The sequence below is a fragment of the Corallococcus sp. AS-1-6 genome (assembly GCF_020037015.1).
In the GTDB taxonomy this organism is placed as follows: domain Bacteria; phylum Myxococcota; class Myxococcia; order Myxococcales; family Myxococcaceae; genus Corallococcus.
This window is the reverse complement of the sequence record NZ_JAIQDE010000009.1, coordinates 114,935-304,174: the sequence shown is the minus strand read 5'-3', so window position 1 is coordinate 304,174 and position 189,240 is coordinate 114,935. Positions and strand designations below refer to the sequence as shown.

The window sequence follows — 189,240 nt, the reverse complement described above, 5'->3', positions numbered from 1 at the left end:
CTTCTCCGGCGCAGCGCTGGCCAGGCTCGTAGCATTGAACTGCTCGTGCGGCCGGAGGCCCTACCCATCTTGCGATAGGCAGGGCCTATATCAACCGGTCAAAACCTCTGTGCCGGGGTACTAGGGCCTCACGGCTCCGGCGCTCCGTTCGCGGGCGCCGGGGCCTTCCCTTCGATGAAGTCCTTCAGGTCATCGGGAAGCGGCGACGCGAAGGTGACGGTCTCCCCGGTGCCCGGGTGCGGGAACGTGATGCGCTCCGCGTGGAGCGCGTGCCGGGGCAGCCTCAGCCGGGCCCACGCCTCCGGCTCCAGCGAGTGCTTGCTGAAGCGGTCGAAGTAGCCCGGATCCGGCCCGTACATCTTGTCGCCCACGAGCGGGAACCCCGCCTCGCGCAGGTGGACGCGAATCTGGTGCTGCCGCCCCGTCTCCGGAAAGCAGCGCAGCAGCGCGAACGGCGCGCCGCCATGCGTGAAGCGCTGGAGCACCTGGAAGCGCGTGCGGCTGGGCTTGCCCACCACCGGGTCGATTCTCACAGCGATGCGGATCAGGTCCGTGCCCTCCGCGATGGGCGCGTCCACGGCGAAGGTGTCCCCGGTGGGCTGGCCCTCGCACAGCGCCAGGTACTCCTTGTGCACGTCGCGCGACAGGAACAGCCCGCCCAGCACGCGGCAGGACTCGGTGGTGCGGCCACACACCACCAGCCCGCTCGTCTCGCGGTCCAGCCGGTGCGCGGGCTCCGCGAAGCGCTCACCGAAGCGCTCGCGCAACAGCGTCACCAGCGTGCCCTTGTGGTAGCGCGCGGTGGGGTGGATGGGCAGCCCCGCCGGCTTGTCCAACACCAGCAGCCAGTCATCGGAGAAGACGACGGGCAGCGCCGTGGGCGTCACGGGCTCCTGGCTCGCGGGGCGGCGGATGCGGAAGGTCAGCCCCGGGTACACGGGCGTGGAGGGCTTGAGCCGGTACTCGTCACACAGGACGCCGCGCAGGATGATGCCCCGCACGCGCTCCAGGTCCATGCGGCGGATCTTCTCGCAGAGGTAGCGGTCCAGCCGCCACCCCGCGTAGTTCGGCTCCACGACGAACGGGATGTCCACGTAGCCGTCGGGCACGGCCGGAGCGCTCTCGGGGTCTTCACGCATGGCGGGACCCGACGCTCTACCACGCTTCGGAACACGAAGGCCGCCCGGCCCCCGCGTGACGAAGACGCGAGCACCCGGCGGCCTGATTGCTTCACGGAAGCGCGTCCGCTCACCCGAAGGCGCGCTTCGTCTCCACGCCCAGGAAGCGCGCGTAGAGGTCCGCGATGCGCTCGCCCGTGCGGCCGTCCCACAGCTCCGGCACGCGGCCCTTCTTGAAGTCGCCGGCCAGCACGCGGTTCGCGGCCTCGCGGATGCGCGCCGGGTCGGTGCCCACCACCTCGTTGGAGCCGACCTCCACGGTGATGGGGCGCTCGGTCTGCTCGCGCATGGTGAGGCACGGCACGTTCAGCGCCGTGGTCTCCTCCTGCAGGCCGCCCGAGTCCGTCATCACCAGCTTCGCCTGCGACGTGACGGACAGGAACTCCAGGTAGCCCATGGGGTCCACCAGCTTGAGCCCCGGCGTCTGCTCCAGCCTGGACCCCAGCCCCTGCTCCGAAATCATCTTCCGCGTGCGCGGGTGCACCGGGAACACGACGGGCAGCTCCTTCGCCACGTCCATCAGCACGCCCAGCAGGCCCGACAGCAGCTTCGGGTTGTCCACGTTGGACGGGCGGTGCAGCGTCGCCACCACGTAGCCCCTGGGCGTCAGGCCCAGGGTCTTCAGCGTGGGGAGCTGATCGGCCTTCTCCTTGGACGACAGGAGCGAGTCGATCATCACGTTGCCCACCAGGTGGATGTGCTTCGGGTCGATGCCCTCCTTCAAGAGGTTCGCGTCCGCGTCGCGCGACGGCGTGAGCAGCAGGTCGGAGAGCCGGTCGGTGACGACGCGGTTGATCTCCTCCGGCTGGTGCCGCTCGAAGCTGCGCAGGCCCGCCTCCACGTGGGACAGCGGGATCGCCAGCTTGGACGTGACGAGCGCCGCGGCGATGGTGCTGTTCACGTCGCCCACCACGGAGACCAGGTCCGGCTTCTCCTGGAGGAACACCTTCTCCATCTCCACCATCATCTTCGCCGTCTGCTCGGCATGGCTGCCGGAGCCGATGCCCAGGTGGATTTCGGGCGGAGGCAGCCCCAGGTCCGCGAAGAAGACGTCGCTCATCTTCGCGTCGTAGTGCTGGCCGGTGTGGATGACGAGCTGCCGCAGGGACGTACGCGCGGAGATGGCCCGGTGGATGGGTGCCACCTTCATGAAATTCGGACGCGCGCCAACGATGTGGATGACCTTCTTCATGTCGCCCCGGAAGCTAGGCATGGCGCCAGTTCTGGCCAGTGGTGGGCGCCAGACAGCCCCTCCCCAGGCGCGGCGAGACGTCCTGAATCTGATAGATGCCGCCCCATGCCCGCCCCCCGCACCGTGGCCGTCATCCCCGCCCGCCATGCCAGCACCCGCTTCCCTGGCAAGCCGCTCGCCCTCATCGCCGGCCGCCCGATGGTGGAACACGTCTGGCGCCGCTGCCAGGAGGCCCGCGCCTTCGACGAGGTGTGGGTGGCCACGGACGACACGCGGATCCGCGACGTCGTGGAGGGCTTCGGCGGCCAGGCGGTGATGACCAGCCCCGCCTGCCCCACCGGCACGGACCGCATCGCGGAGGTGGCCCGCGCCCGCCCGGACGTGGAGGTGTGGGTGAACGTGCAGGGGGATGAGCCGCTCGTGGACCCCGGCGCCCTCAAGGTGCTCGCGGACCTCTTCCAGGACGCGTCCGTCCACATGGGCACCCTGGTGCGGCCCCTGGAGCCGGAGGAGGTGGACAACCCCAACGTGGTGAAGGCCGTGCTCGCCCTCAACGGCGACGCGCTCTACTTCAGCCGCGCCCCGGTGCCCCACGCCCGCGAGCCCGGCACCCCCGTGCGCCGCCACGCCCACCTGGGCCTCTACGGCTACCGGCGGGACACCCTGCTCCAGCTCGCGTCCTTCAGCCCCACCCCGCTGGAGGAGACAGAGAAGCTGGAGCAGCTCCGCGCCCTGGAGAACGGCCTGCGCATCCGCTGCGCCAGCGTGTCCTGGCGCACCGTGGCGGTGGACGTGCCGGAGGACGTGGCCCGCGTGGAGGCCGTGCTGCGCGAGCGCGCCGGCGTCAGATGACCGGCAGCTCGTCCGGCTCGTCGCCCTTCGGGAAGGCCGCGTCGATGCGCTGGAGCTCCTCCTGCGTGAGCTTCAGCGAGGCCGCGCTCGCGTTGTCGCGCACGTGCGCCGCGTTGCTCGCCTTGGGGATGGCGAACACCGACGGCCGGCGCACCAGGAACTGGAGCGCCACCTGGAAGGGCGTCACGCCGTGCGCCTTCGCGATGGACGCCAGCACCTTGCCGCCCGCGCTGGTGGGGGACGGGAACCGCCCGTTGCCGAAGGGGCTGTAGGCCACCACCGCCACGCCCTGCGCCTCGCACCACGGGAGGACCGCGTGCTCGATGGCGCGCTCCTCCAGGTGGTACAGCACTTGGTTGCACGCGATGCGCCCCTTGCCCGCCAGGGCCAGCACCTCCTCCAGGTCCTCCACCCCGAAGTTGCTCACCCCCCAGGCGCGGATCTTCCCGGCCGCCACCAGCTCCTCGAAGGCCTCCACCGTGCCCTCCAGCGGGTGGGAACCGGGCCAGTGCAAGAGGTAGCAGTCCAGGTGGTCCGTGCCGAGGCGCTTCAGGCTGCGCTCGCAGGCGGCCACCGTGCCCCTGCGCGTCGCGTTGGACGGCATCACCTTGGAGACGAGGTACACCTCCTCGCGCCGGCCCTCGATGGCCTTCGCCACCAGCGCCTCCTCCACCCGCCCCTGCCCGTAGAGCTCCGCGGTGTCCAGGTGCGTGAGCCCCAGGTCCAGCCCGGCGCGCAGGGCCCGGACGGCGGCCTCCGCGTCGTCGCCCTCCATCTGCCAGGTGCCCTGTCCGATGACGGGCACCGCCACCCCGGTGTTGCCAAAGACGCGCTTCTCCATGGCCCCTCCTCGCGTGGAACGGCCCCTGGAATACCACCCAGGCCACCCGCCTGCATCCCGGCCCTGCGGACGCTGTCCGGGCTGCACGTCCCCCGACAGTCCGGTAGGCTCCGCCGGTGCCTCCCTCCGTCTCCGCTCCGACATCCCGCCAGTCCTCCGGGGTCACCGTGCGCCGCCTGCTCGCCCTGGCCCGTCCTGAACTGGGCACGCTGCTGGTCGCCACCGTCTTCCTGCTCATCAGCAGCGGCGCCAGCCTGGTCTACCCCCAGGGCGTCCGCGTCCTCATCGACGAGGCCCTCAACGCCAAGAACCGCGACCTCATCGACAAGTCCGCGCTCGTCATGCTGGCCGTCTTCCTGGTCCAGGGCGTCGCCACCGCCCTGCGCTTCTACCTGTTCTCCACCGCCGGCGAGCGCGTCGTCATGCGCCTGCGCCAGGACTTCTTCCGGCGCCTCATGGACCAGGAGGTGGCCTTCTTCGACACGCACCGCACCGGAGAGCTCACCAGCCGGCTCGCGTCCGACACCACCGTGCTCCAGAACACGGTGAGCGTGAACATCTCCCAGGGGCTGCGCAACGCCGTGCAGGCCCTGGGCGGCATCGTGCTGCTCTTCTACACCTCGCCCTCGCTCACGTTCCTGATGCTCGCCATCGTGCCCCTCGTCGCCGTGGGCGGCATGGTCTACGGCCGCCGCGTGCGCGGGCTGTCGCGCAACGTGCAGGACGCGCTCGCCAAGGCCAGCGAGGTCGCCGAGGAGAGCCTGTCCGGCATGCGCACCGTGCGCTCCTTCGCGGCGGAGCCCTCCGAGGTCGCGCGCTACGGCAACACCGTGCGCCACGCCTACGAGGTCGCCCGCGACCGCGCGCGCCAGTCCGCCGCCTTCATGGGCGGCGCCTCCAGCGCGGGCTACATCGCCGCGGTGGTGGTGTTCTGGTACGGCGGCCGGCTGGTGGTGGACGGCGAGCTGTCCGTGGGCGCCCTCACCTCGTTCCTCATCTACACGATGCTCGTGGCCGTCTCCCTGGGCTCCCTGGCGGACCTCTGGGCGGACTTCATGCGCGCCTCGGGCGCCGCCGAGCGCGTCTTCGAACTGATGGACCGCGAGCCCGCCATCCCCGCCCACGAGGGCGAGCGCCCCGCCACCGTCGAGGGGCTCGTGGAGCTGCGCGGCGTGCACTTCGCCTACCCCACGCGCCCGGACGTGCCGGTGCTCCAGGGCATCGACCTCACCGTCAACGCGGGCGAGGTCGTCGCCGTGGTGGGCTCCTCCGGCGCCGGCAAGTCCACGCTCGCCGCCCTCCTGTCCCGCTTCTATGATCCGCTCCAGGGCCAGTTGCTGCTGGACGGCCGCCCCCTGAAGTCCCTGGACCCCGGTTGGCTCAGGCGCAACGTGGGCATGGTCGCCCAGGAGCCCCTGCTCTTCTCCTGCTCCATCGCGGACAACATCCGCTACGGCCGCCCGGACGCCACCGACGCGGAGGTGGAGGCCGCCGCCCGCGCCGCCAACGCGCACGACTTCATCCAGCGCTTCCCGGACGGCTACCGCACGGAGGTGGGCGAGCGCGGCGTGCAGTTGTCCGGCGGCCAGAAGCAGCGCGTGGCCATCGCGCGGGCCGTGCTCAAGGACCCGCGCATCCTCATCCTGGACGAGGCCACCTCCGCCCTGGACTCGGAGAGCGAGCACCTGGTGAAGGACGCCCTGGACCGGCTGATGCAGGGCCGCACCACGCTCATCATCGCCCACCGCCTGTCCACCGTGGCCAACGCCCAGCGCGTGCTGGTGATGGAGCACGGCCGCGTGGTGCAGAGCGGCACCCACTCCACCCTCATGACGCAGGAAGGCCTGTACCGCCGCCTCGTGGAGCGCCAGGTCGTCGCCGCCTGAACGCTCGTTCCCCGGACGGGCCCCGCCCCCACCGCCGTCTCCATGGCGGGAAATGGGGGCACGCATTATCTCTGCTGCCGCAAGAAAGGAGGTGATGCCTTGAACGACAGCAAGATCAAGGCGTCCACCTCCGTCGCGGTGGCCTGCTAGCGCAGGTTGTCCCCGGCGGAAGTGACGCCCGCGGTACAGAGTCGCCCCCGCCTTTGCCGGCGGGGGCGACTTTTTTCGTCCCCCCTCCCTACCGGGAATGTCCTGTCCACCCACCGGTTCGTGGCCGCCGGGGGGAAGCACCATCCACGACCGTCGGGGTCGCTCGCAGGAGAACTGCCGTGTCCATCACGCCGTGCCCCATCCCTCTGCCCTCCGCCCTCCGTGACGAAGAGACGGTGGACGACCAGCGCAACCTTTTTTGCCCCAACTACGACGCCTGCCTGCACCAGGTCGTGAAGAAAGGCTGGGAAGGCTGGAGTTGCCGGGGGTGCGACCTGCGCCACTTCCGCGTCGGCCAGCCCACCGCCCAGCAGTTCGCCGTGGCCCGCCCGGGCGGTTGGGACGGGCAGTGAAGGGCTGACCTCGCGGGTCGGGGCCAGCCAGCCGTCCGTGCGTCAGAGAATATTTGACGCCCCCTGGCCCTCTTGGCAGGAAGGGACATGCGCTCCAAGAAAACCAAGTTCATCTTCGTGACGGGCGGCGTGGTCAGCTCGCTGGGGAAGGGACTGGCCTCCGCATCCATTGGCGCCCTCCTCGAGAATCGCGGGCTGGACATCACCCTCATCAAGCTGGATCCCTACATCAACGTGGATCCGGGCACGATGAGCCCCTTCCAGCACGGCGAGGTGTTCGTCACCGAGGACGGTGGCGAGACCGACATGGACCTGGGCCACTACGAGCGGTTCACCCACGCCCGGATGAGCCGCCTCAACAACTTCACCTCCGGCCGCATCTACAACGCGGTCATCACCAAGGAACGCCGGGGGGAGTACCTGGGCAAGACCGTCCAGGTGATTCCGCACATCACGGATGAGATCAAGGCCAGCATCCGCCAGGCCGCCCAGGACGTGGACGTCGTCATCGTGGAGGTCGGCGGCACGGTGGGTGACATCGAGTCCCTGCCCTTCCTCGAGGCCATCCGCCAGATGCGCTACGACGTGGGCAGCCAGAACGCCGTCTACATCCACCTGACGCTGCTGCCGTACATCGGCGCCGCCGGCGAGGTGAAGACCAAGCCCACGCAGCACTCGGTGATGAAGCTGCGCGAGATCGGCATCCAGCCGGACTTCCTCCTGTGCCGCACGGACCGGGAGATCTCGCGCGAGCTGAAGGACAAGATCGCCATGTTCTGCAACGTGGACAACGGCAACGTGTTCACGTCCCCGGACGTGCGCAGCATCTACGAGCTGCCCCTGGAGCTGCACCGCCAGGGCCTGGATGAGCGGCTGGCGGAGGTGCTCAACATCTGGAGCCGCGCCCCCCACCTGGAGAAGTGGGAGACCATCGTCCGGAAGATCTACGAGCCCGCGCGCGGTGAGGTCACCGTCGCCATCGTGGGCAAGTACGTGAACCTCACGGAGAGCTACAAGAGCCTCAACGAGTCCCTGCTCCACGGCGGCATCGCCAACGACGTGCGCGTGAAGCTGCGCTTCGTGGACAGCCAGGACGTGGAGGCGCAGGGCCCGGAGAAGACGCTCGCGGGCGTGGACGCGGTGCTCGTGCCCGGCGGCTTCGGCGTGCGCGGCACGGAAGGGAAGATCGCCGCGGTCCGCTACGCGCGTGAGAACAAGCTCCCCTTCTTCGGCATCTGCCTGGGCCTCCAGATGGCCGTGGTGGAGTTCAGCCGCACCGTGCTGGGCCTCAAGGGCGCCAACAGCCTGGAGTTCGACGAGCACACCGCGCACCCCGTGGTGACGCTCATGGAGAGCCAGGTGAAGGTGCAGGACAAGGGCGGCACCATGCGCCTGGGCAGCTACGCGTGCGCGCTCAAGCCCGGCAGCGTCGCGCACAAGCTCTACGGCCAGGAGTCCATCCAGGAGCGCCACCGCCACCGCTACGAGGTCAACAACGCCTACCGCGGCCGGCTCCAGGAGGCCGGGCTCGTCATCTCCGGCCACAACCCGGAGCTGAACCTGGTGGAGATGATTGAACTCGCGGACCACCCGTACTTCGTGGGCTGCCAGTTCCACCCCGAGTTCAAGAGCAAGCCCTTCGCCCCCCACCCCCTGTTCTCCGGCTTCATCGGCGCGGCGCTCGCCCAGCGGGACGCCACCCGGACGCAGGCCCCCGCCGCCGCCCCGGTGCGCTCATGAGCAACACCCCCTCCATCGAGCTGTGCGGCCACAAGGTCGGCCCCGGCCAGCGCCTCTTCGTCATCGCCGGCCCGGACAGCATCGAGTCCGAGGAGATGGCCCTGCGCCACGCCCACCTGCTCAAGGGCATCACCCAGCGGCTGGGCGTCCCGTATGCCTTCAAATGTTCCTATGACAAGGCCAACCGGACCAGCGGCAAGTCCTTCCGCGGGCCGGGTTTGAAGGAAGGTCTGAGAATCCTGGACCGCATCCGGCGGGAGGTGGGGGTGCCCGTTCTCACGGACGTCCATGAAACCAGCCACGTCGCGCCTGCCGCTGAAGTCGTGGATATCATCCAGATACCGGCGTTCCTCTGCCGGCAGACGGACCTCGTGGAGGCGGTGGCCCGCTCGGGCAAGGGGGTGAACTTGAAGAAGGGACAGTTCGTGGCCCCCAAGGACATCGTCCACTCCGCGCGCAAGGCCGTGGAGGCGGGCAACCCCAACGTGCTCGTCACCGAGCGCGGCTCCTCCTTCGGCTACAACAACCTCGTCGTGGACATGCGCGGCTTCGCCCAGATGCGCGAGGCCGGCCTCGTGGTCTGCATGGACGCGACCCACGCGGTCCAGCTCCCCAGCTCCAGCGACGGAAAGACAGGCGGCGACCGCAAGTTCGTCTCACTGCTCGCCCGCAGCGCCGCCGCCGCCGGGATTGACGCTTTATTCACAGAAGTCCACGAAGACCCCGACCGTGCCCTGTGTGACGGTCCGTGCTCGCTCAATCCACAGATGTTCGAGGACGTGGTACGAGATGTGCTCAGCATCCGCCGCGCGCTGGGTCACGAAGCCAGTTGATGGACGCGAAAGGTGAGGAGGCCATGCCGACGGAAGCGCCTTCCAAACCGGGCAAGGAAGAGCTGACGTCCCGCGCGTCGCGCGTGCGGTTGCTCGTGTTCGACGTGGATGGCGTCCTCACCGACGGCGCGCTGTACTACGGCGACGACGGCGAGGTGATGAAGCGCTTCAACGTGAAGGACGGCCATGCGCTCGTCATGGCCCGGCTGGTGGGCCTGCCCGCCGCCATCCTCACCGCGCGCTCGTCCCGCATCGTCGAGGCGCGAGGCCGGGAACTCGGCCTCGCCGCCATCTTCCAGGGCCGCAAGCAGAAGGGTCCCGCCCTTCTTGAATTGCTCGCCCAACTCCAAATCCCCGCGAATCAGTGCGCGTACATGGGAGACGACCTCAACGACCTGGACCCCATGTCGCTTGCGGGGCTTTCCGCCTGTCCGGCGGATGCCGTTCCAGAGGTGCGCCAGGAAGCGGACTTCGTTACGACGAACGTGGGCGGTCACGGAGCCGCCCGCGAGCTTGTGGAGCTGTGCCTCCGTGCCAGTGGCCGTTGGGAAGACGCCGTGGGTCTGATGAGAAGCACAGATAAACGCAGCACGTCGTAGGGTGGGTTGATCAAACCCCGCATTCAAGGTAGGTGTTTATTTCCATGGCTAGTGGAACGATGCAGTCCGAGGGGAGTACGGCGATGACGGACCAGCTCTACACGACGCACGACATCAGTCGGTTGCTTCAGGTGGACCCGTCGACGGTGAGCAAGTGGATTGACCGCGGCATCCTGATGGCCTTCCGGACCCCGGGCGGCCACCGCCGGGTGCGTTCGACGGACCTGCGCACCTTCCTGGTCACCCACCAGATGCCCGTGCCCGAGGAGCTGGGCAGCAGCACGGTGCGCCTGCTGGTCGTGGACGACGAGCGCCCGGTGCTGGACGCCATCAAGCGCGCGTTCAAGCCGCACGCGAACCAGGTGGAGCTCCAGACCACCACGAGCGGCGTGGAGGCCCTGCTGCTGGTGTCCGAGCAGAAGCCGCACGGGATGATCATCGACCTCAACATGCCGGACATCGACGGCATCGAGGTCTGCAAGCGCATCCGCGCGCGCAAGCAGATGGAGGGCGTGCGCCTCATCACCATGACGAGCAATCACACGCCTGACGTGGTGGAGCAGTCCAAGCAGGCCGGCGCGGTGGCGTGCCTGGCCAAGCCGCTGGACGTCACGCAGGTGATGGAGCTGTTCCGGGTGCCGCTGGCGCTCAACACCAGCGCTGCTCGCAAGTGATGGGACGGGGGCTTCCGCCGGCCACCGCGGAAGCCCTCGGGTCGCAAGGATGCTTGCGGGAGTCGCCGCGCCTCGTCTCAGCGAGGGCAGCGGCCTCCCTGATGGGGTGTTGATGCACGGGCATCAACCCTGGACCTTCACCTCGACGACGCGGGGCTTGGTCTCCTCGCGGCGCGGCAGGGTGAGGGTGAGCACGCCATTGTCGTAGCGGGCCTCCACGCGGGTCGCGTCCACCGTCTCCGGCAGGCGGAACTGGCGCGCGTACACGCCCGAGGCGCGCTCCTGGCGCCGCAGGGTGCTGCCCTCCGGCACGGTCTCGGCCTTGCGCTCGGAGCGCACGGTCAGCACGCCGTCCTCCACCTTCACCTGGATGGCCTTGGCGTCATGGCCCGGCAGGTCCACGCGCAGCGTGATGCCGGACTCGGCCTCCAGGATGTCCGCCGCGGGCGTGACGGTGCGCTCGGCGTCGTTGCGGGCGCCCGGCGAGGCCAGCTCGCGGAAGAGGAAGTCGAAGTCGCGCAGCAGCGGGTGGGTGACGGCGGCGTTGTTGAAGGGATAGCGGACGTTCAGCATGGTCGTCTCCTGTTCGTGACGTCCCTGCGGACGCACGATGTGCGGGTTCACGGTCGTTGTTGAATCGGCGTCCGGGGCCCCGTTCTTCGGGGGTGCCCGGCAGCGCCTCACAAGACTCAAGAGAACCATGCTTCGGGACGTGTCAAGCAACGGCCCCCGCCGTCCCGGCGCCCCCGCGAAGGGCCTGCCCGCCTGCCCGCCTGCCCTCCTGCCGGGAGTCCGCGCTCAGTCGTCGTCGCGGCCGAGCGTGACGAAGGCGCTGTCCTCGTCGCGGGTGACGCGCACCTGCCAGGGGCGGCAGCAGACGGGGCAGTCCTCCACGTAGGACTCGGAGGACGCGCCCAGCGAGTCCACGTCGACTTCGACCTCTTCACCGCAGTACGGGCACATCTGGGTGGCGGCGTCCGCGAATGGCTGCATGGTCCAGCCTCCTTGCATGTTCGGTGACGTGGACTGAGCGTCCGCGCCATCAGACGCTAGAATCCCCATCCCATGGCTCCCCCTTCCCGGAATCGCATCGCGGACATCCTCGTCAAGGCGCGCGTCATCGACGAGTTGCAGCTACGCAGCGCGCTCGCCTCGCTGGACCAGTGGGGCGGACGCGTGTCGCGCGTCGTCGCGGACCTGGGCCTGGCCTCCGAGGAGACCATCACCCAGGCCATCTGCCAGGGCCTGGGAATGCCGCGCGTGCAGTTGGGCAACCTGACGAAGGACGCCGCGGCGCTCGCGCGCGTGGACGTGGGGCTCGCCGAGCAGAAGGGCATCTTCCCCGTGCAGCTCAAGGACAACGGGAAGACGCTGGTGCTGGCGATGTCCGACCCCACGGACCTGGCCACGCTGGACCAGGTCGCGGCGCGCAGCCGCGCCCGCGTGGTCCCCATGGTGGCGGGCGACCGTGAAATCGAGCACGCCATCCTGCGCCACTACCGCGGCCAGGAGCCGGTGGAGAAGAAGCGCTTCAAGCCCGACACGAACAAGCCTCGGGACCCGGGGGAGCTCCCGGAGGAGGAGGAGTTCAAGGTCGTGGACATGAGCGGCAAGACGGTCGTGAAGCGCATCAGCGACATCGTCGACCCGAACGCCGCGCCGCCGCCCCCCGCCGCCCCGGCCCCCGCCGCGCGAGCGGCCCCCGCGGCCGCCCCGGCGGGCTCCAGCGCCTCGGACATCCTGGATGAAATCCTCGCGGGCGGCGCGCCCACCTCCGAGTGGACGGAGGAGGACCTGGCCCGCCTGCAGACGGTGCAGCAGAACCAGGAGAAGAGCTCCAAGATTCTGCGCGCCCTGCTGGAGCTCGTCTTCGAGAAGGGCCAGGTGCAGCAGCGCGAGCTGGCCGCGCGCATGCGCCTCTGAAGCCCTACGGGCCCACCTGCGAGCCCACCTCCGAGCCGACCTCGCGCAGCTCGCGCGCGGTGAGGCCCAGCAGCGTGAGGATGGTGTCCAGCCCGCCGGCGGAGATGGACGTGTCGGCGGCCTCGCGCAGCTTCGGCTTGGCGCGGAAGGCGATGCCCAGCCCCGCCTTCTCCAGCATCAGCAGGTCGTTGGCCCCGTCCCCCACGGCGATGACCTGCTCCAGCAGGATGCCCTCCTGCTTCGCCAGCGTCTCCAGGAGCTCCGCCTTGCGGCGCGCGTTGACGATGGTGCCCACGGTGCGGCCGGTGAGCTTCCCGTCCTGGACCTCCAGCGCGTTGGAGTACGCGAAGTCGATGCCCAGCCGCTTCTGCAGCGCCTCCGCCGCCACGGAGAAGCCGCCGCTGATGACGGCGGTGCGGTAGCCCAGGCGCCGCAGCACGCGGATGAGCGTCTCCGCGCCCTCCGTGAGCGGCAGGTTCGCGGCCAGCTCGTGCAGCACGCGCGCGTCCAGCCCGGCGAGCAGCGCCACGCGCTGGCGCAGGGACTCGTCGTAGTCCATCTCCCCGTGCATCGCGCGCTCGGTGATGGCGGCCACCTTCGCGTGGACGCCGTAGGCGCGCGCCAGCTCGTCGATGACCTCGATGCGGATGAGCGTGGAGTCCATGTCCATCACCACCATCCGCTTGCCGCGCCGGTAGAGGCTCTCGCGCTGGAGGGCGACATCGAACGTGGGGCTCGCCATGGACAGCGCCAGCAGCGCGCCCTTGAGCGCCGCCGTGTCGGCGTCCGGAGGCAGCGTGACGTGCAGCTCCACCGCCGCGAGCGGCGTCTCGCTCAGCCGGGTGATGCGCTCCACGCGCGCGTTCCCCGCGGCCAGTTGCCGCGTCAGCGCGTGCACGTCCCGCACGCCCAGCGCCTTGCCCACGGCGGTGACGACGTAGCGCAGCGGCTCCGGCCCCGGCGCGGGAGACGTGACGGCCGGAGGCACCGCGCGCACGTCCACCGTGACGCCCAGCTCCCGGGCCAGCGCGGGGAGCGCCTGGAGGGACTCGCCGCCGGGCAGCCGCACCCAGAGGGCCAGGGTGAGCAGGCCCTGCACCACCACCTGCTCCACGTCGAGCAGCTCCGCGCCCGCTTGCGCGAGCAGGCCGGTGAGGCGGGCGGTGGTGTCGGGGCCGTCCCTGCCGGTGACGGTGAGGAGGACGCTGTCAGAGGGGCGCGTGAGCATGGGCGCGCCGCAGTCTGACAGGTCTCCACGAGGACGGGCGAGCCTCGCTTGGGAGGCCCGCCTGCCCGCCAGGCAGCGGCTACTCCTGCGGATCCGACGACAGGATGAGCGCGCCGCGGTCCAGGTACTCGCGCTCCGGGAACGCCTTGTAGAAGTCCGCCAGCATCGCGTCCACGTCCGGGTAGCGCTGCTCGCGCCGGTCCTGCGTGGCCTTGTCGAAGAGCTGATCCAACCCGCTGGGCGCCTCCGGGTTCACCTCCGACGGCAGCGGCGAGCGGCGGCCCGGAATCTGACCGGTGAACATCTCGTAGAGCAGGATGCCCAGGGCGTACACGTCCGCGGCGGGGCCCGCCTCCTGGACGCCCTTGTTCATCAGCTCCGGCGCCATGTAGACCATGCCGCCCGTGCCCACGAACACCTGGGGCATGCCCTTCGTCGCGTCCACCTCCACCACGCGGCTCATGCCGAAGTCCGACAGCTTCGCGTTGCCGTACGCGTCGAAGAGGATGTTCTCCGGCTTGATGTTGTGGTGGGTGAGCCCCGCGGCGTGCGCGGCCCTCAGGCCGTACGCAAGCTGCAGGAAGGTGCGCAGCGCGTGCGGCACGTCAATGCCCTTGCCGCCGGACGCCTCCAGCCGCTCCTTCAGGCTGCCGCGCATCAGCTCCACCACGAAGTAGGGCCGCGCCGAGTCCACGTTCTGGTCGAGGATCTGCACCACGCCCGGGTGGCGCACCTGCGCCTGCGCGCACAGCTCCTTCTTCAGGCGCTTGAGGACCTCACCGCGCTGCAGGAAGGAGAAGTAGCCGAAGATGTCCTTCAGCTCCTTGATGCAGATGTCCAGCCCCAGGGCGTTGTAGCGGCCCTTGAAGACGGTCCCCAGCGGCCCCGTGCCAATGGGGTCGAACTTCTGGTAGCGCAGGTCCAGGTCGCTGGCGCCCTTCGCGGCGGCGGCAGCGGCGGCGGCCTGGGGAACCGGGGCTGCGGGAGCGGGGGTCGAGGCGGGAGGGGGCATCGGAGCGGGCGCGGCGGCGAGCGGAGGGGTGATGATGAGCGGCTGGGACGCGCTGGGGACAGGCGCGGTCACCACGACGGGCTGGGGCGCGGGCGCCGGCGGCAGCCCGATGAAGGTCTCCCGGCGTCCTTCCGCCGGGCCGTCCTGACGGAACGCCGGCTGCGGCTGCGGCGTCGCGATGGGCGGCGGCGCGGCGGGCTGCATCTGGGTCGCGACCTGCCCCAGATCCAGCGCCGGCATGGCCACGCGGTGCGTGCGCGACGGCGGCACCGGCGGCGGCCCGCCCTGGGACTGGGCGGCGGCCCCGGCCGCGGAGGAGGCATCCACCTCCGCCTCGTCCAGGAGCAGCTCCGGCGGCGGCGGCGGGACGCTCATCGGTTCGTCCTCGTCCAGCGGGCGGCCGATGTGCGTGGCGTCCTCCGCCGGCAGGAGCTGATCCGCGAAGAAGTCGTCGACCTCCGACGCGAACCGCTCCTGCAGGTCCCCCTCCACCACCCGCTCACCCGTTTCGGTGAGCTTCAACTGGGCCTCGCGGTCCATGGCGATGTAGTGGAACTTGCGCAGGAAGAAGAAGTAGCTGTCGAACTCCAGCGAGACGGACGGCTCGAGGGCGGCCTTCACGTCGGCCAGCTTGTTCGAGCGTCCCAGGCGGCCGTTCTCCCGCAGATTCTGCAGGATGAGCAGCGCCTCGCCACTGACGGTGTCACGATGGATGGCGGGCTTCGTCATGGGTGCGCGGACTCTACGCGGCACCCGCCCGGCGCTTCAACGTCTGGCGCTTCTTAAGAAGCGGCCGGCCCTACCGGATGCGCAGGAGCTGCTTCACCGTCTCCAGCACTTCCACGAACCGCACGGGCTTGCGCAGGTAGATGTCCACCCCGAGCTGCATCGCCCGCTCCTGGGCCTCCTTGCCACCCGCGGAGATCGCGATGACCGGGATGCCCTTGAGCTCCTCCTCTTCCCGGATGCGCTCCACCAGGGCGAAGCCGTCCATCACCGGCATGTAGAGGTCCAGCATCACCAGGCTGAAGCGGTCCTCGCGCAGCCGCAGCAGGGCGTGGTGCCCGTCCGGGGCGAAGTGGACCTCCAGCGGGACCTTCCCGTGCAGGTCATTGCTCGCGAGCTTCTTCAGCACGTAGCTGTACATCTCGATGATGTGCGGGTTGTCCTCGACGATGAGCACACGGTACCCGTCCTGCTCGGAGGGGGTCGTCGCGCTGTCGTTGGGTCCCGCCGCACTCAAGATGTCACCCAGTCGCCGCCGGTCCTGCTCGCTCTCCACACGGATGCCCACGCCGCCCGGCTGATCGGGCGCGGCGATGCGCACCCACGCCACCGTCCCCCCGACTTCTACCGGATCCAGCAGTCCCGGGAAAGAAAGAGCAAGCCGCAGCTCGTCCCCCACCGCGAAGAGCTGCTCGGTCTGCACGAAGAACCCTCCGGCGGAAAGGTTCTCCGTCACGTCCCGGAGCGGCCGGCCATGGGCGTAGTCCACCCGGAGGATGGTGGGGACACGAGGGTGCTGCCGCTGGTCCGCAGGGTCCAGGCTCATAACAAGGGGTTGAAATCGCTCGGTAATTTGCTGAGGGCGGCCCAGTCTACCGCCGAGGGTTTATGTTGACAACGAAGCCATTGCGGCAATACGTACGGCCCGCCATGGCGGAGCCCCTGTTCACTCCTGAAGAGCAGAAGAAGTTCGACGCGGGGATCGCGGAAATCCTCTCGCACTACCCCTCTGATCGCAAAAGCGCCGGCATGCTTCCCGCGCTGCGCCTGCTGCAGGACCTCAAGGGGTGGTTGCCTCCTGAAGGTCTGCGGCTGGTGGCGAAGAACCTGGAGGTCACGCCGGAGCGCGCCTACGAGGTCGCCAGCTTCTACGTGATGTACCACCTCAAGAAGCCGGGCAAGTACGTCATCGACGTCTGCACGAACCTCTCCTGCTCCCTCTGGGGCGCGGAGAAGATGCTCGCGTACCTGGAGCAGAAGCTGGGCCTGACCGCCGGGGAGACGAACGACAAGTTCACCCTGCGCGAGACGGAGTGCCTGGCCTCCTGCGGGACGGCGCCCTGCCTGCAGATCAACGAGGATCACCACGAGCGGCTGACCCAGGCGAAGCTGGACGCCATCCTGGCCAAGCTGTCGTGAGTCGCCCCTCCTCTCCTTCGCTTTCCTAGGACGTTCATCCATGGCCTCTACGGCAAAGGCGGTCGAACCCGTCATCTCGGCGGCCTGGGGCAAGCCCCAGTCCTGGACCCTCGACAGCTACCGCTCGCGCGGTGGCTATGACGGCCTCAAGCGCGCGCTCTCCATGGAGCCCGCCGCCATCATCGACGAGGTGAAGAAGTCCAACCTGCGCGGCCGTGGCGGCGCGGGCTTCCCCACGGGCATGAAGTGGAGCTTCGTCCCCAAGGACAGCCCCAAGCCCAAGTACCTGGCCGTCAACGGCGACGAGTCCGAGCCGGGCACCTTCAAGGACCGCTACATCCTGGAGAACGACCCGCACATGATGCTGGAGGGCATCGCCATCGCGTCGTACGCGCTGGGCGTGCACACCTGCTACGTGTACCTGCGCGGCGAGTTCAAGTTCCAGGCGGAGCGCACCCAGGCGGCCATCGACGAGGCCTACAAGGCCGGCATCTTCGGCAAGTCGCTGATGGGCAAGGAGGGCTTCGCGCTCGACTGCTTCCTGGTCCGCGGCGCGGGCGCGTACATCTGCGGTGAAGAGACGGCGCTGCTGGAGTCGCTGGAGGGCAAGAAGGGCTGGCCCCGCCTCAAGCCCCCGTTCCCCGCGGTGGTGGGCCTCTTTGGCTGCCCCACGGTGGTGAACAACGTGGAGACGCTCGCCAGCGTGCCGCCCATCCTCGCCAAGGGCGCGGACTGGTACGCGAAGCTGGGCACGGACAAGTCCGGCGGCACGCACCTGGTGTGCCTGTCCGGCTCCGTGAACCGCCCCGGCGTCTACGAGGTGGGGATGCACACCACCATCCTGGAGCTGATCCACGACGACAAGTACGGCCAGGGCATGCCCAAGGGCCGCAAGGTCAAGGCGGTCATCCCGGGCGGCTCCTCGGCGCCGGTGCTGGGCGCGGACGAGCTGGACGTGGCGCTGGAGTTCGAGGCGCTGAAGATGAAGCAGACCATGGCCGGCTCCGGCGGCGTCATCGTGATGGACGACGCCACCTGCATGGTGCGCAGCCTCTGGCGCGTGGCCCGCTTCTACGCGGAGGAGTCCTGCGGCCAGTGCACCCCGTGCCGCGAGGGCACGCCGTGGCAGACGCGCCTGCTGCGCAAGATCGAGGAAGGCCGCGCGGAGCTGAGCGACATCGACATGCTGTCGAACGTCGCCTCCTCCATCGCGCCCTACCCCCCCATCGGCCTGGGCAACACCATCTGCGCGCTGGGTGACGCGGCGGCGCTGCCCACGCACTCCTTCCTCATGCGGTTCCGGGACGAGTTCGAGGCTCACGTACGGGAGCACCGCTGCCCGTTCGGTGACCACCCCTGGGGTTCCTTCGGAGACTGGTCTTGAACATCGAATTGGTCCTCTTCGGCGTCTTCGCCGTCATGACGCTGCTGTCAGCGGGGCTGGTCATCACCGCGCGGAGCCCCATCAACTCCGCCATGGCCCTGGTGTCGACGTTCTTCTTCCTGGCCGGCATCTACGTGCTGCTCTGGGCGCACACGGTCGCCGCCGTGCAGGTGCTCGTGTACGCGGGCGCCATCATGGTGCTCTTCCTGTTCGTCATCATGCTGCTCAACCTGGGTGACGCGCCCCACCGCGGCAAGCCCTCGGCGACGCGGCTGCTGGGCGGCGCCTCCGCGCTGGGCCTGCTGGCCGTGCTGGGCGTGACGCTGGGCCGGGTGAACGCGCAGCCCGCGCAGTTGGACGCGAAGGCCCAGGCGGCGTTCGGCACCATGGCGTCCATCGGCGAGACCATCTTCACCACCTGGCTCTTGCCGTTCGAAGCGGTCAGCCTGCTCCTGCTGGTGGCCATGGTGGGCGCGGTGGTGGTGGCCAAGTCCCGCATCTGACCCTCGCGACCTTCCGGACAACCCAATGGTCCCCATCACCTACTACCTCCTGCTGGCCGCGGCCCTCTTCTGCATGGGCATGTTCGGCGTGCTGGTGCGCACCAACGCGCTGGTCGTCTTCATGTGCGTGGAGCTGATGCTCAACGCGGTCAACCTCACGTTCCTGGCCTTCGCGCGCATGCACGGTGAAGGCACCGGGCACGTGTCCGCCTTCTTCGTCATCGCCGTGGCGGCCGCGGAAGCGGCCATCGGTCTGGCCATCGTCATCGCGGTCTTCCGCAGTCGCGGGTCCGTGAACGTCGACGACATCCGGACGATGAAGCACTAACGCCCCGTCACCCCTGAGCACATCCATGGACGGATCCCTCGTCGAGTTCTTCAGAACCGCACCCATCCCCCCCGACGTGCTCAGCCCGTCGCTGGGGTTGATCATCCTGCTGCCGCTGCTGGGCGCGTTCGTGTGCGGCGTGTTCGGCAAGTGGCTGGGCCGCGCCAACGTGCACCTGGTGGCGTGCTCCGCCATCGCCGGCGCCTTCGTGCTGAGCCTGCTGGCCTTCTGGGCCACCAGCGACGCGGCCGGCGGGCGCGTGGTGAGCATGGCCAACCCGTTCGGCCTGGAGCGGGACACCATCCGCTACGCCATCGCGCACGACTACGGGACGTGGTTCGCCGCCGGTGACTTCCGGGTGAACTTCGGCCTGCTGGTGGACCACCTGTCGGGCATCCTGCTGCTCATCATCACGGGCGTGGGCTTCCTCATCCACCTGTACTCCACCAGCTACATGGAGCACGACGATGGGTACTGGCGCTTCTTCGCGTACCTGAACCTCTTCGTCGCCGCGATGCTCACGCTGGTGATGGCCGACAACCTGGTCCTGCTCTTCGTGGGCTGGGAGGGCGTCGGCATGGCCAGCTACCTGCTCATCGGCTTCTGGTACACGGACAGCGCGAAGGCGTGGGCGGGCCGCAAGGCGTTCGTCACCAACCGCATCGGTGACTTCGCGTTCCTCATCGCCACGTTCCTGCTCATCCTCACGGTGGGCGCCTTCAACCGCCAGGCGGACCCGCGGGACTACAACGCGGCGTCCACGTCGCGCGCCCGCTACGAGCAGGGCATCTCCCAGAAGGGCCCCGTCACCTTCAAGGGCCTGGAGAAGATGGCCCTGGCCCTGCCGGAGGGCACGGGCGGCGCGGTGTCCCTGGCCACGCCCATCGAGTCCGGGCCGCTGGCGGGCTACACCTTCGGCGGCGTGATGACCGCCGCGCTGCTGCTCTTCCTCCTGGGCGCCGCGGGCAAGAGCGCCCAGTTGCCGCTCTACGTCTGGCTGCCGGACGCGATGGCCGGCCCGACGCCGGTCTCCGCGCTCATCCACGCCGCCACGATGGTGACCGCGGGCGTGTACCTGTTCTGCCGCATGAGCGCGCTGCTCGTGCTGTCCCCCACCGCCATGGCGACCATCGCCATCGTGGGCGCGCTCACGTCGCTGCTGGCGGCGCTCATCGCCTTCGCGCAGGACGACATCAAGAAGGTGCTCGCCTACTCCACGGTGTCCCAGTTGGGCATCATGTTCATGGGCGTGGGCATGGGCGTCTTCTGGGCCGCCGCCATGCACCTGATGACGCACGCGTTCTTCAAGGCCTGCCTCTTCCTGGGCGCCGGCAGCGTGATGCACGGCAACGGGGACGAGACGGACATCAAGAAGCTGGGCGGCCTGTGGAAGGAGATGAAGTGGACGCACGCCACGTTCCTCATCTCCACGCTGGCCATCACGGGCATCTTCCCCATCATGTCCGGCTTCTTCTCCAAGGACGCCATCTTCCACGGCGTGCACCACAACCACCTGCACGGCCTGGAGTGGGTGTCCGGCTTCGTCTACGTGCTGGGCCTGCTCATCACCGCGTCCACGGCGTTCTACATGTCGCGCGTCTACCTGCTCACCTTCACGGGCAAGCGGTCCCCGGAGGCGAAGCTGGCGCACGCCCATGAGAGCGCGTGGCACATGACGCTGCCGCTGGTCATCCTGGCCTTCCTGGCCTTCATCACGTTCGTCTACGCCCTGCCCCTGATGCCCCGCACGGGCGGCGGGACGCAGCCGGTGTTCGAGAACTTCCTGTCCCCCGTGCTGCGCCCGGCGGAGACGGTGGCCCGCGTGGCCAAGACGGTGCAGTTGGACACCAGCTCGCCCACCGTCGGGGACTACGCCTTCGCGTGGATGTGGGCGCTCGCGGGCGGCGCGGCCGCGGCGTTCGCCTACCTGAAGTTCTTCCCCTCGCGGGCGGGCCAGCCCGTGCCGGCCTTCGCGCGCGCGGTGCGCCGCACGGCGCAGAACAAGTTCTACGTGGATGAGCTCTACGAGTTCATCATCATCCGGCCGGTGAAGTTCGTGGCCTTCATCCTCTTCCGCGTGGTGGACGCGCTCGTCATCGACACGGTGCTGGTGCGCGGCACCGCGTACGTCACGGAGAAGGTGGGCCTCGGGCTGCGCCGGCTCCAGACGGGTGACGCGCAGGCCTACGCCGCCATCATGGCGCTCGCCATCCTGGGCGGCGCGGTCTACGCCCTCGTGCAGGTGCTTTCATGAGCTTCTTCGACACCCACCTGTTGAACGTCGTCATCTACCTGCCGCTCGTGTTCGCGGCGCTGGTGCTCGCGCTGCCCGCCAGTGAGCACGGGCAGGTCCGCACCATCACCTTCGTGGGCATGCTGCTGGACCTGGTGTTCGGCGTCTGGGCGTACTTCCGCTTCGACCCGTCCGGCGCCGAGTTCCAGATGGAGTACCGCGTCCCGTGGTTCCAGCAGTTCGGGATGAGCTACCACCTGGGCGTGGACGGCCTGGCCGTGAGCCTGCTGCTCCTGACGGTGTTCCTGGGCCCGCTGGTGGTGCTCGCCTCCACCACGTACATCCAGCACCGCATCAAGGAGTTCCACCTGGCGCTGCTGGTGCTCCAGACGACGATGCTGGGCGCGCTGGCGTCCATGGACGTCCTGCTCTTCTACATCTTCTTCGAGGCCATGCTCATCCCCATGTACCTGATGGTGGGTGTGTGGGGCGCCGAGGACCGCCGCATGGCGGCGGTGAAGTTCTTCCTCTACACGCTGGTCGGCTCGCTGCTGATGCTGGTGGCCATCGTGGCCGTGTACTTCATCAGCGGAGGCCCGGGCGTGCGCTCGTTCGACTACGGCACGCTCTACAACAACCTGCTCGCCGCCAATCAGCAGCTCGCCGCGTGCAGCAACGGGCCGGAGGGCGCGTGCGCGGGCCTGACGGGCCTGGCCGCCACGCTGCACACCTACGGGCCGTGGATGTTCGCCGCGTTCGCGCTGGCGTTCGCCATCAAGGTCCCCATGTGGCCGGTGCACACCTGGTTGCCGGACGCGCACGTGCAGGCGCCGGTGGCGGGCTCCATGATTCTTGCCGGCGTGATGCTGAAGATGGGCACCTACGGCTTCTGGCGCTTCGCCATTCCGCTCTTCCCGGTGGCGGCGCACGCGGCCCGTCCGTTCCTCGCGGTGCTGGCGGTGATTGGCATCGTGTACGGCGCGCTGATGTGCCTGGCGCAGCGGGACATCAAGAAGCTCATCGCGTACTCGTCCGTCAGCCACCTGGGCTACTGCATGCTGGGCCTGCTCGCCGTCACCGGTGAGGGCGCCACGGGCAGCGCGTACCAGATGCTCAACCACGGCATCTCCACGGGCGCGCTGTTCCTCCTGTTCGGCTTCCTCTACGAGCGCCGCCACACGCGCCTGATGTCGGACTACGGCGGCATCGCCAAGGTGATGCCGGTGTTCACCGCGGCGTTCGTCATCATCACCTTCTCGTCGGTGGCGGTGCCGGGCACCAACGGCTTCATCGGCGAGTTCCTGGTGCTGATGGGCACGTTCAAGAGCACCCTGCCCCTGGGCTTCGGCGCGTTCGCCACGCTGGGCGTCATCCTGGGCGCGGCGTACATGCTGTGGATGGTGCAGAAGGTGTTCTTCGGCAGCATCACGCACCGGGAGAACCAGCACCTGCGCGACATGAACGTGCGCGAGATGCTCACCACGGCCCCCTTCATCGTGCTGGTGGCGGTGATGGGTTTGATGCCGCAGCCCTTCCTGGACCGCATCGCTCCGTCCACGGACCGCTACGTGGCGCGCGCCAGCGTGGGCGCTCCGGGCGCCACCCAGGCGAAGGACGACCAGTTGCGCGTGGAGGTGATGTCGCTGCCCTCCACCGCCGCCGCGGCCCGCCCCTCCGTTCCCGCCGCGCCGCTCGCCGTCCGCGAGTAGGCCCCGAAAGACTCCATGAACCTGCCAAATCTCACCCTGGCGGATTTCCTCCCCATGCTGCCCGCCATCATCATGGTGGTGGCGGCCTCCGTCCTGCTGTTGTCGGAGGTGTTCCTCTCCGCGACGGCGTCCCGCGGCTACCAGGCGGTGCTCACCGTCGTGGCGGCGGTGGCCAGCGGCGCCGTGGCCGTGGGCCTGATGTTCGAGCCGCCGCAGGAGGTGTTCCTCGGCTTCGGCGTGCTGGACCCCTTCTCCAGCTTCCTCACCCTGGTGGTGAGCGTGGGCCTGGGGCTGGCGGCGCTGAGCGCGGTGGGCTTCCTGCGCAAGCGCGGAGCGGAGCGCGGTGAGTTCTACGCGCTGATGCTCTTCGCCTCCGCGGGCATGAGCCTGCTGGCGATGTCCTCCGAGTTCATCACCATCTTCGTCAACATCGAGGTCCTCTCCATCGCGACGTACGCGCTGACGGCGTACCTGCGCCGCGGCACGCGCCCCAGCGAGGCGGGCTTCAAGTACTTCATCCTGGGCGCCTTCTCCTCCGCCGTCCTGCTGTACGGCACGGCGCTGCTGTACGGCGCCACGGGCACCACGAAGCTCAACGACATCGCGGGGCCGCTGCAGCAGGCGCTGACCACGTCCCCGGCGCTCGTCTACGTGGGCGCGGTGCTCATCGCCGCGGGCTTCGCGTTCAAGGTGGCGGCCGTGCCGTTCCACATGTGGACGCCGGACGTGTACGAGGGCGCCCCCACCCCGGTGACGGCGCTGATGAGCGCGGGCGTGAAGGCGGCGGCGTTCGCGTCGCTGGTGCGCGTGTTCGTCACGGTGGGCAAGGGCATGGACCCCAAGCTGCCGCTGATGCTCTTCGCCACGCTGGCGCTGCTCACAATGGTCGCCGGCAACCTGATGGCCATTCCGCAGCGCAACGTGAAGCGCATGCTGGCGTACTCCTCCATCGCGCACGCGGGCTACCTGCTCCTGGGCGTGGCGGCGCTGTTCGTCGCGGCCCCGGGCGAGCACTTCCGCCTGCTGTCCGCGTCGTCGCTGTCCGGTGGCACGCCGCTGGACGTGGCGCGCTCGGACGCGCTGCGCGGCATCCTCTACTACCTGCTGGCGTACACCTTCAGCGCGGCGGGCGCCTTCGCCATGGTCTCCGCGCTGGAGCGCCGCGAGGATGAAGAGAAGGGGACCGCGTGGGACCTGGAGCGCTTCGCGGGCCTCGCGCAGCGCCGTCCGGGCTGGGCGTTCGCCATGGCGGCCTTCATGCTGTCCCTGGGCGGCATCCCCCCCACCGTGGGCTTCATGAGCAAGCTGCTCATCTTCCAGGCCGCCATCGACGTGGGCCTGGTGGGCCTCACCGTGGTGGCGGTGCTCAGCAGCGCGGCGGGCGCGTATTACTACCTGCGCGTCGTGGTCTACATGTTCATGCACCCCGTCCCCGAGGGCGCGCAGCCGCTGGAGCGCAACTGGGGCACGGAGGCCGCGCTCGTCATCGCCACCGTCGCCGTGGTGCTGCTGGGCATCCTCCCCGGCCACGTCACCGACTGGCTGGCCCAGGCCGGCACGCTGTTCGGCCAGTAGCCGCTTCGGCTCGCGGCACCCGACGCCCGCCTCGGCCCCGGCCCTGGCGGGCGTTGTCGTTGCGGGCATGGCTCACGGCGTCATGGCCGCCGTGCATTGCAGAAGTGAAATGGATCCGCGCCGCGTCATGAGGGCGGCGGCGACGCTGCGGACGGTGCGGGGAGCGCAAAAAGAAGGCGGCCCGGCACCCGTGAGGGTGTCGGGCCGCGGGTCTTCTCAAGGTAACGCACCGGAAGTGCTGAAAGGGTGGGGGGGAACCACTTTCAGCCTCGCTTCGATGCGTCCCGAGCTAGCCTTTAGCAGGCGCCATGCCAGTGCCCGTTTGGAACGAAACTCTAGAGTTCTCAGGCACTTGGACGACGGGGCAACATTTCCCGCCCATTGCAGCCCTGAAATCGCGTTTCAGGGATGAAAACAGTCAACGAATTCAGGAGGTTGGTTTTTTCATCCCTGAACGGGGGTGATTTCGGATCTGAACTCGCACCGGGAGGCGGGTGCGAGTTCGCTGGCAGGCTACTCGCGGGCGCCCGCGGGGGGCCTCAGGTTGAGCCGCTTCATCTTCCGCCACAGCGTGGTGGAGGAGACGCCCAGCTCGTCCGCGACGCGGGCCAGGTCCACGCCGTGGCGCTCCAGGGCCTGGACGATGGCGCGGCGCTCCGCGTCCTCCACCACCTCCGCCAGCGTGGGGCCCGCGGCCTCCGCGCCGCCGGGCCGCGCGAGGTCGGTGGGGGGCAGGCCCGTGGCCTCGGGCGGAGGCGCGGCGGCGGCGAGCACGCGGCCCTGGAGGCGCAGCGGGAAGTCCTCGGGGAGCAGCTCGTCCCCTTCCGCGAGCGCGGCGGCCTGCTCCACCAGGTTCTCCAGCTCGCGCACGTTGCCGGGGAAGCCGTACGTCATCAGGTGCTCCACGGCGGCGGCGGACAGGCGCCGGGGCCGGGGGCTGCGGGCGTTGGCGCGGTCCAGGAAGTGCTGAGCGAGCGCGGGCACGTCCTCCAGGCGCTCGCGCAGCGGGGGCACGCGCAGGAGCACCACGTTGAGGCGGTAGTAGAGGTCCTGGCGGAAGCGCTTCTCCTTCACCTCCAGCTCGATGTCGCGGTTGGTGGCCGCGGCGATCCGCACGTCCACGCGCAGCGCGGTGGACTCGCCCACGCGGCGCACCTCGCCGTCCTGGAGCGTGCGCAGGAGCTTGGACTGGAAGGTGGGGCTCGTCTCCGTCACCTCGTCGATGAAGAGGGTGCCGTTGTCCGCCTCCTCGAAGAGGCCGCGGCGCGTCTTCACCGCGCCGGTGAAGGCGCCCTTGGCGTGGCCGAAGAGCTCGCTCTCCAGCAGCGTCTCGCTGATGGCCGCGCAGTTGACGGGCACGAAGGGCTGCTTGCTGCGGCGGCTGTGCGCGTGGAGGGCGCGGGCCACCAGCTCCTTGCCCGTGCCGCTCTCGCCCTGGATGAGGACGGTGGCGTCGCTCTGGGCCACGCGCAGCAGGCGCGTGGTGAGCTCGCGCATGGCCTGGCTGCGGCCCACCAGCGCGGACAGGCCGTGGCGCTCGTTGAACTCCGTGGCCAGGTTGTCCACCGCCGCCTGGAGCCGGGAGCGCTCCAGGGCGCGCTCCACGCGGTAGCGCAGCTCGCCTTCCTTGAAGGGCTTGGTGACGTAGTCGTACGCCCCCAGGCGCATGGCCTCCACCGCGCTGTCGATGGAGCCGAAGGCCGTCATCATGATGACCTGGAGGCGCGGGGCCACCTCCAGCGCGCGCCGGAGCAGCGTGAGCCCGTCCATGGGCTCCATCTTCAGGTCCGTGAGGAGCAGGTCCACGCGCTCCTGCGCGAGCTTGGCCAGGGCCTCCTCGCCGGTGGCGGCTTCGTTGACGGTGTAGCCCTCCGCGCGCAGGAGCAGGGCGGTGGTGGCGCGCATGTTGCGCTGGTCGTCCACCACGAGGATGCGGCCTCGGGGAACCGGAGTGGTCGCGTCGGTCATGAGAGGGACTGGGGCTGCGTGAGCGGCAGCCAGAAGGTGAAGGTGGTTCCGCGTCCGGCGGCGCTCTCCACGGCGATCTCCCCGCGGTGCTCCTCCAGGATGCGCTTCACCACCGCCAGCCCCAGACCGGTGCCCTGGGCCTTGGTGGTGAAGAAGGGTTCGAAGACGCGGTGGAGCAGCTCCGCCGGGATGCCCGGGCCCTGGTCCATCACGTCGATGCGGAGCTGCTCCCGGCCCGCGTGCGTGTCCCGGCGCGCGCGCACCCGGACCTCGCCGCCCTGGGGCATGGACTGGATGGCGTTGACGGCCACGTTGAACAGGGCCTGGCGGATCTGCCGCCGGTCCATGGGCACCGCGGAGAGGCCGGGCTCCACCTCCACGGAGGTGGACACCGGGCGCTCCGTGGGGGCCTGCGCCCGCGCGGCTTCGAAGGCGTCCTGGAGCACGCGCAGCAGGTCCTCCGGCTGGAGCACCGGGTTGCGCGGCCGGGTGAAGTCCAAGAGGTCCGCCACCATGCGGTTGAGGCGGTCGCTCTCCTCCGCGACGATGTCCAGCAGCATGGCCGTGTCCCCCCCGGGGTTCATGATGCGCCGGAGCGTGGCCACCGCGTTGAAGATGACGCCCAGGGGGTTTCTCACCTCGTGGGCGACGATGGCGGACAGCTCGCCCAGCGCGGCGAAGCGCTCGCGCTTCACCATCTCCGCGCGGGTGGCGGCCAGCTCCGCGTAGCTGGCCCACAGCGATTCGTAGAGGCGCGCGTTGGCGATGGACAGCGCGAGCTGGCCGCAGGTGGCCTCCGCCAGCTCAATCAATTCCGGGCCGAAGGGGCGCGGGCCGCGCACGTCGTCCACCAGCACCACGCCGATGAGCTCCTCGCGCGAGGTCAGCGGCAGGCCCAGCAGGGCCTTCTCCCCCACCCGGTCGATGAGCACCGCGCTGACGGAGGCGCTCGCGGACGTCAGGTCCTCCACCGCGATGGGCTTGCGCTCCAGCGCCACGCGCGCGGCCAGGTCGCCGCTGTCGAGCGGCACCACCACCGTGCGGAACAGGTCGCGGTGGGTCGCGGACGCCGCCGCGCCGCGCAGCACCTTGGCCTGCTCGTCGTAGAGCAGGATGAAGCAGTTGGACACGTCCAGGAGGTGCACCAGGAAGTCGGACGCGACGTCCAGGATGCTCGCGGTCTCCAGCACGCCGGACGTGGTGCGCGCCAGGTCCAGCAGCAGGCGCGTCTCCGTGAGCTGGCGGGCGGACTCGGCGCGCAGGCGGCGCTGCTCCAGGAGCATCACCAGCAGCTCCGCGAGCGTGGCCAGCAGCCGCGCGTCGCGCTCGTCGAAGGGCCGCTCCCTCGCGCGCAGCGCCTGCACCACGCCCACGCTCTCACCGCCGCGGGTGAGCCGCGCCGCCGCCCCGCTGCCGAGGCGGCCCTGGGACAGCGCCTCCAGCGCGCGCCCCTGCGCCTCCGAGGACAGCACGCCTCTGTCCTCCCGCAGCGCCGCGGCCAGCAGCACGCCGGTGGCGCGCACGGCGTCCGCGTCACTCCCCTCCTCCAGCCCCACCTGGGCGGAGAGCCGGGGGGCCTGCCCCGGCCCGGGGACGACGTGCAGCGCCACCGCGCGGGCCTGGAGCAGCTCCGCCACGCGCGCGAGGAACGTCTCCGGCGGCGGGGGCACGGGCTGCGCCACGAAGCGCGCCATCTCCGCCACCGACTCCACCTCCCAGCGGCTGCGCGCGCCGTCCGCCTGGAGGTGCGCGTCCGCGAGCGCCGCGCCCACCACCTTCGCGAACAGCGTCAGCACCGAGCCGTGCCGGGGCGCCACCCACGGGCCCGCCACCCAGAGCACCTCCGACTGGGGCCCGCCCACCGGCAGGTACGCGTGCGTGGGCTGCGCCTGGTCCGCGCCGCCGAACACCGGCCGCCCGTCCGACAGCGCCTCCAGCGCCAGGTGCGCGTCCGCCGGCAGGGACACGCCGTCACGCACCACCCACCGCGTGCCGTCCCAGCGCAAGAGCCGCGCCCGGAAGCCGGCGGCCTCCAGGCCCGTCAGCGCCACGCGCCGCACGCCCTCCTCCGAGCGCGCGGACACCAGCCCCGCGGTCGTGTCCACCAGCCGCTCCGCCACCGCCAGCTCCCGGGGGCGCTCCGCCGTCACCATGCAACTGAGCAGCAGCGCGAAGCCCCCACCCTCCAGCCGCAGGGGGCTGGCCTGCGCGAAGACCTCGCCCGACACGCCGTGGACGCTGAGCACCTTGTAGAGTTGCGGACGTCCGTCCAGCGGCGCGCCGCTGGCCAGCCGCTGGAAGCGGTCCCCCATCCGGCTGCGGTCCTCCGGCTGGATGAAGTCCAGGATGGAGCGGCCCTCCACCTGCTCCACGGGCAGGCCCAGGAGCCGCGCGTAGGCGGCGTTGGCCACCCAGACGCGCCCCTCCCCCGCCAGCACCAGCATGGGCTGGGCGAAGGGCTCCACCAGGGCGCGCACCTCCTGCTCGTTGTAGGCCTTGGAACTCATCCGCGACGCAGCACCCGTTTGTCCCCCACCCGCAGCGTCACCTTCTCCCGGTCGAAGTACTCCGACAGCGGGATGGTGAACTTGCGGCTCTGGCCCACCAGCTCCTTGAAGGCCTGCGTGGAAATCTCCTTCTGCTCCTTCAGGTACGCCACCAGCCGGGCGCGCAGGTCCTCCAGAGCGCCCGCGTCGAAGCACAGCTCCTCGCTCACCCGCACGCCGGTGCCCGACGACACCAGCACCTTCAACAGCTCCTGCAGCTTCGCGGGCGCGAGCCCCAGCTTCTGGGACAGCTCCGTGACGGTGGGCGGCGCGAGCCCCGCCGCGGACAGCTCCGCGGACAGGCGCGTGCGCGCGGCCTCGTCGCCCAGCGTGAGCGTACGGCCCCGGCCCTTGAGGCGCACCAGGTCCTTCTCCGCCTCCACGCCGCCGGAGTCCACCAGCGCCTGCACCACGCGCTGGAACAGGCGGGCGTCCAGTTGGGCGGAGAGCCGCTGACGGAGCTCCTCGCGCGACAGGCCGTCCCGCATGGGCTCGCGCTCGTGGAACGCGGCCAGCAGCGCGAGCGAGCGCTGGCGCAGGCCCTCGAAGACGTCCTGCGCCACGTAGAGCCGCCGGTCGCGGTCCACCAGCAGCACCTGCCCCTTCGCGCCCAGCAGCTCCAGCGTGCGCGTGAGCACCTTGGGCGAAAGCCCCGAGCGGCCGAACAGCTCCGTCTGCGTGAGCCCCGCGTAGCCCGCCTGCCGGAGGAGCCACCCCACCTGCCCGGCCGCGTCCGCCTCCAAAAGCGGCCGCACCACGGACGACGCGCCCTTGCGCCGGCGCGGCGGCGTGATGGAGAGCACCCGCCCCCCGGCCACCGTGGCGCCCCGTCCCGGCAGCGCGCGCGAGCCGCGCAGGATGAAGCGCTGGCCCACGAGCGCGCCCACCGGCGACTCCAGCCGGAGCTGCGCGAGCCCCGTCTCCCCCGGCGCGAGCGAGTCCAGGTCCAGCAGCGCCACCGTGGCCTCCACCTGCGCGGTGCCCAGGTGCAGCAGCAGCTTGCGGCGCTTGGGCAGGGGCGCTTCCGCGGCGGGCAGCAGCGTCAGCTCCACGTCCAGCATGGACGTCTCCGGCAGCTCGCCCGCGCGCGTGAGCACCATGCCCCGGTGCACGTCCTCCGGCTGCACGTCCGCCACGTTCACCGCCGCGCGCTGCCCCGCCTCCACGCGCGCCACCGGCTGGCCGTGCACCTGCACGCCCCGGACGCGGAAGGGGCCCGGGCGCGCGCCGGCCACCGGGGGGAGCAGCGACACCGCGTCGTCCACCGCCAGCGCGCCGGACAACAGCGTGCCCGTCACCACCGTGCCGAAGCCCTTGATGGTGAAGGCCCGGTCCACCGGGAGGAACACGGGCCCCTCCGCGGGGCGCCGTGGCAGCGACGCGCCGGCGTGGGCGAGCGCCGCCTTCAGCTCCGGCAGGCCCTGCCCCGTGCGCGAGGACACCGGCACCACGGGCGCGGTCTCCAGGAAGGTGCCGGCGGTGAGCGCGGCGAGGTCCGCCTCCACCAGCGCGCGCCAGTCGTCGCCCAGGCCCTCCAGCAGGTCCGCCTTGGTGAGCGCGACGACGCCCGCCTTCACGCCGAGCAGCCGGCAGATGTCCAGGTGCTCGCGCGTCTGGGGCATGACGCCCTCGTCCGCCGCGACCACCAGCACGGCCAGGTCCACGCCGCCCGCGCCCGCGGCCATGGCCTTCACGAAGCGCTCGTGGCCGGGCACGTCCACCACGCCCGCCACCTGTCCGTCCGGCAGCGGCAGGTGCGCGAAGCCCAGCTCCAGGGTGATGCCCCGCCGCTTCTCCTCCGGGAGCCGGTCGGTGTCGGTGCCCGTCAGCGCCTTCACGAGGGACGTCTTGCCGTGGTCGATGTGCCCCGCCGTCCCGATGATCATCGCCGCGTCAGCGCCCCGCCGCGGGACTCAGGCTCCGGCCTTGTCCGGGTCGTCGTCCGGGTGGGCGTCGCCCGTCACCGGCTGGTAGTCCCACGGGAAGACGAAGAGCGCGTCCGTGGACAGCCCCACGTGGTCCGGCGTGAAGCCCTCCGGCCGCGCGATGAGGCACGCGGTGCGGATCTCCTTCGCGCCCATCTTCTTCGCGAGCGCCGTGGCCAGCCCCAGCGTGTCCCCGCTGGAGGCGATGTCGTCCACGATGAGCACGCGGCAGCCCTTGAGCTCCGGGGACATCTCCTCGCTCACCTGCGGCTGGCCCCGCTCCGGGGTGCGCTCGGCCTTGTCGCGGCTGCGGCGGCTGATGCGCACGGGGTAGAACTTGCAGCCGAGCGCGCCCGCGAGCGCCCCGCCCACGTACACGCCGCCGTGGGCCACGCCCACCACCGCCTGTGGCTCCCAGGCCTGACGGATGGTGCGCGCCAACTGCTGCACCTTCCGGTCGAACTCCGCCCACGACAGCTCCACCACGCCGGTGGACTTGTGCCGGGACTGGTCGCGGCCGGTGGGTTGGCGCGGGGCCTCCACCTGGGGCGCCAGCACCATGTCATTGGGAATGGAGACGAGCTTCTCCGCCCCGTCCTTCTGGGCGGCGGAGGGCGCGGAAGACTTCGGGGAAGGGTTGCGCTGGTCCTGGGACTTCGGCGGCGCTGCCCGCTTGATGGCCACGGCGAAAGCTCCGGGTGAGGTGCCGCCCTGTCATATCCCGAGCACCGGGCCCCCGCCACAACCGCCGCGCCTGCCTCCCCGGATGGTGTGAAGCGCTGAATCATCCGCTGTAGAAGCGGATGTCTGTCTTCACGTCAGGCGCTGCCCTCGGTGAGCATCTGCTGGATCTCCGCGCCGGGGATGACATAGCGCGTCGTGCAGAACTGGCAGGTGGCCTCCGCCTGGCCTTCCTTCTCCAGCAGGTCCTTCAGCTCCTCGCGGCCCATGGCGAGCAGCGCGAGCTTCACGCGGTCGCGGCTGCACGAGCAGGTGAAGCGCAGGGGATAGCGGGACATGATCTCCAGGTCCGCCTCCGGCACGAGCGAGCGCAGGAGCACCGCCGCCCCGTCCCGGGCGTGGGCCCGCACGGCCGTCTGGAACTGCGCCTTGAGCCGGGTGCCCAGCGCCTTGAAGGCGTCCCGGTCCCCGTCCGGCAGGGGCTGCACGAGCAGGCCCACCACCGTGGCCAGCGGATCCTCCTGGCCGTCCACCAGGCCGGGCACCTGGGCCACCATCAGGTGCGAGGGCACCTGATCCGACTGGTGGAAGTAGCGCTCCAGGTCCGCCACCAGGTCGAAGTGCTCCAGCTCCACGGATGAGCGGTAGTACTCGCCGCCGCCCTGGTCGCGCAGCACGGACAGGAAGCCCTGGTTCCCCAGCACCGGGCGCCAGTGATAGCTCCCCTCCGTCCCCACGTACTCCACCAGGGTGTTCTTCACGTAGCCGCGCACGACGCCGTTCGCGTCGCCGTCCACGAAGAGGCCGCGCAGGGGGCCGTCACACTCCAGTTGCAGGTTGATGCGGGAGTCCGTGCCCTTGCGCAGCGACCCCATGAGGGCGGCGGCGGTGAGGCCCTGGGACAGGAGCGCGGCGGAGGCCGGCATGCTCTGGTGGGTGGCGCGGGCCTGGCGGGACAGGGCCCCGGTGGTGGCCAGCACCAGGCGCAGGTCCGTCGCCTTCAACAATCCACTGACAAGCTCATCAGTCATAGGGCTGGTTAGCGTGCCCCACCCGTTCGCGCCCGCCAACGGAAGAGGGGCTGGGACGGGACGCCCGCCTGGCGGCCAGCAGTCAGGGCGGGGGGCTGGCATCGCCAGGGCTTATGAGTCGGTGTTCCCCGGCTGGCACGGACCGGTGCGGAAGAAATCCAGCCCGCGTGACGGAACGGCTATAAACCGCCGGAAGGCCGTATCACCCAGGCCCTGACTTGGGCTCGCGGGGGTCCTCACCCCACCCGACCGCGCGCCCCGCTGGAGACTCGATGAGCACCCAAGCCACCGCCGAAGCCATCACCGACCGGACGCCCCTCTTGAAGTCGCGGCTGGGGTCGTTCCTCGCCGTGGTGCCCCTGAGCATCTGGGTCATCAACCATCTGTGGGACAACCTGTCCGCCTTCTACGGCGCGACGGCCTGGGAAAAGTCGGTGACGGAGTACGCGAACCCGTTCGCCCAGGCGTTCACGTTCATCATCGTCATGCTGCCGCTGCTCATCCACACGGCGTGGGGGCTGTTGCGCATCTTCACGATGAAGCCCAACAACCTCGCCTACAACAACTACGGCAACCTCAAGTACATCGTGCAGCGCGTGGCCGGCCTGGGCGTGCTCGCGTTCCTGGGCGCGCACATCTGGCTGGCGTTCCTGCACCCGCGCCTGGTGGAGGGCCACGCGGAGCCCTTCATGGATATCGCGCGGGAGATGCACTACCACGGCCCCACGCTGATGGTTTACCTGCTGGGCACGCTGGGCACCTCGTACCACCTGGCCAACGGCCTTCAGACCTTCGGCATGGGCTGGGGCATCCTCGCGAGCGACCGCTCCATGCGCCGCTTCGAGCCCATCTCCATCCTCATCTTCCTCATCCTGCTGGCCATGTCCTGGGGCGCCATCTACGCCCTCTACACGGCGGGCGCGGCGTACGGCCCGGCGGGCATGGACGTCGGCTGAAGCAGGCCTGAAGCAGCGCCGGGGCCTTGAAGCCCCGGTGCGTTGGAGTCTGGAAACACGACCGGCCGCCCCTGACATCCAGGAGCGGCCGGTTCGCTTTTCAAGGGGGAAGGCCCCAGGCGTTAGAACGGGATGTCGTCGTCCGTTCCGCCGGGATTGCCGCCCATGCCCCCACCGTCGTCCATGCCCATGGGAGGCGGCGGCTGGCCGTAGTCGTCACGACCCTGCCCGTAGCCGCCGTTGCCCTGCTGCTGCCGGCGCCCACCGCCATTGCCGCCGCTGTAGCCCTCACCGGCGTCACGGCCGCCGAGGAAGGTGACGGAGGTGGCGACGACCTCGGTGGTGTAGTTCTTCTTGTTCTCCTTATCCATCCACTCGCGCGTCTGCAGACGGCCTTCGACGAAGCACTGCCGTCCCTTCTTGAGGTACTCGCCGCACAGCTCCGCGAGCTTTCCCCAGACGACGATGCGGTGCCACTCGGTGCGCTCCTGCTTCTGGCCGTTCTTGTCGTTCCAGCTCTCGCTCGTCGCGATGCGGAAGTTCGCCACGGCCTGACCGCCCGGGGTGAAGCGCACTTCGGGGTCCGCCCCGAGGTTGCCGATGAGAATGACCTTGTTCACGCCTCCAGCCATGTTTCCTCCCGATACCTGACCCCTCTAGGGCCAGGAACAAACCTGCGAGGCCACACGCCCCGACAGGTCCTTCAGCCCATAGCATCCACCACTGACATTCCCCGGGCCACTAAACGGCCAGGGGCGCCCGGGACGCACGTCCGCCTGCTCCCCGGGCAGGAAGTCTCAAGGATTCCGGGGCGTTGACGGGGGCTGGGAGGGAGCGCCGCCCGGACGCCTGGGGTCCGGACGGCGAAGCGCGGCGGGAGGGGCCTACCCGCCCGGGCGGAGGACCCCGGAGGCAGGGACCACGTTGGGCGTGGCGGAAGCCGGGGCGACGACCTGGACGGGCTGGGCGCGCTGGGCGGTCCGGGCCTCGGCCGTCTGGGTGGTGAGGGTGGAGTCCAGCCCCTTGGCGAAGGCGACGAGCTGCGGGTCCGTCCCGCCGGAGCCCAGCTTGCGCAGGGACTTCCAGAACGGGTGGGTGGTGTCCCCGGCCTTCACCAGCCCCTGGGCCAAGAGCGGCACGGTCGCGTCGCGCTCCACGGCGCTGGCGGCGCGCAGGGCGGTGACGAGCTCCTCGGGGGCCGTGCGGGCCACCTCGCCCAGGCCGTCCGCCAGCTCGTCCTGCGCCTCCAGGTCACGGGCGGCGCCGGCCGCGCGGCACAGCTCCAGCACGCGGGCCAGGGCCTCCGTGTTTCCGCCGGAGGCCAGCTCCACCATGCTGCTCACGCCGGGCACGCCCACGGACAGGGCGTGGGCCACCTGGCGCAGGCGGCCGTAGACGTCGTCCGTGGCGGCGTAGCTGTCCAGCAGCGTGCGGGTGCCCAGGTAGTCGTGCGGGTTGGACTGGTAGAGGCTCTCCGCCAGCACGGCGCGCACGGCGGGGTCGCGCTCGCTGCGCCACGCGGTGCGCAGGAAGCCGATGTTGCGCTGGTCGCGCTGCCTGCCCAGCTCCAGGTAGGTCTTCACGCGGTTGGCGATGTCCGGCAGGCCGCCCTGGGGCTTCTGGCCCTCGTTGAGGGAGGCCAGCGCGGTGCCCGGCCCCAGCGTGGAGCCGGTGGCGGCCACGGCGGCGCCCAGCGCGTCCATGCCCGCGACGACGGGGCCCGCGCGGCCCGCGTAGTCGTTGACCATGATGGAGAAGGAGAACTTCTCCCCGCCCGCGGACTGCACGTAGCCGCTGAGCGCGGAGACGCCCTCCAGGGTGCCCGTCTTGGCGCGCAGCCGGCCCACGGCGTCCGTGCCGTCGAAGCGGTACTTGAGCGTGCCGTCCTTGCCGGCGATGCCCAGCGAGGACAGGTACTCCGGGGCCAGCGGGAAGCGCTCGTACATGTGGCGCAGCAGCCGGTCCACCTGCGCGGTGGAGAAGCGGTTGGCGTCGTTGAGCCCGCTGCCGTTCTTCATCACGTAGGTGCCGCGCGGGATGCCCACGTCTCGGTCCAGGAACTCCTCCACCACGTCCACGCCCTTGGTGAACGAGCCCGGCTGTCCGCGCAGCTCCGCGCCCATCGTCTTGAGGAGCGTCTCCGCGACGAAGTTGCTGGACAGCTTGTTGAGGCGCTTGAGGACGATGTCGAACGTGTCCGACTGGGCCACGTGCACGACCTTCGCGCGTGAAGGCGCCAGGCCTGACTTCACCTTGCCCTTCACCTTCACGCCGCGCGAGGTGAGCAACTGCTTCAGCGTGTAGCCGAAGTACATGGGCGGGTTGTCGATCTTCTTCCAGACGCTGACGGCGCCGCGCTCGTCGGGGACCTGGCCCTTCACGACGATCTTCTGCTTGTCACCGAACGCGTCCGACTTCACGGACACGCGCCGGGCGCGGCCGGGGCCGCTGGTGACGGAGCTGTCCACGACGAAGAAGTCGCTGGGCGGCTCCATGTCCACCACGGCCTTGCCGCCGGGAGCGGAGCGCACGTAGACGGCGACCGCGTTCCAGTTGAGGCTCAGCGCGCCGGTGGGCGCCATGTACGCGCGGTCGGAGTCCTCCTGGTCGTAGCCGGGCGGGGTGCGCTCGGCGTCGAACCAGGAGTCGTCCACGACGATGTCCTGCACCTCCTTGAGGCCCGCGTGGAGCAGCTCGGAGGTCATGCCGTAGAGGCGCTCGGTGGTGATGGTGGGGTCACCCTTGCCGCGCACGTAGAGCGTCTTGACCTTGCCGTCGGCGGGCAGCTCCTGCTCGACGAGGAACTCCGTCTCGTAGCGGAACTCCGGCCCCAGGGCGACGAGCGCCGCGGAGGACGTGACGAGCTTCACGTTGGAGGCGGGGTTGAGCAGCTCGTCCGCGTTGTGGCTGAACACCACGGTGCCGTCGTCCAGGCTCTGCATGTGCACGCCGACGCGGCTGCTCTTGAGCGCGGTGCGCTGCATCACCTGGACGAGCGCGTTCTTCAGCGCCTCGCGCTCAGCCTTTTTCTCGGCGGACGGCGACGCGGCCAGGGTGGCGGAAGGCAGCCACAAGGCAATGGCGGTCGCTGCCCAGAAGGGTCTGGTTCGAAAAACCTGCACGCACGCTCCGGGGAAGTCGCGTTCCATTATGAAGAAGGGACGAAAGGGGCGGCAAGGGCGGGGGGAGGCTCCACGTCCACCGTTACCCTGCACGCCTGCCTGCTTCCTGGAAACAGGAAGAAGGCTGTCGCAGCATGGACGCCCCGCCTGACATCCACCTCGTGACAGACGCCATGCCTCCCCTGCCCTCCCGCGCCGCCCGGGTGTCCTTCATCGCGCTGGCGCTGGTGCTTGACTCCGGCTGCCGCGACCCTGCGCCTCCGGCGGGCATCACGGTGTTGTTGGAGGCCCCACCGGACAGCCTGGACGATCGCTTCGCCCTCACGGCCCATGGACAGCGGCTGGCGCAGCTCGTCAGCCCGGGGCTGCTCACCTTCGACGACTCGAGCCGGCCCGTGCCCCAACTGGCGGAGTCCTTCCGGGAGGTCTCGCCCACGGTGGTGGAGTTCGTCCTCCGTCTGGGCCTGACCTTCCACGACGGGAGCGCGCTCACCTCGGAGGACGTGAAGGCCACCTTCGACGCCCTGATGAATCCGGCGCTGCGCAGCCCCAAGCGCGAGCGGTACGAGCCGGTGGAGCGGGTGGAGGTGGTGGACGCCCGCACGGTGCGCTTCCACCTGAAGCGGCCCTATGCGCCGCTGCTCGCGGAGCTGTCCGCGGCCATCCTGCCCGCGGAGCGCGTGGGGCCCGGAGGCGTGGAGGCGCAGGGGGCGCACCCGGTGGGCGCGGGCCCGTTCCGGTTCGAGTCGTGGCCGGACGAGGAGCACCTGACGCTGGTCCCCTTCGAGGGCTGGCATGCGGGCAGGCCCGCCGTGTCGAGGCTGACGTTCCGGGTGGTGCGGGACGAGACGACGCGGGTGCTGGAGCTGCTCAAGGGCCGCGCGGACCTGGTGGTGAACAACGTGTCCCCGGCGGTGCTGCCCGCGCTGCGCAAGGCGCCCCACCTGCGCGTGGTGACGAAGCCGGGCACGGGCTTCACGTACCTGGGCCTCAACCTGCGCGAGGGGCCGCTCGCGGACGTGCGCGTGCGCCAGGCGCTGTGTCACCTCATCGACGTGCGCCCGCTGGTGGAGCACAAGCTGCACGGGCTGGCGGAGCCCGCGTCCAGCATGCTGCCTCGCGAGCACTGGGCCTTCACCCAGACGCCGGGCTGCGGCTACGCGCCGGAGGAGGCGGCCCGGCTGCTGGACGCGGCGGGGTATCCGGATCCGGACGGGCCCGGGGGACAGCCGCGCCTGTCCTTCACCTTCAAGACGAGCACGGACCGCTTCCGGCGCGCGGTGGCGCTGGTGCTCAAGGAGCAGTTGGCGAAGGGGGGCATCGCGGTGGAGGTGCGGGCGCTGGAGTTCGGGACGTTCTTCGAGGACGTGCGCCGGGGGCGCTTCGAGCTGTTCACGTTGAAGTGGGCCGCCGTGATGGAGCCGGACCTGCTGCGGGGCGCGTTCCACTCCGCGAACATCCCCGGCCCGGAGAACCACTGGGGCGGCTTCAACCGGGGAGCCCTGAAGGACCCGAAGCTGGACCGCGTGCTGGACGCGGCGACTCAGGCGTCCCGGGAGGAGCGCAAGGCGCTGTACGCGCAGGCGCAGCGGGAGCTGGACGCGGACATGCCCGTCATCCCGCTGTGGCACGAGGCCAGCGTGGCGGTGGTGTCCTCGCGGCTCGCGGACTTCGAGCCCAGCGCGCACGGCCTGCTGCTGCCGCTGGCGAAGGCGCGGGAAGTGACGCCCGGGCCTGGGGGCACGCCGTGACCCGGCGGCTCGTGTCCGCGGTCATCGCGATGGTGGGGGCGCTGCTGCTGGTGTCGCTGTTCCTGCACCTGGTGCCTGGAGACCCGGTGGACGTGATGCTGGGGGAGCAGGCGACGCAGGTGGACCGCGCGGCGCTGCGGCAGGCGGTGGGGCTGGACCTGCCGTGGTACGCGCAGCTCTGGACGTTCGCGCGCGACCTGGCCACCGGGGAGCTGCGCACGTCGCTGCCTCCGTTCCAGCGCAAGGTGCTCCCGGCCCTGGGCGCGGCGCTGCCGTACACGCTGCTGCTCACGGTGTCGGCCATGGCCGTGTCCCTGGTGCTGGCGCTGCCCCTGGGCGTGATGGCGGCGGCGCGGCGGGGGACGCCCGTGGACGCGGCGGCGATGGGCGTGTCCGTGGCGGGTGTCGCCCTGCCCCGCTTCTGGCTGGGCCCGGTGCTCATCATCCTCTTCGCGCTGAAGCTGGACTGGCTGCCCGTGTCGGGCGCGGAGTCGTGGCGGCACCTGGTGCTGCCCGCGTTCACGCTGGGCACCGCGCTGGCCGCGTTCCTCGCCCGGATGACGCGCGCGACGATGCTGGAAGCCCTGCGCGAGGACTACGTCACGGTGGCCCGGGCCAAGGGCCTGTCCCCCGGCGTGGTGCTGTGGAAGCACGCGTTCCGCAACGCGCTGCTGCCGCTGGTGACCGTGCTGGGCCTGGAGTTCGGCGCGCTGCTGGGCGGCGCCATCGTGACGGAGAAGGTGTTCGCGTGGCCGGGCATGGGCACGCTGCTGCTCACCGCCATCGAGAAGCGCGACTACAACACCGTGCGCGCCACGGTGCTCCTCTTCACCTTCTGCTACGTCGTGGTCAACACGCTCACCGACCTGACGTATGCGTGGGTGGACCCGCGCGTGCGGAGGCGCTCATGAGCGCGGCCCAGCGCTTCCGGCTGAACTCATGGGGCGCCCGGTTCGGGCTGGCCGTGGCGTGCGCCTGGGTGTTCACCGCGCTGTTCGCGCCGTGGCTCAGCCCCCACGCGCCGGACGCCATCGACCTCACGCGCGAGTTGTCGCCTCCGACGTCAGGGCATCCGCTGGGCACGGGGGAGAACGGCATCGACGTGCTCACGCACGTGCTGTACGGCGCGCGGGTGTCGCTGGAGGTGTCCTTCTTCGCCGTGGTGCTGTCCGCGGCGGTGGGCATCACGCTGGGCGGCATCGCGGGCTACGCGGGCGGGCTCGTGGACGAGGCGCTGATGCGGGGGGTGGACGTGCTGCTCGCGTTCCCGGGCATCCTGCTGGCGCTGTTCATCACCGCGGTGCTGGGACCCAGCCTCGCCAACGTGGTGTTCGCCCTGTCCTTCACCGGGTGGACGGGCTACGCGCGGCTGACTCGCGGGCAGGTGCTCACCCTACGCGAGCGCGACTACGTGCAGGCCGCCCGGGCGCTGGGGAGCGGACCGGGCCGCATCCTCGCGCGGCACCTGCTGCCCAACGCGGCGGGGCCGTTGCTCGTGCAGGCGACGTTCGCGCTGCCGGGCGCCATCGTCGCGGAGGCGTCCCTGAGCTTCCTGGGGTTGGGCGTTCCCCCGGGCACGCCGTCGTGGGGGGCGCTGGTGGACCAGGGGACCCAGTACCTGCTGGTGGCGCCGCACGTGGCCCTCTTCCCCGGCATCGCGCTGGCCGTCACGGTGCTGGGCTTCAACCTGCTGGGGGATGCGCTGCGCGACGCGATGGATCCGCGCCATGAAGGCCGGTGACTTGAAGGCTCCGGGCGTCCCTGGCAGGAAGCAGGGACGAAAGGGAGTCAACCCATGAAGGCCGTGGTGCAGCGGGTCCTGGAAGCGTCGGTGACGGTGGACGGGCAGCGTGTCAGCGAGATGGGCCCGGGCCTGCTCGTGCTGCTGGGCGTGGGCAAGGGCGACACCGACGCGGACATGACGTGGATGGTGGAGAAGCTGGCCACGCTGCGCATCTTCGAGGACGCCAACGAGAAGATGAACCTGTCGCTGGAGGACACGTCCAGGCAGCTCATCGTCGTCAGCCAGTTCACCCTCTACGGCGACGCGCGCAAGGGCCGCCGGCCCAGCTTCATCGAAGCGATGGAGCCTGTCGCGGCCAAGGCCCTCTACGAGCGGACCTGCGAGGCGCTGCGCCAGCGCGGCCTCACCGTGGGCACCGGCATCTTCGCCGCGGACATGAAGGTCGCGCTCGTCAACGACGGGCCCGTCACCATCCTCCTGGAGAGCCCGCCGAAGGCCGCGCCTCCGGCCTAGCGCACGTCCAGCGTGCGGCGGAAGAAGGCCACGCCCTCCGCGTTCGTGCGCGCGTGCGAGGCCGGGCGCGTCCCCTTCACCGGGTCGCGGCACAACATGGCGATGACGTCGAAGCCCTTCGGGTAGCACTCGGGCAGGAAGGTGAAGTGGCCCGCGTCGTCCAGGACCACCGTCGTCGTGGTCGCGGGCGGCAGCAGCCCCGCCAGGTGCATGCCGTGCCCTTCGTGCGGCATCAACTCGTCGCCCTTCGCGAGCACCAGCGCCACCGGCTTCTGGACGTCGGCGGTGTCTCGGGCTTCGAACGACGCGGCCATGCCGGGCGCCATCGCGAACGCGGCCTTCACTCGCGGATCCAGGTACGACGCTCGCGCGTGCTTCATGTCGATGCGGCGGTAGTCCACGTCGCGCAGGCCCTCGCAGCCAATCTCCTCCCGGGTTCCCGGCGTCTTGCAGCGCTTTTCAATCCACTCGAGGTTCAGGTTCAGCCCCACCAGCGCCAGCGCCGTGTAGCCGCCCATGGAGTGCCCCGCCGCGCCGATGCGCTCCGGATCCACTCGCGGGCCCCACTTCGGATCCTTCAGCAGGTGGTCGAGCACGACCGTGAAGTCCCGCGGACGCTCGTAGGCGCGCGCGAAGCCCTCCGGGCTCGTGTCCCCGAAGGTGTTGCCCGGATGGTTCAGCCCCACCACGACGAAGCCGTGCGCCGCCAGGTGGGAACCGAACCAGGACAGGTCCATCACGGAGCCGCCGCTCCCGTGCGACAGCAGCACCACCGGCCAGCGCTCCCGCGCGTCCGACAGCGGGGCGTCCTTCGCGCCGTAGAAGGGCTTGAACAGGTCTGACGGCGCGCGGTTGTCCATCGGCGTGCCGGGGGCCACCGGGTACCAGACCAGCGGCTTCAGCGTGCGGCGGCGGGCCGTGTCCTCGTACGTCAGCGACTGCGTGACGCCCACCGCGTAGGCCGCGTCCGCGCCGTAGAGCGACGTGTGGTCCGTGCGCGGAGCCTCCGCCTTCTTCGAGGAGGAACAGCCGCCCGCCAGCAGCGCGGCGGAGACGAGCAGCACGGGACCCAGCGAGACGAAGTGGCGGCGCATGGCCGGGAGCATGGCCGGGAACAGCGAGACAAGGGAACCCTGAAGGTCCCCCTCACAAGCATCGCGGGGCGCCTGCTCAGCGGACCGCCAGCGTGCGACGGAAGAACTCCACGGTCTCCATGCGCGTGCGCGCATGCGTGGCCGCGCGCGTCCCGGGGACCGCGTCGCGGCACAGCGCGGGCGCGACCTGGAAGCCCAGCGGCGTGCACTCGGGGAGGAAGCTGAAGTGCGCCGCGTCGTCCAACACCACCGACCTCGTGGACGCGGCCGGCAGTTGCCCCGCCAGCTTCATGCCGTGCCCTTCGTGCGGCATCAGCTCGTCGCCCTTCGCGAGCACCAGCCCCACCTCCGCATGGATGTCCGCCAGGTCCCGGGCCTCGTAGGAGCCCGCCATCCCCGGCGCCATCGCCAGGGCCGCCTTCACGCGCGGATCCCGGTACGACGCTCGCGCGACCGTCATGTCGATGCGGCGGTAGTCCACATCCCGCAGGCCCTCGCACCCCACGTGGTCGCGGGTCTCCGGCGCGGTGCAGACGCGGGCAACCCACTCCAGGTTCATGCGCGCTCCCACCAGCGCCAGCGCCGTGTAGCCGCCCATGGAGTGCCCCGCCGCGCCGATGCGCTCCGGGTCCATGCGCGGTCCCCACCTCGAATCCTTCAACAGGTGGTCGAGCACGGCCGTGAAGTCCCGGGGCCGCTCATAGCCGCGCGCGTAGCCCTCCGGGCTGTCATCCCCGTAGGTGTTGCCCGGGTGGTTCACCGACACGACGAGGAAGCCGTGCGCCGCCAGGTGCGCGCCGAGCCAGGACATGTTGATGGCCGTACCTCCGCTGCCATGTGACAGCAGCACCACCGGCCAGCGCGTCCGTGCGTCCGACACCGGCGCGTCCTTCGCGGCGAGGAAGGGCGCGAAGATGGGCGACGTCGTCCGCGGCTCCATCCGCGTGCCGGGCGCCGCCGGGTACCAGACCACTGTCTTCAATGAGCGGTGGCGAGCGGCATCCTCCACCGTCAGCGACGCGAGTCCCACCGCGTAGGAGATCGCGTCCGCGCCGGAGGGCGACACGGCGGCGGATGCGGCGGCCTGTCCGGTGCCGTGCGAGGAGGCACAGCCGCCCGTCAGCAGCGCCGTGGAGATCAGCAGCGCGAGGGAGGGACAGCGCGAGAAGCGGGACATGGGACGGTTTCCTCCAGGCCCCCGGTGGGCCTCCGGTGAGTCCTACGGCGAGGAGGGGCGCACCATTGCGACAGCGCGCGACCGGCTCACAGCCGCACGGTGGTCCCGCGCGTCACCAGCGCGGCCAGTCCCTGCTTCGTCTGCGCGGCGGTGCGCAGGTGCAGCGTGAGCGCGCCCAGCTCGCGGATCCACGTGGCCGCGTTCGGGCCCAGGCCGGAGAAGAGCACGGACAGCGGCGGCGGCTGGGGCAGCTTCCCCGTCCAGTAGCCCAGCACCTCGTCGCGCTCCGGCAACACCGGCAGCTTCAGGCGCTCCTGCTCCCGCGTCAGCAGCCGCTCCAGCTTGCGCGGCAGGTTCACCTGCCAGTGCACCACCGTCTTCGCCGGCCGCCAGGCCCAGTCCGCGAAGGCGAACCGCTCCCGGACCGCGTACTCCCCCCGGCCCTGCGTCACGAAGACGCGGTCCGGCGGGAACTCCGGGAAGGGGTCCCACTGCCCGGCCAGGAGCGACGCCAGCCCCTGATCCCCCGGGGGGCGCCGGCGGAAGTTGTCCCGCACCACGCGCGCCGCCTTCGCGTCCCAGTAGGGATAGGCCGGGTCCTCCACCATCAGCGCCAGGTTCAGCGCCTCGTCCCACTCGTCCGCGTAGCCGCCGGGGGACCCGCCCACCTCCCAGCCGCCGGGCGCCTCGCGCCAGGGCTGGAACACCAGCCGGTCCACCAGGTCCATCCACCCGTCCGAGTCCACCGACCCCACGCCCCCCGGCAACGCCGACGAGGCCAGCCGCTGGCAGAGCGTGAACGCCTGCGCGTCACCCAGGTGGTTGGACAGGGCCTCCAGCGCGCCGGAGGCATCCCCCATGGCGCGCGTGAAGAACGGCAGCACCTGCTCGTGGAAGAAGCGGTCGTTGATGGGACGCAGGACGACGTCCATGCGGGGCGTCTCCTGTCAGGCCCTCAGGGCCGGGCGTCTTCCTGGACGATGAGGGCGTGGATGTCCGCGGCCGTGGGCGCCTCCAGGATGGCCGCCCGGAAGCGCGGGTTCTTGAACAGCCGCGAGATGCGCGCCAGCGCCTTCAGGTGCACCCCCGCGCTGTTCTCCGGCGCCACCAGCGCGAAGAACAGGTGCGTGGGCTTGCCGTCGATGGACTCGAAGTCCACCCCCGCGCGCGACACGCAGAAGGCCGCCTGGAGGCTGTCCATGCCCGCCAGCTTGCCGTGGGGGATGGCCACGCCCTCGCCAATGCCCGTGCTGCCCAGCTTCTCGCGTTCCTGGAGCACCGCCACCAGCCGGTCCTCGCGCAGATTCGGATGCGCCCGGGCCAACGTGGCACTCAGCTCGCGCAGCACCTCCGGTTTCGTCCGGGCCTGCATGTCCGCGACGACCGCCTGGGGGCTGAGGAAATCGGCGATTCTCAATGGCGCTCCCGCACTGGCGCTCCGGGCCGGCAATGATTCCTCGGCCGGCAATTACTCCTCACACTGGATTCGCGCAAGGGTCGCCTGGGCGGTGGCAGGCGCTTCGCTCACTGCGCGTCACCCAGGCCCCAGGCCCGGGCCCCGGGCCCGGGAATGCCCCGGACCCGGTTCCCCGGCACGGACGGTTGCCCGTCAGGTGCCGGTGGCCGCCACAGGCGCGTCGGGCAGGTGCGGCTCAATCAGGCCGAACCCCCCCTCCTTGCGTCGGTAGACGATGGACAGCGCCTGGGACTGCTGGTTCTGGAAGACGTAGAAGTCGTTGTTCATCAAGTTCATCTGCATCACCGCGTCATCCACGGACAGCGACTGGATGGCCAGGTGCGTGGTGCGCACCAGGCGGGCGACGCCCGACTCGGCCACCGGCGCCTGGACGGCGGCGGCGGGCGCGGCCTGGGTGGCGGCGGGCGCGGACACCTCGGAGGTCTCCTCGGGCTCGTGGACCTCGAAGACGTCGTGGCGGACCTTCACCAGGTCCTGGCGGTGGTGGACCTTCTCCTTGCCGTGGTGCGACTTGAGCTTGTCGCGGTAGCGGCGGAGCTGCCGTTCGATCTTGTCCATCGCCAGGTCGATGGACGCGTACATGTCATCGCTCTTCTCACGCCCCCGGAGGATCCATGCGCCGGAGTGGATGGTGATGTCCGCGTGATGCAGGTGCCGCTCCAACGACAGCACCACGTGGGCCTCACCAGCCCGGTCCAGCAGTCGGTTCACCCGCTCGACCTTTTCACGGGCGTACTCCTTCAGGGAATCCGACGCTCCGAACTGACGGAAGGTGATGTTGAGCTGCATGCGTGGCTGCCTCCTATGGAGAGAGGTAAGCTCCGTGACAGATCAGAAACGGAGCCCACGCCGAAAGCAACCCGGCCCCCCAGGTTGGAACTTCCCGTCCACGGCTCGCGCTCGCGAAAGCGACCGCCATAGGACACGTCTGGTGTCCGCTGCCTGTCACGGCGGGGGGATTCCGACCCGGGCCCCATTTTCCGGTCCGCCATCCCCCACCCCCGGTGCGTGGCGCTCAGGCCAGCAACATGCCTCCGGCTCACCTGCCCGGCTCAGGGCACCACGGAGAGCACGAAGTCCTGCGAGTGGAAGATGGCGCCCGAGCACGACGCCACGCCCGTGCACTCGCTCACGACGCCCTCCAGGTCCGCGCCCAGCGTCAGGGTGTGGTTCGCCTGCGGGGTGCCCGCGGGGATGGCGACGGTGGACGTGTTGCCGTCCTGCGTGACGGAGAGCACGCCGGGCGCGCGGCCCCCTTCGCGCAGGAGCAGCGCCTCCACGGGACCGGGCGTCTCCGTGGAGGGCTCCCAGCGGAAGGCGTAGGACTGCCCCACGCGCAGCTTGTCCGGGGTGCCCTCGCCCTGGAACGTGAACTTGCGCTTGGCCTTGGCGTTCTTCACCACCAGGCGCACGGTGCTGGAGGCGTCCTGCAACTGCACGACGAGGTCCTGGACGGGCTCGCGGCCCCACGCGGCCGGGTCGAAGTTGAAGTAGACGCGGCTGTTCTCACACGCCTCCGCGCGCCCGCCCACGTCCGACGCGCCGCCCGGCACCAGCGTCATGGGCTGGCCGTTGAGGGTGGCCGTCACGTCGTCCGCGAAGCGCGAGCACGGGCCGTCCGCCGCCACCGAGTAGCTGACGGTGACCCGGTGCGCGCCCTGCGCGTCCGGCGTCTCCGCGTCATCCACGTCCGCCAGCGCGAAGGTGAGCGAGCGGTCCGACAGCTCCGCCAGCGTCATCACCTTCGTCTCGCCGCCGCTGCAGCCGGTGAGCGCCACGAGCGCCCCCAGGGCGGTGAGGCGGGAGACGGTTCGACGCGGGCTCGGAGCAAGGAAGGTCATGGCGGCCGGCACCCTATCACTCCCGCGCCAGCAGTCCTTCGAGCCGCGCCTTCACGCCGGGCCACTCGGTGTCGATGAACCCGTAGTACGCGCTGTCCCGCACCACGCCGCCGCGCACCAGCATGTGGTGGCGCAGGATGCCCTCGAAGGAGGCACCCAGGCGCTCGATGGCCGCCCTGGAGCGCGCGTTGCGGCTGTCCGTCTTGAGCTGCACGCGCATCACGCCCAGCGACTCGAAGGCGTGCGTGAGGAGCAGGGACTTGCACTCGGTGTTCACCCGCGAGCGCCACGCCCGGCGGCCCAGCCACGTGTTGCCAATCTCCAGCGTGCGGTGGGCGCGCGAGATGTCCAGGTAGCGCGTGGTGCCCACCACGTCCCCGCTCGCCCGTTCGATGATGGCGAAGGCCTGCTCCGTGCCCGCGGCGGCCGCCTTCAGCGCGGTGGCGACGTAGTCCTCCACGTCCTCCCGCGTGCGCAGCACCTGCCAGAAGTAGGCGAAGATTTCCGGCTCACACAGCGCGGTGAGCGCGGGCACGTGCGCGAGCGTCAGCGGCTCCAGCCGCACCGCCCGCCCCTCCAGGGTGACGGGCGGGACGACGAGCGGCACGGGGTCACGGCGGGGAACGTCTGCATCGGAAGGGAGCACGGGGTCCATGGACCCGCTTCATGCCCCAAACCGGCCCTGGCGTGCAGGGCCGGTGAAGACAGGCACGGCTCAGAAGTACTTCTTGCGCTTGCTGCTGGGGAGGATGCCCAGCACCTCGCGGTACTTGGCCACCGTGCGGCGGGCGATTTCGGTGCCCTGCGAGCGCAGCAGCTCGACGATCTTCTGGTCCGAGTACGGGTTGCGAGGGTCTTCCTGCGACACCAGTTGCTTGATGTGGTGCTTCACGGCCTCGCTGGCCGTGTCCTCGCCGGACACGCGCGCGATGGACGAGTTGAAGAAGTACTTCAGCTCGAAGATGCCCTGCGGCGTGTGCACGTACTTGCTGGTGGTGACGCGGCTGACGGTGGACTCGTGCATGCCGATGTCCTCCGCCACGTCGCGCAGGATGAGCGGCTTCAGGTGCGCGATGCCCTTGTCCAGGAAGTCCCGCTGGAACTTCACGATGCTCTCGGTGACCTTGTAGATGGTCCGCTGGCGCTGGTGGATGGAGCGGATGAGCCACATCGCGCTGCGCAGCTTGTCCTGGATGAACTCCTTGGTCTGCCCGGGGCTCACCGCGCCCGTCTTGAGCGCGTTCCGGTACATGCCGGAGATGCGCAGCTTGGACAGGCCGTCGTCGTTGAGGACCACGGTGTAGTCGTCGTCCCCCAGCTTGTAGACGAAGACGTCGGGGGTGATGTACTGCGCGTCATCCCCGCTGAAGTTGCGGCCCGGCCGCGGGTCCAGCTTCGGGAGCAGCTTCGCCGCCGCGACCACCTCGTCCAGGGTGACCTTGAGGTCCTTGGCGATGGCCGGCAGGTTCTTGCTCTCCAGGTACTTCATGTGCCGCTTGATGATGAGGCCCAGCAGCGCCGCGTTCGGGTCCTTCATCGCCTGCAACTGGATGAGCAGGCACTCCTGCAGGTCGCGCGCGCCGCAGCCCCGGGGCTCCAGGTTCTGGATGCGGCGCAGGGTGCGCTCGGCCACGTGCATGGGCACGTCCGCCTCGTTGGCCAGGCGGATGAGCGGGTCGCCCTCCACTTCCGGCAGCTTGAGGTAGCCGTCGTCGTCCAGGTTCCCCAGGATGAGCACGCCCACGCGGCGCTCGGCCTCGTTGAGCCGCAGCGTGCCCAACTGCTCCTGGAGGTGGTCGACCAGGTCCTCCTTCTTCACCATGTTGGCTTCGAACGACGGCAGGTCGTCCGTGGCCACGTTGCCCTTGTTGGAGGCGGTGGTGGGCTCGTTGAACTGGTAGCTGTTGAGGTAGGACTCCCAGTCAATCTCCGGGGGGCCCTCGCCGTCCGCCTTGAACTCCTGGGCCGTTTCAGGCGTCGCCGACGGCAGGTCCACGTCGCGCGCGATTTCCGTGTTGTCCGCTTCGAGCGAGGCCTCGCCAGGCTCCTTCTCACTCACCTCCCCGGGCATGCCCTCCTCGGGCTGCTCCAGCAGGGGGTTCTGCTCCATCTCCTCGCGGACCTGGTCCAGGAGCTCCATTCGCGAGAGCTGGAGGAGCTTGATGGCCTGCTGCAACTGGGGCGTCATCACCAGTTGCTGCGCGAGCTTCAGGCTCTGTTTGAGTTCCATCGCCATGTGGGGGCGTCTCCGGAAGGCTTGCGTGCCACCTGATTGGAGGTTCCAATCAAGGACCGTGCCAACCTAACAAGGACCCCCGGCCACGTCCAGTGGCCCAGCGCATGGTTTCTGATTTGCAGTGTCTAAAAATCCGCTGGAAATCCGACAGGTTGTCGCAACCCCTGCTCGCCTGGCTGATGTTCAAACGTCGACGCAAAAGTGGGGCCAACTTCACCCCGAGCATCTGGAGACATACGGGGAGGGCGGCTTTTCACGGAGCCTGGAGACGGAACCGGTCTCCCAGGTAGACGGCCCTCGCGCGGGCCGAGCCGGCGATCTGCGCGGGGGTGCCCTCTTCGAGAATCTGCCCCTGTGCGATGATGTAGGCCCGGTCACAGATGCCCAGGGTGTCCTGGACGTTGTGGTCGGTGATGAGGATGCCCAGGCCCCGCTCGCGCAGCAGGTGGATCTGCCGCTGGAGGTCGCCCACGTTGATGGGGTCCACGCCGGCGAAGGGCTCGTCGAAGAGGATGAAGCGGGGGGCGGGGATGAGGCTGCGGGCGATCTCGGCGCGCCGCCGCTCGCCGCCGGAGAGCGTCTCGCCCCAGGACTCGGCGACGTGGGAGAGGCCGAACTCCTCCAGGAGGGTGTCCGCGCGCTGCTTGCGGTCCTGGGCGGTGAGCCCCTTCTGGAGCTCCAGCACGGCCAGGAAGTTCTCGCGCACCGTGAGCTTGCGGAAGACGGAGGCCTCCTGCGGCAGGTAGCCCACGCCGCGGCGGGCGCGGCGGTGCATGGGCAGGTGGGTGAGGTCCTCGTCGCCCACGCGCACCCGGCCCGCGTCCGGCGTCACCAGGCCCACCACCATGTTGAAGCTGGTCGTCTTGCCGGCGCCGTTGGGGCCCAGCAGGCCCACGACTTCACCGGGGGCGACGTTGAAGGACACGTCCCGCACCACCTGGCGGCGGCGGAAGGTCTTCTGGAGCCCTTCGGCGAAGAGCTTCGCGCCGCTCATGGCGTCGGGCCCGGGGGCTTGGGCGCGGGGGCCTTCCTGCGGGTGCCGGGGACGGAGGTGCTGGACGGGGAGTCCACGAGGATGCGGGCGTTCTCCACCTCCAGGCGCTCGTTGCCCAGGATGAGGCGCACCTTGGTGCCGGTCAGGTAGGTGTTGCCCTGGCGGGCCTCCGGGGAGCCCGTCACCACCAGCACGCCCGAGGGCACGTCGTAGTCGGCGCGCTCGCCCCGGGCCTGCCGGTCGCCGTCCACGGCGCGCACGTTGCCGGCGCACACCACGCGCGTCACCTGGCGGGTGGCGTTGTAGTAGCCGGTCATCTTGTCGCAGCGGATGTCCATGGTCTGGTGCTTCACCACCACGTTGCCGGTGAGCACCGCCTGGTTGCGGTCGCCGGTGACGTGGTCCGCGGACAGGTCCACCGGGTTGCGCAGGCCCGTGGGCGCCAGCGACGTGCCCGGCGCGGGCGGAGGCGCGGCCGGAGTGCCCGCGTCAGGGGCCGCGGGCTTCGCGGCGGGGGCCCCCGGCTTCGCGGCCGGCGTGGCCTGCGCGACGACCGGAGCGCCAGGAGCGGCGGCCTGGGAGGACGCGGGCTGGGCCAGGAACAGCGCCATCACGAGGAACTCAATCACTCCGTCGCTCCACCCAGCACGGCGTGGACCGTGCCCTCGAAGGTGAACGTCTGGTCCGCGGCGGACAGCGTGAAGCGGTCCGCCCGCATCTGGTAGTCCGGGCCCCTCATCGTCACGCCCTCGTCGCCGTGGGCCCGCCGCGCGTCCGAGTCGTAGGTCAGCCGGGGGGTGTTGGCCACCAGGCCCTCCGCCGTCTGGACGACAACCCCGCCCGACCCCACCCACCTCTTGGACGCGAGGCTGCCATCCATATTCGGCGCGGTGATGACGGTGTCGGCGCGCGAGCCGGCGGTCGAGCCCCTGCCGGGCGGCAGGCGCACGACGACCTCGGTGGCCTGCACCTCTCCGCCCGCGCGCCGGTAGAGGACGCGCGAGGCGGTGCCGGAGACCTGGAGCGTGTCGCCCTCGTAGGAGCGCAGGTGCGCGCCCTCCAGCACCACGTCCGGGCGCGGCTCGTTCGCGGCGCCCGGGGCCGGGCGGCGCGGCGAACAGCCGGTGGCGAGGAGTCCCAGGAAGCTCAGGGCAAGCAGGCGCGGCACGAGGCCCTCCTTATCACCGCGCCGGGGCGGACGGTGCGCCGGCGAGGGCCGGGGGAACGTCCTCGGGAGGACGCGTCTTCCAGCGCTGGTGCATCCACACCCACTGTTCGGGGGCGCGGCGGATGGCGGCCTCGATGCGCTGCGACAGCGCGGCGGTGAGCGCCTGCACGGCCGCTTCACGCTCCGTCGCGTCCGGGTGCGGCAGCTCCTCCATGGTGAGCCGGTAGCCCTGGCCGTCCCGCTGGCAGAAGCCCACCACCACGGCCGCGCCGGTGCGCAGCGCCAGGTCCGCCGCGGCGCGCGGGGTGGCCGCCAGCTCCCCGAAGAAGGGCACGAAGACGGACTGCACCTTGGTGTCCTGGTCGATGAGGATGCCCAGGATTTCACCGCTCCGGAGCGCGCGGAGCATGGCCCGGGCCGCGCCCTCCTGGCCGCGCCAGATGCTGCGCACGCCGCCCCTGGCCCGGAAGTCCTCCACCAATGCGGTGAGGCGCGGGTCGCTGGTCTCCTTCGCGATGCTCTGGCTGGGGTAGCCCGCCTTCGCCACGCGCCGGGCGAGCAGCTCCCAGTTGCCCACGTGGCCGGACACGAAGACGACGCCCTTCCCCCTGGCCAGCGCGGCCTCCAGCACCCGGCGGTCCTCGTCCGGCCAGGACACCAGGGACTCCAGCCCGGCGTCCAGCGCCCGCGCGGAGGCGACCTCCAGGGCCGCGGCGGCCAGGTGGCGGAAGGCGTCACGGGCGAGCGCGTCACGCTCCGCCTGGGTCCTCTCCGGGAAGGCGCGGGCCAGCGACTGGAGGGCCTTCCTGCGCTCCCCGCCCGCGAGCGCGTAGGCCCAGCCGCCCAGCGTCATGCCCAGGGCGCGCGCCGTGTCCAGGGGCAGGAACTGGAGCAGGCGCAACATCCCGGCGATGAGCAGGTAGCGCAGGTAACGCTTGAGGCGCTTTGTTAAAGGGGGACGCTCCACGACGCGTCTCCATATCCCATGCGCGAATACAACTTCGACGGCCTCATTGGTCCGACCCACAATTACGCCGGCCTCTCGCCGGGCAACCTGGCGTCACAGCACCACGGCGGCCAGCCCAGCCATCCCCGGGAGGCGGCGCTCCAGGGGCTGGAGAAGATGCGCTTCGTGTCGGAGCTGGGCGTGGGCCAGGCGGTGCTGCCGCCCCAGCCGCGCCCCTCGCTGCGCACCCTGCGGGCCCTGGGCTTCACGGGCTCCGACGAGGAGGTCATCACCCGCGCCGCGCGCGACGCGGAGCACCTCTTGCGCCTCACCTCCAGCGCCTCCGCCATGTGGACGGCGAACGCGGCCACCGTGGCGCCGTCGGCGGACACCGCGGACGGCCGGGTGCACCTGACGCCCGCGAACCTCACGCAGATGTTCCACCGCGCCATCGAGGCGGACACCACGCACGCGGTGCTGCGCGCCATCTTCGCGGACCCGAAGCACTTCCAGGTGCACGCGCCGCTGCCGGGCGCCTCGCACTTCGCGGACGAGGGCGCGGCCAACCACACGCGCCTCTTCACGCCGGGGCACAAGGCCGTGCACCTGCTCGCCTGGGGGCGCAGCGCGTGGCAGGACGTGAAGGGGCCGCAGCGCTTCCCCGCGCGCCAGACGCTGGAGTCCAGCCAGGCCCTGGCGCGGCTGCACCAGTTGGCCCCGGAGCAGGTGCTGCTGCCGCAGCAGCACCCGGACGGCATCGACGCGGGCGCGTTCCACACGGACGTGCTCGCGGTGGGCAACGAGCGCTTCCTCATGCTGCACGCGCTGGCCTTCGTGGACCACCCGAAGCTCCTCCAGACGCTGCGCGAGAAGCTGGGCGACGCGTTCCGCTTCGAGGTCGCGACGGACGCGGAGCTGCCGGTGAAGGACGCCGTGCGCGCCTACCCATTCAACTCGCAGGTGCTGTCGCTGCCGGACGGCTCCATGGCCATCATCGCGCCCATCGAGAGCCGCGAGACGCCCACCGCCCGCGCCTTCCTGGAGCGCGTCGTGGCCGGGGACAACCCGGTGAAGGCGGTGCACTACCTGGACGTCCGGCAGTCCATGAACAACGGCGGCGGCCCGGCGTGCCTGCGCCAGCGCATCTCGCTCACGGACGCGGAGCGCGCCGCCATCACCGCGGACGTCTTCTACTCGCCGGCCCTGCACGAAGGGCTCGCGGCGTGGGTGCGCAAGCACTACCGCGATGTGCTCAAGCCGGAGGACGTGCGCGACCCGCAGCTCGCGCGCGAGACGATGACCGCGCTCGACGAGCTGACGCGCCTGCTCAAGCTGGGCAGCGTGTACGACTTCCAGCAGTGACGTGAGCGGGCCCGCCCGCCTGCCCTCCGGCGCACCCGACGAGGGCAGGCAGCCACGGCCGTTCCGTTCGAGTGGCGAATGGCCGCCTGCGTCGTCCGGACACACCTTGTAGGAGAAGGAGGTGATGTCCCCCATGATTCCGAGTGCCATTCAGAGTTACCTGCGGCGCCATCGCGTCCTCTTCGAACGGTACGCCCACGCCCGGGCGGTGACGGCGACGGAGCTCGTGGACGCCCTCAACGTGCCCGGCGGACGCGTGGCCAAGTCCGTCATCGTGCTGGCCGACCGGCAGCCCTGGATTGTCGTCGTGCCCGCGCTGGCGACCGTGGACCTGCGGCAGGTCCGCCACACGCTTGGCGTGCGCACCGCGCGGCTCGCCGCCGAGTCCGAGTTCGCCGACCACTTCCCCGACTGCGAGACGGGCGCCGAGCCTCCCTTCGGCGAGCTGTACGGCCTGCCCGTCGCGATGGACGAATCCCTGAGCGCCAACGAGCGGCTGCTGTTCCGCGCCGGTTCGCACGAGGAGGCCCTGGAGATGCGCTTCCAGGACTTCGCGCGCCTGGAGTGGCCGCTGGTCGCGTCCTTCATCCAGCCGCTCTCGCGTGAAGAGGAGCGGCGGTACGGAGCGTCCGTGGAGGACTCAGGCGCTCCGGCCTGAGGCCCTCAGGGAGGGGGAGCGTCGCTGACCACCGGTGCCCCCGGCGGGTCCAGCTCCCGCCGCTTGTATGCGTCCTGCAGCGCGCGCTCGCGTTCTTCCAGCCGCGCCGCCCAGGCCTCCCCCTCCGCGCGCCGTGCGTCATCGAGCGGCATGAGGCGCAGGCCTTCGTGCACCGAGCGCGACGCCGCGTCGTAGCGCGACAGCAGCTCCTGCAGCCGGGCCACCGCGAAGTGACTCTCCGGGCCGGGCAGCAGCCCCACGACCGAGCGGCGCTGCTCCAGCGCGCGGGCCAGCAGGCCTTCCTGTTCGAAGCTGTCCGCCTCCAGTGACAGCAGGCGCGCGCGCTGTCGCAGGTCGGTCAGGTACGGCGCCACGGCGGCCAGCGTGTCCCGCGATTGGCGCGTGAGCCCGGCCTCCTGCTGCCGCGTGGACAGCGTGAAGGCCAGCTCCACGTCGTGGGGGAAGCGCTTCACGAGCGCCTCCAGGGACTGGAGCGCCTCCGCGCGCCGGCCCTGCGCACGCCACACGTCCGCGCGCAGCAGGTGCGTGGCCAGTGCGTCCGGGGCGCGCCGCTCCACCTCCGCGCAGGCCGCCTCCGCCGCGGGGAGCTCTCCCTGGGCCAGCCGTCCGCGCGCCTCCTGCATCCACAGCGCGGTGGCTTCGGGCCGGCCCTCGAAGTGCTCACGCGCCCAGACGAGCCATTCGAGCCCCAGCGCGCGACGCGACGGCCCGGCGAGCAGCGCCTCCGCCAGCTCCACCACCTGCCCGGGCGCTTCGGGCGTGAGGGTCTTCAGCTCCTCGACCGTGCGGGCCCGGGGCATCGCCTCGCTGATGAGCACGCGCGTGTCCCCGGCATCGTGCGCGAGCCGGTACTCCAGGAAGGCCTGCTCGCGCCGGCCCAGGTGCAGCAGGGCCCTGGCGGCCACGCGGTGCGCGGGCGCGTCCAGGGGGCGCAGGTACAGCGTGTGATTGACGAAGCCCAGCGCGTCCTTCGCGCCTTCCGCGCCATCCGACACGGAGGCCATCGCCATCAGCCGGTACAGCAGGTAGTCCGCCGGGTGCGCGTCGATGAGCTGGAGTCCCAGCGCTCGCACCTCCGCGCCCGGCGCCCGCGCCGCCACGCGCTCCGCCAGCAGCGCCTCCGCGTCCGCCATCCTCCGCCGTCCCGGCACGAGCGCGACGAGCGTCACGACCGTGAGCCCCGCCGCCAGCGCCAGCGCGGGCCTGACGGGCAGCGTGCCCGTCTTCGTGCGGCGCGCGGCCATGCGCTCGGCCTCACGGGGCCGGGCCACCGCGCCCAGCGCCACCACCACCGCCACCGCGCACGCGGGCAGCTCCAGGCTGAAGTCGAAGAGGTTGTGCAACGCCAGCGCCGCCACGCCGGACAGCGCCGCCAGCTCCACGGGCCCGTGGTCCTCGCGCCGCACGCGCTTCACGAAGGCCCAGAGGGCCAGCCCGAGCAGCAGCAGTCCCGGCACGCCCCACTCCGCCGCCACCTGCAGCACCGCGTTCTCCGGGTGCGTGAAGGTGTTGGGGTTGGGCTCGGTCTGGAAGCGCGGGAAGGCGGTTTCGAACGCGCCGCGCCCCATGCCCAGCACCGGGAACGCGCGGGCCGCGCGGGCCATCATCGGCCAGGGCTCCATCTTGCCGCGGCGCAGGGACTCCACGCCGTCCACGGTGCGCGCCTCCGCCCACAGTTGATCCGCCGCCAGGTACGCGCCCACGGACAGCGTCGCCAGCAGCCCCAGCAGCACCGCCGCGCCCTTGCCCCACGCGGGCCTGGCGGGGGTGCGCGCCTCGCGACGCTGCTTCACCAGCCACGCGGCGAGCAGCACCTGCCCGAAGACGAAGAACACGATGCCCGCGCGAGACAGCGACAGCAGCACGCCCGCGCCGGAGACGAGCGCCGCCATCGCGAAGGGCCACGCGCGCGACCGCGGCTGCTTCGACAGCGCGAGCCCCACCGCCACCGTCGCGCACAGCCCCAGGAAGCCCGCCAGGTGGTTGGGGTTCCCGAACGGCGTCACCAGGGGCGGACGCGCGTGCACGTACGCCCGCAGCCCGAACAGCGCCTCCACGCCGAACAGCGCATGCCCCAGCCCCACCGCCGCCACCGCCGCGCCCGTGAACGCCAGCACCGCGAGCAGCCGCTGCCGCGACGCGCGAGCACGGCACACCTGCACCGCCGCGACGAACGTGAGGAGGTAGGCCGCGTGCTTCGCCAGCTCCCGCCAGGTGGCGGAAGGCTCCAGCGACACCGGCCGCCAACCCGTGAGCCCCAGCGGGACGAGCACGTCCTCGCGCAGCGCCGCGGCCTCCGGGCTCACCCATGCGAGCAGCCCGGGGGGCAGCGGCACGAGCTGCAACGCGCACAGCAGCACCGCGCCCACCAGCGGCGCGGCGAGGAGCGGCACGCGAGGGGTCTCTCCCTGCCGCCGGGCGCCCACGAAGGCCAGCACCGCCGCGGCCCCGGACAGCACGCCCAGCGGCCAGGACACCCAGCGCGCGGCGCCGCCGAGCGCCACCGGGCCCAGCACCACGAGCGCCGCGAGCGCGGCCTCCGCGTAGACGGTGTACCGGGAGACGCGGTGGGAGCCAGGAGCCATGCGCGGCGCGGGAGTATGTCACGCTCCTCGCGGACCTCCGGGGCGTGTCCCCCCGGCCAGCGGACGCGGCGCCTGGACGCCTCCTCCCCTGGCGCGGCCTGCCTCCAGGGCGGGGGCCCGCGAATGAACGGGCCGCCCGGGACACCGCTTGCATCCGGGGAACCATCTGGCATCTTCCCCCGACCCCATGCGTCGCTTCCTGCTCACCGCCGCCGTCCTCTGCGCCTCCCTCTCCGGACTCACCGCGTGCAAGAGCGCTTGCCGCGAGTTGTCCGAGAAGCTCTGCGAGTGCGCCCTGAACTCGGTGGAGAAGCAGGCCTGCCAGCAGCGCGCCGCCGACGAGGAAGGCCGCGTGGAGCCCACCGCCGAGGACGAGATGGTCTGCGAGGCGAGGCTCGACGGCTGCGACTGCCGCGCCATCGAGACCGAAGAGGGCAAGAAGGCCTGCGGCCTCGCCCGCTGAAGGCGCGCTGCCGCGAAGCTCAGGTGCCCGGCACCACGGGCGCCGGAGCCGGCCGCGCGGGCGTGCCATCCACCCACGTCTGGAGCCCTCGCCGCACCCGCGTGCGCCACGGCGTCTCCACCCACCGGTGCACCGCCACCGACGCGGGCACCAGCAACACCAGCAGCACCGCCAGGAAGCGCGTGGGCGACGACAGGTCCACGAACCGCTCCAGCCAGTGCACCAGCTCGCTGACGGGGTACTGCAGCAGGTACAGCGCGTAGCTGGCCCCGCCCAGGTGCACCAGCCACGGCCGCGCCAGCACCTGCCCCAGCGGCCCGCCGCCTCGCGCCAGCCCGTACACCAGCAGCGCCGACGCGGGCGCCAGCAGCGCGTTGTGCATCAGCGGGTACGGAATCCACGCGCCCTGTGAGAAGCCCGCCACCAGCAGCGCCGCGCCCGCCAGCGCCATCACCGCGCCGGAGCGCCGGGACGCCGCCGCCGCCCGCTCCCGCACGAAGACGAGCCCCAGCAGCACGCCCAGCAGGAACTCCGGCAGGCGCGCCAGCGGGTTCAACTTCACCACCGCCAGCCACATGCCGCCGGACGCCGCGTTCAACGGGCCCGGCCCGTCCGGCATCAACACCAGGTAGAGCACCGGCGGCAGCAGCCCCAACAGCCACACACCCACCAGCGCCGCCGTCATGCGCGCGCCCCGGAAGCGCTCCAGCCTCCGGGCCAGCGCGGGGAACACCGCGTAGAAGAACGCCTCCACCGACACGGACCAGGACGGCGGGTTCCAGTACAGCGCCAGCTTCGGCACCCATGACTGGAGCAGCAGCAGCGTGGTGAGCCCCGCCGTGGTCAGCTTCGCCGCGGCCACCGGCACGGTGTTCGCCGCCAGCGAGCCCTGCGCCGTGGGCACCGCCGACAAGAGGAACATCAGGAGGAACACCGGGTAGACGCGCGCCACCCGCGCGCTCCAGAAGGCCCGGGGCGGGGTCTGCATCCCGCCGGCCGCGTCCACGTAGTTGTACGCGAGCACGAAGCCGGACAGGAGGAAGAAGACCCCCACGGACGCATAGCCGGAGGCCACCACCTGCACCATCCACTCCGGCGCCACACCCTGGAGACACGGGGTGCCGAAGTGGAACAACACGACGTGCAGGGCCGCCAGGAAGCGCAGCCCCGTCAGTGCGTCCAGCGAGCCTCCGGACTGCTGCTTCATCTACTTGCGACCGATGCCGAAGTAGGTGAAGCCCTGCTCACGCATGCGCGCGGGCTGGAAGATGTTGCGGCCGTCGAAGACGACCGGCGTCTTCATCAGGGACTTCATGCGCGCGAAGTCCGGGTGGCGGAACTCGTTCCACTCCGTCACCACGAACAGGCCGTCCACGCCCTCCAGCGCGTCGTACGGCAGCTCCGCGTAGCGGATGCGGTCGCCGAAGACGCGCTTCGCCGCGTGCGAGGCCACCGGGTCGTGCGCGATCACCGACGCGCCCTTGCCGATGAGCCCCTCGATGACCTCGATGGAGGGCGCCTCGCGCATGTCGTCCGTCTTCGGCTTGAACGCCAGGCCCCAGACGCCGAACTTCTTGCCCTCCAGCGACCCGTAGTGCTTCACGGCCTTGTTCACGAGCAGCTTCTTCTGCCGCTCGTTGGTGCGCTCCACCGCGCGCAGCAGGTCCAGCTCCAGGCCGTACTCACGCGCCGTCGTCACCAGCGCCTTCACGTCCTTGGGGAAGCAGGAGCCGCCGTAGCCCACGCCGGGGAAGAGGAACGGGTAGCCGATGCGCTTGTCCGCGCCCAGGCCCTTGCGCACGAAGTCCACGTCCGCGCCCACCTTCTCGCAGAGCGCGGAGATGTCGTTCATGAAGGAGATGCGCGTCGCGAGCATCGCGTTGGCCGCGTACTTCGTCAGCTCCGCGGAGCGCGTGTCCATGAACAGGATGGGGTTCTCCGTGCGCACGAACGGCGCGTACAGCTCCCCCATGATGGTCCGGGCGCGCTCCGTGTCCGCGCCAATGACGACGCGGTCCGGCTTGAAGAAGTCGTCCAGCGCGGCGCCTTCCTTGAGGAACTCCGGGTTGGAGACGACGTCGAACTCCACGTCCGTCACCTTCGCGATGGCCTCGCGCACCTTGTCCGCGGTGCCCACCGGCACGGTGCTCTTGTCCACCACCACCGTGTACTGCTTCATCGCGCGGCCCACCGCCTGCGCCGCCGCGAGCACGTACTGGAGATCCGCCTCGCCGCTCTCCCCTTCCGGGGTGCCCACGGCGATGAACACGGCCTGGGCGTTCTGCACGCCTTCGGCCAGGTTCGTGGTGAACGTGAGGCGCTTCTCCTTCACGTTCTTCTTGATGAGCTCCTCCAGACCCGGCTCGTAGATGGGGACCTGTCCATCCTGGAGCATGCGGATCTTCCGCTCGTCGATGTCCACGCACGCGACGTCGTTGCCCGAGTCCGCGAAGCAGGTGCCCGCGACGAGTCCGACGTAACCCGATCCGATAATGGCAATGCGCATTCTTTGAGTGTCCTGGTTTCGACAGGTGGCGTCATGAACTCATACGCCGACCGGAGCACTGAAAGAAAGCCCGGGCACGAAGGACCGCCGAGCGACCAGACAGCCTTATCGCCCCGTGAGGAGACGTCGCAGTCGATCCACACCCCGCAGGGCGGAGGAACGTCCGGGGGTGCTCACCGGACCCACCACGCCCCGGTCCAGCAGCTCACGGGTCGCGCGGCGCAGCGGCGGGAACGCGGCGGTCGCCTGGGCTTCCGCCTCCGGGAACAGCCGCGCCACGATGGCCAGCGACGTGTAGAGGGCGCGCTCCAGGCCGAACGCCTCCGCGCGCGAGAGCAGCACGGGCACCTCCAGCGGGCGCGAGTACACGCCGCCCATCCAGGTGGCGCCGGTGATGAGCTCGCGCAGGTCCACGAACGACAGCCACGGCACGTCATACCCGTGGTGGGCCTGGTCCAGCGCGGTGAGCAGCAGCGCGTCCTCCAGCTCCGGGCGGAAGACGGACTGCCCGTAGACCTTCATGGGTCGGGCGCGCTCGAAGATGCCGGCCAACTGCTCACGTCGGTTCGCGCCCAGCACGTCCGCGTAGATGTGGATGGGGGTGCGGCCGTCGGACACGACGCGCGCGGCGCCGGTGTTCCCCGTGTCCGGCTCCGGGACGAACTCGTGGTTGGACAGGTAGCCGGCGAAGCCGTCCACGTCCATGCGGCGCACCAGCACCTGGATGTCCAGCACGGGCCGGAAGCCCACGTGCGGGTAGAGCGCCTCCGCGAAGGCCGCGCCGCCCAGGAGGAGAATCTTGCGGCCCTCCAGTTGATCCACGATGCGCTTGAAGTGGACCAGCTTCATGACGTTGTCGTTCACGGAGCCGGTGTAGATGGACATCATCCGGTCGCGGGCCCACTCGGGCGCGTCGCCCCCGCCCATCCGGTACTCCAGGTTGTACGCCGCCAGCGGCGCCAGGCCCTGGGAGATGGCCCAGTCGACGTACGCCTCCCACGGCGCGCCCCGCAGCTTGCCGCGCGGGGGCTCGAAGGAGGACAGGACCCGGAACATGTCGAGGAGGCTGGGCGCCATGGTGCGGCACCTTTAATGGGCCGGGCCCGCCCGCCGCAATCACCGTCTTCCAGCGGGCGAGCGGACGGGCCGTGGCGCCCCTGGCTCCGCGCCCGTGGCGGGAGGGGGGCGGGCGCCGCGCAGCCGCCGCAGCGCGTACCGCACCATGGGCCGGGCCCGGGGCGCCAGGGCCAGCTTCGCGGCGACCCACGCCGGCTTGTTCCCCGCCAGCGCCGCGCCCACCAGCCGGGGCCCGGAGAACAGCCGCGTCGCCAGCTCGCGCTGCCACCGGGGCGGTGCGAGCGCCTTGAGCACCCAGGGGGGCACGGGCGCGCCCAGCAGCCGGTGCGCGGCGTCCCACGCGTACCAGACCAGGTGGGGCAGCTCCGTGCGCCGCGCGCGCGTCACCACCCGGTCCCAGTCGAGCCGGGGGTGCGCCCGCGCCAGCAGCTTCAGGTCGAACAGCCAGGCCAGCCGCTGCAGCAGGTGGTTGCTCGCGTGCAGGGACAGGTACACGGCCTCGTCCTCCGGGCACAGGTAGCGCACGGGGTGCCCGTCCAGCGTCGCGTCCACCGCGCGCGCCACCATGGCGTCGCCCTCCAGCGCCAGGCCGTAGCCCGTGAGCGCGCGGTAGTGCAGCTCCACCAGGCCGTCCGGTCCGGTGAGCTCCACGTGGTGCGCGTCGTCCCGGTCCACGTCGCCGGCCTGGGTGGTGAGCCCCATGCCCTCCAGCGCGTGCACGGCGCACAGCACCCGGGCGCGCGGCACCAGCAGGTCCACGTCGTTCGTCGCGCGCTGGAGCGGCTCCGGGTAGAGCCTGCGCGCCAGCCCGTAGCCCTTGAGCAGCACCGGCGTCAGGCCCAGCGCCGCCAGCGCCGTCAGGCTCCGCGTCAGGAGCGACCGCACGCGCATGCCCCGCGCCGCGCTCAGCCGGGCCTCGCGGGTGAGCAGCGCCCCGGCGTCCGGGGTCAGCGTCCAGTCCGCCTTCACGAGCGCGTGCTCGACGAAGCCCGCCAGGCCGTGGCGCACGGCGGCCTTCACCAGCGCGTCACAGTCACCTTCATTCGAGGGCCCGGGGGCGTCCGGCACCTCGGGCCAGGCCTGGAGCAGCGTCAGCAGGGCCGGGGAGTCGCTCATGGGCTCACCGCCGCAGCGCGATGATGCGCTCGGGCTCCGCGGCCTCCAGCGCCACCAACTGCCCCACGCGCTCGGCCACCGCGTCCGCGACCACCTCCAGCGCCAGCTCCTCGTCCCGGTCGATGGCGGCCCGGCCGTCGCGCCACACCAGGCGCAGCGCGCCCAGCAGGGCGTCCTCCTCCTTCACGTCCAGGCGCACCTCCAGCGCGGCCGAGCCGCCCGCGTCCGGGTGCTGCGACTCGAAGACGACGCCCGCGTTCACGTCCTCGTGCGGGCGGCGCAGGCGCAGCTCCAGCGCGGACAGGTTCAGCCCCTGGGCCAGCGGACGGACCGCGCTCCACAGCTCCTGGAACGAGCCGGCCGCGCGCACCGAGGCGGTGACGGAGCGAATCAGCGAGCGCAGCTCCAGGTTGCGGTGGCGCGTCTGGTGGACGGCGCCCATGTGGCGCACGTCCAGGTAGCCCAGCTTGCGCATCAGCACCATGATGACCACGCCGACGCCGCTGAGCAGCAGCGCGCTCTGGAGGCTGTTGGCGAAGTGGAGCGCCAGCGCGGTGACCATGAACAGCGTGCACAGCGCGTAGAGCACCAGCACGGTGGTGCGGTGGGACAACAGCAGGCGGCTCATCAGCCGGTGGTGGATGTGCTCCTTGTCCGCGCTGAACATGGGTCTGCCCAAAAGCGAGCGGCGCACCATGGCCAGCAGCGTGTCCATGATGGGCAGCCCCAGCGCCATCACCGGCACGAGCAGCGCCACCGCGGTGCCGCTCTTCGACGACGTCTTGATGGACACCGCCGCGAGCACGAAGCCCAGGAACATGCTGCCCGTGTCCCCCATGAAGATGGAGGCCGGGTTGAAGTTGAACACCAGGAACCCGAGGATGGCGCCCGCGAGCGACACCATCAGCAGGCACAGCAGCACGTCCCCGCGCATCAGCGCGAGCAGGAAGTGGGTGCCCACGCCGAAGAACGCGACGCCGCCCGCCAGCCCGTCCAACCCGTCGATGAGGTTGAGCGCGTTGATGACGCCCACCACCCACAGCACCGTCAGGGGCAGGCTCAACAGCCCCAGCGTCAGCTCCGCGCCGAAGGGGTTGGCCAGCACTTCAATCCGGAAGCCCAGCGCGTACAGGCCCAGCGCCACCGCGAACTGCACGGAGAACTTCAGCTTCGCGCCCGCGCCCTTGAGGTCGTCGTAGAAGCCCAGCCCCGCGATGATGGCGCCGCCCACGAAGAGGCCGATGATGAGCGACGTCTGCGAGACGAACTGGTCCCCCACGCCCGAGTCCACGAGGAACAGCGCGCACAGCGGCGCGAAGAAGCCGCCCACGATGCCGATGCCGCCCAGCCGCGGGATGGGCCGCACGTGCACCTTGCGGCTGGAGCTCACCTGGTCCAACCAGCCCCACGCCAGCGCACGCTCACGCACGCGCCACGTGAGCACGAGCGCCACGAGGAGCGACACGAGGAAGGCGACGAAGAAGGTGACCATGCGAGAGGAGCGTCCACCCGCATCGTGACGGCCACCGAAGCAGCGCGTCAACGTCCTGGCGTCGCAGGTGCGTCACGATGCGCCTGCCTCCTCGCTGGTACGGGCGGCGATGTCGGGCCAGGTGCGCCCTCCAGGCCTCACATGCGCGGGCCCGCGAGCAGCGCCGCGCCGATGGCGCCGGACAGGTCGCCCAGCTCCGCGATGCGCATCACGGGCTTGCGCTCCGTGATGAACAGGTGCGGGTGCATGGCGTCCTGGAGGTGGCCCATGTAGATGGGGCCCAGGCGGGACCCCAGCCCGCCTCCGATGACGACGGCCTCCAGGTCCAGCAGGTTGATGACGGAGGCGATGGCCGCGCCCAGCATGTCGATGGCCCGCTCGATGAGCCGCGTCGCCAGCGGATCCTTCTGCTTCAGCGCGCTCGCCCAGACGCTGCTGGACAGGCGCGTGCGCTTCTTGTCGCGCATGATGTCGAAGAGCAGGGTCTTCTCCCCCTTCCTCACCGCCGCGCGCGCCTTGCGCTCCATGGACGCGCGCCCCGCGTAGGCCTCCAGGCAGCCGCGCCGGCCGCAGCCGCAGCGTGCGCCGTTGGGCTTCACCACCATGTGGCCAATCTCACCGGCGGAGCCCTGCCCGCGCCACGGCACGCCGTTGAGCACCAGGCCCCCGCCCACGCCCGTGCCCCACCACACGCCCAGCACGGAGCGGTGGTCGCGGCCCGCGCCCAGCTTGTACTCGGCCGCGACGGCCACCTGGACGTCGTTGCCCAGCACCACCTTGCCGCCGCCCATGAGGTCGCCCAGGTCCGCCGCCAGGGGATACGGCGCGTCCCAGCCGCCCGCCACGTTGCTCGTGTGGGAGAGCGTGCCGCGGTTCGCGTCCACCGCCCCGGGCACGCCCACGCCCACGCCCGCGAGCTTCGCGGGCTCGATGCCCACGGCCTGCGCGGCCTCCCCCAGCGTGCCGTAGAGCTCCTTCACCACCTCGCCCGGGCCGCCGGTCGCGGGGGTCGTGTGGCGGGCCCGGCCCAGCACGTCGCCGCGCGCGTCCACGATGACTGCCTCGATCTTCGTGCCGCCCAGGTCGATGCCTCCCCAGATGCGGGCCCTGTCGTTGCGCGCCCCGTTCCCCGCGCGGTGCCCGTTCTTCGCTGACGCGTCGGCCATGTGGTGCCCCTGTGATTCGCGGCACCCGGCGGCCGCTCGCCGCACAATCTGCGCAGCGCGGGGCGCGGCCAGGACCACCATGGCAGGCACGCCCGTGTCCGCCCGCCCGCCCCCCGGGGCTGCATGCGGGCCCTTCCCGTCGAAGGGTGGGGCGCCCCCGGGTTCCGCGTCCCTGTTCGCCGGATGCGCGGGCGCATATAGGCTGCCGGGAGTTCTTTTCGTGGAGCGCCCCGTTTCCCCCATGAGCAGCCGTTCCACTCCCGCGCCGGACGCCGCTGACGCTCCGCCCCTGGGCATGGCGGACGTGAAGGTCCGCGCGCAGCGCTCCATCATCGCCCTGCTCCTGCGGACGGTCGGCTCGCTGGGTTTGCGCGTGGTGAGCTCGCTCACCCTGTCGCGGCTGCTGTTCCCCGGGGACTATGGCGTGTTCGCCATCGTCGCCTTCACGTCCGCGATGGGCGCGTTCCTGGGGGACCTGGGGCTCAGCGCCTCGCTGGTGCGCCAGCAGCACGAACCCACGCAGGATGAAATCACCTCCGCCTTCTGGAGCCACCAGGCGTTCACCGTCTTCATCGTGGGCGCCATCGTGCTGCTCGCGCCGTGGCTGTCGAGCACCTACGAGCTGGGGCCTTCGGGCGCGGCCATGGTGGGCACGATGGCGATTGGCCTGTTCTTCCACTCGCTGCGCGTCATCCCCATCATGATGCTGGAGCGCCAACTGCGCTTCCCGACGCTCGCGCGCATCGAGCTCATCGAGAGCGTGGCGCAGACGGCGGGCAGCATCCTGCTGGCCTCGCTGCACTTCGGGGCGTGGTCGCTCATCGGCGGCGGGCTGGTGCGGGGCGCGGTGGGCATGGTGCTGTTCTGGGCGGCGGCGGGCTGGCGGCCCCAGGGCACGTTCCGGTGGGACATCGTCAAGCGGCTGTTGTCCTTCGGCATCTGGTTCCAGCTCACGAGCATCATCCCCGCGGCGCTCCAGGGGTGGATTCCGCTGGTGGTGGGGCGCATGGAAGGCAAGGACGGGGTGGGCCTGGTGAACTGGGCGACGGCGCTGGCCTCCGTGCCGCTGGCCGTGAGCAGCGTCCTCACCCGCGTCGCGTATCCGGCGTACAGCCGCATGCAGGAGGACTCGGCCGCGCTGGCGGACTACCTGCGCACGTCCATCCGGCGCGTGAGCGCGGTCCTGTGTCTGGCCATCCCCTTCGGGGTCATCGCGCTGCCGCCCTTCATCCCGGTGGTGTTCGGCGCGCGCTGGAGCCTCGCGTCCACGCTGGTGCAGTGGTTCACCCTCGAGGCGTCGATGCTGGCGGTGCAGGGCCTGCTGAACTCGCAGCAGAACGCCAGCGGTCACGCGAGGGAGCGGATGTACGTGGCCATCACCGGGAGCCTGCTGCGCTTCGGCCTGGGAGTGCTGGCGGTGATGCACTGGGGCATCGTGGGCGTCGGGGTGAGCGCGACGGCGGTGACGCTGACGGAGCTGTGGTTCACGGCGCGGCTGGTGTCCCGCCGCAACCCGCACCTGTCGCGGCTCGAGTTCGAGGTCATGGAGCCCTTCCTCACGGTGGGCGCGCTGCTGGCGCTCGCGGTGGGCTGTTCTCGGCTGGCGATGGGGGAGGACGGGCTGCTGGTGCAGGCGCTGGTGGCGGCGGGGCTCTTGACGGCGCTGGTGCTCGCGCGTGAGGCCACGCGGCGAGGCCTGTCGTTGCTGGGAGAGCTGCGCGCCCTGGTCCAGCACCTGCGCGCGAGGCGGGCGCCGCCGTGAGCCGCGCGTGGCATCTGATGACGGGGGAGTATCCGCCGGCCCCCGGCGGCGTCTCCGACCACACCCGGAGCATCGCCCACGCGCTCTTGAAGGCGGGGGAGACGGTGCATGTCTGGACGCCTGGGCCCGACGGCGTCACGGATGATCAGGGCGTGACCGTGCACCGGTGGCCCGGCCTCTTCACGCCGCCGGGGCTGGTGCGCCTGACGCGTGAACTGGACGCGACGCCCGGGCCCCGAAGGCTGTTGCTCCTGTACGTGCCGCACGCGTTCGGCATGAAGGCGATGAACGTGCCGCTCTGCGCCTGGTTCGCGGCGAGGCGGCGGGACGAACGCGAGCTGTTCCTCCATGAGGCGGTGTACCCGTGGAGTCCGGGCGCGCCGTGGAAGCATCAGGTGCTCGCGGGAGTCACGCGGGTGATGCTGCGCACGCTGGCGCTTGGAGCGGAGCGCGCCTACGTCTCCATCCCCACCTGGGCGGAGCACCTGCCGGAGCCCCTGCGCTCCCAGGCCCGCTGGTGTCCCATTCCCAGTCCCCTGCCCCTCGACGTGCCGGAGGAGGCCGTGAGCGCGGTGCGGGATGCGTTGGGCAGTGGCCCCACGGTGGCGCACTTCGGGACGTATGGCGGAGCCATCGCGGGCCCGCTGGAGGCCGTGCTCGTGCCGTTGTTGCAGCGGGATGAGCGGCGGCAGGCGCTGCTGCTGGGCCGGGGCAGTCAGGCCTGGAGCGAGTCGCTGGGACGGAAGCATCCCGCGCTGGCTCGCAGGCTCCATGCGAGGGATGGACTGGCACCGGAGGCCGTGGCCGCGCACCTGCGCGCGGCGGAGCTGCTGGTGCAGCCCTACCCCGATGGCGTCAGCGCCCGGCGCAGCAGCGCGATGGGAGGCCTGGGGCTGGGCCTGCCCATCATCACGAACCTCGGACACCTGAGCGAACCGCTGTGGCGGGAGCTGCGGCCGGTGGCGCTCGCGGACGATGCGTCCCCCACCGCGCTGCTGGCGCTCGCGGAGCACTTGTGGGCGCACAGCGATGAACGTCAGGCCCTGGGTGAGCGCGCGGCGCGAGTGTACCGTGAGCACTTCGCGCTGGAGCACACGGTGGCGCACCTGCTGCGTCGCACCGGGAGCACCCATGAGTGACACATCGCTGGGTGGGCACCGTGAGCGATGAAGCCTCGCGGGCGCTGGAGTGGATCGTGGGCGAGCACGAGATGCGCATCAAGCGCGGCATCCCCTGACCGGAGGCGATGAGCAGGTGAGCACCTTGCGGTTGAAGGTCCTGATGGATCCGCGCGAAGAGGGCTGGCCCAGCATGGACCTGGTGGGCGAGGCCCTCGTGGACGGACTGGCGGCGTTCCCCGCCGAGGTCGCCGTCACCCGCGTGCGGCCGTCCATTCCCCACGCCGTGCGCGCCCTGCCCCGCGTGGGCAGCCGCAAGGCCGCCTTCAACGCGGACCGGCTGCTCACCCGCTTCGGCCTCTATCCCGCGCGATTGCTGCGTGAGCGCATGGGCCCCGATGCATTCCACGTCGTGGACCACACCTACGCGCAGCTCGTGCACGCGCTGCCCGCGGAGCGCACCGGTGTCTTCTGCCATGACCTGGATGCGTTCCGGTCCGTCGTGGAGCCCCACCTCGAACCGCGCCCCACGTGGTTCCGGCTGATGGCGCGGGCCACGCTCAAGGGACTGGAGCGCGCGGCCATCGTCTTCCACAGCACGCAGCAGGTCCGTGACGAACTGCTCGCGCACGGCGTGGTTCCCCCTGAACGACTGGTGTGGGCGCCCTACGGAGTCTCGCCGGAGTACCGGCTCGAACCCCAACATGGAGACGCCAGCGATGCGGTGCTCGCGCCGCTGAAGGGCCGGCCGTACCTGCTGCACGTGGGCAGCGCCATCCGCCGCAAGCGCCTGGACGTGCTCTTCGACACCTTCGCGGCGCTGCGAGCCCGGTATCCGGACCTGATGCTAGTGCAGCAGGGCGGCGAGTTGGACACGGCCCAGCAGGCACAGGTGGCGCGGCTCGGCTTGAAGGACGCGCTGCTGCAACCACCCCGGCAGGAGCGGGCCACGCTCGCGGGCCTGTACCGGCGCGCCCGCGCGGTGCTGGTGCCCAGCGACGCGGAGGGCTTCGGCCTGCCCGTCATCGAAGCCCTGGCGTGTGGTGTCCCCGTGGTGGCCAGCGACCTGCCGGTGCTGCGCGAGGTGGGCGCCGACGCCTGCACGTACTGCCCGGTGGGCGACGTGGCCGCGTGGGCGGAGACGGTGGATGCCCTGCTCACGGGCCGCGTGCCCGCGCCATCCGCGGAGACGCGGCGTTCACGGGCCGCACGCTTCACGTGGAGCGCCCACGCGCGAACCGTGCTGGACGCGTATCTGCATCGCCTTGACCGCCCCGGTCGGGTCTGATTCGGTCGCGTCCGCGTGCGGATCCTGTTCCTCAACCCCGTGGGAATCCTGGGCGGTGCCGAGCGCGCACTCGTGGATCTCCTCGCGTGCCTGCGCACGCTGGAGCCCGGCCTGTCGCTGCACCTCATCGCGGGCACGGACGGGCCGCTCGTGGAGACGGCCCGAGGTCTCGGAGTGGAGGCCCGGGTGCTCGCCCTGCCCGACCGCCTCTCCGCGCTCGGGGACAGCGGCCTGCGGGAGCAGGGCCGCGCGGGGCTCCTCCGCTTCGCGCGGGAGCTTGCCCCCACGCCCCTGCTGCTGACCCGCTACGGCCTCGACCTGCGGCGCGCGGTGCGTGACGCGGCGCCGGACCTGCTGCACTCCAATGGCATCAAGACCCACCTGCTGAGCGCGGCCACCCTCGGATTGCCAATTCCGCGCGTGTGGCACGTGCACGACTTCCTCGGCGAGCGTCCGCTCGTGCGCCGCGCGCTCTCCGGGCTGCATCCGCTGGCCTCGGCCGCCATCGCGAACTCGCAGGCCGTGGGCGATGACGCGCGGACGGTGCTCGGGAAGGTGCCCGTGCACGTCGTTCCCAATGGCGTGGACGTGGAGCGGTTCTCCCCTGCCGCCGGTGACGGCGCGCACCTGGATGCGCTGGCCGGACTGCCTCCCGCGCCTCCGGGCACGCTGCGCGTGGGGCTCGTGGCCACGTACGCGCGCTGGAAGGGACACGACGTCTTCCTGGAGGCCGCGGCCCTGTTGACGCGTCAGGCGCCGGCCCTGCCCGTGCGCTTCTACGTCGTGGGCGCGCCGCTCTACCGCACGGCCGGCTCGCAGTTCACCGACGCGGAGCTGCGCGGACAGGTGGAGCGCCACGGCCTCATGGACCGCGTGGGCTTCGTGCCCTTCCAGCCCGAGCCCGAGCGCGTCTACCGGGCCCTGGACGTCTTCGTGCACGCGAGCACCCGCCGCGAACCGTTCGGCCTCACCATCGCGGAGGCGCTCGCCTGCGGCCGGGCGGCCGTCATCTCCAAGTCGAGCGGCGCGGCCGAAGCGCTGCGGGATGGCGAGGACGTGCTGGCCATCGAACCCGGCGACGCGACCACGCTCGCGGCGGCACTGCGCCGGCTGCTGGAGGACGAAGCCTTGCGCGACACCCTGGCCCGCGCGGCCCGCCACACCGCCGTGCGCCGCTTCTCCCGCGAGCGCTACGCCCGGGACATCCTCGCCGTGTACCGGAGCCTCGTTCCCGCGCGAGGGCACTCATGATGCGTCCCCGGAAGCTCGTCACCGTCTCGCACTCCTACGTCGTCACCCTCAACCGGCGGCTGGCCAACGAGATGGCCCGCGTGGGCGCCGGCCGCTGGGACGTCACCGCCGTGGCGCCGAAGTCCTTCCACGGGGACCTGGGCCCGCTGGTGCTCCAGCGTGACCCCCACGAGGCCGTGAACCTGGAGGGCGTGCCCGCGTACTTCAGCCGCTCACTGCACGGCTTCGTCTACGGGCCGGAGCTGCGCGCCCATTTGTCGCGGGGCGTGGATCTGGTGCACCTGTGGGAGGAGCCCTACGTCTTCTCCGGCCTGGAGGTGGCGCTCCTGACGCCCCGTCAGGTGCCGCTCGTCTTCTGCACGTTCCAGAACCTGGCCAAGCGCTATCCCCCGCCCTTCGCGCAGGCCGAGCGCTTCGTCGTGCGCCGGGCCGCGGGGTGGATCGCCTGGGGTCAGACGGTGCACGACAACCTGCTCGCCCGGCCCGGCTATGAGCAGCGCCCCTCGCGCTTCATCCCCGTGGGCGTGGACGTGGAGCACTTCCGTCCGGATCCGGAGGCGGGCCGCGACTTCCGCGAGCGCCTGGGCTGGACGTCCGAAGGGCCGCCCGTGGTGGGCTACCTGGGCCGCTTCGTGCCGGAGAAGGGCCTGCGGCTCCTGATGGAGGCGCTCAACACGCTGCGCACGCCCTGGCGAGCCCTCTTCGTCGGCGGAGGCCCCCTGGAGGCGGACCTGCGCGCCTGGGCCGCGCGCCACGGAGACCGCGTGCGCGTCGTCACCGGCGTGAAGCACGCGGAGGTGCCCCGCGCGCTCAACGCCATGGACGTGCTCTGCGCGCCCAGCCAGACGACGCCCGCGTGGAAGGAGCAGTTCGGCCGCATGCTCGCGGAGGCCTTCGCGTGTGGCGTGCCCGTGTTCGCCAGCGACTCCGGAGAGATTCCGCACACCGTGGGCGATGCCGGGCGCATCCTGCCGGAGGCGTACGGCGGCGCGTGGGTCACCGCGCTCGAGGAGCTGCTGGAGAGCCCCGCCCAGCGTCAGGAGCTGTCCGCGCGAGGCCGCGAGCGAGCCGTGTCCCGCTTCGCCTGGCCGGTGGTCGCGAAGGCGCACCTCGACTTCTTCGAGCAGGTGCTCGAGCGCCGAGCCTGAAGCCTCACGCCTCCAGCCGGGCCACCACCGCCGCCGCCATCGCGTCCCACGTCCAGGCCCGCAGCTCCGACGACAGCGCGGCCACGGCGGGCATCCAGTCCCCGCCCCGCGACCGCCACTCCTCCAGGCGCCGCACCAGCTCGCCCGAGTCCTCGGGGTCATCCAGCAGCAGCCCCTGAAGCGAGGACGGGAAGCGCTCCGCCACGCCCGCCGAGCGGCTCACCAGCGCGGGGATGCCCACGCACAGCGCTTCGTGCACGCCCAGGCCATAGGACTCGTAGCGCGTGGGGGACACCAGCAGGTCCGCGGCGGCCAGCAGGCGGGGCACGTCGTCGCGGAAGCCCAGGAAGCGGATCCGCTCGCCCAGGCCCTGCTCCCGCGCCGCGTGCTCCCATGCTTCGCGTTGCACGCCCGTCCCCACCACGCACAGGTCCACGTCCCACTCGCGTCGGGCGCAAAGCCGCGCCCACGCGTGGAAGAGCGTGTCGAAGCCCTTGCGCCGGTCTCCCAGCGCACCCACGAACAGCGCCACCCGCCGCTCCTGGGGCCAGCCCAGGGACGCACGCGCCTCACGGCGAAGCACGGGGGTCGTGGACGGGAAGCGCGCGGGGTCTCCGCCCAGGTACACGACGTGGACGCGGGACGCCTCCACGCCGCTGGCGGCCAGCAGGTCCTGCCGCGTGCGCTCCGAGTTCGCCAGGATGATCCGCGCCCGGCGCAGCGCACGTTGCTCGCCGAGCAGGTGCATCCGGTGGCTCACGTGGCCCTTCAGCCTGCGCAGCGGACCGCCGCCGGGCTCGGGCGCGTGCGCGGCGTGGACGTAATGGACCCAGTTGGCGGCGGGCACCACGCAGTTGCCACCGTTGGCCACCACCTGGCCACCTTCCGCCAGCGTGCGCGCGGCCCAGAAGCGCCCCACGGCGTCGAGCAACGGCTCGCCCAGCAGGTACGCGTTCGCGGGCTTGGGCACGCGGACGAAGTGCACGTTGGGGTAGCGCAGGAGTGAATCCTCCACCCGGTGCGCCACCAGCCGCACGGGCCCACCCTGACGCGCGAGCCAGTCCGCCAGCGCGAGGTTCGCGCGGTCCATGCCGCCGGTGGAGACGAAGTCACCGGCGATGAGGGTGTAGGGCCGCATTCCGGTTCCAGTACGCGCTGAAGAAGGCCGCGTTGAGCAGCCAGAACTCCATGCCCATCTGGCTCATGAAGAACTGGTAGCTGAAGGTCTGCGCGATCGCGCCCAGGTCATACGCGAAGAGGAGGCTGCCCCAGAGCCAGAACTCGCCCGCCGAGTCATCGCGGCGCCGCGCCACCTGGAAGCCCCACCCCAACGTCGCCAGCAGCGCGAGCGGATAGCAGACGAGCCCCAGCCATCCACCGTCGTAGGCCCACGCCGTCCACTGGATCTCGGCCCACAGCGGAGGGCTCTCGCGGTCCAGGTTGTCGCCGAAGTAGGCGTTGGCCATGCCGTAGCGGCCCAGGCCCGCGCCCAGGGGGAACTCCGGGAGCACCTGGTCGAAGGTCTCGTCGAGGAAGCGGCCCCGGTTGGATTGATACACCTGCGACGGGTCGGAGGCCGTGAGCGTGCTCCAGCGAGAGAGCACCGCGTCGCCGCCGACCGCGACGGCCCAGCCGAAGGCCACCACCGCGAAGCCGCCCACGACCGAGGCCAGCGTCACCAGCCGCACCCACCGGCCGCTCACGGTGAGCACCAGCCCCATGGCCGCCATGCAGACAACCAGCGTCACGGCCGCGACGCGCACCTGCCCCAGGTAGAGGCAGATGAGCCCGATGCCGATGCCCGCCGCGCCCAGCACCTTGCGGGACAGGCCCTGGCGGCTGAGCAGGAACGCGCCGCCCAGCAGCACGGAATAGAAGGCGCCGGTGGCGGCTCCGCCCGGGACGTCCGTCAGCCCCATGGGGCGGAACACGCGCGCGCCGCTCGCGGTCTCGAACTGGAGGCTGCGCACGTAGCCCTCGCCCTGGCTTTCGACCATGGCGGACAGGGCGGGCTGGAAGCGTCCGGGGAAGATCACCTGCAGGATGCCCAGCGTGGCGCTCGCCATGTTGAACAGGAAGAGGAGCAGGACGACGCGTCCGAACATCTTCGCGTCGATGCGCAGGCGGCTCGCCCAGAAGAGGGGCGCGAACACGGAGATCTGGATGCCCAGTTGCGCGGCCGCCGCCAGCGGGGTGTTGGTGCCGGGGTGGAAGAAGTTCAGCGCGGTGAGCCCCGCGGAGGCGAGCAGGAAGGGCATCGCCGGGTGCTTGAGGCGCGGGCCCTTCACCAGCACCAGCAGGGCCAGGCTGGTGCCGAACGACAGGATGCGGAACACCACGCGCGCGGGCGCCAGCGCCTCCACCAGCAGCGCGAGCTGGCAGACAAAGAGCAGCGCGATGAACGCCACCACCACGCGGCCCGAACCGAGCAGCCCCGGAGACGCGGGAGCCGGAGCCGGCACGGCCTGCGTCGTCGCGGGCTCCGGCGCGCGCCGCACGTACCGCCGATGCAGCACACCGGGGCCGCGGAGCTGGGGCCGAGGACTGGCGCCACTCATGAGACGGGCTCCCGGGCCACGGAGCGCACCGCGTCCTCCAGCGCCGACAGGAAGGCCTCCGGCGCGCTCAGCGTCTTCGCGCGAGCCGGGCCACCGAGGCCCAGTGTCCGTCGAGCCGCTTCGTCTTCGATGAGCCCGCGCAGCGCCTGGGCCAGGGCCTCCGGCCTGGGAGGCACGAGCACGCCACAGGACGCATCGACGATCTCCAGCGGTCCGCCCAGCGCGGTGGTGACCACGGGAAGCCCGGCGTAGAGCGCCTCCACGAACGCCAGGCCAAACGGCTCCGGCCCGGTGTTGGGCTGACAGTGCACCTCCGCCGCGCGAAGCAGCCGGGGAACATCCGAGCGCTGTCCCAGGAACCGCACGCGGTCCCCAAGCCCCAGGGCCTGAGACTGGGCCTTCAAGCCCGCTTCATAGGCGGTCTCCTCCGGGCGCTGCGCACCGCCCGCGAACCATGCCTTCCACCGAGGCACCTGGCGCAGCCGGCCCAGCGCTTCGAGCAGCAGCCGCTGTCCCTTCCACTCCTGCATGCGGCTGGCATGGACGATGACGACATCCGTCGAGTCCGCGCCCAGCTCGCCCCGGAGCGAAGTGCGCTCGGAAGCCATGAGGCCCGGGCCACCGTCCCGAACCGGCGGATGGAGCACGCTCCAGGGCGTGCGCGGGTACACGCTCGGAAGCGTGCTCGCGGTGTAGCGGCTGTTGCACAGAGCCAGGTCCGGCGACGTGACGCGGGCCCACCGCTCCACCCAGTGCGAACCCGACAGGGCATCGTGCTGGAAGAAGATCAGCGGAACCCCGGCCGTGCGAACCACCGGCCCGAAGAGGGCTTGAGGCCACGCCGCGTGACACACCACCGCGTCGAACGCCTCCCGCTGAAGCAGCGCCATCAACGAGCGCCGAGCCTCCCAGACCCGCCACGGCCGGCTCACCTTCGCCGGTCCCAGCAGCGTCAGCGGCGCGCCCGCCGCGCGAAGCTCCTCGGCGATGCGTCCCTCGAAGCAGAGCGCGAACGCATGCACCGCGCCGCCTGCCCGGTCCGCGCTCGTGAGCGCCAGCGTGCGCAGCAGTGTCTCGACGCCGCCGTAGAGGTTGCCGCTGGAGACATGCAACACGCGAAGCGTATGCGCGGAGCCTCCTCCACCCACCACGAGTTCCTCACGATGAGATGCGCGCGACCCGTGCATGCGCGGACCTTCAGCGCCCGCCCGCGACGTGCCGGACGGAGGCATCGCTCCGCTCCTCCGCCACCGGCTGCCGTCCGAGCGCCTCCGCGTACAAATCCAGGCTGCGCGACGCCATCACGTCATGGCCGAACTCCGCCCGCGCGCGCTCCTGCGCCCCGCGGGACAGCCGCTCCCGCAGGCCCGGCTCCTCCACCAACCGGCGCGCCGCCGCCGCCAGCGCCCGCGCATCTCCCACGGGCACCGTGAGCCCGGTGCGCTCGTGCAGGCTCACCCACGCCACGCCCGAGTCCGGCACCGCGGTGTTGAGCACGGGCAACCCACTCGCCAGCGCCTCCACCTGCGACAGGCCATACGCCTCGCTGCGCGCGTTGCTCGGGAACCACAGGGCCGTCGCGGCCCGGTACGCGCCCGTCAGCGCCTCCGGCGACAGGTAGCCCGCCCACGTCACCCGGTCCTCGATGCCCAGCGCCTTCGCCCGCGCGCGGCCCTCCTCCGCCAGCGGCCCCTCTCCCACGATGACCAGCCGCCCCGGCGCGTGCACCAGCGCCTCCAGCGCCGTGAACAACCCCTTGTAGTAGACGAGCCGCCCCACCATCAGCCACAGCGGCCCACCCGCGGCCTCCGCCGTCCAGCGCGCCTGGGCCTCGCGCGCCTCCGCGGAAGGAGGCCGCAGGTACGACTCCAGCTCGATGCCCAGCGGCAACACCCGCACCTTCGACTTGAACGTCGACAGCAGCGACGAGCCGCGCACGTACGCGTCACTCGTGGCCAGCAGCCGCGCCGCGCGCGAATACAGCATCCACTCGAAGGGACGGAACAGCGCGCCCGCGACCTTCTGCCGGATGATGTCGCTCTGGTGCGTCACCACCACCGCGGGCAGTCGCGGCACCGCGTCCAGCGCCAGCACCATGCTCGGGTTGGGCACGTGCAGGTGCACCACGTCCACGCCCCGCGCCAGCGCCCGCCTGAGCACGAACGGCAGCGACGGCATCACGTCCATGCGCGCCACGGACGCGAGCCGCCCCAGGCGCACCACGCGCACGGGCCCATCCCACTCCTCACGCGTGGGGCTGCGCCCATGGAACTCGTGGCTCGTCCCGGTGCCGTCCACGGAGTGGTTCGCGCACAGCACCTCCACCTGCGCGCCCAGCGCGGCCTGCGCTCGCGCCAGCGTGCGCACGTGCGCCTCCATGCCGCCGGAGGCCGGAGGGTAGAACTTCCCCAGGTGCAGCACCCGCAGGCCCGCGCCCTTCACGACGGCGCCACCCCGCCCTTGGGCTCGTCCTGCGTCGGGCCATAGCCCTGGTAGCCCAGGTACGTGTCGCCGTAGCGCGGCTGCCGCAGGTCCACGTCGTTGAGGATGGCGCCGAACATCCGCGCCTGCACGTCCGCCAGCGAGCGCAGCGCGCGCTTCGCGGCCCCGCGGTCCGTCCGGCCCGCCTTGAGCACCATCACCACGCCGTCCGCCTGCGTGGCCAGCACCGCCGCGTCCACGACGGCGTTGAGCGGCGGGCTGTCCAGGATGATGCGGTCGAACTTCTCCCCCGCCGCGCGCAACAGCTCCTTGAAGGCGCGCGTGTGCAACAGCTCCGCGGGGTTCGGCGGCAGCGGGCCACACGGCAGCACGAAGAGGTTGGGCACCTCCGTGCTCTTCACCGCCTTGTCCAGCGAGCCCTCGCCCACCACCAGCGAGCTGATGCCCAGGTCGTTGGGCACGCCGAACGCGCGGTGCAGCCGGGGCCGGCGCATGTCCGTGTCCAGCAGCAGCACGCGGTTGCCGCTCTGGGCCATGGCCACGCCCAGGTTGATGCACGTGGTGGACTTGCCCTCCTGCGGGCCGCTGGACGTCACCACCAGCGTCTTGCAGGGATGATCCGGCGACATGAACAGGAGGTTGGTGCGCACCGCGCGGCAGCACTCCGCCACCGCCGAGCGCGGCGCGCGGTGCACGTACAGGTCGCGGTCGCCCGGCGCCTTCGTGGCCTCCATGCGCGGCACCACGCCCAGGAACGCCAGGCCCAGCACGTCCTCCACGTCCGCCTGCGACGTGACGCTGTTCTCCAGCATCTCCAGGAACAGCGCCACGCCCAGTCCCAGCAAGAGCCCCATCACCCAGCCCACCAGCAGGTTGCGCCGCGTGTGCGGCCGCACCGGCAGGAGCTCCGGCCGCGCGGGGTCCAGCACGCGCACGTTGCTGGTGCGCAGGAGGCCCGACAGCTCGATGTCCTTCAGCCGCTTGAGCACCAGCTCATAGAGCCGCTGGTTGTTGTCCGACTCGCGCTGCAGCCGCCCGTACTCGATGGCCTTCTTGTTCACCTGGAAGGCCTCGGCCTTGGTCTCGTCCAGGAGCTTGTTGAGGTTCTTCTCCTCGCCCTGCGCCTCCGCCAACTGCGTCTCCGCCGAGCGCACCACGTTGGTCAGGCTCTTGAGCAGGTCCGCGCGCACGACCTCCAGCTTGCGGTTGCACTCCAGGAGCTTCGGGTGCTCCGGCAGGTAGCGCTCGGTCAGCTCCGCGCACGCGGCCTTCTGTTCGCCGTAGCGCGATTTGAGATCTTGGATGGGCCCGTCCTTCGCGCCGGGCACCGCCTCCGCCCACGTCTCGTCGTTGCCCGCGTCCTTGCGCAGCCGGTGGATGGCGTCCACGCGCGCCTGCTGCGCCGCGATGCGCGTGCGCACCTCGGTGAGCTTCAGGTTGTATGAGTTGATCCGCTCGCTGACGATGGACAGCCGCGACTCCAGCGACGTGGACAGCATGTCCGCGTCCTTCTTCAGGTCGTAGACGGCCATCTCGCCGGCCTTGGACTGGCGGCCCAGCTCATCCAGGCGCCCCTCCAGCCACGCGCGCGCCTCCTCCGTGGTGCGCAGCTTCAGCGCCAGGTTCTCCGCCATGTACGCGGCGGCCACCTCGTTGGAGAGCAGCGCCGCTCTCGCGGGGTCCACGTCCTCCACGCCAATGTTCATCACCCGCGAGTCCTTGCCGGGCACCACCTGGATGCGCGAGCGCAGCAGCCCCACCGCGTCCGCGTCCTCCAGCGCCTTCGCGCGCTCCGCCGGGTCCTGGTTCGCCGGCAGGCCCAGGAAGGACGCGTCCTTCGAAAGCCCCAGCCGGTCCACCACGCGGCTGGCCACCGCGCGCGAGGTGATGATCTCACTCTGCGTGGCGTAGTACTCCTTGTTGAACCAGTAGTTGCTGCGCTCCTCCCCCATCACCTCCTTCACCTCGCCGTCGAGGATGCGCGGCGCGGTGACGTCGATGATGAGCGACGTGCTGGCCGCGTAGATGCGCGGCTGCCGCAGCGTCCACGCCGCCGTGAGCGCGGTGACCCCCAACGCCACCCCGAGCATCACCCACCGCCGGCGCCACACGCCTCGCAGCCGGTGCAGCACGCTCGCGGACGTCGCGCCGGGCGCCCCACCGGCCGGGTCCAACACCGTTCCTTCCACGTCGCGTCTCTCCGGAAGTGGCTGCCGCGGGCGGTCTCCACCGGCCCGAAGTCGTCCGGACCCGACCTGCACCCACATCGCGCTGGGGGAATAACGCCCGGAGCGTGCAACGGGCCGGGCGGGTTGTCCATCCAACCGACGCCGCCTGGATGCCCCCCATCCATCCGCTCCGGTCCGCGAACGCGCACCCTGGAGGGTCCTGTGGTAGTGAGCGGCGCAATGGTTCCTGCGCTTTCCGTCGTCCTGCCCTTCAACCCCGCAACCTCCGCCGCGGCCGCCCGGTTCGCCCATGCGCTGTCCGGCCAGGCCCAGGTCGTGCTCGCGGGTGAAGGGCCGGTGGACGTCACGCCCGGTCCCAACGTCCACGTCCTCGCCGCCCAGGGTGGCAAGGGGGCGGCCATCCGCGCCGCGCTCCCCCACGTCACCGGCGCCCACACGGTGCTCCAGGATCCGGACGCCGCCTACTCGCCCGACACCTACGACGCCCTGGTGCAGCCCCTGCGGGACGACACCGCGGACGGCGTCTTCGGCCGGCGCCCCGGCATGTCCCCGGAGATGGTGGCCGAGCGCGCGCTGGGCGGCATCACCCGCTTCGTCACCGACGTGGCGCTGACGGATCCGCTCACCGGCCTGCGCGCCTTCCGCACGGAGGCGCTGCGCTCCATCCAGCTCACCAGCGACGACGACGCGGTGGACGCGGAGCTGGTGGTGAAGCTGGCCGCGCAGCTCTTCCGCCTCACGGAGGTGGCCCTGCCGCCGCTGCAGGCCGTGCCGCGCCGCCCGGCCTCCGCGCACCTGGCCCGCCTGCGCACGCTGGTGCGCTACGCCACCGTGCGCGACGACGCGGACAACCAGCACGAGGGCTACTCCACCCTGGAGCGCATGGACGGCGCCACCCACTACAACCAGTGGCTGGGCCGCCGCTTCCGCGAGCACATGGGCCGGCGCGTGCTGGAGATTGGCGCCGGCATCGGCACCATCACCCGCGAGCTGGAGGCCGGCGCGGAGCACCTGGTCGCGCTGGAGGTGGAGCGCTTCTACGTGGACCGCCTGAAGAACCTCTTCCGCGGCAAGCCCCACGTGCGCCCCTACCTGTCCGACGTGGCGCTCGCGGACTGGGAGTCGCTGAAGGCGGAGAACCTGGACACCATCGTGCTGTCCAACGTGCTGGAGCACATCCCGGACGACGCGTCCGCGGTGCGCCGCTTCCGTCAAATCCTCCAGCCGGACGGCCGCGTGCTCATCCTCGTGCCGGCGCTGCCGCAGTTGTTCGGCGCCATCGACGAGGCCGTGGGCCACTACCGCCGCTACACGCCGGACACCCTGCGCGCGGTGCTGCAGGAGAACGGCTTCCGCGTGGACACGCTGGAGTGGATGAACCTGGTGGGCCTGCCGGGCTGGTTCGTCAACAGCCGCCTCCTGCGCCGCCGCGCGGTGCCCAAGCTCCAGCTCAAGCTCTACGACGCGCTGGCGCCCCTGCTCGCCCAGGCCGAGCAACAGGTGCGGCTGCCCGTGGGCATGAGCCTGTTCGCCGTCGCCCGCGCCGTCTGATGCCCGCGTGAGCGCCGAACCCCACCCCACCTCCCCGCCGCCCCCCGACGCGGCCCCGGCGCCCCCCACCGTGGCGCCCGCGCCCCGCGCCACGGGACTGCCCCGGGCGGTGTGGGCCACGGTCGCGGCGCTCTACGTGGTCCTCTTCCCGTACCACCCGGGCCTGCGCTCGCCCAACGAGCTGTGCCGGCTGTGGCAGACGCGCGCCCTGGTGGAGGACGGGACGCTGGAGATCAACCGCGCCCTGCGCGACTACGGCCCGGTGGGCGACCTGTCCGTGATGGACGGGCGCTACTACCCGTCCAAGGCGCCGCTGCTCTCCTTCGCCGCGGTGCCCGTGTACGCGGGCCTGCGAGCCCTGGGCGGCGGCCACCGCTACGCCGTGCCGGAGGTGCCGCTCGTCTTCTTCAGCCGCCTCTTCCTCACGGTGCTGCCCACGCTGGGGCTCCTGTGGCTGGTGCGCCGCTTCCTCCGCGCGTTCCTGTCGCCCGTCGTCGCGGACGGCGTCACGGTGACGTACGCGCTGGGCTCGCTCGCGTTCAGCTACTCGCTGCTCTTCATGAGCCACCAGACGACGGCGGTGCTGCTCTTCGCGGGCTTCTACGCGCTCTGGAAGCTGTCGCGCGGCGAGTGGCGCGAGCGAGGCTACGCCGTGGCCGGCGCGTGCGCGGGCGCCACCGTCGCCGCCGAGTACACCGGCGCGCTCGGCGTGCTGGGCCTCATCCTCTACGCCATCCTCACCGTGCTGAGCGTGCCAGCGCCCTGGGCCGCGCGGCTGAAGAAGCTGGGCCGGGCCACGGGGCTCGCCGTGCTGGGCGCGCTGCCCTTCATCGTGGCGCTGGGGCTCTACCACCAGGCCACGTTCGGGCACCCGCTGGAGACGGGCTACAAGCACCTCAACGACGCGGCCTACCAGCCGTGGCACCTGGGCGGCTTCCTGGGCATCCGCACGCCGGATCCGCGCGCCTTCACGCTGTCGTTCTTCTCCCCGCTGCGGGGCCTCTTCACCCTGTCGCCGTTCCTGCTGCTCGCGCTGCCCGGGCTCGCGCTGCTCAAGCGCCTGGGCAGGACGTCCCCGGAGGCACGCGCCCTCTTCTGGATGTCCGCGGCCACGCTCGCCGGCTACACGTACTTCACCTCGTCGTTCACCTACGACTCGTGGGGCTGGACCACCGGGCCCCGGCACCTCACGGGGCTGGTGCCCTTCCTGCTGCTGCCCGCGGGGCTGGTGCTGGAGCGGCTGCGCGGCGCCGGCAGGCCGGTGCTGTCCGGCGTCGCGGCCATGCTGTGCGCGGCGTCCGTGCTCGTCACGGGCCTGGCCACCTTCGTCAACTACATCCCCGACGACGTCTCCACCCCCGTGCTCGCGCTGGCCCGGCCGCTCCTCCTGGACGGCTACCACCCGCCCAACCTGCTCGCCTTCCTGGGCCTGCCCACGTCCCTCGCGGGCGCGGTGCTGCTCGCGGCGCTCGCCGCCGTGGCGGCCTGCGTCTTCGTCGCGCTGGGCCGGGACGCCTCCGCCCGCGCGCCCGCGCCCGCCGCCTGGGTGGCGGGGCTCGCGACGCTGGCGGTGATGACGAGCGCGCAGGCGGTGTTCACCCGGAACGACCGCGCGGATCAGAACGCGGTGCGCTTCCTGGAGTCCGTCTGGCTCCAGCCCCCCGGCCGCCCCACCGCGCCCTTCTGGCCCCGCGCCGGTTCCTGAGCGCGTGGCTATACTGGCGTCCCCCTCCCCCTGGAGACCGTGCATGACCCCGCGGTGGTGCCTGCTGTCCACCCTCCTGCTGTGCGCTCCAGCCCTCGCCCACGCCGAGGACGCCGCCGCCCTCTGGGACAAGAGCTGCAAGAACTGCCACGGCCCGGACGGCCGCGCCCAGACGCGCATGGGCCAGAAGGAGTCCATCCCCGACATGAGCCGGGCCGCCTGGCAGAAGGCGGAGTCGGACGCCGAGCTGCGCGAGGTCATCGCCAACGGCTCGTCCCACAACCCCAAGATGAAGGCCTACAAGGACCGGCTCACCCCGGAGCAGATGGACGCCCTGGTGCGATACATCCGCACCTTCAAGGCGAAGGAGTAGCGCTCGTGAATAACCCTTCGCGTCCGGGCGTCGTGGGGATTGGGAGAATGGGAGCCGCCATGAAGACCCTCACCGTCGCCATCGTGTTCTGCCTGTCCATGGTCAGCCTCTTCACGTCGGTGCGCGCCGACGCCAACGCCTTCCCCCGCCTGGAGCCGGGCATCTCCCAGCCGGTGGCGCTGATGCCCAAGGGCGGCGACGGCAAGGGCGGCGGCAAGGGCGGCAGCGACGGCGGCAAGGGCGGCGGCGAGGAGGACGAAGAGGAGTACCGCCGGCAGACCCGCGCCCTCTCCCAGAAGGCCGCCCTGGAGCTGGTGGACCCCGGCGTCCTGGACGACATGCTCCGCCTGCGCGCCGCCGTGCGCGGCGGCCAGCGCTGACACCCGGGCAACCTCGCAAGAATGAGGGGGCTCGCAAAGTTTGCGCAGCCGCCTGACGTCAGACGGCACCCCCCTGCATCACGGACATCCCTTATTCCGGCGGGTTGAGCGCCGGAATTCCCGGCACGAAGATTGCTGTTCAGGGGCACCCAAGCCGTACCTCCCCCCAGGGGTACGTGAAGGAGCCCCCGATGGTGCGTCGCCCAACTCCCCGCCGTCAGTCCCGTGGCTTCACGCTCCTGCTCGCGCTGGGCGTGGTCGCGGTCGTGACGATGGCGGTGATGCTCAGCTACAGCGTGGTGGGCCGCGAGGCCGACACCCAGGCGGACACCCGCCGCCAGAAGCAGGCGTTCTTCGCCGCCGAGGCGGGCCTGGCCGAGGGGCGCGAAGCGGTGCGCCTGATGATGGCGAAGAACAGCGGCATGAACCAGTTGACGCTGTCCACCGCCCTGGGTGGGGCCGCGCCGGTCGCGGACATCCCCGGCATCGCCGGCGCCAATCCCCCCTGGTTCGAGCTGCTGCCCGGCACGGGGGGGGGCAACTGGAACAACTACACCCTGCTCAAGGCGAACATGGGGCCCGCGGAGATCCCCGTGGGCGTCGACTTCCCGGAGCAGAGCAACGTGCGCTACCGCGTCTTCGTCCGGGACGACGTGGATGACGACTCGGACAGCGTGGACTCCAACGGCCAGTTGTGGATCCTCGCCGTGGGCGAGGTGACCACGCCGAATGGCCGCCCGACGCGCTCCCTGGTCCAGGCGCTGGTGACCAACGCGGAGGGCGACTCCGTCTTCATGCCCGGCTGCCAGCAGCGCAACTGCAGCTCGGACCAGACTGGTGGCCACAACCCGGACGAGAGCACCGCCGGGGAAGGTGTCGCCATCAAGATCAACCCGTACCCCTGACCTCGCTTTCCCCCACGAGCCCTCATGAAACGCCTGCCCCTCATGCTGCTCCTGCTCCCGGCGCTCGCCAGCGCCCAGGAACGAGGCGAAGTGGCCTTCAACAAGGCCTGCGCGCAATGTCACCAGGCCCGCACGCCCACGGAGACGCCCAAGAGCCTGCTGGGTGTCCGCCAGCCGGTCGGCCCCTACATGGACCAGGTGCTGCGCAAGAAGAGCCTGACGGAGGTCCGCACCTGGGTGGAGTCCCCCCACCGGATCAACCCCAAGACCAACTGTGACACGCGCCTGCTGAGCCGCGATGAGCTGGACGGCCTCACCAGCTACCTGTCCACCGTCGTGGTCGCTCCGCCGCCGACGCGCCGGATGCGGCTGCGCCGGCAGATGGAGGAGCAGGCCGCGGCGCTCCAGAAGGCGGATGCGGAAGCGAAGGCGAAGTCCCAGCCGAAGACCCAGGGGAAGCAGTGATGCGCACGCTCTTTCAACGAACCCTCACGGCGCTGGTGCTGACGGTCGCGACGCCCTCGCTGACCACCGCGCAGCAGCTCTGCCAGGACGACCTGGCCAACGACAAGCAGGGCGACTTCAAGCTGGGCCCCAACGGCCTCACGGTCGCCAACAACACCATCATCCTGCGCGACGACGGCCGGCTCCAGCTCAACACCAACCTCAAGAAGCTGGACTCGGAGAACATCACCTTCCCGTTCGACCAGACGGTCACCATCGACTACGTGTACGAGTCCGCCGGTGCGTCGCACTCGCTGGGCTACCTGTACATGGATGACGTGGTCGCCCGGGGCTACGCGGATCCCGTCACCCGCGAGCTGGTCGACAAGAACAACAACGGCATCCTCGACCTGCACGAGGCCATCTACAACCTGACGCCGGACGACGACACCGTCCTGCCCATCAAGTACGTGGGCAAGACGCGCCGCTGCACCCGGTCCTTCACGTCCGGCGGCAAGAAGTACATGGAGCCCGACCTGGCGATGAAGGGCGACTGCTCCAAGACCTTCGTCCACAAGACGGACGTGACGGACTCGCGCCCCGTCCGCGCGGACTCCAGCTTCTACAACATCGAGAACGACTGGGTCGGCACCAACGAGATCAACGGCACCGGCGGCGACAACGGCCTGTTCCCGTACATCCCCAACCTGCTGGAGCCGGCCGCCCCGGCGAACAACAACCTGGGCCTCGGCCGCATGGTCTTCCTGCTGGTGGATGACGACAGCGACAAGACGGTGCACCGCAACATCGGCCCTGTCTCGGACGTCACCGACACCTACGACGGCGTGCCGGACTACAACGTCTCCCAGTACGACTTCCGCGGCATCAAGCTGCCCGCGCCCCCGGTCGGCGACCCCGAGTACACCAACTACCAGCAGATCAACACCGGCGACCGCCGGGTGAACCTGGGCCTGGTCCAGGGTGGCAAGGAGATCGTCTTCTTCGCCGTCGTCTACTACGACGCCCGCCACAACACGGACAACGACACGGTCGCCCCCTGCCTCAAGCGCAAGCCCTACACGGGCGACCCCGCGGAGGACGGCAAGTGCCTGCTGCACCTGCAGACGACCGTCTCCGTGTTCTTCTCCAAGGCCACCTGGAACCTGGACCAGAACTTCAAGGCGCCCGCGGACAACAAGGTGGCGGAGCGCAACATCGGCTGCAGCTACGAGGAGAGCTGCACCTCGCCTGCGTCCGCGACGGCCTGCACCATCGCGGGGACCAGCAAGAAGGCCTGCGGCTGGCTGGAGCAGGACACGCTCGACCGCCTGGACACGGCCGCCTACAAGAACCTGAAGATGCCGAAGGAGGGCGTGACCGTCATGCGCCCCGGCACGGAGCCCGGCAACCCGCAGATCGCCATCGACCGGATGAACTACATGCCCCACGTCATCGTGGGCGCGCCGACCACGGACCCCTTCCGGTGGATCCTCGGCTTCGAGGACCTCAACGGCGGCGGTGACCGCGACTTCAACGACATCGTGTTCATGATCAACAAGGAGAACGGCGGTGGCGCCAAGTCCACCACCATCACCTCGGACGTCATGGGCGACACGGGCGACAAGCTGGGCCCGAACTTCACCATCACCAAGGTCCGCTTCCGCCGCCAGGACGACGTCGCCCCGTACGCGACCCCCGGCAACCCGCCCACGAACATCCGCCCCAACGCCGGCTGCACCAAGGCGCCGTGCTGGACGGAGGAGGTCCCGGGCGCCTGCACCGCGAGCGGCGTGAAGCCCACCATCACCTATTCCATCGCCGTGGACTGCCGCGTGCTGGACGCGGCCGGCAAGTACCAGAAGAACGAAAACCCCACGTGGGTCCCGGTGCCGCTGGACAACAACAAGCAGTACCCGGACCAGGAGGTGGAGGTCGACATCCTGGCGCTGGGGCTCACCGGCTCGCAGTTGTGCTGGAAGGTGGACATCAGCAGCCCCAGCGAGCTGTGCCGTCCCATCATCGACGACGTGGACATCGGCTACCAGGCGGTGCGCTCGGGCGCCTACGCGCGCTCCAGCCCCAGCACCATCGGCAACGTCGCCGTCTGGGGCGTGAACGAGACGCCGGGCCAGAACTGGGGCGCGGGCTGGAACGCCGAGGGCACCCTGCCGCCTCCCGGCAACCGCGCGTATGACGGCGGCAAGGACTACGGCATCCGTGGCCGGCTGTACCTGCAGTCGCTCTACAACCCGGAGAACCCCAAGGCGACCGAGCCGAAGCTGCGCTGGGAGGCCGGGCGCGTGATGGCGCTGTCGCTGGCCGCCTCCAACCCGCTCAACCGCAAGCTCTACACGATGAACAGCGCGGGGGACCGCCTGGACGTCAAGCACGCGGACATGGGCAACACGCTGATGCCCGCCTCGCTGTGCAACACGTACAGCGAGATTGACGGCCGCTACCTCTACGACCTGAACCACGACGGCGTCTGCACCGTGGCCGCGTCGACGTCGCCCTACAGCGACCGGCAGTTCCTCATCGACTGGCTGTATGGCTACGAGGACGCGAACGCGGCGCTCGCCGCGAACAAGTTCCGGCCCTGGCCCTTCGGCGGCATCAACATCTCCACCGTGGCGCTGGCCGTGCCGCCGTACGCGGACCCCTGGTACCAGAACGCGAAGCCCGCCGAGCGCGACCTCTTCCGCACGAACTTCCTGGAGCCCCTGAAGACCCGCAGCACCCGGGCCTTCGTGGGCACCATGTCGGGCGTGCTCCACTCCTTCGAGTCGGGCGCCTTCCGCAACGAGGTGGATGACCCCTGCACGCCGGGCAACAGCCAGTTCCGTGGCTACTTCGCCGCGTCGTCCTGCCCCAGCGACGGGAGCCCGGCCCTGCGCGACTACGGCTCTGGCAAGGAGTCGTTCGCGTACATGCCCAACCTGCTGCTGAGCCAGTACCGCAACCAGTACGTGCGCTTCCGCGGCTCGGGCACGCTGCCCAAGCCGCAGATGGACGCGTCGCCCAGCATCGCCAACATGGACTTCGGCGACCGCGACAACTGGGACGCCACCATCAAGTACAACTGGAAGCCGGAGACCACGGCGCAGAAGAAGCGGGGCGCCAAGACGGTGCTCGTCTCCGCCTCGGGCAAGGCCAGCCCGGTGGTGTTCGCGATGGACATCACGAACCCCAACGACAGTTGGTACCCGCTGCCGCTGTGGGAGTTCAGCCTGGCGAACACCGACGTGGCGTCCGCCTTCACCAGCGCCATCGCGACCGACAACACCGTGCTGATGCCGGACAACTCGGGCTCCCGGCACTCGCCCGCCCTGGGGCGCATCTCCTGGGGCTCCTCGGCGGAGGAGGACCGGCGCTGGGTGGCGGTGGTGGGCACGGACTACGACCCGGGCGACCTGCGCGCGGGCGCCGTCTACCTGCTCGACATGAAGACGGGCAAGCCGCTCACGTATGGCGGCGGGGCCGCCGGCAAGTACGCGGGCGTCCTCACCTTCGAGCAGGGCTCCGGCATCGCGGCGGAGACGCCGCTGGTGGACCTGGACCAGGACGGCTCCTATGACGTCATGTACGTGCCCACCACGGCCGGCAGCGTCTGGCGCGTGAACTTCAAGGACGTGGCCACCAGCGGCAGGAAGCTGGGCGGACAGGTGAAGAAGTGCATGGTGGCCCACGCGGCCTCCGCGCTGAAGAACCGCCCGGACGCGAACCAGACGGAGCTGGACCTGCAGGAGCTCTACTCCAACATCGCCGTGAAGGTGGTCAGCAAGGATTCGGGCCCGGCGGTGCGCTTCTACTTCGGCACCAGCGACAGCCCGGACAAGTACACGGACGGCTACCCCGAGCCGGATCCGAACAACCCCACGTACCAGTACCACCTGCTCGCGTTCGAGGACCCGGACCCCTCGGGCAGCAAGCCGTGCGCGCCGCTCACGCCCCTCTGGGTGCAGAAGCTGGCGCCGGGCCAGAAGCTGTGGGGCGGCGTGGCCCTGAGCGCGGAGAGCGTCTACGCCGCGACCGCGGTGGGCACGGCGGCGGACATCTGCAGCCTGGACGCGGACGCGCATGGCGAGGCGTACACGGCCAGCCAGGCGTCGGGCGTGCTGACGGGCGGTGGCCCGAAGGCCCTGACGGGCCACGCCATCTCCTCGCCGGTGGTCCACGACGAGCACCTCTTCGTGCTCACGGCCACGGGTGAGATGCAGGTCACGGGCGATCCGGAGAGCTGGAACAACAAGGCGGGCACGAGCGGGTCGTCCCGCTCGCAGATCATGCTCTGGGAGCCGCTGCCCGACGGGAGACTGCCGCAATGAAGCAGCGCGCATCACGGGGTGTCACCCTGCTGGAAGTCATGGCCACCATGGCCGTCATGCTGCTGGGAGTCGCGGCGGCGATGACCGTGGTGAGCCAGACGAGCCGCTCCAACCGCCGCACGCTGACCGCGAACCAGGCGCAGCTCATCGCGGAGCGCACGCTGGAGAACATCCTCCAGCGTGGCTGCCAGGGCTCGCCGACCTGCGACACCGTGAGGGACCGGACGTTCAGCGTCTGGCAGACGGCGGATGGCTTGCTGCGGAACGAGGCGCCCACGGACCCCAAGATCGTGGCGCGCCAGTACACGGTGGACGTCGACGTGGACAACCCGGCGGTCCCCGGCACGATGGAGGCCGGGAGCGGCCTGGGTGAGCCGTCCCTCAGCCGCAACCTCGCGGCGGGCACGGCGGGCACGCTCGTGAACGTGCGCGTGTCCGTCAGTTGGACCGAGCCGGGCATCCGCGAGGACCGGCAGATGGTCGTCATGCAGACCCGGATGGCACCGTGAGAGACGCTCGATTCCCTGTTCGGGGCTTCACGCTCCTGGAAGTGATGATCGCCAGCGCGCTGGGGGTCATGGTGCTCACCACCGGCCTGGTGGTGGGCGCCCAGATGCAGAAGCGCGCCATCTTCGAGGAACAGACGATGACCGCGCAGGTCACCGGGCGCGCGGTGAAGGAGATGCTGACGCTGGACATCACCCGTGCGGGAGCGGGCATGGGCAACGCGCCCATCTCCTTCCTCGTGGGCGGCGTCACCGACGAGCGCTCGGCCATCACGGTCTGGCGCCAGCCGGACCTGAAGACGGGCGCGAACACGCCGTTCGGCCCGGACGCGGACTTCGAGCCGCCGCCCGCGGGCTTCCCGGCGTCGGACGCCCTCCAGCTCTACTGGGGTGACACGAACGGGATGGTCACCCTGGCGCCGTGCGGCTCCGGGAAGGTCCGCCAGTCCAAGACGGAGTTCTGCGCCAAGCCGAACGCCTCGGCGGCCATGGTCACCCCCAGCGGCCCGACCTCCGCCATCATGGTCAGCGGCGGCAACCGGCCCGCGTGCCCGGTCCGGATCACCGGCATCGCGCCCAGCGCGACCACCCCCTCCACCATCACGGTCGACGGGGCGCTGCCGGAGTCCCCCACCTGCGAGGACTTCGGCTCGCCCTCCACCATCTGGACGCCCAAGTCCGGCTCGGACGTCGTGAACTGGCTGGCGCTGCGGCTGAGCGGCGCGGCCTACCGGGTGAACTGGAAGGGCGGCATCCCCACGCTGGAGTACCTGGCGCCGGGCTCCCCGACCTGGTCCGTGTTGAGCCGCGACGTGGAGCAACTGAGCGTGCGCGAGGGCGTCGTGGACTTCGACCCGGCCCTCAAGGGCGACCCCGACCGGTACTACGAGCTGGAGTGGTACCCCAGCGTCGCCGGCGAGACCAACCACCGCAACCCGGGCGTTCCCCACCCGGCCATCTCCGAGTGTGACGAGGCGAAGTACAACCTCGACGCCTGCAAGACGGACGACCTCAACGAGAGCGGGAACGCCCTCCCGGCCCTGGCGACGTACCCGGCCGCGGACCGGAAGAAGGAGGTCATCAAGCGCCTGCGCCAGCGCGTGCGCGAGCTGGAGGTGACGCTGGTCATCCGCACGCGGCGCATCAACCGGGACGCGGACATGACGGGCACGGATGAAGAGGGCCAGCCGAAGGACGGCTACACGCGCCGGCGCTACACCTTCCGCGTCGCGGCGCGCAACATGACGGTGGGCCTGCAGCGGCCGGCGGACCCGTCAGCTCCGGTGACTCCATGAAGCCCACGCGTGGCATGACGTTGTTGGAGATGATGACCGCCCTGGCGGTGATGGCCGTGTGCATCACCCTGGCGGTCGCGGGAATGCAGGGGAGCATCGGCGGGCAGAAGGAGAGCGCGGCCACGCGCGAGCTGTGGTCGGGGGCGCTGCGGGCGCGCCAGTTGGCCATCAGCACGAACCAGCCGGTGCGCATCGTGGTTGAGAACGACGTCGCCCAGGCGAACGGTCAGCAGTTCACCGTGGCCCGCTGGGAGCGGCTGCGCTGCGGTGACGCCGCCACGGATGACTGGAGCACGGCCCAGTGCCCCAGCAACGCCTGCCTCAACCGGACGTGCCGCACCACGCCCGCGTGCTGCACGGAGACGGGGCCGGACATCGTCATCCCGCCCACCATGGACGCCTCCAACATCAACAACCTGTGCTTCCTGCCGGGCTCCGGCCGGCCGGTGTTCAACCGGATGGACTGCATGCGGGGGCAGCTCGGCCAGCCCGAGCTGGTCGCCGCGGCGGCCCCGACGGACAGCTCCATCCAGTTCCGCTTCACCTCCGACCGCGCCAAGAGCGTGCTGATGGTGGAGCCGCTGACGGGCCTGTCCAGCGTGATGGACTGCGACTCGCAGGCGGCCACCACCACCGACACCAGCCGCAGGGACGTGCGGCTGGCGACGGCCTGCGCGGCCCCCTGAGCGGGCCTGCCGCGCGCCCGGGGACCTTCCATGTCCCGGGCGCGCGTGCGCCTCCCCGCCTGGCGGCCGTCCCGCTGCGTCCCTGGACACGACAGGGGTCCGCATCCAGCGTTGATTTGGGACAGGGCGCACCCTAATTAGCCGAGGGCCCCACACGGGCCCCCGAATGGATACCTCCCTTCCCCCGAAGTCCGACGGCACGTCCTGGCCCGGCGGCGCCCCCTCCTCCTCCGGTGATGCCTTCGCCCGGCTCCTCGCCTCCCTGCGCGCGGGGCACCGCGCGCGGACGCAGGGGGTGAAGGGCGCGGCGCGCGGCCACCTGCTCGCCCGCCTGCACCGCGAGCTGCGCGCGCCCCTGGTGTGCGTGGCCGTGGACGAAGAGGCGGCGGACGCGCTCGCGCACGACCTGGCCTTCTTCCTGGGGGGCACCGGCAGCCTGCTGGAGCCCCGCGTGCTGCGGCTGCCCGCGGACGAGGTGCTCCCTTACGACGAGCTGTCACCGGAGGCGGGCCCCATCACGGAGCGCCTGGGCGCGCTGTTCCACCTGGCGCGCGGCACGCCGTTCCCCGCGCTGGTGCTGTCCCTGCGCGCGCTGCACCGCCGCGTGCTGCCGCTGGGGGTGATGGAGGGGCTGGCCCAGCGCGTGGAGGTGGGCCAGGACTTCGACCGCGACTCGCTGGCGCGGAAGCTGGCGCTGATGGGCTACCAGAACAGCCCGCTGGTGGAGGACAAGGGCACCTTCAGCGTGCGCGGCGGCCTGCTGGACGTCTTCAGCCCGCTGTACGAGCGGCCGGTGCGCCTGGAGTTCTTCGGGGACACCATCGAGTCCATCCGCGTCTTCGACCCGGAGTCGCAGCGCACCGTGGACGCGCTCAAGTCCGTGGACCTGGTGCCGGCGCGCGAGCTGCTGCTCACCGACGACACCCGCCCGCGCGCCGAGGCCGCCGCCCGCGCGGTGGCGGACCGCATCAACCTGCCCACCATCAAGCTGCGCGAGCGGCTGGACGCGCTCCGCGAGGGGCTCCCCGGCTTCGGCCTGGAGGGGCTGCTGCCCGGCTTCTTCGAGGGCGGGCTGGCCTCCGTGTTCGACTACCTGCGCGCGTGGGCGAAGGAGCCCGTCGTCTACCTGGACGACCCGGTGGGCCTGGACCGCGTGCAGGAGGAGCTGTGGGCGGAGCTGGCCAAGGGCGTGGAGGAGGCGGACGCGCGCCAGGACCTCACCTATCCGCCGGAGCACCACTTCCTCACGCGCGAGGGCGTGGCGGCGGGACTCGAGGCCCTGCGCGTGGTGGAGGGCGGAGGCCTGTCGCTGTCGCAGTCCGGAGCGCCCGTGGCCTTCACCTTCGGCACGACGCAGGACCTGCGCGAGGCCATCCTCGCGCACCACGGTGAGGAGGGCGCGCTCACCCCGCTGGTGGAGCGGCTGCAGCGCTGGCGCGACACCGGCGTGGCGTGCGCGGTGGCGTGCGGCACGCTCAGCCAGGCGGACCGGCTCAAGCGGCTGCTGCTGGACCGCTCCGTGATGGTGAAGGTGCACACGGAGGCGTTGCAGGACCCGGCGAAGCTCTACGAGCCGGCGGTCTGGGCGCACCTGTTCACCGGCGAGGTGAGCCACGGCTTCTTCGACCCGGAAGGCCGGCTGGCGGTGCTCGCGGACGAGGAGATTTTCGGCGTCCGCTCCCGCCGCCGCGTCAAGCGCAGCAAGAAGCTGGACGCGTTCGCCGCGGGCTTCAAGGACCTGAAGGAAGGCGACCTCATCGTCCACACCGACTTCGGCATCGGGCGCTACGCGGGCCTGACGAAGATGGAGGTGCAGGGCGTGCCGGGGGACTTCCTCGTCCTGGAGTACGCGGGGCGGGACAAAATCTATCTGCCGGTGGGCCGCATGCGGCTCATCCAGAAGTTCACCGGCGGCGACCCGGAGAAGGTCCAGCTCGACAAGCTGGGCACGACGAGCTGGGAGAAGACGAAGAAGCGCGTCAAGGAGCAGTTGCTCAAGATGGCGGCGGAGCTGTTGCAGATGGCCGCCGCGCGCAAGGCGCACCCGGGCTACGCCTTCGCGCCGCCGGACCGCTACTTCGCCCAGTTCGAGGCGGACTTCGAGTTCGAGGAGACGCCGGACCAGGCGAAGGCCATCGAGGACGTGCTGTCCGACATGCAGAAGGCGCAGCCGATGGACCGGCTCGTCTGCGGCGACGTGGGCTACGGCAAGACGGAGGTGGCGATGCGCGCCGCCTTCAAGGCCACGCTGGACCGCAAGCAGGTGGCGGTGCTGGTGCCCACCACGGTGCTGGCGCAGCAGCACTTCCACTCCTTCAAGAAGCGCTTCAAGGACTACCCCGTCACGGTGGAGGTGATTTCCGGCATCCGCAAGCCGCCGGAGATCCGCGACATCCTCCGCCGCGCGAAGGAGGGCAAGGTCGACATCGTCATCGGCACGCACAAGCTGCTGGCGGGCGAGGTGGCCTTCAAGGACCTGGGGCTCCTGGTGGTGGACGAGGAGCAGCGCTTCGGCGTGAAGCAGAAGGAGGCGCTCAAGCGGCTGCGCACGCAGGTGGACGTGCTGACGCTGACGGCGACGCCCATCCCCCGCACGCTGCACATGAGCATGTCCGGCGTGCGCGACATGAGCATCATCGCCACGCCGCCGCAGGACCGCCGGGCCATCCGCACCTTCGTGATGAAGTACGACGAGGCCGTCATCAAGGAGGCCGTGGAGCGGGAGATTGCCCGCGGTGGCCAGGTCTTCTTCGTGCACAACCGCGTGGAGTCCCTGCCGTCCATGGAGCAGGAGCTGAAGAAGCTCCTGCCGAACGTCTCCATCGGCGTGGCGCACGGGCAGATGGCCGAGGGGCAGTTGGAGAAGGTGATGCTCCAGTTCACGGAGCACAAGTTCCAGGTGCTCCTGTGCACCAGCATCATCGAGAGCGGCATCGACATCTCCAGCGCCAACACGATGATCGTCAACCGCGCGGACCAGTTCGGTCTGGCGCAGCTCTACCAGTTGCGCGGGCGCGTGGGCCGCAGCAAGGAGCGCGCGTACGCGTACCTGCTGGTGCCCACCCGCCGTCCGGTGACGAAGGACGCGCAGCGGCGCCTGGAGGTGCTCCAGAACTTCACGGAGCTGGGCGCGGGCTTCTCCATCGCCAGCCACGACCTGGAGATCCGCGGCGCGGGCAACCTGCTGGGCGAGAAGCAGTCCGGCGCCATCGCTGAAATCGGCTTCGACCTGTACGCGCAGTTGATGGAGGAGGCGGTGGCGGAGCTGCAGGGCCAGCCGCCCAAGGTGCACGTGGAGCCGGACATCAACCTGCCCATGCCGGCGCTCATCCCCGACGACTACGTGGCGGACGTGCACCAGCGGCTGGTGTTCTACAAGCGCTTCAGCCAGGCCAGCCACCCGGACGAGGTGACGGACCTGCGCGCGGAGCTGGTGGACCGCTACGGCGAGGCCCCCGACGAGGTGGACGCCCTCTCCGAGGTGACGCTCTTGAAGATCGACATGCGCGAGCTGCGGCTGCGCGCGCTGGAGGCGGGCCCGGGCCGGCTGTCGCTGGCGCTGGGCGGCGACGCGCTCCTGGACGGCGCGAAGGTGGCGGGGCTGGTGCAGCGCTCCAAGGGCTTCTACCGGCTGACGCCGGACATGAAGCTCATCGCCCGCGTGCCCCCGGAGGTGAAGGGGCACGCCCTGCTGGCGGAGGCGCACAAGCTGCTGCGCGACGTGGGCACCTGCGCGCTGCCCCGGCACTGACGCACCTGGCGGGGACTTTCCGCTAGGCTGGCCGCCGAATGGCGATCGAGAAGGCGCTGTTGCTCATCGCGGACATCGGCGGCTACACCCGCTTCATGCGGCAGCACCGCTTCGGTCTCGCGCACGCGCAGGACACGGTGGCCCAACTGCTGGAGGCCGTCATCGATGCGTCCGGCCGGTTCAAGCTGGCGAAGCTGGAAGGCGACGCGGCCTTCTTCTACGCCGTGGGTGACGACGCCTCGCCGGTCGCGAAGCAGGTGGCGGCCATCCGCCGTGCCTTCCTGGAGCGCCGGGAGCAGTTGGTCCTGGACCGCATGTGCAGGTGCGACGGCTGCACGCAGGTGGGCAACCTGACGCTCAAGTTCGTGGCCCACGCCGGGGAGGTCGCCTTCCAGAAGGTGAAGCACCTCACGGAGCTGGCGGGGGTGGACGTCATCCTCGTGCACCGGATGCTGAAGAACGACGTGCCCGTGCCCGAGTACGTCCTGATGACGGACGCGGTGCACCAGCGCCTGGAGCCGGAGCTGCGCCAGCTCAGCCAGGGGCTGGAGCACGACTTCGAGGGCATGGGCCGCACGCCGACGCACTACCTCGACCTGAGCACGCTGGTGTCGAGCGTGCCCGCGCCGCGCCCCAACGTGCTGCGCAAGCTGTGGAACAAGCTCACCCTGGAGCTGCGCTCGCTGAAGTACGTGCTCGGCCTCAAGGAGGCGTGCCAGGGCTTCCGCAACGTCGAAATCGTCGACGAGAAGCCCTGAAGCGCCGCGCCCTCAGCCGCCCGTGCAGAAGCGCGCGACGGCCTGGGTGAGCGCGGCCTCGCAGCGCACCAGGTCCTCCATGGGGACGAACTCGCCCGTCTGGTGCGCGACGCGGATGTCGCCGGGGCCGAACACCACGGCCTCCGCGCCCAGCTCCGTGAGCTGGGGGGCCTCCGTGCCGAAGGACACCGTCTCGGACGCGTTGCCGCTGACCTGCTCCAGGAAGCGCACCACGTCCGCGTCGCCGCGCGTGTGGACGCCGCGGTCCATGCGCAGGACCTTGATGCGCGCCTCGTAGGCGGGCTCGTCGCGGGTGAGCTCCTGGCGGATGTGCTCCATCAGCTCCGGGACGCGCTCGGCGGCCTGACCGGGGATGGGGCGCCATTCGACGGTGAAGCGGCAGGAGCCGGGCAGGACGTTCTTCGCCTTTCCGCCCTGGATGAGGCCCACGTTCACGGTGGTGAAGGGCGGCTGGAAGCCCTCGTCGCGGTCCTCGCGCAGGACGGTGTTCGCCAGCGCCTCCAGCCGGTGCAGGAAGCGGCCGGCGCGGAAGATGGCGGACGCGCCCAGCTCCGGGTACGCGCTGTGCCCCTCCTTGCCCAGCACCTCCACCTCCGCCAGGCAGTAGCCCTTGTTGGCGCGCACGGGGATGAGGCGCGTGGGCTCACCGACGATGGCGTGCCTCGCGCGGCCCAGGCCGGCGGCCACCAGCTTCTTCGCGCCCACGAGGCCGACCTCCTCATCCGCGGTGAGGATGACGAGCAGGGGCGCGTCCAGCCCGGGCAGGTCCTTGCGCGTGGCGGTGTGCAGCGCGCAGGCGATGAAGCCCTTGGTGTCACAGGCGCCGCGGCCGTACAGCTTGCCGTCGCGCTCGGTGAGGCGCAGCGCGTCCGTCCAGGCGGCGTCGTAGGGCACGCAGTCGGAGTGGCCCACCAGGGCCAGCGCGGCGCGGTCGGCGTCGCCCTTGCGCGCGATGAGGTTCACCTTCGCCACGCCCGCGTCGTCCGTGTAGTGCTGGCGCTCGGCGGTGAAGCCCGCGGCCTCCAGGCGCGCCTGGGCGTAGTCGATGAGGGGCGCGTTGGGGCGCGAGGACGTGGTGTCCAGCGCCACCAGGTCGGCCAGGGTGGCCCGCAGCGCGGGCAGCGTGTCGCTCATGGGACGGCCTCCAGTCAGGCCACCTCCATGCCACCGCCCGCGCCGCGACGCCAGTGTGCCCGCGCCCTCAGCGTCGCGAGGAGGCCACCACGTCCGCGTCCGGGGCCCGCGGGAACACGGAGTTGTCATCCGCGCCCGGCCGGCCCAGGCCCTTGGAGATGGCGGGCGCGGACGCGGTCACCGGGCCTACGTAGAAGACCCCGTGGTAGCCGTCCTTGTTGGGGGAGTCCCAGACGTGCACGAAGAAGCGGTCGCCGTTGTCCTTCCCCTTCGCCTCCTTCACGCCACAGTCCAGCTTGCGGCCCTGCGCATCCGGCGCGCAGATCCACGCCGAGCCGCTGTCGTACGCCACGTCCAACGCCACCACGTGCTTCAGCCGCTCGGACAGGAGCCGCCCCATGGGTTGGTACTGCTTGTCCCAGGGCAGCCCCTTCGCCGTGCGCGGATGGATGTTCCCGCTCACCACCAGGTGGAAACGTGTGGGGCCGGCCTCCACCTCCTTCAACACCGTGGCGGCCAGCGCCTGCTCGCGCGGCTGCCCCGTGAGCTTCGGGTGGTCGTAGACGAACACCGCCACGTCCAGGCCCTGTGCGCGCAGTTGGCGCAACTGCTCCAGCATGTTGGCCACGGCCTCGCTGCCCCGGCCATCCGGATAGGGGCTGCGCCAGAACGGCGCCTCCATCAGCTTGAGCCAGTCCTCCTCCCTGCCCTGGCTCTGGAGGAACGTGGTGATTCGCATCTGGTTGTCCACCGGCAGCTCCAGCCCCACCGACACGGGCAGGCCCCCCGCGGTGAGCTGGCAGGCGGCCTGCGCGATGAAGCGCGGCACCTGCTGGGTGCCGTGCAGCTCGCCCAGCAGCAGCACCCCGCCCGCCTTCGCCTGGGCCTTCAGGCCGAGGATGGGCGCGCCGCACTCGGTGAACACGGGCGCGGACTTCGCTTCGGGCGCTTTCGCCACCTGCTGCACGGCAGTGGGCGGAGTGGCGCCGTCCTTTGCCGCCAGACGTGGCGCGATGGCGTGAAACACCCGCCACTCCATGGTGAGGTCGCGCGTGCCATGCGCGGACTCCGCGACGATGGCGTTCTCTCCACGCGGCATCGAGAACCGGTCCTCGTCGTCCTCCACGCTGAGGGCGAAGCCACCCTCCAGTGTTTCGGGGCCTCCCGGAGCGGGCTGGATGCCCCCCAGGTCCTCCAACCGGTTCTGGAGGTCGAGCCCCATGTTGCGGCTCACGCCCCACTCCAGCTCCTTGCCGGGCGCGGAGAGCGTCTTGTTCGCGCTGCGGGTGACACGGATGATCCACAGCTTGCTCTTCGTGGGCGTCTCCCGCTTGCCGAGCACGAGGTAGCAGTGCCAGTAGCCGGAGACCTTCGAGCCACCGAACTCCTCCTTCCATTCCGTCTGCAGCACCGGGCTTCCCGGGGCCTCGCGGAAGGTCAGCTTCGCGTCCACGAAATACTGACGCACCGAGGGCCAGATCTCCTCCAGGGGCCGGTCGTAGATGGCCTCCCGGCCCATCAGGTCCCAGTCCACCGGTCGGGCGGCGCATCCCACCGCCAGGAGCAACACCATCCACCCCATGTTCAGCATCAAGCGCATTCGCAGTGCCTCCATCGCGTCACGCGACGCGGAAGGAATGTGACGTGGCGGGTGGGCATATCGAGTCGCGCGTTTCCGCTGCGATGGACTACGGGCTCGGCGTGGACACCGTGTCCGGGTTGCCCAGGCCCTTGAGGACGGCGGGCTCGGACGCCGTCACGTGTCCCACGTAGAACACGCCGTGGTAGCCGTCACTGTTGGCCGAGTTCCACCGGTGGACGAAGACGCGGTCTCCGTTGTCCTTCCCCTTCGCTTCCTTCACACCGCAGTCCAGCTTGTTGCTCCGCGGGTTCGCCGCGCAGATCCACGCCGTGCCGCTGTCGTAGGCCATGTCGAGGGCCGTGACGTCGTCGAGTTCCGCCTTCAGCAGGTAGCCCATCGGCTTGTACTGCTTGTCCCAGGGCAGGCCCTTCGCCGTGCGCGGGTGGATGTTGCCGCTCACCACCAGGTGGAAGCGCTCCGGCTTCGACTTCACCTGCGCCAGCACCGTCTTCGTCAGCGCGTCCTCGCGCTGCTGCCCCGACAGCTTCGGGTGGTCGTAGACGAACACCGCCACGTCCAGGCCCTGCGCTCGCAACTGCCGCAGTTGCTCCAGCATGTTGGCCACGGCCTCGCTGCCACGGCCGTCCGGGTACGGGCTGCGCCAGAACGGGGCCTCCATCAGCTTGAGCCAGTCCACCTCACCGCCCTGGCTCTGGAGGAACGCGGTGATGCGCTCCTCGTTCTCCACTGGCAGCTCCAGCCCCACCGTCACCGGCATCCCCACCGTGACCAACTGGCACACCGACTGCGCGATGAAGCGCGGCACCTCCTGCGTGCCGTGCAGCTCCCCCAGCAGCAGCACCCCGCCCGCCCTGGCCAGCTTCTTCAGCCCGAGGATGGACTGGCCGCACTCGGTGAACACCGGGGCTTCCTTCGCGCCCGGCGCCTTCGCCACCGCCTGCTCCGCGCGCACTTCCTGCTTCTTCGCCAGCTTGGGCATGACGCCCCGGAACACGCGCCACTCCATGGTCAGGTCGCGCGTGCCCTGCCCCGACTCCATGTAGAAGGCGTTCTCGCCCACGGGGAAGGTCAACCGGTCCGCGTCGTCCTCCACGCTCAGGTCCGAGACATCTTCAGCGCCATTGCCAAGGCTTCGGGAAGTGCCCCACTCCAGTTCCTTGCCGGGCCGCGACAGCGTCTTGTTCACCGACTTGGTGATGCGGATGATCCACAGCTTGCTCTTCGTGGGCGTCTCCCGCTTGCCGATGACCATGTAGCGGTGCCAGTAGCCGGCGATCTTCGAGCCGCCGAACTCCTGCTTCCACTCGGTCTCCAGCACCAGGCTGCCCCGGTCCTCCCGGTAGGGCAGGCGCGCGGCCGTGAAGTACTCACGGACCGACGGCCACATCTCCTCCAGGGGCACGTCGTAGATGGCCTCGTAGTCCGGGGTCTCCAGGTCCTGCCGCCCGGCACAGCCCCCCACGGCCAGTCCCATCAGCATCACCAGCGCCAACCCGATTCCTGAACGCATCCACATCCTCCTTCCCCCACAAACGGGCCGGTGGCGCCTCCATATCGAACCGGGTCCCCGACCCTATGGATAGAGGCGACGGGCGAGCTGCTGGAACGACCTGCCGCTCTCCTCCATCAGCGGATGGCGGCCGTCCCGGACCACGAGCCGGCCCGCCACGGCCACGTCGCGCACCGCGCCTCCCGCCGCGCCGAAGACGATGCCCGGCAGGAGCGACGCCGTCCCCGCGCCCACCAGCGACGGGTGGTGCACGTCCACCGTGAAGAAGTCCGCGGCGGCCCCCGGCGACAGCGTGCCCGTGCCCATCCCCAGGCTTCGCGCGCCCTGCACCGTGGCCATGTCGAAGAGCCGCGCCGCCAGCCCGTCCAGGGTCCCCGTCCCCGGGTCCAGCACCGCGCGGCGCAGCCGCACCAGCCGCAGGTGCTGCTCCAACTGCCGCGCCTCGTCCAGCAGGTCCACCACCGTCTGGCTGTCCGAGCCGAAGCTCACGCGCGCCCCGGCCTTCACCAGCGCGTCCGCCGGCACGATGCCGTCACCCAGGTTGCGCTCCGTGGACGGGCACGCGCACACCGTGGCCTCCGCGCGGCCCAGCAGCGCCACCTCGGCCTCCGTCAGGTGCACGCCGTGCACCGCCGTGAAGCGCGGCCCCAGCAGGCCCACGTCCGACACCAGCTCCACCGGGCGGCGGCCGTGCTCCGCGAGGCACGCCTCGATCTCCTTCGGCTGCTCCGCCACGTGCATGTGGATGGGCATGCCGGCGGGCGCGGCGCGGGCCACCTGCGTCAGCCAGTCCCGCGACACCGCGCGCACGCTGTGCGGCGCGAGCCCCACGTTCACCCGCGCGTCGCCGCGCACCGCCTGGGCCAGCGCCTGCGTGGTGGACAGGAACGTGTCCACGTCCGCGTCGATGAAGCGGCGCTGGCGCGGGTTCGCCTGCACGTTGAAGCCCGCGCGCGCGTAGCCCACCCGCAGCAGGCAGATGCGCAGCCCCACGTCCGTGGCCGCGCGGATGACCGCGTGCGCCAGCGCGTTGCGGTCCGCGTAGGGCGTGCCGTCCGGCTGGTGGTGCAGGTAGTGGAACTCGCCCACCGTGGTGATGCCCGCGAGCACCATCTCCAGGAACACCTGCCGGGAGGCGACGTGGATCTCCTCCGGCGTGAGCGCCTCCGCGGCGCGGTACATCGCCTCGCGCCAGGACCAGAAGTCGTCCTGCCCTCCGGCGGACGCCACGTACTCGGTGCGCCCGCGGATGAGCCGCTGGAACGCGTGCGAGTGGCCGTTGACGAGCCCCGGCAACAGCGCCCGCCCCGCGAGCCGCTCCACGCGCGCGCCCTCGGGCACCGCGTCGAGGACCCGGCCATCCGCGCCCACCGCCAGCGCTCGGCCTTCGTGGAAACGCCCTTCCGTGAAGAGGAAGTCGGGTTGGTAGACAGTGATGTCGCTCACGCGCGGCAGCGTATGCCAGTTCCCCGCGACGCGCGGTAGCCGCTTCAGGCGCCCATTTCCGCCATGCCCAGGAAGGGCAGACGGCTGTCCGCCCAGGGCCGGGTGCGCACCGCGTCGCGGATCCACGTGCCGTGGCGCCGCTCGTCCTCGCGGTGCTGCCGGATGAGGGCCTTCACCTCCGGCGACCACTCGAACTGGAGCGCCAGCTCATAGGCCCGGTCGAACAGCTCCTCGTTGCCCAGCATGGCCCACAGCGTGGCCTCCGTCCCCATCAGCCCCGTCATGGCCGTCAGGCCCTTCATCGCGGAGCCCTTCAGGTCCGGGCGCAGCGCCACCGGCTCACCGCCGAAGTGCTGGAGGAGCGTGTTGAGGTCCTGCACGTGGCGCAGGTGGTCCGCGCGGAAGCTGTTGAGGCGTTCGCGCACCAGGGCGGGCCTGATGCGGGCGATGGCCACGTCATACGCGCCCACCGCGTCGGCATCGAGCTGGGCCAGGCTGTGCAGGCGATCCACTTCGGACTTGTCTGCCATGGGTGCCTCCTTCAACCGGGTACGGCGAGTGCTCGGGCCCGAACAATGTGGGGATTCATCCTCCCGGTTCCAACCGCCCTCCCCGGCCCCAACCCTCCACCGCACGCAGGGCAGGCGGACGGCCTCCCTTCCCATCTCGCGTGTGGCCGAAGACGCGGACGCCGGGTCCGCGCGGAGCGCCTGCCCTCCTGGCTGCCCCCCAGGCGATGTGAGGAATTGCGCGCCCGCCTTCCTGTGCAGAGCGTTGGAAGGTGAAGAACTCCGACACCCAGAGACGGCTGCGCCGCTACCGGACGAAGCGCGACTTCCACCTCACGCCCGAACCGTCGCCGGACGTGAGGGCCCCGAAGTCGGGCGCGCCTGTCTTCGTCATCCACAAGCATGACGCCACGCGCCTGCACTACGACCTGCGCCTGGAGATTGGCGGCGTGCTGGTGAGCTGGGCCATTCCCAAGGGCCCCAGCCATGACCCGGCCGTGAAGCGGCTGGCGGTCCAGACAGAGGACCACCCGCGCTCCTACGCGGACTTCGAGGGCCACATCCCGGATGAGCAGTACGGCGGCGGGGATTCGCTGCTCTGGGAGTCCGGCACCTTCGAGGTCGTGCCTCCCGGAGACGCCGAGGCACAGTTGAAGCGCGGGCACCTGGAGGTCGTGCTGCACGGCGCGAAGCTCCAGGGGCGCTGGCACCTCATCCGCACGCGTCCGCGCGGCGGCAAGGCGCAGTGGCTCTTCTTCAAGGCGAAGGATGAGTACGCCAGGGCCGGCCATGACGTCACCGTGGAGCGCCCCGAGTCCGTGAAGAGCGGCCAGGTGGAGACGCGCGGGCCTCGCAAGCCCGGCGTGCCGCGGAACAAGAAGCCCGTGCGCAAGGTCGCGAGGAAGCCGGCCCGTCCTCCAGCCACGCCGGAGAAGCTGCTGGAGCGCGTGTGGCCGCCCATGCTGGCGCGGCTGGCCGTGTCCGACGAGGTGCACGACGAGACGCACGCCTACGAGGTGAAGTACGACGGCTTCCGCGCCGTGTGCGCGCTCACGCGCGGGAAGCTCGCCTTCCAGAGCCGCCGGGGCAACGACCTGTCGAGCCGCTTCGCCCGGCTCACCGCCGCGCTGCGCGAGCTGCCCGCGAAGGACGTCGCCGTGGACGGGGAGATCGTCGCGCTGGACGCGAAGGGCCGCTCGAGCTTCCAGAGCCTGCAGAACACGGAGGAAGGCGCCGAGCAGCGGTTCATGGTGTTCGACCTGCTGTGGCTGGACGGCGAGGACCTGCGCGCGCTCCCCTACGAGGAGCGCCGCGCGCGGCTGGAGAAACTCCTGGCCCATGTGGAGCCGCCGTTGCAGCTCTCCGAGAAGGTGGACCTGCCGCTGTCGCGCGCCCTGCTGGAGGCGCGGCGCAAGGGGTGGGAGGGCCTCATCGCCAAGCGCAAGGACTCGCCCTACACGGGCACGCGCTCCGGGGACTGGCTGAAGCTGAAGGTCATCGCGGGCCAGGAGGTCGTCATCCTGGGCTACCTGCCCATCAAGAACGAGCGGGCGAGGTCGGAGATTGGCGCGCTGCGCGTGGGCGTGCGGGGCAGGGACGGCTTCCACGACGTGGGCAAGGTGGGCACGGGCTACACGTCGAAGGACCGCCGCGAGCTGCGCTGGCTGCTGGACGCCACGCGCGTGAAGGAGCCCGCCGCGGTGGACGCGCCCGCGAACACGGACACCGTCTGGGTGAAGCCGAAGTACGTGGCCCAGGTGAACTTCACCGAATGGACGAAGGACGGCCGCCTGCGCCACCCCGTGTTCCAGGGCCTGCGCAGCGACAAGGCGCCGCGGGAGGTCGTGCGTGAACGCCCCGCCCCCATCGAAGGCGCCGCACGCCGGGGCTCGCGGCGCGCGCCGGCGCAGGCCGCCGCCCGCACCGCGAAGGCGCCCGCCCTGAAGACGCCGCGCGGGAAGTCCCGGGGCGCGCCGGAGGTGGCCCTCACGCACGGCGAGCGCGTGCTGTTCCCCGAGTCCGGCCTGACGAAGGCGGACGTGTTCGCGTACTACGAGCAGGTGGCGCCGCTGCTGCTGCCCGTGCTGGCGGACCGGCCCCTGGCCCACCAGCAGTGGCCCGCGGGCATCCAGGCCCCGGGCTTCTTCCGGCACGAGCTGTCCGGCATCCCGTCATGGGTGCCCACGCTGCGCGTGCGCCACGAGGGCAAGACGCTGCGCCACGTGAACGTGAAGGATGTGTCCGCGCTCCTGTGGCTCGCGAACCAGTCCGCGCTCACGCTGCACATGTGGCTGTCCCACGCGCCAAGGCTGGCGCAGCCGGACTTCGTGGTGTTCGACCTGGACCCCGGCGAGGGCGAATGGAAGGACGTGGTGAAGGTGGCCACCCTGCTGCACGCGCGGCTGGACGAGCTGGGGCTCAAGGCCTTCCCGAAGACGTCCGGCAAGCGCGGCCTGCACGTGCTGGTGCCGCTGGCGCCGGGCCACACCTACGCGCGCACCCAGGCCTTCGCGGACGCGCGGGCGCGGGAGCTGGAGGAGGAGCTGGGCGACATCGCCACCACGGAGCGCTCCATCCGCGAGCGCGGCGGGCGGCTCTACATCGACGCGGGGCAGAACGCGCGCGGCAAGACGGTGGTGGCGCCCTACTCCCTGCGCGCCGTGGAGGGTGCGCCCTTCTCCGCGCCGCTCGACTGGAGCGAGGTGAACGGCCGCCTGGACCCGCGGCGCTTCCGGCTGGAGACGCTGAAGAAGCGCCTGGACGCCGTGGGGGACCTGTTCGCGCCCGTGCTCCGGGTGAAGCAGGTGCTGCCAGACGTGTGAGCGTGCGGCTGACGCGCCGCGCCCTGAACGGATGTTTCCCGAAGGGGCGGCGCGTGCTAGTGCCGCGCCGCCATGTCGTCCGTGACCGTCGTGCCCCCGGCCGCGAAGCCCGCGCCGCGGTGGAAGGTGTCCCTCGCCTACGCCACCTGCTTCATCCTGTGGGGCTCCACGTGGGCCGCCGTGAAGGTGGGGCTGGAGGACCTGCCGCCCCTGCGCTTCGTGGGCACGCGCATGCTCGTGGCCGGGGTGGCGCTGTTGCCCTTCGCGCGCTCGCGCGGGACGGCGCTGGGGGGCGGCGTGGGGTGGCGCATCGCGGGGCTGGGCGTGCTCCAGTTGGCGGTGCCCTTCGGGCTGCTCTTCGTGGCGCAGCAGTGGATCCCCTCCAGTTGGTCCGCGCTGCTCTTCTCCACCTTCCCCGTGTGGCTGCTGCTGGTGGGGCGCGTGGTGTTCCCGGACCAGAAGCTCACCGGGCGCAAGCTCTTCGCGGCGGCGCTGGGCCTGACGGGCGTGGTGGCGCTCCAGCACCAGGAGCTGGTGTCGCTCAGCCTCTCCGGGCAGGTGGTGCTGGGCTGCGCGATGACGCTGTTCGCGGCGTCGGTGGTGGCGGTGGCCAACGTGCTGGTGCGCCGGCACATGACGCACGTGCCGCCGCACCTGCTGACGCTGGTGCAGACGTTGAGCAGCGCGGCGCTGCTGCTCTCCGCGTCCGCGATGCTGGAGTGGAACCAGCCGGCGCACTGGACGCCGAAGGCGATGGGCGCGCTCTTGTACCTGGCGCTCGGCGGGACGGTGCTCACCTACCAGTGCCTGTACTGGCTCCTGCCGCGCATCTCGCTGGCGGCGCTGGGCGCCATGGCGCTCCTGGACACGCTGGTGGCGGTGACGCTGGGCGTGGCGCTGCTGGGCGAGCCGCTCACGCCGTCGCTGCTCGCGGGCGGCGCGCTCATCCTCACGGCGGCGGCGCTCGCCAACCGCGACGAGGCCCCGGAGGCGAAGGCGCCTCCGGAAGCCCCGCCCGCGGGGTGAATCAGAACGGCAGCGGCAGCGCGTACGCCGTGCCGTTCTGCGTGCCGGTGCGGTAGCTCCTGGGCGCGCCGATGACGACCGACGGCGGCGAGCTCCCAGCCCCGGGGATCACGGCGATGGACTGGCCCAGGTAGGAGCGCTCCGCGCCGTCACCCACCACCAGCAGGAAGGGCGCCAGCGCGCCGGTGGACTTCGCGCCACCGGCGAAGAGGAACGCCGCGCCGTCGCCGTCCGAGGCCACCGACGCGTTGGGCGCGCCCACCCACAGGTCCGGCACGCCGTCGCCGTTGAGGTCCCTGCCGCCCGCCAGCGACGTGCCGAAGCTCACCGCGCGGGCGCGGTACGTCACGGGGATGGGCGTCAGCCCGTCGTTGATGGCGCCCACCACGGCCTCCCCGGAGGCCGGGCGCTTCGCGTTGATGGCGGCGACGTCGTAGAGCAGCACCGTGGGCTGGTTCACGCCCTCGAACAGGTAGTTGTTGGCCGTCACCGCGATGAAGTCGCGCGAGTCCCCCAGGAACCTCCCCGCGCGCGTGGTGGCCACGCCCAGGTTCATCAGCGCGATGGCCTTCTCCGGGTCGCCCGCGATGCGCACCATGGACGGCGTCGTGCGGCCACCGCACCGGGTGCCGCCCAGGTCGTAGCCATAGAGGATGACGATGCCGGAGCGGGTGTTGTCGTTGTAGCGCCACGCCACCTCATCGCACCCGTCCCCGTTCAGGTCGCCCAGCGCGGCGGGCGCGGACGTCTGCTGCCCGGCGGTCGCGGCGGAGAAGAAGGAGGAGTAGAGGGGGTCGCAGGCCAGCGTCATCTTCGCGAACGACGCGTCCTCGGGCGCGCGGCCCAGGAACAGCTCGAAGCCCCGGTCCCTCAGCACGCCCAGGTCCTGCCTGCCGTCGCCGTTGAAGTCGAAGCCGCCCACCACCCCGCGGCCGATGCTGGTGCGCTTGCACCGGGCCGCCGCGGCATCGTCGCAGCCGGTGACCACGGACGGCGCGAACACGCGGTAGGCCGGCTTGAAGGTGCCGTCCGCCTGCCCCACCGACACCAGCAGCCCGCCCAGCGACTGCGTGGCCGTGGTCATGCAGGCGTTGGCCACGTAGGGGTCGCGCTCCGCCGCGGCGGAGTTCGTGGCCGGGATGACGAGCCCCGTGGCGCCGGCCACCATGTCCGGCCGGCCGTCGCCGTTGAAGTCCGTGAACGCCACGTCCACGCCCACGTTGCGGCCGCCGTACCACGGCGAGCTGGCGCCCTCCCCCGACACGATGGCCTTCCCGGGCGCCGCGGTGTCGAAGGTGTACGCGCGGCCCACGGTCATGTCCGCGCCGTCGTTGTTCGGGCCCGGGCCGGAGAAGCCCGGCGAGCCCACCAGGGCCACCACCTTGTCGTTGAGGCGCGCGACCGCCACGGTCTCACCGAAGCGCTCCACGCTGGCCTTCGCCGTGACGTCCATCTCGCGGCGAGACCACTCCGCGAGGGTCGCGCCGGCCTTGGAGAAGACATCCACGCGGCCGGTGAAGGCCCCCGCCGCGGTGGTCGCGCGGCCGGAAAAGCCCGCCAGCACCGGACCGGACGGCAGGTTCCACGCCGCCAGCCCCGCGCCCAGCACCTCCGCCTTCGCCGCGCCGCCCAGCGCCGCGAGCGGCTTGTTCATCACCGTGTCCTTCGCCAGGCCGGTGAGCGGGAACACCAGCACCTTGCCCGCGTTGCCCAGCGTCGCCGAGCCCGCCGTCACCGCCGCGTACGGCGCGCCCAGGAGCAGCTCCGGCCCTGGCGTGCCGTCCACGTCCATCACCGCCCAGCTCCGGGTCGCGGTGATGCTGCGCGCGTCGCCATAGAAGCGCGCATAGGCGTTCGCCAGCGGCACCGTGGACGGGTTCACCATGGACGGGTCCGCCGCCAGCGTGGCGCCCCGCAGGTCGAACAGGTACGCGCCGCCCGCGTCCTGCGCCGCCGCCACGCCGCCCGACGTGCGCAGGTCCGGCGCGTCCGCCCGGTCCGCCATCACCAGGAGGAACGGGGGCCGGTTGCCCTCACCGGGGATGGCGCCCAGGCGGAAGGTGCCCTCGTTGGCCATCGTCTCCACGGCGGTGTTGGACACCAGCACGTACTGGTCCGGCACGGAGCGGTAGCGCGGCGCCGTGTCGCGCGCGAAGTACAGCGCCACGGCCATCTGCTGCCCGTTGGTGCTGCCGTCCGCGTTGAAGCGGGTCAGCCGGTTCAGCGCCGCCAGGTCCGGGCGGCCGTCGTCGTTGAGGTCCGCCACCACGAGCGCGCGGCCCAGCTCCGTGTTGCTCTTCAGGTCGAACGCGCCGTTGGCCTTCAGGTCCTGCCCGCCCAGGCGCACCGCCGGCAGGTCCGGGACGGGCTGCCCCTTGGTGAGGAGGAAGATGTCGATGACGCCGCGCCGGCTGATGCCGGACAGGGTGGACAGGTCCGCGCCGGGCGAGCCCACGAACAGGTCCATGTCCCCGTCGCCGTCCGCGTCCGCGATGGCCATGCCCGTGCCGAACCCGCCGCGGCCCAGGCCCGTGAGCGCGGGCCTCAGCAGCGCGGGCCCCTGGCCCGGCTTGAACGTGTAGAGGTACACCGCGCCCGAGTCACCGATGGTGACGTCCGCGGCCGGCGAGGACACCGCCAGGTCCGCGACCCCGTCGCCGTCCAGGTCCCCCGCGGCCAGCATGTCGCCGAAGAGCGCGCCCTCCGTCTCGCCCGTCAGCACCCAGGTGGGCTTCGCGGGCAGGCCGGAGGCGCTGCCCTTGTAGATGAACACCGCGCCGCCCGTGGGGCGCGACAGCTCGCTCTCGCGCTGGCCCACCGCCAGGTCCTGGATGCCGTCACCGTCGAGGTCCGCGGTCACCAGCGTGGCCACGTCCGACAGCTTGCCGTGCGCCAGCAGGGGCCGCGTCAGCTCGTCCAGCACGCGCACCGACACCGGGGCCACGTCGCCGGTGAAGGCGTCCTTCGCCTCCAGCACGACGGTGCCGGTGGCGCCCGCCTCCACCACGATGCGGCCGTTCACCACGGAGCCGGGGCCGGACTTCTTCGTCCACGTCACGCGGTCCGAGCCGCCCGCCGTGCCCAGCGGCGCGGACGAGCCCGACGGCACGCCCAGGTACTGCGGGTCGCCCACCAGCTTCGCGGCCTTGCTCACGGTGTACTGGAGCGACTCCGTGTCGCCGGACTTCGTGTCGCGCACCGTGATGACGTCCTGCGCCTCCACCTGCCCCGCCGTGTAGAGGCCCGTGTCGGTGAGCGTGGCGCCGGAGCCGTTGGTGGTGAGCGAGAAGGTCGCCGTGCCCACCAGCCCTTCGATGAGGATCTGGAAGGACGTGCCCGGCCGCAGCATCGCGCGCGCGGGCGCGACGCCGAACCGGGAGATGACCTTCACCCGCACGCTGGTGGCGCCGCCGCACTGCTCGTCCACCACCGTCAGCGTGGCCTCGCCGGGCGTGCCGCCCGCGATGAAGCGGTTGCCGCGCATGTCGCCGGAGGAGCCGCCGGCCTCCGCGCGGAAGGAGTAGTGGCCGCTGCCGCCACCGGCCGTCAGCGTGCTCACGTCGCCGGAGCGCACCGTCGTGGGCTCCGCCGACAGCGTCAGCGGGACCAGGCCATCACAGGGGCCCACGTAGGGAAGCTGCTCGGCGGGCTTCAGCTCGCCGTCACAGGCCAGGGTCAGCAGCGCGGCGAGGGGGGTCGCGCGGAGGAGACGTTTCATGGGGGGGGCCTCGGAGGGGGGCGCCCGTCCTCCTCCGGGAGGAAGGGAGGACGGGCGCATGCACTGACGAAGAAGCAGGCGGGGAGCAGGGACTTCAGGGCAGCGCGCCGGAGGACACCCAGCGCTGGATGAGGGCCAGGCCCTGCTGATCCAACGGCCCGTCCGCGGGCATGCGCAGGTCGCGCACCGCCGCGTTGATGAGCTGCGCGTTGGACTTCCACAGCTCGTAGGTGTTCAGCGGCCGGCCGGGGCTGGTGGTGTGGCACTTGGCGCAGCGGGCCTCGTGGATGGGCCGGATGTCCCGCGCCCAACTGGGGACCGTGGTGAGCGGCTGGTAGACGAAGGGCAGTTGCCGGCGCGCCTCCGAGCCGTCCTCGAAGCGGGACACGACGCTCAGCGTGTGGCCGCCCGGCGCCAGCGCGGAGAAGGAGAACGCCTTGAGCGTCTCGCCGTCCGCCTCCAGGCCGCCCATGCTGAACGCGGGCCCGGCGGCTTCGACCTCCTGGCCCTCCAGTTGGAAGTGGACGCTCTTCGGCGGGGTGCCCGGCGGCAGGCGGGCCTGGACCACCAGCCCGTCCTCCACCACCAACATGCCCTGGTGCATGCCCGTCACGCGCGGCGCCGGCGTCTGGCTGATGGCCAGCGACTGCTCGCCCACGCGCGCCCACGCGCAGCCGCTCTCGTCCGCGGCCAGCAGCACCACCGCGCCGGACGGCAGCCCCTCCGCGGAGCCCCAGACCTTCGCGTCCGCGTCGTAGGTGAAGAGCCGGTCCCCGGCGCGCGCCCAGAGGTAGCGCCCCGCGCCCAGGAGCTGCTCGGGCAGGGCCGGCAGCGACACCGTGCTCCAGCCGTCCGTGTTCCGGCGCAAGAGGCGGGTGCTGGTGAGCACCCAGACCTCCCCCGCCACGCCCGTGCCCGCGCCCAGCCCCGCGAGCGCGCGCACCGTCTCACCTCCGGCGAGCGGCGCGTCCGTGCCGCGCACCTGGTAGACGCCCGGCGCGGACGCCACCACCACGTTCAGCTTGCCCTCGCGCGCGAACCACAGGCCCGCGAGGCCGTCCTCCGCGGGCGCGGCCGTCATGGCGGTGATGCCGGTGAGCGGCTGCCCGGACAGCTTCAGCGACGCGAGCACGCCGCCCTGAAGCTGGAACAGGCCCTTGGGGTGGGCGAGCCACGCGGCGCCGTCCGCGGTCTGCGCGGTGGCGACGATGCCGGTGCCCAGCACCTCCTGCCACAGCGGTTCGATGAGCCAGCCCTGGTCCGCGAGGAACAGGCCGCGGTCCGTCTCCACCAGGGCGCTGTGCGGCCCCAGGCGGAAGGTGGCGCGCACGGCGCCCAACGCCGCCGTGTTCCGCGGGTGGGCGGCGAGCGCGGCCTGGGTGCCATCCAGCCGCAGGCGCACGGCCTCGCCCGTCGCGGTGGCGAAGATGCCGCCGCCGGACTGGTCCGCGAAGCCGGGCACCGCGGCCAGGGACTGCGCCGTGGAGACCCGGGTGGCCGTGAAGACCGCGGGCTTCGCCGGGTCGCTGCCCGGCGGTGCGTCCTCGCCGCACGCGGCGGACAGCACCGCGGACATCAGCAGGAGCGAGGTGGGGAGGAAACGCGCCACGGCGGGGGAACCGGGGCGCGGACGGGGACGCATGAGGGGAGTGCTCATCAAGGTTCAGGCAAGGATGAACCGCAGCGGGTCCACCCGCGTGATGCTGTAGTCCAGCTTCGCCGAGGCCAGCACCGTGGCGATGATGTGCTCGGGGAAGATGTTGGAGCCGTTCGGGTCGTTGGCGCCCGTGCGCAGGTCCACCAGGCCCGGCGACATGCCGATGTCACCGCTGCGGCCCACCACCTGGTTGTGCTTGATTCCCGCGCCCATCAGCAGGCAGCTATTGGACAGGTGGTGGTCGCGGCCGCCCGTGGCGTTGATGGTGGGCGTGCGGGCGAACTCGCTGAACACCAGGATGGTGGTGTGGTCCATGAAGTTGCCGCCGCCCGGGTGCGCGGTGGAGCGCAGGTCCGTCACCAGCAGGTTCAGCGCGTTGAAGCCCGCGCGCTGGTTGGTCGCGTGCGTCTGCTGCGTGCCGAAGTGGGTGTCCAGGCCGCCGGCCAGGTTGATGGACACGCACTGGCTGATGCCCTTCTTCAGGGCGGTGGCCACCATGGCGGCGCGGCCCGCGGCGCTGTTGTACGGGTAGGCCTGGTTGTTGAGCCCGTAGAAGTCGCGCACGGACTGGTTGGCCGCCAACTGGAAGCGGAACGAGTCCGACAGCTTGTTCTCCATCACCGTCTGCATCTGGCCGCGGCTGCTCTCATAGGCGCTGCCCACGCCCCGCGCGGTGAGCGCCTGCTCCTCGCAGGTGATGGGCTGGCCGTTGAGGTCGATGAGGCTCTTCTCGATTTCGCTGTCCAACTGGCGCGACGCCACCGGCGGGTCCAGCGTGAGCACCAGGTCCGCCAGGCCGCTGACGCGCAGCGCGTTGGCGTAGCCGCCGTAGCGGTCGTTGTAGGACTCCACGCCCTGGGCGATGGACGGGATGGGCACCGTGGGCTTCATCTGGCCCACGATCTCCGTGGCGGTGGAGGAGCCGCGCGCCGCGCTGCCGATGGGCATCTTCCCGGTGAGGAAGTAGCGGTAGCCCACCTCGTGGGTGAGCGTGCTCATGTTGATGCCGCGCACCACCGTCATCAGGTCGTAGTGGTCCGACAGGTTGGCCACGCGCGGGTCGCCGATGGCCGGCCCGAACGCGATGTTGGACGGGCCCGCCCCCGCCCGCTCCTTGGGGATGACGGGGGTCTGCGCGAAGGCCCCGTCGGTGAGCAGGCTGTAGCCCGGCATGATGCGCGTCTCGGAGACGCGGTCGGCGGTGAAGACCGCCGGGTCGCGCGGGTCGAACGCGAGCAGTTGGTCCCACCCTCCGCTGAAATAGACGAAGACGAAGCAGCGGTCGGGCGGGGCCAGGTTCGTGGCCTGGGCCACGGCCTTGAAGGGGATGCCGCCCAGCAGCAGGGAGCCCATGAAGCCGGCTCCGGCCTTGAGGAAGGTGCGGCGCTCGGGGCAGCAGAGGTCGTCTTGGCGTGTCTTCTTCATCGCAGGCACCGTCAAGGTCAGTAGGTGATGAAGCGCGAGTCCGTCAGCATGGCGATGCAGACCACCGCCAGCGCCTGGTCGCGCTTCTTGAGGGTTTCGGCCCGGGCGGCGGCCTTGCGGAAGAACGTCGCGTAGCGCGTGAGCTCCTCACCGGAGAGCGGCGCGCCCCAGAACCGGGTGGAGAGGTACACGAGCGTCTCGTCCACCTGCGCGTCCGTGAGCTTCGTCAGGTCGCTCATGGGCGAGGGCAGCGTGCGGCCCAGGGTGCGCAGGCTCACGTCCGCCTGCGCGATGTCCTTCTGCGCCTGGGCGATGCAGACCTTGCGCGCGCCGTCATCCAGGAAGCGGGCGAAGACGAGGTTGGGCTCCGTGTTCTCGGAGGTGACGAGCGCGTAGTCCGCGCGGCCCAGCGACTGGGCGCGCGACTCCAGCTCGTCCCACTCCATGCCCACGGCGACGCGGATGGACTCCTTGAGCTGCGCGACGGTGAGGCGGCGGGGCGCGCGGCCCACGCTGCCGCCCTGGGCCTCCGGGTCCGGCAGCGGGTCGATGGGGGCCGAGTCCCCGTGCGGGTTGGGCACGGGGTCCAGTTGGGCGTCCAGCGGGACGGGCTTGGCGGGGACGTCCACGGAGCCCTGCGTGCAGCCCGTGGCGAGCGCGAGCAGCGCGGTCAGCAGAAGGCGGCGCATCAGTCGATCCTCCGGTACGCGTCGGACATCACCACCTGCTCGATGAGGCCCTTGAGGCTGTGGTTGTTCTTGGCGAAGTCCTGCGAGAGCCGCTGCAGGTACAGGCGCTGCTCCTCGGCCGTCATCGCGCGGCCCAGGAACTCGTTCCAGACGCGCTTGACGGTGCAGCGCTCCAGGTCGCCCGTCTCCATCATGCGCTTGACCAGCGCCTGGGGGCCGCCCTCGATGTTCTTCTCCTCGTCCGCGTTGCGGTAGAGGTAGGTCTTCAAGAGGCCCAGCGAGTTGGCGCCGTCGCCGTCGAAGGCCTGCATCACGTACTGGCTGCACTCGCCGTCGCAGTTGGTGTTCCCGGCGAGGGCGCAGTCGCGGCACTTCACGTCCAGGCGGGGGAACTGCTCCGGGGACAGGAACAGCGCGGAGCGCTCCGCGTAGCGGCCCCAGTGCGCGCCCGTGGGCTCGATGGTGGCGTGGCAGTAGTTGCAGCCGCAGCGCTTGGCCAGGTTGTTCTCGCGGTTGCAGGCGTCGTCCGGGGGCGGCAGGGACGCGTCCGCGGCCGGGGCGAAGTGCTTGCAGAGGAACGCCTCGTAGAACTCGTTCACGCGGGCGCGCTGCGTGGGGAAGCGGTAGAGGAACGCGGGCGTGGTGAGCACGCCGGAGTGGGTGCCGTCACGCACGTACTCGCTCCACTGGGTGGCGTTCGCGTACGTCACGGCGGGCAGCGTGGCCGCGTCCGCCGGGGACTTGATGCTGAAGACGCCCGCGCCCTGGCGCTGCCGGTAGAACTCCGACAGCGTGCCGTTCACGAAGGAGCGGCGGGTGGTGAGGATGTTGAAGTAGGGCTCGTCGTTCCGCACCACGGAGTCCGTGATGTAGAGCGGCTCCTCGTTGAAGGCGGCGACGCGCGCGGTGTGCACGTCCGTGATTTCGCAGCGGCGCATCTTGTCGCCGCAGCCGCAGCTCCGGTCGCCGTTGAAGCGCGCCGTCTCACAGGACTCGCCCGTGTACGGGTTCGCCGCGCGGTCCTGCGCCTCCACGGCGCACACCTTCACGGTCTCCGTGGTGGTGGACCAGTAGGGCTGCACCGTGGTGGTGACATAGCCGTCGCGCTGCACGCAGCCGCGCTGCGCCGCCCAGACGCCGTCCCGGAGCGGGTTGCCGTTGACGTCCTTCTTGATGTCGAACCCGCAGCGGTCCAGCCGCTTCAGGCTCGCGGTCTGGTCCGGGTTCACCCAGGCCGTGATGACGCCCGTGGCCGGCGACGCCACCAGCACGTTGGTGGTGTTCTTGTTCGGGTCCGGCAGGCAGAGGTAGCCCACGGACTTGCCCGCGGAGGCCAGGTAGCGGTTGTCACAGAAGTTCACGTACTTGCCGTACGTCGCGTCGGCCTTCAGCGCGTTGCAGTCCGCGAACTTCAGCTCCGGGGACGTGGAGGCCACGTCCAACTGGCGGCACTGGTAGAAGTTCGTGTCGTAGTCGTAGCTGACCGGCAGCGGGATGCCCTGCGCGTCGCGGCAGGCGGGGGCCGTGGAGTTGTCCTGGTGCGGGTCCTGCGGGTTCGCCTTGCAGGCGTCCTGCAGAATCTCCCCGTCGCAGCGCTGGCTCTGGCCGCCGCGCAGGCTGTTGGAGTTGTTGCCCGCGAAGCTCAGCGGCGTGCCGGACACGCGGTAGTCGCCGTTGCCCTGCACGCTGCCGCTGATGTTCGAGCGCAGCAGCGCGCGGTGGTAGTTGCGCATCCGCGCGTAGAAGGACTCGTCCTTCATCATCGCGCGGACGTCCTCCGCCGTGACGGAGCCCTTGGCCTGGAACGCCTTGTACTCCTCCATGGTCGGAGGGCGTCCCAGCAAGTCGAGAGAAAGCTGTCTGAGATGCCGCTCCAGTGGAACTTTCGCCACGGGCGCGCACACCGCTTCTTCAGCGGCCGCGGGCAGGGCGAACAGGAGGGCGGCGCTCGCCAGGGGGGCAAGGCAACGCACGCTGAACACGGGGAACCTCCGAGAGGGGGGGTCGGGGGTGACGCAGTGGACCGAAGTATGAAGGAATTTCCGGTTTGAGATCCAGTTGGGCTAACCGATTCCATTCAACCGACATGTAGGCAGCAGCGGGATGCGGCTGAGAGGGCCTGTTGCAAGCGGGACCTGACGCGGGCCACAAGGGGGGCATGTCCAACGCCGCCTCCGGGGTCTCCCCGTCGTCTCCGTCCGCCAACGACCGCTCCTTCTTCATCGCGATCGGCGTGGTGTCCGCCGGCGCGCTGGCGCTGCTGGCGTGGCTGCTGCTCATCCGGCGCGGAGGCGCGGGGATGGGCGTGGACCTGCGCTTCATGCCGGCGGTGAACGCGGGGCTCAACGCGACGGCGGCGGCGCTGCTGCTGGGCGGGTGGGTGGCCATCAAGCGCGGCGCGCGCAAGGCGCACCAGAACCTGATGGTGAGCGCGTTCATCGCGTCCGCGCTGTTCCTGGTGGGCTACCTCGCCTACCACTTCGTGCACGGGGACACGCGCTACGTGGGGGACTTCCGCGGGCTGTACCTGACGCTGCTGGCCAGCCACGTGCTGCTGTCCATGCCGGTGCTGCCCATGGCGCTGGTGGCCTTCTACTTCTCCTGGCGGCAGCAGTTCGCCCGGCACCGCAAGGTGACGCGGTGGCTGGCGCCCATCTGGCTCTACGTGTCGGTGACGGGCGTGGTGGTGTTCTTCATGCTGCGCGGCGGCGTGCCCGCGGTGTCCTGAGGCGCCGCGCTACGGCGCGGTGTACTCGGGCGTGGCGTGCGCGGGCCCCGCGGAGAGGGCGATGCCCCGGGGCAGGCGCACGGTGAAGGTGGAGCCCTGCCCCTCCACGCTGCGCACGGCGAGCGTGCCGCCGTGCAGCTCCACCATGCGGCGCGCGCTGGCCAGGCCCACGCCGCTGCCGGACACGTCCCGGGACACGTTGCGCCCGCGGTGGAAGCGCTCGAAGACGAAGGGCAGGTCCTCCGCCGGGATGCCGATGCCCTGGTCCGTCACGGAGAGCAGCACGAACTGCTGCGTCTGCTCCTCCTCCACCGTCAGGTGGACGGTGACGGTGGAGCCCGCGGCGCTGTACTTCACCGCGTTGCCCATCAGGTTCTCCAGCACGCGCTCCAGGGCGTGCGCGTCCCAGTCGCCGGTGAAGTCGCGCCCCTCCGGCACCTCCAGGACGAAGTGGTGGCGGGACGCGTTGGCCTCCAGCTCGCGCACCTTGCCGCGCGCCATGGCCAGCAGGTCCATGGGCTCGCGCTTGAGCGGGCGCTCCTGGCCGCGCGTCACCTCCAGGAAGTGGTCGATGAGCTCGCCCATGCGGTGCGCCGCGCGCACGATGTGGCCCAGGCGCGTCTCCAGCGAGGGCGTCATCGCGGCGGCGGGAATCTGCCGGCGCAGCACCTGGGCGTTGAGCGTCATGATTTGAAGCGGGCCCTTGAGGTCGTGCGTCGCCAGCGAGAAGAGCTCGTCGCGCACGGCCAGCGCCTCGCGGGCGGCGGCCTCGGCGCGCTCGGCGCGCAGGCGGCGCTCCTCCAGCTCGCGCGTCATCAGCACCGTGTCCACGGCGGCGCGCAGGCTGAGGCGCAGGCGCTCCGGGCTGAAGGCCTCCTTCACCAGGTAGTCCTGGGCGCCGGCCTTCATGGCCTCCACCGCCACGCGCTCGTTGCCGCTGCCGGTGAGCACCACCACGGCGGGCACCCGGGGCAGGCCCAGCTCCGCGAGCCTGCGCAGCAGGGTGACGCCGTTCATGCCGGGCAGGTGGTAGTCGAGCAGCATCGCGTCCACCGCGTTGGCGGACAGGTACGCCAGCGCGTCCTCCGCGGAGGACACCGGCACCACCTCCCACCGCATCTCCGGGTCCTTCGCCAGCGCGCGGCTGACCGCGAGGCGGTCCGCCATGCCGTCATCCACCAGCAGCACGCGCAGGCTCATGTCTCGGGCTCCTGGGGCTCGGGCAGGCGCGCGGCCTTGAACCAGAAGGCGTGGAGCGCCTCCGCGGTGGCCTGGAGCTGGGGGCCGACCTCCGGCTTGAAGAGGTAGCTGTTGGCGCCGTCCGCGTAGGCGCCGTCCACGTCCCTCGACTCCACGGAGGAGGAGAAGATGATGACGGGGATGGAGCGCAGGACCGGATCCGCCTTCAGCGTGGAGAGCACCTCGCGCCCGCTGATGCCGGGCATGTGCAGGTCCAGCAGGATGAGCACCGGGCGCTCCGCCTCCGCGTGGGCCCCGCGCCGGAAGAGGTAGTCCAGGGCGTCCTCGCCGTCGCGCACGCGCACCACCGGCACGGGCAGGGGCAGCCGCTTCGCGATGCGCATCAGCGCCTCCGCGTCCGGGTCACTGTCCTCCACCAGCAGCAGCGGCTTCATGAACGCGGTCCCTCGCCCAGCGTGAAATAGAAGGTGGAGCCCCGCCCCGGCGCGGACTCCACCCAGAGCGCGCCGCCATGCAGCGTCACCAGCCGGCGCGCGATGGCCAGCCCCGCCCCCGAGCCGCCGCCATAGGCCTGCGCGGGATGCAGGCGGCGGAACAGCTCGAAGATGGCTTCGTGGAACTGCGGCGCGATGCCGATGCCCGGGTCCTTCACGTAGAAAAGGTAGGACGCGCCGACGTGCCGCGCCGCCTCCGGGCGTGCTTCCCCGGGCCCCACGAAGCCCACCTCCACCCAGCGAGGCTCGGCCGTCTGGTACTTGGCCGCGTTGCTGATGAGGTTGGCCCACACCTGGCGGATGCGGACGGCGTCACACGCCACCGTGGGCAGCCGGCGGGGCAGGCGGACCTCCACCCTGCCCTCCTCCAGCCGCGCGCCCAGCGTCTTGAGCACGTCCTCCACCAGCGCCTGCTGATCCGTCCGCTCCCACGACAGCTCCAGCCGGCCCAGGCGGCTGTACTCGAAGAGGTTGTCGAGCAGCTCCTGCGTGCGCTTCGCCAGCCACGCCAGGGCCTCCAGTTGCTGGCGCCCGTCCGCGCCCAGCGCGGGGCCGAAGTCCTCCTGGAGGAAGGAGCTGTACTGGAGGATGCCGCGCAGGGGCTCCTTGAGGTCGTGCGCCACGGTGCCGCCGAACGCGTCCAGCTCCGCGTTGGAGCGGGCCAGCTCCCGCGACAGCCGGGCCAGCTCCTCCGCGTGCCGCAGCACCACGCCCACCAGCGCGCCCCGGAGCGCGCGCGCCGCCTCCAGGTCCTGCGCGGACCACGGGGTGGAGGCGCCCCTCCTCTCCTCGCGCCACACGTCGAAGGAGGCGCGGGGGCGCAGCCGCGCATGGCCCGGCTCCGCACGCACGGGCTTGTTCGGGTTGCCGGCCCACGCCACGGTGCGCGCCACCTCCGGGCGGAACCACAGCGCGAAGTGCGGCACGGCGGGGTCCAGCCGCACCGCCAGCAGGCCCGCGGCCACGTCCGCGCGCGAGGCCAGCGGCGGGTACACGTCCCCCAGCCGGTCCACGTGGAAGGTGTCATCCGGCAGCTCGCGCGCCGCGAGCCACGCCACCAGGGCGCGCACCTCCTCCGCGGACGGCGTGGTGCCGAGCAAGAGGGGCGACGCCGCCGAGCCCGCGCTCGCGCCCAGCATCAGCGCCACGCCGTGCGAACCCGTGAGCTCCATCAGGAGCGGGGCCTGCGCCTCCAGCGCCTTCGCGGGGCTGCGCTCGCCCAGGTTCGGGACGACCAGCGCGTTGAGCAGCGACGCGCGGCGCGCCTGGGCGGCGGACTCCAGGCTCCGCTCCTCCGCGGAGAGCTGGAGCGACAGCAGCCGCGCCAGCACCTCGCACGCCTGCCGCCGCGCGGCGGACACCGCGCGGGGCGACAGGTGGTGGCAGGCCATGAGCCCCCAGAGCTGCCCGTCCTTCAGGAGCGACACGCTGAAGGACGCGCCCACGCCCATGTTGCGCAGGTACTCCAGGTGGACCTCCGACACGCTCCGGAGCGCGGCGCCGGAGAGGTCCAACGGGCGCAGGGTGCCGGGCAGCACCGGCGGCACCAGCCCCACGACCTGCGCGTCCACGTCCGCGACGAGGCGCACGGGGTTGCGCGTGTAGAGGGCGCGCGCCTGCGCGGGGATGTCGCTCGCCGGGTAGTGCAGGCCCAGGAAGGAGTCCACGCCCCCCCGCACGCTCTCCGCCACGACCTCGCCGTGGAAGTCCGCGTGGAAGCGGTAGACCATCACCCGGTCGTAGCCGATGAGTTCCCGCACCGCTTCCGCGGCCTCCTGGAGCAGCGCGGCCGTGCCCTTCGCGCGCCCCAGCGGCGACACCAGCCGCTGCACCGCGCCCAGCGCGGTCTCCTCCGCGCCCGCGTCCTCGTCCGTCAGCGGCTCCAGCTCCAGCACGCGCAGGCCGTCGCTGTCGTGCAGGAGCGCGGAGCAGCGCTGGCCGGACACCTCCACGGTGACGGGCCCGGGCCCCGGCCCCGCCTCCACGCGCGCGAGCAGCCCGCGCGGAAGCACGCCGGACAGGGGCCTGCCCAGCAGCGCGTCCGGCCCGGCGCCGAGCAGCGCCTGGACGTTCGCGCTCACGACCGCGATGGCCTCCGTGTCCGGGTGGAAGGCGACGAGCACGCCCCGGGGCTGCACGCCGCCCAGCAGGTGGATGGGCTCGCGGTCACAGACGCTGAGGTCGGCATCAGAGACGGACGGGGACATCGTGCTCCCGCTTCAACCAGGCGGCGAAGGTGTCGAAGGTGTCCCGGGCCCCCTGCACGACGGCCGCGTCGAAGGACTCGGACGCCGCCCGCGCGGAGGCCCGGGTGAGCGCTTCACCGAACGCGCGCCACATGGGGCCCACCTGGTCTCCGTAGGCCCGGAAGAAGGCGAAGGTCCCCACGCGCGCGTCCGCCCCGAAGTGGCGCGTCAGGTGGCGCAGGAGGAGCTGGCCCCCCAGCGTGGAGCCCTCCAGCACGTACGCGCAGCCCAGCGCCTCCGCCAGCCCCGGCAGCGCCGGCAGCGAGGAGGCGCGCGGCAGCCGCGCGAGCGAGGCCGTGTCATGCCCCATGGCGCGCAGGTCCGCCTCCAGCAGCGGCGTCTTCCAGCGCGCCTCCCAATCCAGCGCCGGCTCCAGGGCCGTGAGGGGCGCGGCGAGCAGCGCCTCCAGCGGCGCGTAGAGCCCGTGGAAGGCCTCCAACTGGCGCTGGTAGCCCGCGGGCGTCAGGTCCGCGTCCATCAGACGCACCACGCCCTCCGTGCGCTCATGGTGAGGGCGCGTCTCCGTCTTCAGCCGCTGAAGCAGTTCCAAGTTGCCTTGAGGATGGGAAGCGTCCCGGCGGCTGAAAAGAACCAATTGCGCTGAATGTTGGCCGTTCATCGCAGATGAATGTTGGCCGCTCATCCCTGCACGCGGCGCGGGCCGTACGGAGCGTGAGGTTTCACGGAGAGCCTGTTTCCCCGGCACCACTGCACGCGGTGACTCGACCCCCTGAGTCACCCTGTCTTTACGGGCCGCGACACGCCGCGTTAGCCTGGATGCTCAACAGCTTGGCTTCCCGCGTCATGCGGGAAAGGGGTTCCGACGATGCCGTTCACCCTCCCTCCGCGCTACGGGCTGTATGAGCCGGAGACCGAGCACGACGCCTGCGGTGTGGGGTTCGTGGCCCACATCCGGGGACAGCGTTCGCGGGGCATCGTGGAGGACGCGCTGGAGCTGCTCAACCGGCTGAGCCACCGCGCCGCGGCGGGGAGGGACCCGGAGACAGGCGACGGCGCCGGCATCCTGGTGCAGTTGCCGCACCGCTTCTTCAACCACGAGGCGCCGAGGCTGGGGTTCGAGCTGCCGCCGCGCCGCCAGTACGGCGTGGCGCAGGTGTTCCTGCCGTCGGAGCCGGAGGCGCGCCGCGCGTGCGAGGCGCTGTTCGAGGACGTGGTGGAGGAGGAGGGGCAGCGGCTGCTCGGCTGGCGCGACGTGCCGGTGGCGCCGGAGGAGCTGGGGCCGCTCGCGAGGGAGGCGGCGCCGGCCATCCGGCAGCTCTTCATCGCGCGCAGGCGCGTGGTGCCCAGCGCCTTCGAGCGCAAGCTCTACCGCATCCGCAAGCTGGTGGAGAACCGCGTGCTGGCGCGCGGCGTGGATCCCCAGGGGCGCTTCCACGTGGCGAGCTGCTCGTCGGAGACGCTCATCTACAAGGGGCTCCTGCTGCCCCGGCAGCTCCCGCGCTTCTACGCGGACCTGCGGCACCCGGAGTTCGTCAGCGCGCTGGCGCTGGTGCACTCGCGCTTCTCCACCAACACCTTCCCCACGTGGGAGCTGGCGCAGCCGTTCCGCTTCATCGCGCACAACGGTGAAATCAATACCCTGCGTGGCAACCGCAACTGGATGACGGCGCGGCGCGGGCTCCTGCAGACGGCGAAGCTGGGCGGGAGCCTGGAGCCGCTGTGGCCCATCATCGTCCCGGGCAAGAGCGACTCCGCGCAGTTCGACAACATGGTGGAGCTGCTCTACCTGGGCGGCCGCACCCTGCCCCACGCGATGATGATGACCATCCCGGAGGCGTGGGAGGGCAACAAGGAGATGGGCGACGAGCGCCGCGCCTTCTACGAGTACTCCGCGTCCCTCCTGGAGCCGTGGGACGGGCCCGCGGCCATCGCGTTCACGGACGGGCAGCTCATTGGCGCGACGTTGGACCGCAACGGCCTGCGCCCCGCGCGCTACCTGGTGACGGAGGACGACCGCATCATCCTGGCCTCGGAGACGGGCGTCATCGACGTGCCCGCGTCGCAGGTGCGCCGCAAGGGCCGGCTGACGCCGGGCCGCATGCTGCTGGTGGACACCACGGAGGGGCGCATCCTGGAGGACGAGGAGGTGAAGCGTGAAATCACCTCGCGCTGGCCCTACCGCCGCTGGCTGCAGCGCAACGTCTTCACCTTCGAGGACCTGCCCGCGGTCCCCGCCCCCGCGCGCCTGAAGGGCGAGGCGCTGTGGCGGCTGCAGCGCGCGTTCGGCTACACGGACGAGGACGTGCGCACCACGCTGGTGCCCATGGCGGAGACGGGCAAGGAGCCCACGGGCTCCATGGGCACGGACACGCCGCTGGCGGTGCTGAGCGACCAGGCCCCCACCCTCTTCAACTACTTCCACCAGCTCTTCGCGCAGGTGACCAACCCGCCCATCGACCCGCTGCGCGAGGCGCTGGTGATGACGCTGGCCACCGCGCTGGGCCCGGAGGGCAACACCTTCGAGGAGACGCCGGAGCAGTGCCACCGGCTGTCCCTGCCCGGCCCCATCCTCACCAACGGGCAACTGGCGCGCCTGGCGAACCTGCGCGGCGACACCGGCCTCTTCGAGCCGCGCTCCCTGAGCCTGCTGTACCCGCACGCGGGCGGCGCGGCGGCGGCGCTGGAGGTCGCGGTGGAGCGGCTGTGCACGGCGGCGGTGGACGCCGTGGACGCGGGTGCGAGCATCCTGGTCCTGAGCGACCGGGGCGTGGACGCGGCGCACGCGGCCATCCCCGCGCTGCTGGCCGTGTCCGCGGTGCACCAGCGGCTGGTGCGTGACGGCACGCGCATGTACACGGGCATCGTGCTGGAGACGGCGGAGGCGCGCGAGGTGCACCACTTCGCGTGCCTGTTCGCCTACGGCGTGTCCGCGGTGAACCCGTACCTGGCGCTGGACAGCTTGCGCGCGCTGGCGGACGCCGGAGAGCTCAAGGCGGACGCGGACAAGGCGCAGGCGCAGTACCTGCACGGCCTGGAGGAGGGGCTGCTCAAGGTGATGTCCAAGATGGGCATCTCCACGCTCCAGTCCTACCGCGGCTCGCAGCTCTTCGAGGCGGTGGGCCTGCAGCGCAGCCTCATCGAGAAGCACTTCACCGGCACGTCGTCGCGCGTGGAGGGCGTGGGGCTGCCGGAGCTGGGCCGCGAGGTGGCGGAGCGGCACGCGCGCGGCTTCGGCCCCGGCGCGGACGGCGAGGAGCCCCTGCTGCCGGTGGGCGGGCAGTTCCGCTGGCGCCGGCAGGGCGAGCGGCACAAGTGGAACCCGGCCACCGTGGCGAAGCTCCAGGCGGCGGTGCGCGCGAACGACCCCGTGCAGTTCCAGGAGTACTCGAAGCTGGCGGACGACGAGACGCGCGAGCACAGCAACCTGCGCGGCCTGTTGGACGTGGTGACGGAGGGCTGCACGCCGGTGCCGCTGGAGGAGGTGGAGCCCGCGCTGGAGCTGGCGCGGCGCTTCGTCACCGGCGCCATGTCCTTCGGCTCCATCAGCGCGGAGGCGCACGAGACGCTGGCCATCGCGATGAACCGGCTGGGCGGCAAATCCAACAGCGGCGAGGGCGGCGAGGAGTCCCGGCGCTACACGAAGGACCCCAACGGCGACTCGCGCCGCAGCGCCATCAAGCAGGTGGCCAGCGCGCGCTTCGGCGTCACCGCGGAGTACCTGGTCAACGCGGACGAGCTCCAAATCAAGATGGCCCAGGGCGCCAAGCCCGGCGAGGGCGGCCAGCTCCCGGGCCACAAGGTGGACGAAAGAATCGCGCGCGTGCGCTGGAGCACGCCGGGCGTGACGCTCATCTCCCCGCCGCCGCACCACGACATCTACTCCATCGAGGACCTGGCGCAGCTCATCTACGACCTCCAGTCCGTGAACGCGAAGGCGCGCGTGAGCGTGAAGCTGGTGAGCGAGGTGGGCGTGGGCACCATCGCCGCGGGCGTGGCCAAGGCGGGCGCGGGCTGCGTGGTGGTGGCGGGCTACGAGGGCGGCACGGGCGCCTCTCCCCTCTCCAGCCTCCAGCACGCGGGGCTGCCGTGGGAGCTGGGCCTGGCGGAGACGCAGCAGGTGCTGGTGCACAACGGCCTGCGCTCGCGCATCCGCGTGCAGGTGGACGGCGGCCTGCGCACCGCGCGCGACGTGCTGGTGGCGGCGCTGCTGGGCGCGGAGGAGTTCGGCCTGGCCACCGCGAGCCTCGTGTCCGTGGGCTGCATCATGCTGCGCAAGTGCCACCTCAACACCTGCTCGGCGGGCATCGCCACGCAGGACCCGGCCCTGCGCGAGCGCTACCAGGGCACGCCGGAGAACGTCGTCAGCTTCTTCCTGCTGCTGGCGGAGGAGCTGCGCCGGCACATGGCGAGGCTGGGCGCGCGCAAGCTGGAGGAGCTGGTGGGCCGGGTGGACCTCTTGCGCCAGCGCGCGGCGGTGGACCACTGGAAGGCGCGCAAGGTGGACCTGTCCGCGCTGCTCGCCGCGCCGGCCGCGCCGGCCACCGAGCCGCGCCACTGCCAGACGCCGCACCGCAAGGACGTGTCGGACCACCTGGACCACGAGCTGCTCACGAAGGCGCAGTCCGTGCTCGCGGGCGGGCCGCCGCTCCTGCTGTCGCTGCCGGTGGCGAACACGCACCGCGCGGTGGGCGCCATGCTGTCCGGCGAGATTGCCCGCCGCCACGGCGCGCAGGGGCTGCCGGACGGCAAGCTGCGGGTGAAGCTGAAGGGCTCCGCGGGCCAGAGCTTCGGCGCGTTCCTCGCGTCCGGCGTGACGCTGGAGCTGGAGGGCGACACCAACGACTACCTGGGCAAGGGTCTGTCCGGCGGACGCATCATCGTCTACCCGCCGGAGGGCAGCCGCTTCACGCCCGAGGAGAACGTGCTCGTCGGCAACACGGTGCTCTACGGCGCCACGGCCGGCGAGGTGTACCTGCGGGGCCTGGCCGGGGAGCGCTTCGCGGTGCGCAACAGCGGCGCGCAGGCGGTGGTGGAGGGCGTGGGCGACCACGGCTGCGAGTACATGACGGGCGGCGTGGTGGTGGTGCTGGGCCAGACGGGCCGCAACTTCGCGGCCGGCATGAGCGGCGGCACCGCGTACGTGCTGGACCGCGAGCGCTCCTTCCGCGAGCGCTGCAACCTGGAGATGGTGGAGCTGGAGTCGCTGGTGGACGAGTCCGAAATCTGGCTCGTGCACGGGATGATTGAACGCCACCTGCACCACACCGGCAGCGCGCTGGCGCGGCGGGTCCTGGACAACTGGGAGCTGATGGTGCCGCAGTTCATGAAGGTCATGCCGTCCGACTACAAGCGGGTGCTCCAGGCGCGCAGGGCGGCGCGCAGGCCGCCACCCACCGCGAGCGTCCAGCAGCTCCACGTCGTGGGCGGGGGGACCTGAGCCATGGGCAAGCCCACGGGTTTCATGGAGTGGCAGCGCGTCCACGCCCCCAAGCGGGACAAGGTGGAGCGCCTGGAGGACTGGCGCGAGCTGCACCTGCCGCTGGCCGCGGACGAGGCGAAGCGGCAGGCGGGGCGCTGCATGGACTGCGGCATCCCCTTCTGCCACCAGGGGTGTCCCCTGGGGAACCTCATCCCGGACTTCAACGACGCGGTGTACCGGGGCCAGTGGAAGGAGGCGTACCAGGTGCTCAGCCGCACCAACACCTTCCCGGAGTTCACCGGGCGGCTGTGCCCCGCGCCGTGCGAGGCCGCGTGCGTGCTGGCCATCGACCGGGACGCGGTCACCATCGAGCAGATGGAGAAGGAGATTTCGGAGCGCGCCTTCGCGGAGGGCTGGGTGAAGGCGAGGCCTCCGGCGCGGCGCACGGGCAAGCGCGTGGCGGTGGTGGGCTCCGGCCCCGCGGGGCTGGCGGCGGCGGCGCAGCTCAACGCGGCCGGGCACAGCGTGACGGTGTACGAGAAGGACGCCCGCGCCGGAGGCCTGCTGCGCTACGGCATCCCGGACTTCAAGCTGGAGAAGGCGGTGCTGGACCGCCGGCTCGCGCTGATGGAGGCGGAGGGCATCGTCTTCCGCACGGGCGAGGACGTGGCCGTCACGCCGGGCTGGCGCGCGCTGCGCGAGCAGTACGACGGCGTGGTGCTGGCCCTGGGCGCGCGCAAGGCCCGCGAGCTGGACGTGCCGGGCCGCGAGCTGTCCGGCGTGGTGCGGGCCATGGACTACCTGGAGCACCAGAACCGGGTGGTGACGGCGGGAGCGCCGCCGGACGCGCGCCTGGAGGCGAAGGGCAAGCGGGTCATCATCCTGGGCGGCGGCGACACGGGCTCGGACTGCCTGGGCACGGCGCTGCGCCAGGGGGCTGCGAGCGTGACGCAGGTGGAGCTCCTCCCCGCGCCGCCGCGGGTGCGCGCGAAGGAGAACCCGTGGCCGCGCTGGCCGCTGGTGTTCCGCACGTCGACCAGCCAGGAGGAGGGCGGCGAGCGCGCCTTCGCGCTGATGACGAAGCGGCTGGAGGGCGAGAACGGCCAGTTGAAGCGGCTGCACGCGGTGCGCGTGGAGGTCCAGCCCGAGCCGGGCGGCGCGCCGAGGCTGGTGGAGCTGCCGGGCTCCGAGCAGGTGTTCGAGGTGGACCTGCTCGTGCTGGCCATGGGCTTCACCGGCCCGGACACGGACCGGCTGGAGGAGGAGCTGGGCGTGACGCTGTCGCCGCGCGGCACGGTGAAGGTGGACGCGCGGTTCGCCACCTCCGCGCCGGGCGTGTACTGCGCGGGCGACGCCAGCCGGGGCGCGAGCCTCATCGTCTGGGCGCTCGCGGACGGACGTGAGGCGGCGCGCGCGCTGGACACCTGGCTGTCCGGCGCCGCCTCCGTGCTGCCCACGCGCGGTCAGGACTGCGCGTTCTAACCGCCGCGGCCCGTCAGTGGACGAGGGCCGCGGGCGGCTGGAGGAAGTCGAGCGGCACCTCCCGGGGCTGCGCCGTGAAGTCCTGGCGCAGCTCCAGCAGTTGCTTCACCACGCCGACGTCTCGGATGGGCCCCACCGTGAGCGCCGGCTCGGGCGAGCCGGGCGGCACGTCCAGGGGGACGCTCCCGGCGAGCGCCTCCATCCGCGCCAGGGAGCCCGCGTCCAGGCCCCGGACCCATCCGCACAGGGTGCAGTTGGCCAGCTCCTGGAGCCGCTGGTGCCGGCGCTGCAGGTCCGCGTACGGCCACGACGCCACCTGCGCTCCGAACTGGGCGTCCGGCACGAGGTACATGAAGCCCGGGCCCCCGCCCGTCAGGAACCTGGACAGCCGCGCCGGGATGCCGGACGTGGGGCTGACGTGCGTGAAGGCCACGTTGTCCATGCCGGAGAAGTCGTTGGTGCCCGTGTCCTTGAAGTGACAGCCATTGCACGTGTTGAGGGAGAACTCCTTCCGCGCGCAGACCTCCGCGGCATCCGTGGAGTCCACGCTGAAGCCCTCCCAGTGGGTGGGCTTCGCCACCAGCGAGTTGGCCCCCACGAAGGGCCGGCCACGGACCTTGCGAGGCACCGTGAAGTTCGCGGTGCACCGGATGGGGACGGTCACCGGCAGCTCGACGCCGTTCTTGACCTGCGTGCGCACGAAGAAGTCGATGTCCGGATCCACCTCGGAGTCATGGGTCGCGTCATCGGGGGTCCGCGCCATGGTGTGGACGCGCAGCAGCCCGTCGGAGGGCTTGTCCTTGCCGCTGACGGGGTGCTCGTCCACCAGCCGGAACTCCCGCAGCTCCCACGGGAACGCCAGGGCGGCCTCGTTGGTGCGGATCTGATTGAGCGCGTTGTCGTTGCCCTTCCCCGGCGCCCGCCCGCGCAGGACGACACTCTGGGTCATCTGCGTGAGCTGCGCCTTGTAGGCCACGTTGAAGGACGGGATGTTCCCCAGCAACGCCCACTGACGTGCCCAGGCGACGACCTGCGCGCAGCCCTCTCCGGGCACGCCGTATTCGAAGATGACGGTGAAGGGCCTGAGGTTGCAGGTGGCCTCCGTGCCGCCGCCCCAGGGCGAGGGGCGCGTCAGCCCGAAGAGGAAGCGCAGCTCGCCCGGGTCGGACTGCCGGTCCGCGTGGTCCCAACTGCTGGCCAGGTCGATGCGGTTGACGATGGCCAGCAACCGGAAGGGCGCGATGTCCAGGTCCAGCGGCCTGCTCAGCACCACCTCCCAGCGGGTCGTGGCGGGGTTGAGCCGGAGGGAGGACGTCGCGCCGCTGGCGGCGGCCCAGGGGGCAATCACCTCGTCATACATCTTGCGGCGCGCGGGCACCGTGTCGCCGTTGGACTGGAAGTCATTGAGCCAGAGCGACAGCCAGCTCAGCACGAAGGCCTCCGGCCGCGCGCCGGAGCCCTGGGCCATCTGCCGCATGAGGTGCGCGAAGGTCCACACCCCGCCCTTCGTCCCCGCGCCCGTGCACGGGTCCCACGTGCGCGCCGGGTCGAGCACCACGGCCGGGTCGCGGATCATCAGCGTCCGCTCCCACTGGGACTGGGTGGAGGCGGGCAGCAGGGGGCAGTTCGTGACCGGCACCTGCTCCCCCCACCCGAAGGCCGCCGCGTTCACGGGGAGCCCCTCGTAGCGGGCCACCGGGTGGCGGCCGTTGAACAGGATGGACTCCCGGCTGGTGGTCCCCAGCTCGCCAGACGCCAGCCGCCGCTCGTTCTCCTGGCGCCGCTCCAGCTCCGAGTCCGGGAGCCGCGCGAAGAGGGTGAAGAAGTCGGGGCCCGGGCTCGCCGGAATCGCGCCCAGCCGGGCCAGGGTGTCGGAGTGGAAGAGGACCGAGGGCCGCGCCGGGTCACCCACCACGCGCACCAGGCTGTCGGAGAGCTGCCGGTTGGCCGGGGGCGGCAGCTTCACGTGCACCGCCGTCGTCTCCCCCAGCGCCGTGGGCCATTCCAGCTTCTGGGCGAAGGTCCCGGCGACGGACAGGCCCGGCACGAGGGGCAGCTCCCCCAGGCTCGTGCTGCGCCCCCGCGACTCCTCCGCGGCGTCCTGCCACGACGGCTCCCGCGAAGGCTCCTGCGCGGGCTCCCTCGCGCAGCCGCTGACCATCAGCACGGCCCCCACCACGGCGACTCTCAATTCCTCGCACTTCCACAACATACATCCTCCCCGGCAAAGCCAGCCGTTTCCTGGAATGGCTGGCATTGACTCAACGCCGCTGGAGTGAAGTGCATGGACGGACGTCACGCCCCGGACAGGGCTGCCCGTGCGAGTGAACAGCAGGGGCTCCGCCCATTTGCTTCCCGACAGGCTCACGGCCTCGCGGGGTCCACATGCATGGAGGCCCAACGCATCGCGTGGTGCGTCAGTGGACGCGGGCCGCGGGCGGCTCCAGGAAGTCGAGCGGAAGGTCCCGTGACCGGAGCCTGAGGCCGGGGCGCAGCTCCAGCAGTTGCCGCACCACGCCAACGTCGAGGATGGGGCCCACCGTGAACGTCGACCCGGGCGCGCCGGGCGGCACGTCCAGGGGCACGCTCCCGGCGAGCGCCTCCATCCGCTTCAGGTAGCCGGCGTCCAGGTCGATGAACCATCCACAGGTGGAGCAGTGGGCCAGCTCCTGGAGCCGCTGGTGGCGGCGCAGCAGGTCCGCGAACGGCCACGACGCCACCTGCGCTCCGAACTGGGCGTCCGGCACGACATACATGGAGCCATTGCCCCCGCCCGTCAGGAACCTGGACTCCCGCGCCGGGATGCCGGACGTGGGGCTGACGTGCGTGAAGGCGAGGTTGTCCACGCCCGTGAAGTCGTTGGTGCCCGTGTCCTTGAAATGACAGCCATTGCAGGTGTTGCTGGAGAACTCCTTCCGCGCGCAGACCTCCGTGGCGTTGGTGGAGACCGCGGAGACGGCCTCCCAGTGGGTGGGCGGCGCCACCTGCGCGTTGGCGCCCAGGAAGAACCTGTCGTTGACGGAGGAGGGCACCGAGAAGCGGGCGGTGCAGTGGGAGGGGATGGACACCGGCTGCTCGACGCCGTTCTTGACCTGCGTGCGCACGAAGAAGTCCACGTCGGGGTCCGTGCGGAAGTCGTGGGTCGCGTCATTGGGGGTCAGCGCCAGCGTGTGGACGCGCAGCAGCCCGTTGGACGGGGTGTCCTTGCTGGTGCCGGGGTGCTCGTCCGCCAGGTGGAACTCCCGCAGCTCCCACGGGAACGCCAGGGCGACCTCGTTGGTGCGCAGTTGGTTGAGCGCGCTCTGGTTGCCCTTCCCGGGCGCCCGCCCATGCCGGACGACGCTCTCCGTCATCCGCTGCAGCCGCGACCGGTAGGCCTCGTTGAAGGTGGGGTACATCCCCAACCCCACCCACTGCCTTGCCCACTGGGTGACGGCCCGGCACCCCTCGCCCGGCACGCCGTATTCGAAGATGGTGGTGAAGGGCTTGAGGTTGCACGTCGCCTCCGTGCCGCCTCCCCAGGGCGAGGGGCGCGTCAGCCCGAAGATGAACCGCAGCTCGCCCGGGTTGGAGGACCGGCCTCCGTACTCCGTGCCGCCCCCCAGGTCGATGCGGTTGATGATGGCCAGCAGCCGGAAGGGCGCGATGTCCAGGTCCAGCGGCTTGCGCAGCACCACCTCCCAGCGGTTCGTGGAGGCGTTGAACTTGAGGGACGAGAGCGCTCCGCTGGCGGCGGCCCAGGGGGCAATCACCTCGTCATACATCTTGCGGCGCGCGGGCACGGTGTCGCCGTTGGACTGGAAGTCATTGAGCCAGAGTGACAGCCATTCCAGCACGAAGGCCTCCGGGCTCACGCCGGAGCCCTGGGCCATCTCCCGCATGAGGTGCGCGAAGGTCCACACGCCGCCCTTCGTCCCCGCGCCCGTGCACGGGTCCCACGTGCGCGCCGGGTCGAGCACCACGGCCGGGTCGCGGATCATCAGCGTCCGCTCCCACCAGGCCTCCGTGGAGGCCGGCACCTGGGGGCAGCTCGTCTGGGGCACGAGCGCGCCCCGCGCGAAGGCGTTGGGGTCCATGGGGAGCCCCTCGTAGCGGGCGGCCGGGTGGCGGCCGTTGAACAGGACGGTCTCCCGGGTGGGCGCCCCGAACTCGCCCGACGCCAGCCGCCGCTCGTTCTCCCCCCGGCGGTCGACCTCCGAGTCCGGGAGCCGCGCGAAGAGGGTGAAGAAGTCGGGGCCCGGGCTCGCCGGAATCACCCCCAGCCGGGCCAGGGTGTCGGAGTGGAAGAGGACGGTGGGCATTGACGGCTCACCGACCACGCGCACCAGGCTGCCCGCGAGCCCCCGGTTGATGGGAGGCGGCAGCTTCACGTGCACCGCCGTCGTCTCGCCCAGGAACGTGGGCCGGGCCAGCTTCTGGGCGAAGACCTTCGCGACGGAGCCGCCCTCCACGACGGGCAGCTCCCCCAGGCTCCGGGAGGCTCCCGGACCGGCGGCCTGCACGGCCGCCGGAGCCTCCCGCACCGGCGGGGGCGGCGTGGGTGCGGGCTCCTTCGAGCACCCCCACACCGCGAGCACGATTCCCAGGACAGCGACTCTCGATTCATTGCGTTTCCGCGACATGTGCTCCCCCCACGCGAAGCCAGCCCTGTCATCCGATGACTGGCCGTGTCTCAACGCAGCAGGCGCACGTGCATGAACGGAGGTCCAATGCATGGCAGGGCACCGTCAGACCCCTGACAGGGTGCTGCCCGCGCGAATGATCAGCGGGAGCCCTGCCCATCCCCTTCCCGACAGGTTTCCGGCCTCATGGGGCCCACACACTCGTTGCCCCAAGGCACCACGGGGCCCGCTCGCGTGAAGGCGAGGGGCCCCGTGCGCGCTGGCACCGCTGGGGACGAAGCGCTACGCGGGCACGGGCTCCGACGGGGCGGCGTGCTCCGGTGCGCCAGGCGCGCTCGTGGCGGGCGCGGGCGGCGTGGGGACGGCGAGCGCGGCGGTGGGGACCTCGCCCACGGTCTCTCCGTGCTGGCTCAGGTCGAGCCCCTCCTCCTCCTGCTCGCGGGTGACGCGCAGCGGGACGATGCGGTCGACGAGCTTGTACAGGAGGAACGAGCCCACGAAGGAGAAGACGGAGACGACGACCAGCGCCAGGAGGTGCATGAAGAAGGTGCGCGTGGTGCCGTGGATGAGGCCCACGTCCTTGGCGAGCACGCCGGTGAGGATCATCCCGACCATGCCGCCCAGGCCGTGGCAGGGGAACACGTCGAGCGTGTCATCCAGCGCGGTGCGGCTCTTGAAGTGGACGGCGGCGTTGCTGACGAAGCTGGCGACCAGCCCCACCAGGATGCTCTGCCCCACGGTGATGAAGCCCGCGGCGGGGGTGACGGCGACCAGGCCCACCACCGCGCCCACGCAGGCGCCCATGGCGCTGGGCTTGCGGCCGCGCAGCCAGTCGAAGGCGATCCACCCGAGCATCGCGGCGGCGGAGGCCGTGTTGGTGGTGGCGAAGGCGAGCGTGGCCAGGGACGACGCGGACAGCGCGGAGCCGGCGTTGAAGCCGAACCAGCCGAACCACAGCATGCCCGTGCCGAGCATCACGAAGGGGACATTGGCGGGAGCGTGCGTGGCGTGCGTCAGGTGCACCTGGCGGCGCCCCAGGACGATGGCGCCCGCGAGCGCGGCGAGGCCCGCGGACATGTGCACCACGGTGCCACCGGCGAAGTCGAGCACGCCCCACTGGCGCAGGAAGCCCTCCGGGTGCCACGTCCAGTGGGCGAGCGGCGCGTAGATGAAGAGGCTGAAGAGCACCATGAAGAGCAGGTACGCCTTGAAGCGCACGCGCTCCGCGAACGCGCCGGTGATGAGCGCCGGGGTGATGATGGCGAACTTGAGCTGGAAGAGCGCGAAGAGGAGCAGCGGCACGGTGGGCGCCAGGTCCGGGTGCGTCTCACCGCCCACGCCGCTGAACATGAAGAAGGTGCGCGGGTCCCCGATGAGGCCGTGGAAGCTGTCGCCGAAGCAGAGGCTGAAGCCCACCACGACCCACAGCACGCTGATGACGGCCATGGCGATGAAGCTCTGCATCAGGGTGGAGACCACGTTCTTCAACCGCACCATGCCGCCGTAGAAGAACGACAGGCCGGGCGTCATCAGCAGCACCAGCGCCGTGGCGGTGAGCAGCCACGCGGTGTCCGCCGGGTTGATGGGACCGCCCTGCTTCACCTGCGCCGCCGGGGTCACCAGCAGCCCCGCCACCCCCACCGCCACCAGCAGGACCATCGCCATCCACTTCTGCATCGCCGCACCTCTCCAGAGAGCTGACGCAACGCAGTGTAGGTCCGGACTGGGCTAGTTTCAATCAGCGATGACATATTTAACGACCAATCAACTCTAAATTCCGACACTTTAGTCTCAGATGTTCGGACAGGAGTGCTTTGGGCGGCAACCGTCAGGCCAGCCCCCTGACGGCTTCTCCGGTCTCGGCCCTGCTCCTGACGCAGTCCGTCACGGACCTTGGGGAGGGGGTTCCTGGGGCGCCAGCCGGTACACGTGGCGGAGCAGGAACGGCTCCCCGGGGCGACGCGTGAGCCGGCTGAGCGAGAGGGCGTCACCGCGGCGGGTCAGGACCGTGCGCACTTCGACAGGGGCTCCGTTCTCGTGCCCCGTCCCCTCCGCCACCAGGGTCAGCTCGCGGGCGTCGCGGCCTCCACGGCGTTCGAGGATGCGCATCCGTTCGGTGGAGCGCCCCTCTTCACTTTCGAGCCCCGCGCGGATCCGCAGGACCGGCGATGCGCGGACCGTCTTGCCGGGGCCGTCGTCGAAGGTGAAGGCGAGGCGGGCCTCCTCCCCCTCCCCTGTCACGGTGAGGAGCGTGGGGAGGACGACGCGCCGGTCGCTTCCGAAGTCGCGGTAGTCGAGCGTGCCGCTCCAGTCGCCCGCCAGCGCGGAGGCCAGGGAGGGGACGGCGGGCGGCGCGGGGGCCCTCGCGACTTCGGCCACGCGGTCCCGTCCCGCCTCGAAGTCGAGGAGCGTGGGGATGACGGTCTCGTCCACGGGGACGCCTCGGCCCGCGACGAAGTGCTCGATGTTCGTCCGGTTCCAGGCAATGGGGATGCGGATCCGCACGCCGCCGTGGGGCAGCGTCAGGAGGAAGATGCGGCCCGCCGTGGGGCCCTCCGCGCTGCCGGCGCTCTCCTCCCCCACGAGCCGCGCGCCCCCGCGCTCCTTCAGGTGCGCGATCGCCATCGTCGCGCCCGAGGCGTTCATGGGGCCGGTGAGGACCGTCAGCCTTCCGGTGAAGCGGTCCGGTGAGGGCTCCCGAGGCTGCCTCGCGGCCTCGTCCGGCGGGGGCAAGCGTTCCCACGTGCCGTCCTTCATGCGGCGGAAGTCTTCCAGGGGCGGCTCGAAGAGCTCCTGCCGGTTGCCCCAGCTCTCGATGTGCTGGGGAAGGTCTCCGTAGCGGATGGCCTTGAGCCGCGCGGGCTTCAACCAGACGAAGGGCTCCGGGAGCAGGTGGCGCAGCAGCGCGACCGCCACCTCATCCGAACCGCCTCCGCTCTCCCTCAGGTCGAGCACGAGGTGCTCCACGCCTCGGGCCTTCAGCGTCTTGAAGAAGGCGCCCAGGAAGGCCTCGGGGTGCACGGGGTTGCGGTAGTTCACGAAGGTGTCGATGCGCAACGTGGCGACCCTGCCGTCGAGCCGCCAATGGAGGGCCTTGTAGAACTCGTCGCGGTAGGGGCTCCCCGGCCAGGCCAGCGAGGTCCACCGCGTGAACGGGATGGGCTCCAGGGCGACGTGCGTGGGCTGGCGCTCTCCCGGGCGCTTCCAATCGAGCTCCCAGCGCGAGGGGAACCCGTGGAAGGCGGGCCAGGCTTCGTTGAAGTCATCGCCCATGAGGTCGCTGTCCGACGCCAGCTTCGCGGCGATGGCCTGGTCGGTGCTCCCGTCGTAGGCGACGGTGCGGCCCAGGGTGGGCAACACGCGGGGCACGGGCAGGCCGTTGATGGCGACGAGCTCCGAGCCGGGAGGCGGGGCTCCGGGCTGACCGTCGTTCGACACGACGATCATCCGTCCTTCGATGAGCTTGAAGCGCAGCGGCAGGTGCGTGGGTTGGGCGCGGCGCCACGCCTCCAGCGCTTCTGGAAGCTCCGCCTTGGTGTGGTCGCAGTGGATTCCGGCGAGCAACAGCGAGACCTCCCGCCACAGCGCGAGGTCGGTGATGGGACGTGACGCCGCCGCCTCCAGGCGGGCGAACGCGGCCTGCGTACCGGCCTTGTCGCGGTAGCGGTGGAGGCCCGGATGGAGGGTCTCCAGCGCCCGGCGCAGGAGCGCGACGTCGGCACGCGCCTTCGTCGCGTCCAGGGTGATGGAGGGAGGCGGAGGGACGGCGAGGAGCAGCGTCAGGGCCAGCGCGGGCAGCAGCATGGCCGGAGAGCTACGCCGGCACATCCCCCTCCGTCGTCTCAAGTCCTGGAGGCGCGCGGTTTTTCGTTTGTTGAGCCGTCCGCCACGCGGAGGGGCTGAGGCCGGTGTGTTCGCGGAAGATGCGATTGAAGCTGGCCTTGGAGGCGAAGCCCGCCTCCAGCGCCATCGTCAGCAGCGGTGTCGGGTCATCGGAGGCCAGCCGCTGCTGCACGGCGGCCACGCGCATGGCGTTGATGACGGTGTTGAAGTTGCGGCCCAGTCCCCGGTTGAAGGCGCGCGACGCATAGCTCTCGTTGGTGCCCAGGCGGCGGGCGACATCGGAGAGGGTGAGGCCCGGCTCGCGCCACCAGCCCGCGCTCTGGATGCGGGCCTCCCATCCAGCGGCCAGGGCGGCCCAGTCGCGGTCCGGTGCGGGGGCGCCGTCGGCGCGGAGCGCCCACTGGGGGAAGCGATGTCCGGCATGGCGCCAGCCCTCCAGCCCCAGCCCCAGGACGATGGCCGCGAAGAGCAGGTATTGGGGGAAGCGGTCGTAGTAGCTGAGGGGCGTCAGGAACCGGTCCACGAACGCGAAGCCCACGGTCGCGGTCCACCCCAGCTCCAGCGACACGAGCACGGTCGTGATCCATGGCTGGCGATGCGAGTCCCGGTCGCTGACGTGCTCCAGGAGCCAGCGCTGGTAGCGGCCGTGGAAGCGGACGGAGGCCACCAGGTACGCCGCGAGCGAGAGCATGTTCGCGGCGGATTCGACGGGAGCGATCCACGGCTCATGGACGGAGTCGTTCCAGCGCGACTTCCACGTCAGGGGCAGCGCGAACGCGCACAGCGTGTAGCCGAGCATGACGCCGGCGGGAACGAAGTGCCGCCACGCGCGAGCGGGCAGCGTGGGCGTCACGAGGCGACGGACATAGAGATAGAGCAGCGGCCCGGTCGCGAGGCCCAGGTCGAACGGCGCGAAGGACAGCCAGGGATACGCGTCATAGAAGCCCGCGAAGCCCAGGACATAGGGCATCAGCCGCAGCACGGAGACGCCCAGCAACGCGGCCAGGAGCCGGTTCGCCGGGCGGTTCCCGGAAGCCGTCAGGAGCAGCACGGAGACGAGCGCGCCAAAGCCCGCGGCCAGTCCCAGGGTCGTGCTCCACGGTCCGAATCGAATCACCGCTACCTCCTGCGTGGGTCAGTCCTCGGAGTCATCCGTACCGAGTTCTTCGGGCAATGGGTTGTTCATCAGGGTGAGCCGCCCTGGGAGCTGGACCACGAGGAAGCCCTTGCCGTCGATGCGGATTTGCATGCGGTGGAGGGCCTCGCCGCTCTTGAGCCACACCTCTGCTTCAGCTCGCGTACCGAAGTCCCGTTCGACCTTGATCTTGAAGTTGGGGTCGAGGCGTTCGCGGTAGTAGTGCGCGAAGTCCTCCAGCTTGTCGTGTTCCTGAACATACAGCAGACAGAACGCAGCGGCTTCGAACGCCTTCCACTCTCGAGAGCCCTTGGGAGCCTGCTCCATCGCGGCCCCTAGAACTTCGAGGACATCCTCCACTTTGACTTCTGGATTCTGGCTCAAGGGCGACGCCTTTCCTTGAGGCACTGCGTGGTGCAGTGCTGATGATGCATCGCCGAGTTTTTCGGAATGCTGGAGATAGAAGGTTTCCGCCTCCAACACTTCTCGAAGCACTGTTTCTGCACTTCTCCGCAGTAGGCCTCCGCGCCGGAGCCGCCAGTGCCGGCCCCCTCCGCCGTGCCAACACCCCGTGCATCCTCGGAGACGACATAGGTCTTCCGTGCCGGATGCTGGGGCTCATGGGCGTTACTCCACCCTTGCGCCCCAACTGCCTTCAAGCCGCGAGCGGCCCCGGTCCTGCGCGGGTCAGTTCACCTGCGCGAGCGGTCCATCGGCTTCCGCGTCCTCGTTCTCCGGCGCGTCCTCCACCGCGTCCACGCCCTGCGGAATCCCGTCCACGTACGTGACGACGTTGTTCGGCAGCGCCGCCACGCGCGGGCCCGGTGTCACCACACCCGTGAGGTTCAGCGGATCCACTCCGGACAACTGGATGCGCACACCGGACGGAGCCGCGCGCCGCACCGCCCGCGCCATGTCCACCGCCTCCGGCAGCGCGAACTGCTCACCCACGAAGCCCGACACGAAGCGCCCTCCTCGCAGCTCGCCTCGCGCCTCCATGCGCCGGTAGACGAACAACAGCTCGCGCCAGGTGGGCGCCAGCGACTCGCGCATCACCAGGTCTCGCCAGACGATGCCGTAGCGCTGGAGGAACAGCTTCGCCAGCGACTCCGTCACCTCCTCCTGCGACTTCGGCTCCGACGGCGCCAGGAGGCTCCAGCGGCCCGGGCCGCCCCGGTTGAGCAGCTTCTGGCGCTTGCGGTGCGCCGGGCTCTGCAGGATGCGCAGGTTCTGCACCGCGTCCGCGGTCACCAGTCCCTTCGCCACCAGCTCCCACAGCGCGTCCTCCACCTCCGCCGGCAGCCGCCGCGCCCGCGTCACCAGGTCCTGGAAGAAGCACGCGCCCCGCCGCTCCAGCACGCCCACCACGTCCTTCGCCGCCGCGCTCAGGTCCGGCGGCGTCCACACGCCCCCGTCCGCCAGCACCGCGTGCGGACGCGCCGCCGCGAGCATCCACTCCAGGTCCTCGCGCACCGTGAACGTCAACGGCGCGTTGCGCGTCGGTGAAGACCGCTTCGCCACCACCGGCTCCGGCGCCTCCAACACCGGCGCGCCCCGGCGCGGGCCCGCGGGCTTCGGCGGATCCTTCAGCGTCACCCGCCCCCACGCCACCTCGCCCGCGTAGCACGCGCGCTCCATCAGGTCCGGCGTGTAGCCCCGCATGCGCACGGGCAACAGGAAGCGCTCCCACGCGGAGGCCGGCGCTTCGTACCCCTGCAGCAACCGCACCGCCTTGAGCAATCCCGTGCTGCCCCGCAGCGCGTCCACGTCCTCCAGGTGGTGCCACCGGAAGAGGAAGCGCATGAAGTCCTGCGGGCTCAGCGGTTCAATCTCGCGGCGCAGCCGCCCCACCGTCAGCCGGTGGATGCGCTGGAGCAGGCGCCGGTCGCACCACTCCAACACCGGGCTCCCGTCCGCGTCCCGAGGCACCGGCACGTCGTCCTGCGCGCGGAACTGGCCTCGCAGCACGCTGCCCTGGCTCTCCAGATGGTGCAGCGCCAGGTTGATGTCGTCCGCATCCAACAGCGTCAGCCGCGCCAGCTCCGTCACCGTGGTGGGCCCCACCAGCTCCATCCGCCCGCGCACCACCTGGAGCACCGCCGCGTCGCGCTCCACCGGCCGGTCGTACTCCAGCACCGGCAACACCGGCTGCGTCACGGCGTCCGGGAAGAGCGCGCGCACCGCGTTGCCCCGCTCCGCCGACACCAGGAACCGCCCGCCCTGCCGCTCCAGCCAGGCCACGCGCCCCTGCTTGAACAGGCCCGTCTCCAGGCCTCGCGGCACCTCCGAGGCTCGCACCAGCACCAGTTGCAACAGCGCGTCGTGCAGCTCGTCCTCGTCGCGCATCGGCTGCGCGGCGTCCTCCACCACCTGCCGGATGGCGTTCGCGTCCAGCGCTCCGAACGCCGCCGCGTCCTCCGCGGGCATCGCGCGGCGCAGGGCCACGTTGCGCACGCGGCGCTCCTCGGCCGGCGCGTCGTCCAGGAAGGTGTAGGGCTGGCTGTTGATGAGCGCGTGCGCGAAGACGCTCGGCTCCGGGACGTCTCGCGCGACCAGTTGGATGCGCCCGTCCTTCATGCGCCGGAGCACCTCGCGCAGCCCGTCGATGTCCATCGCCTCGCGCAGACAGTCGTCCATCGTCTGCTTCACCAGCGGATGGTCCGGCAGCTCCACGTCCCCGCCGCCGTGGTTGTCCTGGCAGCCCACCTGCGCCGGGAACACCGCCGCCAGCAGGTCCTCGCTGCGCGCGCGCTGGAGGTTCGGCGCCACGCGCTTGCCCCCCATCATCCGGTGCAGCGTCAGCGCCCGCGACGCCACCCACCGGAAGCGCGTGCCGAAGATGGGCGCCTGGAGGATGGCCTGCACCAGCACCTCCTCCACGTTGTCCGGGTGCAGGAAGTCGAAGATGTCCGCCAGCGGGAACGAGTGCTGCTCACCCAGGCTCAGGAGGATGCCGTCCTCCGTGGCCGCCGCCTGCAGCTCGAAGTCGAACGAGCGGCAGAAGCGCTTGCGCAGCGCCATGCCCCACGCGCGGTTGATGCGGCTGCCGAACGGCGCGTGGATGATGAGCTGCATGCCGCCCGCCTCGTCGAAGAAGCGCTCGGCGACGACCTGGTTGTGGCTGGGCACCACGTCGCCCAGCATCTTCTTGCCCAGCCGCAGGTAGCCCAGGAGCGCGTCCACCGCGGGCGGCGGCACGCGCAGGAGCTTCTCCAGGAAGCCCGCCGGGTCATCGTGGCGCAGCAGCTCCTCGCGCAGGCGGCCCACCTGGAGGCTCAGCTCGTCCGTGCGGCCCGGGGCCTCGCCGCGCCAGAAGGGCACGTTGGGCGGCGCGCCCCTCGCGTCCTCCACCATCACCGTGCTGCCCACGACGCGCTGGATGCGCCACGCGGTGCTGCCCAACAGGAAGATGTCCCCCGGCGAGGACTCCACCGCGAAGTCCTCGTCCAGCGTGCCCACCACCTTGCCCTCCGGCTGCGCGGTGACGCTGAAGTTGAACGTGTCCGGGATGGCGCCGCCGTTGGTGAGCGCGGTGATGCGCACGCCCCGGCGCCCCTTGAGCCGCTGGTTCACCCGGTCGCGGTGCAGGTGGATGCTGCCCCGGCCCCGGCGCTCGGAGACGCCCTCCGACAGCATCTCCAGCACCTGCTGGTACTCCTCCCAGGTCAGGTCCTGGTACGGGTACGCGCGCTGGAAGACGCTGAAGAGGGCGCGCTCGTCCCACTCCTCGCACGCGCACGCGGCGACAATCTGTTGCGCCAGCACGTCCAGCGGCTTCTTGGGGATGCGGACCGCGTCCAGGTCTCCCTCGCGCACGGCGTTGAGGAGCGCGACGCACTCCACCAGCTCGTCGCGCGTCATCGCGAAGAGGATGCCCTTGGAGATGCCCGCCTTGTGGTGGCCCGCGCGGCCCACGCGCTGGAGCAGCACGGAGATGGCCTTGGTGGTGCCCAGTTGCACGACCAGGTCCACGTTGCCCACGTCGATGCCCAATTCCAGCGACGCGGTGGCCACCATCACGCGCAGTTGGCCGGCCTTGAGGCGTTCTTCCGCGGACAGGCGCATCTCGCGGGACATGCTGCCGTGGTGCGCGGCCACCCACTGCTGGCCCAGGCGTTCGCCCAGGTCGTGGGCCACGCGCTCGGACATCTTGCGCGTGTTGACGAAGATGAGCGTGGTGCGGTGCTCGCTGGAGAGATGGATGAGCCGGTCATAGACCTGCCCCCACATCTCGTGGCTCGCGATGGAGGACAGCTCCGCGTCCGGAATCTCGACCTTGAGGTCCCACGGGCGCTGGTGGCCGACCTCCACGCGCTTGCACTCGGTGAGGGACGCGCCGGTGAGGAAGCCGGCGATGGCGTCCAGCGGCTTCTGCGTGGCGGACAGGCCCAGGAGCTGGGGGCGCACGTCGGTGAGGGCCTTGAGGCGCTCCATGGACAGCGCGAAGTGGCTGCCGCGCTTGTCGCGAGCGAGCGCGTGGATCTCGTCCACGATGACCGTGCGCACGTGGCGCAGGGTGGCGCGGGCGCGCTCGGCGGTGAGGTAGAGGTAGAGGGACTCGGGCGTGGTGATGAGGATGTGCGGCGGGCGGCGCACCATCTGGGCGCGCTCGCCCGCGGGCGTGTCACCGGTGCGCACCTGGACGCGGAGCGGCTGGGGTTCGTAGCCCTCCTCGCGCGCCAGGGTCATCAGCTCCTCCAGCGGCTGGAGGAGGTTCTTCTGCACGTCGTTGCCCAGGGCCTTCAGGGGCGACACGTAGAGGACCTGGGTGCGGTCGGTGAGCGTGCCGTCGAGCGCCAGCCGGAACAGGGAGTCCAGCGCGGCGAGGAACGCGGTGAGCGTCTTGCCGCTGCCCGTGGGCGCGGCGATGAGCACGTCATGGCCGCCGTGGATGAGGGGCCAGCCTTCAATCTGCGGACGGGTGGGTTCGCCCAGGCGTGAAGCGAACCAGCGCCGCACCACCGGGTGGAAGGCGGCGAGCGCCGGATGGGCCGCGAACTCCGACGTGAACGCGAGGGCGATTTGAGGGGACATGGCGGGCTCCCAGACAGCCAGCCTGAACACAGGTACAGCGCGCCGTCAACGGACGCCCGGTGCCCTCTCCTGCCCCCAGGTCAGGGGGATGTCGGAGGGCCCGCGTATACCCCCGAACCGTCGACGGATTCGTCTCCCCAGCAGGACGCAGGGCACCCAGGCGGGCAGTTATCACCTCGCCACAGGACACCGCATCACGGTGCCGCCCGGTTCCGTGCATGACCCTGGTGGCGGATTGAAAGCGGCTGGAATGTCAGTAGATTTCTACTGAATTTCCAGTGGGCATCCGTTCGCACATCAATGCCCTCGCGGAAGAGACCCTGCTCCCCTCAAGCCGTTGGCAACGGAGTGCCCGCCATGACGACTTCCTCCTACCGCCTGCAGGCAACGCTTCCTGCGCCCTATGGAACCCAGCTTGAGCAACTTCGGAGCAAGCTCCAGATCGACAACACCGAGGTCATCAAGGAGGCGTTGGGCTTCTTCGCCAAGGCCGTGCTCGAGGCGAGCCTGGGCCGCCGCATCGCCTTCGTGGACGAGAAGCATCAGGTGCTTGCTGAGTACAGCTCACCATCCCTCACCCGGCTGGAATGGAACGCCCGAGAGGAAGGCCGCGTCGTGCTGCCCGACAGTGACTTCGACCGGCTCGTGGAAGCGTTGGAGAAGCCCGCGAAGCCGCTGCCCCGGCTTCGGAAGCTTGCGCGCAAGAAGGCCCGCTAACGTTTTGGAGAAACGAAAGGGGGTGCCGTCATGACGGTCTCCCTGATGTTTCCCGAGCTCACCGCCATCACCAGCAAGGACGCTGCCAGTGGTTTCCGCTGTGAGGAGGAGGCGCTCACTCGCTTCTTCCAACAACAGGCTACGCAGCAGGGGCGCCGCGAGGAGAACCGGACCTGGGTGCTCCACCGGCCCGACGGACGGCCTGAGCTGCCCTGGGTGCTGGGCTTCTACACACTCACCTGGATCCAACTGGAGCGCAGCAACCTGCCTGCGCCCGTCATCCGGCGGCTACCGGACTATCCGGTCCGCGCCATCCTCATCGGGCGCCTTGCGCGCGACGAGCGGTGCAAGGGCATGGGCATCGGGGAGCATCTGCTCGATGACGCCCACCGCAGGGCCTTGCGCGTCAACACGGACATTGGAGGGCTCGTCGTCGTCGTGGACGCGAAGAACGCGCACGCAGCGGCGTTCTACGAGGCACATGACTACACAGCCCTCATTCGCACCGAGCCAGAGGCCGCGTCGTGGCCCCGGCGCTACTTCGTGAGGATGGAAGACCTGAGAGCGACCTATGAGGGAACGTAGCTACGAAGAGTCGAGAAGGAAGTGGGCTCGAACGGCAACGTGCCAAGTGCACCAGTACATGCATCGCTCACAGGGGCATCGAATCACTCACGGACTGTGGATCAACTTCTTCAATCTCAGGGTCTCGGCGCTTTGGCGCAGGCCGCGCGGCGGGAAGGGGCGGCGGATTTGCCTTCAGGAAGTCATTGCAGACTCTGTCGAGCATAGGTGCGAGCGCCATGCGAACAACTGACTCTATCTCACGGTTAGGGACAGCTCCGTACTGGCCGCCGGTTTCCCAGGTGACGACGCCGTATGCTCGTTTCCCATTGTAAAGTCTGAGGTCCGTCGGCCTGCCGAGGGCACCGACATCCACGGCAATGTGCAGGTACGCACTAGCAACTGATTTGACGACCTCTTCGTCTGTGAGGACTCGAATTCCTGCCCGCCGGAGAGCGAGTTCCGCCATGACAACAACGTCGGCTCGAGTCACGCCTGCATTGATGGGAATCTTCTCAACGAGAATGCCGAGCCCAGGAAGACCTGCCAGGGTTTCCATTTGAGGCCGGTACGATGTGGCACATCCGGCTACGAGTTCCGTAGCAACGATTTCCCATACCGCCTCCATATCCGTGAGGCTATGCGCCCCACGTTCCTGCTCGCAATTGCCCCCAGCGACAACAGGACTTGATGGGTCCACAGTGCCTATCAACAGTCGAAGGGCATCAACGTGCATGACTGGAGTGGCCAGTTCGCGCTTCCCCGCGTTGATCTATCCTCGTTGCCCGAGCGTGACCTGCTTGTAGAGCCACGTGTCGAACCCCACGCGGAGTACGCTCGCCTTGTGTCCCATGTGCAGCCGCTCCTCCCAGCCGGTCTGTGTCCGGAACCCGGCATGCAGTTCGGCCCGCTTCGAGGCACGGCGAGCGGAACCTTCGGCCCCTTGAGCGCTCGTTACGGCTGGGAGGTGCTGGTCACGCAGGAGGCTTCGCGGCACCTCCAGACCGTGGGGATCCGAGGGCTCGTTCCCGTGCGCGCGGAGTTGCAGGGGCTCGATTCAGGAGTCGTGCTGTATGAGCTGGAGCTTCCCCTGCGCGGGCTTCTGCACCGGGACGCGGTCCTGACAGGCCCCAAGTGCCCAACATGCGGCGGGTACGAGGCACGAATCTCGCCCGAGCCCTGGCTGGACGGAGATGTGCTCCCTCACGATGTGGACATCTTCCGCCCCGCGAACGGAACGACGTTCACCTTCGTCAACGAACGCTTCGTCGAAGCAATCGAGGCACTGGGCCCGTCCGACGTGATGTTTCGCGAAGCCGCTGTCGTGCCCGAATCCCGCACAGGCTCGGTCCACTGAGCCAGTTCCGCCCCTGTACAGGCACCCGACATCGCGCCTCATTCCACGGCAAGTGGGCCGCGCACTCCCGCCAGAACCGGGGCACACTGCGCCCCTCGGAAAAGGAGCCACACCATGAGCTGGGAAGAAGACCTGCAGGGCCGTGAGCCCCCGCCCTCCCTGGAGACGCTCATCGTCCCGCGCGTGCGCGACCTGGGCGATGGCTTCCATGTCCGGCGCGCCCTGCCCTCCGCGCGCCGCCGCATGGTCGGCCCCTTCATCTTCCTGGACCAGATGGGCCCCGCGGACTTCGACCCCGGCCACGGCCTGGACGTGCGCCCCCATCCGCACATCGGCCTGTCCACCGTCACCTATCTCTTCCAGGGCGAAATCCTCCACCGCGACTCGCTGGGCTTCGTGCAGCCCATCCGCCCCGGCGCCGTGAACTGGATGACCGCCGGCCAGGGCATCGCCCACTCCGAGCGCACCGCCCCCGAACCCCGCGCCGCCGGCGGCCGCCTCTTCGGCATCCAGGCCTGGGTCGCCCTCCCCAAGCAGCATGAAGAGGTCGCCCCCGCCTTCGTCCACCACCCCGCCGACACACTCCCCGTCATCGACGGCGAGGGCGTCCACCTGACCGTCATCGCGGGCCAGATGCACGGCGGCAAATCCCCCGTGCGCGCCCACTCCGACCTCTTCTACGGGGACGCGAAGATGGAGGCGGGCTCCCGCCTGAAGCTCTCCTCCGAGTACGAGGAGCGCGGCCTGTACCTCGTGGAGGGCACCCTGGAGGTGGAGGGCACGCGCTTCCAGCCCGGCGAGCTGCTCGTGTTCAAGCCGGGCAGCGAGATCATCCTCAACGCGCAGTCCTCCGCGCGGATGATGCTCCTGGGCGGCGAGCCCATGGACGGCCCGCGCTACCTCTTCTGGAACTTCGTGTCGTCCTCCAAGGAGCGCCTGGAGGCCGCCAAGGCGGACTGGAAGGAGGGCCGCTTCGCGCCCGTCCCCACGGAGACGGAGTTCATCCCCCTGCCGCCGGAGGATCCGCCCGCGCCCGTGCGCTACCCGTAGAGCCGGCGCACCGGCGCCAGCGTGCCCGCGGGCCGCTGCGCGTGCGACTGCGACCACGTCAGCCGGTACGTCGCCGCCGTCCCGTCGAAGGCGATGGGCCTCACCTCCGGTGAGCCCGCGCCCGACGCGCGCAGCGTCTCCGCCAGGAAGCCGCAGGCGAAGAAGGGGTTGTCCGCCAGCACGTCCTTCACCCACAGGGTGGCGTCCTGCTTCGACAGCTCCTCCACCCGGACCTCGTTGAAGTTGTTGCCCGCGCGCAGGTTGTACGGCACGCGCTCCAGCGTCTTCCGCGGGCCCAGGTGCGTCACGAGCTGCATGCTCGCCCGCCCCACGGACGTCTGCTGGAAGCCCTTCAGGTAGCGCGCCCCCAGCTCCAGGTAGGCCGCCTCCAGCGGCTGGCCGGGGAAGACGTCCCGCGCGGCGATGTCCAGGAAGACGCGCCACTGCTCCAGCGCGTAGTGGGGGCGCAGCGGCTCGGAGAGGTTCAGGCCCGCGGCCTTCAGCTTCTGGCGCCCGTCACGCGTCAGGTACGGCCCCAACGCACGCACGAAGAGGGCTTCCACGCTCTGGGCGAAGATTTGCTTTTCGGATGGGGCCATGCCCCCAGGGTGGAGTCGCCCCTGCGCATGCGGAAGGGTGGACGCAATGCATCCGTCCACGAGTCGTCAAACCCGTAGGTTTTTCAGCCTCGCGGCAGGCGCACCGTGAAGGTCGTCCCCTGCGCCTCCGTGGAGGTCACCTGCACGCTGCCGCCGTGGGAGCGGACGATCTGTCCGGTGATGTAGAGCCCCAGGCCCAGCCCTCCGGACGCGCCGCGCTCCCGGTCGCTGCGGCCGGCGCGGCGCCACGCGGCGAAGAGGTGCGGCAGTTGCTCCGGCGGGATGGGCGCGCCCAGGTTGTGCACCCGCACCACGGCCTCTCCGTCCAGCCCCTCCGCGCTCACGCGCACGGGGGAGTCCGGCGGGCTGAACTTGAGCGCGTTGGACAGCAGGTTGCCCACCACCTGCTCCAGCCGGTCCGCGTCCCACGCGCCGCGCCCGTCCCCCCGCACCTCCAGCAGCAGCTCGCGGTGGGGGTGGCTGGCGCGCGACTCCTCCACCGCGCCGCGCACCACGTCGAACAGGTCGCACCGCGAGCGCACCACCGGCAGCCCCGCGCCCAGCCGCGCCCGCGCGAAGTCCAGCAACTGGCGGATCATCCGCTCCATGCGCTCGGCGCTGGTGAGGATGCGCTCGGTGAAGACGCGCTGGCGGTCGGACAGCTCGCCCTGGCGCTGGAGCTGCTGCGCGGACATGGACAGCGCGTTGAGCGGGTTGCGCAGGTCGTGGCCCAGGATGCCGATGAACTGCTCGCGGAAGTCCTCCGCGTTGCGCGCCTCCGTGACGTCCTGGCCGGTGGCGATGACGGCCTCCACCGCGCCCGTGGGGCCGGTGGCGGGCGACATGGTGTACTCGAAGTGCCGGGAGCCCTGGTCCGAGGACAGGGTGATGCGGCCGCGCTGCACCTGGCCCGTGCGCCGCGCCGCGTCCAGCGACTGCGCGAAGGACTCCAGTTGGGGGTCCATCGCGCGCAGCGCGTCCATGGTCCTGCCCGGCACGTGCACGTGGTGCGAGCCGCGCGACGCGGCCACCGCCTGGTTGGCGTAGACGAGCGTCCCGTCACCGTCGTAGAGCGCGATGGGGTCCGCCGCCGAGCCCATGGCCAGCTCCAGCAGGCGGCGCTGCTGCTGCACCTGGTCGGAGAGGACGCGCACCTCGCGCTCGGCGCGGCGCAGGCGCAGCAGCGCGTGCACCTGGGCCACCAGCTCCTCCGGATCCACCGGCGCCACCAGGTACGCGTCCGCGCCGTGCTCCAGCCCCTGCGCCCGGTCCGCGGGGCCCACCGCCTGCGCGGACAGGTGCAGCACCAGCGCGTTGCGCGTGCGCGGGGAGGACTTCAGGCGGCGGCACACCTCCAGGCCGCTCATGTCCGGCAGGCGGACGTCCAGGATGACCAGGTCCGTCTGTTCGTCCGCGAGCGCCAGCGTCTCCCTGCCCGTGCCCGCCTCCAGCACCTGGAAGCCCGACAGGGACAGCACGCGGGAGGTGACGTAGCGGCTGGCCAGGTCGTCGTTGACGTTGAGGATGATGGGCGCGGAGGGCATGCGAGCGGATGGAACCGTGGCCCATCTTCGTAATGGCTGCCACCGGGTGCGCCAAGTCTTGCACGTGGGAAAATGTCTTCTCCGACAGAACAGCCAGGGGACCGGGCGTCCGCCGCCGCTCGCTGGACAACAGGGTGACTCCCCCGCCAACGCGTTTCGCGATAGGGATGGCCCATGCGCCCTCCCTGCCGCCCGCTCCCCGCTGATGGTCGCTTCCTCCAGGCCGTGGGGCCCACGCCGCTCGTGCCCGTGCGGCTGGACCCGGAAGGTCCGACCATCTGGTGCAAACTGGAGTTCCTCAACCCCAGTGGAAGCACCAAGGACCGCATCGCCCGGTACATGCTGGAGAAGGCGTGGCGGCTGGGGGAGCTGTGCCAGGGCGGCGACGTGGTGGAGGCGTCCAGCGGCTCCACCAGCATCGCCATGGCGCTGGCGAGCGCGCAGATGGGCTGCCGCTTCACGGCCGTGATGCCGGAGGGCGTGACGGAGGAGCGGCTCATCGCCATCCGCGCCTACGGCGGCGAGGTGGAGCTGGTGCCGCGCTCGGAGGGCATCCGGGGCGCCATCGCGCGGGCGGAGGCGCTGGCGAAGGAGCGCGGCGGCTTCGCGCCCCGCCAGTTCGAGAACCCGGACAACGCGGAGGCGCACCGCGTGTGGACGGGGCAGGAGATCCTGGCGCAGGTGCCTGGCGGCCTGGTGCACGGCGTGGTGAGCGGCGTGGGCACGGGCGGCACCATCGTGGGGCTGTACCAGGCGTTCGCGGAGGCGGGCTGTCCGGTGACGCCCTTCGTGGCGCGGCCCATCGCCGGGCTGGGCTGCGACATCGAGTGTTGCAGCTTCAGCGCGCGCGTGCCGGGCGTGGTGGACGGCCTGTCGCGGCTGTACCGCGAGGCGGACATGCCGGGCCGCGTGGAGCTGGACGTGTCGGACGACCTGGCCATGCGCACCGCGCGGGCGCTCATCCGCCGGGGCTTCCCGGTGGGCCCGTCCTCCGGCCTCAACTACGCGGCGGCGGTGGAGGCGGCGAAGCGGCTGGGCCCGCAGGCCCAGGTGGTGACGGTGTTCCCGGACCGCATGGAGCGTTACTTCTCCACGGAGCTGGTGCAGCCCCGGGCCGCGCCCAGGGCCGGCTGAAGGCCGCTCACGTGCGCATGCGCACGCGCGTCTCGTGCACCGTGTCCGGAGGCGGCGCGGCGCGCTCGCGCTCCTGGGCGCGCATCAGGCGCAGGATGCTGGGCCCCAGGACGTCGATTTCGGTGGAGGCGTAGGCCTCCGTGCCGAAGCGGCGGATGGAGTCCGTCTGCTTCTCCAGGATGCGCGCGTCCTGCCCGAAGATGTGCAGGCCCACGGGCAGCACGAAGGGCACCGCGGCCCGGAGCAGCCAGCGCGGCACGGGCAGCTTCACCGTCACCACCGCGTACACGAGCGTCTCCCAGTCACTCACCGGCGTCATGGCGGAGTTGACCAGGATGTGGCTCCGGTCCCCGATGCGGTACTCCACCTGCGCGATGGAGGGCATCAGGAAGCGGTCGAAGTGCTGCACCACCTGGCCGCCCGGCGCGAGCAGCCTCCCGACGAGCCCCTTGGGCGCGGGCTCGCCCAGGTACTCCGCCTCCACGCGGTCCGCGCTCCGGCGCACCACCACGTCGATTTCGTTCTTCTTCTCCGCGGTGCGGAACAGGCCGCCGTGGAGGAAGGCCGTGTGCGGCACGTCCAGCGTGTTCTCCAGCACCGCGTGCAGCGACCCGGGCGCGCGCAGCACCCGGCGCACGGTGGTGTAGTCCCCCGCGTCCAGCAGCGGGAAGCGGAAGGGCTCCGTCGTGGGCTCCACGCCGGGCGTGGAGTAGACCCAGACGAAGCCGTCCTGCTCGCGCGTCGCGTAGGACGCGGCGCAGCGGGAGCGGGCCTCGGGCTCGCCCACCAGGCCGGGGATGAGCCGGCACTGGCCTCCGGTGTCGAAGCGCCACCCGTGGTAGCCGCACTCCAACTGCCCGTCCTTCACGCGCCCCAGCGACAGGGGCACGTTGCGGTGCGGACAGCGGTCCATCAGGGCGCCGGGCCTGCCGCCCTCGCCCCGGAAGAGCACCAGGGGCGTGCCCTGCAGCGTGCGGGCGAGCGGCTTGTCCCCCAGCTCGCGCGACGCGCAGAGGATGAACCAGGAGTGCGGAAGCCGGACGACGGAGATGTGACTGGGGGACGCACCTGGGGTGCGCCCCTCCTCGCGGGCGTTCATGCGCCCAGTCTAATGGGCCCGGGCCTCCGTGCACGCCCCCTTCAGGCGGGCAGGTCGGCGAAGCGCTGGGCGGCCTCCGGGTTGAGGGGCTGGGGCATCACCCCACCGCTCATCCTCCGGCAGGACTCCTCGCAGCGGCGGCAGGCGTCCGCGCAGGCCTTCATCCGCCCCTCGTCGCCCATCGCCTCGCAGGCGGTCGCGCAGGCGGCGCACACCTCCGCGCAGGCGAAGCAGGTGCGCGAGTGCAGCTCCGAGCCGCGCAGCATGAACCGCGCGCTCGTCTCGCAGATGTCCGCGCAGTCCATCAGCAGCCGGAGGTGCCCCGGCTCGGCGAGCCGGCCTCCCCGCGTCAGGGAGTCCGCCAGCGTCCCCATGCAGACGCGGTGACAGGCCAGACAGTGGTCGATGCACTCGCGCAGGTCGTCATCGCTTCGGTTCACTTCCGCGTTCGCCATGGGGGGCGTCCTTTCGGGTCCCGGGGTCCTCCCCTCACGGTGGGCACGCTTGGAGCGGCAACCACCCCGCCCCGCGTGCCCGACCGACCAGCCGGCCGCCGGGCTAGAGCTTCAGCCGCCGCAGCCGCAGGGCGTTGCCGATGACGGATACGGACGAGAGGCTCATCGCCGCGCTCGCGAACAGGGGGCTCAGGAGCAACCCGAGGAAGGGGTACAGCACGCCCGCCGCCAGCGGCACTCCCAGCAGGTTGTAGACGAAGGCGAAGAAGAGGTTCTGCCGGATGTTGCGCAGCACGCCCTGGCTCAACCCGCGCGCCCGCGCGATGCCTCGCAAGTCGCCCTTCACCAGCGTCACGCCCGCGCTCTCCATCGCGATGTCCGTGCCCGTCCCCATGGCGATGCCCACGTCCGCCCGCGCCAGCGCCGGGGCGTCGTTCACGCCGTCGCCCGCCATCGCCACCACGCGCCCCCGGGACTGCAGCGCCTTCACCGCGTCGCCCTTCGCGTCCGGCTGCACGCCGGCCAGCACCTCCGTGATGCCCAGCCTGCGCGCCACCGCGTGCGCCGTCGTGGGGCTGTCGCCGGTGAGCATCACCACGCGCAGCCCTTCGGCCCGCAGCCTCGCCAGGGCCTCCGGCGTGGACGGCTTGAGCGGATCCTCCACGCCCAGGAGCCCCGCCGCGCGGCCGTCCACCGACACCAGCACCACCGTCTGGCCCTCCTGGCGCAGCGCCTCCGCGCGCTCCGTCAGCGCCTCCACCTCCACGCCCAGGCTCCGCATCAACGCCGCGTTGCCCAGCGCCACGTCGCGTCCTTCCACGCGGCCCCGGACGCCCTGCCCCGGCACGGACTGGAAGTCCTCCACGCGCCCGGGGGACACGCCCCGCTCCTTCGCGCCCGACACCACGGCGGCGGCCAGCGGGTGCTCGCTGCCGCGCTCCAGGCTCGCGGCCTGGAGCAGCAGCGCGGAGGCGTCCACGCCCGGCGCGGGCTCCACCGTCACGAGGCGCGGCTTGCCCTCCGTGAGCGTGCCCGTCTTGTCCACCACCAGCGTGTCCACCGCCGCCATCCGCTCCAGCGCCGCCGCGTCGCGGATGAGCACGCCCATGCGCGCGCCCTGCCCCGTGCCCACCATCACGGACATGGGCGTGGCCAGGCCCAGCGCGCACGGGCAGGCGATGATGAGCACCGCCACCGCGTTCACCAGCGCGTGCGCGAGCCTCGGCTCCGGGCCCCACACGCCCCAGACCACCGCCGTCACCCCCGCCACCGCGATGACCGCGGGCACGAAGACGCCGGCCACGCGGTCCGCCAGCCGCTGGATGGGGGCGCGCGTGCGCTGCGCCTCGGCCACGCGCTGGACGATGCGCGACAGGAGCGTGTCCTTCCCCACGCGCTCCGCGCGCATCACGAGCGTGCCCGTGCCGTTCACCGTGCCGCCCGTCACCTTCGCGCCCGGCCCCTTCTCCACCGGCACGGGCTCTCCGGTGACGAGCGACTCATCCACCGAGCTCGCGCCCTCCAGCACCTCGCCGTCCACCGGCACCTTCTCACCGGGGCGCACGCGCAGGCGCCACCCGGCGTGCACCTGGGACAGCGGCACGTCCTCCTCATGGCCGTCGTCCGAGATGCGCCTCGCCGTGGCGGGGGCCAGCGACAGCAGGGCCCTCAGCGCGCCGGACGTCGCGTGGCGGGCGCGCAGCTCCAGCACCTGCCCCAGCGCCACCAGCGTGAGGATGATGGCCGCCGCTTCGTAGTACACGGGCGCGGTGCCGCCGTGCCCCGTGCGCGCGCCCTGGGGCAACAGGTGCGGGAACAGCATGGCGCCCACGCTGAAGACGTACGCCGCGCCCGCGCCCAGCGCGATGAGCGTGAACATGTTCAGGTGCCGGTTCCGCACCGACGCCCAGCCTCGCTGGAAGAACGGCGCCCCCACCCACAGCACCACCGGCGTCGCCAGCGCGAACTGCGCCCACACGAGCGCCGAGGCCGACAGCCCGTGCCGCACCGGCAGCATGTCCGACATGCCCAGCAGCATCAGCGGCACGCTCAGCGCCAGCCCCACCCAGAACCTGCGCGTCATCGAACGCAGCTCCGGATCCGGCGGCTCCTCCACCATCACCGTGCGCGGCTCCAGCGCCATGCCGCACTTGGGGCAGGTGCCGGGCCCGTCGCGCACCACCTCCGGGTGCATGGGGCAGGTGTATTCGACGCGCGTCTGGAGGACGGGCGGCGCTTCGGGCTCCAGCGCCATGCCGCACTTCGGGCACGCCCCGGGCGCGTCCTGCCGCACCTCGGGATCCATGGGGCACACGTACACGGCGCCCGGCGCGGCGGGGGGTGGCGGCGTCCCGGGCTGGAGGAACCGCGCGGGGTCCTCCTGGAAGCGCTGGCGGCACTTCGGGTTGCAGAAGAACCAGGTGTGGCCTTCGTGCTCCCAGCTCCCGCCCCGGGGCGCGCGAGGGTCCACCTCCATGCCGCACACGGGGTCGATGGCGGGCCCCGCTCCGCCCACGGGGGGCGGCGGCTGGGGCGAGGACGGGACGGGGGAATGCGGGTGGGGATGCGTCATGGGGATGGCTCCTTTCCCCGGGCCAACGCGGCACCCGGCGCGCTCTTACACATGCGTAACCCTCCCGCCCCCACCCCGTGCCGCCCGCGCTCCTCCCACTGCCAGGCAGGGCGCCAGGCGGGCCCCGGGTTTGTCCGCGCGGGGTCTTTTCCGGTAGGACCCGCCGCGAAACAGCCAGGAAAATCCCTTCGGGCCGTATGGCCAGGGAAGCAAGGTCGGGGCCCGACCAGAGAGGGCATCGAATGCGACGCATGTGGGGGACCTGGGGGGCGCTGCTGGCCCTCCTCACCGGCGGCTGTGATGCCATCGACCTGGCGGACATCACCCAACGCGACGCGAAGACCCGGGTGCGCCCGGAGCCCCCTGGCGAGCACTGTGAGTTCGGCGGGGACACCGTGGAGTCCGGCCTGGACCTGGACCGCGACGGGGTGCTGGACGACGCGGAGGTCACCCTCACCGACTACGTCTGCGACTCCTCCGTGGCCAACGTGCTCCTGCGCGTGCGGCCGGTGGGGCCGGGCGAGCGGTGCCTCCTGGGCGGACAGGTGTCGCACGCGGGCCATGACGCCAATGGCAACGGGCTGCTGGAGGACGAGGAGATTGCCCAGGAGGTGTACGCCTGCGACGTGATGGCCCCCGTCCTGACGCGCCTGCGCCCGCTGACGGCCTTCACCGCGCCGTGCGACGGCGACGACCGCGGCGGCACGGCGCTGGAGGCGGGCCTGGACCTGGACGCGGACGACGCGCTCGCGACGTCCGAGCTGGAGGCCTCCCACTTCTTCTGTGGCCTGCAACCGGCCGACCTGAAGGTCCGCCACCAGCCCGAGCCCGCGGGGCCGAACTGCTCACGCGGTGGCACGCGCGTGGACGCGTTCCAGGACCTGGACCTCGACGACGAGGTGGACCGCGGCGGCGCCTCGGCGACCGTCTACGTGTGCCAGGCCACCCGCGTGCATGACGGAGACTTCGCGGTGACGGGCCCCGTGGACATGGTCGCGCTCGAGGGCGTCACCCACCTGCGGGGCGAGCTGGTCATCTCCGCGCCCACGCTCACCGACGCGTCCCTCCCCTCGCTGGCGGTCATCGAGGGCGGCCTCACCGTGCGGGGCAACGCCAGCCTGCGCCGGCTGTCCCTGCCCGCCCTGCGCTTCGTGGGCGGCAGCGCGGCGGTGCTCTCCAATGCCCGGCTGGACGCGCTCGCGCTGGGCACGGCGCCGGACACCATGCTGGTGGTCGAGCGCAGCCTCCTGGTGGAGGACAACCCCATGCTCCCCACGCTGGAGGGGCTGGCGGCGGTGCAGCCCGGTGACAGCATCTCCCTGCGCGCGAACAACGCGTTGGTGGACCCCGGCCTGCTCCCGCACGTCCACGTGCTCCGCGGGTCGCTCGTCATCGCGGACCACCTCCGGCTGGACCGGACGCCCTTCATCCAACTGACCCGGGTGGACGGGGACGTGCGCATCGCGAACAACGCCGCGCTGAGCGGCCCCTTCGGCCTGGATCGCCTGACGGACGTGGGCGGCACCCTGGAGTTGGACGGCAACGCGGTGATGGAGGTGCTCCACCCGCTGGCCCAGCTCGTCTCCGTGGAGCAGTTGATCATCTCCAGCAACCCCCGGCTGCCGGACACGGCGGGGCTGGAGCGGCTCGCCACCGCGGGCCGCATCCACATCCAGGGCAACAAGGCGCTCTTGAGCGTGGGGGACATGCCCTCGCTGTCGCACGTGACCGAGGGCCTCTCCGTGAAGTTCAACGAGAAGCTCCAGCGCGTGCACCTGCTGCCGTCCCTGCGCAACGCGGCCGCGGTGACCCTGGTGGGCAACGCGGCGCTGACGAACCTGGAGGGCCTCCAGCAACTGACCCGGCTGGGCACCCTGGAGGTGCAGGGGAACGCGGCGCTGACGAACCTGGGCGACCTGGCGCGGCTGCGTGAGCTGGACTTCCTCAACCTCCAGGGCAACGCGGCGCTCACGGACTTCGGCATGGCGGAGCTCGCGCGCGTGTCGCAGGCCTTCGTCGTCGTGGACAACCGGAAGCTGCCCACGTGCCGGGCCACCGCGCTCGCGGCGGGCGTGTTCAAGGGCGACCCGCTGGCGGGCGTGAACATCGACCAGAACGACGACGCGGCGACCTGCCCCTGAGCTTCAGCGGCGCGGCTTGCAGGAGCAGTCCAGGCAGCCGTGCGCCGCGCACGCGCCGCAGCCGCGCTCCAGCGAACGCTTGAGCGCGAGCCTCGCCCGGTGCAACCGCACGCCCGCATTGTTGGGGGTGATGCCCACCTCGCGCGCCACGTCCGGCACCGCGCGCCCCTCCAGGTCCACCTGGCGCACGAGCCGGGCGTACTCGGGCTTGAGCGTGGGCAGCAGGTCCGCGAGGCACGCGCACACCGCGCCCTGGAGTTCCAGGTCCTCGGTGGCGGCGTCCGCGTCGCGCGCCTCCACCGCCAGCGCGCGTCCCTCCGCGGCCTGCCGGCGGTGGTGGTCCACCAGGGCGTTGCGCAGCAGGCGGTAGAACCACGCCACCGCGCCCTCGCCGTCCTTCAGCGCCCCGCCCTTCTCCAGCGTGCGGGCGAAGGCCGCCTGGAAGAGGTCCTCCGCGACGGCCCGGCTGCCCACGCGCCGCTCCAGGAAGGCGAGGAAGCGGCGCTGATGGGCCAGGAGCGCCGCCACCACGTCCTCGCGGTCCGGGGGCAGCCCCGCGTCTGGCCCTTCAGCCTCCATGCGACTCCTTCCGCGACTACGGAGGGCCGTAGCCCTGCACGCGCGAGTTCAGCTCCACCGCGGTGGCGTAGATCTGCGCCCACGCACGGTACTTGAACTTCGCCATCGTGCCCTTCTGGTCGTTGGCGTAGTCGAACATGTCCTGGCGGAACTGCGCGTCCGCGGCCTTGCGGGCCTCCGGCTTCAGCGGCGTGCCCTTGCGGTCGTAGTAACGCAGCAGGTCGTAGCCGTAGTCGTGCGTCTTGGCCGCCGGGTCGAACTCCTGGTCCGGGCCAATCTTGCCGGGGACGGAGGCGTAGCCGAGCGGATCCTGCATGCGCTGTCCGTGCGGCGTCTGGATGGCGTAGGGCTTGTAGCCCATCACCTGCTCGAAGTCCGCCGGGGGCGGACGCGCGCCGGTGAGGTACTCGTTCATCAGCTTGCCGTGGTCGCCCGGGGGCGCCTTGCTGATGGCGCCCGTGCGCTGGGCGGCGGTGGTTCCGGAGGAGAAGGAGTCCTTCACCACGTTGCGCGCGGCGGGGGCGGCGGGGCGCGCGGCGGTGGGCTCCGTACCGGAGGTCTGCGGCTGGCGGACGGGCGAGTTGCGGATGATCATGGGGGGCCTGGGGGAGAAGTCTTCTCGATTTTTCGGAAACCGCCGTCCCAAAGTTGCGGCCCCCCGACCAAAGTCGCGCAGAATGCGTGCAACGCACCGCGTGGTGCACTGGGAGACACCGTGAAGAGCTACCCGTATTCCGAAGGAATCAAGGAACTGCGCGCCGGCAACTTCGAGAACGCGCAGCGGCTGGTGGAGCAGGCGAAGCAGCAGGGGGACGCCAGCGTGGAGGAGCTCCAGGCCATGGCGTTCGCCATGGACGCGCACCAGCAGCGCGGCTTCGCCACGGAGCTGCTCCAGGAGGCGCTGAAGCGGGAGCCCTCGGCGGTGGAGCCGGCCTGTGCCCTGGCCATGTTCCACCTGGAGAAGCAGGAAGACGCCCAGGCCGCGGCCGTCCTCAAGCCCGCGCTGGACGCGGCGCCGGACCACCCCAAGGCGAACCTGTGCATGGCCATGGCGCTGGCGAAGACGGAGGCCGCCAAGGCCCGCGCGCACCTGACCAAGGCCGCGAAGGACACCGACGCGGACGTCCGCGCGCAGGCGGAGGCGCTGGACAAGGTGCTCGCGGAGCACGAGCCCCGCTAGGGCCTTTCAGTCGCCGCGCTTGAAGTCCTCCGTGCGGACACCGTAGCGCTTGAGCAGGCGGTGCAGGCTCTCGCGCTCCATGCCCGCGCGCTCCGCAGCGTGGGTGACGTTGCCGGAGAACTCCTGCATCAGCGCGGTGAGGTAGTCGCGCGACACGGCGTCGCGCACGCGGTCCACCGCTTCACGGTAGGGCTGCTTCGCCAGTGCCTCCGCGGGCAGCGGCCCCGGGGCCTCGGGGCCACGGGCCACGGATGCACTGGCGGTGAGCTCGGGCGGCAGGTCCTCCGGGGTGATGCGGGGGCCCGCCGCCACCGCCGCAGCGCGGGCCACTGCGTTCTGCAACTGCCGCACGTTGCCGGGCCAGGGCGCGGCGGTGAGCGCCTGGAGCGCCTGGGGCGTGAAGCCCTCCAGCTCCGGCCGGTTCGCGCCCGCGAGGAAGTGCATGGCGAGCAGCGCGATGTCCTCGCGGCGCTCGCGCAGGGCGGGCATCCGCACCGTCACGCCGCCCAGCCGGTAGTAGAGGTCCTCGCGGAAGCGCCCCTCGGCCACCTCCCGCGCCAGGTCCCGGTGCGTCGCCGCCACCACGCGCACGTCCACCGTCACCGGCGTGGTGGTGCCCACGCGGCGGATCTCCTTCTCCTGGAGCGCGCGGTTGAGCTTCACCTGCACGGGCAGCGGCAGGTCCCCCACCTCGTCCAGGAAGAGCGTGCCGCCATGGGCCTCCTCGAAGAGGCCCGCCTTCGCGCCCGTCGCCCCGGTGAAGGCGCCCTTCGCGTGGCCGAAGAGCTCGCTCTCCACCAGCTCCGCCGGCAGCGCGCCGCAGTTCACCGCGACGAAGGGCCTGTCGCGCCGCGGGCTCTCGCGGTGCAGCGCGCGGGCGGCCAATTCCTTGCCGGTGCCCGTCTCGCCGGTGAGCACCACGGTGAGGTCGCGCGAGGCCACCTGCGCGAGCAGCGCGTGCGTCTTCTGGAGCGCGGGGCTGGTGCCGCGCAGGCCGTGGAAGTCCGGCATGCGCGCCACGCGGGCGGCGAGCCCCTGCGCGTCCCGGCGCTGGCGCTGGCGCTCCAGGGCGCGGGCCACCACCAGGGCCACCTCGTCCGGGTCGAAGGGCTTGGACAGGTAGTCGTACGCGCCCTCCTTGATGGCCTCCACGGCCTTGGGGATGCTCGCGTAGGCGGTGACGAGCACGACCTCCGTCTCCGGCGCGCGCCGCTTCACCTCGCGCAGCACCGTGAAGCCGTCCGCGCCCGGCATCTGGATGTCCGTGACGACCACGTCGAACGCGCGCTCGGAGACCCGGGCCAGCGCCTGCGCGCCGTCGGGCGCGGTCGTCACCGCGTACGCGTCCCCGAGGATGCGCGCGAACAGCTTGAGCATGTTCTCCTTGTCGTCCACGACAAGGACAGAAGGCTTCGCGCCGCTCATGCCGCCGCCTCCTGTTCGCGCGACGGCGGGGGCAGCGACAGCGTGAAGCGCGCGCCGCCCAGGGCCCCGGTGTCCACGTCGATGCGGCCGCCGTGCGCCTCCGCGATGGCCTGGCTCACCGCGAGCCCCAGCCCCGTGCCGGAGGGCTTCGTGGTGAAGAAGGGCTCGAACAGCCGCGAGCGCGCCTCGGGCGTCACCCCGGGCCCCGAGTCCGATACCGCCACGCGCGCGCTCCCGTCCGCGTCCATCGCGATGCGCACCTCCACCCGTCCTCCCTCGCCCGCGGCCTCCGCCGCGTTCTTCACCAGGTTGAGCAGCACCTGCCGCAGCCGGGGCGCCTGCGCCCACGCGGTGCCCTCGCCATGCACGTCCACCGTCACGGCGCCCAGGCGCGTGGCCTCACGCAGGCGGGAGACGACCTCCACGCACGCGTCGCGCAGCGCCACCGGCTCACGGGGCCCGCGGCCCGGACGCGCCAGGTCCAGGAGCCCCTCCACGATGTCCTGGCAGCGCACCGCCTCCTCCTCCACCACGCGCAGGTCCTCCGCGAGCGGGCCCTCCGCCCGCCGCTGCAACAGCCGCACGTACCCGAGGATGACGCCCAGCGGGTTGTTGATTTCGTGCGCCACGCCCGCCGCCAGCCGGCCAATGCCCGCCAGCTTCTCGTGCTGGACGAGCCGCGCCACCGCGTTGCCGATGTACACGCCCACCCCGGCCGCGAACAGCGTGGCCCCGCCCAAAAGCAGCAGCGCCCAGCGGAAGCTGTCGCGCTCCACCGCGCCCACGTGCGCCTCGAAGGCCTCCATGGACGCGTCCGAGTCCGCCGTCAGCGCGTCCACCCGCGCCTGGATGCGCGACACCCACTCCAGCGCGCGGCCATGCGCCGCCTCCACCGCGCCCGCGTCCTTCGCCATCACCGCGGGCAGCAGCGTGTCCCGGTAGAGCGTGTCCAGCGCATCGCCGGACGCCTGGATGTCCGCCACCGCCGCGCGCTCGTCCGCGTCGCGCGCGTGCTCGGCCAGCCGCCGCGTCAGCGCCTCCACGCGGGCGCGGGCCTCCGTGTGGAAGCGCCGGTGGCTGTCGTTGCCCAGGATGATGGTGTGCGCCAGGTGCGCGTACTGGTCCCGCACCGCCGTGGCCAGCTCCCGCGCCTCCCGCGCGCGGCCGCCCACCTCGCGCAGCGCGCGCGTGCCCTCGTGGATGTCCGCCAGCCGGCCGAGCGCATAGCCCGACGCCGCCGTGAACAGCGCCACCAGCGCGCCGAAGGCGAGCAACACCCTGCGGGTCGTGGTGTTGGAGACAGGTCCCATGGGAAGCCCTCTTATACGGCGCGGGGCCGCCCCGGGCGGTCCGGCCGCATTCCCCTTGCGCCCCTCCCCTCCGGCCGAGCATGACTCGCCCAGGCGGCGCGGGCCCATCCTTGGGGGACACCGGTTGCCAGGAGCCCCTCATGGCGATGCGCTTCAAGAACCTGGATGGCAGCGGACCGCAGGCCTTCACCCGCGTCTTCAAGTGGGCCGTCACGGACAAGCTCGCGGGCAGGCGCCGCGGCTCGCCCGCGCGCGCGGTCGTGCCGCGCGTGGAGCCGGACCTGGCGGTGCTCGCCACCCCGCCCGCCCCGGGCGAGGGCGCCCGCCTGACGTGGCTGGGCCACGCGAGCTGGCTGGTGCAACTGGATGGCGTGTCGCTGCTCATCGACCCGGTGCTGCGCGACGCCATCAACGTCATCATCCGCCGCAACGTGCCGCCCGGCGTGCCGGTGGAGAAGCTGCCGCGCATCGACGCGAGCCTGGTGAGCCACAACCACTACGACCACCTGGACCTGCCCACGCTCAAGCAGGTGGGCGCCCGCGTCGTCACCGGCCTGGGCCACGCGCCGGTGTTCCAGGGCCAGGGCCTGCCCTTCCAGGAGCTGGACTGGTGGGAGTCCACGCAGGTGGGGCCCGTGCGCGTGCACTACGTGCCGTCCCAGCACTGGAGCCGCCGCGGCCTGCACGACGCCAACCAGATGCTCTGGGGCGGCTTCGTCGTGGAGGGCTCCAGCGCGCGCGTCTACCACTCCGGCGACACCGCCTACTTCCAGGGCTTCAAGGAGATTGGCGCGCGCTTCCCCAAGCTGGACGCGGCGCTGCTGCCCATTGGCGCCTACGACCCCGCGTGGTTCATGCAGCTTCAGCACATGAACCCGGAGGAGGCGGTGCAGGCCTTCGAGGATTTGGGCGCGCTGGCCTTCTTCGCCATGCACTGGGGCACGTTCAAGCTCACGGACGAGCCCCTGGACGAGCCCCCTGCCCGCCTGGACGCGGAGTGGCTGCGCCGCGGCTGGCCGCGCGACCGCGTGCACGTGCTGCCCGTGGGCGGTACACACACCGTGCGGCACGGTTGAGCGCTGGCGGGGCTTGTGGTCTCAAGCGGCCATGCTCCTGCCCACCCTCGCCGCCCTGGTCCTCACGCAGGCTCCACCTCCTCTCACCACCGTCTCCGAGCAGAGCGGCTGGAAGCGCACCGGCCGCTACGCGGAAGCGGAAAGCCTGTGCCGCGCCTTCCCCAAGGCGTTCCCCGGCAAGGCCCGCTGCGACACGCTGGGCACCACGCCGGAGGGCCGCCCCCTGGTGGCGCTCGTCGTCAGCCAGGACGGCACGCTCACCGCGGACGCCGCGCGCAGGAAGGGCAGGCCCGTCGTCTTCTTCCAGGGCGGCATCCACGCGGGTGAAATCGACGGCAAGGACGCCGGCTACTGGCTGCTGCGCGACGCGCTCCAGAACCGCGCGTCCGTGCCGGACCTGCTCAAGGGCGTCACCGCCGTCTTCGTCCCCGTCCTCAACGTGGACGGCCATGAGCGCTTCAACCCCAACCACCGCCCCAACCAGGTGGGCCCGGAGGAGATGGGCTTCCGCGTCACCGCGCAGAACTTCAACCTCAACCGCGACTACGTGAAGGCGGACGCGCCGGAGATGGTGCTGCTGCTCAAGTACCTCAACGCGTGGGACCCGCTCGTCTACGTGGACCTGCACGTCACGGACGGCGCGAAGTTCGAACCCGACGTGTCCGTGGGCCTGGAGCCGCAGAAGTCCGGCCCGCCCGCGCTGCGCGAGCGGGGCGCGAAGCTGGTGGACGAGCTCTTCACCGGCCTCACCGCCCAGGGCCACCAGCCGCTGCGCTTCTACCCGTCCTTCCTCCGGGACGACGACCCCACGAGCGGCTTCGCCTACGGCGTCCCCCCGCCGCGCTTCAGCCACGCCTTCTGGTCCGTCCACCACCGCTTCGGCGTGCTCGTGGAGACGCACTCCTGGAAGGACTACGCCCAGCGCGTGAAGGCCACCCGCGACGTGCTGGAGGGCCTCTTGAAGCTCGTGGCCCGCGACGGCGCCGCGCTCCTGGCCGCCGTGAAGGCGGAGGACCAGAAGGCCGTGGCCGGACAGGTGCGCGAGGTGGTGCTCGGCTGGGAGAGCGCGCCCCGGCGCGAATCGATGGAGTTCAAGGGCTACGCCTACGAGCGCCTGCCGTCGGACATCTCCGGCCAGCCGCACATCCGCTACGACGACACGAAGCCCCAGACGTGGAAGGTGCCGTACGCGCCGGACATCCAGCCCGCCGTCACCGCGACGCTGCCCACGGGCGGCTACCTGGTGTCCGCCGCGCACGCCGCGTGGGTCGCGCCGAAGCTGGCCGCGCACGGCATCGCGTTCCAGCGCCTCACCCGCGCGGTGCCCGCCGCGAAGGTGGAGTCGTTCCGCTCGAAGGACTTCCAGTTCCAGGCCCGCTCCAACGAGAGCCACCAGGGCCTCACCGCGAAGGGCGAGTGGAGGCCGGACACGCAGGACCTGCCCGCGGGGACGCTCTACGTGCCGGTGGCGCAGAAGAACGTGGAGCTGGTGGCGCACCTCTTCGAGCCCGCGGGGCCGGACTCGCTGCTGGCGTGGGGCTTCTTCAACGCCCACTTCGAGCAGAAGGAGTACATCGAGGACTACGTGCTGGAGCCCTGGGCCCGCGAGCTGCTGGCGAAGGACGCGGGCGTGAAGGCCGCGTTCGAGGAGCGCCTGAAGGACCCCGCGTTCGCCAGGGACCCTCGCGCCCGCCTGCGCTTCTTCGCCGAGCGCCACCCGGCCTGGGACGAGCGCCTGGGCCTCTACCCCGTGTACCGCGCCGCCAGCGCGCCCGCGAACCTGGGGAGGTAGCAGGGCAGAAGCAAGAAGCCCCCGGCCCGCCTCCCCGTTGAAGGGGCGTCGCGGAGCGGGGGCTTCGGAGGTCACCGCCGCGCTCCCGGTCCATGCGGCACCGGGAGCGCGTCTTCATTCACGGCCTAGCCGATGGGCTTCTCGCAGACGCACGCGCTGACGTTGCAGGAGAAGCCCGGCGCGCAGCCGCCGCAGTCCGGCTTGCAGACGCAGGCGCACAGCTCCGCGTTGGCGCCGAAGCCGGTGCCGCAGTTGAGGGCCGCCGTGTCGCAGACGCAACCGCAGGCGTTGTTGTCGAACTTGTAGCCCGCCGCGCAGGTCGCGGACTGCACGCAACTGCACGAGCAGGAGTTCGTGTTGCACGTCTCGAAGGTGCCGCACGTGCCGCCGCAGTCCTGGGCGCAGGTGAAGTCACACACCGCGCGGTCCGTGTTGCACACCTGGCCCGGAGGCGCCGAGCCGCCGCAGTCCGCCGGGCACTCGCACTTGTCCGTGGTGCGGTTGCAGGTGAGCTTGCCCTTGCAGAAGTCCGGGTCGTTCGGGTCGTAGTACTGCGTGTCGGACGAGCACGGCGGCGGGTTGCCGTCCGGCTTGGCCGTGCGGTCGATCCAGTAGCGGTACGACAGCGCCGCCTGCGTCTTGCCGGACTCCTTCGGACGGCACGCGCCGTAGAAGGACACGGTGCGGTTGATGCCATCCACGTCGAAGCCGTTGGTGCGGCTGCGCGGCAGGTCCCCGATGTTCGGGCAGACGGCCGAATCCACCACCGCCTCCACCGCGACCTTCAGCGACGCGCCAATCGGCGGCTTCAGCGTGCGGTAACCCACCGACGCGATGACGCTGTCCACGATGGCGTTGATGGTGTTGGTGATGGAGGTGTTGTCCCGGATGCTGCCGGACACGCCGCCCGTGGCCTGGATGACGTCCAGGTGGCGCGGGTTCGTGTTGTCCTCACCCGAGTAGCACTGGCCGCCGTCCGGCGGGCAGATGATGCCGTGCACCTGGATGGGCTGGCCCGTGGGGTTGCTGGTGGTGCCGGACGTGGTGCCGCTGTTGAGGAAGTACGCGGAGTAGTTGGCCACCGTGTCCGTGGACTGGTCCTTCACGTCCGTGAGGATGACCACCACCACCTTGGCGCCCGGACGGATCTTCGTCTCCGCGCCGCCCGTGGACGCGGCCATGTCGTTGATGGCCTTGCGCGCCGCCTCCAGCGGGCGCTCGCTGCCGTCGCCCTTCAGGCCCACCCAGCAGTTGGTGTCCGCCGTGCAGGTGGTGTTGGGCAGCGGCGTGTACGTGGGGTTCTGGGTGGTGCCGCCCTTCACGGCGCACACGCTGTTGTTGCACACCGCGTTCTGGGTCAGCCACGCCTTGAACTGGCTGATGTTGGTGGTGAAGGGACGCAGCACGTTGCGGTTGGCGCTGGTGCCCACCGTGTAGCTGGTGGTGACCATGGCCACGCGCCAGTCCAGCGTCGCGTTGCCCAGCTTGTTGGCCACCGCCGTGCCCGCGTTCGCCAGCGACGTCTGCGACGACGCCATGGAGCCGGAGTCGTCCACCACGAAGAGGAAGTCCACCACGGCCGTGTTGCCGGTGAAGACCTCGCACTGCACCGCGTCCGCGTCGCCGAACTGCGCCAGCGCGGAGCCGCCCGCCGTGTCCGCCGTGGTGAAGAGGCTGCCCGCCTCGTTGTAGCGGGCCGCCGGCGTGATGGCGAGCACCACCACGACGCTCTGGTTGGAGCGGTGCACGTACTGCGCCTGGATCTTGAACGGGCCGTTGATGCCCGCCGTGCCGCCGAGCGTCTCCGTGCTGTTGGGCACCAACTGGCGCGCCAGCGAGTTGGTGAAGGCCTTCAGCTCCGTCGTGCCGGCGAGCGCGTAGCGGGAGACCGCCGCGGGGAAGCCGTCCCAGGTGGTGAACGTCTGCGTGAACTCCACGTCCGCCGGGGCCAGGAGCGCCGTGCCGGCGCGGATGCCCGACTCGTCGCCCGAGGGCGTGGTGGAGCTGCCCACCTGCGCGCGCTTGTACGCGATGAACGTCACCTGCTTCGTGTCGTCATAGCCCATCACGCCCACGGTCTGGCCGTTGGCCTTCAGGTTGAGGAGGTTGGCGTCCTTGAACGTGTTGGGCAGCGCGAGCCGGATGTCCGCGCCGCTGTCCTCCTTGAAGGTCACCGTGCGCAGGTTCTGCACGCTGCACGCCTTGCCCGCGGGCGTGGTGGCCGCGCCGTCCTTGGGGTCCAGCGGGTTGAGCTCGTTCGGGTCCACGCGGCCGTTCTGGTTGGAGTCCTCCGCGCCGTCGGGGATGCCGTCGCCGTCCGTGTCCGCCTTGTTGGGGTCCGTCTTCGTGGAGGGGTCCGCGTCGCCCACGTAGCCGCAGTTGTTGCGGGGGGCCGCGGCCGTGGTCACGCCGCGCTCCACGCCGTCCAGCAGGCCGTCACCGTCCGTGTCCGGGTTGGTGGGGTCCGTCTCGCCGGGGTCCACCTGGCCGTTGGAGTTGGGGTCCTCGCCGAGGAAGCCGTCGCGGCCGGCGCCGTCCTGGAGGCCGTCGCAGTCCGTGTCGGTCTGGCGCGGGTCCGTCTCACCGGAGTCCACGCGGCCGTTCTTGTTGGTGTCCTCCACGCCGTCCGCCACGCCGTCGCCGTCCGTGTCGGCCTTGTTCGGGTCGGTGCCGGTGGCGAGCTCGACGGCGTCCGGGATGCCGTCGAAGTCCGAGTCCGGGATGGACGCGGCGCAGTCCGACTTGCGCGGATCCGTCTCGCCCGGGTCCACCTTGCCGTTCTTGTTCACGTCCTCGGCGCCGTCCGCGCAGGTGTCGCCGTCCGTGTCGGGCTTGAGCGGATCCGTGCCCGTCTGCTTCTCCAGGCCGTCCGGCAGGCCGTCGCCGTCGGTGTCGCGCAGGCGGGGGTCCGTCTCGCCGGGGCTCACCGAGCCGTTCTTGTTCGCGTCCTCCACGCCGTCCGGGATGCCGTCACCGTCCGAGTCCGCCGTGTTGGGGTCCGTCTCCGTGAGGTCGCGCTTGCCGTTGCGGTTGGCGTCCTCCAGGCCGTCCGGCAGCCCGTCATCGTCCGTGTCCGCCTTCACCGGCGAGGTGCGCGTGGTGGGGTCCAGGTCCGGGTAGAAGGAGCAGTTGGGGTCCACGCTGGACGTGCGGCCCACCTCCACGCCGTCGCGGATGCCGTCGCCGTCGGTGTCGCGCACGCCCGCCTTCGTCTTCAGGCCGCCGGCGTAGACCGTGGAGAACTCCTCCTGGTCCGTCAGGCCGTCGCAGTCCGAGTCCCTGGTGGCGTTGTCCTGGGCATACGGGTTGGTCGGGACCTCACCGGGGTCGGGGTCCGGGTCGACGATGACGCCCGCGTCCTCGACGTAGCCGGCGTCGAAGCCCGCGTCGACGCCCGCGTCGACGCCTCCGTCGTCGGTGGGGAGGGGATCAACGGGGCCGGGGTCCGGGTCACTGCCGCCACAGCCCGCCATGAGCGTGGCCGCGAGCAGCGTGCCGGAGAAGAGTCGGATCCAATTGCGCATAACGGGTCAGCACTCCGGGAAGGGGGGTAACGGAGAACACCAGCAGCATAGAGGGATGCGCGCCCGCTGCCGATGTAGGTACGCCCCCGGGACGGAGGTGGCATCGCGATTCGTAAACTTGGCGTCCACCGCTGTCGCCTGTTTCCGACTGCACTGTCTTTACGGGGGCCAGGAGGGCTCGGTTATCGTCCGCCCCGTGCCTGTGTTCGGTCTCGCGGCGGTGTGGGGGGAAGCGGCTTCGCCCGAGAAGGCGGCGGCCGTCGTGGAGGGCCTGGGCGCGCTCCTGCCGTCCGCGCAGTCGATGCAGCTCGTGGTGGCGTTCCGCGACGAGGCCGGCGCGCTGGAGGTGAAGGTGGAGGTGCCCGGCTATCCGCGCGCGGCGGTGGAGCGGCTGGGCGAGGAGGTGCGCAAGAGCGGCGGCACGTTCGTGGAGCTGTGGCGGCTGCCCAAGGCGGAGCGGGACGCGCTGCGCTCGCGCACGCTGACGGGCGGCACGCCCTTCACCGGCGACGAGCGCACGCAGGCCGCGCAGGAGCTGCGGCAGCACCTGGAGGCCCTGGCCGCGCGAGGCCCCCTGCCCGCCCCGTCCGCGCCGAAGCCCCCGCCGCCGCCCGAGGCACCGCCCGCGCCGCCGGCCGCTCCCACCGCCGCGCCACCGGCACCGGGTGACGAGTCCCAGCGCCGCGCCCGGCGCTTCGCGGTGAAGCTGGAGATGGAGTTCCGCACGGAGCTGGACTTCGTGCGCGAGCACGCGCTGAACATCAGCAACGGGGGACTCTTCGTGCGCACGGCGCACCGCCCGCCCCAGGACAGCGTCGTCACGGTGGACGTGAAGCTGCCCAACGGCCAGCGGCTGCAGGGCGAGGCGCTGGTGGTGCACGTGGTGGATGACCAGTACACCGGAGGCGTGGGGCTGGCCTTCCTGAGTGACGACGACACCTTTTCGGCGACGCTGGACGGGTACCTGGCGAGCCTGGCCGGAGAGAAGGCGTGACGTTGGAGGAAGGCAAGACCCCCGAGTGGCCGCGCGACCTGGGCCGCTTCCAGTTGCTGTCGCGGCTGGGGCGCGGCGGCAACGCGGAGGTGTTCCGCGCGCGGATGCTCCAGGGACCGCACGCGGGCGAGGAGGTGGCGCTCAAGCGCGTGCGTCCGGAGCGCCTGCGGGACGCGGAGGCGCGCGAGCAGCTCCTGCACGAGGCGGAGCTGGCGCGGTGCCTGGACCACCCGCACATCGTGGGCTTCCGGGAGTACGGGGAGCTGGCGGACGGGCCCTACCTGGCGCTGGAGCTGGTGGACGGCACGGACCTGGGGCGCGTGCTGGCGCAGTGCCGGCGCCGGCGCATCGAGCTGCCCATCGACATCTCCGTGATGATGGTGCGCCACGTGCTGGAGGCGCTGGCGTACGCGCACCAGGCCACCAACTCCAAGGGCCTGCCGCTGGCGGTGGTGCACTGCGACGTGTCTCCGCACAACGTGCTCTTGTCGCGCGGCGGAGAGGTGAAGCTGGCGGACTTCGGCGTGGCCCGCTCGCGGGCGGGCCTGGCGGTGGACCCGCGGCGGGTGGGCAAGCAGAACTACCGCTCGCCGGAGCTGCTGGCGGGCGAGGTCTCCGTGGCGGTGGACCTGTGGGCGGCGGCGGTGCTGCTGTACGAGCTGCTGTCCCTGGAGTCGCCCTATGAGGAGGGGACGACCGAGGAGGTGGAGGCCTCCATCCGGGGCCTGCGGTTGACGCCCGTGCGCATGGTGGCGCCGGAGGTGTCGGATCCGCTGGCGCTGGTGCTGGACCGGGCGCTCGCGCCGCACCCGGCGCAGCGCTTCTCCTCCGCGGAGCAGTTCGCGCGGGCGCTGGCGGCGCTGAGCGACGACCGCGTGGCGACGCCGCTGGCCGTGGCCGCGGTGGTGCGCGGCCTGATGGGCGCGGAGCCGGTGACGGGCTGAGCTACGCCACCTGCTGGTTGGAGGGCACGACGAGCCCCGCGTCGCCTTCGACGACGAGCTTGCTGCGGCCGCCGCCCTGCTTCACCACGCGCACCTGCACGCCGATGCGCTCCGCGAGCCCGCTCACGTGGGAGATGATGCCCACCTGGCGCCCGGTGGCCTGGAGCGCGTCGAGCGTGGCGAGCGCGACCTCCAGCGTCTCCGGGTCCAGCGTGCCGAAGCCCTCGTCGATGAAGAGGGTCTCCACCTGCGTCGTCTCCGACGAGAGCGAGGCCAGGCCCAGCGCGAGCGCGAGCGACACGAGGAAGCTCTCGCCGCCGGAGAGGCTGGCCACGCTGCGGACCTCGTCGCCCATGTCGCCGTCCACCACCTGGAGGTCCAGGTCGTGGCCGGGCACGCGCTCCAGGCGGTAGCGGCGGGCCAGCTCGCGCAGGTGCGCGTTGGCGTGCAGGAGCAGCGCGTCCAGGGTGAGGCTCTGGGCGAAGACCTTGAACTTCTTTCCGTCGTGCGAACCGATGAGGTCGCCCAGCGTCTTCCACACCTCCGCGTCGGCGCGGCGCTGCTCCAGGGCCCGGGCCTCCGCGCCATGGCGGGCGCGGGCGGCGTCGTCGTGGTCCAGCTTCGCGCGCAGCAGGGCCTCCGCGCGGCGGCGCACCTCCACGTCGGTGCGCAGGCGCTCGCGGAGCTCCGCGACGTCTGCCTCCGCGAGCGTGGGGAGCCCGGAGGCCTCATGGCGGACGCGGCGCTCGCGGCGCTCCACGAGGATGGCGCGGGCCTGGGCCACGGACTCGCGCAGGGCGTTGAGCGCGCGGGCCTCCGCGTCGCACCAGGCGGCGCCGCGCGACAGCAGGGCCTTGAGTGCTTCCAGGGTGGTGCCATGGCCGGCGAGGCGCTCCGAGAGGACGGCCTGGGCGCGGTCGAGGGTGAGGGCGGCCTCGGTGCGCAGGCGCACGGCGTCCTCGGCGCGGGCGGTGGCCACCTTCTCCGCCTGCTGGAGGGCTTCGGAGTCCTCGCGGGCGCGCTCGTAGGTGGCCTGGGCGGCGTCGATGCGCGCCTGGACCTCCGCGCGCACCTCTTGCGTGGGGCGGCCCTGGAGCAGCCGGGCGCGGGCCCTGGACGCATCCTGGAAGGCCGCGTCCTTGAGGCCCGCGCGGTGGGCGGCGGTCTGTGCGTCCTCGATCCGGGACTGGAGGCGGACCTCTTCACGGGCCCGCAGGCCCTGTTGTTCCTCCAGGCGCTTGCGAGAGGTCTCCAGCTCCGCGAGCTTCTCGCGCCACTTCGTCACGCGCGCCAGGCACTGGCCCTGGAAGCGGGCGGGGTCCGCGGCGAGCTTGTCCTTCCAGGTGACCTCCTCGCTGGCGAACGGAGGGGACACTTCGGCGAGGGCGCGCTCGCGGGCGTCACGGGCGGTGTCCCGGCGAAGCAGCGCGTCCCGGTGGGACTGGGAAGCGCGGGACTGAGCGTCCTCGGCCTTGCGAAGGGCCTCGGCCGCGCCTTCGCGCCGGGTGCGCCGGGTCTCCAGCGAAGCCCGGGCCTCGCGAGCGGCGCTGGCGCGGGCCTCCGCGGAAGCCTCTTCGTCACGAAGGGTCGCGAGCCGCGCGCGCACGTCCTCTTGAGCTGAACGGATCCACGCCTGGGCGGTGGGGTCCTCCGCGTCCTCGGGAGGCGATGCACTGGCATCCTGTGCGGCGGGGTCCACGCGGGTCCACCGTTCACGCGCCGCGCGCCAGGCTTCACGGTGCGCCGTGCGCTTGCGGGCCGCCGTGTCGCGCCGCGCCTCGGCCTGGGTCGCGGCCGTGTCCGCGGTCGCCTGCCGCACGCTCGCCGCGCCCTCCTGCTTGGCCGCGGCATCCCGCGCGGTCTCCAGCTCCAGCACCCGGGCCGCGGCCTCCGCGACCAGCCCCTCCAGCGCGGAGGACTCCCGGGCATACGGATGTTCGAGCGCGCCGCACAGCGGACACGGCTCGCCTTCGTGCAGCGCGGCCCGGTGCGAGGCCAGCCCCTGCGTCGCCTCCGCCCGCGACTGCGCACGGCGCGCCTCGTGGAGCATCGCCTCCTGCGTCGCCCGCCGCGCCGCCGCGTCCTTCGCCTCCTCCGCCGCGCGCTGGGAAACCTCGCGGTGCGCCTTCACCTCCGCCGCAGCGTCACCTTCCGCAGCGCCCTCCGCCCGAGCCCCTTCGCCCGCGAGCGCCAGGGCCCCCAGCGCGTCCTGCCGCGCCAGCAGCGCCTCCCGGAGCTCCCGCCTCGCCGCGCCGCCATCCTCGCCCAGCGCGGCCTCCGCGTGCGTCGCCAGGGCCTGCGCCTGCGCCTCCGACTCGACCGCGCCCTGGTGCTCCTCGCGGCGCGCCTGGGCCTCGTTGCCCAGGCGGTCCGCGTCCTTCCCCAACCGGTCCGCGTCCGCGCCCGCAGCCTGCTCCTCCTTCAGCGCTACGGCGAAGCGCTCCAACTCGCGCTGCCAGCGAGGCCACTCCGTCGCCAGGGACTCCCAGCTCGCATGCGACGCGCGCCACGCCTCGGCCGCGTCCACCAGCACCTGGGCCTTCGCCTCCGCCGCCTGCACCAGCCCCAGCGCATCCCGAGCCGACGCCTCCGCAAGCTTCGCCTGCTTCGCCAGCTCCGCGGCCTCACGGGCCTCGCGCTCCGCCTCCGCGCGGCGCGTGTCCAGGGTCGCGGCCTCCTCCAGCGCCGGACGCACCGACGCCTCCGCGTCCAGCGCCGCCGCCCGCGCGGCCTCCGCCTGCATCCGCACCTGCCGCTGCGCCGCCGCCGCCGCGAGCGCCGCCTCCGCCTGCGAGGCCCGCTCCAACAGCTCGGCCTCCGCCCTCACGCACCCCTGCTCCGCCGCCTCCACCGCGGACACCACCGCGCGGAAGCCCTCCGCCGCGCGCACCGACTCCAGCAGCGCCTCACGGGGCGCCGCCGCCTCCCGCTCCGACTCCGCCCGGGCCACCGCGCCTTCCGCCTGCTGCTCCTGCCCCACGAACTCCGCGCGCTGCGCGTACCAGGACCGGGCCGCCTCCGCCTCGCGCAGCCGCGTCTCCTCGCGGACCCGCGCCGCCTCCTCCTCGCCCAACTGGACGCGCACGCCCTCGCGGTCCGCGTCCGACATCAGCGCGATGGCCGCGAGCCCCTGGGACAGCCGCTTCAGCTCCTCCTGCTCCTTCGCGTTCTTCTCGTGCGCCGCGATGGACAGGCGGCTGTACACCTCCGTGCCCGTCATCCGCTCCAGCAGCTCCGCGCGCTCGTTCGCGTCCGCGCGCAGGAACGCCGCGAACTCCCCCTGCGCCAGCAGCGCCGAGCGCCGGAACTGGTCGAACGACAGCCCCAGCCGCTCCTGGATGGCGTGGAGCACCTCGCCCTTGGTGCGGCCGAACACCTGCCCCGAGGCCACGTCCGTCAGGCTCAGCTCCTGCGGCCGGAATCGCCCCTCCGCGCGCTCGCGCGCACGCCACACGTTCCACCGCGCCCGGTAGCGCCGCCCGTCCTTGCCCAGGAAGTCCACCTCCGCGTGCCCCTTGCCCGCCCCGCGCCGCAGCATGCCGCGCACGTCGTACGCGGACAGGCGCGCCTCCTCGTCCTCGTCCGCGCGGCCCACCAGCACCTTGCTGGGCCCGCCCAGCCGGGGCGTGCGGTCGAACAGCGCCAGGCACAGCGCGTCCAGCAGCGTGCTCTTCCCCGCCCCCGTCGCGCCGGAGATGGCGAACAGCCCCAGCCGGTCCAATGGCGCCTGGTCCAGCTCCAGCGCGAAGTCCCCCGCGAAGCTCGTGAGGTTGCTGCCGCGAATCGCCAGGATCTTCACGACGCGTCCTCCTGCACCTGCGTGAGCAGCGCGTGGAACGACTCCAGCAACCCCGGCGAGGGCGCCTCCTTGAAGTCCCGCGCGTACCGGGCGAGGAACACGTCCTCCGGCGTGCGCTCCCGCAGGGACAGCCCCGGCCGCACGTCCGCCAGCGCGCCGCCCGTGCCCGTGTAGAACGGCGTCAGCTTCACCAGCCGCGCCGCCCGCCCCTCCAGGGCCTTCTCCACCTTGTGGCGCAGCGCCGGCTCCGGCCGGGGCAGCGACACGCAGACCTCCAGGTACGGCCGCATCGACTCCGGCGCCCCCGGCTCGCACGCGGGCAGCGCCGCGAGCAGCTCCAGCACCTCCGACAGCGGCGCCGCGTCCCGGGCCGGCACCCGCATCATGTCCGTGGTGCGCGGCACCGACAGCGGCCGCACCTGCGTCAGCGCCCCGTCCTCCACGTCCAGCACCAGCACCTGGTGCCGGTAGTGCGCCTCCGACAGCGACAGCGGCAAGGGAGAGCCGCTGTAGCGCACGCCCTCGCGTCCGCCCACCCGCTGCGCCTTGTGCAGGTGCCCCAGCGCCGCGTACGCCACGTCCTCCGGGAACAGGTCCACCGGCAGCGCATGCTGGTTGCCGCCCAGAATCTTGCGCTCGCTCAGCTCCGACAGCTCCGAGCCCGTCATGTAGCAATGGCCCATGGCCACCAGCGCCTGCCCGGACCGGCGCCGCCTGCGCGCCGCCTCCAGCACCTCCGCGTAGACGGAGCGCACGCCCTCCACCAGCCGGTCCCCTTCACCGTCCGGCACGGACGGCAGGTCCGAGGGCCGCAGGTACGGCACCGCCGCCACCCACGCGCCCACCTTCCCGCGCGAGTCATGCACCGGCACCACCAGCCGCTCCAGCTCCAACCCACCCCGGTGACGCGGCAGGCCGCCCACCACGCGCACGCCCAGGGCGTGGAACAGCGGATCCGGCGCGTCCAGGCGCGCGGCGGAGTCGTGGTTGCCGCCCACCACCACCACGTCCAGCTTCGGCAGCGTGCGCCGGGCGCGCGCGATGAAGTGGTACCAGGCCGCCTGCGCCTCCGCGCTGGGGTTGGCCGTGTCGAAGATGTCCCCGGCCACCAGGAGCGCGTCCACCTCCTGGGACTCCAGCGTGTCCAGCAGCCACGCCAGGAACGCGGCGTGCTCCGCTTCGCGTGAGACGTCATACAGCGTGTGGCCCAGGTGCCAGTCCGACGTGTGCAGCAGGCGCATCCGGCGTTCACCCTCCCTCGTGGCCCGGTGGCGGGTGCGGGCCGGGCAGCCTCCCCCGGTCCCATCCCCGACTCCAAGCGGCGAGCCCTCGCTCCCTTACCCGCCCCCTCTGACATTGTCGAAAAAGGACGTCATTCCGCGCGCTTGCATCCGTGGCCTGCCCGACGCGTCCCGTCCTCCCCACCCCACGCGCCACGGCGCCTCCGCCCGCGGCCGGGGCCCACCCGCGAGGACACACGCATGGCATGGGGCCCCTGCGCCATGCGTGCGGTCCACACGGAGCGCGTGCGCCATGCGCCGCGCGGGAGCGCGAGCCACGTGGGATTCCACACGTTTGCGCTCGCGCGGCGTTCCTTCCCCAGGTCCACGCACCCATGCCGCAAGCCTGCCCGGCGCGCGGAGGTGCATCCGCGATCGGATTGATGGTCCACGCGTCGCGGGGCCAGTGCACAATGCGCCGCCATGCTTTCCGGTGTCTTCTCCCCGCTCGGCATCCTCGCGTCCCTGCTCGTCCTGGGCGCCCTGGTCCTCGCCACGCTGTTCCAGCTCAAGCGCCGCCAGCGCGCCGCGTGGGAGGCGTTCGCGAAGGCGCACGGCCTCTCCATCGCGGAGCGGCGGATGGAGGTGCAGGGGCGCTATCAGGGGCGGCCGCTGCTGCTGGCCACGGGCAAGCGCGGCGCGGGCGGCAAGAAGCGCCACACCGTGACGGTGCTGCGGCTGGACCTGGAGGGCGCGCTGCCCGCGGACCTGCTGCTGGAGCACGAGCGCCCCGAGGACAAGCTCCCCGGCGCCGCCACCCCGCGCGAGGAGCTGCTGGGTGACGCGGAGCTGGACGCGGCCTTCCAGGTGGAGGGGCTGGCCCCGGAGGCGCGCCCCGTGCTGTTGGAGCCGGGCGTGCGCCAGCGCCTCCTGGGACTCAAGGGCCACCGCCGCGTGAGCATCAAGGGCGGCTGGCTCCAGGTGGAGCAGCGCGGCGTCCCCGCGAGCGCCGCCGCGCTGGAGGCGTTGCTCCGCGCGCCCCACGACCTGGCCCGCGCCGTCTCCGAGGCCGCCCCCGCGCTGCCCGCGACGAGCGCGGTGGAGGCCGCGCCGCACGCGGAGGCGTCGCGGATGGACGAGGAGCTGCCCGGCTCCGAGCACGCCTGAGGGCGGCGCTTCAGCCCACCCGCGCGAGCGCCTCCACGTACTGCTCGCGCACGCGCGCGGCCAGGGCCGCCGAGTCCGGCCCGAACGTCTCCGGCGGCAGCGCGGGCATCACCCGCACCGTGACGGTGGCGCGGGGGCTCATCCACGGCCCGTCCCCATCCACCAGCTCCCGCGTGCCGCGCACCAGCACCGGCACCACCGGCACGTGCTCCTCCAGCGCCAGTTGGAACGCGCCGCGCTTGAAGGGCAACAGCTCCCCGGACGAGTACGTGCCCTCCGGGAAGATGAGCACCGGGATGCCCTTGCGGAGCCACCGGCGGCACGGGCCCAGCAACTGCTCCATGGACGTGGAGCTGCCGCGCACGATGGGCACGTAGCCCAGCAGCGTCATCATCCAGCCCACCAGCGGCGTGCGGAACAGCGACGCCTTCGCCACGAACTTGTACGGCGTGAACAGCCCCATCACCGCGAGGATGTCCGCGAACGACTGGTGATTGACGACGTAGACGCACGGCCCCCTGGGCAACAGCTCCCGTCCCTCCACCCGCACGCGCCAGCCGGGGGACGCGTGCAGCCACAACCCGTAGCACCAGCGGCACACCAGCACGTGCAGCCACTGGCGGTTCGGATCCAACGGGTACGCCACCACGAACAACACCGCGCCCAACGTGAAGAGGATGGGCGCGGTGACCAGGAACAGCGCGAAGAACCACAGCGAGACGACGTAGCGCATGCGAGAGGGGAGGACTCCGTTCAGCGCGACGCCGGAGGCGTCAGGTCCGCCGCGAGGAGTACCATGTTCCCACCGCCCCCTCACGCCCGGCCGCCCGTGCGCTCACCGGAGGAGCCTTGACGAGGGCGCGGGAGCGCCCGAGCGCCGGGGCAGGCAAGACGTCAGGCCCGCGTCATTCTCCTGCAATGCGCTTGCAGGGCCGCCAGATTAGCGCCTTAAGGTTCCCGGCGAACCCGGAGGGAGAACCGCATGGACGCGCAGGGAGTGCACATCGAAACCCATCCCCGTGAGGGCGAACCGGTGTTCAGCGCGGGGCGCCCGGACCCCTGCACCCTGGTCCTCTTCGGTGCCACGGGCGACCTGGCCGAACGCAAACTATTCCCCGCCCTCTTCGAGCTCGCCCGCTCCGGCCTGCTCCCCGAGCACTTCGCCATCGTCGCCTTCAGCCGCTCCAAGCTGGAGGACGCGTCCTTCCGCGAGCACGTGAAGGAGGGCCTCAAGAAGTTCGCCCGCACGCAGCCGCTCGACGAGGCCACCTGGAAGCGCTTCTCGCAGGCCATCGAGACCGCCTCCGGCGGTTACGACGACCCGGAGGCCTTCAAGCGCCTGGGCCAGAAGCTCCAGGACATCTCCCGGCGCCACAAGACGGACGGCAACAAGCTCTATTACATGGCCACGCCGGCCTCCACGTTCCCGCAGATCATCCACAGCCTCTCCAGCGCGGGGTTGATCAATCGCGAGGAGCAGCCGGGAGAGAAGCCCTGGAGCCGGCTCATCATCGAGAAGCCCTTCGGCCACGACCTGGAGAGCGCGAAGGCCCTCAACAGGACGCTGGGCTCGGCGCTGGACGAGAAGCAGATCTTCCGCATCGACCACTACCTGGGCAAGGAGACGGTGCAGAACATCCTGGTGTTCCGCTTCGCCAACGCCATCTTCGAGCCGCTCTGGAACCGCCAGCACATCGACCACGTCGAGATCACCGCGGCGGAGGCCATTGGCGTGGAGGGCCGCGGCGGCTTCTACGACGAGACGGGCGTCATCCGGGACATGGTGCAGAACCACCTGCTCCAGGTGCTGGCCCTGTGCGCCATGGAGCCCCCGGTGTCCTTCGCCGCGGAGGACATCCGCGATGAGAAGACCAAGGTCTTCCGCGCGCTGCGCCCCGTCGAGGGCGGCGAGGTGCCCCAGCACGTGGTGGTGGGCCAGTACGAGGGCTACCAGGACGAGAAGGGCGTGAAGAAGGGCTCGCGCACGCCCACCTACGTGGCGATGAAGATGAACATCGACTCGTGGCGCTGGCAGGGCGTGCCCTTCTACCTGCGCGCGGGCAAGAACCTGAAGAAGCGCCTGACGGAGGTGTCCATCCACTTCAAGTCGGTGCCCATCGGCCTGTTCAGCGGCGGCGGCGCCACCTGCCAGCGGCTGCAGCCCAACGTGCTCACGCTGCGCATCCAGCCGCACGAAGGCATCGCGCTGTCCTTCGAGTCCAAGATCCCCGGCGAGGACGTCAACATCGGCGGCGTCACCATGGACATGGACTACGCGGAGAGCTTCAAGAAGCCCGTGCCGGAGGCGTACGAGCGGCTGCTGCTGGACTGCATGCGCGGCAACGCCACCCTCTTCGCGCGCCAGGACAGCGTGGAGCAGGCGTGGGGCTACATCACGCCCATCCTCCAGGCGCTGGAGACGGACGCGGGCGGCACGGTCCACACCTACGCCAAGGGCAGCAAGGGCCCCGACGCCGCGGACGCGCTGCCCGCGAAGAACGGCCGGCGGTGGTCCCCGCTATGAGCCCGCCCCTCATCGTCCCCCCGGAGCGGCTGGCCCGCGAGGCCGCGGACTGGATGGCGCGCGAGCTGGAAGAGGCGCTCGCCACGAAGCCCCGCGCGAGCCTGGCCCTGTCGGGCGGCAACACGCCCAGGCCCGCGTACCGGCTGCTCGCGGACCACAAGCTCCCCTGGGAGCGCGTGGACGTGTACTTCGTGGACGAGCGCTTCGTGCCGCCGGACCACAAGGACAGCAACTACCTGCTGGTGAAGGAGTCGCTGCTCGCGCCGCTGAAGCTGCCGGACGCGCAGGTGTTCCGCATGCAGGGCGAGCGCACGGACCGCGACGCCGCCGCGCGCGACTACGAGAAGACGCTGCCCGCGAAGCTGGACGTGGTGCTCATCGGCGTGGGCGAGGACGGCCACACCGCGAGCCTCATGCCCGGCCACCCGGCCCTCCAGGAGCGCACGCGGCGGGTGCTGGCGGTGGAGCAGAGCGCCAAGCCGCCGCCGTGGCGGATGACGCTGACGTTCCCCGTGCTCCAGGGCGCGGGGGCGGTGCTGGGGCTGGTGGCCGGCGAGGGCAAGCGGGACGCCATGCGGCGAATCCTCGCGGGCGATATGTCCCTGCCCGCGTCGCACGTGACGAACACGCAGTGGATGTTGGACCCCGCCGCCCACGGGTGAGGCGGCCCCTCTGGAGGGAACGATGAGCACACAGACGAAGCCGGCGCAGTTCGGCGTGGCGGGCATGGGCGTGATGGGCGCGAGCCTGGCCCTCAACATCGCGGACCACGGCTTCAGCGTCGCCGTATGGGACCGCCACCCGGAGAGCATCCAGAAGGTCCTGCGGGAGAACCCGAAGCAGGCCCTGCAGGGCTTCCCGGAGCTGGAGAAGTTCGTCGCCGGCCTGGAGCGCCCGCGCCGCATCCTCCTGATGATTACGGCCGGCGCCCCCGTGGATGAGATGATGGGCCGGCTGTTCCCGCTCCTGTCGCCCGGCGACGTCATCATGGACGCGGGCAACTCCTGGTACCTGGACACGCGCCGCCGCGAGGCCCTGTGCAAGGAGAAGGGCTTCCACTTCCTGGGCATCGGCGTGTCCGGCGGTGAGGAGGGCGCGCGCCACGGCCCGTCCATCATGCCCGGCGGCCCCAAGGACGCGTACGCGCTGGTGCAGCCGGTGCTGGAGGCCATCGCCGCGCGCAGCGAAGAGGGCCTGTGCGTCACCCACGTGGGCCCGGAGGGCGCGGGCCACTTCGTGAAGATGGTGCACAACGGCATCGAGTACGCGGACATGCAGTTGCTCGCGGAGACGTACGACGTGCTCCGCCGCGGCCTGGGCCTGGACACCGCGACGCTGGCCGACCTCTTCAGCAAGTGGAACGAGGGCATCGCCGAGTCGTTCCTCCTGGAGACCACCATCAAGGTGCTGCGCAAGCGCGACCCGGAGACGGGCAAGCCGCTGGTGGACATGGTGCTGGACAAGGCCGGCCAGAAGGGCACGGGCAAGTGGACGGTGCAGGTGGCGCTGGACCTGGGCGTGCCGGTGCCCTCCATCGCGTCCGCGCTGGACGCGCGCAACCTGTCCTCGCGCAAGGACGAGCGCGTGGCCGCCAGCCAGAAGCTCCACGGCCCCGACGTCTCCCTGTCCTCGGAGGAGAAGAAGGAGCTGGCGCAGTGGGCGCATGACGCGCTCTACGCGGCGCGCGTGGTGACGTACGCGCAGGGCATGCGGCTCATCCAGGCGGCGTCGGACGAGTACAAATGGGGCGTGTCGCTGGCGGAGATGGCGCGCATCTGGCGGGGCGGCTGCATCATCCGCGCGAAGCTGCTCACCCCGCTGCGCGAGTCCTTCCAGCGCCAGCCCACGCTGCCCAACCTGATGGTGTCGGAGGCCTTCGCGCCCGTGCTGGACAAGATGGCCCCGGCGTGGCGCAAGCTCGTGGGCGTCGCGACGAAGGCGGGCATCCCCGTGCCGGTGTTCAGCAGCAGCCTGGCGTACCTGGACAGCTACCGCAGCCCGGAGCTGCCGCAGAACCTCACCCAGGCCCAGCGCGACGCGTTCGGCGCGCACACGTACCAGCGCCGGGACAAGCCCGACGCCGGCTTCGTGCACTCGGACTGGCTGAAGTAGTCCCGCCGCCCCTGCGCGCCGCTCACCTCTTCTGGGTGGCGCGCAGCTCGGCGCGGCGGATCTTCCCGCTCACCGTCTTGGGCAGCTCCGCGACGAATTCAATCTCGCGCGGGTACTTGTAGGGCGCCGTGGTCTTCTTCACGAAGTCCTGCAGCTCCTGCGCGAGCTGGGGTGACGGCGTGTGGCCCGGCGTGAGCAGCACGTACGCCTTGATGCGCTGGCCAATCTTGTCGTCCGGCACGCCGATGACGGCGGACTCCGCCACCGCCGGGTGCTCAATCAGCGCGGACTCCACCTCGAAGGGGCCCACGCGGTAGCCGGACGTCTTGATGACGTCGTCGGAGCGGCCCACGAACCACAGGTAGCCGTCCGCGTCGCGCACCGCGCGGTCGCCGGTGACGTACCAGTCCCCCCGGCTGCTGGCGGCGTTGGCCGCGTCGTCGTGGAGGTAGCCCGCGAACAGGCCCACCGGCCGCTCCGGCTTCACGCGCACGGCGATGTCGCCCTCGTGCCCGTCCGCCACCTCGTCGCCGTGCTCGTCGATGACGGCCACGGTGAAGCCCGGGGACGGCTTGCCCATGGAGCCCACGCGCGGCTCCATGCCGGGGAAGATGCCGACGATGACCACCGTCTCCGTCTGGCCGTAGCCCTCGCGGATGTGCAGCCCGGTGGCCTCCTTCCACGTCTGGATGACCTCCGGGTTGAGCGGCTCGCCCGCGCTCAGCGAGTGGCGCAGCGAGGACAGGTCCACCGCCTTCAGGTCCTGGAGCACCAGCGCGCGCCACGCGGTGGGCGGCGCGCAGAAGGTCGTCACCCGCTCCCGCTCCAGCACCTTCAGGAAGGCCATGGGGTCGAACCGGCCGCGGAAGTCGTACACGACGTTGCACGCGCCCACGCTCCACGGGCCGAAGAGCTTGCCCCACGCGCACTTCGCCCAGCCGGTGTCGCTGAGCGTGAGGTGCCGGTCCTCCGGCGTCAGGTCCAACCAGTAGCGGCCGGTGATGAGGTGCCCCTGGCCGTAGCTGGCCTGCGTGTGCAGCACCATCTTCGGCATGCCCGTGGTGCCGGACGTGAAGTAGATGAGCAGCGGATCCTCCGAGCGCGTGGGCGGGAACGCCGTCGCCTGGGACTCCGCCAGCGGCTCCGGCGCATAGCGCGTCCACGGCGGAGGCGCGTCGCCGGTGGACACCCACGTCGTCACGCCGGGGGCCTGCCCGAGCACGCCCTCGAAGCGGTCCAGGCAGCTTGCGTCGGTGAGGACGGCCTTCGCGCCGGAGACCTCCAGCCGGTAGCGGATGTCCTTGGCGGTGAGCATGGGCGTGCCGGGCATGAAGACGATGCCCGCGCGGATGCAGCCCAGCACCAGGAACCACCACTCCGGCACGCGCGGCATCAGGATGAAGACCCGGTCGCCGCGCTTCAGGCCCAGCCCGGTGAGGAAGCGCGCCGCGTGCAGCGAGCGCTCCTTCAGGTCCTGGAAGGTGAAGCGCTGGGAGCGCCCGGACTCGTCGGACCACTGGAGCGCGGGGGCCTGGGGCCGCTCGGCCGCGTGCCGGTCGATGACGTCCGTGGCGAAGTTGAAGTGCGCCGGCCGCTCCCACCGGAAGTCACGGCGGGTGGACGCGTAGTCGGCGGATGGGGACTCGGGCATGGGCGGCTCCTGGAGTGTTCCGACAACCCCAGCAGCCTGTCACGTCATCCCGGGCGGTGAGGCGAAACCCCGCGCGAAAGCGCCCGGTGGTGGACGCTCATGACGCGCGGGGGGAGTCCCGCGTGCTTCAGCGGGCGGCGGCGCGCAGCTCTTCCGCCAGCTTGCGCGCTTCGTTGCTCCAGCCCGGCTCGCCCAGCGCGGCCACCTGGTCGAAGTCGCGCGCGGCGGGCTCCTTCTGGCCCAGCGCGCTCAGCGCGAGCCCGCGGTTCCACAGCGCCTGCGGGTGGCGCGGATCCGCGCGCACCACCGGATCCAACAGCGACAGCGCGTCCTGGTAGCGGCCGTTCTGCAGCGCCACCACCGACAGGTCCACGTTGCGCGCCGCCGACGCGGGCTCGCGCGCCAGCACCGCCTGCGCCTGCTGCCACTGGCCGTGCAGCACGTAGGCCGCGACGATGCCGCGGAAGTCCTTGCGCTCCTCCATCTCCGCCAGCGGACGCAGCGGCAGGGTGCCCTTCCCGGCCTCCACGGTGTCCGCGTCACCGAGCATGGGGCTGTAGCGGCGCCACTTGTCCGCGCGCGGATCCGACAGGCGGGCCTCCAGCTCGCGCGTGGTGTGGTTCTCCAGGAAGACGACCGCCGGCACGTCGCCCGCGGCGGGCATCATGCGCGGCACGAAGACGGCGCAGAGGCTGGCGGCCATGGCCAGCGGCACCACCACGCGCGCGTTCCTGCGCACCCACGCGCCCAGCGCCACCACGTTGCCCTCCGGCTTCGCGGCCGGCGCCTCCGCCACGCCCGTGCCCAGGGCCCGCGCCGCCAGCAGCTCCAACTGGAGCAGGTCCCGCAGGCCCCCCTCGCAGGCGGCACAGCGCGGCAGGTGGTTCCGGAACCCTTCGGCGTCGGACTCGGACAGCTCGCCGTCCATGAAGAGGTGCAACCGGGTGCAATGCGCGTTCATGACTGGACTCCCCGCTCCCGGGCCACGGCGACGCTCGGAAGCAGCAGTTCCCGCAGGTCCCGGCGCGCCAGCGTCAGCCAGCTACCCACGGTTCCCACGGGAACGTTGAAATGTTCGGCGATGGCCTGATAGCGGCGGCCTTCGGCGTGAAGCTTGTACGCGTCCCGCAGGTGCGGCTTGAGCTGCTCGATGGCCGCCTGGAACGCGTCGTTGCCCACCAGCTCCCAGTTCTCCTGGTCGCCATCCCCCGTCACCGGCAGGTCCTGCACCAGCGCCAGGTGCGGCAGCCCCCGGCTCTCCGTGCGCTGCCGGCGGCAGTGGTCCAGGAACCGGTTCGTCATCGTCGTGCACAGCCACGCCGCGCACGCCGCTTCCGTCCGGTCCTTCAGGTGGCCAAACTCCGGCAACGCCCGCTCGAAGGCCTCCTGGACCAGGTCCTCCGGGTCCAGGACGCCGCGGGCGCACAACCGCCGCGCCACCGCCAGCAGGCTGGGCCGGTGTCGCTGGATGAACGCCTCGAAGTGGCGCTTTTCCCGGTTGAAGAGATTGGCCATGACCCAAGGCCCCGAAGTGACTGGTGGGCTTTCCTGACTAAAGACGCCGAGCGGTTCGTTTCTTGAGAGAAAAATGCCCGGAAGGGCAGACAAGCCCGCCCGGCAGGCGGCTCAGCGGGCCCCTTCCGGCCCCGCCAGCAGGGGGGGAACCGACGGCGGCGGCAGCGGGCGGCGCCGCTTGGGGCCGCGCTCCGAGCAGTTGACGTACGAATTCTTCACGTGCGGCGCGCTGCGGTCCGGCTCGAAGGCATTGATGGGGGAGGACATGTCTCCGGGGATCATGGGTCGCTTCTCCTGGTACGGCGGAAGTCCGGCGAAAACCGGGGATGGGTAGAAAAAGACTGTTGGGCGTGGTCCATAGCACGGCTCGCCTCACCGACAGGAGTGGCCCCCAGGGTCATTCCTCCAAGGATTTCAAGGAGTTCTGAATGAACGAGGACAAGTCCCCGCTGCACCCTGCCTGGCGGCAGTGGCTGGCGGAGAACCTGGCATTGGGAGTGTCGGCGGAGGACGTACAGCAAACGCTGGTGCGGGCCGGGGTGGACCCGGCGCTGGCGCGGGAGGAGGTCGCCGCGGTGGGGCAGCACCCCTACTTCAAGGCGGCGCTCCAGGTGGCCCGGCACTTCGGGTGGCTGGAGTCGCTGATGGATGTCTACAGCGAGCTGCGCGCCCGGGACGGGGGGCGGGAGCTGGAGGTGCGCGAGGGGGTGTCCCCGGAGGAGTTCTTCCGCCGCTACTACCTGGGCCACCGGCCGGTGGTGCTGCGCGGCCTGATGGCGGACTGGCCCGCGCTCAAGCGCTGGTCGCTGCCGTACTTCCGCGAGCGGTTCGGCGCGGTGGAGGTGGAGGTGATGGTGGGGCGCGACGCCAACCCGGAGCACGCGGCCGAGCAGGACCGGCACCGGGCGCGGATGCCCTTCTCGGAGTTCCTCACCCGGGTGGAGACGGCCGGGGAGACGAACGACTTCTACATGGTGCCGCGCAACGAGAACTGGGGGCGCGAGGGGCTGGCGCCGCTGCGCGAGGACCTGCGGGCCCCCGCGGGGCTCATCGACCCGTCGCTCCGGGCGGATCAACTGACGCTGCTGCTGGGGCCCGCGGGCACCGTCACCCCGCTGCACCACGACAACATGAACATCCTGTTGGGCCAGGTGATGGGCCGCAAGCACGTGCGGCTGGTGCCGTCCTTCGAGCGCCACCGCGTGTACCCGCACCGGGGCACCTTCAGCCACGTGGACGCGGCGAAGCCGGACCTGGCCGCGCACCCGCTGTTCGCCGAGGCCACGGTGCTGGAGGCGGTGCTGGAGCCCGGAGACATGGTGTTCCTGCCGGTGGGCTGGTGGCACTGGGTGAAGGCGCTGGACGTGAGCGCCAGCGTCACCTTCCATCACTTCCTCGTGCCGGGAGGCAACACGCACCTGGACGCTCCCTTCTGAGCGGCTCAGTCCGCCCGCTCCACCAGCAGCACGGAGCGCGTCCAGACGGCGCGGGCGTCGCGCGCGAGCCACGCCTGGCGCTCGTCGCGCAGCGCGACGGCGGCGGGCTTGCCGGCGTGGATGCTCCGGCGCACGCCGTCGAAGAAGCGGCCCGCGGTCTCCGGGATGTCCACCGTGGAGGCCAGCACCGCGCGGGCCCCGGAGTCGATGAAGGCCGCGGGCAGGCTGAAGGGCTCCGTGGTCTGGGCCGCGGTGCGGCCCGCGCTGCACGCGGCCAGGAACACGGTGGGCGCGCCGGTGAGCTTCTGCTCGCGCACCACATCCGCGGTGAGCGCGTAGCGGCCGTTCACCTCCGGTGACAGCACCACCAGCGACGCGCCGGAGATGCTGGGGTCGGTGATGCCGTGCGCGTGGATTTCAATCTCCGTGGCGTCCACCATCCGCTCCAACACGCGCGAGGGCGTGGCGTCCGCGCCGGACAGCACGTCCGGCGGCGCGGCGCCGGGCTCCGGCTCCGGCGTCCACGAGGGGAGCCGGGGCAGTTGCAAGAGCGACGGCGCCTCCACGCCGGCCACCACCAGGCGGCGCGAGGCGGTGGACGCCGGCGCGGGGCGCGGCCCCTGCGTGCGGCCCAGGCGGAAGCTCCAGGCCAGCTCCGGCGGCAGCAGGTCCGTGCGGCCGAAGAGGGGCGTCCACGCGAACACGTCCACGTGCTCGCAGCCGGTGAGCGTCTGGCGCAGGGGCTCCGGCACCAGCCGGGACGAGTCCGCGCGGGCGACGGACTCGCGGCGCGAACCGTCGTAGTAGCCCTTCACCTCGCCCTTGGGCCCCAGCGCCACCAGGGTGGTGCGCTCCGCGTGGACGCTGGCCGCCAGCGCGCACCGCGAAGGGACGGGCGTGCCCAGTTGCGCGGCCATCAGCGCCACCACCTTGGGGAACTCGCCGGCGCGGCCCGCGTCCGCCGCGAGCGACGAGTAGCTGAGCGCCCAGGTCTCACGGCCCAGCACGTCGCCGCGGGGCAGGGCCTCCGCGTCCTTGATGGCCTGCTTGAGCAGCGCCTCGCCCCGGGCCCGGTCCTGGTCCAGGAGGAAGCGGCCCTCCAGATAGCGCGTGTAGATGCGGTCGCTCTCCGGGACGGAGGGGCCCTCCAGGGCCTTGGTGGTGACCGTCTTCAGCCACTCCGCGTCGCGGGGGCCGGCGCCGAAGCGCGACAGCTCCGCGACCGTCGCGCCGAACACCAGCTCCATGGGGTTGTCCGCGCACGCGTCCGCCGCCTCCAGCTCGCGCCGCGCGGCGTCCGGCCGCAGGTCCAGGGAGTACAGGTGCGCCAGTTGCACGTGGGGCCAGGAGCAGCTCCGGGTGGCGCCTCGCGCGGCCCACTCCTCCAGGTAGGCGCGCGCGCTGCCCAGGTCGTTGCGGGAGCGCGACACGTGGCTGAGGATCTCCAGGACGTTGAACTCCGTCTCCCACTCGCGGAGCTGCCGCGCGCCCGCCCACAGCACGCGCGCGTGGGCCTCCGCCTCCGTGAGGCGCTGCTGATCCGTGTAGAAGATGGTCAGCCGGCGCTCCAGGTCCAGGCAGCGCACGGACAGCGTCGTCTCACGGCAGCGCTGGAGCGCGTTGAAGAGCCGCTGCTCGGCCTTCCACCACGCCCCTTCCGCGACCTCCTGGCGCGCCTGGTCCCGCTCCGCGATGTACGTGAACCAGGGGTCGCCCATGCGGCTGACGCGCGCGACCATGTCCTGCAGGCCCGTCAGGGAGCCGTTGCGGCCGCGCAGGAGCGCGCCCAGGTAGATGTCGTCGTCACCGGACGCGCGCGCCCGGTTCAGCAGCGCCTCCGGGACGGCGTGGCCCGCGCGCAGCGTCTCCGCGTACTGGCGCGCCAGGTCCGCCCGGCGGGAGAAGTCGCGCTTCGCCACGCGCTGCACGTAGTCCGTGAGCACGCTGCCGCCCTGCACCCGGTCCAGCTCCTTCGCCAGGGGCAGCAGCGCCAGCGCGCGCTCCTTCGACGCCGCGGCGCGCACGGCGTCATAGAAGATGCCGCGCACCGCGCCCGGGAGCTGCCGGGCCGCGTCCATGGGCAGCGGCGCCTTCGGGTCCTCCACCAGGGCCAGGGTCGCGTCGCGCGCGGCCTTCCACTGGCGCTGGCGCTCCAGCGTGGCCTCGCGCAGCGACAGCGCCTGGGCGTGGGCCTCGCGCCCCCAGCCCTGCTCGTTGCGCCTGGCCACCTCTTCGAACAGCTCCGACGCGCGCAGCGTCAGCCCCATCTCCCGGAACACCAGCGCGCGGTTCCACAGGGCCTGCGTCAGGCCGGGCTTCGCGGTGAGCGCCGCGTCCAGCAGGCGCAGCGCGTGCTCATGGTCTCCCCGGGCGAGCGCCACCGCCGCCAGGTCGCTGTCGCGCTCCGGCGAGGCCGGCAGGCGCTCCAGGAAGGAGGCCGCCTGGTTCCACTCGCCCTCCAGGGCATATGCCGCCGCGATGCCGCCCCAGTCCTCCCGGGCCTCCATGCGGGCGAGCGGGCCCAGGGGCATCGGCTCGGCGGGCACCGGGCAGCCCCCCGCGGGGGCGCGCGAGCGGTAGCGGTCCGCTTCCGGGTGCGTGAGGCGGGCCTCGATGCGGGCCGCCGCGCGGCGATCCGTCCAGAAGGTGTCAGGCAGGGACTGCGGCTGCGCCCGGGGCTTCACGGCCGCGACGCCGGCCGCCAGGAGGGGGATGGCCATGGCCAGCGCCCAGAGACTCGTCTTCGCCGGCTTCACCATGCGGTCCCCTCGGGCGTCGCCCCCCCGCCGCCCCTCCGGGCCGTTCTACACCAACCTCCGACGAACGCCGACCTGGCCCCGTCCCCTGCCTCCGGGCGTTCCATGACGCGGTGGGCAGCAAGGCGGTGGGAGAACAGGCGCATCGGATGTTTGGGGTGACACACGCACCAATAGACGGCCTGCTCCGCCGATCTTGAGAAAAGGCCCCACTTCCCACGTCCGGCGCGGGAGGGAGACAGGGCGCCGGGCCGTCAGGTTGTTGGGGGGATGACGCCCGGGGGCTCGGCTGCACGGCTGCTCCCGGCGAATGGTTTGAGCGCCCGCATCCACCCGGAATCACGCGCTTCGGCATGCCTGGGGAAGTGACGGGCGGCAGGGCCCCGTCCCCCTCGTACCCCACCAGGCGGCCCGGCGGGCGCGCGTGCGGCAGGGGGTTGGCAGGCGGGATGGGGCGGGAAGGCTTTTTTCCCGCCGCGTGTCCCCTGGGCCCAACCCGGACCGAAAGGACCCCTGTTTGAAGCGACTCCTTCAGCTCGTTGCCGCGGCCTCCCTGATGCCCGCCCTGTCTTTCGCTGGCGTCATCTGGAAGGGCGACTTCGAGACCGGCAACACGTCCCAGTGGACGCGCCAACAGGCCGTTGCCAACAGCCGCTTGCAGGTCGTGACCGACGTGGTGCGTGACGGAAAGTACGCCCTCAAGGCCACGGTGAAGCAGGGCGACAACCCCATCAACGCCAGCGGCAACCGCAACGAGTTGCTCTACCTGACCCACGAGACGCAGGGGAAGGAGTACTACTACAAGTGGAGCACGCTCTTCCCCTCCAACTACCCGGTGCATGACTCGTGGCAGGTCATCACCCAGTGGCACCAGGAGAGCTGCTGTGGCTCGCCGCCGCTGGAGTTCTTCGTGCGCGGGGACAAGATCAACCTGCGCGTGGGCGGCAACACCACGCCCGTGCTGTGGCAGACGTCCATCAACAAGGGCAACTGGCACGACTTCGTGCTGCACGTGAAGTGGTCTTCCGACAAGAAGGTCGGCTTCGTGGAGCTGTGGCACAACGGCGAGCACGTGCTGCCGAAGACCTATGGCGCCAACCAGTTCGGCAAGGAGCTGAACTACCTGAAGATGGGCCTGTACCGCGACAACGCCATCAAGCCCGAAGGGACCATCTTCCACGACGGCTTCACCATGGCGACGACGCTCGAGGACGTGATGCCGCCCCCGCCCGCGCCGGTGGAGGAGACGCCCGCGCCCACGCCCGTGCCGGATGACACGACCATCCCGCAGGAAGACCCCACGCCGGTGACGGAGACCCCGGTGGCGGAGACCCCGGTGACGCAGACGCCGCAGTTGCCCACCACCCAGTTCCCCAGCGTGGGCGGCCAGCCCCCCACCTCCACGCCCGTGTCCAACAACCCCAATGGTCTGCCGGACTCGTCCGACGCCATGGCGGGGGGCTGCAGCGCGTCCGGAACGTCCGGCACCCTGCCCTTCGCCGGGGCCCTGCTGATGCTGGGCGCTGTCGCGCTGCGCCGCCGCCGGGCCCCCGCCCGCGCGCTGGCCCCGCGCGCGAAGCGCTGACTTCCGCCCGTCACCGAAGCAAGTCCAGAGGCCCGGTGCGTCCCATGACGCACCGGGCCTTCTTGTCTCCGGGGACTTTCTTCGACCACACAAAAATGTCGGAGAATTTCAGTAATTCTTGAATTGTTTGATTATCTCGGCTCAGTCGGGTTTCACTCCGGGCTCCCCCGCAGCACGAAAGGCAGGACCCGATGAAGCGGACCTCCGGGCTGTTCTCCACCGCGACGGCGCTGTTCGCTGGCGCCACGTTGAGCGTCATTCCCACGATGGCGATGGCGGCGCCCTCCCCGGCGGAGGCGGCGCTGGCGCACGACGTGTCGCCCGAGCTGCTCTCCGCGATGCAGCGGGACCTGGGCCTGACGGCGGACGGCGCGAAGCGGCGGCTGGCGTCGGAGGCGGCGGCGGTGCGCGTGGAGGGCGCCCTGCGCGCGGAGTTGGGCGAGCGCTTTGGCGGCGCGTGGATGAGCGCGGACGGCGGCGCGCTGGTGGTGGGCGTGACGACGGACGCGGACGCGGACGCGGTGCGCCGCGCGGGGGCGGTGCCCCAGAAGGTGAAGTACACGCAGGCGGAGCTGGAGGCGGTGAAGGCCCGGCTGGACCGCGACAGCCGGATGGCGGGCCGCGCCGTGCATGCCTGGTACGTGGACGTGATGACGAACAGCGTTGTGGTGCTGGCGCAGGACTCCGCGCTGACGGGCGGCACGGACTTCGTCGCGAAGGCGGGCGTGAAGCACCCCGCGGTGCGCACGGTGCCGTCGCGCGAGGAGTTCCAGCCGGTGTACGACCTGCGCGGCGGTGACGCGTACTACCCGGGCGGCTCGCGCTGCTCCATCGGCTTCCCGGTGGCGGGCGGCTTCGTGACGGCGGGCCACTGCGGCGGGCCGGGCACGGGCACCAGCGGCTTCAACGGCGTGGCGCAGGGCACGGTGGTGGCGGCGAGCTGGCCCGGCAACGACTACGCCTGGGTGCGCACCAACGGCTCGTGGGGCTCGCAGCCGTGGGTGAACAACTACGCGGGCGCCAACGTGCTGGTGCAGGGCTCGCAGGAGGCGGGCGTCAACGCGTCCGTGTGCCGCTCGGGCTCCACCACGGGCTGGCGCTGCGGCGTCATCACGGGGAAGAACGTCACGGTGAACTACTCCGCGGGCCCGGTGTACGGCCTCACGGCGTCCAGCGCGTGCGCGGAGGGCGGTGACTCCGGCGGCTCATGGCTGTCCGGCAACCAGGCGCAGGGCGTGACGTCCGGCGCGGGCGGCAACTGCACCTCCGGCGGCAACACCGTCTTCCAGCCGCTCCTCCCCATCCTGAGCGCCTACGGCCTGTCGCTCACCACCACGGGCGGTGGCGGCACGGGCGGCCCCATCATCGGCCTGGCGAACAAGTGCATCGACGTGCCGAACTCCAACAGCAACGACGGCACCCGGCTGCAGCTCTGGGACTGCAACGGCACCAACGCGCAGAAGTGGACCTTCATGTCGGACGGCACCGTGCGCGCGTTCGGCAAGTGCATGGACGTGGCCTGGGGCTCCAGCGCCAACGGCACGGCCATCCAGTTGGTGAGCTGCAACGGCAACCCCGCGCAGCAGTTCATCCTCTCCGGCGCCGGTGACCTGGTGAACCCCCAGGCCAACAAGTGCGTGGACGTGACGGGCGGCAACTCCGCCAGCGGCACCCCGCTGCAGCTCTGGGAGTGCAACGGCACCGCCGCGCAGAAGTGGCGCCGGTAGCCGCTCCCCGCCGCGCCTGAAACGAAGAAGCGCGGGCCCCCGGTGTGGTGGGGACCCGCGCTTCGTCGTTTGCAGCGGGCGATGGCTGGGTCAGGGGGACACCGCTGATGCGGTTACCCATTTGGACATGGCTCTAAGACCCATCCCTTGGTGCTATCCCTGGGAAGGTTGCAGCGATTGAATAGGGCGAGTCAGAGCAATGGCTACCGACCGAGAGGTTCGAACAAGTTCTTGCCCCGCCACTAACCCCGGAGTAGGCCCGCAGTGTGAGGAAGCCTTCGCGGGCACGCTCGGCTGGCATCAGTCGGGACCTTGGTCCAGGTCCGTTCGGACCGTGGTCATGTGTGTCCCATAAATGGGACCAGCCCCTATGGGCCTTGAACCGGGGTAGGTGGGACGACGCGGCGCCCAGCAGAGAACTGCGTTGCAGAGGGGAGATTGGCTCGTGACGCCCTCCGGCACAGGTGGGGGCGGCCACCTCTTCGGGAACGCCATTGAGCGCGTCAGTGCCGTGGTCGATGCTCGGGCCGTCGAGGTCGACCACTCTAGCGAGGCGGTGTTCGCCGTCGATGGAAGCGGCCGCAAGTGGGTACGCAAGAAGATGCTCTACACGGGCTGGCAGCCCATTCTCGCCGAGAGCCTCGGGTGGCTCATCGGCCGAGACATCGGTGTCAGGGCCCCCGTAGGGGCGATTTGTGGTTCCGGAGACGAGCTATCCTGGCTGAGTTCCTACGTCCCCAACGCACTCCACTGGCAGCGGAACTATGCTCACTTCGTCCAGAACATCGACGAGTTTGGAGCGATGCTGGCGCTCGACGCGTTGCTCTACAACGCAGACCGCCACGCTAAGAACATCCTGCTCGTCCCAGAACAGGGAGAGGAGAACCTCATCGCATGGTCGATCGATGTAGGGAATGCCCTGGTGGGGCACCCGCAGGACTTCATCGCGCTTGACCTGGGGGTTCCGAAAAAGCCCAATAGTGCCAGGGCCTTACCACTGGAGTTGATGCGGGTTGGGGCCTTCGCTGCGGCAAAGCAGGCGGCCAAACTGGCGAGAACCTCGACGTTAGAGCGCTACGTTACCGAGGCCTGCGAGATTGTCTCCGAGGGGACTGCCCCCTTACTGTTAGAAGCACTTTCCCGCCGAATGGAAAGCGCCGTCGATCTCGTTGAGGAGTACCTGAAGGTTCTCGAAGGCTTCCCATGACCGCCCGGTTCCGACTCGTTCAGTACATGCCGGACCCCTTCGCGGGGACGAAAGTGACCGTTGGGGCGCTCGTTGAGTCGGGCGGCCGAGTGGAGTTGGTGCGCGCGCCGGCACTTCCTGGGCCTGCCTGCATAGGGAGCAGGTCGGCATGGGTGACCATGCAGTTGGTACTCGACGCCCTGTCGGGATGCAGTGAACTCGACGTTCGGTCCGGAGAAGTGAGTTCTCTGGCGGGCCTATCGGAGCCGCGTCGCATTCCTGACGGTGTGGACAATCCAGTTGCATGGGTGGAGTCCTTCGTCCTCCCACAGA

Annotated in this window: 144 protein-coding genes (1 of these 144 running past the window's edge); 65 read left to right on the top strand and 79 right to left on the bottom strand. The window is 71.4% G+C overall.

Translation table 11 applies throughout. The features are described from left to right. Positions 1 to 128 precede the first annotated feature (128 nt). Positions 129 to 1,139, bottom strand: coding sequence for an RluA family pseudouridine synthase (locus K8612_RS15450; RefSeq protein ID WP_223762809.1), 1,011 nt, complete (start codon positions 1,137 to 1,139; stop codon positions 129 to 131). Between the two features lie 109 nt (positions 1,140 to 1,248). Then, entirely contained in the window at positions 1,249 to 2,370 is a 1,122-nt protein-coding gene (gene wecB, locus K8612_RS15445; protein WP_223740801.1) for a non-hydrolyzing UDP-N-acetylglucosamine 2-epimerase, read from the bottom strand. 105 nt (positions 2,371 to 2,475) lie between these two features. Between wecB and kdsB the strand changes: the two genes are divergently transcribed. After that, the gene (kdsB, locus tag K8612_RS15440; protein WP_223740668.1) at positions 2,476 to 3,222 is read left to right on the top strand and encodes a 3-deoxy-manno-octulosonate cytidylyltransferase; all 747 of its coding nucleotides are present in this window, start codon (positions 2,476 to 2,478) and stop codon (positions 3,220 to 3,222) included. Here kdsB and K8612_RS15435 read toward each other — a convergent pair. Beyond that, a complete protein-coding gene (locus K8612_RS15435; protein WP_223762808.1) occupies positions 3,215 to 4,063 on the bottom strand; it encodes an aldo/keto reductase in 849 nt (282 codons plus the stop codon). The genes kdsB and K8612_RS15435 overlap by 8 nt on opposite strands. Before the next feature lie 116 nt (positions 4,064 to 4,179). On the opposite strand from K8612_RS15435, the gene K8612_RS15430 reads away from it, so the two are divergent. From K8612_RS15430 to K8612_RS15405, 6 genes are all read left to right on the top strand, one after another. Further along, complete coding sequence (locus tag K8612_RS15430; protein ID WP_223762807.1) at positions 4,180 to 5,949, top strand: ABC transporter transmembrane domain-containing protein; 1,770 nt, start codon at positions 4,180 to 4,182, stop codon at positions 5,947 to 5,949. 329 nt (positions 5,950 to 6,278) lie between these two features. Continuing rightward, on the top strand, positions 6,279 to 6,512 hold the full coding sequence (locus K8612_RS15425) for a hypothetical protein (protein ID WP_206799515.1): 234 nt from the start codon (positions 6,279 to 6,281) through the stop codon (positions 6,510 to 6,512). Between the two features lie 87 nt (positions 6,513 to 6,599). Next, a complete protein-coding gene (locus K8612_RS15420; RefSeq protein WP_223740671.1) occupies positions 6,600 to 8,252 on the top strand; it encodes a CTP synthase in 1,653 nt (550 codons plus the stop codon). Then, the gene (gene kdsA, locus K8612_RS15415; RefSeq protein WP_223740672.1) at positions 8,249 to 9,085 is read left to right on the top strand and encodes a 3-deoxy-8-phosphooctulonate synthase; all 837 of its coding nucleotides are present in this window, start codon (positions 8,249 to 8,251) and stop codon (positions 9,083 to 9,085) included. The genes K8612_RS15420 and kdsA overlap by 4 nt, the downstream gene beginning before the upstream one ends. A gap of 23 nt (positions 9,086 to 9,108) precedes the next feature. Next, entirely contained in the window at positions 9,109 to 9,684 is a 576-nt protein-coding gene (locus K8612_RS15410; protein ID WP_223740673.1) for an HAD family hydrolase, read from the top strand. A gap of 44 nt (positions 9,685 to 9,728) precedes the next feature. Then, entirely contained in the window at positions 9,729 to 10,358 is a 630-nt protein-coding gene (locus tag K8612_RS15405; protein ID WP_043321054.1) for a response regulator, read from the top strand. A gap of 123 nt (positions 10,359 to 10,481) precedes the next feature. On the opposite strand, the gene K8612_RS15400 is transcribed toward K8612_RS15405, so the two are convergent. Together K8612_RS15400 and K8612_RS15395 are read right to left on the bottom strand one after the other, a co-directional pair. After that, the gene (locus tag K8612_RS15400) at positions 10,482 to 10,931 is read right to left on the bottom strand and encodes an Hsp20/alpha crystallin family protein (RefSeq protein WP_223740674.1); all 450 of its coding nucleotides are present in this window, start codon (positions 10,929 to 10,931) and stop codon (positions 10,482 to 10,484) included. Between the two features lie 225 nt (positions 10,932 to 11,156). Continuing rightward, positions 11,157 to 11,351, bottom strand: coding sequence for a CPXCG motif-containing cysteine-rich protein (locus K8612_RS15395; protein WP_223740675.1), 195 nt, complete (start codon positions 11,349 to 11,351; stop codon positions 11,157 to 11,159). Between the two features lie 72 nt (positions 11,352 to 11,423). Between K8612_RS15395 and K8612_RS15390 the strand changes: the two genes are divergently transcribed. Next, positions 11,424 to 12,281, top strand: a complete 858-nt coding sequence (locus K8612_RS15390; RefSeq protein ID WP_223762806.1) for a general secretion pathway protein GspE — start codon at positions 11,424 to 11,426, stop codon at positions 12,279 to 12,281. 4 nt (positions 12,282 to 12,285) lie between these two features. Here K8612_RS15390 and serB read toward each other — a convergent pair whose 3' ends face one another. The 3 genes from serB to K8612_RS15375 all read right to left on the bottom strand — a co-directional run bounded on the left by serB (position 12,286) and on the right by K8612_RS15375 (position 16,073). Further along, entirely contained in the window at positions 12,286 to 13,509 is a 1,224-nt protein-coding gene (gene serB, locus K8612_RS15385) for a phosphoserine phosphatase SerB (RefSeq protein WP_223762805.1), read from the bottom strand. A gap of 79 nt (positions 13,510 to 13,588) precedes the next feature. Beyond that, on the bottom strand, positions 13,589 to 15,250 hold the full coding sequence (locus K8612_RS15380) for a serine/threonine-protein kinase (RefSeq protein WP_223762804.1): 1,662 nt from the start codon (positions 15,248 to 15,250) through the stop codon (positions 13,589 to 13,591). A 70-nt stretch (positions 15,251 to 15,320) separates the two neighbouring features. Further along, positions 15,321 to 16,073: a TIGR02266 family protein gene (locus tag K8612_RS15375; RefSeq protein ID WP_223740679.1), complete on the bottom strand. Its 753-nt coding sequence runs from the start codon at positions 16,071 to 16,073 to the stop codon at positions 15,321 to 15,323. 104 nt (positions 16,074 to 16,177) lie between these two features. Here K8612_RS15375 and nuoE point away from each other — a divergent pair, with 104 nt between their 5' ends. The 7 genes from nuoE to K8612_RS15340 are packed head-to-tail and all read left to right on the top strand — an operon-like array spanning position 16,178 to position 24,398. Then, entirely contained in the window at positions 16,178 to 16,666 is a 489-nt protein-coding gene (gene nuoE / locus K8612_RS15370) for an NAD(P)H-dependent oxidoreductase subunit E (protein WP_223762803.1), read from the top strand. A 40-nt stretch (positions 16,667 to 16,706) separates the two neighbouring features. Next, entirely contained in the window at positions 16,707 to 18,050 is a 1,344-nt protein-coding gene (gene nuoF / locus K8612_RS15365; protein WP_223740681.1) for an NADH-quinone oxidoreductase subunit NuoF, read from the top strand. Further along, positions 18,047 to 18,553: an NADH-quinone oxidoreductase subunit J gene (locus K8612_RS15360; RefSeq protein WP_223740682.1), complete on the top strand. Its 507-nt coding sequence runs from the start codon at positions 18,047 to 18,049 to the stop codon at positions 18,551 to 18,553. The genes nuoF and K8612_RS15360 overlap by 4 nt, the downstream gene beginning before the upstream one ends. A gap of 25 nt (positions 18,554 to 18,578) precedes the next feature. Next, positions 18,579 to 18,881: an NADH-quinone oxidoreductase subunit NuoK gene (nuoK, locus tag K8612_RS15355; protein WP_120527355.1), complete on the top strand. Its 303-nt coding sequence runs from the start codon at positions 18,579 to 18,581 to the stop codon at positions 18,879 to 18,881. Positions 18,882 to 18,906: 25 nt separating this feature from the next. Next, the gene (nuoL, locus tag K8612_RS15350) at positions 18,907 to 21,135 is read left to right on the top strand and encodes an NADH-quinone oxidoreductase subunit L (protein WP_223740683.1); all 2,229 of its coding nucleotides are present in this window, start codon (positions 18,907 to 18,909) and stop codon (positions 21,133 to 21,135) included. Next, on the top strand, positions 21,132 to 22,823 hold the full coding sequence (locus K8612_RS15345) for a NuoM family protein (protein ID WP_223740684.1): 1,692 nt from the start codon (positions 21,132 to 21,134) through the stop codon (positions 22,821 to 22,823). The genes nuoL and K8612_RS15345 overlap by 4 nt, the downstream gene beginning before the upstream one ends. A 15-nt stretch (positions 22,824 to 22,838) precedes the next feature. After that, positions 22,839 to 24,398 (top strand): NADH-quinone oxidoreductase subunit N, encoded by a 1,560-nt coding sequence (locus K8612_RS15340; protein WP_223740685.1) that lies wholly within the window; start codon positions 22,839 to 22,841, stop codon positions 24,396 to 24,398. 513 nt (positions 24,399 to 24,911) lie between these two features. On the opposite strand, the gene K8612_RS15335 is transcribed toward K8612_RS15340, so the two are convergent. The 5 genes from K8612_RS15335 to K8612_RS15315 form a co-directional block, all read right to left on the bottom strand. Next, positions 24,912 to 26,366, bottom strand: coding sequence for a sigma-54 dependent transcriptional regulator (locus K8612_RS15335; RefSeq protein WP_223740686.1), 1,455 nt, complete (start codon positions 26,364 to 26,366; stop codon positions 24,912 to 24,914). Continuing rightward, positions 26,363 to 28,873 carry an ATP-binding protein gene (locus tag K8612_RS15330; protein ID WP_223740687.1) on the bottom strand — a complete coding sequence of 837 codons (2,511 nt, stop codon included), beginning with the start codon at positions 28,871 to 28,873 and terminating at the stop codon, positions 26,363 to 26,365. Before K8612_RS15330 ends, K8612_RS15335 begins: the two co-directional genes overlap by 4 nt. Beyond that, entirely contained in the window at positions 28,870 to 30,798 is a 1,929-nt protein-coding gene (gene selB, locus K8612_RS15325; RefSeq protein WP_223740688.1) for a selenocysteine-specific translation elongation factor, read from the bottom strand. The genes K8612_RS15330 and selB overlap by 4 nt, the downstream gene beginning before the upstream one ends. 27 nt (positions 30,799 to 30,825) lie before the next feature. Next, positions 30,826 to 31,521: a phosphoribosyltransferase gene (locus K8612_RS15320; RefSeq protein WP_223762802.1), complete on the bottom strand. Its 696-nt coding sequence runs from the start codon at positions 31,519 to 31,521 to the stop codon at positions 30,826 to 30,828. A 134-nt stretch (positions 31,522 to 31,655) separates the two neighbouring features. Then, complete coding sequence (locus tag K8612_RS15315; RefSeq protein WP_223762801.1) at positions 31,656 to 32,549, bottom strand: Hsp33 family molecular chaperone HslO; 894 nt, start codon at positions 32,547 to 32,549, stop codon at positions 31,656 to 31,658. A 272-nt stretch (positions 32,550 to 32,821) separates the two neighbouring features. Between K8612_RS15315 and K8612_RS15310 the strand changes: the two genes are divergently transcribed. Beyond that, positions 32,822 to 33,505 carry a succinate dehydrogenase gene (locus K8612_RS15310; protein WP_223762800.1) on the top strand — a complete coding sequence of 228 codons (684 nt, stop codon included), beginning with the start codon at positions 32,822 to 32,824 and terminating at the stop codon, positions 33,503 to 33,505. A gap of 122 nt (positions 33,506 to 33,627) precedes the next feature. On the opposite strand, the gene K8612_RS15305 is transcribed toward K8612_RS15310, so the two are convergent. Together K8612_RS15305 and dacB are read right to left on the bottom strand one after the other, a co-directional pair. Further along, on the bottom strand, positions 33,628 to 34,137 hold the full coding sequence (locus K8612_RS15305; RefSeq protein ID WP_223740692.1) for a single-stranded DNA-binding protein: 510 nt from the start codon (positions 34,135 to 34,137) through the stop codon (positions 33,628 to 33,630). Between the two features lie 252 nt (positions 34,138 to 34,389). After that, on the bottom strand, positions 34,390 to 36,627 hold the full coding sequence (gene dacB / locus K8612_RS15300; protein ID WP_223762799.1) for a D-alanyl-D-alanine carboxypeptidase/D-alanyl-D-alanine-endopeptidase: 2,238 nt from the start codon (positions 36,625 to 36,627) through the stop codon (positions 34,390 to 34,392). A 134-nt stretch (positions 36,628 to 36,761) separates the two neighbouring features. Between dacB and K8612_RS15295 the strand changes: the two genes are divergently transcribed. The 4 genes from K8612_RS15295 to dtd are packed head-to-tail and all read left to right on the top strand — an operon-like array spanning position 36,762 to position 40,635. After that, positions 36,762 to 38,378, top strand: a complete 1,617-nt coding sequence (locus tag K8612_RS15295; protein WP_223762798.1) for an ABC transporter substrate-binding protein — start codon at positions 36,762 to 36,764, stop codon at positions 38,376 to 38,378. Continuing rightward, positions 38,375 to 39,289, top strand: a complete 915-nt coding sequence (locus K8612_RS15290; RefSeq protein ID WP_223762797.1) for an ABC transporter permease — start codon at positions 38,375 to 38,377, stop codon at positions 39,287 to 39,289. Before K8612_RS15295 ends, K8612_RS15290 begins: the two co-directional genes overlap by 4 nt. Next, positions 39,286 to 40,119, top strand: a complete 834-nt coding sequence (locus tag K8612_RS15285; protein ID WP_223762796.1) for an ABC transporter permease — start codon at positions 39,286 to 39,288, stop codon at positions 40,117 to 40,119. The genes K8612_RS15290 and K8612_RS15285 overlap by 4 nt, the downstream gene beginning before the upstream one ends. Before the next feature lie 54 nt (positions 40,120 to 40,173). Further along, complete coding sequence (gene dtd / locus K8612_RS15280; RefSeq protein WP_223740697.1) at positions 40,174 to 40,635, top strand: D-aminoacyl-tRNA deacylase; 462 nt, start codon at positions 40,174 to 40,176, stop codon at positions 40,633 to 40,635. Here the strand turns inward: dtd and K8612_RS15275 are convergent. From K8612_RS15275 to K8612_RS15220, 12 genes are all read right to left on the bottom strand, one after another. Then, on the bottom strand, positions 40,632 to 41,729 hold the full coding sequence (locus K8612_RS15275; RefSeq protein WP_223762795.1) for an alpha/beta fold hydrolase: 1,098 nt from the start codon (positions 41,727 to 41,729) through the stop codon (positions 40,632 to 40,634). The two genes, dtd and K8612_RS15275, sit on opposite strands and share 4 nt — an antisense overlap. Before the next feature lie 76 nt (positions 41,730 to 41,805). Next, on the bottom strand, positions 41,806 to 42,906 hold the full coding sequence (locus tag K8612_RS15270) for an alpha/beta fold hydrolase (RefSeq protein WP_223762794.1): 1,101 nt from the start codon (positions 42,904 to 42,906) through the stop codon (positions 41,806 to 41,808). Positions 42,907 to 42,992: 86 nt separating this feature from the next. Further along, entirely contained in the window at positions 42,993 to 43,838 is an 846-nt protein-coding gene (locus tag K8612_RS15265) for a hypothetical protein (protein ID WP_223740700.1), read from the bottom strand. 23 nt (positions 43,839 to 43,861) lie between these two features. Beyond that, on the bottom strand, positions 43,862 to 44,323 hold the full coding sequence (locus K8612_RS15260; RefSeq protein WP_223740701.1) for a PTS sugar transporter subunit IIA: 462 nt from the start codon (positions 44,321 to 44,323) through the stop codon (positions 43,862 to 43,864). Positions 44,324 to 44,515: 192 nt separating this feature from the next. Next, positions 44,516 to 45,172, bottom strand: coding sequence for a ribosome hibernation-promoting factor, HPF/YfiA family (hpf, locus tag K8612_RS15255; RefSeq protein WP_223762793.1), 657 nt, complete (start codon positions 45,170 to 45,172; stop codon positions 44,516 to 44,518). A gap of 263 nt (positions 45,173 to 45,435) precedes the next feature. After that, positions 45,436 to 46,224, bottom strand: coding sequence for a hypothetical protein (locus K8612_RS15250; protein ID WP_223740703.1), 789 nt, complete (start codon positions 46,222 to 46,224; stop codon positions 45,436 to 45,438). 16 nt (positions 46,225 to 46,240) lie between these two features. Continuing rightward, positions 46,241 to 46,879: a GNAT family N-acetyltransferase gene (locus K8612_RS15245; protein ID WP_223762792.1), complete on the bottom strand. Its 639-nt coding sequence runs from the start codon at positions 46,877 to 46,879 to the stop codon at positions 46,241 to 46,243. Between the two features lie 60 nt (positions 46,880 to 46,939). Next, on the bottom strand, positions 46,940 to 48,460 hold the full coding sequence (gene rpoN, locus K8612_RS15240) for an RNA polymerase factor sigma-54 (RefSeq protein WP_223740705.1): 1,521 nt from the start codon (positions 48,458 to 48,460) through the stop codon (positions 46,940 to 46,942). A gap of 253 nt (positions 48,461 to 48,713) precedes the next feature. Then, a complete protein-coding gene (gene lptB / locus K8612_RS15235; RefSeq protein ID WP_223740706.1) occupies positions 48,714 to 49,454 on the bottom strand; it encodes an LPS export ABC transporter ATP-binding protein in 741 nt (246 codons plus the stop codon). Then, complete coding sequence (locus K8612_RS15230; RefSeq protein ID WP_223762791.1) at positions 49,451 to 50,083, bottom strand: LptA/OstA family protein; 633 nt, start codon at positions 50,081 to 50,083, stop codon at positions 49,451 to 49,453. Before K8612_RS15230 ends, lptB begins: the two co-directional genes overlap by 4 nt. Next, the gene (gene lptC, locus K8612_RS15225) at positions 50,080 to 50,622 is read right to left on the bottom strand and encodes an LPS export ABC transporter periplasmic protein LptC (RefSeq protein WP_223762790.1); all 543 of its coding nucleotides are present in this window, start codon (positions 50,620 to 50,622) and stop codon (positions 50,080 to 50,082) included. Before lptC ends, K8612_RS15230 begins: the two co-directional genes overlap by 4 nt. A 13-nt stretch (positions 50,623 to 50,635) precedes the next feature. Continuing rightward, entirely contained in the window at positions 50,636 to 51,589 is a 954-nt protein-coding gene (locus K8612_RS15220; protein WP_223762789.1) for a lysophospholipid acyltransferase family protein, read from the bottom strand. 18 nt (positions 51,590 to 51,607) lie between these two features. On the opposite strand from K8612_RS15220, the gene astB reads away from it, so the two are divergent. Next, positions 51,608 to 52,930, top strand: a complete 1,323-nt coding sequence (gene astB / locus K8612_RS15215; protein ID WP_223762788.1) for an N-succinylarginine dihydrolase — start codon at positions 51,608 to 51,610, stop codon at positions 52,928 to 52,930. A gap of 133 nt (positions 52,931 to 53,063) precedes the next feature. Then, the gene (locus K8612_RS15210) at positions 53,064 to 53,588 is read left to right on the top strand and encodes an aminoacyl-tRNA deacylase (protein ID WP_223762787.1); all 525 of its coding nucleotides are present in this window, start codon (positions 53,064 to 53,066) and stop codon (positions 53,586 to 53,588) included. Positions 53,589 to 53,593: 5 nt separating this feature from the next. Here the strand turns inward: K8612_RS15210 and K8612_RS15205 are convergent, their stop codons facing one another. Continuing rightward, positions 53,594 to 56,194: an O-antigen ligase family protein gene (locus K8612_RS15205; protein ID WP_223762786.1), complete on the bottom strand. Its 2,601-nt coding sequence runs from the start codon at positions 56,192 to 56,194 to the stop codon at positions 53,594 to 53,596. A gap of 187 nt (positions 56,195 to 56,381) precedes the next feature. Between K8612_RS15205 and K8612_RS15200 the strand changes: the two genes are divergently transcribed. Next, positions 56,382 to 56,657 (top strand): hypothetical protein, encoded by a 276-nt coding sequence (locus K8612_RS15200; protein WP_223740713.1) that lies wholly within the window; start codon positions 56,382 to 56,384, stop codon positions 56,655 to 56,657. 19 nt (positions 56,658 to 56,676) lie between these two features. Here K8612_RS15200 and K8612_RS15195 read toward each other — a convergent pair whose 3' ends face one another. From K8612_RS15195 to K8612_RS15170, 6 genes are all read right to left on the bottom strand, one after another. Then, on the bottom strand, positions 56,677 to 57,864 hold the full coding sequence (locus K8612_RS15195) for an acyltransferase (RefSeq protein ID WP_223762785.1): 1,188 nt from the start codon (positions 57,862 to 57,864) through the stop codon (positions 56,677 to 56,679). After that, positions 57,865 to 59,163 (bottom strand): UDP-glucose/GDP-mannose dehydrogenase family protein, encoded by a 1,299-nt coding sequence (locus K8612_RS15190; protein WP_223740715.1) that lies wholly within the window; start codon positions 59,161 to 59,163, stop codon positions 57,865 to 57,867. Positions 59,164 to 59,268: 105 nt separating this feature from the next. Beyond that, positions 59,269 to 60,240 carry a nucleotidyltransferase family protein gene (locus tag K8612_RS15185; RefSeq protein ID WP_223762784.1) on the bottom strand — a complete coding sequence of 324 codons (972 nt, stop codon included), beginning with the start codon at positions 60,238 to 60,240 and terminating at the stop codon, positions 59,269 to 59,271. Between the two features lie 39 nt (positions 60,241 to 60,279). Then, positions 60,280 to 61,356 (bottom strand): nucleotidyltransferase family protein, encoded by a 1,077-nt coding sequence (locus tag K8612_RS15180; RefSeq protein WP_223762783.1) that lies wholly within the window; start codon positions 61,354 to 61,356, stop codon positions 60,280 to 60,282. 4 nt (positions 61,357 to 61,360) lie between these two features. Continuing rightward, positions 61,361 to 62,848: an MraY family glycosyltransferase gene (locus tag K8612_RS15175; protein ID WP_223762782.1), complete on the bottom strand. Its 1,488-nt coding sequence runs from the start codon at positions 62,846 to 62,848 to the stop codon at positions 61,361 to 61,363. A 137-nt stretch (positions 62,849 to 62,985) separates the two neighbouring features. After that, the gene (locus K8612_RS15170; RefSeq protein WP_223762781.1) at positions 62,986 to 64,014 is read right to left on the bottom strand and encodes an ROK family protein; all 1,029 of its coding nucleotides are present in this window, start codon (positions 64,012 to 64,014) and stop codon (positions 62,986 to 62,988) included. 241 nt (positions 64,015 to 64,255) lie between these two features. Here K8612_RS15170 and K8612_RS15165 point away from each other — a divergent pair, with 241 nt between their 5' ends. From K8612_RS15165 to K8612_RS15145, 5 genes are all read left to right on the top strand, one after another. After that, positions 64,256 to 65,776: an oligosaccharide flippase family protein gene (locus K8612_RS15165; protein WP_223762780.1), complete on the top strand. Its 1,521-nt coding sequence runs from the start codon at positions 64,256 to 64,258 to the stop codon at positions 65,774 to 65,776. Then, positions 65,773 to 66,915, top strand: coding sequence for a glycosyltransferase (locus K8612_RS15160; protein ID WP_223762779.1), 1,143 nt, complete (start codon positions 65,773 to 65,775; stop codon positions 66,913 to 66,915). Before K8612_RS15165 ends, K8612_RS15160 begins: the two co-directional genes overlap by 4 nt. 142 nt (positions 66,916 to 67,057) lie before the next feature. Beyond that, on the top strand, positions 67,058 to 68,182 hold the full coding sequence (locus tag K8612_RS15155; protein ID WP_223762813.1) for a glycosyltransferase family 1 protein: 1,125 nt from the start codon (positions 67,058 to 67,060) through the stop codon (positions 68,180 to 68,182). 15 nt (positions 68,183 to 68,197) lie between these two features. Then, positions 68,198 to 69,433, top strand: coding sequence for a glycosyltransferase family 4 protein (locus tag K8612_RS15150; RefSeq protein ID WP_223762778.1), 1,236 nt, complete (start codon positions 68,198 to 68,200; stop codon positions 69,431 to 69,433). After that, complete coding sequence (locus K8612_RS15145) at positions 69,430 to 70,581, top strand: glycosyltransferase family 4 protein (RefSeq protein ID WP_223762777.1); 1,152 nt, start codon at positions 69,430 to 69,432, stop codon at positions 70,579 to 70,581. The genes K8612_RS15150 and K8612_RS15145 overlap by 4 nt, the downstream gene beginning before the upstream one ends. A 4-nt stretch (positions 70,582 to 70,585) precedes the next feature. On the opposite strand, the gene K8612_RS15140 is transcribed toward K8612_RS15145, so the two are convergent. From K8612_RS15140 to K8612_RS15120, 5 genes are all read right to left on the bottom strand, one after another. Further along, entirely contained in the window at positions 70,586 to 71,671 is a 1,086-nt protein-coding gene (locus tag K8612_RS15140) for a glycosyltransferase family 4 protein (RefSeq protein WP_223762812.1), read from the bottom strand. Positions 71,672 to 71,690: 19 nt separating this feature from the next. Next, a complete protein-coding gene (locus K8612_RS15135) occupies positions 71,691 to 73,139 on the bottom strand; it encodes an O-antigen ligase (protein WP_223762776.1) in 1,449 nt (482 codons plus the stop codon). After that, positions 73,136 to 74,254: a glycosyltransferase family 4 protein gene (locus tag K8612_RS15130; protein WP_373692107.1), complete on the bottom strand. Its 1,119-nt coding sequence runs from the start codon at positions 74,252 to 74,254 to the stop codon at positions 73,136 to 73,138. The genes K8612_RS15135 and K8612_RS15130 overlap by 4 nt, the downstream gene beginning before the upstream one ends. An 82-nt stretch (positions 74,255 to 74,336) precedes the next feature. Beyond that, on the bottom strand, positions 74,337 to 75,581 hold the full coding sequence (locus K8612_RS15125; RefSeq protein WP_223762774.1) for a glycosyltransferase: 1,245 nt from the start codon (positions 75,579 to 75,581) through the stop codon (positions 74,337 to 74,339). Continuing rightward, the gene (locus tag K8612_RS15120; RefSeq protein WP_223740728.1) at positions 75,578 to 77,770 is read right to left on the bottom strand and encodes a polysaccharide biosynthesis tyrosine autokinase; all 2,193 of its coding nucleotides are present in this window, start codon (positions 77,768 to 77,770) and stop codon (positions 75,578 to 75,580) included. The genes K8612_RS15125 and K8612_RS15120 overlap by 4 nt, the downstream gene beginning before the upstream one ends. A gap of 219 nt (positions 77,771 to 77,989) precedes the next feature. On the opposite strand from K8612_RS15120, the gene K8612_RS15115 reads away from it, so the two are divergent. The 12 genes from K8612_RS15115 to K8612_RS15060 all read left to right on the top strand — a co-directional run bounded on the left by K8612_RS15115 (position 77,990) and on the right by K8612_RS15060 (position 94,449). After that, positions 77,990 to 79,321, top strand: a complete 1,332-nt coding sequence (locus tag K8612_RS15115; protein ID WP_223740729.1) for a bifunctional glycosyltransferase/class I SAM-dependent methyltransferase — start codon at positions 77,990 to 77,992, stop codon at positions 79,319 to 79,321. A gap of 7 nt (positions 79,322 to 79,328) precedes the next feature. Beyond that, entirely contained in the window at positions 79,329 to 81,026 is a 1,698-nt protein-coding gene (locus K8612_RS15110) for a hypothetical protein (RefSeq protein WP_373692106.1), read from the top strand. Between the two features lie 43 nt (positions 81,027 to 81,069). Beyond that, positions 81,070 to 81,399: a cytochrome c gene (locus K8612_RS15105; protein WP_223740730.1), complete on the top strand. Its 330-nt coding sequence runs from the start codon at positions 81,070 to 81,072 to the stop codon at positions 81,397 to 81,399. Between the two features lie 59 nt (positions 81,400 to 81,458). Next, a complete protein-coding gene (locus tag K8612_RS15100; protein WP_223762773.1) occupies positions 81,459 to 81,779 on the top strand; it encodes a hypothetical protein in 321 nt (106 codons plus the stop codon). A 191-nt stretch (positions 81,780 to 81,970) separates the two neighbouring features. Beyond that, positions 81,971 to 82,684 (top strand): hypothetical protein, encoded by a 714-nt coding sequence (locus tag K8612_RS15095; protein WP_223762772.1) that lies wholly within the window; start codon positions 81,971 to 81,973, stop codon positions 82,682 to 82,684. Between the two features lie 24 nt (positions 82,685 to 82,708). Next, complete coding sequence (locus K8612_RS15090; protein ID WP_223762771.1) at positions 82,709 to 83,149, top strand: c-type cytochrome; 441 nt, start codon at positions 82,709 to 82,711, stop codon at positions 83,147 to 83,149. Then, positions 83,149 to 87,453: a DUF4114 domain-containing protein gene (locus K8612_RS15085; RefSeq protein ID WP_223762770.1), complete on the top strand. Its 4,305-nt coding sequence runs from the start codon at positions 83,149 to 83,151 to the stop codon at positions 87,451 to 87,453. Before K8612_RS15090 ends, K8612_RS15085 begins: the two co-directional genes overlap by 1 nt. Then, entirely contained in the window at positions 87,450 to 87,962 is a 513-nt protein-coding gene (locus K8612_RS15080) for a prepilin-type N-terminal cleavage/methylation domain-containing protein (protein WP_223762769.1), read from the top strand. Before K8612_RS15085 ends, K8612_RS15080 begins: the two co-directional genes overlap by 4 nt. Beyond that, positions 87,959 to 89,254, top strand: coding sequence for a prepilin-type N-terminal cleavage/methylation domain-containing protein (locus tag K8612_RS15075; protein WP_223762768.1), 1,296 nt, complete (start codon positions 87,959 to 87,961; stop codon positions 89,252 to 89,254). Before K8612_RS15080 ends, K8612_RS15075 begins: the two co-directional genes overlap by 4 nt. Beyond that, on the top strand, positions 89,251 to 89,940 hold the full coding sequence (locus K8612_RS15070; RefSeq protein ID WP_223762767.1) for a Tfp pilus assembly protein FimT/FimU: 690 nt from the start codon (positions 89,251 to 89,253) through the stop codon (positions 89,938 to 89,940). Before K8612_RS15075 ends, K8612_RS15070 begins: the two co-directional genes overlap by 4 nt. 166 nt (positions 89,941 to 90,106) lie before the next feature. After that, the gene (gene mfd / locus K8612_RS15065) at positions 90,107 to 93,691 is read left to right on the top strand and encodes a transcription-repair coupling factor (RefSeq protein WP_223762766.1); all 3,585 of its coding nucleotides are present in this window, start codon (positions 90,107 to 90,109) and stop codon (positions 93,689 to 93,691) included. Between the two features lie 38 nt (positions 93,692 to 93,729). Next, on the top strand, positions 93,730 to 94,449 hold the full coding sequence (locus K8612_RS15060) for a DUF2652 domain-containing protein (protein WP_223762765.1): 720 nt from the start codon (positions 93,730 to 93,732) through the stop codon (positions 94,447 to 94,449). Positions 94,450 to 94,461: 12 nt separating this feature from the next. Here K8612_RS15060 and argE read toward each other — a convergent pair whose 3' ends face one another. From argE to K8612_RS15035, 5 genes are all read right to left on the bottom strand, one after another. Next, on the bottom strand, positions 94,462 to 95,604 hold the full coding sequence (gene argE / locus K8612_RS15055) for an acetylornithine deacetylase (protein WP_223762764.1): 1,143 nt from the start codon (positions 95,602 to 95,604) through the stop codon (positions 94,462 to 94,464). Between the two features lie 67 nt (positions 95,605 to 95,671). Then, on the bottom strand, positions 95,672 to 97,204 hold the full coding sequence (locus K8612_RS15050) for a ChaN family lipoprotein (RefSeq protein WP_223762763.1): 1,533 nt from the start codon (positions 97,202 to 97,204) through the stop codon (positions 95,672 to 95,674). Between the two features lie 88 nt (positions 97,205 to 97,292). Next, positions 97,293 to 98,717, bottom strand: coding sequence for a hypothetical protein (locus K8612_RS15045; protein WP_223740741.1), 1,425 nt, complete (start codon positions 98,715 to 98,717; stop codon positions 97,293 to 97,295). A gap of 63 nt (positions 98,718 to 98,780) precedes the next feature. After that, on the bottom strand, positions 98,781 to 100,163 hold the full coding sequence (hutF, locus tag K8612_RS15040; RefSeq protein WP_223762762.1) for a formimidoylglutamate deiminase: 1,383 nt from the start codon (positions 100,161 to 100,163) through the stop codon (positions 98,781 to 98,783). Between the two features lie 44 nt (positions 100,164 to 100,207). Next, on the bottom strand, positions 100,208 to 100,693 hold the full coding sequence (locus tag K8612_RS15035; RefSeq protein WP_223740743.1) for a DUF2383 domain-containing protein: 486 nt from the start codon (positions 100,691 to 100,693) through the stop codon (positions 100,208 to 100,210). Positions 100,694 to 100,944: 251 nt separating this feature from the next. On the opposite strand from K8612_RS15035, the gene ligD reads away from it, so the two are divergent. Further along, entirely contained in the window at positions 100,945 to 103,494 is a 2,550-nt protein-coding gene (gene ligD / locus K8612_RS15030; RefSeq protein WP_223762761.1) for a DNA ligase D, read from the top strand. A gap of 72 nt (positions 103,495 to 103,566) precedes the next feature. Beyond that, complete coding sequence (locus K8612_RS15025; protein ID WP_223762760.1) at positions 103,567 to 104,520, top strand: DMT family transporter; 954 nt, start codon at positions 103,567 to 103,569, stop codon at positions 104,518 to 104,520. Between the two features lies 1 nt (position 104,521). Here the strand turns inward: K8612_RS15025 and K8612_RS15020 are convergent, their stop codons facing one another. The 5 genes from K8612_RS15020 to K8612_RS15000 form a co-directional block, all read right to left on the bottom strand. Beyond that, positions 104,522 to 108,238, bottom strand: coding sequence for a VCBS repeat-containing protein (locus K8612_RS15020; protein ID WP_223762759.1), 3,717 nt, complete (start codon positions 108,236 to 108,238; stop codon positions 104,522 to 104,524). 94 nt (positions 108,239 to 108,332) lie between these two features. Further along, a complete protein-coding gene (locus tag K8612_RS15015) occupies positions 108,333 to 109,847 on the bottom strand; it encodes a hypothetical protein (protein WP_373692105.1) in 1,515 nt (504 codons plus the stop codon). A 54-nt stretch (positions 109,848 to 109,901) separates the two neighbouring features. After that, positions 109,902 to 111,320, bottom strand: coding sequence for a DUF1501 domain-containing protein (locus tag K8612_RS15010; protein WP_223762757.1), 1,419 nt, complete (start codon positions 111,318 to 111,320; stop codon positions 109,902 to 109,904). A 17-nt stretch (positions 111,321 to 111,337) separates the two neighbouring features. Then, positions 111,338 to 112,009 (bottom strand): hypothetical protein, encoded by a 672-nt coding sequence (locus K8612_RS15005; protein ID WP_223740749.1) that lies wholly within the window; start codon positions 112,007 to 112,009, stop codon positions 111,338 to 111,340. Further along, positions 112,009 to 113,832: a DUF1585 domain-containing protein gene (locus tag K8612_RS15000; RefSeq protein ID WP_223762756.1), complete on the bottom strand. Its 1,824-nt coding sequence runs from the start codon at positions 113,830 to 113,832 to the stop codon at positions 112,009 to 112,011. The genes K8612_RS15005 and K8612_RS15000 overlap by 1 nt, the downstream gene beginning before the upstream one ends. Before the next feature lie 335 nt (positions 113,833 to 114,167). Here K8612_RS15000 and K8612_RS14995 point away from each other — a divergent pair, with 335 nt between their 5' ends. Further along, positions 114,168 to 114,737 carry a DUF420 domain-containing protein gene (locus tag K8612_RS14995; RefSeq protein WP_223762755.1) on the top strand — a complete coding sequence of 190 codons (570 nt, stop codon included), beginning with the start codon at positions 114,168 to 114,170 and terminating at the stop codon, positions 114,735 to 114,737. 9 nt (positions 114,738 to 114,746) lie between these two features. Here K8612_RS14995 and K8612_RS14990 read toward each other — a convergent pair whose 3' ends face one another. The 4 genes from K8612_RS14990 to K8612_RS14975 are packed head-to-tail and all read right to left on the bottom strand — an operon-like array spanning position 114,747 to position 119,227. After that, a complete protein-coding gene (locus K8612_RS14990; protein WP_223762754.1) occupies positions 114,747 to 115,937 on the bottom strand; it encodes a hybrid sensor histidine kinase/response regulator in 1,191 nt (396 codons plus the stop codon). Then, complete coding sequence (locus K8612_RS14985) at positions 115,934 to 116,371, bottom strand: response regulator (RefSeq protein WP_223740753.1); 438 nt, start codon at positions 116,369 to 116,371, stop codon at positions 115,934 to 115,936. The genes K8612_RS14990 and K8612_RS14985 overlap by 4 nt, the downstream gene beginning before the upstream one ends. Then, positions 116,368 to 118,638, bottom strand: a complete 2,271-nt coding sequence (locus K8612_RS14980; protein WP_223762753.1) for an ATP-binding protein — start codon at positions 118,636 to 118,638, stop codon at positions 116,368 to 116,370. The genes K8612_RS14985 and K8612_RS14980 overlap by 4 nt, the downstream gene beginning before the upstream one ends. Further along, positions 118,619 to 119,227, bottom strand: coding sequence for a biliverdin-producing heme oxygenase (locus tag K8612_RS14975; protein WP_223762752.1), 609 nt, complete (start codon positions 119,225 to 119,227; stop codon positions 118,619 to 118,621). Before K8612_RS14975 ends, K8612_RS14980 begins: the two co-directional genes overlap by 20 nt. Positions 119,228 to 119,503: 276 nt before the next feature. Between K8612_RS14975 and gltB the strand changes: the two genes are divergently transcribed. After that, positions 119,504 to 124,075 carry a glutamate synthase large subunit gene (gene gltB / locus K8612_RS14970; RefSeq protein ID WP_223762751.1) on the top strand — a complete coding sequence of 1,524 codons (4,572 nt, stop codon included), beginning with the start codon at positions 119,504 to 119,506 and terminating at the stop codon, positions 124,073 to 124,075. Positions 124,076 to 124,078: 3 nt separating this feature from the next. Beyond that, entirely contained in the window at positions 124,079 to 125,539 is a 1,461-nt protein-coding gene (locus tag K8612_RS14965; RefSeq protein WP_223762750.1) for a glutamate synthase subunit beta, read from the top strand. A 13-nt stretch (positions 125,540 to 125,552) separates the two neighbouring features. On the opposite strand, the gene K8612_RS14960 is transcribed toward K8612_RS14965, so the two are convergent. From K8612_RS14960 to K8612_RS14930, 7 genes are all read right to left on the bottom strand, one after another. Then, a complete protein-coding gene (locus tag K8612_RS14960) occupies positions 125,553 to 127,730 on the bottom strand; it encodes a hypothetical protein (RefSeq protein ID WP_223762749.1) in 2,178 nt (725 codons plus the stop codon). Between the two features lie 226 nt (positions 127,731 to 127,956). Then, on the bottom strand, positions 127,957 to 130,161 hold the full coding sequence (locus tag K8612_RS14955) for a hypothetical protein (RefSeq protein WP_223762748.1): 2,205 nt from the start codon (positions 130,159 to 130,161) through the stop codon (positions 127,957 to 127,959). A 282-nt stretch (positions 130,162 to 130,443) separates the two neighbouring features. Further along, positions 130,444 to 131,838, bottom strand: a complete 1,395-nt coding sequence (locus K8612_RS14950; RefSeq protein WP_223762747.1) for an ammonium transporter — start codon at positions 131,836 to 131,838, stop codon at positions 130,444 to 130,446. 207 nt (positions 131,839 to 132,045) lie between these two features. Beyond that, positions 132,046 to 133,965 carry a S41 family peptidase gene (locus K8612_RS14945; protein WP_223762746.1) on the bottom strand — a complete coding sequence of 640 codons (1,920 nt, stop codon included), beginning with the start codon at positions 133,963 to 133,965 and terminating at the stop codon, positions 132,046 to 132,048. Between the two features lie 10 nt (positions 133,966 to 133,975). Next, positions 133,976 to 135,121, bottom strand: a complete 1,146-nt coding sequence (locus tag K8612_RS39555; RefSeq protein ID WP_223762745.1) for a helix-turn-helix domain-containing protein — start codon at positions 135,119 to 135,121, stop codon at positions 133,976 to 133,978. Positions 135,122 to 135,139: 18 nt separating this feature from the next. Beyond that, positions 135,140 to 135,634, bottom strand: coding sequence for a hypothetical protein (locus K8612_RS14935; protein ID WP_223762744.1), 495 nt, complete (start codon positions 135,632 to 135,634; stop codon positions 135,140 to 135,142). 192 nt (positions 135,635 to 135,826) lie between these two features. Then, entirely contained in the window at positions 135,827 to 140,173 is a 4,347-nt protein-coding gene (locus K8612_RS14930; RefSeq protein WP_223762743.1) for a DEAD/DEAH box helicase, read from the bottom strand. A 357-nt stretch (positions 140,174 to 140,530) separates the two neighbouring features. Between K8612_RS14930 and K8612_RS14925 the strand changes: the two genes are divergently transcribed. Continuing rightward, on the top strand, positions 140,531 to 140,890 hold the full coding sequence (locus K8612_RS14925) for a DUF1778 domain-containing protein (protein ID WP_223762742.1): 360 nt from the start codon (positions 140,531 to 140,533) through the stop codon (positions 140,888 to 140,890). Positions 140,891 to 140,920: 30 nt separating this feature from the next. After that, positions 140,921 to 141,475 (top strand): GNAT family N-acetyltransferase, encoded by a 555-nt coding sequence (locus K8612_RS14920; protein WP_223762741.1) that lies wholly within the window; start codon positions 140,921 to 140,923, stop codon positions 141,473 to 141,475. Positions 141,476 to 141,542: 67 nt separating this feature from the next. Here the strand turns inward: K8612_RS14920 and K8612_RS14915 are convergent, their stop codons facing one another. Next, positions 141,543 to 142,013, bottom strand: coding sequence for a hypothetical protein (locus K8612_RS14915; protein WP_223762740.1), 471 nt, complete (start codon positions 142,011 to 142,013; stop codon positions 141,543 to 141,545). A gap of 171 nt (positions 142,014 to 142,184) precedes the next feature. Here K8612_RS14915 and K8612_RS14910 point away from each other — a divergent pair, with 171 nt between their 5' ends. Together K8612_RS14910 and K8612_RS14905 are read left to right on the top strand one after the other, a co-directional pair. Further along, the gene (locus K8612_RS14910; protein ID WP_223762739.1) at positions 142,185 to 142,811 is read left to right on the top strand and encodes a double-CXXCG motif protein; all 627 of its coding nucleotides are present in this window, start codon (positions 142,185 to 142,187) and stop codon (positions 142,809 to 142,811) included. 114 nt (positions 142,812 to 142,925) lie between these two features. Then, on the top strand, positions 142,926 to 143,861 hold the full coding sequence (locus tag K8612_RS14905; protein WP_223762738.1) for a pirin family protein: 936 nt from the start codon (positions 142,926 to 142,928) through the stop codon (positions 143,859 to 143,861). Here the strand turns inward: K8612_RS14905 and K8612_RS14900 are convergent. Both K8612_RS14900 and K8612_RS14895 read right to left on the bottom strand, forming a co-directional pair. Further along, entirely contained in the window at positions 143,852 to 144,460 is a 609-nt protein-coding gene (locus K8612_RS14900) for a DUF2378 family protein (RefSeq protein WP_223740771.1), read from the bottom strand. The two genes, K8612_RS14905 and K8612_RS14900, sit on opposite strands and share 10 nt — an antisense overlap. An 83-nt stretch (positions 144,461 to 144,543) precedes the next feature. Further along, positions 144,544 to 146,004, bottom strand: coding sequence for an ATP-binding protein (locus tag K8612_RS14895; RefSeq protein WP_223762737.1), 1,461 nt, complete (start codon positions 146,002 to 146,004; stop codon positions 144,544 to 144,546). A gap of 174 nt (positions 146,005 to 146,178) precedes the next feature. Between K8612_RS14895 and K8612_RS14890 the strand changes: the two genes are divergently transcribed. Next, positions 146,179 to 147,138, top strand: coding sequence for a PLP-dependent cysteine synthase family protein (locus K8612_RS14890; RefSeq protein ID WP_223762736.1), 960 nt, complete (start codon positions 146,179 to 146,181; stop codon positions 147,136 to 147,138). Between the two features lie 7 nt (positions 147,139 to 147,145). On the opposite strand, the gene K8612_RS14885 is transcribed toward K8612_RS14890, so the two are convergent. The 3 genes from K8612_RS14885 to K8612_RS14875 form a co-directional block, all read right to left on the bottom strand. After that, positions 147,146 to 148,237, bottom strand: a complete 1,092-nt coding sequence (locus tag K8612_RS14885; protein ID WP_223762735.1) for an aromatic ring-hydroxylating dioxygenase subunit alpha — start codon at positions 148,235 to 148,237, stop codon at positions 147,146 to 147,148. Positions 148,238 to 148,278: 41 nt separating this feature from the next. Continuing rightward, a complete protein-coding gene (locus K8612_RS14880; RefSeq protein WP_223762734.1) occupies positions 148,279 to 148,692 on the bottom strand; it encodes a four-helix bundle copper-binding protein in 414 nt (137 codons plus the stop codon). 103 nt (positions 148,693 to 148,795) lie between these two features. Further along, entirely contained in the window at positions 148,796 to 151,264 is a 2,469-nt protein-coding gene (locus tag K8612_RS14875) for a heavy metal translocating P-type ATPase (protein ID WP_223762733.1), read from the bottom strand. Positions 151,265 to 151,506: 242 nt separating this feature from the next. Here K8612_RS14875 and K8612_RS14870 point away from each other — a divergent pair, with 242 nt between their 5' ends. After that, positions 151,507 to 153,405, top strand: a complete 1,899-nt coding sequence (locus K8612_RS14870; protein WP_223762732.1) for a hypothetical protein — start codon at positions 151,507 to 151,509, stop codon at positions 153,403 to 153,405. 3 nt (positions 153,406 to 153,408) lie between these two features. On the opposite strand, the gene K8612_RS14865 is transcribed toward K8612_RS14870, so the two are convergent. Together K8612_RS14865 and K8612_RS14860 are read right to left on the bottom strand one after the other, a co-directional pair. Further along, a complete protein-coding gene (locus K8612_RS14865) occupies positions 153,409 to 153,984 on the bottom strand; it encodes an RNA polymerase sigma factor (RefSeq protein ID WP_223762731.1) in 576 nt (191 codons plus the stop codon). 16 nt (positions 153,985 to 154,000) lie between these two features. Continuing rightward, positions 154,001 to 154,579 carry a hypothetical protein gene (locus K8612_RS14860; protein ID WP_223740778.1) on the bottom strand — a complete coding sequence of 193 codons (579 nt, stop codon included), beginning with the start codon at positions 154,577 to 154,579 and terminating at the stop codon, positions 154,001 to 154,003. A 120-nt stretch (positions 154,580 to 154,699) separates the two neighbouring features. Here K8612_RS14860 and K8612_RS14855 point away from each other — a divergent pair, with 120 nt between their 5' ends. Beyond that, positions 154,700 to 155,164, top strand: coding sequence for a hypothetical protein (locus K8612_RS14855; RefSeq protein ID WP_223740779.1), 465 nt, complete (start codon positions 154,700 to 154,702; stop codon positions 155,162 to 155,164). A gap of 6 nt (positions 155,165 to 155,170) precedes the next feature. Here K8612_RS14855 and K8612_RS14850 read toward each other — a convergent pair whose 3' ends face one another. Beyond that, complete coding sequence (locus K8612_RS14850; protein WP_223762730.1) at positions 155,171 to 156,589, bottom strand: sigma-54 dependent transcriptional regulator; 1,419 nt, start codon at positions 156,587 to 156,589, stop codon at positions 155,171 to 155,173. Further along, entirely contained in the window at positions 156,586 to 157,899 is a 1,314-nt protein-coding gene (locus K8612_RS39245; RefSeq protein WP_306799656.1) for an ATP-binding protein, read from the bottom strand. Before K8612_RS39245 ends, K8612_RS14850 begins: the two co-directional genes overlap by 4 nt. A 140-nt stretch (positions 157,900 to 158,039) precedes the next feature. Between K8612_RS39245 and K8612_RS14840 the strand changes: the two genes are divergently transcribed. Both K8612_RS14840 and K8612_RS14835 read left to right on the top strand, forming a co-directional pair. Next, on the top strand, positions 158,040 to 158,975 hold the full coding sequence (locus K8612_RS14840) for an MBL fold metallo-hydrolase (RefSeq protein WP_223762729.1): 936 nt from the start codon (positions 158,040 to 158,042) through the stop codon (positions 158,973 to 158,975). A 31-nt stretch (positions 158,976 to 159,006) separates the two neighbouring features. Beyond that, a complete protein-coding gene (locus K8612_RS14835; RefSeq protein ID WP_223762728.1) occupies positions 159,007 to 160,767 on the top strand; it encodes a M14 family zinc carboxypeptidase in 1,761 nt (586 codons plus the stop codon). A 125-nt stretch (positions 160,768 to 160,892) separates the two neighbouring features. On the opposite strand, the gene cglD is transcribed toward K8612_RS14835, so the two are convergent. Further along, positions 160,893 to 164,291, bottom strand: coding sequence for an adventurous gliding motility lipoprotein CglD (cglD, locus tag K8612_RS14830; RefSeq protein ID WP_223740783.1), 3,399 nt, complete (start codon positions 164,289 to 164,291; stop codon positions 160,893 to 160,895). Positions 164,292 to 164,487: 196 nt separating this feature from the next. On the opposite strand from cglD, the gene K8612_RS14825 reads away from it, so the two are divergent. After that, positions 164,488 to 165,285, top strand: coding sequence for a TIGR02266 family protein (locus K8612_RS14825; protein ID WP_223740784.1), 798 nt, complete (start codon positions 164,488 to 164,490; stop codon positions 165,283 to 165,285). Next, on the top strand, positions 165,282 to 166,229 hold the full coding sequence (locus tag K8612_RS14820) for a serine/threonine-protein kinase (protein WP_223762727.1): 948 nt from the start codon (positions 165,282 to 165,284) through the stop codon (positions 166,227 to 166,229). The genes K8612_RS14825 and K8612_RS14820 overlap by 4 nt, the downstream gene beginning before the upstream one ends. Position 166,230: 1 nt before the next feature. Here the strand turns inward: K8612_RS14820 and K8612_RS14815 are convergent, their stop codons facing one another. Further along, positions 166,231 to 170,028, bottom strand: a complete 3,798-nt coding sequence (locus K8612_RS14815) for an AAA family ATPase (RefSeq protein WP_223762726.1) — start codon at positions 170,026 to 170,028, stop codon at positions 166,231 to 166,233. Next, complete coding sequence (locus tag K8612_RS14810; protein WP_223740787.1) at positions 170,025 to 171,269, bottom strand: exonuclease SbcCD subunit D; 1,245 nt, start codon at positions 171,267 to 171,269, stop codon at positions 170,025 to 170,027. The genes K8612_RS14815 and K8612_RS14810 overlap by 4 nt, the downstream gene beginning before the upstream one ends. A 462-nt stretch (positions 171,270 to 171,731) precedes the next feature. On the opposite strand from K8612_RS14810, the gene K8612_RS14805 reads away from it, so the two are divergent. After that, positions 171,732 to 172,415, top strand: a complete 684-nt coding sequence (locus K8612_RS14805) for a hypothetical protein (RefSeq protein WP_223762725.1) — start codon at positions 171,732 to 171,734, stop codon at positions 172,413 to 172,415. A gap of 10 nt (positions 172,416 to 172,425) precedes the next feature. On the opposite strand, the gene K8612_RS14800 is transcribed toward K8612_RS14805, so the two are convergent. Next, a complete protein-coding gene (locus K8612_RS14800; RefSeq protein WP_223740789.1) occupies positions 172,426 to 173,148 on the bottom strand; it encodes a 1-acyl-sn-glycerol-3-phosphate acyltransferase in 723 nt (240 codons plus the stop codon). Between the two features lie 249 nt (positions 173,149 to 173,397). Between K8612_RS14800 and zwf the strand changes: the two genes are divergently transcribed. From zwf to gndA, 3 genes are read left to right on the top strand one after another with little or no spacing between them, the layout of a single operon-like run. Continuing rightward, entirely contained in the window at positions 173,398 to 174,939 is a 1,542-nt protein-coding gene (gene zwf / locus K8612_RS14795; protein ID WP_223762724.1) for a glucose-6-phosphate dehydrogenase, read from the top strand. Beyond that, positions 174,936 to 175,601, top strand: a complete 666-nt coding sequence (pgl, locus tag K8612_RS14790) for a 6-phosphogluconolactonase (protein ID WP_223740791.1) — start codon at positions 174,936 to 174,938, stop codon at positions 175,599 to 175,601. The genes zwf and pgl overlap by 4 nt, the downstream gene beginning before the upstream one ends. Positions 175,602 to 175,623: 22 nt before the next feature. Then, positions 175,624 to 177,051 (top strand): NADP-dependent phosphogluconate dehydrogenase, encoded by a 1,428-nt coding sequence (gndA, locus tag K8612_RS14785; RefSeq protein ID WP_223762723.1) that lies wholly within the window; start codon positions 175,624 to 175,626, stop codon positions 177,049 to 177,051. A 22-nt stretch (positions 177,052 to 177,073) separates the two neighbouring features. Here the strand turns inward: gndA and K8612_RS14780 are convergent, their stop codons facing one another. The 4 genes from K8612_RS14780 to K8612_RS14765 form a co-directional block, all read right to left on the bottom strand. Then, positions 177,074 to 178,702: an acyl-CoA synthetase gene (locus K8612_RS14780; protein ID WP_223762722.1), complete on the bottom strand. Its 1,629-nt coding sequence runs from the start codon at positions 178,700 to 178,702 to the stop codon at positions 177,074 to 177,076. 127 nt (positions 178,703 to 178,829) lie between these two features. After that, positions 178,830 to 179,663, bottom strand: a complete 834-nt coding sequence (locus tag K8612_RS14775) for a zf-HC2 domain-containing protein (protein WP_223762721.1) — start codon at positions 179,661 to 179,663, stop codon at positions 178,830 to 178,832. Continuing rightward, positions 179,660 to 180,217: an RNA polymerase sigma factor gene (locus tag K8612_RS14770; protein WP_223740795.1), complete on the bottom strand. Its 558-nt coding sequence runs from the start codon at positions 180,215 to 180,217 to the stop codon at positions 179,660 to 179,662. Before K8612_RS14770 ends, K8612_RS14775 begins: the two co-directional genes overlap by 4 nt. A 111-nt stretch (positions 180,218 to 180,328) precedes the next feature. After that, the gene (locus K8612_RS14765) at positions 180,329 to 180,499 is read right to left on the bottom strand and encodes a hypothetical protein (RefSeq protein WP_223762720.1); all 171 of its coding nucleotides are present in this window, start codon (positions 180,497 to 180,499) and stop codon (positions 180,329 to 180,331) included. Positions 180,500 to 180,645: 146 nt separating this feature from the next. Between K8612_RS14765 and K8612_RS14760 the strand changes: the two genes are divergently transcribed. Next, entirely contained in the window at positions 180,646 to 181,653 is a 1,008-nt protein-coding gene (locus K8612_RS14760) for a cupin-like domain-containing protein (RefSeq protein WP_304503968.1), read from the top strand. 5 nt (positions 181,654 to 181,658) lie between these two features. Here the strand turns inward: K8612_RS14760 and K8612_RS14755 are convergent, their stop codons facing one another. After that, positions 181,659 to 184,412, bottom strand: a complete 2,754-nt coding sequence (locus K8612_RS14755) for a CHAT domain-containing protein (RefSeq protein ID WP_223762719.1) — start codon at positions 184,410 to 184,412, stop codon at positions 181,659 to 181,661. Between the two features lie 514 nt (positions 184,413 to 184,926). Between K8612_RS14755 and K8612_RS14750 the strand changes: the two genes are divergently transcribed. The 4 genes from K8612_RS14750 to K8612_RS14735 form a co-directional block, all read left to right on the top strand. Further along, a complete protein-coding gene (locus tag K8612_RS14750) occupies positions 184,927 to 185,994 on the top strand; it encodes a polysaccharide lyase (RefSeq protein ID WP_223762718.1) in 1,068 nt (355 codons plus the stop codon). A gap of 191 nt (positions 185,995 to 186,185) precedes the next feature. Next, positions 186,186 to 187,721 carry a S1 family peptidase gene (locus tag K8612_RS14745; RefSeq protein WP_223740799.1) on the top strand — a complete coding sequence of 512 codons (1,536 nt, stop codon included), beginning with the start codon at positions 186,186 to 186,188 and terminating at the stop codon, positions 187,719 to 187,721. Positions 187,722 to 188,166: 445 nt separating this feature from the next. Further along, positions 188,167 to 188,928: a phosphatidylinositol 4-kinase gene (locus K8612_RS14740; protein ID WP_223743967.1), complete on the top strand. Its 762-nt coding sequence runs from the start codon at positions 188,167 to 188,169 to the stop codon at positions 188,926 to 188,928. After that, on the top strand, positions 188,925 to 189,240 hold the beginning of the coding sequence (locus K8612_RS14735) for a hypothetical protein (RefSeq protein ID WP_223743968.1). 512 nt of this gene lie beyond the right edge of the window; 316 of the gene's 828 nt are visible here — the first part of the coding sequence; it begins with the start codon at positions 188,925 to 188,927; its stop codon lies off the right edge, out of view. Before K8612_RS14740 ends, K8612_RS14735 begins: the two co-directional genes overlap by 4 nt.

Bases quoted from the DNA above. Each gene is read 5' to 3' on its own strand.
- K8612_RS15390 (WP_223762806.1), top strand. From the start codon at position 11,424: ATGGCTCCCCCTTCCCGGAATCGCATCGCGGACATCCTCGTCAAGGCG.
- K8612_RS15285 (WP_223762796.1), top strand. From the start codon at position 39,286: ATGAGCGCGGCCCAGCGCTTCCGGCTGAACTCATGGGGCGCCCGGTTC.
- K8612_RS14955 (WP_223762748.1), bottom strand. From the start codon at position 130,161: ATGTCGCGGAAACGCAATGAATCGAGAGTCGCTGTCCTGGGAATCGTG.
- K8612_RS15025 (WP_223762760.1), top strand. From the start codon at position 103,567: ATGTCGTCCGTGACCGTCGTGCCCCCGGCCGCGAAGCCCGCGCCGCGG.
- K8612_RS15090 (WP_223762771.1), top strand. From the start codon at position 82,709: ATGAAACGCCTGCCCCTCATGCTGCTCCTGCTCCCGGCGCTCGCCAGC.
- K8612_RS14995 (WP_223762755.1), top strand. From the start codon at position 114,168: ATGTCCAACGCCGCCTCCGGGGTCTCCCCGTCGTCTCCGTCCGCCAAC.
- K8612_RS14780 (WP_223762722.1), bottom strand. From the start codon at position 178,702: ATGCCCGAGTCCCCATCCGCCGACTACGCGTCCACCCGCCGTGACTTC.
- nuoK (WP_120527355.1), top strand. From the start codon at position 18,579: ATGGTCCCCATCACCTACTACCTCCTGCTGGCCGCGGCCCTCTTCTGC.
- K8612_RS15310 (WP_223762800.1), top strand. From the start codon at position 32,822: ATGAGCACCCAAGCCACCGCCGAAGCCATCACCGACCGGACGCCCCTC.
- K8612_RS14945 (WP_223762746.1), bottom strand. From the start codon at position 133,965: ATGCTGCTGCCCGCGCTGGCCCTGACGCTGCTCCTCGCCGTCCCTCCG.
- selB (WP_223740688.1), bottom strand. From the start codon at position 30,798: ATGATCATCGGGACGGCGGGGCACATCGACCACGGCAAGACGTCCCTC.
- K8612_RS15115 (WP_223740729.1), top strand. From the start codon at position 77,990: ATGGTTCCTGCGCTTTCCGTCGTCCTGCCCTTCAACCCCGCAACCTCC.
- K8612_RS15095 (WP_223762772.1), top strand. From the start codon at position 81,971: ATGGTGCGTCGCCCAACTCCCCGCCGTCAGTCCCGTGGCTTCACGCTC.
- rpoN (WP_223740705.1), bottom strand. From the start codon at position 48,460: ATGGCGATGGAACTCAAACAGAGCCTGAAGCTCGCGCAGCAACTGGTG.
- K8612_RS15375 (WP_223740679.1), bottom strand. From the start codon at position 16,073: ATGAGCCTGGACCCTGCGGACCAGCGGCAGCACCCTCGTGTCCCCACC.
- K8612_RS14885 (WP_223762735.1), bottom strand. From the start codon at position 148,237: ATGAACGCCCGCGAGGAGGGGCGCACCCCAGGTGCGTCCCCCAGTCAC.
- K8612_RS15050 (WP_223762763.1), bottom strand. From the start codon at position 97,204: ATGCGCTTGATGCTGAACATGGGGTGGATGGTGTTGCTCCTGGCGGTG.
- K8612_RS15450 (WP_223762809.1), bottom strand. From the start codon at position 1,139: ATGCGTGAAGACCCCGAGAGCGCTCCGGCCGTGCCCGACGGCTACGTG.
- K8612_RS15245 (WP_223762792.1), bottom strand. From the start codon at position 46,879: ATGGACCCCGTGCTCCCTTCCGATGCAGACGTTCCCCGCCGTGACCCC.
- K8612_RS14985 (WP_223740753.1), bottom strand. From the start codon at position 116,371: ATGAAGCCGCTGCTGCTGGTGGAGGACAGTGACCCGGACGCGGAGGCG.
- cglD (WP_223740783.1), bottom strand. From the start codon at position 164,291: ATGCGCAATTGGATCCGACTCTTCTCCGGCACGCTGCTCGCGGCCACG.
- K8612_RS14890 (WP_223762736.1), top strand. From the start codon at position 146,179: ATGCGCCCTCCCTGCCGCCCGCTCCCCGCTGATGGTCGCTTCCTCCAG.
- K8612_RS14775 (WP_223762721.1), bottom strand. From the start codon at position 179,663: ATGAACGCGCATTGCACCCGGTTGCACCTCTTCATGGACGGCGAGCTG.
- argE (WP_223762764.1), bottom strand. From the start codon at position 95,604: ATGAGCGACACGCTGCCCGCGCTGCGGGCCACCCTGGCCGACCTGGTG.
- K8612_RS14865 (WP_223762731.1), bottom strand. From the start codon at position 153,984: ATGGAGGCTGAAGGGCCAGACGCGGGGCTGCCCCCGGACCGCGAGGAC.
- K8612_RS15420 (WP_223740671.1), top strand. From the start codon at position 6,600: ATGCGCTCCAAGAAAACCAAGTTCATCTTCGTGACGGGCGGCGTGGTC.
- gndA (WP_223762723.1), top strand. From the start codon at position 175,624: ATGAGCACACAGACGAAGCCGGCGCAGTTCGGCGTGGCGGGCATGGGC.
- K8612_RS15005 (WP_223740749.1), bottom strand. From the start codon at position 112,009: ATGCGCCGCCTTCTGCTGACCGCGCTGCTCGCGCTCGCCACGGGCTGC.
- nuoF (WP_223740681.1), top strand. From the start codon at position 16,707: ATGGCCTCTACGGCAAAGGCGGTCGAACCCGTCATCTCGGCGGCCTGG.
- K8612_RS14755 (WP_223762719.1), bottom strand. From the start codon at position 184,412: ATGGTGAAGCCGGCGAAGACGAGTCTCTGGGCGCTGGCCATGGCCATC.
- K8612_RS15195 (WP_223762785.1), bottom strand. From the start codon at position 57,864: ATGAAGCAGCAGTCCGGAGGCTCGCTGGACGCACTGACGGGGCTGCGC.
- pgl (WP_223740791.1), top strand. From the start codon at position 174,936: ATGAGCCCGCCCCTCATCGTCCCCCCGGAGCGGCTGGCCCGCGAGGCC.
- K8612_RS14850 (WP_223762730.1), bottom strand. From the start codon at position 156,589: ATGAGCGGCGCGAAGCCTTCTGTCCTTGTCGTGGACGACAAGGAGAAC.
- K8612_RS15405 (WP_043321054.1), top strand. From the start codon at position 9,729: ATGGCTAGTGGAACGATGCAGTCCGAGGGGAGTACGGCGATGACGGAC.
- K8612_RS14900 (WP_223740771.1), bottom strand. From the start codon at position 144,460: ATGGCCCCATCCGAAAAGCAAATCTTCGCCCAGAGCGTGGAAGCCCTC.
- K8612_RS15070 (WP_223762767.1), top strand. From the start codon at position 89,251: ATGAAGCCCACGCGTGGCATGACGTTGTTGGAGATGATGACCGCCCTG.
- wecB (WP_223740801.1), bottom strand. From the start codon at position 2,370: ATGAAGAAGGTCATCCACATCGTTGGCGCGCGTCCGAATTTCATGAAG.
- K8612_RS15275 (WP_223762795.1), bottom strand. From the start codon at position 41,729: ATGCGCCGCCACTTCGTCTCGCTGGGTCCCGTGCTGCTCGTCTCCGCC.
- kdsB (WP_223740668.1), top strand. From the start codon at position 2,476: ATGCCCGCCCCCCGCACCGTGGCCGTCATCCCCGCCCGCCATGCCAGC.
- K8612_RS14770 (WP_223740795.1), bottom strand. From the start codon at position 180,217: ATGGCCAATCTCTTCAACCGGGAAAAGCGCCACTTCGAGGCGTTCATC.
- K8612_RS14925 (WP_223762742.1), top strand. From the start codon at position 140,531: ATGACGACTTCCTCCTACCGCCTGCAGGCAACGCTTCCTGCGCCCTAT.
- K8612_RS14840 (WP_223762729.1), top strand. From the start codon at position 158,040: ATGGCGATGCGCTTCAAGAACCTGGATGGCAGCGGACCGCAGGCCTTC.
- K8612_RS15135 (WP_223762776.1), bottom strand. From the start codon at position 73,139: ATGAGTGGCGCCAGTCCTCGGCCCCAGCTCCGCGGCCCCGGTGTGCTG.
- K8612_RS15200 (WP_223740713.1), top strand. From the start codon at position 56,382: ATGCGTCGCTTCCTGCTCACCGCCGCCGTCCTCTGCGCCTCCCTCTCC.
- K8612_RS14905 (WP_223762738.1), top strand. From the start codon at position 142,926: ATGAGCTGGGAAGAAGACCTGCAGGGCCGTGAGCCCCCGCCCTCCCTG.
- K8612_RS14835 (WP_223762728.1), top strand. From the start codon at position 159,007: ATGCTCCTGCCCACCCTCGCCGCCCTGGTCCTCACGCAGGCTCCACCT.
- K8612_RS14760 (WP_304503968.1), top strand. From the start codon at position 180,646: ATGAACGAGGACAAGTCCCCGCTGCACCCTGCCTGGCGGCAGTGGCTG.
- K8612_RS15000 (WP_223762756.1), bottom strand. From the start codon at position 113,832: ATGGAGGAGTACAAGGCGTTCCAGGCCAAGGGCTCCGTCACGGCGGAG.
- K8612_RS14870 (WP_223762732.1), top strand. From the start codon at position 151,507: ATGCGACGCATGTGGGGGACCTGGGGGGCGCTGCTGGCCCTCCTCACC.
- K8612_RS15250 (WP_223740703.1), bottom strand. From the start codon at position 46,224: ATGACCTTCCTTGCTCCGAGCCCGCGTCGAACCGTCTCCCGCCTCACC.
- K8612_RS15060 (WP_223762765.1), top strand. From the start codon at position 93,730: ATGGCGATCGAGAAGGCGCTGTTGCTCATCGCGGACATCGGCGGCTAC.
- K8612_RS14930 (WP_223762743.1), bottom strand. From the start codon at position 140,173: ATGTCCCCTCAAATCGCCCTCGCGTTCACGTCGGAGTTCGCGGCCCAT.
- serB (WP_223762805.1), bottom strand. From the start codon at position 13,509: ATGCTCACGCGCCCCTCTGACAGCGTCCTCCTCACCGTCACCGGCAGG.
- K8612_RS15410 (WP_223740673.1), top strand. From the start codon at position 9,109: ATGCCGACGGAAGCGCCTTCCAAACCGGGCAAGGAAGAGCTGACGTCC.
- K8612_RS15345 (WP_223740684.1), top strand. From the start codon at position 21,132: ATGAGCTTCTTCGACACCCACCTGTTGAACGTCGTCATCTACCTGCCG.
- K8612_RS14915 (WP_223762740.1), bottom strand. From the start codon at position 142,013: ATGGAAACCCTGGCAGGTCTTCCTGGGCTCGGCATTCTCGTTGAGAAG.
- nuoE (WP_223762803.1), top strand. From the start codon at position 16,178: ATGGCGGAGCCCCTGTTCACTCCTGAAGAGCAGAAGAAGTTCGACGCG.
- K8612_RS15205 (WP_223762786.1), bottom strand. From the start codon at position 56,194: ATGGCTCCTGGCTCCCACCGCGTCTCCCGGTACACCGTCTACGCGGAG.
- K8612_RS15395 (WP_223740675.1), bottom strand. From the start codon at position 11,351: ATGCAGCCATTCGCGGACGCCGCCACCCAGATGTGCCCGTACTGCGGT.
- K8612_RS15105 (WP_223740730.1), top strand. From the start codon at position 81,070: ATGACCCCGCGGTGGTGCCTGCTGTCCACCCTCCTGCTGTGCGCTCCA.
- K8612_RS14810 (WP_223740787.1), bottom strand. From the start codon at position 171,269: ATGCGCCTGCTGCACACGTCGGACTGGCACCTGGGCCACACGCTGTAT.
- K8612_RS15335 (WP_223740686.1), bottom strand. From the start codon at position 26,366: ATGACCGACGCGACCACTCCGGTTCCCCGAGGCCGCATCCTCGTGGTG.
- K8612_RS15010 (WP_223762757.1), bottom strand. From the start codon at position 111,320: ATGAAGAAGACACGCCAAGACGACCTCTGCTGCCCCGAGCGCCGCACC.
- K8612_RS14950 (WP_223762747.1), bottom strand. From the start codon at position 131,838: ATGCAGAAGTGGATGGCGATGGTCCTGCTGGTGGCGGTGGGGGTGGCG.
- K8612_RS14980 (WP_223762753.1), bottom strand. From the start codon at position 118,638: ATGTCCCCGTCCGTCTCTGATGCCGACCTCAGCGTCTGTGACCGCGAG.
- K8612_RS15305 (WP_223740692.1), bottom strand. From the start codon at position 34,137: ATGGCTGGAGGCGTGAACAAGGTCATTCTCATCGGCAACCTCGGGGCG.
- K8612_RS15165 (WP_223762780.1), top strand. From the start codon at position 64,256: ATGAGCAGCCGTTCCACTCCCGCGCCGGACGCCGCTGACGCTCCGCCC.
- kdsA (WP_223740672.1), top strand. From the start codon at position 8,249: ATGAGCAACACCCCCTCCATCGAGCTGTGCGGCCACAAGGTCGGCCCC.
- K8612_RS14920 (WP_223762741.1), top strand. From the start codon at position 140,921: ATGACGGTCTCCCTGATGTTTCCCGAGCTCACCGCCATCACCAGCAAG.
- K8612_RS15180 (WP_223762783.1), bottom strand. From the start codon at position 61,356: ATGAGCGACTCCCCGGCCCTGCTGACGCTGCTCCAGGCCTGGCCCGAG.
- mfd (WP_223762766.1), top strand. From the start codon at position 90,107: ATGGATACCTCCCTTCCCCCGAAGTCCGACGGCACGTCCTGGCCCGGC.
- K8612_RS15435 (WP_223762808.1), bottom strand. From the start codon at position 4,063: ATGGAGAAGCGCGTCTTTGGCAACACCGGGGTGGCGGTGCCCGTCATC.
- K8612_RS15100 (WP_223762773.1), top strand. From the start codon at position 81,459: ATGAAGACCCTCACCGTCGCCATCGTGTTCTGCCTGTCCATGGTCAGC.
- K8612_RS14745 (WP_223740799.1), top strand. From the start codon at position 186,186: ATGAAGCGGACCTCCGGGCTGTTCTCCACCGCGACGGCGCTGTTCGCT.
- K8612_RS39245 (WP_306799656.1), bottom strand. From the start codon at position 157,899: ATGGGACCTGTCTCCAACACCACGACCCGCAGGGTGTTGCTCGCCTTC.
- K8612_RS15330 (WP_223740687.1), bottom strand. From the start codon at position 28,873: ATGAGTTCCAAGGCCTACAACGAGCAGGAGGTGCGCGCCCTGGTGGAG.
- K8612_RS14965 (WP_223762750.1), top strand. From the start codon at position 124,079: ATGGGCAAGCCCACGGGTTTCATGGAGTGGCAGCGCGTCCACGCCCCC.
- K8612_RS15020 (WP_223762759.1), bottom strand. From the start codon at position 108,238: ATGAAACGTCTCCTCCGCGCGACCCCCCTCGCCGCGCTGCTGACCCTG.
- nuoL (WP_223740683.1), top strand. From the start codon at position 18,907: ATGGACGGATCCCTCGTCGAGTTCTTCAGAACCGCACCCATCCCCCCC.
- K8612_RS15155 (WP_223762813.1), top strand. From the start codon at position 67,058: ATGGATCCGCGCGAAGAGGGCTGGCCCAGCATGGACCTGGTGGGCGAG.
- K8612_RS15145 (WP_223762777.1), top strand. From the start codon at position 69,430: ATGATGCGTCCCCGGAAGCTCGTCACCGTCTCGCACTCCTACGTCGTC.
- K8612_RS15175 (WP_223762782.1), bottom strand. From the start codon at position 62,848: ATGGTCACCTTCTTCGTCGCCTTCCTCGTGTCGCTCCTCGTGGCGCTC.
- K8612_RS15140 (WP_223762812.1), bottom strand. From the start codon at position 71,671: ATGGACCGCGCGAACCTCGCGCTGGCGGACTGGCTCGCGCGTCAGGGT.
- lptB (WP_223740706.1), bottom strand. From the start codon at position 49,454: ATGAGCGGCGCGAAGCTCTTCGCCGAAGGGCTCCAGAAGACCTTCCGC.
- K8612_RS14860 (WP_223740778.1), bottom strand. From the start codon at position 154,579: ATGATCATCCGCAACTCGCCCGTCCGCCAGCCGCAGACCTCCGGTACG.
- K8612_RS14765 (WP_223762720.1), bottom strand. From the start codon at position 180,499: ATGATCCCCGGAGACATGTCCTCCCCCATCAATGCCTTCGAGCCGGAC.
- K8612_RS15080 (WP_223762769.1), top strand. From the start codon at position 87,450: ATGAAGCAGCGCGCATCACGGGGTGTCACCCTGCTGGAAGTCATGGCC.
- K8612_RS15085 (WP_223762770.1), top strand. From the start codon at position 83,149: ATGCGCACGCTCTTTCAACGAACCCTCACGGCGCTGGTGCTGACGGTC.
- K8612_RS15340 (WP_223740685.1), top strand. From the start codon at position 22,839: ATGAACCTGCCAAATCTCACCCTGGCGGATTTCCTCCCCATGCTGCCC.
- K8612_RS15170 (WP_223762781.1), bottom strand. From the start codon at position 64,014: ATGGCCGACGCGTCAGCGAAGAACGGGCACCGCGCGGGGAACGGGGCG.
- K8612_RS15315 (WP_223762801.1), bottom strand. From the start codon at position 32,549: ATGACTGATGAGCTTGTCAGTGGATTGTTGAAGGCGACGGACCTGCGC.
- K8612_RS15265 (WP_223740700.1), bottom strand. From the start codon at position 43,838: ATGGACGTCGTCCTGCGTCCCATCAACGACCGCTTCTTCCACGAGCAG.
- K8612_RS15035 (WP_223740743.1), bottom strand. From the start codon at position 100,693: ATGGCAGACAAGTCCGAAGTGGATCGCCTGCACAGCCTGGCCCAGCTC.
- K8612_RS15185 (WP_223762784.1), bottom strand. From the start codon at position 60,240: ATGGCGCCCAGCCTCCTCGACATGTTCCGGGTCCTGTCCTCCTTCGAG.
- K8612_RS15295 (WP_223762798.1), top strand. From the start codon at position 36,762: ATGGACGCCCCGCCTGACATCCACCTCGTGACAGACGCCATGCCTCCC.
- K8612_RS14800 (WP_223740789.1), bottom strand. From the start codon at position 173,148: ATGCGCTACGTCGTCTCGCTGTGGTTCTTCGCGCTGTTCCTGGTCACC.
- K8612_RS14990 (WP_223762754.1), bottom strand. From the start codon at position 115,937: ATGAGCCTGCGCGTGCTGCTGGTGGATGACGGCATGGCGGACCGCCTC.
- K8612_RS15270 (WP_223762794.1), bottom strand. From the start codon at position 42,906: ATGTCCCGCTTCTCGCGCTGTCCCTCCCTCGCGCTGCTGATCTCCACG.
- K8612_RS15045 (WP_223740741.1), bottom strand. From the start codon at position 98,717: ATGCGTTCAGGAATCGGGTTGGCGCTGGTGATGCTGATGGGACTGGCC.
- astB (WP_223762788.1), top strand. From the start codon at position 51,608: ATGCGCGAATACAACTTCGACGGCCTCATTGGTCCGACCCACAATTAC.
- K8612_RS14875 (WP_223762733.1), bottom strand. From the start codon at position 151,264: ATGACGCATCCCCACCCGCATTCCCCCGTCCCGTCCTCGCCCCAGCCG.
- K8612_RS14880 (WP_223762734.1), bottom strand. From the start codon at position 148,692: ATGGCGAACGCGGAAGTGAACCGAAGCGATGACGACCTGCGCGAGTGC.
- dtd (WP_223740697.1), top strand. From the start codon at position 40,174: ATGAAGGCCGTGGTGCAGCGGGTCCTGGAAGCGTCGGTGACGGTGGAC.
- zwf (WP_223762724.1), top strand. From the start codon at position 173,398: ATGGACGCGCAGGGAGTGCACATCGAAACCCATCCCCGTGAGGGCGAA.
- K8612_RS15210 (WP_223762787.1), top strand. From the start codon at position 53,064: ATGATTCCGAGTGCCATTCAGAGTTACCTGCGGCGCCATCGCGTCCTC.
- K8612_RS15190 (WP_223740715.1), bottom strand. From the start codon at position 59,163: ATGCGCATTGCCATTATCGGATCGGGTTACGTCGGACTCGTCGCGGGC.
- hpf (WP_223762793.1), bottom strand. From the start codon at position 45,172: ATGCAGCTCAACATCACCTTCCGTCAGTTCGGAGCGTCGGATTCCCTG.
- K8612_RS15380 (WP_223762804.1), bottom strand. From the start codon at position 15,250: ATGACGAAGCCCGCCATCCATCGTGACACCGTCAGTGGCGAGGCGCTG.
- gltB (WP_223762751.1), top strand. From the start codon at position 119,504: ATGCCGTTCACCCTCCCTCCGCGCTACGGGCTGTATGAGCCGGAGACC.
- K8612_RS14895 (WP_223762737.1), bottom strand. From the start codon at position 146,004: ATGCCCTCCGCGCCCATCATCCTCAACGTCAACGACGACCTGGCCAGC.
- K8612_RS15400 (WP_223740674.1), bottom strand. From the start codon at position 10,931: ATGCTGAACGTCCGCTATCCCTTCAACAACGCCGCCGTCACCCACCCG.
- K8612_RS14805 (WP_223762725.1), top strand. From the start codon at position 171,732: ATGCTTTCCGGTGTCTTCTCCCCGCTCGGCATCCTCGCGTCCCTGCTC.